Origin of the sequence: Novosphingobium percolationis, from assembly GCF_020179425.1 — a bacterium.
In the GTDB taxonomy this organism is placed as follows: Bacteria; Pseudomonadota; Alphaproteobacteria; order Sphingomonadales; family Sphingomonadaceae; genus Novosphingobium; species Novosphingobium percolationis.
In genome coordinates, this window is the sequence record NZ_JAILYM010000003.1 from 335,639 (window position 1) to 560,513 (window position 224,875).

218 protein-coding genes and 6 tRNA genes (2 of these 224 cut by a window edge) are annotated in these 224,875 nt (G+C 66.1%); 127 read left to right on the forward strand and 97 right to left on the reverse strand.

Annotated elements, in window-relative coordinates; genetic code table 11:
- Positions 1–43 carry the 5' end (the start) of a helix-turn-helix transcriptional regulator gene (locus K3A84_RS10060; RefSeq protein WP_404823137.1) on the reverse strand. Its footprint begins 722 nt before the window's first position, so 43 of the gene's 765 nt are visible here — the first part of the coding sequence; its start codon is at positions 41–43; its stop codon lies beyond the left edge, outside the window.
- Between the two features lie 146 nt (positions 44–189).
- Here K3A84_RS10060 and K3A84_RS10065 point away from each other — a divergent pair, with 146 nt between their 5' ends.
- The gene (locus tag K3A84_RS10065) at positions 190–1,296 is read left to right on the forward strand and encodes an acyl-CoA dehydrogenase family protein (RefSeq protein ID WP_225009210.1); all 1,107 of its coding nucleotides are present in this window, start codon (positions 190–192) and stop codon (positions 1,294–1,296) included.
- A gap of 331 nt (positions 1,297–1,627) precedes the next feature.
- On the opposite strand, the gene K3A84_RS10070 is transcribed toward K3A84_RS10065, so the two are convergent.
- Positions 1,628–2,413 (reverse strand): ThuA domain-containing protein, encoded by a 786-nt coding sequence (locus K3A84_RS10070; RefSeq protein WP_225009211.1) that lies wholly within the window; start codon positions 2,411–2,413, stop codon positions 1,628–1,630.
- Positions 2,410–3,828, reverse strand: coding sequence for an aromatic ring-hydroxylating oxygenase subunit alpha (locus K3A84_RS10075; RefSeq protein ID WP_225009212.1), 1,419 nt, complete (start codon positions 3,826–3,828; stop codon positions 2,410–2,412). Before K3A84_RS10075 ends, K3A84_RS10070 begins: the two co-directional genes overlap by 4 nt.
- A gap of 169 nt (positions 3,829–3,997) precedes the next feature.
- On the opposite strand from K3A84_RS10075, the gene K3A84_RS10080 reads away from it, so the two are divergent.
- From K3A84_RS10080 to K3A84_RS10090, 3 genes are read left to right on the forward strand one after another with little or no spacing between them, the layout of a single operon-like run.
- Positions 3,998–4,780, forward strand: coding sequence for an SDR family NAD(P)-dependent oxidoreductase (locus K3A84_RS10080; protein ID WP_225009213.1), 783 nt, complete (start codon positions 3,998–4,000; stop codon positions 4,778–4,780).
- Between the two features lie 5 nt (positions 4,781–4,785).
- Positions 4,786–5,601, forward strand: a complete 816-nt coding sequence (locus K3A84_RS10085; protein WP_225009214.1) for an SDR family NAD(P)-dependent oxidoreductase — start codon at positions 4,786–4,788, stop codon at positions 5,599–5,601.
- Positions 5,598–6,377: an SDR family NAD(P)-dependent oxidoreductase gene (locus tag K3A84_RS10090; protein WP_225009215.1), complete on the forward strand. Its 780-nt coding sequence runs from the start codon at positions 5,598–5,600 to the stop codon at positions 6,375–6,377. The genes K3A84_RS10085 and K3A84_RS10090 overlap by 4 nt, the downstream gene beginning before the upstream one ends.
- Before the next feature lie 77 nt (positions 6,378–6,454).
- On the opposite strand, the gene K3A84_RS10095 is transcribed toward K3A84_RS10090, so the two are convergent.
- From K3A84_RS10095 to K3A84_RS10125, 7 genes are all read right to left on the reverse strand, one after another.
- Complete coding sequence (locus K3A84_RS10095; protein ID WP_225009216.1) at positions 6,455–7,231, reverse strand: glucose 1-dehydrogenase; 777 nt, start codon at positions 7,229–7,231, stop codon at positions 6,455–6,457.
- Positions 7,228–7,644 (reverse strand): c-type cytochrome, encoded by a 417-nt coding sequence (locus K3A84_RS10100; RefSeq protein ID WP_225009217.1) that lies wholly within the window; start codon positions 7,642–7,644, stop codon positions 7,228–7,230. The genes K3A84_RS10095 and K3A84_RS10100 overlap by 4 nt, the downstream gene beginning before the upstream one ends.
- Positions 7,641–9,383, reverse strand: a complete 1,743-nt coding sequence (locus K3A84_RS10105; RefSeq protein ID WP_225009218.1) for an FAD-dependent oxidoreductase — start codon at positions 9,381–9,383, stop codon at positions 7,641–7,643. Before K3A84_RS10105 ends, K3A84_RS10100 begins: the two co-directional genes overlap by 4 nt.
- A gap of 97 nt (positions 9,384–9,480) precedes the next feature.
- Positions 9,481–10,824, reverse strand: a complete 1,344-nt coding sequence (locus K3A84_RS10110; protein WP_225009219.1) for an aromatic ring-hydroxylating oxygenase subunit alpha — start codon at positions 10,822–10,824, stop codon at positions 9,481–9,483.
- Between the two features lie 241 nt (positions 10,825–11,065).
- Positions 11,066–11,506, reverse strand: coding sequence for a nuclear transport factor 2 family protein (locus K3A84_RS10115; RefSeq protein WP_225009220.1), 441 nt, complete (start codon positions 11,504–11,506; stop codon positions 11,066–11,068).
- Positions 11,507–11,589: 83 nt separating this feature from the next.
- A complete protein-coding gene (locus K3A84_RS10120) occupies positions 11,590–12,150 on the reverse strand; it encodes a VOC family protein (RefSeq protein WP_225009221.1) in 561 nt (186 codons plus the stop codon).
- A 4-nt stretch (positions 12,151–12,154) separates the two neighbouring features.
- A complete protein-coding gene (locus K3A84_RS10125) occupies positions 12,155–13,474 on the reverse strand; it encodes an aromatic ring-hydroxylating oxygenase subunit alpha (protein WP_225009222.1) in 1,320 nt (439 codons plus the stop codon).
- A gap of 236 nt (positions 13,475–13,710) precedes the next feature.
- Between K3A84_RS10125 and K3A84_RS10130 the strand changes: the two genes are divergently transcribed.
- The 4 genes from K3A84_RS10130 (at position 13,711) to K3A84_RS10145 (ending at position 16,995) form a co-directional block, all read left to right on the forward strand.
- Positions 13,711–14,400 carry a TetR/AcrR family transcriptional regulator gene (locus tag K3A84_RS10130; RefSeq protein WP_225009223.1) on the forward strand — a complete coding sequence of 230 codons (690 nt, stop codon included), beginning with the start codon at positions 13,711–13,713 and terminating at the stop codon, positions 14,398–14,400.
- A gap of 119 nt (positions 14,401–14,519) precedes the next feature.
- Positions 14,520–15,860, forward strand: a complete 1,341-nt coding sequence (locus tag K3A84_RS10135; RefSeq protein WP_225009224.1) for an aromatic ring-hydroxylating oxygenase subunit alpha — start codon at positions 14,520–14,522, stop codon at positions 15,858–15,860.
- 3 nt (positions 15,861–15,863) lie between these two features.
- Positions 15,864–16,547 (forward strand): SDR family oxidoreductase, encoded by a 684-nt coding sequence (locus tag K3A84_RS10140; RefSeq protein ID WP_225009225.1) that lies wholly within the window; start codon positions 15,864–15,866, stop codon positions 16,545–16,547.
- A gap of 13 nt (positions 16,548–16,560) precedes the next feature.
- Positions 16,561–16,995, forward strand: coding sequence for a nuclear transport factor 2 family protein (locus tag K3A84_RS10145; RefSeq protein WP_225009226.1), 435 nt, complete (start codon positions 16,561–16,563; stop codon positions 16,993–16,995).
- A gap of 110 nt (positions 16,996–17,105) precedes the next feature.
- Here K3A84_RS10145 and K3A84_RS10150 read toward each other — a convergent pair whose 3' ends face one another.
- The 5 genes from K3A84_RS10150 to K3A84_RS10170 all read right to left on the reverse strand — a co-directional run bounded on the left by K3A84_RS10150 (position 17,106) and on the right by K3A84_RS10170 (position 23,720).
- Positions 17,106–17,525 carry a GlcG/HbpS family heme-binding protein gene (locus K3A84_RS10150; protein WP_225009227.1) on the reverse strand — a complete coding sequence of 140 codons (420 nt, stop codon included), beginning with the start codon at positions 17,523–17,525 and terminating at the stop codon, positions 17,106–17,108.
- Positions 17,526–17,530: 5 nt separating this feature from the next.
- Positions 17,531–18,832, reverse strand: a complete 1,302-nt coding sequence (gene glcF / locus K3A84_RS10155) for a glycolate oxidase subunit GlcF (RefSeq protein WP_225009228.1) — start codon at positions 18,830–18,832, stop codon at positions 17,531–17,533.
- Positions 18,810–19,946: an FAD-binding protein gene (locus tag K3A84_RS10160; RefSeq protein ID WP_225009229.1), complete on the reverse strand. Its 1,137-nt coding sequence runs from the start codon at positions 19,944–19,946 to the stop codon at positions 18,810–18,812. The genes glcF and K3A84_RS10160 overlap by 23 nt, the downstream gene beginning before the upstream one ends.
- Positions 19,946–21,439: an FAD-linked oxidase C-terminal domain-containing protein gene (locus K3A84_RS10165; protein WP_225009230.1), complete on the reverse strand. Its 1,494-nt coding sequence runs from the start codon at positions 21,437–21,439 to the stop codon at positions 19,946–19,948. The genes K3A84_RS10160 and K3A84_RS10165 overlap by 1 nt, the downstream gene beginning before the upstream one ends.
- Positions 21,440–21,617: 178 nt before the next feature.
- Positions 21,618–23,720 (reverse strand): malate synthase G, encoded by a 2,103-nt coding sequence (locus K3A84_RS10170; RefSeq protein WP_225009231.1) that lies wholly within the window; start codon positions 23,718–23,720, stop codon positions 21,618–21,620.
- A gap of 133 nt (positions 23,721–23,853) precedes the next feature.
- Between K3A84_RS10170 and K3A84_RS10175 the strand changes: the two genes are divergently transcribed.
- Complete coding sequence (locus K3A84_RS10175) at positions 23,854–24,747, forward strand: LysR family transcriptional regulator (protein WP_225009232.1); 894 nt, start codon at positions 23,854–23,856, stop codon at positions 24,745–24,747.
- 1 nt (position 24,748) lies between these two features.
- On the opposite strand, the gene K3A84_RS10180 is transcribed toward K3A84_RS10175, so the two are convergent.
- The 3 genes from K3A84_RS10180 to K3A84_RS10190 all read right to left on the reverse strand — a co-directional run bounded on the left by K3A84_RS10180 (position 24,749) and on the right by K3A84_RS10190 (position 27,268).
- Positions 24,749–25,111: an EthD domain-containing protein gene (locus tag K3A84_RS10180; RefSeq protein WP_225009233.1), complete on the reverse strand. Its 363-nt coding sequence runs from the start codon at positions 25,109–25,111 to the stop codon at positions 24,749–24,751.
- Complete coding sequence (locus K3A84_RS10185) at positions 25,108–25,899, reverse strand: sugar phosphate isomerase/epimerase family protein (RefSeq protein ID WP_225009234.1); 792 nt, start codon at positions 25,897–25,899, stop codon at positions 25,108–25,110. Before K3A84_RS10185 ends, K3A84_RS10180 begins: the two co-directional genes overlap by 4 nt.
- A gap of 190 nt (positions 25,900–26,089) precedes the next feature.
- Positions 26,090–27,268, reverse strand: coding sequence for an aromatic ring-hydroxylating oxygenase subunit alpha (locus K3A84_RS10190; protein ID WP_225009235.1), 1,179 nt, complete (start codon positions 27,266–27,268; stop codon positions 26,090–26,092).
- Between the two features lie 155 nt (positions 27,269–27,423).
- On the opposite strand from K3A84_RS10190, the gene K3A84_RS10195 reads away from it, so the two are divergent.
- Positions 27,424–29,052 (forward strand): AMP-binding protein, encoded by a 1,629-nt coding sequence (locus K3A84_RS10195; RefSeq protein WP_225009236.1) that lies wholly within the window; start codon positions 27,424–27,426, stop codon positions 29,050–29,052.
- Between the two features lie 9 nt (positions 29,053–29,061).
- Here the strand turns inward: K3A84_RS10195 and K3A84_RS10200 are convergent, their stop codons facing one another.
- Positions 29,062–29,445 carry a ribonuclease HI gene (locus K3A84_RS10200; RefSeq protein WP_225009237.1) on the reverse strand — a complete coding sequence of 128 codons (384 nt, stop codon included), beginning with the start codon at positions 29,443–29,445 and terminating at the stop codon, positions 29,062–29,064.
- An 11-nt stretch (positions 29,446–29,456) separates the two neighbouring features.
- Here K3A84_RS10200 and K3A84_RS10205 point away from each other — a divergent pair, with 11 nt between their 5' ends.
- Positions 29,457–29,999 carry a pseudouridine synthase gene (locus K3A84_RS10205; protein ID WP_225009238.1) on the forward strand — a complete coding sequence of 181 codons (543 nt, stop codon included), beginning with the start codon at positions 29,457–29,459 and terminating at the stop codon, positions 29,997–29,999.
- Positions 30,000–30,009: 10 nt separating this feature from the next.
- On the opposite strand, the gene K3A84_RS10210 is transcribed toward K3A84_RS10205, so the two are convergent.
- On the reverse strand, positions 30,010–30,888 hold the full coding sequence (locus K3A84_RS10210; protein WP_225009239.1) for an MBL fold metallo-hydrolase: 879 nt from the start codon (positions 30,886–30,888) through the stop codon (positions 30,010–30,012).
- Positions 30,889–30,973: 85 nt separating this feature from the next.
- Between K3A84_RS10210 and K3A84_RS10215 the strand changes: the two genes are divergently transcribed.
- Both K3A84_RS10215 and K3A84_RS10220 read left to right on the forward strand, forming a co-directional pair.
- Positions 30,974–31,528 carry a rhodanese family protein gene (locus K3A84_RS10215; protein ID WP_225009240.1) on the forward strand — a complete coding sequence of 185 codons (555 nt, stop codon included), beginning with the start codon at positions 30,974–30,976 and terminating at the stop codon, positions 31,526–31,528.
- Between the two features lie 3 nt (positions 31,529–31,531).
- Positions 31,532–32,296: a sulfite exporter TauE/SafE family protein gene (locus K3A84_RS10220; RefSeq protein ID WP_225009241.1), complete on the forward strand. Its 765-nt coding sequence runs from the start codon at positions 31,532–31,534 to the stop codon at positions 32,294–32,296.
- Here K3A84_RS10220 and K3A84_RS10225 read toward each other — a convergent pair whose 3' ends face one another.
- Genes K3A84_RS10225 through K3A84_RS10240 form a run of 4 tightly spaced genes read right to left on the reverse strand, consistent with a single transcriptional unit; the run spans position 32,297 to position 35,187 of the window.
- Entirely contained in the window at positions 32,297–33,472 is a 1,176-nt protein-coding gene (locus K3A84_RS10225) for a CCA tRNA nucleotidyltransferase (RefSeq protein ID WP_225009242.1), read from the reverse strand.
- A 1-nt stretch (position 33,473) separates the two neighbouring features.
- On the reverse strand, positions 33,474–34,082 hold the full coding sequence (locus tag K3A84_RS10230) for an NUDIX hydrolase (RefSeq protein ID WP_225009243.1): 609 nt from the start codon (positions 34,080–34,082) through the stop codon (positions 33,474–33,476).
- On the reverse strand, positions 34,079–34,651 hold the full coding sequence (locus K3A84_RS10235) for a DUF1285 domain-containing protein (RefSeq protein ID WP_225009244.1): 573 nt from the start codon (positions 34,649–34,651) through the stop codon (positions 34,079–34,081). The genes K3A84_RS10230 and K3A84_RS10235 overlap by 4 nt, the downstream gene beginning before the upstream one ends.
- Before the next feature lie 26 nt (positions 34,652–34,677).
- A complete protein-coding gene (locus K3A84_RS10240) occupies positions 34,678–35,187 on the reverse strand; it encodes a GNAT family N-acetyltransferase (protein ID WP_225009245.1) in 510 nt (169 codons plus the stop codon).
- A 213-nt stretch (positions 35,188–35,400) separates the two neighbouring features.
- On the opposite strand from K3A84_RS10240, the gene K3A84_RS10245 reads away from it, so the two are divergent.
- The 3 genes from K3A84_RS10245 to K3A84_RS10255 are packed head-to-tail and all read left to right on the forward strand — an operon-like array spanning position 35,401 to position 37,959.
- Positions 35,401–36,816, forward strand: a complete 1,416-nt coding sequence (locus K3A84_RS10245) for a cytochrome ubiquinol oxidase subunit I (protein ID WP_225009246.1) — start codon at positions 35,401–35,403, stop codon at positions 36,814–36,816.
- Complete coding sequence (gene cydB / locus K3A84_RS10250; protein ID WP_225009247.1) at positions 36,816–37,820, forward strand: cytochrome d ubiquinol oxidase subunit II; 1,005 nt, start codon at positions 36,816–36,818, stop codon at positions 37,818–37,820. Before K3A84_RS10245 ends, cydB begins: the two co-directional genes overlap by 1 nt.
- Positions 37,807–37,959, forward strand: a complete 153-nt coding sequence (locus tag K3A84_RS10255; protein WP_225009248.1) for a DUF2474 domain-containing protein — start codon at positions 37,807–37,809, stop codon at positions 37,957–37,959. The genes cydB and K3A84_RS10255 overlap by 14 nt, the downstream gene beginning before the upstream one ends.
- A gap of 4 nt (positions 37,960–37,963) precedes the next feature.
- Here the strand turns inward: K3A84_RS10255 and K3A84_RS10260 are convergent, their stop codons facing one another.
- The 3 genes from K3A84_RS10260 to K3A84_RS10270 form a co-directional block, all read right to left on the reverse strand.
- Complete coding sequence (locus K3A84_RS10260) at positions 37,964–40,813, reverse strand: M16 family metallopeptidase (RefSeq protein WP_225009249.1); 2,850 nt, start codon at positions 40,811–40,813, stop codon at positions 37,964–37,966.
- Between the two features lie 66 nt (positions 40,814–40,879).
- Positions 40,880–42,292 (reverse strand): chemotaxis protein CheW, encoded by a 1,413-nt coding sequence (locus K3A84_RS10265; RefSeq protein ID WP_225009250.1) that lies wholly within the window; start codon positions 42,290–42,292, stop codon positions 40,880–40,882.
- Entirely contained in the window at positions 42,289–45,066 is a 2,778-nt protein-coding gene (locus K3A84_RS10270) for a methyl-accepting chemotaxis protein (RefSeq protein WP_225009251.1), read from the reverse strand. The genes K3A84_RS10265 and K3A84_RS10270 overlap by 4 nt, the downstream gene beginning before the upstream one ends.
- Positions 45,067–45,343: 277 nt before the next feature.
- Between K3A84_RS10270 and K3A84_RS10275 the strand changes: the two genes are divergently transcribed.
- Entirely contained in the window at positions 45,344–48,970 is a 3,627-nt protein-coding gene (locus K3A84_RS10275; protein ID WP_225009252.1) for a calcium-binding protein, read from the forward strand.
- Positions 48,971–49,012: 42 nt separating this feature from the next.
- Here K3A84_RS10275 and purC read toward each other — a convergent pair whose 3' ends face one another.
- Positions 49,013–49,798, reverse strand: a complete 786-nt coding sequence (gene purC / locus K3A84_RS10280; RefSeq protein WP_225009253.1) for a phosphoribosylaminoimidazolesuccinocarboxamide synthase — start codon at positions 49,796–49,798, stop codon at positions 49,013–49,015.
- A 313-nt stretch (positions 49,799–50,111) separates the two neighbouring features.
- Between purC and wrbA the strand changes: the two genes are divergently transcribed.
- From wrbA to K3A84_RS10365, 17 genes are all read left to right on the forward strand, one after another.
- The gene (gene wrbA / locus K3A84_RS10285) at positions 50,112–50,711 is read left to right on the forward strand and encodes an NAD(P)H:quinone oxidoreductase (RefSeq protein WP_225009434.1); all 600 of its coding nucleotides are present in this window, start codon (positions 50,112–50,114) and stop codon (positions 50,709–50,711) included.
- 112 nt (positions 50,712–50,823) lie between these two features.
- Positions 50,824–51,048 carry a 50S ribosomal protein L31 gene (rpmE, locus tag K3A84_RS10290; protein ID WP_169491980.1) on the forward strand — a complete coding sequence of 75 codons (225 nt, stop codon included), beginning with the start codon at positions 50,824–50,826 and terminating at the stop codon, positions 51,046–51,048.
- A 106-nt stretch (positions 51,049–51,154) separates the two neighbouring features.
- Positions 51,155–51,613: a GspH/FimT family pseudopilin gene (locus tag K3A84_RS10295; RefSeq protein WP_225009254.1), complete on the forward strand. Its 459-nt coding sequence runs from the start codon at positions 51,155–51,157 to the stop codon at positions 51,611–51,613.
- The gene (gene gspI, locus K3A84_RS10300; protein WP_225009255.1) at positions 51,600–51,980 is read left to right on the forward strand and encodes a type II secretion system minor pseudopilin GspI; all 381 of its coding nucleotides are present in this window, start codon (positions 51,600–51,602) and stop codon (positions 51,978–51,980) included. Before K3A84_RS10295 ends, gspI begins: the two co-directional genes overlap by 14 nt.
- Positions 51,977–52,567, forward strand: a complete 591-nt coding sequence (gspJ, locus tag K3A84_RS10305) for a type II secretion system minor pseudopilin GspJ (protein WP_225009256.1) — start codon at positions 51,977–51,979, stop codon at positions 52,565–52,567. Before gspI ends, gspJ begins: the two co-directional genes overlap by 4 nt.
- Positions 52,564–53,541, forward strand: coding sequence for a type II secretion system minor pseudopilin GspK (gspK, locus tag K3A84_RS10310; protein WP_225009257.1), 978 nt, complete (start codon positions 52,564–52,566; stop codon positions 53,539–53,541). The genes gspJ and gspK overlap by 4 nt, the downstream gene beginning before the upstream one ends.
- A gap of 258 nt (positions 53,542–53,799) precedes the next feature.
- Positions 53,800–53,876: transfer RNA gene (locus K3A84_RS10315), tRNA-His, on the forward strand.
- Between the two features lie 129 nt (positions 53,877–54,005).
- The gene (ccmC, locus tag K3A84_RS10320; RefSeq protein ID WP_225009258.1) at positions 54,006–54,734 is read left to right on the forward strand and encodes a heme ABC transporter permease CcmC; all 729 of its coding nucleotides are present in this window, start codon (positions 54,006–54,008) and stop codon (positions 54,732–54,734) included.
- 18 nt (positions 54,735–54,752) lie between these two features.
- A complete protein-coding gene (locus K3A84_RS10325) occupies positions 54,753–54,893 on the forward strand; it encodes a hypothetical protein (RefSeq protein ID WP_225009259.1) in 141 nt (46 codons plus the stop codon).
- A 5-nt stretch (positions 54,894–54,898) separates the two neighbouring features.
- Positions 54,899–55,342 (forward strand): cytochrome c maturation protein CcmE, encoded by a 444-nt coding sequence (gene ccmE, locus K3A84_RS10330; RefSeq protein WP_225009435.1) that lies wholly within the window; start codon positions 54,899–54,901, stop codon positions 55,340–55,342.
- Positions 55,339–57,303 carry a heme lyase CcmF/NrfE family subunit gene (locus K3A84_RS10335; protein ID WP_225009260.1) on the forward strand — a complete coding sequence of 655 codons (1,965 nt, stop codon included), beginning with the start codon at positions 55,339–55,341 and terminating at the stop codon, positions 57,301–57,303. The genes ccmE and K3A84_RS10335 overlap by 4 nt, the downstream gene beginning before the upstream one ends.
- The gene (locus K3A84_RS10340) at positions 57,300–57,851 is read left to right on the forward strand and encodes a DsbE family thiol:disulfide interchange protein (protein WP_225009261.1); all 552 of its coding nucleotides are present in this window, start codon (positions 57,300–57,302) and stop codon (positions 57,849–57,851) included. Before K3A84_RS10335 ends, K3A84_RS10340 begins: the two co-directional genes overlap by 4 nt.
- 5 nt (positions 57,852–57,856) lie before the next feature.
- On the forward strand, positions 57,857–58,279 hold the full coding sequence (locus K3A84_RS10345; RefSeq protein WP_225009436.1) for a cytochrome c-type biogenesis protein: 423 nt from the start codon (positions 57,857–57,859) through the stop codon (positions 58,277–58,279).
- Entirely contained in the window at positions 58,276–58,956 is a 681-nt protein-coding gene (locus K3A84_RS10350; protein WP_225009262.1) for a tetratricopeptide repeat protein, read from the forward strand. Before K3A84_RS10345 ends, K3A84_RS10350 begins: the two co-directional genes overlap by 4 nt.
- Positions 58,957–59,128: 172 nt before the next feature.
- The gene (locus tag K3A84_RS10355) at positions 59,129–61,078 is read left to right on the forward strand and encodes a potassium transporter Kup (protein WP_225009263.1); all 1,950 of its coding nucleotides are present in this window, start codon (positions 59,129–59,131) and stop codon (positions 61,076–61,078) included.
- 106 nt (positions 61,079–61,184) lie between these two features.
- Positions 61,185–62,138, forward strand: a complete 954-nt coding sequence (locus tag K3A84_RS10360) for a sensor histidine kinase (RefSeq protein WP_225009264.1) — start codon at positions 61,185–61,187, stop codon at positions 62,136–62,138.
- Positions 62,135–62,488 carry a response regulator gene (locus K3A84_RS10365; RefSeq protein WP_225009265.1) on the forward strand — a complete coding sequence of 118 codons (354 nt, stop codon included), beginning with the start codon at positions 62,135–62,137 and terminating at the stop codon, positions 62,486–62,488. Before K3A84_RS10360 ends, K3A84_RS10365 begins: the two co-directional genes overlap by 4 nt.
- Before the next feature lie 4 nt (positions 62,489–62,492).
- Here the strand turns inward: K3A84_RS10365 and K3A84_RS10370 are convergent, their stop codons facing one another.
- The 7 genes from K3A84_RS10370 to K3A84_RS10400 form a co-directional block, all read right to left on the reverse strand.
- Positions 62,493–62,825 (reverse strand): hypothetical protein, encoded by a 333-nt coding sequence (locus tag K3A84_RS10370; protein WP_225009266.1) that lies wholly within the window; start codon positions 62,823–62,825, stop codon positions 62,493–62,495.
- 211 nt (positions 62,826–63,036) lie between these two features.
- Entirely contained in the window at positions 63,037–63,609 is a 573-nt protein-coding gene (locus tag K3A84_RS10375; protein WP_225009267.1) for a urate hydroxylase PuuD, read from the reverse strand.
- Positions 63,610–63,731: 122 nt separating this feature from the next.
- Positions 63,732–64,391, reverse strand: a complete 660-nt coding sequence (locus K3A84_RS10380) for an inner membrane-spanning protein YciB (RefSeq protein WP_225009268.1) — start codon at positions 64,389–64,391, stop codon at positions 63,732–63,734.
- Complete coding sequence (gene ftsY, locus K3A84_RS10385) at positions 64,388–65,314, reverse strand: signal recognition particle-docking protein FtsY (protein ID WP_225009269.1); 927 nt, start codon at positions 65,312–65,314, stop codon at positions 64,388–64,390. Before ftsY ends, K3A84_RS10380 begins: the two co-directional genes overlap by 4 nt.
- Entirely contained in the window at positions 65,311–66,519 is a 1,209-nt protein-coding gene (locus K3A84_RS10390) for a MiaB/RimO family radical SAM methylthiotransferase (protein ID WP_225009270.1), read from the reverse strand. Before K3A84_RS10390 ends, ftsY begins: the two co-directional genes overlap by 4 nt.
- 10 nt (positions 66,520–66,529) lie before the next feature.
- Positions 66,530–67,339, reverse strand: a complete 810-nt coding sequence (dapF, locus tag K3A84_RS10395) for a diaminopimelate epimerase (protein ID WP_225009271.1) — start codon at positions 67,337–67,339, stop codon at positions 66,530–66,532.
- Positions 67,340–67,393: 54 nt separating this feature from the next.
- The gene (locus K3A84_RS10400) at positions 67,394–69,052 is read right to left on the reverse strand and encodes a putative bifunctional diguanylate cyclase/phosphodiesterase (protein ID WP_225009272.1); all 1,659 of its coding nucleotides are present in this window, start codon (positions 69,050–69,052) and stop codon (positions 67,394–67,396) included.
- 262 nt (positions 69,053–69,314) lie between these two features.
- Here K3A84_RS10400 and ffh point away from each other — a divergent pair, with 262 nt between their 5' ends.
- The 11 genes from ffh to K3A84_RS10455 all read left to right on the forward strand — a co-directional run bounded on the left by ffh (position 69,315) and on the right by K3A84_RS10455 (position 78,751).
- Entirely contained in the window at positions 69,315–70,793 is a 1,479-nt protein-coding gene (ffh, locus tag K3A84_RS10405; RefSeq protein ID WP_225009273.1) for a signal recognition particle protein, read from the forward strand.
- 32 nt (positions 70,794–70,825) lie between these two features.
- Complete coding sequence (gene rpsP / locus K3A84_RS10410) at positions 70,826–71,260, forward strand: 30S ribosomal protein S16 (RefSeq protein WP_225009274.1); 435 nt, start codon at positions 70,826–70,828, stop codon at positions 71,258–71,260.
- A 2-nt stretch (positions 71,261–71,262) separates the two neighbouring features.
- Complete coding sequence (gene rimM, locus K3A84_RS10415; RefSeq protein WP_225009275.1) at positions 71,263–71,769, forward strand: ribosome maturation factor RimM; 507 nt, start codon at positions 71,263–71,265, stop codon at positions 71,767–71,769.
- Positions 71,770–71,773: 4 nt separating this feature from the next.
- A complete protein-coding gene (locus K3A84_RS10420; protein WP_225009276.1) occupies positions 71,774–72,094 on the forward strand; it encodes a hypothetical protein in 321 nt (106 codons plus the stop codon).
- Complete coding sequence (gene trmD / locus K3A84_RS10425) at positions 72,091–72,831, forward strand: tRNA (guanosine(37)-N1)-methyltransferase TrmD (RefSeq protein WP_225009277.1); 741 nt, start codon at positions 72,091–72,093, stop codon at positions 72,829–72,831. Before K3A84_RS10420 ends, trmD begins: the two co-directional genes overlap by 4 nt.
- Before the next feature lie 3 nt (positions 72,832–72,834).
- The gene (gene rplS, locus K3A84_RS10430) at positions 72,835–73,215 is read left to right on the forward strand and encodes a 50S ribosomal protein L19 (RefSeq protein ID WP_225009278.1); all 381 of its coding nucleotides are present in this window, start codon (positions 72,835–72,837) and stop codon (positions 73,213–73,215) included.
- Positions 73,216–73,445: 230 nt separating this feature from the next.
- Positions 73,446–74,471 (forward strand): aspartate-semialdehyde dehydrogenase, encoded by a 1,026-nt coding sequence (locus K3A84_RS10435; RefSeq protein WP_225009279.1) that lies wholly within the window; start codon positions 73,446–73,448, stop codon positions 74,469–74,471.
- 193 nt (positions 74,472–74,664) lie between these two features.
- A complete protein-coding gene (locus K3A84_RS10440) occupies positions 74,665–75,447 on the forward strand; it encodes a sulfite exporter TauE/SafE family protein (protein WP_225009280.1) in 783 nt (260 codons plus the stop codon).
- On the forward strand, positions 75,444–76,202 hold the full coding sequence (locus K3A84_RS10445) for an alpha/beta fold hydrolase (RefSeq protein ID WP_225009281.1): 759 nt from the start codon (positions 75,444–75,446) through the stop codon (positions 76,200–76,202). Before K3A84_RS10440 ends, K3A84_RS10445 begins: the two co-directional genes overlap by 4 nt.
- Positions 76,203–76,286: 84 nt before the next feature.
- Positions 76,287–78,098, forward strand: coding sequence for a M2 family metallopeptidase (locus tag K3A84_RS10450; RefSeq protein ID WP_225009282.1), 1,812 nt, complete (start codon positions 76,287–76,289; stop codon positions 78,096–78,098).
- A gap of 221 nt (positions 78,099–78,319) precedes the next feature.
- Complete coding sequence (locus tag K3A84_RS10455; protein ID WP_225009283.1) at positions 78,320–78,751, forward strand: YbjN domain-containing protein; 432 nt, start codon at positions 78,320–78,322, stop codon at positions 78,749–78,751.
- A gap of 42 nt (positions 78,752–78,793) precedes the next feature.
- Here the strand turns inward: K3A84_RS10455 and K3A84_RS10460 are convergent, their stop codons facing one another.
- Positions 78,794–80,230 (reverse strand): AMP nucleosidase, encoded by a 1,437-nt coding sequence (locus K3A84_RS10460; RefSeq protein WP_225009284.1) that lies wholly within the window; start codon positions 80,228–80,230, stop codon positions 78,794–78,796.
- 122 nt (positions 80,231–80,352) lie between these two features.
- On the opposite strand from K3A84_RS10460, the gene K3A84_RS10465 reads away from it, so the two are divergent.
- A complete protein-coding gene (locus K3A84_RS10465) occupies positions 80,353–81,345 on the forward strand; it encodes an amidohydrolase family protein (RefSeq protein ID WP_225009285.1) in 993 nt (330 codons plus the stop codon).
- Between the two features lie 91 nt (positions 81,346–81,436).
- Here K3A84_RS10465 and rplI read toward each other — a convergent pair whose 3' ends face one another.
- From rplI to K3A84_RS10490, 5 genes are all read right to left on the reverse strand, one after another.
- Positions 81,437–82,030 carry a 50S ribosomal protein L9 gene (gene rplI / locus K3A84_RS10470; protein WP_225009286.1) on the reverse strand — a complete coding sequence of 198 codons (594 nt, stop codon included), beginning with the start codon at positions 82,028–82,030 and terminating at the stop codon, positions 81,437–81,439.
- 12 nt (positions 82,031–82,042) lie between these two features.
- Positions 82,043–82,267, reverse strand: coding sequence for a 30S ribosomal protein S18 (rpsR, locus tag K3A84_RS10475; RefSeq protein ID WP_225009287.1), 225 nt, complete (start codon positions 82,265–82,267; stop codon positions 82,043–82,045).
- A 3-nt stretch (positions 82,268–82,270) separates the two neighbouring features.
- Positions 82,271–82,633, reverse strand: coding sequence for a 30S ribosomal protein S6 (gene rpsF / locus K3A84_RS10480; protein WP_225009288.1), 363 nt, complete (start codon positions 82,631–82,633; stop codon positions 82,271–82,273).
- A gap of 146 nt (positions 82,634–82,779) precedes the next feature.
- On the reverse strand, positions 82,780–83,973 hold the full coding sequence (locus tag K3A84_RS10485) for an acyltransferase family protein (protein ID WP_225009289.1): 1,194 nt from the start codon (positions 83,971–83,973) through the stop codon (positions 82,780–82,782).
- Positions 83,974–84,023: 50 nt separating this feature from the next.
- On the reverse strand, positions 84,024–84,395 hold the full coding sequence (locus tag K3A84_RS10490; protein WP_225009290.1) for a PilZ domain-containing protein: 372 nt from the start codon (positions 84,393–84,395) through the stop codon (positions 84,024–84,026).
- Between the two features lie 162 nt (positions 84,396–84,557).
- Here K3A84_RS10490 and K3A84_RS10495 point away from each other — a divergent pair, with 162 nt between their 5' ends.
- Positions 84,558–85,010, forward strand: a complete 453-nt coding sequence (locus tag K3A84_RS10495) for a hypothetical protein (protein WP_225009291.1) — start codon at positions 84,558–84,560, stop codon at positions 85,008–85,010.
- Complete coding sequence (locus K3A84_RS10500; protein ID WP_225009292.1) at positions 85,007–86,293, forward strand: adenylate/guanylate cyclase domain-containing protein; 1,287 nt, start codon at positions 85,007–85,009, stop codon at positions 86,291–86,293. The genes K3A84_RS10495 and K3A84_RS10500 overlap by 4 nt, the downstream gene beginning before the upstream one ends.
- A gap of 6 nt (positions 86,294–86,299) precedes the next feature.
- Here K3A84_RS10500 and K3A84_RS10505 read toward each other — a convergent pair whose 3' ends face one another.
- Genes K3A84_RS10505 through aroA form a run of 3 tightly spaced genes read right to left on the reverse strand, consistent with a single transcriptional unit; the run spans position 86,300 to position 88,529 of the window.
- The gene (locus K3A84_RS10505) at positions 86,300–86,941 is read right to left on the reverse strand and encodes a (d)CMP kinase (RefSeq protein WP_225009293.1); all 642 of its coding nucleotides are present in this window, start codon (positions 86,939–86,941) and stop codon (positions 86,300–86,302) included.
- Positions 86,938–87,192, reverse strand: coding sequence for a CBU_0592 family membrane protein (locus K3A84_RS10510; RefSeq protein ID WP_225009294.1), 255 nt, complete (start codon positions 87,190–87,192; stop codon positions 86,938–86,940). The genes K3A84_RS10505 and K3A84_RS10510 overlap by 4 nt, the downstream gene beginning before the upstream one ends.
- Entirely contained in the window at positions 87,189–88,529 is a 1,341-nt protein-coding gene (gene aroA, locus K3A84_RS10515; protein WP_225009437.1) for a 3-phosphoshikimate 1-carboxyvinyltransferase, read from the reverse strand. The genes K3A84_RS10510 and aroA overlap by 4 nt, the downstream gene beginning before the upstream one ends.
- A 214-nt stretch (positions 88,530–88,743) precedes the next feature.
- Between aroA and K3A84_RS10520 the strand changes: the two genes are divergently transcribed.
- From K3A84_RS10520 to K3A84_RS10535, 4 genes are all read left to right on the forward strand, one after another.
- Complete coding sequence (locus K3A84_RS10520; protein ID WP_225009295.1) at positions 88,744–89,061, forward strand: TIGR02300 family protein; 318 nt, start codon at positions 88,744–88,746, stop codon at positions 89,059–89,061.
- 166 nt (positions 89,062–89,227) lie between these two features.
- Positions 89,228–89,303: transfer RNA gene (locus K3A84_RS10525), tRNA-Ala, on the forward strand.
- A gap of 80 nt (positions 89,304–89,383) precedes the next feature.
- Positions 89,384–89,459: transfer RNA gene (locus tag K3A84_RS10530), tRNA-Ala, on the forward strand.
- Positions 89,460–89,510: 51 nt separating this feature from the next.
- Positions 89,511–90,257, forward strand: a complete 747-nt coding sequence (locus K3A84_RS10535; protein ID WP_225009296.1) for an enoyl-CoA hydratase/isomerase family protein — start codon at positions 89,511–89,513, stop codon at positions 90,255–90,257.
- A gap of 4 nt (positions 90,258–90,261) precedes the next feature.
- On the opposite strand, the gene K3A84_RS10540 is transcribed toward K3A84_RS10535, so the two are convergent.
- Positions 90,262–91,200 (reverse strand): isopenicillin N synthase family dioxygenase, encoded by a 939-nt coding sequence (locus tag K3A84_RS10540; RefSeq protein WP_225009297.1) that lies wholly within the window; start codon positions 91,198–91,200, stop codon positions 90,262–90,264.
- A 140-nt stretch (positions 91,201–91,340) separates the two neighbouring features.
- On the opposite strand from K3A84_RS10540, the gene K3A84_RS10545 reads away from it, so the two are divergent.
- The 3 genes from K3A84_RS10545 to K3A84_RS10555 all read left to right on the forward strand — a co-directional run bounded on the left by K3A84_RS10545 (position 91,341) and on the right by K3A84_RS10555 (position 92,368).
- Entirely contained in the window at positions 91,341–91,739 is a 399-nt protein-coding gene (locus K3A84_RS10545; RefSeq protein ID WP_225009438.1) for an EVE domain-containing protein, read from the forward strand.
- Between the two features lie 53 nt (positions 91,740–91,792).
- Positions 91,793–91,975, forward strand: a complete 183-nt coding sequence (locus K3A84_RS10550) for a CsbD family protein (RefSeq protein WP_225009298.1) — start codon at positions 91,793–91,795, stop codon at positions 91,973–91,975.
- Between the two features lie 156 nt (positions 91,976–92,131).
- Positions 92,132–92,368, forward strand: coding sequence for a hypothetical protein (locus K3A84_RS10555; protein ID WP_225009299.1), 237 nt, complete (start codon positions 92,132–92,134; stop codon positions 92,366–92,368).
- A 53-nt stretch (positions 92,369–92,421) separates the two neighbouring features.
- Here K3A84_RS10555 and K3A84_RS10560 read toward each other — a convergent pair whose 3' ends face one another.
- The gene (locus tag K3A84_RS10560) at positions 92,422–93,750 is read right to left on the reverse strand and encodes an MFS transporter (protein WP_225009300.1); all 1,329 of its coding nucleotides are present in this window, start codon (positions 93,748–93,750) and stop codon (positions 92,422–92,424) included.
- Between the two features lie 130 nt (positions 93,751–93,880).
- Between K3A84_RS10560 and pgsA the strand changes: the two genes are divergently transcribed.
- Together pgsA and K3A84_RS10570 are read left to right on the forward strand one after the other, a co-directional pair.
- A complete protein-coding gene (pgsA, locus tag K3A84_RS10565; RefSeq protein WP_225009439.1) occupies positions 93,881–94,486 on the forward strand; it encodes a CDP-diacylglycerol--glycerol-3-phosphate 3-phosphatidyltransferase in 606 nt (201 codons plus the stop codon).
- 28 nt (positions 94,487–94,514) lie between these two features.
- Positions 94,515–95,231: a hypothetical protein gene (locus tag K3A84_RS10570; RefSeq protein WP_225009301.1), complete on the forward strand. Its 717-nt coding sequence runs from the start codon at positions 94,515–94,517 to the stop codon at positions 95,229–95,231.
- Positions 95,232–95,306: 75 nt separating this feature from the next.
- Here the strand turns inward: K3A84_RS10570 and K3A84_RS10575 are convergent, their stop codons facing one another.
- Both K3A84_RS10575 and rnd read right to left on the reverse strand, forming a co-directional pair.
- Entirely contained in the window at positions 95,307–96,203 is an 897-nt protein-coding gene (locus K3A84_RS10575) for a hydrogen peroxide-inducible genes activator (RefSeq protein ID WP_225009302.1), read from the reverse strand.
- Positions 96,200–97,495 carry a ribonuclease D gene (rnd, locus tag K3A84_RS10580; RefSeq protein ID WP_225009303.1) on the reverse strand — a complete coding sequence of 432 codons (1,296 nt, stop codon included), beginning with the start codon at positions 97,493–97,495 and terminating at the stop codon, positions 96,200–96,202. Before rnd ends, K3A84_RS10575 begins: the two co-directional genes overlap by 4 nt.
- A gap of 165 nt (positions 97,496–97,660) precedes the next feature.
- Here rnd and aspS point away from each other — a divergent pair, with 165 nt between their 5' ends.
- The 4 genes from aspS (at position 97,661) to mltG (ending at position 102,221) form a co-directional block, all read left to right on the forward strand.
- Positions 97,661–99,472 (forward strand): aspartate--tRNA ligase, encoded by a 1,812-nt coding sequence (aspS, locus tag K3A84_RS10585; protein ID WP_225009304.1) that lies wholly within the window; start codon positions 97,661–97,663, stop codon positions 99,470–99,472.
- A 108-nt stretch (positions 99,473–99,580) separates the two neighbouring features.
- The gene (locus K3A84_RS10590; protein ID WP_169492034.1) at positions 99,581–99,817 is read left to right on the forward strand and encodes an acyl carrier protein; all 237 of its coding nucleotides are present in this window, start codon (positions 99,581–99,583) and stop codon (positions 99,815–99,817) included.
- 137 nt (positions 99,818–99,954) lie between these two features.
- Complete coding sequence (fabF, locus tag K3A84_RS10595; RefSeq protein ID WP_225009305.1) at positions 99,955–101,211, forward strand: beta-ketoacyl-ACP synthase II; 1,257 nt, start codon at positions 99,955–99,957, stop codon at positions 101,209–101,211.
- Positions 101,212–101,240: 29 nt separating this feature from the next.
- Complete coding sequence (mltG, locus tag K3A84_RS10600) at positions 101,241–102,221, forward strand: endolytic transglycosylase MltG (RefSeq protein ID WP_225009306.1); 981 nt, start codon at positions 101,241–101,243, stop codon at positions 102,219–102,221.
- Here mltG and K3A84_RS10605 read toward each other — a convergent pair.
- Together K3A84_RS10605 and K3A84_RS10610 are read right to left on the reverse strand one after the other, a co-directional pair.
- Positions 102,218–102,892 (reverse strand): hypothetical protein, encoded by a 675-nt coding sequence (locus K3A84_RS10605; protein ID WP_225009307.1) that lies wholly within the window; start codon positions 102,890–102,892, stop codon positions 102,218–102,220. The two genes, mltG and K3A84_RS10605, sit on opposite strands and share 4 nt — an antisense overlap.
- 145 nt (positions 102,893–103,037) lie before the next feature.
- Entirely contained in the window at positions 103,038–103,436 is a 399-nt protein-coding gene (locus K3A84_RS10610; RefSeq protein ID WP_225009308.1) for a hypothetical protein, read from the reverse strand.
- Positions 103,437–103,776: 340 nt separating this feature from the next.
- Here K3A84_RS10610 and K3A84_RS10615 point away from each other — a divergent pair, with 340 nt between their 5' ends.
- The 3 genes from K3A84_RS10615 (at position 103,777) to K3A84_RS10625 (ending at position 104,799) form a co-directional block, all read left to right on the forward strand.
- On the forward strand, positions 103,777–104,298 hold the full coding sequence (locus K3A84_RS10615) for a 2'-5' RNA ligase family protein (protein WP_225009309.1): 522 nt from the start codon (positions 103,777–103,779) through the stop codon (positions 104,296–104,298).
- Positions 104,299–104,401: 103 nt separating this feature from the next.
- A tRNA-Met gene (locus K3A84_RS10620) sits at positions 104,402–104,478 on the forward strand.
- Positions 104,479–104,532: 54 nt separating this feature from the next.
- The gene (locus tag K3A84_RS10625) at positions 104,533–104,799 is read left to right on the forward strand and encodes a hypothetical protein (RefSeq protein ID WP_225009310.1); all 267 of its coding nucleotides are present in this window, start codon (positions 104,533–104,535) and stop codon (positions 104,797–104,799) included.
- Between the two features lie 148 nt (positions 104,800–104,947).
- Here K3A84_RS10625 and K3A84_RS10630 read toward each other — a convergent pair whose 3' ends face one another.
- Complete coding sequence (locus tag K3A84_RS10630) at positions 104,948–107,221, reverse strand: TonB-dependent receptor (protein ID WP_225009311.1); 2,274 nt, start codon at positions 107,219–107,221, stop codon at positions 104,948–104,950.
- Positions 107,222–107,458: 237 nt separating this feature from the next.
- On the opposite strand from K3A84_RS10630, the gene K3A84_RS10635 reads away from it, so the two are divergent.
- Together K3A84_RS10635 and K3A84_RS10640 are read left to right on the forward strand one after the other, a co-directional pair.
- Positions 107,459–110,110, forward strand: coding sequence for a glycoside hydrolase family 2 TIM barrel-domain containing protein (locus K3A84_RS10635; protein ID WP_225009312.1), 2,652 nt, complete (start codon positions 107,459–107,461; stop codon positions 110,108–110,110).
- A gap of 31 nt (positions 110,111–110,141) precedes the next feature.
- The gene (locus K3A84_RS10640; RefSeq protein ID WP_225009313.1) at positions 110,142–111,398 is read left to right on the forward strand and encodes an MFS transporter; all 1,257 of its coding nucleotides are present in this window, start codon (positions 110,142–110,144) and stop codon (positions 111,396–111,398) included.
- Here K3A84_RS10640 and K3A84_RS10645 read toward each other — a convergent pair.
- Genes K3A84_RS10645 through manD form a run of 3 tightly spaced genes read right to left on the reverse strand, consistent with a single transcriptional unit; the run spans position 111,361 to position 114,976 of the window.
- Entirely contained in the window at positions 111,361–112,218 is an 858-nt protein-coding gene (locus tag K3A84_RS10645; protein ID WP_225009440.1) for a sugar kinase, read from the reverse strand. The two genes, K3A84_RS10640 and K3A84_RS10645, sit on opposite strands and share 38 nt — an antisense overlap.
- Positions 112,219–112,245: 27 nt before the next feature.
- Positions 112,246–113,766, reverse strand: a complete 1,521-nt coding sequence (locus K3A84_RS10650) for a hypothetical protein (RefSeq protein ID WP_225009314.1) — start codon at positions 113,764–113,766, stop codon at positions 112,246–112,248.
- Between the two features lies 1 nt (position 113,767).
- Positions 113,768–114,976 (reverse strand): D-mannonate dehydratase ManD, encoded by a 1,209-nt coding sequence (gene manD, locus K3A84_RS10655; protein WP_225009315.1) that lies wholly within the window; start codon positions 114,974–114,976, stop codon positions 113,768–113,770.
- A 102-nt stretch (positions 114,977–115,078) separates the two neighbouring features.
- Between manD and K3A84_RS10660 the strand changes: the two genes are divergently transcribed.
- The 3 genes from K3A84_RS10660 to K3A84_RS10670 are packed head-to-tail and all read left to right on the forward strand — an operon-like array spanning position 115,079 to position 118,624.
- Positions 115,079–115,831 (forward strand): FadR/GntR family transcriptional regulator, encoded by a 753-nt coding sequence (locus K3A84_RS10660; RefSeq protein ID WP_225009316.1) that lies wholly within the window; start codon positions 115,079–115,081, stop codon positions 115,829–115,831.
- A gap of 19 nt (positions 115,832–115,850) precedes the next feature.
- A complete protein-coding gene (gene uxaC, locus K3A84_RS10665; protein ID WP_225009317.1) occupies positions 115,851–117,251 on the forward strand; it encodes a glucuronate isomerase in 1,401 nt (466 codons plus the stop codon).
- The gene (locus tag K3A84_RS10670) at positions 117,248–118,624 is read left to right on the forward strand and encodes a mannitol dehydrogenase family protein (RefSeq protein ID WP_225009318.1); all 1,377 of its coding nucleotides are present in this window, start codon (positions 117,248–117,250) and stop codon (positions 118,622–118,624) included. The genes uxaC and K3A84_RS10670 overlap by 4 nt, the downstream gene beginning before the upstream one ends.
- A 41-nt stretch (positions 118,625–118,665) precedes the next feature.
- Here K3A84_RS10670 and K3A84_RS10675 read toward each other — a convergent pair whose 3' ends face one another.
- A complete protein-coding gene (locus tag K3A84_RS10675) occupies positions 118,666–119,745 on the reverse strand; it encodes a DUF2332 domain-containing protein (RefSeq protein WP_225009319.1) in 1,080 nt (359 codons plus the stop codon).
- Positions 119,746–119,951: 206 nt separating this feature from the next.
- On the opposite strand from K3A84_RS10675, the gene K3A84_RS10680 reads away from it, so the two are divergent.
- From K3A84_RS10680 to K3A84_RS10690, 3 genes are all read left to right on the forward strand, one after another.
- Positions 119,952–122,480 (forward strand): TonB-dependent receptor domain-containing protein, encoded by a 2,529-nt coding sequence (locus K3A84_RS10680; protein ID WP_225009320.1) that lies wholly within the window; start codon positions 119,952–119,954, stop codon positions 122,478–122,480.
- 73 nt (positions 122,481–122,553) lie between these two features.
- Positions 122,554–124,407, forward strand: a complete 1,854-nt coding sequence (locus K3A84_RS10685) for a methyl-accepting chemotaxis protein (protein ID WP_225009321.1) — start codon at positions 122,554–122,556, stop codon at positions 124,405–124,407.
- 222 nt (positions 124,408–124,629) lie between these two features.
- Entirely contained in the window at positions 124,630–125,448 is an 819-nt protein-coding gene (locus K3A84_RS10690; RefSeq protein ID WP_225009322.1) for an FkbM family methyltransferase, read from the forward strand.
- On the opposite strand, the gene K3A84_RS10695 is transcribed toward K3A84_RS10690, so the two are convergent.
- A complete protein-coding gene (locus K3A84_RS10695; protein ID WP_225009323.1) occupies positions 125,400–126,278 on the reverse strand; it encodes a helix-turn-helix domain-containing protein in 879 nt (292 codons plus the stop codon). The genes K3A84_RS10690 and K3A84_RS10695 overlap by 49 nt on opposite strands.
- 122 nt (positions 126,279–126,400) lie before the next feature.
- Between K3A84_RS10695 and pobA the strand changes: the two genes are divergently transcribed.
- A complete protein-coding gene (gene pobA, locus K3A84_RS10700; protein ID WP_225009324.1) occupies positions 126,401–127,570 on the forward strand; it encodes a 4-hydroxybenzoate 3-monooxygenase in 1,170 nt (389 codons plus the stop codon).
- A 38-nt stretch (positions 127,571–127,608) separates the two neighbouring features.
- Here pobA and K3A84_RS10705 read toward each other — a convergent pair whose 3' ends face one another.
- From K3A84_RS10705 to ligK, 4 genes are all read right to left on the reverse strand, one after another.
- Entirely contained in the window at positions 127,609–128,922 is a 1,314-nt protein-coding gene (locus K3A84_RS10705) for a family 1 glycosylhydrolase (protein ID WP_225009325.1), read from the reverse strand.
- 78 nt (positions 128,923–129,000) lie between these two features.
- A complete protein-coding gene (locus K3A84_RS10710; protein WP_263626231.1) occupies positions 129,001–129,891 on the reverse strand; it encodes an amidohydrolase family protein in 891 nt (296 codons plus the stop codon).
- Entirely contained in the window at positions 129,888–130,961 is a 1,074-nt protein-coding gene (locus K3A84_RS10715; RefSeq protein WP_225009326.1) for a 4-oxalomesaconate tautomerase, read from the reverse strand. The genes K3A84_RS10710 and K3A84_RS10715 overlap by 4 nt, the downstream gene beginning before the upstream one ends.
- Entirely contained in the window at positions 130,954–131,628 is a 675-nt protein-coding gene (ligK, locus tag K3A84_RS10720) for a 4-carboxy-4-hydroxy-2-oxoadipate aldolase/oxaloacetate decarboxylase (RefSeq protein WP_225009327.1), read from the reverse strand. The genes K3A84_RS10715 and ligK overlap by 8 nt, the downstream gene beginning before the upstream one ends.
- A 118-nt stretch (positions 131,629–131,746) precedes the next feature.
- Between ligK and K3A84_RS10725 the strand changes: the two genes are divergently transcribed.
- From K3A84_RS10725 to K3A84_RS10755, 7 genes are all read left to right on the forward strand, one after another.
- Positions 131,747–132,901 (forward strand): LysR family transcriptional regulator, encoded by a 1,155-nt coding sequence (locus K3A84_RS10725; RefSeq protein ID WP_225009328.1) that lies wholly within the window; start codon positions 131,747–131,749, stop codon positions 132,899–132,901.
- Positions 132,902–132,963: 62 nt separating this feature from the next.
- A complete protein-coding gene (locus tag K3A84_RS10730; protein WP_225009329.1) occupies positions 132,964–133,800 on the forward strand; it encodes an NAD(P)-dependent oxidoreductase in 837 nt (278 codons plus the stop codon).
- The gene (locus tag K3A84_RS10735) at positions 133,797–134,822 is read left to right on the forward strand and encodes an amidohydrolase family protein (protein WP_225009330.1); all 1,026 of its coding nucleotides are present in this window, start codon (positions 133,797–133,799) and stop codon (positions 134,820–134,822) included. The genes K3A84_RS10730 and K3A84_RS10735 overlap by 4 nt, the downstream gene beginning before the upstream one ends.
- The gene (locus K3A84_RS10740; RefSeq protein WP_225009331.1) at positions 134,819–135,859 is read left to right on the forward strand and encodes a Rieske 2Fe-2S domain-containing protein; all 1,041 of its coding nucleotides are present in this window, start codon (positions 134,819–134,821) and stop codon (positions 135,857–135,859) included. The genes K3A84_RS10735 and K3A84_RS10740 overlap by 4 nt, the downstream gene beginning before the upstream one ends.
- Positions 135,856–136,266 carry a protocatechuate 4,5-dioxygenase subunit alpha gene (ligA, locus tag K3A84_RS10745; protein ID WP_225009332.1) on the forward strand — a complete coding sequence of 137 codons (411 nt, stop codon included), beginning with the start codon at positions 135,856–135,858 and terminating at the stop codon, positions 136,264–136,266. Before K3A84_RS10740 ends, ligA begins: the two co-directional genes overlap by 4 nt.
- A 1-nt stretch (position 136,267) precedes the next feature.
- Positions 136,268–137,110, forward strand: coding sequence for a class III extradiol dioxygenase subunit beta (locus tag K3A84_RS10750; RefSeq protein WP_225009333.1), 843 nt, complete (start codon positions 136,268–136,270; stop codon positions 137,108–137,110).
- A gap of 8 nt (positions 137,111–137,118) precedes the next feature.
- On the forward strand, positions 137,119–138,075 hold the full coding sequence (locus K3A84_RS10755) for a Gfo/Idh/MocA family oxidoreductase (RefSeq protein WP_225009442.1): 957 nt from the start codon (positions 137,119–137,121) through the stop codon (positions 138,073–138,075).
- Positions 138,076–138,085: 10 nt separating this feature from the next.
- Here K3A84_RS10755 and K3A84_RS10760 read toward each other — a convergent pair whose 3' ends face one another.
- A complete protein-coding gene (locus K3A84_RS10760) occupies positions 138,086–139,000 on the reverse strand; it encodes a LysR family transcriptional regulator (protein WP_225009334.1) in 915 nt (304 codons plus the stop codon).
- Between the two features lie 79 nt (positions 139,001–139,079).
- Here K3A84_RS10760 and K3A84_RS10765 point away from each other — a divergent pair, with 79 nt between their 5' ends.
- Positions 139,080–140,174: a helix-turn-helix transcriptional regulator gene (locus tag K3A84_RS10765; protein ID WP_225009335.1), complete on the forward strand. Its 1,095-nt coding sequence runs from the start codon at positions 139,080–139,082 to the stop codon at positions 140,172–140,174.
- Here K3A84_RS10765 and K3A84_RS10770 read toward each other — a convergent pair.
- The 6 genes from K3A84_RS10770 to K3A84_RS10795 all read right to left on the reverse strand — a co-directional run bounded on the left by K3A84_RS10770 (position 140,171) and on the right by K3A84_RS10795 (position 145,941).
- Entirely contained in the window at positions 140,171–140,908 is a 738-nt protein-coding gene (locus K3A84_RS10770) for a 3'(2'),5'-bisphosphate nucleotidase CysQ (RefSeq protein WP_225009443.1), read from the reverse strand. The genes K3A84_RS10765 and K3A84_RS10770 overlap by 4 nt on opposite strands.
- A 31-nt stretch (positions 140,909–140,939) precedes the next feature.
- Positions 140,940–142,874: a sulfate adenylyltransferase subunit CysN gene (cysN, locus tag K3A84_RS10775; protein WP_225009336.1), complete on the reverse strand. Its 1,935-nt coding sequence runs from the start codon at positions 142,872–142,874 to the stop codon at positions 140,940–140,942.
- Positions 142,874–143,785 (reverse strand): sulfate adenylyltransferase subunit CysD, encoded by a 912-nt coding sequence (cysD, locus tag K3A84_RS10780; RefSeq protein ID WP_225009337.1) that lies wholly within the window; start codon positions 143,783–143,785, stop codon positions 142,874–142,876. Before cysD ends, cysN begins: the two co-directional genes overlap by 1 nt.
- Positions 143,786–143,896: 111 nt before the next feature.
- Positions 143,897–144,115: a hypothetical protein gene (locus K3A84_RS10785; RefSeq protein WP_225009338.1), complete on the reverse strand. Its 219-nt coding sequence runs from the start codon at positions 144,113–144,115 to the stop codon at positions 143,897–143,899.
- A 45-nt stretch (positions 144,116–144,160) separates the two neighbouring features.
- Entirely contained in the window at positions 144,161–145,378 is a 1,218-nt protein-coding gene (locus K3A84_RS10790) for an argininosuccinate synthase (RefSeq protein ID WP_225009339.1), read from the reverse strand.
- 395 nt (positions 145,379–145,773) lie between these two features.
- Positions 145,774–145,941 (reverse strand): hypothetical protein, encoded by a 168-nt coding sequence (locus tag K3A84_RS10795; RefSeq protein WP_225009340.1) that lies wholly within the window; start codon positions 145,939–145,941, stop codon positions 145,774–145,776.
- 63 nt (positions 145,942–146,004) lie between these two features.
- Between K3A84_RS10795 and K3A84_RS10800 the strand changes: the two genes are divergently transcribed.
- The 3 genes from K3A84_RS10800 to K3A84_RS10810 are packed head-to-tail and all read left to right on the forward strand — an operon-like array spanning position 146,005 to position 147,271.
- Positions 146,005–146,451 (forward strand): response regulator transcription factor, encoded by a 447-nt coding sequence (locus K3A84_RS10800; RefSeq protein WP_225009341.1) that lies wholly within the window; start codon positions 146,005–146,007, stop codon positions 146,449–146,451.
- A 42-nt stretch (positions 146,452–146,493) separates the two neighbouring features.
- The gene (locus tag K3A84_RS10805; protein ID WP_225009342.1) at positions 146,494–146,832 is read left to right on the forward strand and encodes a hypothetical protein; all 339 of its coding nucleotides are present in this window, start codon (positions 146,494–146,496) and stop codon (positions 146,830–146,832) included.
- Positions 146,833–146,848: 16 nt separating this feature from the next.
- Positions 146,849–147,271, forward strand: a complete 423-nt coding sequence (locus tag K3A84_RS10810; protein WP_225009343.1) for a hypothetical protein — start codon at positions 146,849–146,851, stop codon at positions 147,269–147,271.
- Here the strand turns inward: K3A84_RS10810 and K3A84_RS10815 are convergent.
- A complete protein-coding gene (locus tag K3A84_RS10815) occupies positions 147,237–148,523 on the reverse strand; it encodes an SAM-dependent methyltransferase (RefSeq protein WP_225009444.1) in 1,287 nt (428 codons plus the stop codon). The genes K3A84_RS10810 and K3A84_RS10815 overlap by 35 nt on opposite strands.
- 100 nt (positions 148,524–148,623) lie before the next feature.
- Entirely contained in the window at positions 148,624–149,034 is a 411-nt protein-coding gene (locus K3A84_RS10820; protein WP_225009344.1) for a glycine zipper 2TM domain-containing protein, read from the reverse strand.
- Between the two features lie 208 nt (positions 149,035–149,242).
- Between K3A84_RS10820 and K3A84_RS10825 the strand changes: the two genes are divergently transcribed.
- Positions 149,243–150,085 carry a PhzF family phenazine biosynthesis protein gene (locus K3A84_RS10825; RefSeq protein WP_225009345.1) on the forward strand — a complete coding sequence of 281 codons (843 nt, stop codon included), beginning with the start codon at positions 149,243–149,245 and terminating at the stop codon, positions 150,083–150,085.
- 58 nt (positions 150,086–150,143) lie between these two features.
- Positions 150,144–151,196 carry a hypothetical protein gene (locus K3A84_RS10830; RefSeq protein WP_225009346.1) on the forward strand — a complete coding sequence of 351 codons (1,053 nt, stop codon included), beginning with the start codon at positions 150,144–150,146 and terminating at the stop codon, positions 151,194–151,196.
- A gap of 63 nt (positions 151,197–151,259) precedes the next feature.
- Here K3A84_RS10830 and rlmN read toward each other — a convergent pair whose 3' ends face one another.
- The gene (rlmN, locus tag K3A84_RS10835) at positions 151,260–152,552 is read right to left on the reverse strand and encodes a 23S rRNA (adenine(2503)-C(2))-methyltransferase RlmN (protein ID WP_404823140.1); all 1,293 of its coding nucleotides are present in this window, start codon (positions 152,550–152,552) and stop codon (positions 151,260–151,262) included.
- Between the two features lie 238 nt (positions 152,553–152,790).
- On the opposite strand from rlmN, the gene K3A84_RS10840 reads away from it, so the two are divergent.
- Positions 152,791–153,468 (forward strand): outer membrane protein, encoded by a 678-nt coding sequence (locus K3A84_RS10840; protein ID WP_225009348.1) that lies wholly within the window; start codon positions 152,791–152,793, stop codon positions 153,466–153,468.
- Positions 153,469–153,705: 237 nt separating this feature from the next.
- Positions 153,706–154,401 (forward strand): outer membrane protein, encoded by a 696-nt coding sequence (locus tag K3A84_RS10845; protein WP_225009349.1) that lies wholly within the window; start codon positions 153,706–153,708, stop codon positions 154,399–154,401.
- A gap of 57 nt (positions 154,402–154,458) precedes the next feature.
- Here K3A84_RS10845 and K3A84_RS10850 read toward each other — a convergent pair whose 3' ends face one another.
- The 6 genes from K3A84_RS10850 to K3A84_RS10875 form a co-directional block, all read right to left on the reverse strand.
- Positions 154,459–154,947, reverse strand: a complete 489-nt coding sequence (locus K3A84_RS10850; protein ID WP_225009350.1) for a hypothetical protein — start codon at positions 154,945–154,947, stop codon at positions 154,459–154,461.
- Positions 154,944–155,147, reverse strand: a complete 204-nt coding sequence (locus K3A84_RS10855) for a hypothetical protein (protein ID WP_225009351.1) — start codon at positions 155,145–155,147, stop codon at positions 154,944–154,946. The genes K3A84_RS10850 and K3A84_RS10855 overlap by 4 nt, the downstream gene beginning before the upstream one ends.
- Positions 155,147–155,332: a DUF4169 family protein gene (locus K3A84_RS10860; protein ID WP_225009352.1), complete on the reverse strand. Its 186-nt coding sequence runs from the start codon at positions 155,330–155,332 to the stop codon at positions 155,147–155,149. The genes K3A84_RS10855 and K3A84_RS10860 overlap by 1 nt, the downstream gene beginning before the upstream one ends.
- Positions 155,332–155,961, reverse strand: coding sequence for a histidine phosphatase family protein (locus K3A84_RS10865; RefSeq protein ID WP_225009353.1), 630 nt, complete (start codon positions 155,959–155,961; stop codon positions 155,332–155,334). The genes K3A84_RS10860 and K3A84_RS10865 overlap by 1 nt, the downstream gene beginning before the upstream one ends.
- Positions 155,962–156,002: 41 nt before the next feature.
- Positions 156,003–156,347: a hypothetical protein gene (locus K3A84_RS10870; protein WP_225009354.1), complete on the reverse strand. Its 345-nt coding sequence runs from the start codon at positions 156,345–156,347 to the stop codon at positions 156,003–156,005.
- Positions 156,348–156,457: 110 nt separating this feature from the next.
- Positions 156,458–156,943: a GreA/GreB family elongation factor gene (locus K3A84_RS10875; protein ID WP_225009355.1), complete on the reverse strand. Its 486-nt coding sequence runs from the start codon at positions 156,941–156,943 to the stop codon at positions 156,458–156,460.
- A gap of 110 nt (positions 156,944–157,053) precedes the next feature.
- Between K3A84_RS10875 and K3A84_RS10880 the strand changes: the two genes are divergently transcribed.
- Positions 157,054–157,257 (forward strand): hypothetical protein, encoded by a 204-nt coding sequence (locus K3A84_RS10880; RefSeq protein ID WP_225009356.1) that lies wholly within the window; start codon positions 157,054–157,056, stop codon positions 157,255–157,257.
- Positions 157,258–157,304: 47 nt separating this feature from the next.
- Here the strand turns inward: K3A84_RS10880 and K3A84_RS10885 are convergent, their stop codons facing one another.
- Positions 157,305–159,326: a lytic transglycosylase domain-containing protein gene (locus tag K3A84_RS10885; RefSeq protein WP_225009357.1), complete on the reverse strand. Its 2,022-nt coding sequence runs from the start codon at positions 159,324–159,326 to the stop codon at positions 157,305–157,307.
- A 108-nt stretch (positions 159,327–159,434) separates the two neighbouring features.
- On the opposite strand from K3A84_RS10885, the gene dapA reads away from it, so the two are divergent.
- Positions 159,435–160,316 (forward strand): 4-hydroxy-tetrahydrodipicolinate synthase, encoded by an 882-nt coding sequence (dapA, locus tag K3A84_RS10890; protein ID WP_225009358.1) that lies wholly within the window; start codon positions 159,435–159,437, stop codon positions 160,314–160,316.
- Positions 160,317–160,473: 157 nt separating this feature from the next.
- A complete protein-coding gene (locus K3A84_RS10895) occupies positions 160,474–161,184 on the forward strand; it encodes a hypothetical protein (RefSeq protein WP_225009359.1) in 711 nt (236 codons plus the stop codon).
- Positions 161,185–161,193: 9 nt separating this feature from the next.
- Here K3A84_RS10895 and K3A84_RS10900 read toward each other — a convergent pair whose 3' ends face one another.
- Positions 161,194–161,976: a 3-hydroxybutyrate dehydrogenase gene (locus K3A84_RS10900; RefSeq protein WP_225009360.1), complete on the reverse strand. Its 783-nt coding sequence runs from the start codon at positions 161,974–161,976 to the stop codon at positions 161,194–161,196.
- A gap of 143 nt (positions 161,977–162,119) precedes the next feature.
- Here K3A84_RS10900 and smpB point away from each other — a divergent pair, with 143 nt between their 5' ends.
- The 7 genes from smpB to alaS all read left to right on the forward strand — a co-directional run bounded on the left by smpB (position 162,120) and on the right by alaS (position 175,600).
- Positions 162,120–162,602 (forward strand): SsrA-binding protein SmpB, encoded by a 483-nt coding sequence (gene smpB / locus K3A84_RS10905; RefSeq protein ID WP_225009361.1) that lies wholly within the window; start codon positions 162,120–162,122, stop codon positions 162,600–162,602.
- A 111-nt stretch (positions 162,603–162,713) separates the two neighbouring features.
- Positions 162,714–163,274 (forward strand): DUF2062 domain-containing protein, encoded by a 561-nt coding sequence (locus tag K3A84_RS10910; protein ID WP_404823141.1) that lies wholly within the window; start codon positions 162,714–162,716, stop codon positions 163,272–163,274.
- Between the two features lie 146 nt (positions 163,275–163,420).
- Positions 163,421–165,781, forward strand: coding sequence for a hybrid sensor histidine kinase/response regulator (locus K3A84_RS10915; protein WP_449867090.1), 2,361 nt, complete (start codon positions 163,421–163,423; stop codon positions 165,779–165,781).
- 110 nt (positions 165,782–165,891) lie between these two features.
- Positions 165,892–170,358: a beta strand repeat-containing protein gene (locus K3A84_RS20525; RefSeq protein ID WP_318248298.1), complete on the forward strand. Its 4,467-nt coding sequence runs from the start codon at positions 165,892–165,894 to the stop codon at positions 170,356–170,358.
- Positions 170,359–170,609: 251 nt separating this feature from the next.
- Entirely contained in the window at positions 170,610–171,680 is a 1,071-nt protein-coding gene (gene recA, locus K3A84_RS10935; protein ID WP_225009363.1) for a recombinase RecA, read from the forward strand.
- 394 nt (positions 171,681–172,074) lie between these two features.
- A complete protein-coding gene (locus K3A84_RS10940) occupies positions 172,075–172,911 on the forward strand; it encodes a class I SAM-dependent methyltransferase (RefSeq protein ID WP_225009364.1) in 837 nt (278 codons plus the stop codon).
- Between the two features lie 43 nt (positions 172,912–172,954).
- Complete coding sequence (gene alaS, locus K3A84_RS10945; RefSeq protein ID WP_225009365.1) at positions 172,955–175,600, forward strand: alanine--tRNA ligase; 2,646 nt, start codon at positions 172,955–172,957, stop codon at positions 175,598–175,600.
- A gap of 71 nt (positions 175,601–175,671) precedes the next feature.
- Here alaS and K3A84_RS10950 read toward each other — a convergent pair whose 3' ends face one another.
- From K3A84_RS10950 to K3A84_RS10960, 3 genes are all read right to left on the reverse strand, one after another.
- Positions 175,672–176,322: a hypothetical protein gene (locus tag K3A84_RS10950; RefSeq protein ID WP_225009366.1), complete on the reverse strand. Its 651-nt coding sequence runs from the start codon at positions 176,320–176,322 to the stop codon at positions 175,672–175,674.
- A 23-nt stretch (positions 176,323–176,345) separates the two neighbouring features.
- Complete coding sequence (locus tag K3A84_RS10955; RefSeq protein ID WP_225009367.1) at positions 176,346–178,124, reverse strand: cation:proton antiporter domain-containing protein; 1,779 nt, start codon at positions 178,122–178,124, stop codon at positions 176,346–176,348.
- A 162-nt stretch (positions 178,125–178,286) separates the two neighbouring features.
- Positions 178,287–179,510 (reverse strand): NADP-dependent isocitrate dehydrogenase, encoded by a 1,224-nt coding sequence (locus tag K3A84_RS10960; RefSeq protein ID WP_225009368.1) that lies wholly within the window; start codon positions 179,508–179,510, stop codon positions 178,287–178,289.
- A 201-nt stretch (positions 179,511–179,711) separates the two neighbouring features.
- Between K3A84_RS10960 and K3A84_RS10965 the strand changes: the two genes are divergently transcribed.
- Together K3A84_RS10965 and K3A84_RS10970 are read left to right on the forward strand one after the other, a co-directional pair.
- Positions 179,712–180,473: a crotonase/enoyl-CoA hydratase family protein gene (locus K3A84_RS10965; protein WP_225009369.1), complete on the forward strand. Its 762-nt coding sequence runs from the start codon at positions 179,712–179,714 to the stop codon at positions 180,471–180,473.
- Positions 180,474–180,726: 253 nt separating this feature from the next.
- Entirely contained in the window at positions 180,727–181,686 is a 960-nt protein-coding gene (locus K3A84_RS10970; protein WP_225009370.1) for a helix-turn-helix transcriptional regulator, read from the forward strand.
- A gap of 64 nt (positions 181,687–181,750) precedes the next feature.
- Here K3A84_RS10970 and K3A84_RS10975 read toward each other — a convergent pair.
- Positions 181,751–181,825 (reverse strand) — tRNA-Val (locus K3A84_RS10975).
- A 131-nt stretch (positions 181,826–181,956) separates the two neighbouring features.
- Positions 181,957–182,346, reverse strand: a complete 390-nt coding sequence (gene cpdR / locus K3A84_RS10980) for a cell cycle two-component system response regulator CpdR (RefSeq protein ID WP_225009371.1) — start codon at positions 182,344–182,346, stop codon at positions 181,957–181,959.
- Positions 182,347–182,554: 208 nt separating this feature from the next.
- Here cpdR and K3A84_RS10985 point away from each other — a divergent pair, with 208 nt between their 5' ends.
- Entirely contained in the window at positions 182,555–183,466 is a 912-nt protein-coding gene (locus K3A84_RS10985) for an N-formylglutamate amidohydrolase (RefSeq protein WP_225009372.1), read from the forward strand.
- 255 nt (positions 183,467–183,721) lie between these two features.
- Here the strand turns inward: K3A84_RS10985 and K3A84_RS10990 are convergent, their stop codons facing one another.
- Both K3A84_RS10990 and K3A84_RS10995 read right to left on the reverse strand, forming a co-directional pair.
- Positions 183,722–184,504 (reverse strand): SapC family protein, encoded by a 783-nt coding sequence (locus K3A84_RS10990; protein ID WP_225009373.1) that lies wholly within the window; start codon positions 184,502–184,504, stop codon positions 183,722–183,724.
- A gap of 128 nt (positions 184,505–184,632) precedes the next feature.
- Entirely contained in the window at positions 184,633–186,057 is a 1,425-nt protein-coding gene (locus K3A84_RS10995; RefSeq protein WP_225009374.1) for an FAD-binding oxidoreductase, read from the reverse strand.
- 153 nt (positions 186,058–186,210) lie between these two features.
- On the opposite strand from K3A84_RS10995, the gene K3A84_RS11000 reads away from it, so the two are divergent.
- Positions 186,211–186,771, forward strand: a complete 561-nt coding sequence (locus tag K3A84_RS11000; RefSeq protein WP_225009375.1) for a hypothetical protein — start codon at positions 186,211–186,213, stop codon at positions 186,769–186,771.
- Between the two features lie 142 nt (positions 186,772–186,913).
- The gene (locus tag K3A84_RS11005) at positions 186,914–188,404 is read left to right on the forward strand and encodes a DEAD/DEAH box helicase (RefSeq protein WP_225009376.1); all 1,491 of its coding nucleotides are present in this window, start codon (positions 186,914–186,916) and stop codon (positions 188,402–188,404) included.
- A gap of 3 nt (positions 188,405–188,407) precedes the next feature.
- Here K3A84_RS11005 and K3A84_RS11010 read toward each other — a convergent pair whose 3' ends face one another.
- Positions 188,408–189,331, reverse strand: coding sequence for a hypothetical protein (locus K3A84_RS11010; protein WP_225009377.1), 924 nt, complete (start codon positions 189,329–189,331; stop codon positions 188,408–188,410).
- Positions 189,332–189,425: 94 nt separating this feature from the next.
- Here K3A84_RS11010 and K3A84_RS11015 point away from each other — a divergent pair, with 94 nt between their 5' ends.
- Positions 189,426–190,160: a hypothetical protein gene (locus K3A84_RS11015; protein ID WP_225009378.1), complete on the forward strand. Its 735-nt coding sequence runs from the start codon at positions 189,426–189,428 to the stop codon at positions 190,158–190,160.
- Positions 190,161–190,241: 81 nt separating this feature from the next.
- On the opposite strand, the gene K3A84_RS11020 is transcribed toward K3A84_RS11015, so the two are convergent.
- Complete coding sequence (locus tag K3A84_RS11020; protein ID WP_225009379.1) at positions 190,242–192,545, reverse strand: ATP-dependent helicase; 2,304 nt, start codon at positions 192,543–192,545, stop codon at positions 190,242–190,244.
- A gap of 50 nt (positions 192,546–192,595) precedes the next feature.
- Positions 192,596–192,850, reverse strand: coding sequence for a hypothetical protein (locus tag K3A84_RS11025; RefSeq protein WP_225009380.1), 255 nt, complete (start codon positions 192,848–192,850; stop codon positions 192,596–192,598).
- 295 nt (positions 192,851–193,145) lie between these two features.
- On the opposite strand from K3A84_RS11025, the gene K3A84_RS11030 reads away from it, so the two are divergent.
- Positions 193,146–193,817 (forward strand): hypothetical protein, encoded by a 672-nt coding sequence (locus tag K3A84_RS11030; protein WP_225009381.1) that lies wholly within the window; start codon positions 193,146–193,148, stop codon positions 193,815–193,817.
- 117 nt (positions 193,818–193,934) lie between these two features.
- Positions 193,935–195,194, forward strand: coding sequence for an MFS transporter (locus K3A84_RS11035; RefSeq protein WP_225009382.1), 1,260 nt, complete (start codon positions 193,935–193,937; stop codon positions 195,192–195,194).
- Here K3A84_RS11035 and rsmD read toward each other — a convergent pair.
- Both rsmD and K3A84_RS11045 read right to left on the reverse strand, forming a co-directional pair.
- Positions 195,184–195,732, reverse strand: coding sequence for a 16S rRNA (guanine(966)-N(2))-methyltransferase RsmD (gene rsmD, locus K3A84_RS11040; RefSeq protein ID WP_225009383.1), 549 nt, complete (start codon positions 195,730–195,732; stop codon positions 195,184–195,186). The genes K3A84_RS11035 and rsmD overlap by 11 nt on opposite strands.
- Positions 195,732–197,018 (reverse strand): pseudouridine synthase, encoded by a 1,287-nt coding sequence (locus tag K3A84_RS11045; RefSeq protein WP_225009384.1) that lies wholly within the window; start codon positions 197,016–197,018, stop codon positions 195,732–195,734. The genes rsmD and K3A84_RS11045 overlap by 1 nt, the downstream gene beginning before the upstream one ends.
- Positions 197,019–197,112: 94 nt before the next feature.
- Here K3A84_RS11045 and K3A84_RS11050 point away from each other — a divergent pair, with 94 nt between their 5' ends.
- Both K3A84_RS11050 and K3A84_RS11055 read left to right on the forward strand, forming a co-directional pair.
- Positions 197,113–197,805, forward strand: coding sequence for a Crp/Fnr family transcriptional regulator (locus tag K3A84_RS11050; protein ID WP_225009385.1), 693 nt, complete (start codon positions 197,113–197,115; stop codon positions 197,803–197,805).
- Positions 197,806–197,907: 102 nt separating this feature from the next.
- Entirely contained in the window at positions 197,908–199,239 is a 1,332-nt protein-coding gene (locus K3A84_RS11055; protein WP_225009386.1) for an alpha-amylase family glycosyl hydrolase, read from the forward strand.
- On the opposite strand, the gene K3A84_RS11060 is transcribed toward K3A84_RS11055, so the two are convergent.
- Both K3A84_RS11060 and K3A84_RS11065 read right to left on the reverse strand, forming a co-directional pair.
- Entirely contained in the window at positions 199,223–200,809 is a 1,587-nt protein-coding gene (locus tag K3A84_RS11060) for an ABC-F family ATP-binding cassette domain-containing protein (RefSeq protein WP_225009387.1), read from the reverse strand. The two genes, K3A84_RS11055 and K3A84_RS11060, sit on opposite strands and share 17 nt — an antisense overlap.
- Before the next feature lie 179 nt (positions 200,810–200,988).
- Positions 200,989–201,450, reverse strand: a complete 462-nt coding sequence (locus K3A84_RS11065; RefSeq protein WP_225009388.1) for an Hsp20 family protein — start codon at positions 201,448–201,450, stop codon at positions 200,989–200,991.
- A 147-nt stretch (positions 201,451–201,597) separates the two neighbouring features.
- On the opposite strand from K3A84_RS11065, the gene grxC reads away from it, so the two are divergent.
- From grxC to K3A84_RS11085, 4 genes are all read left to right on the forward strand, one after another.
- Positions 201,598–201,876, forward strand: coding sequence for a glutaredoxin 3 (grxC, locus tag K3A84_RS11070; RefSeq protein ID WP_225009389.1), 279 nt, complete (start codon positions 201,598–201,600; stop codon positions 201,874–201,876).
- A gap of 5 nt (positions 201,877–201,881) precedes the next feature.
- Positions 201,882–202,724: a carbon-nitrogen hydrolase family protein gene (locus K3A84_RS11075; RefSeq protein ID WP_225009390.1), complete on the forward strand. Its 843-nt coding sequence runs from the start codon at positions 201,882–201,884 to the stop codon at positions 202,722–202,724.
- On the forward strand, positions 202,721–203,206 hold the full coding sequence (locus K3A84_RS11080) for a DUF1178 family protein (RefSeq protein ID WP_225009391.1): 486 nt from the start codon (positions 202,721–202,723) through the stop codon (positions 203,204–203,206). Before K3A84_RS11075 ends, K3A84_RS11080 begins: the two co-directional genes overlap by 4 nt.
- 65 nt (positions 203,207–203,271) lie before the next feature.
- Positions 203,272–203,348: transfer RNA gene (locus tag K3A84_RS11085), tRNA-Arg, on the forward strand.
- A gap of 83 nt (positions 203,349–203,431) precedes the next feature.
- Here K3A84_RS11085 and K3A84_RS11090 read toward each other — a convergent pair.
- Both K3A84_RS11090 and K3A84_RS11095 read right to left on the reverse strand, forming a co-directional pair.
- Positions 203,432–203,623 (reverse strand): recombinase family protein, encoded by a 192-nt coding sequence (locus K3A84_RS11090; protein ID WP_318248299.1) that lies wholly within the window; start codon positions 203,621–203,623, stop codon positions 203,432–203,434.
- 135 nt (positions 203,624–203,758) lie between these two features.
- Positions 203,759–204,328: a TetR/AcrR family transcriptional regulator gene (locus K3A84_RS11095; protein WP_225009393.1), complete on the reverse strand. Its 570-nt coding sequence runs from the start codon at positions 204,326–204,328 to the stop codon at positions 203,759–203,761.
- A gap of 196 nt (positions 204,329–204,524) precedes the next feature.
- Here K3A84_RS11095 and K3A84_RS11100 point away from each other — a divergent pair, with 196 nt between their 5' ends.
- Complete coding sequence (locus K3A84_RS11100; RefSeq protein WP_225009394.1) at positions 204,525–205,610, forward strand: phosphotransferase family protein; 1,086 nt, start codon at positions 204,525–204,527, stop codon at positions 205,608–205,610.
- Between the two features lie 27 nt (positions 205,611–205,637).
- On the opposite strand, the gene K3A84_RS11105 is transcribed toward K3A84_RS11100, so the two are convergent.
- Entirely contained in the window at positions 205,638–205,832 is a 195-nt protein-coding gene (locus tag K3A84_RS11105; protein ID WP_225009395.1) for a hypothetical protein, read from the reverse strand.
- Between the two features lie 254 nt (positions 205,833–206,086).
- Between K3A84_RS11105 and K3A84_RS11110 the strand changes: the two genes are divergently transcribed.
- From K3A84_RS11110 to K3A84_RS11135, 6 genes are all read left to right on the forward strand, one after another.
- Positions 206,087–206,398: an FtsB family cell division protein gene (locus K3A84_RS11110; protein WP_225009396.1), complete on the forward strand. Its 312-nt coding sequence runs from the start codon at positions 206,087–206,089 to the stop codon at positions 206,396–206,398.
- Positions 206,399–206,541: 143 nt separating this feature from the next.
- Complete coding sequence (locus tag K3A84_RS11115; RefSeq protein ID WP_225009397.1) at positions 206,542–208,047, forward strand: phospholipase D-like domain-containing protein; 1,506 nt, start codon at positions 206,542–206,544, stop codon at positions 208,045–208,047.
- Positions 208,048–208,123: 76 nt separating this feature from the next.
- Positions 208,124–208,741, forward strand: a complete 618-nt coding sequence (folE, locus tag K3A84_RS11120) for a GTP cyclohydrolase I FolE (protein WP_225009447.1) — start codon at positions 208,124–208,126, stop codon at positions 208,739–208,741.
- A 2-nt stretch (positions 208,742–208,743) separates the two neighbouring features.
- On the forward strand, positions 208,744–209,172 hold the full coding sequence (locus tag K3A84_RS11125) for a PaaI family thioesterase (RefSeq protein WP_225009398.1): 429 nt from the start codon (positions 208,744–208,746) through the stop codon (positions 209,170–209,172).
- Between the two features lie 107 nt (positions 209,173–209,279).
- The gene (locus tag K3A84_RS11130; RefSeq protein WP_225009399.1) at positions 209,280–209,750 is read left to right on the forward strand and encodes a hypothetical protein; all 471 of its coding nucleotides are present in this window, start codon (positions 209,280–209,282) and stop codon (positions 209,748–209,750) included.
- 4 nt (positions 209,751–209,754) lie between these two features.
- Entirely contained in the window at positions 209,755–210,498 is a 744-nt protein-coding gene (locus K3A84_RS11135) for a TorF family putative porin (protein ID WP_225009400.1), read from the forward strand.
- Between the two features lie 57 nt (positions 210,499–210,555).
- Here K3A84_RS11135 and K3A84_RS11140 read toward each other — a convergent pair whose 3' ends face one another.
- Positions 210,556–211,035: a peroxiredoxin gene (locus K3A84_RS11140; RefSeq protein WP_225009401.1), complete on the reverse strand. Its 480-nt coding sequence runs from the start codon at positions 211,033–211,035 to the stop codon at positions 210,556–210,558.
- Positions 211,036–211,247: 212 nt separating this feature from the next.
- Between K3A84_RS11140 and ahcY the strand changes: the two genes are divergently transcribed.
- The 8 genes from ahcY (at position 211,248) to trxA (ending at position 224,108) form a co-directional block, all read left to right on the forward strand.
- A complete protein-coding gene (gene ahcY, locus K3A84_RS11145; RefSeq protein ID WP_225009402.1) occupies positions 211,248–212,657 on the forward strand; it encodes an adenosylhomocysteinase in 1,410 nt (469 codons plus the stop codon).
- 138 nt (positions 212,658–212,795) lie between these two features.
- A complete protein-coding gene (locus K3A84_RS11150; RefSeq protein ID WP_225009403.1) occupies positions 212,796–215,138 on the forward strand; it encodes a sensor histidine kinase in 2,343 nt (780 codons plus the stop codon).
- Between the two features lie 2 nt (positions 215,139–215,140).
- Positions 215,141–215,590 (forward strand): tRNA (adenosine(37)-N6)-threonylcarbamoyltransferase complex ATPase subunit type 1 TsaE, encoded by a 450-nt coding sequence (gene tsaE / locus K3A84_RS11155; RefSeq protein ID WP_225009448.1) that lies wholly within the window; start codon positions 215,141–215,143, stop codon positions 215,588–215,590.
- Complete coding sequence (locus tag K3A84_RS11160; RefSeq protein WP_225009404.1) at positions 215,581–216,573, forward strand: aminoglycoside phosphotransferase family protein; 993 nt, start codon at positions 215,581–215,583, stop codon at positions 216,571–216,573. Before tsaE ends, K3A84_RS11160 begins: the two co-directional genes overlap by 10 nt.
- Positions 216,570–217,292 carry a nucleotidyltransferase family protein gene (locus tag K3A84_RS11165; RefSeq protein WP_225009405.1) on the forward strand — a complete coding sequence of 241 codons (723 nt, stop codon included), beginning with the start codon at positions 216,570–216,572 and terminating at the stop codon, positions 217,290–217,292. Before K3A84_RS11160 ends, K3A84_RS11165 begins: the two co-directional genes overlap by 4 nt.
- The gene (gene addB / locus K3A84_RS11170) at positions 217,285–220,263 is read left to right on the forward strand and encodes a double-strand break repair protein AddB (RefSeq protein WP_225009406.1); all 2,979 of its coding nucleotides are present in this window, start codon (positions 217,285–217,287) and stop codon (positions 220,261–220,263) included. Before K3A84_RS11165 ends, addB begins: the two co-directional genes overlap by 8 nt.
- Entirely contained in the window at positions 220,260–223,727 is a 3,468-nt protein-coding gene (addA, locus tag K3A84_RS11175) for a double-strand break repair helicase AddA (protein WP_225009407.1), read from the forward strand. The genes addB and addA overlap by 4 nt, the downstream gene beginning before the upstream one ends.
- Before the next feature lie 60 nt (positions 223,728–223,787).
- Positions 223,788–224,108, forward strand: a complete 321-nt coding sequence (trxA, locus tag K3A84_RS11180) for a thioredoxin (RefSeq protein ID WP_225009408.1) — start codon at positions 223,788–223,790, stop codon at positions 224,106–224,108.
- Between the two features lie 144 nt (positions 224,109–224,252).
- On the opposite strand, the gene K3A84_RS11185 is transcribed toward trxA, so the two are convergent.
- Positions 224,253–224,875, reverse strand: the 3' portion of a protein-coding gene (locus K3A84_RS11185; protein ID WP_225009409.1) for an inositol monophosphatase family protein. It continues 184 nt past the right edge of the window; only the last 623 of its 807 coding nucleotides appear in the window; its start codon lies beyond the right edge, outside the window — the gene reads right to left on this strand; the stop codon is at positions 224,253–224,255.

A 224,875-nucleotide genomic window follows, 5' to 3' on the forward strand; every position in this document is an offset into this window, starting at 1 on the left:
GTCCGCTTATCCGGACCTGGTCGATCGATTCCACCGAAAGCACCGCAACTCTCCCACTCTCTCGCGGTCTTTCATACGGACGAAAGGGCAAGCGAACAATCTCGCCGTCACGCTTTCGGCCTAGTATTTTGCAGAGCGTGGCGCGGGGCCCGCCGGGGGGTAGGGATCGAAGCGCAAGGGAGATTGCCCGTGAATTTCGACCTGACCGAAGACGAGGAAATGCTCAAGGCGCTGGCCGAGCGCTTCGTCGAGGATCATTATGATATCGACCGCCGTCGCGCCTATGTCGCGTCCGACGAAGGTTTTTCAAAGGCCAACTGGTCGCTGCTGGGCGAATTGGGCCTGATCGCCGCGCCCTTCGCCGAGGAACTGGGCGGGCTGGGGCTCGACGCCACAGCCATAGCCACGGTGTTCGAAGCGCTCGGGCGGGGCCTGTTCGTCGAACCGCTGATCGACAACGTGCTGGTGGCCGGTCGCCTGTTCGCCGCGACGGCGCCCGAAGCGTTGCGCGACCAGTGGCTGGGTGACATCCTGATCGGCGGCAAGCGCCTCGCGCTCGCCCACGCCGAAGCGGGCAGCCGTGATGGCAGCCTGTGGGTGGAAACCACCGCCCGGGGCGAAGGGGCCGAAGCCGTGCTGACCGGCGTGAAGACCTGCGTGGTCGCGGGCGCCGGGGCCGATGGCTACGTCGTCACCGCGCGCCGTGCAGGCGCTGCGGGCGATGCCGAAGGGCTGGGCCTGTTCTTCGTCGAAGCGGGGGCCTCGGGCCTGGTCGCCACGCCCTGGCGCATGGCCGATGGATCGGTCGCGGCGCGGATCGTGCTCGACGCCACGCCCGCCGTCGCGCTGGCCGGTGGCCATGCCGAACTGGCAGACGGCGAACAGCTCGCTTCGCTGGCGCGCTCGGCCGAAGCGCTGGGCATCATGCAGCGCCTGTTCGACGACACCGTCGAATACCTGCGCACCCGCAAGCAGTTCGGAACGCCGATCGGCCAGTTCCAGGCGATCCAGCACCGCATGACCGCGCAATATGCCGCGATCGAACAGGGGCGCGCACTGCTCAACCTCGCCATGGTCAGCCAGGGCGGCGAAGGCTTTGCGGCGGCGGTTGCGGGCGTGCGCGCCTTCCTCGCATCCGCCGGGATCGAGCTGGGGCACGAGATGATCCAGTTCCACGGCGGGATGGGCGTCACCGACGAACTGACCATCGGCCACGGCCACAAGCGCCTTCTGGTGCTGTCGCGCTGGCCGGATACCCCCGAGGCCGCGCTCGACAGGTTCGCCGACGCGGCCTGAGCGGATTTATGGCAGGATGCCAAGGGCCTCGCCGGCAACGGCGGGGCCTTTTGCTTTTGGGCCGAAGGGCGATGGATTTGCGCGGCGGTCGCAAGGAGATATTTCGCGCAAAGACGCGAAGACGCAGAGGGGGCGCGCCGCAGGCAATGGTGGGGCTGCCCATCGGTGGCGAAGCGAAAAGGCGACTTCGTCGCATGCGCGACATCTTTGCGTCTTTGCGTCTTCGCGCGAAACCTCTTCTTCTCCACGTTCTCGGCGCGAAACACGCCTCCATAGCGAAAAAGGCCGGAGCAACCGCCCCGGCCTTTCCCTTATCCAGACATCCGCGCGATCACGCCTTGGCTTCGCGATCCTTGATCCAGCCGATACCACGGCGGAGCAGGTCGTAGAACACCGGCAGGTCCCACGCGCAGCGGTCCACCGTCGGCCACCAGTCGAGCATCGGCTGAAGATCGTAGTGCCCGCGGCAGTGGCCGAGCGTGTTGTACAGCACCGCGCCCTTGCCATGGGCCTTGATGTACATGACCGGGTGCGTGCCCGGCGCGTCGGCAGCTTCGACGAAGCCCGTGCCGGGTTCGGTGCATTCGGTTTCCAGCAGCACGTGCAGGTCGCCGTGGCATTCCATGTGGTAGAGTTCGTCCGTGGTGTCGAACGCCTCGATCCCCTGCGTCAGCGGGTGATCGTGATCGGCGACGGTCACGGTGTAGGGCGCGATCGGCGGGTGGCTGATGAACTGGCTGCCGAGCAGGTCCATCATCAGCGGCGCCCAGCGCGGCGCTTCCCACAGCCCGGCGTTGGGGCCTTCGGACAGCAGGCGCAGCACCGAATTGGTGCCGTGCAGCGCATACCAGCGCCCGCCGTTCTCCAGCCACGCCCGCAGCGCTTCCTGCGCCTTGAGCGAGGGCGTCACGTCGCAGGTGTAGGTTATCACGATGTCCGCCGCCTCGATCGCGGCGATGTTCTCGTAATCCTCGAACACGCGGGTGCGCACGCGCGGATCCTCGGCCAGCAGCTTGAGCAGCTCAAGCCGGGCGAAGTCCATGTCGTGCCACACGCCGCCGCAGATCAGCACGCAGTCGATGCGCGGCGGATGGGTTTCGGTCGCTGCCTCGCTCATGCCTTGGCCCCCAGTTCGCCGTTCAGGTACTTGTCGAGCGTCTGGTGGAACTGGCGGATGCGGATTTCCTGGTAGTCGCCCAGGTTCACTTCGCCGGTCTTCGACGCATGGAGGCCTTCCTGCACGAAGGGCAGGTTTTCCATGTCCTGTTCGAACACGTCGCCCAGCACGCCCAGCTCAGGCGCGGCGGTCCACTTGTCGTCGGGGCCGAGCAGCTTCATCGGCACGGCGCGCGGGATCGGCTCACCCTTCTTGACGCGCGCCAGGATGCGCACTTCCATCAGGCAGGTGTCGGGCGTCTTTCCGGGGCGCCAGCGGTAGACGATGTTTGGCATGAACCCGCCCCACGGCGCGAAGTTCGGGAACACGTTGTAGACGAGGCCGTCGAGCAGCTCGGCATCGGTCGCATGGTCGTGGTCATAGCCGCTCTGTTCGGCATAGCCCTTGCGCATCGCCGCGCCCAGCGCCTCGCGCGCGGTCATGCCTTCTGGCACGGTCACCGCAAAGGGGTCGCCGCTGCCTTCGTAGTTGTCGCCCGACCGCCCGTTGTACTTGACGAACTCGTCGACGATCCACTGCTGGCTCTTGCCTTCGCCGTCAATGTGCGGGCTCATGATGCCGAAGGGCACCAGGTTGACGTTCACGTTGTCGCCCCAGGTCCAGTAGGCGCTGTTGCAATCGCCGGTGAAGGGCAGCAGCTGGGGATGGGTGACGATCGTGTGCCAGGCTTCCATGAACGCCTCGGCGGTGACCTTCCAGTTGGCGGGCACTTCCTTGGCGACGTAGATCACCGTGGTGCATTCTTCATGGCGCCAGCGCTTGAAGAACTCGGGGATGGGAGCGAGGAATTCCTCGAGGCTCGGCCCGCCCTTTTCCTCGCGGATGAAGATGTATCCGCCCCAACGGCCGACTTCGGCTTCGGGCAGGCTCATCTTGTCCTTGGTCAGGTGCTTGAAGTCCCACGAACAGGGCATGCCGTCGAAGCTGCCGTCCTTGTTCCAGGCGAAGCCGTGGAACGGGCAGGTGAACTTGTCGGCGGCGCCGTCTTCCTTGCGCAGCTTGCGGCCGCGATGAAGACAGACGTTGTGCATCGCCTTGACCGAGCCGTCATCCTGACGGCTGATCAGCCACGACCGCCCGACGTTCTCGAACACCACGTAGTCGCCGGCTTCGGGGATGTCCTCTTCACGCGCAGCGAACTGCCACACGTAGGGCCACATCTTCTCGCGTTCCAGCTTGGCGAATTCCTCGCTGGTGTAGCGAGCGGCCGCCAGCGGTTCGCTGCCGCGATACTGATAGCTCTCTTCGGTCAGGATGGCGGGCGCGGGACGCGAATCCTGCGCCATCAACTCCTGCCAGCTGATGCCTTCGCTGCGGGCCATGCCGCCGCCAATGTTGGGATCACGATCGGCCATTTTTTTCGATTCCTCACCCGGTCTGGATAATACCGTCAATGCTGCCGGTTTTGCCGCTCGCCCGCGCGCGCGTCACCTTGCATAAAAGCATAGGTTGCGCGTGGAAATCAGTCGCCTACCACTTTCGCGAAGCGGAGTCCTTCGTGTGCCGTAAAGGCGGGAGAGAACAGTGGCAGGAAAGTTGGAAGGCAAGGTCGCGCTCGTCACGGGCGGAACGACCGGAATCGGCGCGGCTGCGGTGCGGCGACTCGCGGCCGAGGGCGCGAAGGTGTATTTCACCGGATCGAAGGAAGAACCGGCCCGCGCGCTGTGCGACGAAACCGGCGCCACGTTCAGCAAGCTGCGCGTGCAGGACGCGGCTGGCTGGCCCGTGCTGATCGACGAGATCATCGCCGCGCATGGCCGTCTCGACGTGGTCTTCGCCAATGCTGGCATCGAAGCGGGTGACGGCAGCATCGAAGACGTCAGCCTCGAAGGCTGGAACGGCATCATCGCCGTCAACCAGACCGGCGTGATGCTGACCGTGCAGAACGCGATCCTGGGCATGAAGCGCAACCCCGAAGGACCGACGGGCTCGATCATCATCAATTCCTCGATGAACGCCACGCGCCCTTTGGGCAACTACGTCGCCTATTCGGTGACCAAGGCGGCGGTGTGCGCGCTGGCCAAGTCGTCGGCGGTCTATTGCGGCCAGAAGAAGTACAAGATCCGCATCAATGCGATCCTGCCGGGCGTGGTGGAAACCCCGCTGATCACGCAGATCATGAACGCGCAGCCTGATCCGGCCGCCGCGCGCGCCATGTACGAGGGCATGGCCCCGATGGGCCGCATGGCCCAGATCGACGAAATTTCGGGCCTCGTGGCCTATCTCGCCTCGGACGAGGCCGGTTTCATTTCGGGCGCGGAAATCGCGATCGACGGCGCAACGACCGCCGGCATGATGGGAGTGTGATTGGAATGGAATTGGGTTCTCAGCGGCTGAAGGGCCGTGTCGCCTTCGTTTCGGGCGGCCTGCGCGGCATCGGCCTCGCCTGCGCCGAACGCTTTCTGGCCGAAGGTGCCGAAGTGGTCCTCTCGGACCTTGACGCCGCCGACAGCGAAACCGCCGTCGAAGTGATGGGCCGTCTCGGCCAGGCCGCCAGCTATGTCTCGGCCAACGTCGCCAAGGAAGAAGACTGGGAGCGCGCGGTCGCTCTCGTCCAGGAACGCCATGGCAAGTGCCACATCCTCGTCAACAACGCCGGGATCGACCTGACCGGGCCGGTGGAAAGCCTCAGCATGGACGGCTGGCGCCGGATCATGTCGGTCAACGTCGACGGCGTGTTCCTGGGCGTGAAGCACTTCACCCCGCTGATGGCGGAAAGCGGCAAGTACTTCCGCGGCGGTTCCTCGATCATCAACGTCAGCTCGATCATGGGCCTCGTCGGCATGAACGAAGTGTCGGCCTACAACGCCAGCAAGGGCGCGGTGCGGCTGTTCACCAAGGGCATCGCCATCGAATTCGCGCAGAAGCAGATGCCGATCCGCGCCAATTCGCTGCACCCCGGCTTCGTCAAGACGCCGCTCCTCGCTGCCGGTTTCCAGCGCTGGGTCGATCAGGGCTTCGCCGAAAAGCCCGATGACCTCGTGGCGGGCGTGGTGGGCATGACGCCGATCGGCCGCCTGGCCGATCCCTCGGAACTTGCCTCGGCGGCGTTCTTCCTCGCCTCGGAAGATTCGAGCTACATGACCGGCACCGAGCTGGTCATCGACGGAGGGTACACGGCACAATGACGATCGCACTCGACAACGTCGTCGCCGTCGTCACCGGGGCTGCCGGTGGCATCGGGCGCGAACTGGTGAAGGCGCTGAAAGCCGCCAACGCCACCGTCATCGCCACCGACATGGCCGAAACCGCCGAAATCGAAGGCGCGGACGCCTACATGCGCCACGACGTGACCAGTGAACAGGACTGGGAAGCGCTCGCGGGCAAGATCTACAAGGACTATGGCCGTCTTGATGCGCTGGTGAACAACGCAGGCATCTCGGTAGTCGAGAAGTTCGAGGACACCACGCTCGACGTCTTCCACAAGATCAATGCGGTGAACGTCGATTCGATCATCATCGGCACGCAAGTCCTGCTGCCGCTGCTTCAGGAAGGCGGCAAGGTCCGCAAGGGCGGAGCGTCGGTGGTCAACTTCTCCAGCGTCGGCGGCCTGCGTGGCGCGCCGTTCAACGCCGCCTATTGCACCAGCAAGGCGGCGGTGAAGATGCTGAGCAAGTGCATGGGCGCGGAATTCGCGGCGCTGGGCTACAACATCCGCGTCAACTCGGTGCATCCGGGCGGCGTGGACACCGAAATGCTCGGCTCGATCCTCGATCGCTACGTGGCGATGGGCGCGGCCCCGTCGCGCGAAGTGGCGCAGGCGGGCATGGAAGCGCGCCACCCGATCGGACGGCAAGGGCGCCCTGAGGAAATGGGCGGTGGCGTCGTCTATCTGTGCAGCGAAGCGGCGAGCTTCGTGACTTGCGCCGAATTCGTGATCGACGGCGGCTTCAGCCAGGTCTGATCCGGTAGATCCGCATGGGCACAAAAAGCCCCGGTTCCTTCGTGGAGCCGGGGCTTTTTGTTGGCTGGGTGGGTCGGTCAGCGTGTCAGGTAGCCACCTTCGACCGCAAGGCTGTGGCCGGTGACATAGCTCGCCGCGTCCGAGCACAGCCACGCGCTCGCCTCGGCGACTTCCTCGGGCTTGCCGAAGCGGTTGAACAGCGACAGCGCGGGCGCGAAGTCGGCTTCGGTGTTCCCGGTCGTCTCCAGCGCGCCGCGCAGCATCGGCGTGTCGATCGCGCCGGGCAGCACCGCGTTCACGCGGATGCCCTTGCCGGCATATTCGAGGCTGCCGACCTTGGTCAGCCCGATCACGCCATGCTTGGCCGCGACATAGGCCGCGTTGTGCGGCTGCGGACGCACCGAGCTGACCGAGCCGATGTTGACGATCGAGCCCTTGGTGCCTTGCTTGAGGATCTGCGCGATCTCGTACTTCATGCACAGCATCACGCCGCGCAGGTCGACGTTCAGCACCTTGTCGAACACGGCCATGTCGGCTTCGTGGATGGGCAGGTTGTCGGGCGTGATCGCCGCATTGTTGACCGCGCAATCGAGCTGGCCGAACACCGCCACGGTTTCCGCCACCAGTGCCGCCACGGCGGCTTCATCCGCCACGTCGGTGCGCACGGCATAGGCCGTGCCGCCATCGGCCACGATTGCCGCAACGGTTGCGGCGGCGGTGTCGGGGTTGATGTCCGAGACGACGACCTTCGCCCCGCGCGCGGCAAGCAGGCGGGCCGTCGCCGCCCCCATGCCCACGCCCGCGCCGGTGACGATGGCGACCTTGCCGGTCAGGTTCACGAGATCGGCATTCATGGGTGTGCTCCGTCCTTGATCCACTGGCGCACCAGCGCGATCTGTTCCGCAGGTAATGGCGCGCCGCCGAACGGCATCTGCGCGCCGCTGCCACCGTGGTCGATGTGCGTGCCTTCCAGCTTCATCACGATGTAGCTGGCATCCGGATCGCCCGGCACGACGCGCTTGATCGTCGGCGCTTCCTGTGAGGGCTGGTCGACGAGGAAGCCGCGCGCGGTATCGCCCACCAGCGACATGCCGCCCGCTTCCTCACCCGTCATGTGGCAGACCGCGCAGTTGCTTTCGAGCAGCGGCGCGATCTGGCTGACATAGAGCGAGGGTTGCGCCACCGGTTCGGCTTCCGCGGCGCAGGCCACGGCGACCAGCGCCGCGCCTGCCAGCAGCAACTTCGTCTTCACCCGATTGGTCTTCACGATGCCGCCGCCGTCTTGCCCGCGATATAGCCGAAGGTGACAGCCGGCCCGATCGTGCCGCCCGCGCCCAGATAGGCCTGGCCCGTCGGCGCGGCGATGCAGTTGCCCGCGGCATAAAGGCCGGGGATCGGCTGTCCGTTGGCGGCCAACACCTGTGCCTTGGCATTGATCTGCGGCCCGCCCGCCGTGTCCAGCGTGCCGGGACCGAGGATCAGCGCATAGAACGGCCCCTTCGCGGCGAAGGGATGCATCGTCTTGTTCGGATAGGGATTTTCCGGCTGCGTCGTGCCGGCGCGGCGGGCCGAGAACAGCAGGTGCCACTGCCGATCATAGAGATAGTTGCCACGTCCGAATTCGGGATCGACGCCCTTCTTGGCATAGCCGTTGAAGTTGGCGATGGCTTGGCGGGCATTGCCTGCGAAGCTCTCCGCCAGGCGCACGCCGCCGGTGCGGTCGGCCCAGCCGGCAAGCTGCGCATCGATCTTGCCGAACACCTCGTCCCAGTTCGCGCCTTCGATCAGGTGCGGCTGCTCGGCCTTGTTGACGGGGAAGGGGAAGGCCCCGCCAAAGGCATCGATGCTGCGCTGGTCGAACAGCATGAACATCAGGTGGTTGGGGTATTCCTCGTGCGCGGGATCGTACCAGAAGTGCGCCTGCGTGCGGTCGTTGTAGTCGCGCTTTTCGTTGACCACGCGCTTGCCGTACTTGTTGACGAGGATCATCGAATCCCCAGGCAACACGAACGCGCCAAGGCCGATGCCGCGCGTCTTGAGCGCTTCGCCCAGCACCACCTGCGTGCGCCAGCCCAGCCCCATGTTGCCTATCATCGCGCCCGCTTCCTGCGCGATCGGGATGAAGTCGCCAGTTGAACCGGGCAGCGAGCACGAGCCATAGACGGCGGGCTGGTGCACGTCGCACAGCTGCACGTTGTGGCTGTAGCCGCCGGTGCCGAACACCACGCCCTTGGCGGCCTTGATGCGCACGGGCTTGTCGCCCTGAAGCGCCTCGGCGCCGATCACGCGACCGCTGGCGTCCTTGACGAGGCGCGTGACGCGGGTGCGGGTCAGGATCGGCACGCCCTTGGCTTTCAGGAAGGCGTGCATCTGTGCGGCAAGGCTTCCGCCGCCCTGCGTCGAGCCGGAGCCGACGGCGGGTTCGAGCGCGCGGCCCGTCGGCACCTTGTTCTCAGGGAGATGGTCGGCATAGTCGGGGGCGGGCTGGTCCACCTGGAACAGGCGGAACTGCTTGAACTGCACCGCGCCCGTTTCGCGCAAGTGGTCGATCGCCGCCGAGCCGTTGTCGTAGAATGCCTCGACCACGCGATAGCGGTTTTCATCGAGGCCCAGCGTCGGGCTGTTGGGGTTGTACTGGCGCGGATAACCGTAGCGCACGGTATAGCGCAGCGCATCGTCCTTGGGATCGGAAATGCCCTGTTCGCGGAAGATGAAGTGATTGAAGATCCACGTCACGCCGCCCGACTTGGCGGTGGTGCCGCCCAGGATCGGCATCTTTTCGACCAGCATGACCTTCGAGCCTGCCGTCAGCGCCGCCACGGCGGCAGAGCCTGCCGCCGCGCCGCTGCCCACGCACAGCACGTCGCATTCGAAGTCCCAGCCGCCCGCAGCCGGGGTGTCCACGGCGGTTGCCGCCTGTGCCACGCCGCCAGTTGCCGCAGCAGCGGCTGCTACCCCAGCGCCAGCCAGCAGCCTGCGCCGGTCGATCCCGATTTTCTGGGTCATCGCAATGTTTCTCCCGTCCTGATGAGCGTTTTTGTCAGTAGGTTATCGGGGGATGCCCACCTCCTCTCCGAAATGGGAGGGGGTGGGCAGAGCGCGATCAGCGCCGTCCCTCGATGTAGTCGTTGATCACCTCGTGGAAGCGGCGGATGCGCGTTTCCTGTTCGGCGAGGTAGGCGTCGTCATGGCCCAGCGAATGCAGGCCCTGCTGCTGCGTCACCGCCACTTCCAGATCCTGGATCAGGAAGTCGCCCTGCTTGATCTCGGCGGTATAGGCATCGAAATCGCCGGTCTGATGTTCGGCATCTTCCCACGGGCGCAGGCCGTAGATCGTCGGGATCTGCTGACCCTCGATCTCGGGCGAGAGATACCAGTAGTCGAAGGTCGACCAGTTGGGATCTTCCACGTCGGGCTCGGTGCGGAACACGTGCAGGCCTTCAGGCGTGCCGGTGATGGTGAAGTTGGGGAAGCAGGTGTGATGGAACTGGTCAGTCAGTTCATCGTCGCTCAGCTTGTCGAAGTGGGTGAACCCGCGCGCCGGTCCCAGCTTGCGCCGCGCCTGCTGCAAGGCGATGCGGCCTTCCTGTGCGCGGCCTTCGAACTCTGCGGGATCGAGATCCCATTCCTTCAGCACTTCGGCCCACAGCGGTTTGATCTGCTGCGCATCGACATAGCGGCTGGAGGGCTGCAGCTTCTCGATCATGCGGTTGTGCCCGCTGGGGTACATCTCGAAGATCGTGGTCGAATAGTGATCGTCGATCATGCCTTCGAACTGCGGGTGGACCGAAGGGATGTGATAGCTCTCGTTGAAGTTGTCCGAGGCGAACTTCCAGTTGGTGTTCACGCGCAGCGTGCGCCACACCACGCGCTTCCAGTTGGCAAGGTCGCGGTTCTTCAGCAGCGTCGGGATCGGGTGGAGGTATTCCTCCAGCGGCACGGCGTTCGGATCGAAGCTGTAGAAGATGAAGCCGCCCCACACCTCGCAGGGCACTTCCTTCATGCGCAGCTTCTTGCAAGGGTCGCCCTGCGGGAAATCTTCCTGATCCTGCACCCAGTCGAGCGCGCCGTCGATGTTCCACTTCCAGCCATGGTACGGGCAGGTGAAGTGTTCGGCGACGCCGCCTTCCTCGGTGTTGACGAGGCGGTTGCCACGGTGGCGGCAGACGTTGTGGAAGGCGCGGACGCTGCCGTCCTTCTGGCGAACCGCGATCACCGACTGGCGCAGGAAGTTGTGGGTGATGAAGTCACCCGCTTCTTCAAGCTGCGAGGTGCGACCGGCGACGTGCCAGACGCGCTTCCACATCTTTTCCCATTCCTTGTCGGCGAAGTCCTTCGACCAGTAGCGGTCGCCGGTGATGGCATCGCCACGGCACTTGGGGAATTCGGCCTCGGGGCTGGTCGGATAGGTCGCGGTCGGATTGGGGATTGCGAGATAGGTAGCCACTGGTTCTCTCCGGTCAGACCCGCCATCTCCCCATCCGGCCGGGCCAAGCTACGATCGATTTCTTTTTGTTTTTCAGTGTTCTGTTTTATTCGTGTGGGCGTGGTGCCGCAGCCCACCCCCGACCCCTCCCGCTTGCGGGAGGGGGGAACGCCTATCTCCCCTCCCGCAAGCGGGAGGGGCGCGAGACTTGGTCGCCGGAACGGCGGCCTAGTCGCAGCGGGGTGGGCAGACCCACCCGGAACTACTTCGCGTTGTCGAGCGTGCCCGACAGCGGCAGCAGGAAATCCATGGTGTAGCGCGTGGCCTTCCAGCCCGCGTCGGTGCGGCGCACGTCGAAGTAGTAGCGCCCGTTGACGGTCACGCCCCGGCCATCCTTGCCCACGCCCATGCCGATTACGTAGGCGCGGATCGAGGCGGTATCGCCGTCGTAGGCGGTGATCGCGAAGTTGGTCAGGTAGTGCGCGTGGTGCGCCATGTTCTCGAACACATTGGTAAAGAAGGCGCGGATGCCTTCGTGGCCCACCTGCGGCGTCAGGCCGATGCCTGAAAGGTCGAACACGGCATCTTCGGTGAACACGTCGACGATCGCGTCGATGTCGCCCATGGAATCGCAGCCGGCAGCATAGGCGACCAGCACATCCTGAATGGCAAGGCGGTCTTCAACGGGGCACTGCACGGTCATTGCTGGTCCTCTCCTTGCCCACGCGCTTGCACGTGGGCCAATTGTCAGTGCCCCCGCGATTGCAGTGGGCGGTCTTCAGCGTGTCAGAACAGCGATCGGATCGGGTCGGTCACGCCATCCCAGCCTTGCGCGGCCTCGGCGACGCGGGCGAAAGCCGCGCTCTGGCCGTCGTCCTGCTCGACGATCTCGATCATGCAGCCGATCGCGCTCGACGTATCGACGTAGCAGAAGCGCATCGCGCCGAACTTGCCGTCGATGGCCACCGCGAACCCCTGATCGACGTAGCGCTGGCGCGTGGCGTCGTAATCGTCGGTATAGACGCAGAAGTGGTGGAAGCCTTGGGCACCCTTGGCGATGGTGTCGCGATAGGCGCTGGGGCGGTCGCAGTGCTGCTGGATCAGCTCGATCTGCACGCCGCCCGACTGCGCCAGCGCCACCGAGAAGTCGATGGGTTCGGCAGGCTGGCCGCGATAGTGCGCCTCGGCCAGCTGGATGTGCGGTACGAGGAAGAACGGGCCGATGCCGGTCGTCGCCGTCCACGCAGCGGCTGCCGCCTCCACGTCATCGACGATGAAGGCGGCCTGCATCATGTGGGGGCCTGTCTGGCCCGGCACGAAGGCGAGGGGGGTGGCCGGGCCAGTCATGGGGTCAGTCCTTGCCCAGCACGAAGTCGTTCAGGCGTTCGTGGAAGCGCTGGATGCGCTTTTCCTGCCCTGGCAGCAGGCAACCCTTGAACCCGCGCGAATTGAGGCCCTGCTGCTGCGTGGTGCCGATCGACAGGTCCTGATCGGCCACGTAGCCCACCGAAACGCCGTCGCCATAGACCGAGTGGCGGTGGATCGCGTCGTGCTTGAACGGCGCGCGACCTACAGGGGTGTCGATCTCGGTCATGCCCTTGACCGGCGGATAGAGGCACCAGTGCTGGAACACGCACTTTTCCGGATCGGTCGGGTGCGGCTCGGTGCGCAGGATCTGGCACTGTTCGGGCGACATCGTGATGGTCAGGTTGGGGAACAGCGTGCAGTGGAAGTAGTCGACCAGCTGCTGGTCGGTCATCTCGCTGTAGTCGTACCCACGCTCGGCGCCCTTTTCGCGCTTGGCCTTGATCACGGCTTCGCGGATGTCGTTGGTGCGGCCGCGATATTCCTTGGGATCGATGCCCCAGGCTTCGGCGGCTTCGTAGAGCCCCGGAGGCACGTCGCCGCTGACGTAGTCCTTGCGGGTGGTGGCCTGGTGGCCGATCATCCACATCGCGTTGTGGCCGCTCTCGTACATCTCGAACAGCGTGGTCGGCAGGCCGTCGTTGATGAAGGTCGCCAGTTCCGGGTGGATCGTCGGCAGGTGGTAGCTCTCGTTGAAGTTATCGCGGATGATCTTCCAGTTGAAGTTCGCGTCCGCCGACACGTTCAGCACGCGCACCCAGTTGTCGAGCTTGTAGCCCTTGAGCCGTTCGGGGAAGGGCGAGAGCCATTCTTCCAGCGGGGCGACGTCGTCGTCCATGCACCAGAACACGAACGGGCCCCAGGTCTCGCAGCGCAGCTCTGAAAGCTTGGTCTTGCCGCAGGGGTCGCCACCGGCAAAGTCGTGCGGATCCTGCACGTGGACGAGCGTGCCGTCGGGATCGAACTGCCAGCCGTGATAGGCGCAGGTGATGCGCGGGGTGGAGCCGGAATCGCCGACGATCAGGCGGTTACCGCGGTGCGGGCAGGCGTTGTAGAACGCCTTTACCGAACCGTCGGCCTGCTTGACCATGATGACCGATTCCTTGCCGAAGTTGTGGCGAACGAAATCGCCTTCCTCTTCCAGCTCGGCGGTCAGGCCACCCAGGTGCCACACCTTGGGCCAGAGATGGTTCTTCTCCAGCTCCATCCATTCCTTGGTGATGTAGCGGTCGGCGGTGATGGTGTCGCCGCGCACGGCCACGTCGAAATCGGGCGAATAACGCGAGATCGGCTGCTCAACGGTCATGACTTCGGTTCCTCTCCAAACGGCCTCCCCCTGGGATCGTGGGGGGCGGTTCCGGCGAATCCTGACGCCCGCAAACCTTATGCCTGCCTTTTTCCTCAAGCACCCGATTCGTTGCCACTCGCCAAACTCGCAGGTTGATTTTCTGCGGGGTAAGGGATGAAAACAGGCACTGTTGCCGGTTTCTTTTGCCACCGTTCACACGGGGGAAGAACCTGAAGTTTGTGATAGGAGCACCCATGGCCACCACAATGCAGCAGCGAATGCTCGACGCGATGCTGCCGTCCGATCTCGCCGTGCCGCCCGAACGCTGGCAGCAGCAGAAGAGCACGCGCACGCGGTTGCGGCTGGTGGAGGCCGCGATCGACTGTCTGGTCGAGCAGGGCTATGCCGGCCTCACCACGCAGCAGGTGGCCGAGCGCACAGGCTCGTCGCGCGGGGCGATGCACCACCACTTCGCCACGCGCATGGACCTTGCCGCTGCCGTGGTCGAACACGTCTTCTACCAGCGGATGCGCTCCTTCCTCGACGATTACCTGCGCTCGGTCACGGGGGCGAAGGACACCAGCCTGCTAGCGGTCGGCGCGGCGGCGCATTGGCGCAGCCTGCAGACCCGCGAATATGCCGCCTACATCGAACTGTCGGTCGCCGCGCGCACCGATCCCGAACTCGACAAGGTCTTCGCGCCCGCCGCACAGCGCTATGACGAAGTGTGGATTTCCGAGATGATCGAGAGCTTCCCCCAGTGGGAAGCGCGCTGGAACACGTTCAAGCTGGTCAACGACTTCGTCAACGCCGCGCACACGGGCCTGCTGCTCAACCGCCCGGTCGTGGGCGAGGCACGCGTCGCTCAAGTGCTGAAACTGGTGACACGGGTGGTCGACATGCTGCATGCCGAAACCCTGCTGGACCCGGCGATGGCGGAGTAGTTCCGAAACCATCCGGTCGGATTGTAATCTCCTCCTTGTGCCAGTATTCTCAAGACGCGCCTCGCGCGATGACGGAGGCAATGCCGCGCTTGCCCAGAGGACGCGGCCGGGAGAGATCGATGAACGAGACATCTGCGAAATTCGGGGCGCTGGACGGCCGCGATGCCGCGAACCTGCGGGGCGACGCCATTACCGGCGACCGCTACTTCTCGAAGGAATTCGCGCAGAAGGAATGGGACCAGCTGTGGTCGCGGATCTGGCACGTCGCGGGGCGCACTGCCGAGATCCCCGAGGCGGGCGATTTCCTGGTCCACACCTTCATGACGGAATCGGTGATCTGCATCCGTCAGGATGACGGCTCGATCCGCGCTTTCTACAACTCGTGCCGCCATCGCGGGATGCGAATGGTCAGCGAAAGCTCCTCGCTCGAAGCGATCACCTGTCCCTACCACGGCTGGCGGTGGGGCAAGGATGGCGTGCTGCAATTCGCGCAGGATGCCCACGATTTCCCGCAGGGCGATCCGTGCGGCAAGCTCAGCCTGAAAGAACTGCGCTGCGACACCTGGGGCGGCTTCGTGTGGTACACGATGGACCCCAAGGCCGAGCCGCTGCTCGATTACCTCGACCCGATGCCCGAGGTGTTCAAGAACTATCCGATGGACACCGCGGTGCGCGTCGCGTGGTATCGCATCGCTTTGAACGCCAACTGGAAGTTCGTCACCGACAACTTCTCGGAAAGCTACCACACCCGGACCGCGCACCCGCAGGTTCCGCCATGGATCGATCAGGACGTCGACACCGCCCGTCATGAAATGTGGCCGCGCGGCCATGGTCGTACGGTGCAGCCGATGCGCCCGTCGCTGTCCGACCGCCTGCCCGAAGGCGTGCCGCATCCGTTCGAGGCGATCCTGCGCCAGTGGGACATCGATCCAACCCGGTATGCCAGCTACGAAGAGATGGCGATGCAGGGCTGGCTCGACCTCAAGGCGGCCAAGCGCCGCCTGTGGAAGGAGCGCGGCTATGTCCATTACGAGCACATGGATGACGAGGAGATCACCGACAGCCCGCACACGGTGATGTTCCCCAACGTGACCATCAGCTTTTTGCCCGACAACCTGATCTTCTTCCGCAGCGAACCGCACCCGGAAGACCCGGAAAAGTGCTACTTCGACCTGTGGTGCATGGCTTTCCCCGTGGAAGGGCAGGAAACCTGCCAGTCGATCATGGCGGGCGAAAAGCCGCTGCGCGAAGTCGAGACCTGCGAGCACCGCGACTTTGACGGCGGACGCGGCATCCCTGAACTCGCAGGACAGATAGTTTACCAGGACATGGAGCTGGCCGAAGGTATGCAGGCCGGCATGCATTCCAAGGGCTATGAAGATGCCTACCTGCCGGCGCAGGAAACACGCGTGCGCTTCTTCCATGAAGTGCTGAACGACTGGCTCGAAGGGAGAAGGTAAGTCATGGCCACTGTTGCAATCACGGGTGCCGCGCGCGGCATCGGGCTCGAACTCGCGCGCCAGCATGTCGAGGCCGGCGACCGAGTCCTCGCGCTGGTCCGCTCGGCGAGCGACAAGCTGAACGACCTCGCCGCCGCTTCGGGCGGCAAGCTGACCGTCCACACCATGGACGTGGGCGATGATGCCTCGGTCAAGGCGGGCGCGGCCAGCACCGCGGGCGAAGCGATCGACGTTCTCTACAACGTGGCGGGCGTGACCGGCCCGTCGTCGGAGAAGGAACTCGAAGTCGCCGACTGGAAGGCCTGGGACGATACCTTCAACATCATGGTCTATGGCCCGCTGCGCGTGCTGCAGGGTTTTCTGCCGCAGCTGCACTCGGGTTCGAAGGTGATCAACATCACCAGCCAGCTGGCCGCTTCGACCTGGCCCTATGGCGGGTTCTACGCCTATGCGGGCGCCAAGGCGGCGCTGAACCGCATGATGCGTTCGGTGGCGATCGACCTCAAGGATCGCGGCATCGTGATCGGCCTGGTCCATCCGGGCTGGGTGCAGACCGACATGGGTGGCGAAGGCGCCGACATCACGCCGCAGGAATCGGCAGCGGGCATCCGCAAGGTCGCGGCCGACTGGACGCTCGAAACTTCGGGCGACTTCCTCAAGTGGAACGGCGAACCCCACGCCTGGTAAGGAGTTTTCGTTCATGCCGTTCACCGGCCCGATCGAGGATCGCATCGCGATCCGCGAACTGATGGACACGCACGCCCACGGCGTGATGACCAAGGATGCCGACCTGTGGGGCTCGATCTGGGCGGATGACGCCTATTGGGAACTGCCCGACTATCCGGACCTCGGCGGCTTCACCGGCAAGGAGACGATCCTTGCCGGGTGGGTCGAATCGATGAAGGTTTATGGCCTCGACAACTGCACGAAGCCGATGATTTACTTCATGCAGCCCGGCTCGATCGAAGTGGATGGCGATACGGCGACCTCGGTCGCCTACACCATCGAGATATTCGACGATCCGGCGACGAACAAGCGCATCCACACCACGGGGCGCTATGACGACGAACTGCGCCGGATCGACGGCACGTGGAAGTTCGCGCGCCGTTCGTACCGGACGGTCTATTCGGACTGAGGCGGGGGCGGCTCGCCGCCCACCCCGCCGCGACTTGGACTTTCTGCGCAAGCCAAGGTCTCGCTTCCCCTCCCGCTAGCGGGAGGGGGTGGTCCGGACCTGACGCAGCCTCAGGCAGACAAGCCCGCTGCCGCGATGCCCGCGAGCGCGCACGCCTCGTCGTTGTCGGAATGATCGCCGGTCACGCCCACCGCGCCGATCACCTTGGCCTGCCCATCACGGACCAGCACGCCGCCCGCTGCCGGAACGATGCCCGCCGGGTTCAGCCCTGCCGCCGCGTTGATGAAGGTCGGGCGGTCGATCGCCATTTCCCCGATGACGCGCGAGGACACGCCGAGCGCGAGCGCGCCCGACGCCTTGGCCGTGGCGATCTGCGGGCGCAGGTTGGACGAACCGTCCTCGCGCGCGAAGGCGACGAGGTGGCCGCCCGGATCAAGCACGGCGATGCTGATCGGCTTGAGGCCGAGCTTGCGGCCTTCGGCAAGGCCTGCAGCCACGATGGTCTGCGCCTGTTCGAGCGAAATGGTCATGTGTCTTACTCCTGGGGAAGGTGCTTGAGTGCCGCGGGCTTCGGCCCGCCGGTTGCCCAGTCGAGCAGTTCGACGGTGTGAACCACGGGAGCCTGCGAAAAGCGGGCGATCTGGGTGGCGCAGCCCACGTTGCCGGTGGCGACGACATCGGCGTCTAGCCGGTCGAGATGGTCGGCCTTGCGCTGGCCGAGCTGGTTGGCGATCTCGGCCTGAAGGATGTTGTAGGTGCCCGCAGATCCGCAGCACAGGTGCGCCTCGGCGGGCGTGCGCACGGTGTAGCCTGCTTGCGCCAGCAGGCGCTTGGGCGCTTCGGTCACCTTCTGCCCGTGCTGCAGCGAGCAGGCCGGGTGATAGGCGACGGTCACGCCCTTGGGACCGGCTTGCGGCAGGTCGATGCGCGCGAGGTATTCGGACACGTCCAGCGCCAGCGCGCTGATCTGCGCGGCCTTGTCGGCATAGGCGGGATCGTCGCGCAGCAGGAAGCCATAGTCCTTGATCGTGGTGCCGCAGCCCGAGGCGGTGACGAGGATGGCATCGAGGGGCGCGCGTTCGATCTCGGTGATCCACGCATCGACGTTGCGGCGGGCGGCTTCGCGCGCGGCTTCCTCGCGGCCCATGTGATGCACGAGCGCGCCGCAGCAGCCTTCGTTCGGGGCGAACACGACTTCGTGGCCGCAGCGTTCGAGCAGGCGGACCGTGGCGGCGCGGAATTCGGGGCGCAGCACGGGTTCGGCGCAGCCTTGCAGCAACGCCACGCGGCCTTTGCGCGCCGGGAGGCGGGTGGACTGCGCGGGCGCGGGGGCGGGGATGCGCGCGGGCGCAAGGTCCAGCATCGCGGCCAGCGGGCGCAGGGGCTTGATCGCGCTGAGCAAGGGCCGAAGCGGCTTGCCCAGCGGCGCAAGGGTCAGCGCCCAGCGGAAGCGTTCGGGATAGGGCAGGATCGCCGCCAGCAGGCGACGGAAGAGGCGTTCGCTGCGGGGGCGCTCGTAATGCTCCTCGATATAGGCGCGCGCGTGATCGACGAGGTGCATGTAGTTCACGCCCGACGGGCAGGTGGTCATGCACGAGAGGCACGACAGGCAGCGGTCGACGTGGCGGACCACCTCGGCGCTCGGCTCGCGCTGGTTTTCGAGCATGTCCTTGATCAGGTAGATGCGGCCGCGCGGGGAATCGAGTTCGTCGCCGAGCAGGACGTAGGTCGGGCAGGTGGCGGTGCAGAAGCCGCAGTGCACGCACTTGCGGATCACGGCTTCCGAGGCGCGCATGGCGGGATCGGTGAGGGCCTCAGGCGGAAAGCTGGTCTGCATGGGCATCCTCGGCAAAGCGCGTGGTGGCGAAGACGCCGGTGGGATCGAAGGCGCGGGCCACGCGGGTTTCGAGCGCTGCGACGCCGGCCGGGCGGGGCGGGAAGGCGGGGATGCGTCCGCGCGTCGGCGCATCGGCGCGAACGAGCGTGGCTTCGCCGCCAGCCTGCGCGGCCAGCATACGCACATCCGGCCCTGCGTTATCGAGCGCGACCCACAGGCGACCGCCACCCCAGTCCATCGCCCAGTCGATGCCGAGCGGTTCCAGCGTTTCGACCAGAGCGGGCGCGTGGCGGGGCGGCAGGTGGATGCGCCAACCGACCGCGCCCGCCAGCTTGTGCCCGGTCATCGCTTCGGCCCAGAGCGGGGCGGCTGCGGCTTCATCGAGCAGGCTGAGCGAACAGTGATCGCTGAGCAGGCCGGCCAGGGCGGCGCAGCGCGCTTCGACCGAGGGCGCGAAGCCTGCGACGCGCAGCAGGGTGATCCCGCGCTTCAGGTGTGCGGCGGCGCTGACATCGGCGTTGCTGCCGAGCGCGCAGGCCATCGCGGCGTGCGCGGCGCGGGGGCTGAGGCCGTGGGCGGCGAGCGTGGTGGTCACGCGCGGGGCGGGCAGGACTTTGAGCGTGAGTTCGGTCATCGCGGCCAGGCGGCCCCACGATCCGGCGAGCAGCTTGGGCAGGTCGTAGCCGGTGACGTTCTTGACCACCTTGGCGCCCGCGACGAAGACTTCGCCCCGGCCTGATACGGCGGTGAGGCCGAGCAGGTGGTCGCGCGCGCTGCCCGCCGTGACGCGGCGCGATCCGGCCACGCCCGCCGCCACGGTGCCGCCGATGGTCGCTGCTGCATCGCCCCAGGGTTCGAAGGCGAGCATCTGGCCTTCGCCAGCGACCAGCGCTTCGATTTCGGCCAGCGGCGTGCCGGGGCGGACGGTGAGGACGAGTTCGGCGGGGTCGTAGTCGACCACGCCCGACAGCGCGGTGAGGCTGACGATTTCGGCTTCGCGCGGGGCGCCGAAATCGGCTTTCGTGCCGCCTCCGCGTAGTTCGAGCTTGCGGCCCGAAGCCGCCGCATCGGCGATGATGGCGCGCAGATCCTGTGCGTCGCGGGGAGCCAGCATCAGAACCTCGGCAATTCGGGGAAGGGCAGCGCGCCGTGGTGGACGTGCATCCGGCCCAGTTCCGCGCAGCGGTGGAGCGTCGGGAAGACCTTGCCGGGATTGAGCAGCAGGTCGGGATCGAAGGCGCATTTGACGCGCTGTTGCTGCTTGAGGTCTTCTTCGCCGAACATCACGGGCATCAGGTCGCGCTTTTCGATGCCGACGCCGTGTTCGCCAGTCAGCACGCCGCCGACTTCGACGCACAGACGCAAGATGTCGTTGCCGAACTCCTCGGCGCGGTCGAGTTCGCCCGGCACGTTGGCATCGTAGAGGATCAGCGGGTGCAGGTTGCCGTCGCCTGCATGGAACACGTTGGCGACGCCGAGGCCGTGGTGTGCCGACAGTTCCTCCATGCGGCGCAGCACGTGCGGCAACTGGCGGCGAGGGATGGTGCCGTCCATGCAGTAGTAATCGGGCGAGATGCGGCCGACGGCGGGGAAGGCGGCCTTGCGCCCCGCCCAGAAGGCCATGCGCTCGGCTTCGTCCTGCGAGACGCGGGTGGTGGTCGCGCCGTTATGGTCCGCGATGCGCGCGATCTCGCCGATCAGGTGGTCGCATTCGGCGGCGGGGCCATCGACCTCGACGATCAGCAGCGCGCCGACATCGAGAGGGTAGCCGACCTGCACGAAGGCTTCGGCGGCATGGATCGCGGGGCGGTCCATCATCTCCATGCCCGCCGGGATGATCCCTTCGGCGATGACCTGCGCCACGCACGCGCCCGCGCTTTCCGCATCGGGGAAACCGACCAGCACCGCGCGCGCGGTTTCGGGTTTGGGCAGGATGCGGACGGTGACTTCGGTGACGACGCCAAGCAGTCCTTCCGAGCCTACCACCACGCCGAGCAGGTCCAGCCCTGCCGGATCGAGGTGCCGCCCGCCAAGGCGCACGACTTCGCCATCCATCAGCACCAGTTCGACGCCCAGCACGTTGTTGGTGGTGAGGCCGTACTTCAGGCAGTGCACGCCGCCCGAGTTTTCCGCGACGTTGCCGCCGATCGAACAGGCGATCTGGCTGGAAGGATCGGGCGCGTAGTAGAAGCCGCGCGCCTCGACCGCTTGCGTGATGGCAAGGTTGGTGACGCCGGGCTGGACCACCGCCACGCGGTCCTCGTAGTCCACGTCGAGTACGCGCTTGAACTTGCCCATGCCGAGCAGCACCGCATCGGCCAGCGGCAGCGCCCCGCCCGAAAGCGAGGTGCCCGACCCGCGCGGCACGACCTTGACGCCTTCGCCATGGCACCAGCGCAGCACGGCGGAGACCTGCTCCACCGTTTCCGGCAGCACCACCAGCATCGGCGGCTGGCGATAGGCGGTGAGCCCGTCCGATTCCCACGGGCGCAGGGCGTCGGCTTGCGTGATCACGCCTTCGCCGGGCACGATCGCTTGCATCGCGGCGATGATGCGATCGCGCTTGGCGAGCGTGCCCTCGTCGGGCGCGGGCATGGCGATGGACATGGCGTTCCTTCCCTATGCCGCGCCCCGGGCCGGCCGACCTTCGGCCCATGCGGGCCTGCAAAACGCGCTTTTCTGTGCTCCGGTGCTCACGTACTGAAGTACGCTGCGCTCCGGTGCTCGAAAATCACACTTTTCGGCTCCACCTGAACCAAATGTCGACCGGCCCGACTGTACGGCCTTACCCTTGTGCTTTCACCTGCTGGCGGAACTTGTGCAACAGGGGTTCTGTATAGCCGTTGGGCTGGTCCACACCTTCGAACACCAGCGCGCGCGCGGCCTGGAAGGCGAGGCTGCCTTCGGGGTTGGACGCCATCGGCTGGTACAGCGGATCGGAGGCGTTCTGCGCATCGACCTTGGCGGCCATGCGCAGCAGCGCTTCATCGACCTGAGCGGCGGTGACGACGCCGTGCAGCAGCCAGTTGGCGATGTGCTGGCTGGAAATGCGCAGCGTGGCGCGATCTTCCATCAGGCCGACGTCGTTGATGTCGGGCACCTTGGAGCAGCCGACGCCCTGATCGACCCAGCGCACCACGTAGCCGAGAATCCCTTGCGCGTTGTTGTCGATTTCCTCGCGCACTTCCTCGGCCGACCAGTTGTGGCCGGTGGCGACGGGGATGGTCAGCAGCGCATCAAGCGAGGCGATGCCCTCGGCGCGGCGTTCCACCTGCCGGGCGAACACGTCGACCTTGTGGTAGTGCGTGGCGTGGAGCGTGGCGGCGGTGGGCGAGGGCACCCACGCGGTGTTGGCGCCGGTCTTCGGGTGGCCGATCTTCTGCACCAGCATGTCGCCCATGCGATCGGGCATGGCCCACATGCCCTTGCCGATCTGCGACTTGCCCGAAAGCCCGCAGGCCAGGCCGATCTGGACGTTGCGGTCCTCGTAAGACTGGATCCAGGCGCTGGCCTTCATGTCGCCCTTGCGCAGCATCGGGCCGGCCTGCATCGAGGTGTGCATTTCATCGCCGGTGCGGTCGAGGAAGCCGGTGTTGATGAACATGATGCGGTCGCGCACGGCGTGAATCGTCGCGGCCAGGTTGGCGCTGGTGCGGCGTTCTTCGTCCATCACGCCGATCTTGAGCGTGTGGCGCGCAAGGCCGAGCATGTCTTCCACCGCATCGAACAGGTCGTTGGCGAAGGCGGCTTCTTCGGGGCCGTGCATCTTGGGCTTGACGATATAGACCGAGCCGGTGCGGCTGTTGCGGATCGGGCCCGCGCCGTTCAGGTCGTGCAGCGCAATCAGGCTGGTGACGATGCCGTCGAGGATGCCCTCGGGCGCTTCGCCGCCATCGGCGAGCAGCACGGCGGGGTTGGTCATCAGGTGGCCGACATTGCGCACCAGCAGCAACGAACGGCCCGGCAGCGTGAACTGGCTGCCATCCGGCGCGGTGTAGGCGCGGTCTGCATTGAGGCGGCGGGTCATCTGCGCGCCGCCCTTCTCGAAGGTGTCTTCGAGATTGCCCTGCATCAGGCCGAGCCAGTTCGAATAGGCCGCGACCTTGTCTTCGGCATCGACGGCGGCGACCGAATCCTCGAAATCGCAGATCGTGGTGATCGCCGCTTCCATCAGGACGTCGGCGATGCCCGCCGGGTCGTCCTTGCCGATCGAATGGCTGCGGTCGATCACGACTTCGATGTGCAAGCCGTTATGGGCGAGCAGCAGGTTGTCGCCCGAACGGCCGATCAGCTGCGCCGGATCGGCGAGCACGAGGTCGCCGCCGGTCCAGTCGGCCCAGCTGCCAGTGGCGAGCGGCGCGGCTTCGTCGAGGAACGCCTTGGCCCACGCGATGACCTGGCTCCCTCGCGCCGCGTCATAGCCCTTGCCCGCCGGGCTGCCGGGGATGGCATCGGTGCCGTAGAGCGCATCGTACAGGCTGCCCCAGCGCGCGTTGGCAGCGTTGAGCAGGAAGCGCGCGTTGAGCACGGGGACGACCAGCTGCGGTCCGGCGACTTGGGCCAGCTCGCGGTCGACGTTCTTGGGCGCCACGGCAAAGGGCGCCGGTTCGGGGACGATGTAGCCGATTTCGGTCAGGAACGCCTTGTAGGCGGTCATGTCGATCGGCTGGCCTGCGCGTGCCTTGTGCCAGCTGTCGATCTGCGCCTGGAGCGCGTCGCGCTTGGCGAGCAATTCGCGGTTGCGCGGGGCGAAGCGCGCGAAGATGTCGGCTGCGCCCGCCCAGAAGGCGTCCGCCGCGATGCCGGTGCCGGGCAGCGCGCGCTCTTCCACGAAAGCGGCGAGTTCGCCCGCAACCTTCAATCCCGCCTTGTCGACATACCCGGTCATTGCAAACACTCCTTGATCCCGTGCCGCGCGCCTGGCGCGCGGCTGGCCTTGATCCGTTGGCGATGACCTAGCGCGGCCCGCACGACTGCGGTAGAAGGAAATAATTCAACACACCTTGTCGCAGGGGTTAACAATGTTCGATCCCGACTATGACCTGTTCGTGGCCATTGTCGAAGCGGGGTCCATTTCCGCCGCCGCGCGCGTGCGCGGACTATCGACCCCCGCGCTGTCGAAGCGACTGGCGCGGCTGGAGGAACGGTTGGGGGTGCGGCTGGCGCAGCGCACCACGCGGCGGCTGGCGCTGACCCCTGCCGGGCAGGACCTGTTCGATACACTGATGCCCCTGCGTGCGGCGCTGAGCGCGGCGGAGGATCGCATTGCCGGGCGCCACGCCGGCGTCAGCGGCCCCTTGCGCCTGACCGCGCCGACTTCGTTCGGGCGGATGCACGTGGTGCCGTGCCTGCCCGCCTTCGTGGCGCGCTGGCCCGAGGTGGACCTTGCCATCGACCTGTCGGACGAGTTCGTGGACCTGCTGGACGGGCGATATGATCTGGCCATCCGCATCGGTGCGCGGATCGGGGCGGGGCTGGTTGGGCACCGGCTCGGCACCAGCAGCCGCGTGCTGTGCGCCGCGCCTGCCTATCTGGCGGCGTTCGGGGAGCCGCAGGCGCTGGGCGAGCTGTCCCGCCACCGCCTGCTTGCCACGACAAGCCAGTTGCCCTGGCAACTCGACGGGCCGGAAGGCACCGTGCTGCAACAGGGGACCAGCGCGATCCGCACCAATTCGAGCGAGGTCGTGCGCGAACTGGCGCTCGGCGGCTGCGGCATCGCGCTGCGCTCGCTGTGGGACGTGGCCGACGCGCTGGCGGCAGGCACCCTGTGCCGCGTGTTGCCCGACTACTGCGGGTCGCAGGACGTGGGCGTGTTCGCGGTCCACGCGCCGGGCGCGCCGACCCGCGTGGCGACGTTGATCGACCACCTGCGCGCGCATATCGAGATCGCCGCGCTGCTGCCGGAAGTGGGGTAGGTCAGGCGTTGTCCGCCGGCAGCGCGGACCGCCGTCGTTCGACGCTGTAGGTGCGCATCCGCGAGCGGTCGAACAGGCGTTCCTCGTCGGCCACGATCTCGTCCATGATCGCCGGGTCGGCCATGGCGGCGAAGCAGGCATCGCAGGTGGCCTGGTCGCGAAAGTCGATTTCCAGCACCACGTCGAAATCGTGGTCCACGGTCTGGCCGTCGAAGGGGTGGAGGTGCAGGCGCTCGTAGCGGCTGGCCCAGCCCGACAGCACCTTTTCGCCGATCACGCGGTGGTTCGATTCGTAGTAGGCGATGAAATCGGCCTTGCTCATGCCGTCGCGGCGCTTGAGCAGGGTGAGGACGGTGACGGTCATGCGAGGGTGTCCATCCATGCGCGGGTTGCGCGGGCCACTTCGCTGGCGCGCAGGGCGGGGTGGGGGAAGGCGTCGCGCAGCGCCTTGCTGCGCAGTTCGATCGACAGCGGAATCCCGGCGGGCAGCGCGTGGTAAAGCGCGGCGAGCGGCAGCGCGCCTTCGCCGCATTGCTGGCGCAGGTCAATCGCGTCCTCGATCACAGCGGCGAAATCGGCGGGATCGGGGCGCTGAGCCAGCGCATCGCAGAACTGTGCGTAAGGAAGCAGCGCCGGGTCGATGGCGGCAATCTGTTCCACCGTGGTGCCCGAGCGGTCGAGGTGGATTGGATCGAGCAGCAGCGCACGGCTGGAGTGTGCCACATCGTCGAGGATCGAAAGCGCGGTTGCCAGCGATTTTACCTCGGTGAAGATGCCGAATTCGAGCGCCACGCGGATCCCGGCAGGCGCGGCGTGTTCGCACAGCATGGCGAGCCGCGCGGCGGTGCGGGCGTGGTCGGGATCGGACGAGACGCACAGCACGTTCTTCGCGCCCAGTTCCGCGCCGACGTCGATGACCTTGCGGTGATCGTCGTCGCTGCTGTCGGGCTTGATCCACACCACTTCGACATCGAGCAGCGGCAGGCCGGTCCGCGCAAGCGCCGCGCGGGCATCGCGGGTAGTCTGGTCGGTCCAGTCGGCGGGTTCCACCCACAGGCCGACCATGTCGAACCCGCCGGCAGCGGCGGCTTCGATGGTGTCTACAGGGCCGAATTCGGGGACGATGCCGGAGGCGAAGCTGATCGGGTTCATGGCATTCTCTCCGTTGGGGGGCTTTTGCCCTCTCTTTCGGGATGTGCCTCAGCCCACCCCGCTGCGACTAGCACTTCCTGCCGAAGCGCAAGTCCCGCTGCCCCTCCCGCCTGCGGGAGGGGGCGTCAGCGCCCGTTAGCTCCCTCCCGCAAGCGGGAGGGGTTGGGGGTGGGCAGCCCCCAGCGCAACCTTACATCTCCGGTTCGGGCAGGTCCGCGTCGTCCTGCAGATACCAGTTGAGCCATTCGTGGAAGTACTGGTTGCCGCGTTCGTTGCGACCGAAGGTCAGCTCGTCGTGCGCGCCGCTTTCGAGGCCCTTCTGGATCTCGAGCCCGATGAGGTAGTCCTCGGTATAGGTCACGTCGCGGAAGAAGTTCATCGCTGCTTCGACGTTGGCGCGATCCTCCTCGTCGCGGATCGGTTCGCGGCGCAGGTAGTTCAGCACGGTGCGGTTCTCGCCCGGCGTCGGCCCGGGGAACAGCTGGGCGACCTGGGTGATCTCGGGCGCGATGAACACCGACACGTTGGGGAACATGATCCGCACGAAGTCGAACCCGTTGTTCTCCTGCGTGCCCCATTCCTCGCGCGGCACGTCCTTCAGCGCCTCGGCGATGCGGTGCTGGGGGAAGCCGATGCGCTGGTGCGGGCCGAACCCTTCGTAGTGGGTGCAGTTCGACGGCGTGCGCGGGAAGATCGTTTCAGGATGCAGCGAGGCGAAGTGGTAGCCTTCCAGATAGCCGTCATAGGCGATCTTCCAGTTAGCGCCCTCGATCACGCGGCTGCCCATGTAGCTCCACTTGTCGAAGTCGATGGCTTCGAAATCTTCGAGGAAGCCGCGATAGAACTTGTCGACGTCGATCGGCGCGTTGGGCGTCAGGACGACGAAGATCATGCCCGCCTTTTCCTGGCAGGGCAGTTCGCGCAGGCCCATGCCGGGCTTGTCGATCTCGCCGAACTTGCTCGCTTCGGACACGCCGATCAGCTTGCCGTCCTGGCCAAAGGTCCAGGCGTGGTACTTGCAGGTGAAGCGCGGGCAGTTGCCATGGCCTTCGGGCGCGACGCGCGCGCCACGGTGCGAGCAGACGTTGAGGAAGGCGCGGACCTGGCCCTGCTTGTCGCGGGTGATCAGCACGGGCAGGCCGACCGCTTCCATCGCCTTGTAATCGCCGGGGTTGGGCATTTCGGCGGTGAAGACGAGCATCAGCGGCACGCGCTTGAACACCAGCTCCATCTCCGCCTTCCACTGGTCGGGGTCGGTGTAGCTTTCGGTGGGAACGCGCATCGTCTTCTCGGTGAGGAAGGTCTGCTTGTTCTCGACGTAGTCGCGCATGATTGCGGCGACGTCGCCGATGCGTTCGATGCGGTCCATGTGCGTAATTCTCCCGGGGAATCCGTGGCCTTTCGGCCTTTCACGGTTCGGACAATGCCCGCCCCTGCGCGTCGGGCCAAGCTGTGACACTTGGCAGGTGGGCCTGTTCCTTTGGCCAATTGAGGCAAACCCCCACCGCGCGGAAGAACCGGACCATGAGCGAAACCATAACGCCGCCCTGGGAGTGGCTTCCGATTCCCGCCCCGCATCAGCAGGCCTTCGTCGATGCGGGCGATTTCTCGCTGGCGACTATCGCCGATCACGCCGTCGCGCGCGCTGGCAGCGATCCCGATTTCGTGTGCATGGTCGATGGCGAGGGGCAGTACACCTTCGCCACGCTGCTGGAGGAGGCGACCGCGCTGGCCGCGGCGCTGACCGCGCGCGGTCTGAAGGCGGGCGAGGTCATCGCCTTCCAGGTGCCCAACTGGCGCGAGGCCGCGGCGATCAACCTTGCCGCCGCGCTGGGCGGCTGGGTGGTCAACCCGATCGTGCCGATCTACCGTGATGCCGAAGTCACGATGATGCTGGGCGACTGCCGGGCGCGCGCGATCTTCGTGCCGCAGGTCTATCGCAAGGTCGATTATGCCGCGATGGCGCGTCGCTGTCAGGCCGCGCTGCCCGATCTGGCCCACGTGTTCACGGTGCGCGGTGAAGGCGCGGACGATTTTGCCACGCTGGTGGCCGAAGGGCGCGCGCTGGGCTTCACGCGGCCCTCGGTCGATCCGATGGGCGTGAAGATGGTGCTCTACACTTCGGGCACCACTGGGCGGCCCAAGGGCGTGCTGCACAGCCATGTCACCCTGCAGCGCATCGTCGCCAGAAGCGGCGAACACTGGGGGCTGAAGGCGGGCGAGGCGACGCTAATGCCGTCCCCGGTCACGCACGTTTCGGGCTATGCCAACGGGCTGGAGGCGCCGCTGATCTGCGGTATCCGCTCGGTGCTGATGGAGGCGTGGAACGCTGCCGAGGCGCTCGCGCTGATCGAGCAGCACCAGCTGGTCGGCACGGTGGCGGCGACCCCGTTCCTGGTCGAGTTGGCAGCGACCGCGCGTGCGGCGGGCACGGGCATCCCCAGCTTCCGCTTCTTTGCCTGCGGCGGTGCGGCGGTGCCGAACGACCTGATCCCGGCGGCCAACGCCGCGTTCGACAACTGCAAGGCATTTCGCGTGTTCGGCGCGTCCGAAGTTCCGCTGGTGACGTTCGGCTGGCCGCACGACGAGCATCTGGCCGCGACCACCGACGGCGAGGTCATCGACTATACGGTGCGCATCGTCGACAATGACGACAACGACGTGCCTGCGGGCAGCGAAGGCGAGATCCTCGCGCGCGGCCCTGGCATGATGATGGGCTATGCCGACGCGCAGCAAACCGCTGAGGCGATCACCAGCGACGGCTATTTCCGCACCGGCGACCTCGGCACGCTGACCGCCGATGGCGCGATCACCATCACGGGGCGCAAGAAGGACCTGATCATCCGTGGCGGCGAGAACATCTCGGCCAAGGAGATCGAGGACGTGCTCCACACCCATCCGGCGGTGAAGGAGGCGAGCATTGTCGCCATGCCGCACGAGCGGCTGGGCGAGGGCGTGTGCGCCTACATCATCCTGTCGGGCGAAGCGGACGCGGCTGCGCTCGCGGCGCATGTCGGCGCAAGCGGCCTTGCCAAGCAGAAGATCCCCGAGCGCTTCGAGTTCGTCGAGGACTTCCCGCGCACGGCCAGCGGCAAGGTGCGCAAGGACCAACTGCGCGCCGATGTTAAGGCCAAGGTGAGCGGCGCGGCCTGAACAGGAGGATCAGCGCGGGTGTCGCCGGTTGAGCGCGACGCCCGCGAGGTTCTGTGCGCGGCGGACATAGCGCACGCTGACCCGCGCATCGGTAGCGAGTTCGCGGAATGTGGCGAGATGATGCGCGGCGCTTGCCACCGGCTTTGCCTTGCCGTTCACCACGGCGATCACCGCCAGCGCATCGCCCAGCAGCACCACATCGGCAAGGCCGTGTGAGCGTGCGACCCGCAGTCCCTCCACCAGTGCCAGCCATTCGGCTTCGTGGCTCGATCCATGGCCTAGATCGGTGCGGACCAGCATCTCGCCCCCCAGCACCACCGCGCATTCCATCGCACCGGGGTTGGGGCGGCAGCCACCATCGAAGAACACTTTTGCGCGCGGGCGTTTTGTCATTAGAGCGGGGCATGGCCCGCGTGATCCTGTTCAACAAGCCCTATGGCGTGCTCAGCCAGTTCACCGATGGCGAAGCACGCGCCACGCTGTCCGATCATATCACGCTGCCCGGCGTCTATCCGGCGGGGCGATTGGACCGCGACAGCGAAGGCCTGCTGCTGCTGACCGACGATGGCCGCTTGCAGGCGCGCATCGCCGACCCGCGCTTCAAGACAGCCAAGACCTATCTTGTGCAGGTGGAAGGCGTGGCCAGCGACGAAGCGCTCGACCAGTTGCGCCGGGGCGTGCGGCTGAAGGACGGCATGACCCTTCCCGCCGAGGCCGAGCGCATCCCCGCGCCCGACCTGTGGCCGCGCGACCCGCCGGTGCGCTTTCGCAAGTCGGTGCCCGATGAATGGATTTCGCTGACCATCCGCGAAGGGCGCAACCGGCAGGTGCGGCGCATGACGGCGGCGGTGGGGCTGCCCACGCTGCGGCTGGTGCGCTGGCGCATCGGCGACTGGACGCTGGACCGCCTCGCGCCGGGAGAGTGGCGCGAGGTCCGGGTGGGGTAAGAGTGCGTCCTCAGATCGTGTTGATCGGCAACTTCAGGTAACGCGTGCCATTGTCCGAGGCGGGCGGCAGCGCGCCTGCGCGGATGTTCACCTGCAGCGAAGGCAGGATCAGCACCGGCGCTTCGAGCTGCGCGTCCCGGGCATGGCGCAGCGCCACATAGTCGGCCTCGCTCACGCCGTCGTGGATGTGGACATTGTCCGCCGCCTGCGCCGCCACGGTGGTTTCCCAAGCATAGATCGTGCGGCCTTCGGGCAGGTAATCGTGGCCCACGAACACGCGCGTTTCGCCCGGCAGCGCCAAAATCCGGCGGATGGAGCGGTAGAGCTGTTCGGCGCTGCCACCGGGGAAGTCGCTGCGCGCGGTGCCATAGTCGGGCATGAACAGGGTATCGCCGACGAACGCCGCATCGCCGATCACATAGGTGACGCAGGCCGGGGTGTGGCCGGGCGTGTGCAGCACCTGGATCTCCAGCGAGCCCAGCGGCAGCACGTCGCCTTCCTGCACGAGCCGGTCGAACTGGCTGCCGTCGGGCGTCACGTCGTCGGCTTCGAACAGCGGCGCGAAGGTGCGCTGCACATCGGTGATGCGCGCGCCGATCACCACGGGCGCGCCGGTCTTTTCGCGCAGGTAGTGCGAGGCGGAGAGATGGTCGGCGTGCGCGTGGGTTTCAAGCAGCCATGCGAGCGTCAGCCCGCGCTGCGCCACGGCATCGAGCAGCGCATCGGCCGATCGCGTGGCGATGCGCGCGTTGCGCGCGCTGAAATCGAGCACGGGGTCGATGATCGCGGCGATGCGCGTTGCGGGGTCATGGACAAGGTACGTCACGGTGAACGTGGCCGCATCGAAGAAGGCTTCGACTTGCGGACGGGCGGCGGACTCGGCGGGCATGTTGGTCTCCTTTGGTTTTATAATAGACCTTGCTAATTTAGATTCAAGTAATATAAACAGCATCAGGCATACCGAAGGAACGATCATGACTGCCACGCTTCGCCCGCTTTCCCCGCAAGACGTCCGCGCCCGCATCGTCGCAGGCCGCGCGGTGCTCGTCGACGTGCGCGAGAGCGATGAATTTGCCCGCGTCCACGTGCCGGGCTCGCTGTCCTATCCCCTGTCCGGGCTCGAAGCCGCGCATCTGTCCGTCGCACCCGATGCCGAGGTGATCTTCACCTGCCGCAGCGGGATGCGCACTGCAGGCGCCTGCGATCGCCTCGCCACGCGCGTGGCGGGTGAGGCTTTCGTGATGCAGGGCGGGCTGGATGCGTGGGCGAAGGCGGGCCTGCCGCTGGCGCAGGACCGCAAGGCGCCGCTCGAACTCAACCGGCAGGTGCAGATCACCGCGGGGCTGCTGATCCTGACCGGCGTGATCCTCAGCCTGCTGGTCGCGCCCGGCTGGCTCGGCCTGTCGGCCTTTGTCGGCGCGGGCCTGACGTTCGCGGGCGTCACCGGCACTTGCGGTATGGCGCGCGTGCTGATGCTTGCGCCGTGGAACCGCCGCAGCCCGGCCAATACCTCCGTCGCAGGAGCCTGAGCCATGGGCTGGGAAAGCCTTGCGCTCGGCGCTGTGGGCGGCACCATCGTCGGCCTGCTGCTGACGCTGTTCGGCGGCGGCGGATCGGTGTTGGCGACGCCCTGGCTGATCTACGTCGTCGGCGTGGCGGATACCCACGTCGCGATAGGCACTTCGGCGGCGGCGGTTGCGGTCAACGCCGCCACCGGCCTTGTTGCGCAGGCGCGGGCGGGCAAGGTCAAGTGGCCCTGTGCCAGCGTCTTTGCGATGTCCGGCGTGACCGGCTCGCTGATCGGTGCGCATCTGGCCAAGCAGGTGGACGGCAAGGCGCTGCTCTCGTGGTTCGCTTTCGCCATGATCGCGATCGCGGTGTCGATGCTGAGCCCCAAGCGCAGCGAAGGCGATCCCGATGTCCATCTCCAGCCTGGCATGGTGCTCAAGCTCGCGCCGGTGGGCATGCTGACGGGCCTCGCCGCCGGGTTCTTCGGCATCGGTGGCGGCTTCCTGATCGCGCCGGGACTGATGGCCTCGACCGGCATGACGCTGGCCAATGCGGGCGCATCGTCGCTGGTCTCGGTCGCGCTGTTCGGTTCGGCGACGAGTGCGTCCTACGCGCTGTCGGGCCAGGTGGCGTGGTCGCTGTTCGCAGCACTGGTGGCGGGCGGTGCGGCGGGGACGCTCATCGCGATCCCCCTGTCGCGCAGGCTCGCATCCCATCCGCAGCTTGGGCGCTCGATCTTCGCGGTGATGATCATCGCGGTTGCCGCCTACATTCTGCTGGCGCGCTGATCAGCCTGCCAGTGCCGCGTCGAGCAGCGCAGGGATCTGCGCGTCGTTGAACTGGCACGCGATCCAGCCGTCTTCCACCGTGCGCAAGGTGCGGGCGATCGCGGGACCTGCGCTGACGCCGCGCGCGACCACTTCGCCACCCTTGAGCGGGAAGCGTGGGGGTTGCCAGCCGGCCAGCGGTGCAAGGCTCTCGCCCGCCAGCAGCAGGCGGTCGCGCGCTTCGTCCATCCCGATCCGATAGGCCAGCGCGCGCGCCTCCGCGCTCGTCTCTGCCCCGGTGCGTGCGGCGGCGGTAGCCAGCCGCTTGCGCTGCGCCGCAGACAGCCGCAGCCGCGCACCGACCTGATCGACCGCCTGCGGATCGGCGGGCAGGATCGCGGCAAGACGGCGCAAGGCATCGGGCGCGGCGCCTGCGCGCGCTTCGGCGGCGACCAGCGCGGCCAGCGGCGCAGGCTCGGCTTCGGGCAGCACTTGTGCCAGCACGCCCAGTTCCGCCATCCGCGCCAGCGTCGGGGCGGGATCGGGCAGGCCGAGCAGATTGAGCAGCTCGGCGGCGATGCGCTCGCGGCTGAGGCCTTTCAGCCCCGCGCCGAGCGCCTGCACGGCGGCTTCGGCTTGCGCATCGGCGGGTAGCGAACCGAACCGCGCCTGAAAACGGAAGTAGCGCAGGATGCGCAGGTAGTCCTCGCGGATGCGCGTCTCGGCATCGCCGATGAAGCGCACGCGCCGCGCGGCAAGATCGTCCAGCCCGCCGAAGTAGTCGTAGACCACCAGTGAGCGAGGATCGGCCGACAACGCGTTGATGGTGAAGTCGCGCCGCGCGGCGTCCTCCTGCCAGTCGGTGCTGAACGCGACGGTGGCGTGACGGCCATCGGTCTCGACATCGCGGCGCAAGGTGGTGATCTCGACCGGCCCGCCTGCCAGCACGGCGGTAACGGTGCCATGGGCAAGGCCGGTGGGCACGGCCTTGATCCCGCCTGCGGCCAGTCGTTCCAAGGTCTGTTCAGGGAGCCGCGTGGTCGCCATGTCGATGTCCTTGGCCACGATTCCCAGCAGGGTGTCGCGCACCACGCCGCCGACATAGCGGCAAGTGCCCTCGCCCGCAGGGTCGAGCGCGACAACAAGCTCGGCGAGATCGGCGCGTTGGGTCCATGGTGCGGGGGGAAGGGTGGTCATCTCAGGAATGCCAGCGCATGCGGTGGGTCAGGTTGGCGATGATCCCGCCGGTCACGCCCCAGACGCGGTGCTCGCGCCACAGGATCTCGACATAGCCGACCTCGCGCCCCTGCCAGTCGACGCGGCGATGCTGCTGGTTGGCGGGATCGAGCAGGAACCCCAGCGGCGGTTCGAACCAGCTGGCGACTTCGGCGGGGTTGGGCTGCAGCGGCAGGTCGGGTGGCACCATGGCGAGAACCGGGGTGATGTCATAGCCGGTGCCGGTGCGGTACTGGTCGGACGCGCCGATCACCTGCACGTCGCGCGGGTCGATCCCCAGTTCCTCGTTGGCTTCGCGCAAGGCGGCCTCGATCGGGGTTTCGCCGGGATCGATCTTGCCGCCGGGAAACGCCGCCTGCCCCGGATGCGCGCGCATGTGCGAAGGGCGGTGGATCAGCAGGACGCCCGGCCCTTCGGGATGATCTGGCCGTTCGGTCACGGCGATCAGCACGGCCGCAGGGCGCAGGCCGGTTTCCGGGATCGGGCGGAAATCCTCGTAGGCGGGGGCGAACGGTCGGGCATGGCCTTCATCGAACAGACGCGTCAGCCGCGCGAGCAAGGGGCTGGTCATGCGGCGGGCACCAGCGCGAAAGTGGCACCCATGCTTGCCACCGCGAGCGCGTCGGCACTGGAGACCGCGAGTGCGTGGTCGATCAGCTGGCCATAAGTGCTTCGGTTCAGCCGAGCCTCGGTGCCATGACGCACGGCGAGGTAGAAGGCGGGCACCTCCGCGGTTCCGGCCACGCGCAAGGGATGGTTCGGCCCGCACAGCACCACGTCGTCGCTGTTGAGCCGGAAGGCCAACACCGCGCGGGCCTGCTCATCGGTGCGCACTTCCATGTCGGTGGCGAGAAAGGCGGCATCCTCGACCGCGATCGACAGGCGCTGGAATGGGGTCTTGAGCCAGTGCTGGCCCGCGCCATCGCGCATCAGCAGCGACGAGAATGCGCGCACCATCGCCGGGCGACGGATTTCGCCGCCCTGATGGAACCAGCGCCCGTCGGCGGCGATGCGCATCTCGCTGTCGCCAACTTCGGCCGGGTCCCACTGGTCGAGCGGCGGGATGCGGCGCGCCGCCACTTCCGCGGCAAGGTCTGCGAGGCTGAGCGAGGCGAGTTCGGGGGGTGGCGTATAGGGCATCGTTCAAAAGCCGATGCCAGAAGCGATCACCCGCGCCAAGGCCCCAACATGCCGTCTTGCGGCAGGACGGCGGGATTGGCGGTGCGGCACAGCAGGCGGTGCTGCTCGAACGGTCCCGGCAGGCTCCACCCGCCGGTATGCGCGTTGGAGAAGCCGAAGAAGCGCTCGTAGTATTCGGGATCGCCGATCAGCACCTGCGGCAGCGGCGCGCGCGGGTCGATCGCGGTCAGCGCGGCGGTCATCAGTGCCTTGCCATAACCCTTGCCCTGAAGGTCGGGCAGCACGGCCACGGGGCCGACCATGATCATCGGGTGACGGCGGCCATTGCCGTCGGTCAGCGCCACCGGCCAGCACTGGATCGTGCCTGCCAGCATCTCGTCCTCGTCCAGCGCGGCGAACGACAGGCCGGGCAGCCATTCGGTGCCTTCGCGCACCTTGTAGGCGGTGCGGGTGTGGCGCGCGGGCTCGAACGCCGAATCGAGCAGCTCTTCGATCAGCGCGGGATCAACGTCGGCGAGGGGAATGATCGTGGACACGGGACGGGCCGATAGCGGTGGGGGGCTGCTGGCGCAAGCGCGGGGGAACGGCGCGATGGATCGACCGGTCCGGGACGCGCGCCGATGCGGCGCAACGCATTGCAATTCCTGCACTTGCTCTGCAAACAATTCACTTTACCGGTTTCTAATGCAAGCCTAGCCCGCGCCGTGCCCGCCAGCAGAGCGGACGATACGAAAATGGGGAGAAGCCGCGTGTTCACGGGCTTTGATGCACTCGTTCTCGCACGGATGCAGTTCGCCTTCACGGTGAGCTTTCATTTCATTTTTCCCGCCTTCTCGATCGGGCTGGCCAGCTACCTCGCCGTTCTGGAAGGCCTGTGGCTGAAGACCGGCAAGGCGCTCTACCTCGACCTGTTCCGCTACTGGCTGAAGATCTTCTCCGTCGTCTTCGCGATGGGCGTCGTCTCGGGCCTCGTCATGTCCTACCAGTTCGGCACCAACTGGTCGGTGTTCTCCGACAAGGCGGGCGGGGTGATCGGGCCGCTGATGGCCTATGAAGTGCTGACCGCGTTCTTCCTCGAAGCCGGTTTCCTCGGCGTGATGCTGTTCGGCATGGGGCGCGTGGGCCGGGGCCTGCATTTCAGTGCGACGCTGATGGTGGCGCTGGGCACGTTCATCTCGGCCTTCTGGATCCTGTCGGTCAATTCGTGGATGCAGACGCCGACCGGCTACGAGATCGGGCCGCAGGGCCAGTTCCTGCCGGGGCCGAGCTGGCTGGCGATCATCTTCAACCCCAGCTTCCCCTATCGCCTCGTCCACACCGTGATCGCCGCCTATCTGACGACCGCCTTCATGGTCGGTGCGGTGGGGGCGTTGCACCTGCTGCGCGACCGCACCAACGCCCATGCGCGCAAGATGTTCTCGATGGCGATGTGGATGGCCGCCCTCGTCGCGCCGGTGCAGATCCTCGCGGGCGATGCGCATGGCCTCAACACGCTGGAGCACCAGCCGGCCAAGGTCATGGCGATGGAGGGTCACTTCCAGAGCCACCCGCACGGCGCGCCGCTCTACCTGTTCGGCCTGCCCGACGACAAGGCGCAGACGCTGCGCTACGCGATCGGGATTCCAAAGGCTTCGAGCCTGATCCTCAAGCACGATCCGAATGCGCCGCTCGCAGGTCTCGACACCATCGCGCCCGACAAGCGCCCGCCGGTGTGGATCGTGTTCTGGTCGTTCCGCGTGATGGTGGGCCTCGGCTTCCTGATGCTCGGCCTCGGGCTATGGAGCCTGGCCGCGCGGGCTGCGAAGAAGCTCTACGACTGGCCCTGGCTGCATCGCGCGGCGCTGGTCATGGGGCCATCGGGCTTCGTCGCGGTGATCGCCGGGTGGGTGACGACCGAAGTCGGCCGCCAGCCCTACACCGTCTATGGCCTGCTCACGACGGCGCAAAGCCGCAGCCCGATCGCCGCGCCCGCGGTCGGCGCCTCGTTGCTGGCCTTCGTCGTGGTCTATTGCGCGGTGTTCGGCGTCGGCATCTGGTACATTCTCAAGCTGATGCACGGCGTGCCTCATCCGCATGAGACGGGGCCGGAAGCCGACGAACGCGCGCCGATCCGCAGCGCCGGGATCACCCCCGGACCTGCCCAGCATCTGGAAGGAGAGGCGTGATGGTCCATCTCGATCTGACGACGGTGTGGGCCTTCATCATCGCCTTTGCCGTGCTGATGTACGTGGTGATGGACGGCTTCGACCTTGGCATCGGCATCCTGTTCCCCTTCTACCGCGTTGGGGAAGAGCGGGATCAGGCAATGAACGCCATTGCCCCGGTGTGGGACGGCAACGAGACCTGGCTGGTGCTGGGTGGTGGCGGCCTGTTCGCGGCCTTTCCGCTGGCCTACGCGGTGATCCTGCCCGCGACTTATCCGCTGATCATCGCGATGCTGCTCGGTCTCGTGTTCCGGGGCGTGGCCTTCGAATTCCGCTGGCGCGATCCGCGTCACCGGGCGTTCTGGGACATGGCGTTCTTCGGTGGCTCGGTCGTCGCCGCGCTGGCGCAGGGCATTACGCTCGGCGCGCTGTTGCAGGGCATCCATGTGGAAGGGCGCGCCTATGCGGGCGGCTGGCTCGACTGGCTTTCACCCTATTCGCTGATGACCGGCGCGGGCGTGGTCGCGGGCTATGCCCTGCTCGGCGCGTGCTGGCTGGCGATCAAGGTGGAAGGCGATGCGCAACATCGCGCTTTCGCGCAGGCGCGGCTGGCGGCTTTTGCCACGCTGATGGCGATGGCGGCGGTCAGCCTCGCCACGCCCTTCCTGGCCGGACAATACTTCGCGCGCTGGTTCCAGATGCCGATGCTGATCGCGCTGGCCCCGGTGCCGGTCGCCACCGTGACCATCGCCGCGCTGCTGCTGCGCGCGCTGAAGCGGCGCAAGGAGTGGCCCCCGTTCCTCTATGCGCTGGCGCTGTTCGGGCTGGGCGCGGTGGGGCTGGGGGTGTCGATGTGGCCTTATGTCGTGCCGCAGTCGATCACCATCTGGCAGGCCGCCGCACCCGAAAGTAGCCAGGTCTTCATGCTGGTGGGGGTGGCTTTGGTGATGCCGCTGATCCTGGCCTACACAGGCTGGGCCTATTGGGTGTTCCGGGGGAAGGTGGGCGAACATGGCTATCATTGACCCACGCCTGACCGGCGCGGAAGCCGCCGAGGCGCAGCCCTTGTGGAAGCGCATCGGCTGGATGGCCGCAATCTGGCTGGCGAGCGTGCTGGCGCTCGGCGTCGTCGCGAGCATCCTGCGCCTCTGGCTGAAGGGTTAGGACTTCAGTCGGTCGGCGCAGGCACGCCTTCGGGCAGGACCAGCACCGTCACCGGCCGGCCCGCCAGCCAACGCCGCGCGGTCGCCTGGACGTCCGCCATGGTCAATGCGGCCAGCCGCTCGCGCGCCTTCTGGAAGCGTTCGATGCGGTCGGGCCGCGATTGCGCGCGCTCGACCAGCCCAATCCACCCGCCATTGCTTTTCAGCGCGTTGTCGAGCCGTTCGAGCATCGGCGCGCGCGCGCGCTGCAACACGTCGGCATCGACCGGCGCGGCGAGCAGGTCTCGCACCGTTTCGGCAAAGGCGGCGCGGGTCGCCGCCACGTCGGCCACGTCGACCGAAGCCTGCAAGGTGAACGTGCCGTAGCCGGTGTAGACGCGCGACATCGCCGAACTCGCGCCCGGTGAATAGGACTTGCCCAGCTTCTCGCGCACGCTGTCGGTTACTTCGATCCCGGCGATTTCTTCCAGCAGGCCCAGCCGCAGCACCTCCAGCGGGTCGGCATCGTCGGTGGTCGGCCAGATGAGGCGCACGACGGCCTGATTGGCCGCGCCCTGGTGGCGGATCACCGCCACGCCGCGTTTGGCGGTGAATCCGCGCTGGCGCGCCTCGATATGGGGCAGGAATGAGGGTTCGCGCGGTGGCAGCGCGCCAAAGGTGCTGGCGACCAGCGCAATCGCCTGTGCCTCGTCGAAATCGCCGACCAGCGCCAGCTCGATCGCGCCATGGGAAAGGCGGTCGCCGATGTGGTCCTTGAGCTGCGCGAGCGTCAGCGCCTGATAAGCGGCGGGCGGTTGCAAGGTGAAGCGCGGATCGTTGTCCGACAGCACCGCGCCCAACTCGTTCGCCAGTGCCAGCCCCGGCGTCGCATCGCGCCGGGCGAAGAAGTTGGTCATGTTCTGGCGGAACAGCACTTCGGCTTCGGGCCGGTAGCCGGGATCGGTGACGGTGGCGGCCAGCAATTGCAATTGCAGCTCCAGATCGCGTCGCGTCGTCGTGCCGCCAGCGACGAAGGCATCGCCGCTGGCGACGATGCCGTTGGCGACCGAACGGCCCGCCAGCAGCGTCTGCAAGGCATCCTGACTGTGCTTGCCAAGCCCGCCGTTGGACAGCACCGAGGTCATCTCCACCGCGGTCGGATCGGCGCGGGTTTCGAGCAGTTCGCCGCCATCGATGGCAAGGCGCAACTGGATGCGGTCGGTCTCCAGCGTCGTGCGCTTGAGGTTCAGGCGCACCCCGTTGGCGAAGCGCACGGTGCGGATGGCGAGCGCCGGATCGGTCGCATCGGCCACCACCGTTCCGGGCGCGCCAAAGTCGGTATAGGCGAAGCTTGTCGCCGCCTCGGTGTCGTTGAGCGCCGTCTCGGTGCCGTTCGCGTGGGCCCACGCCTGGCGGAGCGCCTTCGCCCCACCTTCGGGCGCCTTGCGGCCCTGGAAGCGCAGCAGCGGCTCCTTCAGCGGCAGCGCCTCCCACTTGAGTGCGGCCAGCACGGCCTGCGGGGTGATGGTGGGGGCAAAGGCGTTGAAGCGATCGAGCGCGCTCTGCGGGCTGGTAGGCACCTGATCGTCGCGCACTAGCGCCAGCGCGGCAGCGACCAGCGCGCCGTTCGAACGCGTCTGCGCCGATGCGGCGGCATTCTCGATGCCGGTGCGGATGCCCGCCACCTGCTCGGCGATCTCTGCAGGGGTGAAGCCATGTTTGAGCGCTTGCGCCAGCACTTGCGCGGCGCTGGTCAGGCCCTTGCGCCAGCCGCCGTCCTCGGTGTCGACGACCAGATTGGTGGTGCGCCCGATCCTGAACACGTCGCTGGTGCCGAAGCCCGCGCCCCGGAATGGCGGGGCAACCTGCCGCGAAAGGCTGAGGAAGCGGCGGTTGATCACGCCATAGCCGATCTGGCGCAACAGTTGCGCGCGGCGGCTGGCGGCGCTGTCGGGTTCGTCTTGCCACGGCCCGTGGCGCGAGGCGGTGACGCGTTCGGACAAGGGTGGGGCGATCCAGATGTCCGTCTGGCCCTTCTGGCCGGCCAGAACCTTGCCCTGATCGGGGCGCGGGCTTTTCGGCGTAGCGCCCCAGTCCTCGAAATGCGCGCGGATCGCGGTTTCGACCGCGTCGGGGGCGAATTCACCCGAGATCACCAGCGTGACCTTGGCCGGCACATATTCGCGCCGCCAGAAGGCCTTGAGGCTGTCCGCGCTCGCCGCGTTGAGCGTTTCGACCGTGCCGATCGGCAGGCGGTTGCGATAGGTCGCCTGCGGGTAGAGGAAAGCGATCTGGTCCTTCATGTTCTCAAGCGCATAGCCTTGCCCGTCGCGCAGCTCGGACAGCACGACGCCGCGTTCGCGCGCCACCGCCTCGGGATCGAAACGCAGTTCGCTGGCGGTTTCGCGCATCAGCATCAGCGCGGTGTCCAGCAGCTTGGGATCGTTGCGCGGCAGGTCGAGCATGTAGAGCGTGTGTTCGAACCCGGTCTGCGCGTTGGTGTCCGCGCCAAACGCGAGGCCGGCCCGTTCGAGCAGCCTGACCATCTCGCCCTCGGGAACGCGGGTACTGCCGTTGAAAGCCATATGTTCGACGAAATGCGCAAAGCCGCGTTCGTCATCGCGCTCGTCAAGCGAGCCGGTCGCGACGTTCATGCGGACCACGGCTGTGCCGGGCGGGGTGGCGTTGCGGCGGATCACGAAGCGCATGCCGTTGGCCAGCTTGCCGAAGCGGAAGGCCGGATCCGGCGCCAGGTCGCTGTGCTGGAATGCCCAGTCGACGGGCGGTGGCGGAGGCGTGATGGCTGGTGGCGAAACCGCGCAGCCCGCGAGCAGGGAAAGGGTCAGCAGGGCGGGAAAGGGCGTGAAGCTGCGCATCGCGCGCCTTTTGGCCCGGCATGCGCGTGGGCGCAATCGTGGCTTGTCGGGACAGGGCGCGAGGGCTCAGGCCGCGACGGGCGGGGCGATCCTTTCCTGCGCGATGATCCCTGCCAGGTCGACGACAGCGCAGGTGCGCCCGTCGGGCAGCCGCACCGTGGCCGCAGGTACGCGGACATTGTCCCCGCCGCGCGCGAGGTTCTGGAGGAACACGCGCTCGACCGCGACCAGCGCGTCGATCTGGAAGCCCATGGTGTCGCCCTCGCTTTCGACCATGACCACGAAGCGGTGCGTTCCATCCGATTCGAGCCCGAGGCATTGGGCAAGGTCCATCAGTGGCACCCCGCGTCCACGATGCGCGATGATCGCGGCGGGGCCGGGGCCGACCAGATCGATGCGTTCGGCAGGGGCTGGAATGATTTCGGCGACTTGCGCCAGCGGCGCCGCGCAAGTGGACTGGCCCAGCGCCATGATCAGGAACGGTTCGGCCTTGCGCGTCGCCGCAGGGGCGTCCGCGCCGATTCTGGCGGCGATCGCTGCCTTTTCCTCGATCAGCGACAGCGCTTGCAGCCGTTCGTCAGCCGTGACCGCTTCCTCGTCGAGCAGCAGGTGCGCGCGTTCGGCCTTGTAGATGCCGCGCAGCCGCCCCGGCTCGCCGATGCGGAAGGCTTGCAGGGGCAGCACGTCGTCGTCCTGCAACCGGCGCATGTCGCAAACCTCGTCGATGGCCAGCGCGACCAGTCGCCCTTCGGGCAGCCGCAGCACGACGCTGGCGAAGGCCGCGCGGCGTTCGAGCATGCCGAGCCCCAGCAGCAGCAGCGTGTCGGCCACGGGAATGCGGCGACCGTTGTAGTCGAGCATCCCCAGCCACAGCGGCGTTTCGGCCGCAGGCGGCAGCAGGGGCGAGACCGGCACTGTCGCTTCCACCGCGCTGGTGGCAAGGCCGAGCGGCTTGCCACCGCAATCGATCAGCAGCGTGGGCGCGCCGCGTTCGGCATGGGCGGCGCGATCGACCGGGTGGTCGACGGTCACCGCCAGTCCTGGCAGGGCTGCAAATCCGACCGGATCGAGTAGCGCGCCGCTGCGCCCCTGGTGGACGAAGCCGGCCGCGATCGGGCGGGCCACGTCCGCTGCGTCGGCGGGGACGGCCAGCGGCGACAACGCTTCAGCGGCAAGGTCGATCACGCCGCAGATCTCGTCGACCAGCAGGCCCACCACGCCCCCGCCCGTGCGCAGGACCAGAATGACCGCGCCCGGCACCGGGGGCAGGCCCAGCGTGCGCGCCAGATCCATCACCGGGATGACTGAACCGCGCAGGTCGATCGCGCCGAGCACGTCGTCGCGCGGCGCGGGAAAGCCGATCAGCGTGGCGGGGCGCGGCGTCACTTCGCGGATCGCGTCGATCGGCAGCGCCATCAGGCTTTCGCCGAGGCGAAACAGGCCGTGCAGGCCGGGACCGGCTGCCCCGCGCGCGTTCATGCCGCGACCGAGCCGCTTTCGTTGGTTGCGGTGGCGAGCTTGCGGATCAGTTCAACCGCGTCGTGCGTCACCTGATCCTGCGCGCGCGCGGACTGGCTGATCGCCTCGATCGCGCGGCCGGTGTGCTCTGCCGACAGGGCAATCCCGGTAAACGCTTCGCTGGCGTTGTGCGAGCGGCCAGTACCTTCGCCGATACGCGCGATCGATTCGTCAATCAGGCGGCTGATGTCGCGCGCGGCGGTGGAACTGCGCTCGGCCAGCTTGCGCACTTCGCCTGCCACCACGGAGAAGCCCACGCCATGTTCGCCCGCGCGCGCGGCCTCGATCTCGGCGTTGAAGGCCAACAGGTTGGTCTGCCCCGCGATCTCGCCGATGATCGAGACGATCTCGGCGATGCCCGAGGCCGATTTCTGGATCAGTTCGATCGATTCGATGGCGCCCGAGATGGCGGTGCGCCCGCCCTCGGCGTTGCATTGCGTCTCGCGCGAGAGCTTGCCTGCCGCCTCGGTCGCGTCGTTGATGGCGTGGATGGAGTTTGACAAGCGGTCGATCAGACCTGCCATTTCGTGCGCGCGGGTGCCGATGTCCTTTTCCAGCAGAACCTGGTCGGTCACGTCGGTCGCATACTTCACGATACGGACCGGATTGCCCGCCAGATCGAGAATGGGGTTGTAGGTCGCCTGGATATAGATGTCGCGATCGTACTTGCCGACGCGGTGGTAGCGGCCCGTGTGGAACTCGCCGCGGGTAAGGCGCAGCCAGAAGTCACGGTATTCCAGACTGCGGATATAGTCTGGGGAACAGAACATCGAATGGTGCTGGCCCAGCACCTCGCGCAGCGAATAGCCGGTCACGCGCAGGAAATTGTCATTCGCCGACAGCACGTTGCCGTCCAGATCGAACTCGATCACCGCCTGCGCGCGGCTGATGGCGTCGACTTTGGCCTGGAACTCGACAGCGCGGCGCTTCTGCTCGGTGATGTCGTTGGCGAACTTCACCACCTTCACCGGCTTGCCTTCCAGATCGAAGATCGGATTGTAGGTGGCCTGGATCCAGATATCGCGGCCGTCCTTGGTGCGACGGCGATATTCGCCGGTGTCGTATTCCCCGCGTGCCAGCTTTTCCCAGAACGCGGCGTATTCGGCCGATTGCGTCGTGGCCTGATCGCAGAACAGGCGGTGTTTCCGCCCGCGCACCTCGTCGATCGCATAGCCGGTCAGCGCGAGGAAGTTCTCGTTGGCATCGAGCACGGTGCCGTCGAGCGCGAACTCGACCATCGCTTGTGCGCGGTCGATCGCGTTGACCTTGCCTTCGAATTCCAGATTGCGCCGCTGCGTGTCGCTGATGTCGAGCGCGAACTTGACGATCTTGCTGGGGCGTCCCTCCAGATCGAGGATCGGATTGTAGGTGGCGCGGATCCACACTTCGCGGCCGTTGGCGGCGACGCGCTTGAACACGCCGGTCACGTATTCGCCGGTGCGCAGGCGCGACCACAGCTCGGCGTAGTCGGGCGAGGCGACATAAGCGGGTTCGCAGAAGATCTTGTGATTGCGCCCGACCACCTGGTCGAGATCGTAGCCCATGACCGACAGGAAGTTGGTGTTGGCAGCCAGCACGGTGCCATCCAGCGCGAATTCGATCACGGCCTGCGCGCGGTCGATCGCGGCGACCTTGCCCGCGGCTTCGGCGGCGGCTAGCCGCTGCTGGGTGACGTCCATCGCCACCTTGATGATCTTCACCGGCTCGCCATCCAGCCCGAATACCGGGTTGTAGCTCGCCTGGATCCAGACTTCGCCGCCGTCCTTGCGCAGCCGCTTGTATTCGCCCTGGTCGAAGTCGCCTTGGCCCAGCTTCTGCCAGAACTGGCGATGGGCGGCGCTGCCTGCGTATTCCTTGTCGCAGAAGATGCGGTGGTGCTGGCCGACGATGTCGTCGAGCGCATAGCCCATCAGGGTCAGGAAATTGCGGTTGGCATCCAGTACACGGCCCGAAAGATCGAATTCGATGAGCGCGAAGGCGCGGTCGATGGCGTCGAGCTTGCTCTTGTTCTCGACGCGCAGGGTCTGCTCCGCCGTCACGTCGAAGGCGTAGCTCAGCACCGAAACCAGCGCGCCTGCGCGATCACGCGTGGGCACGAACACTTCGCGCAGCCATGCGTCCTTGCCATCGGCGTTGCGGTGGCGACGGATGCAGCGGTGCGACTGGCCATCGGCGAGCAGCGGCCAGAACGTGGCCGGGTCCTCGCCGGCGGCGACATCGGCGGTCAGCGCATCGAAGCGCTGGCCCACGATCTCGGCCTCGTCGCGCCCGACGAGGTGGAAGAACAGGGCGTTGCCGCCGATGATGGTGCCGTCCGGACCGTACTGGCAGATCGCCAGTGCATGATTGATCGCTTCGAAGCGATGCACCATCAGGTCCGGCGCAATAGGGCTTTCGAAGGCGCGCACGCCCATGAAGATCACACGCTCCGCGCGCCCCGCCGTGCGCGCCGCCAGCCCGTTGATCGCGGCGAAACTGCCATCGGCCAGCGGCAACTGGCCCTGCACCTGCACTGGCGGGGCATCCACCTCGCCGATGTCGGCGGCATGATCGCGGAAGACCTGCGCCAGGCCGATATCGGCGCTCTCCTGCCCGGCGAGCAGCGCGCGGGCAGTATCGTTGGCGTCGACCAGTTCGCCGCTCTCCGGTTCGAAGGCGAGCACGATGAGGCTGTCGGCAAGCAGCGCTGCCCCTTGCGCGGTAAGATCAAGCGGCGGCGTCTGGTTGAAGGTCACAGGTCCCCCTCCATGGTTAACTGGCAATCGTTGCCTAACCTGACGGGGGATACGACTTTGGTAGGGGGCGACTCCGTGATGCTACGGAGCACGCACCGGGCGCAGGGCGCTCGGCCATGCGGATGGCTTCTCCGACAGCGGTTGGCGCCCGCCGCTCTGGCCATGGGCCAGGAAGCCATGGCGCGCGGATAATGCCATTTCTGCCAGAACTTCAAATCCGGTTGGAACCGGCTCGATGACTGTGCTTCATGGGCTGACAATTGAGGGGGCAAGCGCGATGGCGAATTTCACCGGCACCAGCGACGACGACAGTTACACCGGCACTTCAGGGCAGGATCTGATTGCCGGATACGGCGGTGCCGACCAGCTTAACGGTGGCGAGGGGGATGACTTCATTGCCTCGGGCGAGCCCGCCGATCGCTTCGGTGAATATTACGGAAAGGCGATTTCGCTGGATACGAGCACCGCCAAGGATGATTTGAACGGCGGGGGCGGGAACGATCATCTCTATGCCGGTTACGGGGATAACGTTGACGGGGGAAGCAACGATGCTTTCGGTGACTACCTGTCCATCAGCTTTCTTGGCGCGCCCGCGGGGATCACGGTCGATTTCCGTCTTGCGAGCCAGACGATCGGCGGCGGCACGATCAAGAACATCGAGAATCTGACGTGGGTGCAGGGCAGCCGGTTCGACGATACGATCAACGCCAACGACGCCACGACCGGCTACACCGAATTCAGTACCGTTCTGGGCATGGGCGGAAACGACCATATCATCGGCGGATATTACACGACCCTCATCGATGGCGGAAATGGCAACGACACGATCGATGCGGGGGATTCGATCTATTCGCCCGAAGTCCATGGCGGCAGCGGCAACGATACGATCAACGCCACGGCCAACAATGGCGGCAAGATTTACGGCGACGGCGGCAACGACACGATCTTTTCGACTTCGGGTGCCTGGGGTGGCGATGGCAACGACAGGATCACGGTGCTCCCAGGATACTATGGCAATGCCGCGTTTGGCGAAAGCGGTGACGACATCCTGAAGTCCGCAGGGGACAATGCGGTCTATCTGGCGGGTGGCACGGGCGCCGACAGGTTGACCGGATCGAGCCAGGACGACACGCTGTTGACCGACGGCGACCGTTCGGTGACCGCCGTGCCCTTCCCCGATCTGGAAGCCGATCACGACATTGTCGTCGCAGGCGCCGGCAACGATACCATCTGGGCAGGGATGGGTGACGATATCGATGGGGGTGAAGGCACGGACAAGCTGGGACTGTCGCTCGCGGGTTCTGCCAGCGGTGTGGATATCGCGACGGCGAACATCCTGTCGGGAAAAGGTACGTTTCTTGGCGGGACGATCCGCAATGTCGAAGCGCTGACATTCCTTGGCGCGACACGCTTTGCAGACACGATCGCGGTAACCATCAAGGGCGCGCCAGAGGAGATCGATGCCGACGCAGGCAACGACACCTTTCTTGCCAACGGCGTGGCCGTGGTGCTGCGCGGCGGCGAGGGCGCGGACAAACTGGTTGCGAACAAGGGCGGCGGGTTCTTCGATGGCGGAGAGGGTAGCGATACCGCAACGTTCATCGGCGCTCACACGGGCGTCAAGGCGACGGTCGTCGGCAGCTTTGCCGGATTCGTCGGCGGAACAACGATGCTTCAGTCGGTCGAAAAGATTGTCGGATCGAATTTCGGCGACGTGCTGACCGGCGCTGACGCGGACGAGACGTTGATGGGCATGGACGGCGATGACACCCTTTCCGGCGGCGCAGGCAACGATCTGCTCGTCGGTGGGGCGGGGGCCGATATCATTCGCGGCGGCGCGGGGGATGACACCTATGTCGTTACCGACCTTGGCGATACGCTTGTCGAAAAGGCGATGGAGGGCGCCGACACGGTGCGCAGCACGGTAGACTTCACGCTGGGCAGTTCCTTCGAGCGCCTGGTATTGACCGGCAGCGACGACTTGGCGGGCACGGGCAACGAGGTCGCCAACGTGTTGAACGGCAATTCCGGGGCCAACACGCTGTTGGGGCTGGGCGGCGATGATCTGCTGGCGGGCGGCGGCGGTGCCGACAAGCTGGACGGGGGCGAAGGCAGCGATATCTATTTCTTCCGCAATAGCGCGGAACTGGCCGGCGCGGCGATCATGGACAGCGGGACGAGCGGGATAGATACCCTGCGCTATGCAGGGACCAGCGCGGAAAGCCTGATACTTGCCGACGTGACGGGAATCGAGAAGATCGTCATCGGCACGGGGACCGAGGCGCTGGCCGACCGTACCGGCAAGGCCGACATCGCCATCGACGCTTCGGCGGTAAGCCATCAAGTGGTGATAGAAGGGAATGCCGGGGCGAATCTGCTTGTCGGATCAAGTCATGACGACAGGCTCGACGGCGGGGCTGGTAACGACCATCTTTCCGGTGGGGACGGTGCGGACACACTGGCAGGCGCACTGGGCGACGATACGATCAACGGCGGTGCGGGCAATGACCGGCTCGACGGAGGGGCTGGCAACGACAGCCTTGCAGGGGGCCTTGGGGACGATCGCATCGATGCGGGCGCGGGTGAAGATACCTTGTCCGGCGGTGATGGCGCTGACACTCTTTTCGGTCGCGATGGCTTCGACACGATCGATGGCGGTGCGGGCAACGACAGGCTCGACGGGGGCGCGGGCAACGATACGCTGAGCGGCGGAGATGGCGCCGATATGCTGCTCGGACGGGACGGCGATGACACGATCGACGGGGGCGCGGGCAATGACCGTATCGACGGCGGCGGTGGCGTCGACAGCCTGACAGGTGGCTTAGGCGATGACCGGCTCGACGGTGGAGCAGGCAACGATACGCTGACCGGCGGAGATGGCGCCGATACGCTGCTAGGACGGGACGGGGGCGACACGATCGAGGGCGGCGCTGGCAATGACAGCATCGATGGCGGAACCGGGGCAGACATATTGATCGGCGGCATCGGCAACGACAGCTACCAGGTCGACGACGTTGCCGACACGATCACGGAGAAAGGTGGCGAGGGGCAGGACACGGTGACGGCCAGCGTCAACTGGACACTGGGCGACAATGTGGAGAACCTGCGTCTCATCGATGCCGCGATCAGCGGCACCGGCAATGCGCTCGCCAATCGCATCGATGGCAATGACGCCAGCAACCTGCTGGACGGTGGCGCCGGGGACGATACGCTCGTCGGCGGCCTTGGCGACGACATTTATCGAATCCGATCAGGCGAGGGACAGGACACCATCATCGAGAACAGCGGTGGGGGCATGAACGACGTGGTCCAGACTACGCTGTCGCTGACGTTGCCTACCAATGTCGAGGTCGGCATCGCTGCAGGGTCGGGGGCTGTGGCTGTGACGGGCAACGCGCTCGACAACACGCTGGTCGGCAACAGCGCCGGAAATACGCTGGCCGGGGGCGACGGCCGTGACGTGCTGTTTGGTCTGGGCGGCAACGACAGCCTGCGCGGTGATGGCGGCGACGACCTGATCTACGGCGGGGACGGCAACGATACCCTGACCGGAGGCGCCGGCGCCGACTTTTTTGTCGTATCGACGCGTCTGGGCGAAGGAGTCGACCAGATCACGGACTTCGTGTCCGGGACCGACAAGGTTCTCGTCCTCAATGATTACGTGTCGGGAACTTTGACGGCGGAGGGATTCGTCGTTGGGACCAGCGCTCGTGACGACAACGATATCGCTATCTACGACAGGGCGAGCGGCAAGCTCTATGTGGATTACGATGCCAACGGGCCGCAGCAGAAGGTGCTGCTGGCGCAGTTCGCACCCAACACGGCGCTCGCCGCGAGCGACTTCCTGCTGGATTTTGCAGGATCATTTCCGCTGCCCGCCAGCGGAAACGATCTGATCATCTGAAGCTCTTTGCAAAAGGGGGCGGTCGGCGCCGCCCCCTTCGGATCACTTCTTGGTGCGCAGCTTGCGGTGTGCGCCGAGGTCGAGCACTTCGCTCGGACCCCCATCGTTTTCGAGCAGGCCGAGGCGGCGCGCCACTTCCTGATAGGCTTCCTCTTCGCCGCCGAGGTCGCGGCGGAAGCGGTCCTTGTCGAGCTTTTCGCCGGTGGCCATGTCCCACAGGCGGCAGCCGTCGGGGCTGATCTCGTCAGCCAGGATCACGCGGGCGTAATCGCCGTCCCAGATGCGGCCGAATTCCAGCTTGAAATCGACGAGGCGGATGCCGATCGCGGCGAACATGCCGCACATGAAGTCGTTCACGCGGATCGCCATCGACGAGATGTCCTGCATCTCCTCGTTGTTGGCCCAGCCGAAGCAGGCGATGTGCTCTTCGGCGATCATAGGATCACCCAGCGCATCGTCCTTGTAGTAGTATTCGATCAGCGTGTGGGGCAGCGGCTCGCCCTCCTCGATGCCGAGGCGCTTCGAGATCGAGCCGGCCGCCACGTTGCGCACCACCACTTCGATCGGGATGATCTCGACCTGGCGCACCAGCTGCTCGCGCATGTTCAGGCGGCGGATGAAGTGCGTGGGAATGCCGATGTGGGCGAGGCGCGTGAACACGTACTCGCTGATGCGGTTGTTGATCACGCCCTTGCCGTTGATCGTGCCGCGCTTCTGCGCGTTGAAGGCCGTCGCATCGTCCTTGAAGTACTGGATCAGGGTGCCCGGTTCCGGACCTTCGTAGAGGATCTTGGCCTTGCCTTCGTAGATCTGGCGGCGACGCGACATGGGCGACTCTTTCCCTATGGACCGGCGCGCATCGTAAACCGCGCGCGGCAAATCAAAAACCCCGGCGGGGCGAGGCGTCGCGGGCGAGCGAGCGCATCGAGAAGCCGGGGCGTCGAAGCGAGCCCCTTAGGCGAAAACGCGCAAAAGTGCAATTGCGGGCGCAGGACTAGAGTCCGGCATCGCTATCGTTCCATAACTTCGAACATTTCGTGCCAACTTATCGTGCTTACCGGAACGAGTGGAACGCGGCATATCGACATCGGTTGTCGCCGGACGCCTCTCCCTCCCGGCGCTCGCAAGAAGGAATCCCATGATGAGCAAGGTTCTGGTCCTCTATTATTCCAGCTACGGCCATCTCGAAACGATGGCCCACGCCATTGCCGAAGGCGCCCGTGCCACCGGCGCCGAAGTCGACGTCAAGCGCGTGCCCGAAACCGCCCCGCTCGAAGTCGCGCAGGCTGCGCACTTCAAGCTCGACCAGGCGGCGCCCGTCGCCACCGTGGCGGAACTGGAAGGCTACGATGCGATCATCGTTGGCACGGGTACGCGCTTTGGCCGCATCAGCAGCCAGATGGCGGCCTTCCTCGATCAGGCGGGCGGCCTGTGGGCGCGCGGCGCGCTGCACGGCAAGGTCGGTGCGGCGTTCACCAGCACCGCCACCCAGCACGGTGGGCAGGAAGTGACGCTGTTCTCGATCCTCACCAACCTGCTCCACTTCGGCATGACCATCGTCGGGCTCGACTATGGCCACCAGGGCCAGATGCGCAACGACGAGGTCGTCGGCGGCTCGCCCTATGGCGCGACCACGATTGCCAATGGCGACGGCAGCCGCCAGCCCAGCGAAACCGAGCTGGAGGGCGCGCGCTACCTCGGCAAGCGCGTGGCCGACACCGCCAACAAGCTGTTCGGCTGAAGCCCCGACATCGGGCAGGGCCGGGACTCGACAACCCGTCCCTTTCCCGCTAGGGGCGCGCCTTTCCATTATTGGGGCCGGTCGGAACCGGCTCTTGACCGGAGCGCGTTCGATGAAGGCCAACATTCACCCCGACTACCACACCATCAAGGTGCAGATGACCGACGGCACCGTGTTCGAAACCCGCTCCACCTGGGGCAAGGAAGGCGACACGCTGGCCCTCGAAATCGATCCCACCTCGCACCCGGCGTGGACCGGCGGTACGCGCCAGCTGGACCAGGGCGGCCGCGTCGCCCAGTTCAACAAGCGCTTCGGTGGCCTCAGCCTCAAGCGCTGATCGGCAACTCGGGGTTCTCGAGACTTCGAGAGTTTCAAGACAGGGAAAGGGCGGCCTCTCGGGGCCGCCCTTTTCGTTTGCGCGCCCTGCGCGTAAGCCTTGGCTGATGAACAGGTGCACGCTCCATCCCCGCCCAAACGGCTTTTCGCTGGTCGAGATGATGGTGGTGCTGTTCGTGATGGGCGTGCTGGCGGCCTCGGTCGTGCTGCTACTGCCGGGCGATGCCGACCGCCTGCGCCGCGAAAGCGAGCGGTTCGCCGCGCGCGCGTCCGCCGCGCGGGATGAAGCCATCGCCAGCGGGTCGCCGGTTGCGCTGGTGGTCAACGGCGCGGGCTACTACTTCGAGGAGCGCCACGACGGATCGTGGGGACCGGCGCAGGGGCGGGGCCTTGCGCTGACCAACTGGAGCGCAGGCACGGTCACCAGCACTGGCCGCGCGCGTCTGGTATTTGATCCTGTCGGCCTTGCCAGCAGCGAGTTGCGACTGCGCCTGTCGCGCGGCGATGCTGCGAGAACGATCACCATCGCGCGCAACGGCAGGGTGCGGGCCGATGACACGCCATAGCGCCGAGCGCGGTTTCACCCTGCTCGAACTGCTGGTCGCGCTGGCGGTCTTTGCCGTGGCCGCACTGGCGCTGGTGCGCATGGAAGGCGCGAGCATCGTCCGCACCGCCGATCTCGACCAGCGCGCCTTGCGCGAGATCGTGGCGCAGAACATGGCCAACGAGATCCTGACCGATCCGCTGCCGCCCGCCGAAGGGCAGGCGGGGGGCACGATTCGCAACGCCGGTCGGTTGTTCGCCTGGCGGCGCGACGTGGCCCGCGACCAGGGCCTCGGCGTCCTTGCCATCACCCTGTCGGTGCGCGAGGCGACCCCCGGTCGCGCCAGCCAGGCGACCACGCTGCATTTTGCCCGCCCGGCCGCATCATGATCGCGCGTCGAGCCAACGGCTTCACTCTGATCGAGATGCTGGTCGCGCTTGCGGTGTTCGCGCTGATCGCGGGCGGTGCGCTCACGCTGCTGCGCTTCAGCGTCGATGCCGAACTGGGAGCGAAGCGCAAGACCGAGGCCATGGCGCTGCAGCGTCGCTTCCTGTCCGTCTGGACCGCCGACCTCGCGCAGGCCGCGCCGCGCCCCTCGCGCGACGAGGCGGGCATTTCTCACCCCGCGTTCGAAGCGGGCGGGCCGGCGCTGCTGCGCTTCGTGTGCACTGGCTGGAGCAACGTCGACGGCGCGGCCCGGCCCAGCCTGCAAAAGGTCGAATGGCGCTGGGACGGCAAGGCGCTGGTGCGCAGCGGCACGCCGTTCCCCGATGGCGCGGCGCCCGATCCGGCGAGCGCCATGCTGCCGCTCGCCGCGGCGCCCGGCTTGCGTTTTCGCACGAACGATGGCGTCTGGCACGATCGTTGGGAACCCCAGCGCGAGGGCGAACTGCCCGTCGCGGTCGAACTGCTGCTGCCGCAACCGGGTGGCGAGCCGCTGCGGATCGTCTCGCTGGTCGGGGTGAACTACCAATGAGCCGCAGGCCGGACGAACGCGGTGCGGCGCTGCTGTCGGTGCTGCTGCTGGTGGCCGTGATGGCGGTGCTGGCGGCGGTGATGCTCGACCGGCTGAACCTCGCCACGCGGCTGGCGGGCAACGCGCAGGCCATGATGCGCGCGCGCCTTGCCGCGACCAGTGCCGAAAGCGTGGCGCTGGTGCGGCTCAAGGCGCTGGTCGATGCGCAGGGTGACCGCACCGTCGATGCGAACGGGCTGCTGGGGCGCGACGTGCCGTTGGCCTTGCCGCAGCTGGGTGCGGGGGCGGCGATCACCGTGCGGCTCGATGATGCGGGCAACTGCTTCAACGTCAATTCGCTGGTCCAGCAGGACATCGACGGCGCCTTGACCTTGCGCATCGTCGCGCTGGAGCAGTTGCGCGCGCTGATGGGGCAAGCCGGCCTCGGGCAGGATGAAGCCTTCCGCCTGTCCGACGCCATGGCCGACTGGATCGACAGCGATTCGGTTGCCCTGCCCAACGGCGCGGAAGACGCGGCCTATCGCGCGCTGCCGGTCCCCTATCGCACCGCCAACCGGCTGATCGTGGACCTGACCGAACTGCGCGCCGTGCGCGGCATGACCGCGCCGCTCTACCAGCGCCTGCGCCCGTGGTTGTGCGCGCTGCCCGCAGCAGAACTTTCGCCGATCCAGCTCAATACCCTGCGTCCCGAACAGGCCCCGCTGCTGGCGATGCTGGCGCCCGATGTCCTCACGCCGGCGCGCGCGCGCGGCCTGATCGCCGGGCGTCCGGGGCAGGGCTGGGCGAGTGCGGCCGATGCCTTCCGGGGCCTCGGCACGGCCCCGGCGCAAGCCACAGTGCGCAGCCGCTGGTTCGTGCTGACGCAGAGCGTACGCGTCGATTCGGTGGAACTGGAGGAACAGGCGCTGGTCGATACCGGCGTCACGCCCGCACGCATCGCCTTGCGCAGCTGGGGCGATGCCGAAAGCCGATAGTGCAGAGCGGGATTCGTGCCCCTTCGCGCTTGCGAGCCCGGCGAAAGCCGAGAAACGCATCCAGAGCGTTTTCAGCTGCCGCTGCGGATTGCTAGGTCGCCTGCGGCTCCTCGCAATGACGAAAGGGGCGGGGGGCACGGCGCTCGCGCCGTGAAATCGGGCCCGCCTGCAAAGTTTTCGCTTTTCATTTCCCTGTCATTCTGCAAAGGGGCTCGCCCGCGCCGGTCATCCTTTGCATGACCCTTCGCGGCTTGTGTGGCGATCGTAGCTCAGTTGGTTAGAGCGCCGGTTTGTGGTACCGGAGGTCGTGGGTTCGAACCCCATCGGTCGCCCCATATTCTCCCCAGATCCTGATGGTTGGGGCGCGCTGTCCGCAGCTTGCGCGGGGCAAGCCCCTTGCCGTTGCACAGGCTTGGTGGCAAGGCGGCGCAACTTCACGTCATCAGGCTGCAGAACCCCCGTCCATGCACGGTTTCGCCAATCCCGCCCGCTTCCTGCGCCTCGCGCGCTGGCTCATGCCGCTGTTGCTCGTTCCCGGTCTGGTGCTGGCGCTGGGCGCGCTGGCGTGGGGGCTGCTGATGGTTCCGCCCGATCGGCTGATGGGCGATACGGTGCGCATCCTGTTCATCCACGTGCCCGCCGCATGGCTGGGCATGGCCGGGTGGTCGACCATCGCCATTTCCAGCATCGTGGAACTCGTCTGGCGGCATCCGCTGGCCGGGATCGCGGCGCGCGCGGCTGCCGTGCCGGGGGCGGCCTTCACCGCGATCTGCCTTGCTACCGGCTCGATCTGGGCGCGGCCTACGTGGGGCACGTGGTGGGTGTGGGACGGGCGGCTGACCAGCTTCCTCGTGCTGCTGTTCCTCTATTTCGGCTATATCGCGCTGGCCAGCGCGGCGCAGCGCGATGCCGCCTCGGGCGGGGGCGCCAGCCGCGTGACCGCGATCTTCGGGCTTGTCGGGGCGATCAACATTCCCATCATCAACCGTTCGGTGGTGTGGTGGAACAGCCTGCACCAGCCGCCTTCGATCACCATGGGAAAGTCGGCGATCGACGCCACCTTCCTCGTGCCGCTGCTGATCGGCGCGCTGGGCTTTTCGCTGATCTTCGGCGGGGTGGTGCTGATGCGGATGCGCACGCTGCTCGCCAATATCCAGGCCGAGGCGCGCCTGCGCCGCAAGGCCATGGCGTGATCGAGGCCTGACAAGACGATGCACGAAGGCTTGAATCAGTGGGATTACGTGGTCGCCGCTCTGGCGATCGGTGTTGTCGGCACCCTGTTGCTGGTGGGCTGGAGCCTTGCCGCGATGGTGCGCGCCGAACGACGCAGAGATAAGGTGAAGGGCAAGTGAGCGCGATCAAGGCCAAGCATCAACGGCTGGTGCTGCTCGTCATCGCGCTGGTGGCGCTGGTGGGGGCAGGGCTGCTCGCCGCCTGGGCGCTCAAGAACCAGGCCGCCTATTTCTACGTGCCAAGCGACCTTGCCGCCAATCCGCCCGAACAGGGCCGCGCGGTGCGCCTTGGCGGCATGGTCGAGCGTGGCTCGATCCACAAGGCCGCCGATGGCGTGACCGTCAACTTCATCGTCGGTGATGGCAAGGCGCGTGTGCCGGTCCGCTTTACCGGCATCACCCCCGACCTTTTCGTTGAAGGCTCGGGCGTGGTTGCCGAAGGGCGCATGGAAGGGCAGACCTTCGTCGCCGACAACCTGCTTGCCAAGCACGATGAAAAGTACGTGCCGCGCGAGATGAAGGACATGACCGCCGGACAGGCCAAGCAAGTGGTGGCAGAGACCAAATGATCGCTGAACTGGGTCTTGCCGTCCTGTGGATGGCCGCAGCCCTTGCCGTGCTGCAACTCGTCGCCGGCATTCTCGCGCTGCGCCCCGAAGGGCGGCAGGTGGCAGGTCTCGTGCGCCCTGTCGCTGTCATGCAGGGCGTGCTGGTGGCGGGCGCGCTGGTTGCGCTGATCACGCTGTTCCTGACCACCGACCTGTCGGTCAAGCTGGTGGCCGAAAACAGCCATTCGATGAAGCCGTTCATCTTCAAGCTGGCGGGCACCTGGGGCAACCACGAAGGTTCGATGCTGTTGTGGGTGGCGATCATGGCCGTCGCGGGCGGCTTCGTCGCGCTGGTCGAAAAGCGCCTGCCCGAAAACACCCTGATCGCGACGCTGGCCGGACAGGCCTTCGTCAGCCTCGGCTTCTACGCGTTCCTGCTGCTCGCCTCGAACCCGTTCCAGCGCCTGCCCGAACCCGCGCCCGAAGGCGCCGGGCTCAACCCGCTGCTGCAGGACATCGGCCTCGCCTTCCATCCGCCCACGCTCTACGTCGGCTATGTCGGCCTCTCGATCGCTTTCAGCTTCGCGGTCGGCGCGCTGGTGACGCGCGATGTCGGCCCGGCCTTTGCCCGTGCGATGCGGCCGTGGGTGCTGGGCGCGTGGATCTTCCTGACGCTCGGCATCACGGCGGGGTCGTACTGGGCCTACTACACGCTCGGCTGGGGTGGCTGGTGGTTCTGGGACCCGGTCGAGAACGCCTCGCTGATGCCCTGGCTCGCCGCGACGGCGTTGCTCCATTCCTGCTCGGTCCTCGCCAGCCGCAACGCGCTGAAGGCGTGGACGGTGATGCTCGGCGTCATCGCGTTCTCGATGTCGATGGTCGGCACCTTCCTCGTGCGCTCGGGCATCCTCACCTCGGTCCACGCCTTCGCGGTGGACCCGGAGCGCGGCTCGTTCATCCTCGCGCTGCTGGCGATCTACATCGGCGGCGCGCTGACGCTGTTCGCCCTGCGGGCCTCGACCGTGACCGAAGGCGCGCGCTTCAGCTTCGTGTCCCGCGAAGCCGCGCTCGTGTTCAACAACGTGATGCTCTGCGGCATTCTCGGCATCGTGCTGGTCGGCACGCTCTACCCGCTGCTGACCGAGGCGATGGGGGTCAAGGTCTCGGTCGGCCCGCCCTATTTCAACCCGGTCTCCGCCGTCTTCGCAATCCCGATGATGCTGGTCATGGGTGTCGGCCCGCTGCTGCGCTGGCGGCAGGACAGCTTCGAAGGCAAGGGCGCAGGCCGCATCACGCTGCCCGTGGGCGTCTGCGCGCTGCTGTCGGCCGCCGTGCTGCTGGGCGTCGAACTGCTTGCCCCGCAGATCAAGCTGCTGCCTGCGCTGGGCCTGGCCATTGCTGCGGGCCTCGCCCCGGCCAGCTTCCTTCCCTTGCGGGGGCGCAACCTGCGCCGCACGCCGCTGGCGACCTGGGGCATGGTGTTTGGCCACTTCGGCATCGCGGTCGCACTGTTTGGCATGGCGAGCGAGAGCGCGTTCTCGACCGAGCGCCTCGCCGCGATGCGCCCCGGCGATGTGCAGCAGGTGGGGCCGTACGCCGTGAAGCTCGAAGGCATCGGCCCTGTCGCCGGTCCCAACTGGACCGCGCTGGAAGGCACCGTTTCGGCCAGCTATGCAGGCGCTGCTCCGTCGATCCTGCGCCCGCAGGCGCGCACGTTCTCGAACCCGCCGGGCAACCGGACCGAGAGCGCGCTCAAGACGCGCTGGAACGGCCAGCTCTACGCCGTGCTGGGCGAAGAGGGTGATGATGGCCGCTGGCAGATGCGCTTCTGGTGGAAGCCCTTCGTGCCGATGATCTGGTATGGCGGCGCGCTGATCGCGCTGGGCGGCCTGCTCGCGCTCCTCGGCCGCGTCGCGGCGGACGTTCGTCGCCTCGTCGCCACCGGCAAGATCGCCTATCGCCGCGAAAGGCAGGGCCGATGAGCAACGGTCCTAAGACGAAGCCGAGACTTGCGGTCTGGCTGCCGCTGATCCTGTTCGCGGGATTCTTCGCGCTGGTGATCTGGGGCCTTGTCCGTCCGGCTGACCGCGAGGTTGCCAGCGCCTTCATCGACAAGCCGCTGCCCGAGTTCAATCTGCCGCCTGCGACCGACGAACGCCCGGGCCTTGCCACAGCGACCTTCAAGGCCGGCAAGCCGCGCCTGCTCAACGTCTTTGCCAGCTGGTGCGTGCCCTGTGCGGTTGAATCGCCGCAACTGGCGCAGCTCGCCGGGCAGGGTGTCGAGATCGACGGCGTTGCCATCCGCGACCGCAAGCCCGATGTCGCGCGTTTCCTGGCGCAGAACGGCAATCCCTTCGCGCGCATCGGCAAGGACGATCTTTCGCAGGTCCAGCTCGCCATCGGATCGTCGGGCGTGCCCGAAACCTTTGTCGTCGATGGCAAGGGCGTCATCCGCTACCAGCACATCGGCGAGATCCGCCCCGAGGACGTGCCGCTGATCCTCTCCAAGCTCGAGGAGGCGGCCCAATGACGCGGATGCTGCCGATGAAGCGCCTGCTGATCGCGTTCTGCGCGCTGCTCCTCTCGCCCGCGCTGGCCGCGCAGGATTCGATGCCACCCGCGCCCTACGCCTACCGCCAGCTCGACAACCCGGAGCAGGAGGCCAAAGCACAGGCGCTGATGGAAACGCTGCGCTGCCTCAAGTGCCAGAGCCAGTCGATTGCCGATAGCGACGCCCCCATGGCGGGCGACATGCGCCACCAGGTGCGCACCCGCATCGCCGCAGGCGAAGATCCCGAATCGATCCGTCAGTGGCTGATCGAACGCTATGGCGATTACGTCAGCTATACCCCGCAGGTGAAGCCGATCACCTGGCCGCTTTTCGCTGCGCCGTTCGCGTTTCTCGCGCTTGCCGCGCTGCTGTTGCGCGGACGCTTCCGCAAGAAGGACCAATCGTGACCTGGGCGCTCATCCTGCTGATCGCCGCTGCCGTGTTCGGCATCATGGCCTTCGTCTTCAAGATCCCGCGCGCCGGGTGGGAAATCGCCGGCGCGGCGCTGCTGTTCGGCGTCGCTGGCTATGCGCTGCAGGGCCACCCCGGCTACGCCGGTGCGCCCAAGCAGGCGGTGGAGACCGAAAAGAGCGCCGACGCCGCGCTGCTCAAGCAGCGACAGGAAATGGGCGATGCCTTTGGCAAGGGCGCGTCCTGGCTGACGCTGGCCGATGCGCTGTCGCGGCAGGGCCAGTTCCGCGCTGCCGCTGACGTGCTCAAGGCCGCGCTCGACAAGAACCCCGATGATGCCGACTTGTGGGTCGCCTATGGCAATGCGCTGGTCGGCCACAGCGACGGGCTGATCACGCCCGCCGCGCAATTCGCCTTCCAGAAGGCGGCGAAGATCGCGCCCGATCATCCTGGCCCGCCGTTCTTCATGGGCCTCGCGCTCGCCCAGTCGGGCAAGCTGGCCGATGCGCGCGCGATCTGGGCCGAGCTGCTGCGCCGCTCGCCCGCCGACGCGCCCTATCGCGGCGATCTGCAGGATCGGTTGGCGCGACTCGATGCGATGCTGGCGGTCAGCAGGCAGACCGCGCCGCCATCCGGCCCCGCCGCCGGGCCCGTACCCGCACCGGCCCCCTGAAGCGCCCAGGGAACCGCGCTTCATCAAGGGCGTTGCAGGCAGGCGCCGTCGAGCTTTTAGTCCCATTGCGGGGGCATTGGGGCAGTGCTAAGCGCCGCCCCGGTCCCCGCCAGAGGTCGGTGGGGACGCCATGCGCCGGAATGGACTGGGCAATGGCGGGGGATCGCTTGGCATGAACGACGCCGTTGTTGAGTCTGGAAGCGCAAGCGCCGATTATTCGGGCGATCAGGATGGCGGGCACCATGCCGGGCACGGTCACGGCGGCCATGGCCATGGCGGCCTGCTCAAGATGGCGGTGGGCGCGATCGGCGTCGTCTTCGGCGATATCGGCACCAGCCCGCTCTATGCGCTGCGCGATACCTTTGCCGGGCATCACAAGCTGCCGCTCGATGAACTGCACGTCTACGGCATCATCAGCCTGATGTTCTGGTCGATGATGATCATCGTGACGCTGAAATACGTCTCGGTGATCATGCGCGCCGACAACAAGGGCGAAGGCGGCAGCCTCGCGCTGCTGGCGCTGATCAATCAGCACACCTCGGGCAACCGCTGGGGCAAGGGCATCATCCTGCTCGGCGTGTTCGCGACCGCGCTGTTCTATGGCGATTCGATGATCACGCCTGCGGTGTCGGTGATGGGCGCGATCGAAGGCGTCGCCGTCTACCGGCCGGAAATGCACCCGCTGATCGTGCCGATGGTGGTGGTGATCCTGGTCGGGCTGTTCCTGATCCAGAGCCGGGGTACGGAAAAGGTGGCGACCTTCTTCGGCCCTATCATGCTGCTGTACTTCGGGGTGATCTCGGTGCTGGGCGTCGCCAGCATCATGCAGATGCCGCAAGTTGTGACCGCGCTTTCGCCGCACCATGCCGTCGCCATGTTCATCGCCGATCCGTTTCGGGGCTTTCTCGCCATGGGCGCGGCAGTGCTGGCCGTGACCGGGGCCGAGGCGCTCTACGCCGACATGGGGCACTTCGGGCGCAACCCGATCCGCATGTCGTGGCTTACTTTCGTGCTGCCCGCGCTGGTGCTCAACTATCTGGGCCAGGCCTCGCTGCTGATGCGCAACCCGGCTGCACTGGAAAGCCCGTTCTACTTCCTGGCGCCCGAATGGTTCCAGTGGCCGTTGCTGATCCTCGCCAGCCTTGCCGCCGTCATCGCCTCGCAGGCGGTGATCTCGGGCGCGTTTTCGGTGACGCAGCAGGCGATCCAGCTCGGCTTCATCCCGCGCATGACGATCAAGCACACGTCCACCGCGGCGGGCCAGATCTACATTCCGGTGATCAACTTCGCGCTGATGATCGCGGTGATCCTGCTGGTGCTGGTGTTCCAGCGCTCGTCCAATCTCACGGCGGCCTATGGCATCGCGGTGACCGGGGCGATGCTGATCGACAACTTCCTCCTGGCGGTCGTGCTGTTCAAGCTGTGGCACTGGAAGAAGCCGCTGGCGATCGGCCTGCTGCTGGTGTTCTTCACCATCGATGCGGGCTATCTCGGCGCCAACCTCACCAAGATTCCCGATGGCGGATGGGTGCCGCTGCTGATGGGCGTGGCGATCTTCACGCTGCTGACCACCTGGTCGCGCGGGCGTGCGCTGATGCGGCAGGGTATGGCCGAAGGCACGATCCCGCTGGAGGTCTTCACCAAGTCGGCGCACTCCAGCGCCACCCGCGTACCAGGCACGGCCGTGTTCATGGCCTCGACCGCGGCAGGGGTGCCCTCGGCGCTGCTCCACAACATCAAGCACAACAAGGTGCTGCACGAACGGATCGTCATCCTGACGGTCAAGATCGACGACGTGCCTTATGTCGATCCCGGCCAGCGTTCGGCGGTCAAGGACTTCGGCAACGGTTTCTACCGCCTGGCCTTGCGCTTCGGCTTCCTTGAGGAAACTGACGTGCCTGCTGCGCTCAAAGGCGTGACGATGTGCGGCGAACCGTTCGACATGATGAAAACCAGCTTCTTCCTGTCGCGCCAGACGCTGATCCCCTCGGACAAGCCGGGCATGGCCATCTGGCGTGAAAAGCTGTTCGCGTGGATGTTGCGCAACGCCGCCAGTGCAATGGAGTTCTTCCGCCTGCCGACCAACCGCGTGGTGGAACTGGGCAGCCAGTTGAAGATTTGAACTCATGACGCCATCGCTCGGTCGGGATATTTCTTGCGCGGGCCATTGGCATTGCGGGGCAGGGTGATAGATTCAGCCCCTGAACAGGGACTTTGCCGACGACATCATGCCGGATTCCGCAATGCTGCTGGAAATCCTCGACGCGCAGCTGGAGATGGTGTGCCGTTTCCGCGCCGATGGGACGATCCTTTTCGTCAACCGGGCCTATGCCGCCAGCATCGGCGAGCAGCCGGAGGCGCTTGCCGGGCGCAGCCTGTGGGATTTCGTGAGGGGCGAGGATCGCGCGTCGGTTCAGGCGCAGCTCGATCGGCTCACGCCCGACAATGTCGAAGTCACCATCGAGAACCATTTCGAGACCAGCGATGGGCCGCGGTGGACCTTGTGGCGCAACCACGCGCTCGCCTTCGATGCGCAGGGGCAGTTGCTGATCGCGCAGTCGACCGGGATCGACATCACCGAGCGGCGCCTGCTCGAGGAGCGGACCGCTCTGCTGATCGACGAGCTGAACCACCGTGTGAAGAACACGCTGATGGTGGTGCAGGCCATGGCCCAGCAGACCTTCCGCGATGTCCATCTGCCCGCGCAGCCCGTGGCCAAGTTCAACGAGCGCCTGTCCGCGCTGGCCGGGGCCCATACCATGCTCAGCCGCGCCAACTGGGGTGGCAACACGCTTGACGAGATCGTGCGGCAGGGCACCGCGATCTGCCGACGTGGCAGCGTCGTCGCGCAGGGGCCCGAGATCCTGATTCCCGCTGGGCCCACCGTGCCGCTGATCATGGTGCTGCACGAACTGTCGACCAACGCGATGAAGTACGGCGCGCTCTCGAACGAACATGGCTGGGTCGAGATCGACTGGACCTGCGATTGCGGCGGCGAACGGGTCGGGCTGGTCTGGCGCGAACTGGGCGGGCCCGCCGTGGTCGCGCCTACGCGCAAGGGGTTCGGTTCCCGCATGATCGAAGGTGCGGTCGCCCGCCAGCTCAGTGGCGAGGCGGAGGTCGACTACGCACCCGACGGGCTCGTATGCCGGTTCGCTTTTCCGCTGGGTCAGCACGCATGACGCTGGCAGCAAGGCGCATTCTCGTGGTCGAGGACGAATTCATCGTCGCTGCGATGATCGGCGATTTTCTCGAAGATGAAGGTGCGGTGGTGGTCGGTCCGGCAGGAACGCTTGCCGAAGGGCTCGATCTGGCGCGGGACGAAGCGCTCGATGCCGCCGTACTCGACTGGAACCTGGGGGGCGAACCCGGCGCCCCTATTGCCCGCGCCCTGCGTGAACGCGGCGTGCCTTTCGTCATCGCCACCGGCTATGGCACTGTGCAGGAAGAATTTTCAGACGTGACAGTGCTTTCCAAGCCGTACCAGCCGGGCAAGCTCATCCAGGAGCTGGCCCGGCTGATCGACCTGTGACCGCTTAGTCGGCCTTCGACTTCGAAACTGGCTCGTTCTGCAAGGTGGATTCGGCTTCCGCCGCGCCCTGCTTCACATGCGCCCCCATCTTGTCGGCGGCAGCGGCGGCCTTGTCGGCAGCAGCGCCCGCCTTGTCGACGGCGTCACTGGCGGCATTGCCAACGGCGTCAGCGCTGGTGCTGGCGGCAGCCGCGGCATCGGTCGCGGCGACCGAGACGTCCTCGGCAGCCGACGAGGCGGTTTCGGCGGCGTTGTCCTGGGTCTTTTCGGAGCAGGCGGCGAGCGACAGGGCGCCGGCGGCGGCGACGGTCATCGTGGCGATGGAAAACTTGCGCATAGAGGGTCTTGCTCCAATCCCTGAAAGGTCATGCCACGCGCTTCGCAAGCGCCGACATGGCCCGCCAACGCAGAGCCTGCAGAAGCGTTCCCCAACAACGTGTTCGGCGCGCCGTCCGGGGGGACGACGCGCCGTTCAGAGTGCCTTAGGTGTCGCTCTGGGTGGTTTAGGTGTCGTTCAATCGACGCATCTAAATCAGCCCAGGCCGAAATCAGCCGAGGTTGGCGCTTGCCATGCAGTAGAGCATCGGCAGCGACAGCAGCAGGTTGGTGCGGCTGGCGATCAGCGCGCGCGGGGCGGCAGCAGCCTTTTCTTCCGCGGTGGCGTCAACGATGCCGAGGATCTTCTTCTGGGCGGGCCAGATGATGAACCACACGTTGAAGGCCATCACGATGGCGAGCCACATTCCAACGCCGATCAGCTTGACGTTGCCTTCGCCGGTCAGGGTCAGCGCGGCATGGCCATAGCCATCGACGATCGAGATGCCGAGGCCGGTCAGCAGCGTGAACAGCGCGGCATAGCGGAAGAAGAAGAACACCTTGGGCGCGATGTGTCCGGTGATTGCACCCTTCTGTTCGGCAGGGATCGACGGCATCGTCGGCACCTGCACGAAGTTCAGGTAGTAGAGCAGGCCGATCCACAGGATGCCGAAGAACACGTGCATCCAGCGCAGGATCGAGTTGGGATCGACCGGCGCGCTGTCCGCGAAGCCGAGCATGACGGCAATGGCGGCGACAAGGCCGATGCCGAACACGAGGTTGAGATTGCCGAAGAGCTTGGCCATTCTTTTTTCCCCCAATTATCAATATCTTGAAACGGCCCCGCAGCACACGGCGAGCCATTCGCGGCGGAGCCTAGCCGCCGTGGGGAAAATGTCACACTATTTTAGGGTTGCGACAAGCCGTTTCAGTCGTGCGGCGGGTTCTGCTCAACCTCGACCGGGCCTTCTTCGCCCAGCCCGTGACGCATCAGCATGGGGATCTGCGCGAAGGTGAACAGGAAGGAGAGGGCGGTCACGCCCCACAGCTTGGCCTGCAGCCAGCCGTCGAAGCTGAGGGTATGGCGCAGCACTTCGTTGAGCCCCGCGAGGAACAGGAAGAAGAAGGCCCAGTTGCGCGACAGCTTCATCCAGCCTTCGTGGGACAGGCCATCGAACGCGCTTTGCAGCAGCGTGCGCAGCACCGCCTTGCCGCGCCAGAGCCCACCGAACAGCACGGCGGCAAACAGCAGGTAGATCGCGGTCGGCTTGACCTGGATCCAGAATGGATCACCCAGCAGCACCGTCAGCGTGCCGAAGCCCATGATCAGCGCAGTCGAGAGCCAAAGCATCGGCGAGATCTTGCCCAGCCGCCACTTCGACACGACCAGCGCAACCACCGTCGCGCCCATGAAGGCCAGCGTCGACTTGGTGACGGCCACCGCCGCGCCAAGGTCCATTCCGCTGCCGCCGCCCTTGGGGCTGAACATCCGGTAGGCGAGGAAGAACACCAGCAGCGGGCCGTAATCGACCGCGAGGTTGATCCACGAGGATTTGGGCTTGTCGGATCTGGGCTTCTCGACGCTCACTGGAACACCCCTGCGATGACCTTGGCGAGGAGATCGGGATCGAACGGGCGCAGGTCGTCGATCTTTTCGCCGACGCCGATGGCATGGATCGGCAGGCCGTACTGTTCTGCCGCTGCAACGAGGACGCCGCCACGCGCGGTGCCGTCCAGCTTGGTCATGATCAGGCCGGTGACGCCCGCGACTTCCTTGAAGATCTCGATCTGTTGCAAGGCATTCTGGCCGTTGGTGGCATCGAGCACCAGCACTACGTCGTGCGGGGCTTCGGGGTTGAGGCGGCCCAGCACGCGACGGATCTTGGCGAGTTCGTCCATCAGCTCGCGCTTGTTGTGCAGGCGCCCGGCAGTGTCGACGATCAGCGCGTCGATGCCGGTTTCGGTCGCGGACCTGACCGCATCGAACACGATCGAGGCGGGATCGCCGCCTTCGGGGCCGGTGGTGATGGGAACGCCCAGACGGTCGGCCCAGACCTTCAGCTGGCCGATCGCGGCAGCGCGGAAGGTGTCGCCCGCCGCGAGCATCACGCCATAGTCCTGTTCCTGGAACAGGTGCGCCAGCTTAGCGATAGTGGTGGTCTTGCCCGAACCGTTGACGCCGATCACGAGGATCACCTGCGGGCGGGGGAAAGCCACGATATCGAGCGGCTTTGCCACGGGGCGCAGGATCGCGGCGATTTCCTCGGCCACGGCTTCGCGGATTGCGCGATCGTCGATGCCGGCGTCGAAACGCGCGGCGGCGAGCCTGGCGCGGATACGGGCCGCAGCGCGCGGACCGAGGTCGGAGAGGATCAGCGCGTCCTCGATATCGTCCAACTGTTCGTCGGTCAGGCGGGTGCTGCCGGAAAACCCGGCGAGGTTGCCGACGAGGCGTTCCGAGGTCTTGCGGAAGCCGCCGAGCAGACGATCCGACCAGCTTTCGCTACTCATGCCAGCATTCCTTCGACGATCCTTGTAGGGCTGAGTGTGACGAGGCTGCCGGGCGCGGTGCCTTCCGGCAGCAGGTAGGGGGCGAAGTCCGGGGCATGGCCGGTGCCGTCGCGTTCGGCAAGCACCAGCGCCGGTTTTCCGACGCGCGAGGCGAGCCAGCGTTCCCGCATGACGGCGACGGCGGCACGCACTTCGGCGGCCCTTTGGCGGACCAGCGGCGGCGGAACCTGCGGCATCCGCGCGGCAGGCGTGCCGGGGCGTGGCGAATAGGGAAAGACGTGGCCGTGGACGATGCGGCAGGCTTCGACGATCGAGACGTTGTCGGCGTGCATGGCTTCGTCCTCGGTCGGAAAGCCCGCGATCAGGTCCGCGCCGAGCGCGATGTCGGGGCGGGCGGCGTGGAGCCGTTCGGCCAGCGCGATGGCTTGTGCGCGACTGTGGCGGCGCTTCATGCGCTTGAGGATCATGTCGCTGCCCGACTGGAGCGAAAGGTGGATGTGCGGCATCACGCGTGGCTCGCCGGTGATGCAATCAAACAGCAGCCCGTCGATTTCGATCCCGTCGAGCGAGGACAGGCGCAGACGGGGAAGCGTGGGGAAGGCGGCCAGGATCGCGGCGACGAGATCTCCGAGGCGGGGGCCATCGGCCAGGTCCGCACCCCAACTGGTCACGTCGACGCCGGTCAGGACCACTTCGTTGACGCCCAGCGCGAGGTGGCCTTCAACCACGTGCAGCACCTGCGCGATGGGCAGCGAGCGGCTTGCGCCCCGGCCTTGGGGAATGATGCAGAAGGTGCAGGCATGGTCGCAGCCGGTCTGGACGGGGACGAAGGCGCGGGTGTGGTGGGCGCTGGGGCGGGGTGTGGTCGCGTGTTGAGAACGGTCCCAGTCTTCGCTTGGATGACGGGGTGGCCGCCATGACGAAGCTTCTGCCTTGGCGTAATTTGGCACAACGCCGTCGACTTCGGCCATTGCGGCGAAGGCGGCGGGTTCGATGGTGGCGGCGCAGCCGGTGACGAGCAGGCGCGCCTGCGGGTGATCTCGGCGCAGGCGACGCACCGCGCGGCGCGACTGGCGTACGGCTTCGGCGGTGACGGCGCAGGAATTGACCACCACCGTCGGCGGCGCACCTGCCAGCGCTGCGCGGATCGCCTCGCTTTCGGCAAGGTTCAGCCGACAGCCGAGGGTGACGACTTCAACGGTCACGCCGGCCCCTTCATGCCGGATAGTCCGTGTCCTCGAACGTGCCTTCGAAGCTCGTGGCGGCAGGGCCGGTCATCAGGATCGCATCGTCGGCGGTCCATTCGATGACGAGGGGGCCGCCGGGCAGGTCGACCCGGACCCTGCGACCCGTCAGCTTGCGCCGCATCGCGCCGATCGCGGTGGCGCAGGCGCCGGTGCCGCAGGCACGGGTCAGGCCGACGCCGCGCTCCCAGACGTGGAGCCTGAGATGGTCGGGCGCGACGAGACTGGCGACGTTGACGTTGATGCGGGCCGGGAACAGCGGGTCGGTTTCGATCTGCGGGCCAAGCCGCGCGAGATCGACCGCATCGGCATCGGGCACGAAGAAGATCACGTGCGGATTGCCGACGTTGACGGCGGTTGGCGCGGTCAGGTCTTCCCAGCCGACGGGCATGGTCAGCGTGTCCATCGCATAGGCCAGCGGGATCGCGTTCCAGTCGAAGCGGGGCGTACCCATGTCGACGGTGACGCCGGCGGGCCCTGCCTCGGAGCGGATCAGTCCGCCCAGCGTCTCGATCGTCTGCGTGCCGCCCAGCAGCAGGCCGACCGCGCGGCTGGCGTTGCCGCAGGCTTCGACTTCGCTGCCGTCCTGGTTGAAAATGCGCATCTTCACGTCGGCCTGCGTCGAAGGTTCTAGCACGATCAGCTGGTCGCAGCCGATGCCGGTGCGGCGGTCGCCCAACGCGGCGGCGCGGCGGGCGCTCATGGGCACGGCTTGCGCGCGCGCGTCGATCACGATGAAATCGTTGCCGAGGCCATGCATCTTGCGGAAGGGTATGCGCATGGCGCGCGATCTAGGCCCGCGCGGGCTTCGGTGCAATGCGCTTGGCGCGTGCCATCAGCCGTGCGCGGCGCGCGGGGGCTCGGATTGTGCCGCGGGGGCCGTCGCAGCGGCGGCGAGCATGTGGCTGTCGGCGAGCGCGCGGCGCACGTCCTCGGCGCTTTCCGGCTCCCCGTAGAGATAGCCCTGGCCCTTGAAGTTGCCGTACTTCTGAAGTTCGGCGAGGATCACGTCGCTTTCGATGCCCTCGGCGGTGATCGGCAGGTCCATGCCGCGCCCGAGCGAGGAGATCGCCTCGACGATGGTCGAGCTGTCCTTGTTGCGGCCCAGCGTGGAGACGAAGCTGCGGTCGATCTTGATCCGGTCGAAAGGAAGCGTGCGCAACTGCGCGAGGCTGGAATAGCCTGTGCCGAAATCGTCGAGGCTGATGGTGATGCCCTGGTTGCGCAAGCTGGTGATCAGCGAGCGCACCACGCCGATGTTTTCGTGCAGGCAGGTCTCGGTAATCTCGATGTCGAGGCGGCTGGGCGGGAAATTGGCTTCGACCAGCAGCTTCAGGATCTTCTGCGCGAACCACGGATCGCGCAACTGGATCGGCGAGATGTTGACCGAGAGCGACAGCTTCGCGTCCCATTCGCGCGCATCGAGCAGCGCCTGGCGGATCAGGCCTTCGGACATAGGCGCGATCACGCCCATTTCCTCGGCGACGGGGATGAACACTTCGGGGCTGACGAGGCCGAAGCGCGGGGATCGCCAGCGGGCCAGCATCTCGAAGCCGGTCAGCTCCCCGGTGGCAAGGTCGATCTGCTTTTCGTAGTAGGGCACGAATTCGCCGCGCTCGATGCCTTCGCGGATGCCGCGTTCCAGCTCGGCGCGGAATTGCAGTTCGCGCTCCATCGACGGATCGAACCAGCAGTAGCGGTGACGGCCGCCCTTCTTGGCCTGATACATCGCGAGATCGGCGCGGTGCTGCAGCCGGTGCGACAGCGCACGCGCGGACGTGTCGGGCACGATCTCGCTGCGGGCAAGGCCGATCGAGCCGGTGATCTCGATCTTGGTGTCGTTCCAGCAGATCGGCAACGCGATCGCCTCGTTGAGGCGGGCGGCGAGGTTCTCGATCGCGGCGACGTGGCCCGGCGCGAAGGCGGCGGCGCAGGTGAACTCGTCGCCACCAAGGCGCGCCAGCACCGAACGTTCGGGCAGCAGCGCGCGGATGCGGCGTGCGGTCTCGACCAGGACGGCATCGCCGGCCTGATGGCCGTGAAGGTCGTTCGAGCGCTTGAAGCGGTCAAGGTCGATCATGGCGAGGACCACGTCCTCCCCCCTCTGCGCGGCCTCGGCGATCAGGTCCTCCACCGCGCAGTCGAGGCTGCGCCGATTGAGGCAGCCGGTCAGCGGGTCGGTTTCTGCGAGCAGGCGAGCGTGTTCCTCGGCCTTGCGGCGTTCGCGCACTTCGCCGGTCAGTTCGGCATAGCGGCGCCAGCCGAAGATGATCAGCGCGATGTTGAGGATCAGCGCGTTGCCGAGCATGGCGTCTGCGTGGCCCTCGCCGTAGAGGTAGCTGCGCGCGATGCTGCCCAGCACGGTCGAGCCGGTGCCGACGAACAGCAGGATCGCGGCGACCAGGATGCCCAGCGCCACGACATCGCGTTCGGCGCGATCGAGCGGGGCGGACTCGGGTCCGCCGCCCATGCCGGTCGTTTCGTTGCCGTTCATCACGTACTGCCCCGTGCCTTTCGAAAAGCCTGCGCAATCCTACGAAGTCGTCCTCAATATTTGGTTAAGCGCAGGGAACCGGAGGTGGGTTGGGGCGCGACACTTGCGCTGGGGGGCGATCGGGCGTAAGCGCAGCCGCAATCGCGACCATCCACGGATGGCCCGCGACCGATTCGACGATGGCCGATGATGCCACACGCTGGTCTGCGAGGTTTCGCACACCGGCGTTTTTGGCGTTTTGCGGCTGTAAGGAGTGTGGCGCGTGTTCGATAGTCTGTCAGACCGGCTTGGCGGCGTCTTCGATCGCCTGCGCGGTCGTGGCGCGCTTCAGGAAGAAGACGTTCGCGCGGCCATGCGCGAAGTGCGCATCGCGCTGCTCGAAGCCGACGTCGCGCTGCCGGTGGTCCGCCGCTTCGTCGACCAGGTGACCGAACAGGCGATCGGCCAGCACGTGCTGCGCTCGGTCACGCCGGGACAGCAGGTCGTCAAGATCGTCAACGACGCGCTGGTCGAGATGCTGGGCGGCGGCGCTGCCGAGCTGGACCTGAACGCCGCGCCGCCGGTGGTGATCATGATGGTCGGCCTGCAAGGCTCGGGCAAGACCACCAGCACCGCCAAGATCGGCAAGCTGCTCAAGGAAAAGCAGGGCAAGAAGGTCCTGATGGCGTCGCTCGACGTCAACCGCCCGGCGGCACAGGAGCAGCTCAAGGTGCTGGGCGAGCAGGCGGGCGTGGGCACACTGCCGATCGTGGCGGGTCAGCTGCCGGTCGAGATCGCCACGCGCGCGCTGAATGCCGCCAAGCTGCAGGCGGTGGACGTGCTGCTGCTCGATACGGCGGGCCGTCTCCACGTCGATCAGGCACTGATGGACGAGATGAAGGCGGTCGCCGCCGTCTCGTCCCCGCGCGAAACGCTGCTGGTGGTCGATTCGCTGACCGGCCAGGACGCGGTCAACGTGGCGCAGTCGTTCGCGGGCGAAGTCGACCTGACCGGCGTGGTGCTGACCCGCATGGACGGCGATGCGCGCGGCGGTGCGGCGCTGTCGATGCGGGCCGTTACCGGCAAGCCGATCAAGTTTGCCGCGACGGGCGAAAAGCTCGACGCGATTGAGGCCTTCCATCCCGAGCGCGTGGCCGGTCGCATCCTCGGCATGGGCGACATCGTCTCCATCGTCGAAAAGGCGGCGGCGACGATCCAGCAGGAAGACGCCGAAAAGCTCGCGGCGCGGATGGCCAAGGGTCAGTTCGACATGAACGACCTGCGCACCCAGCTGCGCCAGATGCAGAACATGGGCGGCCTCGGCGTGCTGGCGGGCATGATGCCGGGCATGAAGAAGGCCAAGGCAGCGATGGCGCAGTCGGGCATGGACGACAAGGTCCTGCTCCACATGGATGCGATCATCGGTTCGATGACGCCCAAGGAGCGCGAGCGCCCCGAACTGCTCAATGCCAAGCGCAAGATCCGCGTGGCCAAGGGTTCGGGTACGCAGGTGCAGGACATCAACAAGCTGATCAAGATGCACCAGGAAATGGCCAAGGCCATGAAGCAGATCAGGAAGATGGGCGGATTGAAGGGCCTTGGCGCCCTCTTCGGCAAGGGCGGCCTTGGTGCGGCCATGCCGGGTCTCGACCAGCAGATGGGGCCGGGTGGCCTCGGCGGTCTGGGCGGCGGAATTGGCGGTCTTCCGGGATTGGGCGGCGGGATGCCGGGCAATCTGGGTGACCTGCTCAAGAAGAAATAAGTTTTATCCAGTTTATTCGAAAGGTGAAGTAAATGTCTGTTTCCATGCGTCTTTCGCGCGGCGGTTCCAAGAAGCGTCCGTACTACAAGATCGTCGTTTCGAACAGCCGCGCCCCGCGTGACGGCAAGTATCTCGAGCAGGTCGGCACCTACAACCCGCTCCTCGCCAAGGACGACGCCAACCGCGTGCGTCTGGTCGAAGACCGCGTGCGTTACTGGATCGGCGTTGGCGCTCAGCCGACCGACCGCGTCGCCCGTATGCTCGACAAGGCCGGGCTGAAGGAACGCACCCCGACCAACAACCCGCAGAAGGCCGAGCCGGGCAAGAAGGCCAAGGACCGCGCCGAGGAAAAGGCCGAGAAGCTGCGTGAGGCCGAAGAGGCCGCTGCTGCCGCTGCCGCCGAAGCTGCTGCTCCGGCTGAAGCGCCGGCTGAAGAAGCCGCCGCTGACGAAGCGACGGAAGCCTGAGCTTGCGCGACCGTCCCGTCACGCTGGCCGCCATCACCGGCGCGCACGGAGTGACGGGGGACGTCCGCCTGAAGCTGTTCGGGGAAGGCGTGGAGGCGCTCAAGCGCTACCGTGCCTTCAACGCTTCCACGTTGACGGTTGCCAAGCTGCGCGATGACGGCAAGGGCGGCGCGATCGCCCGCTTCGTCGAAGTGGCGGACCGCACCGCGGCGGAAAAGCTGCGGGGCACGGCGCTGACCGTGCCCCGTTCGTCGCTGCCCGCGCTGGCAGAGGGCGAATACTATCATGCCGACCTGATCGGCCTGCCCGCCGTTTCGACCACGGGCGATCCGCTGGGCGAGTGCATCGCGGTCGACAACTACGGCGCGGGCGACGTGCTCGAAATCCGCCGCCCCGCGACGGAAGACGGCAAGCCCGGCAAGCGCTTCATGGTGCCGATGCGGCCAGAGGCTGTGCCCGACTGGAACCACGAACGGCTGCTGATCGAAGCCGCCTTCGCCGAAGATTGAGCGCGTGTCTCTGGTCCTGATCGTGCTGGTGCTGATCGTGCTGCCGGCTGTGCTGGCGACGATCTTTTCGTGGGGGATCGCCGCGAAATTCCCCGTCACGCCACGCTGGCAGCGCGTGGCGCTGGCGGCGCTGCCGGCAGGGCTTGCCCCGGTGACGCCGGGACTGATCGCCGTGTGGCGCGCTTATCGCCTGACCACACTCGTGCCGCTGGGCGCGGTGTTCACGCTCGGCCTGATCGTGGCCTTGGTCGTGGGCGTGCCTGCGGCCTGGTGGGCGACGCGGGGGCGCGTGCAGGGAACGGCGGACAAGGTGACTTTCGAATGACCTTCGCCGCCACCGTTCTCACGCTCTATCCCGAGATGTTTCCCGGCCCCCTGGGCGTCAGCCTTGCCGGACGGGCGCTGCGCGAGGGGACGTGGGCGATGGACGCGGTGCAGATCCGCGACTTCGCCATCGACAAGCACAAGACCGTCGACGACACGCCCGCAGGCGGCGGGGCGGGGATGGTGTTGCGCGTGGACGTGCTGGCCAAGGCCATCGATTCTGCGCGCGAGGCCCATCCCGGTTGCCCGGTGATCGCGATGACGCCGCGCGGGAAACCGCTGACGCAGGAGCGCGTGCGCGAGCTTGCCGAGGGGCCGGGCGTGATCGTTCTGTGCGGACGGTTCGAGGGATTTGACGAGCGGATCTTCGAAGGCCGGAACGTCGAGGAAGTGTCCGTTGGCGACATCGTGCTGTCGGGCGGGGAATGCGCCGCGCTGATGCTGCTCGATGCTTGCATTCGGCTGCTTCCCGGCGTAATGGGCGCGGCTTCAAGCGGGCATGAGGAGTCGTTCGAGAACGGTCTCCTGGAATACCCGCACTATACCCGACCCGCTGAGTGGGAAGGGCGCACGATCCCTGAAGTGCTGCGATCGGGGGATCATGCGAAAATCGCAGGATGGCGGAAACGTCGTTCGGAAGACGATACACGGCTACGCAGGCCAGACCTTTGGGAGCGCCACACCGGCGTTCGGGTCCAGCCTGCCTCTGGTGCGCGGCACGAAGTGCAGGACGATTGAAAAATGAACCTGATTCAGCAGCTTGAAGCTGAAGCCATCGCCGAATTCAAGGCGAAGAAGAGCATTCCCGAATTCCGCGCGGGCGACACCGTGCGCATCGGCGTGCGCGTTGTCGAAGGCGAGCGCACCCGCGTTCAGGCCTACGAAGGCGTGTGCATCGCGCGTTCGAACCGTGGCCTCGGCTCGAACTTCACTGTTCGCAAGATATCGTTTGGCGAAGGTGTGGAGCGCGTGTTCCCGCTCTACTCGCCCAACATCGATTCGATTACCGTCGTTCGCCGGGGCGTCGTGCGCCGTGCGAAGCTTTACTACCTGCGTGGTCGGACCGGCAAATCGGCGCGTATTGCCGAGCGCAAGGTCACCAAGACCGACGCGAAGGCTTGACCAGGAGGGGCCTAGGCCCACGCCTAACGGATCGAACCCCGTAGAAAAGGCGTCCTGGCTCAACCGCCGGGGCGCCTTTTTCGCATCCGGGGGACCGCGCCAGACCGTCGGCAAACGGGACATTGGAAGGCCGAAAGGCCAATTGGCTTGGCTGGGGGCAACCAGCCGCTAAGGAACGGTCGCGAGGTGCCCGCAAGGCGGGCGGGGCCGTCGCCCAAGGAGTGCTTGAAATGGGTTATCGGGTAGTCGTCGTCGGCGCCACGGGCAACGTGGGCCGCGAAATGCTGAACATCCTCGCCGAGCGCGAGTTCCCCTGCGACGAGATCGCCGCTGTCGCCTCGCCCCGTTCGCAGGGCATCGAGATCGAGTATGGCGACACCGGTCGGATGCTGAAGGTCCAGAACGTCGAACACTTCGACTTCACCGGCTGGGACATCGCGCTGTTCGCTGCAGGTTCTGAACCCACCAAGATCTATGCGCCCAAGGCAGCCTCGCAGGGCTGCGTGGTGATCGACAACTCGTCGCTCTATCGCATGGACCCGGACGTGCCGCTGATCGTGCCCGAGGTGAACCCCGACGCCATCGACGGCTACAAGGCCAAGAACATCATCGCCAACCCCAACTGCTCGACCGCGCAGATGGTCGTGGCATTGAAGCCCCTGCACGATGCCGCAACGATCAAGCGCGTCGTCGTATCGACCTACCAGTCGGTGTCGGGCGCGGGCAAGGAAGGCATGGACGAACTGTTCGAGCAGAGCCGCGCGATCTTCGTCGGCGATCCGGTCGAACCGAAGAAGTTCACCAAGCAGATTGCCTTCAACGTGATCCCCCACATCGACGTCTTCCTGGATGATGGTTCGACCAAGGAAGAATGGAAGATGGTCGCAGAGACCAAGAAGATCCTCGATCCCAAGGTCAAGGTGACGGCGACCTGCGTGCGCGTGCCGGTGTTCGTGGGTCACTCCGAGGCACTGAACATCGAGTTCGAGAACGAGATCTCGGCCGAGGAAGCGCAGAACATCCTGCGCGAAGCACCGGGCGTGATGCTCGTCGACAAGCGCGAGAACGGCGGATACGTGACCCCGATCGAATGCGTTGGCGATTTCGCCACGTTCATTTCGCGCGTCCGCGAGGACAGCACGATCGACAACGGCCTGAACATCTGGTGCGTTTCCGACAACCTGCGCAAGGGTGCGGCGCTGAACGCGGTGCAGATCGCCGAGTTGCTGGGCCGCCGTCACCTCAAGAAGGGCTGATTTCCCTCTTCCTCAGGCGTTTCGAGGCCCCGTCCGCACAGATATGCGGGCGGGGCCTTCGCGTATCTGGCTAAAGCTGCTTTCCCAACTCATAAACTAGAGATTGTTGCCCACCCCCATTGCCGCCATTGGGTCGGACCCGGTATGGCGTCGACCGGCTGAGGGACCCGACCACGGGACCGAAGGGGGATGAATGCTGGAGCACTTCGACGTTTTGCACGGAGTCGCGGGGCTGCTGGTCGGCGTACTGGTCGGATTGACCGGCGTCGGCGGCGGATCGCTGATGACGCCGATCCTGGTGCTGCTGTTCGGCGTGAACCCGGCAACGGCGGTCGGCACGGACCTGCTGTTCGCCTCGGTGACCAAGATCGCGGGTGGCTTCGTCCATAACCGGCACGAAAGCGTCGACTGGAAGATCATGCGCCGACTGGCCTTCGGCAGCGTGCCCGCAGCGATCGTGACGCTGATCGCGATTTCCACCTTCGGCAAGCTGGGCAAGGACACCAGCCACGTGATCCTGACCGTGCTGGGCGCGATGCTGGTGCTGACGGCGGTGGCCACATTGTTTCAGAAGAAGCTCGCCGTGTTTGCCAAAAGCCACGAGCGGCTGGACGATACGAGCGCGATCATGCCCACCATCGCGCTAGGCATGGTGCTGGGCGTCGCCGTTTCCATCTCGTCAGTGGGCGCGGGCGCGATCGGCGTGACTGCGCTGCTGATGCTCTACCCGGCGCTACGCGTGTCGCGCATTGTCGGCACCGACATCGCCCACGCCGTGCCGCTGACGCTGGTGGCGGGCTTCGGCCACTGGATGATTGGCGGGGTGGACTCGACGCTGCTGCTCAACCTGCTGATGGGCTCGATTCCGGGGGTGGCCGTGGGAAGTCTGTTGTCCACGCGCTCGCCCGATCATATCCTGCGGCCCGCGCTGGCGGCTGTCCTGCTGGCATCGGGGTTCAAGCTGCTCACTTCATGACCGTTACCACCGAATATTTCGAAGGCTATGGCCAGACCCGGCTCGCGTTGCATCGCATGGGCGAGGGGCGACCGCTGGTGCTGCTGCACGGGCTGTTTTCCTCCGCGCACGTGAACTGGGTGAAGTTCGGCACGGCGGCGAAGCTGGCGGCCGCAGGGTTCGAATGCCTGATGCCGGACCTGCGCGTGCATGGGGAAAGCGCCGCGTCGCACGATCCGGCGGACTATCCCTCAGATGTGCTGGCGCGCGATCTGGAGGCGCTTGTGGGGCATCTGGGGCTGGACGATTTCGATCTGGGCGGATTCTCGCTCGGCTCGCGCACGTCTGCTCGGGCAGTGATCGGTGGCCTGCGGCCGCGCAAGCTGATCCTGGCGGGCATGGGGCTTGAAGGCCTTGCCGGATGGGCCAAGCGGCAGGATTTCTTCATCGACGTAATCGATCGCTTTGGCACGATCCGCCCCGGTGATCCGGCCTATGTCTCGCAGCAGTTCCTCAAGACCATGGACGTCGATCGCGTGGCCGCACGGCTGCTGTTGCAGACCATGGCCGATACTGCGCCGGAACAGCTGTCGGCCATCTCGATGTCCACGCTTGTACTCTGCGGAGACAAGGACAACGATAACGGCTCCGCCGACCGGCTGGCCGAATCGCTGCCGAACGCCCGTCGAGCCACGATTCCCGGTACGCACATGAGCAGCGTCACCATGCCTGAACTGGGGCAGGAGATGGTTACATTCCTGACCACTTCGGCTTGACCTGAAACGACCACGGGCTAACCAAGGGGCAGCAGCGCCGCGACAGATGCGACGTGATGACAAGCTCTTAGGGAGTGCCCCTCGATGAAGTCCCTCGTTTCCGTACTCGCGCTTGCCGCGGCAACGCTTGCGGTTCCCGCTGTCGGGCAGACCGCGCCTGCTCCCGCCCCTTCCGCTGCCGACTGGATGAAGTCTGCCGAAAAGGATCTCTACGACGCCACGCTGAAGTCGGGCCGCAACGAGTGGATCTACGAGACCTACATCACCGACGATACGGAATCGCTGGCGGCTGAATCGAACGCATCTTTCAATGCGTTGCAGGTGCTCCAGGCCAAGCAGGCGGCGGACTATGCCAAGGCGGGCAACCTTTCGCCCGAACTGGCGCGCAAGCTGGTCATGCTGCGCACCTCGATCACCAGCCCCGCGCCGACCACGCCGGGCGCGGCCGAGGAGTTCGCCACGTTGCAGGCGCGCATCCAGGGGATGTACGGCAAGGGCAAGGGCACGCTGAAGGGGCAGCCGATCAACGGCAGCGACATAGAGGCGGCGATGGGCACCAATCGCAACCCCGACGAGTTGAAGGAGATGTGGATCAGCTGGAACGATAATGTCGGCAAGCCGATGAAGGCCGACTACGCCCGGATGATGGAAATCTCCAACGCGGGCGCGCAGGAGCTGGGCTTTGCCGATACCGGTGCGCTGTGGCGGTCGAACTATGACATGACGCCCGAAGCCTTTGCCGCGCTGACCGAGAAGATCTGGAACGAGGTCAAGCCGCTCTACCAGCAGTTGCACTGTTACACGCGCACCAAGCTGAACGAGAAGTACGGCGATGCGGTGCAGGCGAAGACCGGGCCGATCCGCGCGGACCTGCTGGGCAACATGTGGGCCCAGGAATGGGGCAACATCTATGACGTGGTTGCCCCGGCGGGCGCGGGCGACATCGGCTATGACGTGGGCGAGTTGCTGACGGCCAAGGGCTATGACCCGATCAAGATGGTGAAGGCGGGCGAGGGCTTCTATTCCTCGCTCGGCTTCGATCCTCTGCCTGCCTCGTTCTGGCAGCGTTCGCAGTTCACCAAGCCGCAGGACCGCGAAGTGGTGTGCCACGCCTCTGCCTGGGATCTCGACAACAAGGACGACCTGCGCATCAAGATGTGCATCAAGGTGAACGGCGACGACTTCACCACGATCCACCACGAACTGGGACACAACTATTACCAGCGCGCCTACAACAAGCAGGACACGCTGTACCTGAACGGTGCCAACGACGGCTTCCACGAAGCCATTGGCGATTTCATCGCGCTGTCGATCACGCCCGAATATCTCGTCCAGATCGGCCTGCTCGATCGCGCCAAGGTGCCGCCCGCGGCCAAGGACACCGGCCTGCTGCTGCGCCAGGCGATGGACAAGGTGGCGTTCCTGCCCTTCGGCCTGCTGATCGACCGCTGGCGCTGGGGCGTGATGGATGGCTCGATCAAGCCCGACAACTATGAAGCTGCGTGGAACGACATGCGCCTGAAGTATCAGGGCATCGTGCCGCCCGCCGCGCGGCCCGCCGATGCCTTCGATCCGGGCGCGAAGTACCACATCCCCGGCAACGTGCCCTACACGCGCTACTTCCTTGCGCGCGTGCTCCAGTTCCAGTTCTTCGAAGCGGCGTGCAAGCAGGCCGGTTGGAAGGGGCCGCTCCACCGTTGCAGCTTCTATGGCAACAAGCAGGTGGGCGAGAAGCTGAACGCGATGCTGGCGATGGGCGCGTCCAAGCCCTGGCCCGATGCGCTCGAAGTGTTCACCGGCAGCCGCGAGATGAGCGGCAAGGCGATGATTCGCTACTTCGCCCCGTTGCAGAAGTGGCTGGCCGCCCAGAACAAGGGTAAGGATTGCGGCTGGTAAGAAATCCTGATTTCTGAAGCGCTTGAAGGGGGCGCGGCAAGCCGATCAAGGTGCTTGCCGCGCCCCTTTCTTTATGAGACGTTCGGGGCAACAAAAGAAAAATCGAGGATGCCCTGATGAAGTCGAACATCGACTCGTTCTGCAGGCTTATTGCGTCCGGCGCCCTTCTGCTGCCGTTCGCCGCTCAGGCAGCTGAGCCTGTTTCTGCCCCCGTAACGGCCATGCAGCCGCAGAGCGTCGTGGCCGCGCTCAAGAGCCTTGGCCACGACGCCGCGCTCGTCGCGGATTCGTCGGGTGATCCGCTGGTGCAGGTGGACATCGGCGGCTGGCGCACGCAAGTCGTATTCTATGACTGTAACGAGATCACCCACGAAGGCTGCCAGTCGCTGCAATTCAACGCCAGCTTCGTGCCCGATCGCCCGTTCGACGCGCAGAAGGCCGCAGCCTTCGTGCGCGACAACCGCTTCGGCGCGGTGTCGGTGGGCGAGGACAAGTCGGTCAACATGACGTGGGACGTGGTGACGGGCGAGGGGATCAATCCGTCCGTCTTCGCGCTCGTGGTCAAGAGCTTCGGCATGGCGCTCGACACCATCGGCAGCGAGGCGTTCACGCCCGGTCGCGCGCCCCAGTTGGCGAGTGCGGCGACGCGGTAGGGCTTACCGGAACGCCGGTTCGTTGCCAGCGGCCGCAGCCCGTTAGCGGAACGGCGGTTCGTTGAACGCGCGCAGCTTGCGGCTGTGAAGGCGCGGGCCTTCTTCGCGCAGCAGGGCGCAGGCGGTTGTGCCGATGGCGAGGTGCGCGGCGATGGCTTCTTCGTAGAAGCGGTTGGCCTGCCCCGGCAGCTTGATCTCGCCGTGCAGCGGCTTGTCCGACACGCACAACAAAGTGCCGTAGGGCACGCGGAAGCGGTAGCCCTGCGCGGCGATGGTGGCGCTCTCCATATCGATCCCCACCGCGCGGCTGAGCGACAGGCGGCGCGCCGAATGGGCATATCGCAGTTCCCAGTTGCGATCGTCGGTGGTGACGATGGTGCCCGTCCGCATCCGCATCTTGAGATCGGTGCCACCGGTGCCCGAGACCATCTCCGCTGCCTTCTGCAAGGCGACCTGTACTTCGGCGATGGCGGGGATAGGGATTTCCGGCGGCAGCACCGGATCTAGCACGTGATCGTCGCGCAAGTAGGCGTGGGCCAGCACGTAGTCGCCGATCTTCTGCGTGGGGCGCAGGCCGCCACAGTGGCCGATCATCAACCAGGCTTCGGGGCGCAGCACGGCCAGGTGGTCGCAGATCGTCTTGGCGTTTGATGGGCCGACGCCGATGTTGACGAGCGTGATGCCCGAACGGTCGGGCGCGATCAGGTGGTAGGCCGGCATCTGGTGCCGCCGCCACGCCGTGTCCGAGAGCCGCTCGCGCGCATCCGCCGTGGCGGCGTCGAGGTGGAGCCCGCCCGCGCCGGTCAGGGCAACATGACGCTCGCCATCGATCTGCTGGCCCGCCCAGTCGACGAATTCGTCGACATAGCGGTGGTAATTGGTGAACAGCACATAGCGCTGGAAATCCTCGGGCCGAGTGCCGGTATAGTGGGCGAGTCGGGCGAGGCTGAAATCGGTGCGCAAGCCGTCGAACAGCGAGAGGGGCAGCGGGCCATCGCCCGCACGCCATTCGCCGTCAGCAATCTCGTCGCCGATGTGCGCAAGGTCGGTCGCGGGGAAGTGCTGGGCCAGATCCTGCGGGCTGACGCCCGCGATCTGCGCGCCATAGGCGCCGTCGAGCACGTAGGGGAAGGGGATCTCCTGCGCGGAGGGGCCGACGGTGATCTCCACTTCGTAACCGCTGCGGATCAGGTCGATCTGCTCCGCCAGATAGGTGGCGAACAGCGCCGGACGCGTGACGGTGCAGGCATAGTCGCCACGCTGGGTCAGGCGGCCGAAGGCGCGCGGCGCGGTTTCCTTGCGCGCTTCACCGGCAAAGTGGATGCGCAGTTCGGGGTAGCAGTAGCTGCCATCGCGCCGCCGTTCGGGCGGGGGCGGTACGCCCTCGTTGGCGAAGGCGGCGATGTCGGTGCGCAACAGGGCCACGGCTTCGTCGTAGTGGCGAGACAGTGTTGCGATGATCGTTTCGGCAGGTTCCATCGCGCCCAGCCTAGCCCGGCTGCAGGGCAGAGCAAAGACACTGCGCACCAGCGAAAGCGCGTGACAGGATGGACGGCCCTGATCATGATAGCGCTGTCAGAAACAAGGGAGATGGATCGGCAATGGGCAAGGCAGTCCTTTTGGTAGCAGTGGCGGCGTTCGGGTGGAGCGCTGCGGCGCAAGCGCAGAACACCAGCGCCACGCCCGCGCCGGTGATCGACGTGCACATGCACGCGATAGACGATGCGCCTTGGGCGGTGCCGGTCTGCCCCAATCAGGCACGGTTCGAGGCCTCGGACCCCAAGAATGGTCCCGAAGCCTCGTTCGGCTGGAGCCACGAGGAATGCAGTCCCAAGCTCTATCCCGCGCCGAAGGGGCAATACCGTGCGATGGTGCTGGCCGAAATGGAGCGGCTGAACGTGCGCGGCGTGGTCTTTGGCAAAGTCGAGGACGTGAAGGCTTGGGCGGCCGCCTCGCCCGCGCGGGTCATTCCGGGCACGGCCTTCGGCCCGGTCGCCACCAGCGATCCGGCGAAGGAGTTGAAGATGCTGGAAGTCGCCTTCACGAAGGACGGCTTCAAGGTGATGGGCGAGATCGGCCTGCAGTACGAAAACATCTCGCCGTCGGACCTGCGCGTCGATCAGTATTTTGCGCTGGCTGAAAAGCTCGACATTCCGGTGGCGATCCACATGGGCACCGGTGGTTCGGGCCGCGCCAACGTGTACATGCCGGGCTATCGCGGTTCGATGGGCAATCCGCTGCTGCTGGAAGACCTGCTGGCGCGCCATCCGAAGCTGCGCGTGCAGGTGATGCACGCAGGCTATCCGATGATCGACAACATGCTGACGGTGCTCCAGGCCAACAGCCACGTCTATGTCGATATCGCGGGCCTGATCTGGAGTTATCCGCGCAAGGAAGTGAACCGCTATATCGAGCGGCTGGTCGATGCAGGGTTCGGTGACCGTGTCATGTTCGGCACCGATCAGCTCGCCTGGCCGGGGCTGATGGCCTATTCGATCGGGCTGATCCAGAATGCGGACTATCTGGCGCCGGAGCAGAAGCGCGACATTCTGTACAACAACGCGGCGCGGTTCCTGCGGCTGGATGCGAAGTAGGGGCGGCTAGGGCCGCGAACGACGATGATCCCCAGACGAAAAAGGGGCGCCCCGAAGGACACCCCCGTTTCCTTGGCCGAATGGCGGAAGCTCAGGCTTCCGCTTCCCCTTCTTCCAGAAGCTCGGTCGGGATTTCGCCCGGCTCGGCATTCGGGTCGTAGGCTTCGGTGAAGCCGCCGGTGTCCGTGTCGAACATCGCGGCCATCACGTCCACGCCCTGCGACTGGAGTTCGGCTTCGTCGGCCGAACGGGCGACGTTCACCTTGACGTTGACCGAAACTTCCGGGTGCAGCGAGACCTTGACCTCGAAGATGCCGATGGTCTTGATCGGGCGTTCGAGCACGATCATCGACTTGGTCACCTTGGCGCCCTGTTCGACCAGCGCGTCGACGATGTCGCGCACCGAAACCGAACCATAGAGCTGGCCAGCGTTCGACGAGGCACGGATGAGGACGACTTCCTTGCCCTCGACGTTGCCCGATTCCTTCTGGGCGTCGTCGCGGCGAGCGGCGTTGTCGGCCTCGATGCGGGCGCGGTTGGCTTCGAAGACCTTGCGGTTGGCTTCGTTGGCGCGCAGCGCCTTCTTGTTGGGCAGCAGGAAGTTGCGGGCGTAGCCGTCCTTGACGGTGACTTCGTCGCCAATGGTGCCCAGCTTCTCGATGCGTTCGAGCAGGATGATCTGCATGGCGGGCGCTCCTTACTTCACGATGTAGGGCAGGAGGCCGATGTGCCGGGCGCGCTTGATCGCCTGGCCCAGCTCACGCTGCTTCTTCGCCGAAACGGCGGTGATGCGCGACGGGACGATCTTGCCACGCTCGGACATGAAGCCCTGCAGCAGGCGCACGTCCTTGTAGTCGATCTTGGGCGCGGCCTTGCCCGAGAACGGGCAGCTCTTGCGGCGACGGAAAAACGGACGAGCCATGTCTTATTCCCCTTCGCGTTCGCGGCGGCGGCTGCGCTCGCGGTCGTTTTTGCGCATCATCACCGACGGGCCGGCTTCATGTTCATCGACGCGGATGGTCATGTAGCGGATCACGTCTTCGTTGATCTGGGTCTGACGCTCGAGCTCGGCGATCACGTCGCCGCCAGCTTCGATGTTCAGCATCACGAAGTGTGCCTTGCGGTTCTTCTGGATCTTGTAGGCCAGCGAACGGAGGCCCCAGGTTTCGGTCTTGGTGACCTTGCCGTTGTTGCTCTCGACGATCTCGGTGGCGGCGGCGGCAAGCGCATCGACCTGAGCCTGGCTCAGATCCTGGCGCGCCAGAAACACATGCTCGTAAAGCGGCATGCTTTCGCGTCCTTTATCTAACTAACCGATCGCTGGCTTGTCCGCGGGATTGCGGGGCCCCTCCGGCTTTCTTCGATTCCCGAACCCAAGGCGCGGAAGCAGCGGCCCTTAGCGATTCGCCCGAGGAATGCAAGCGCGGATGGCGCTCAGGCCGCTGCCGGCGCAGCGGAACGCCGTGGAGTCAGCACCTTGCCGCAATAGACCAGCGCCAGCACGCCATTGTTGCGCACCAGCAGGAACGCCCCGATCGAAGCTGCCAGCACCAGTGCCGAGCCCGCCAGCCACTGGACTTCGGGGATCAGCGGCAGGTGCGGCAGCCAGGCCACGGTGGCGATGACGAAGGTCATGTGGAACAGGTAGATCGCCATGGCGCCGTCGACAAGGAAGGCGACCGCGCGGCTGGGGCGGTGGGCAACGCGGGCCAGCACGCGCAGCGCCAACAGCGACAGCACCAGCGCGGTCGGCAGTTCGATCAGGTTGCCCACGAAGTTTTCGGGCGCGGACAGGCGGCGCGACAGCCCGAACAGCGGTCGCGAAAGCTGGTTCAGCAGCAGGTAGGCCGGCAGTAGCGCCGCCGCCAGCAGCGGCAGGCGCCGTCCGCCAAGGTCGAACAGGCGCTCGCCGACGCGGACACGCCAGGCGAGCACGCCGATGGCGAAAGCCGGAGCGTGCATCAGGTATTGCCAGAACAGGTCGATCTCGAAGGCGCGATGACGCGGCAGTGCATCCTCGAACGCACCCTGGCCCAGGCTCCAAAGTGCCAGCAGGGCAAGGAACAACGGCCAGTGCGCGCCATCGAGGCACAAGGCGTGCCCGATGCGTCGACCGACCGCGCTGTTCGCACCCGGCAGCCGTTCGATCGGAAGTGCATAGAACGTGACCACGAAGCCGAGCAGCACGCACAGGAACCACAGGTGGTCGAAAGCGAGCGGAAGTCCGTGGATGCCGCCTGGCGTCTCGCCCAACAGTTCCTGATGGAAATAGTGTTGCAGCACCCCCAGCGTGAACAGGCTGCCGACGAGGGGAATGCCGATGCGCGTCAGCCGGTCTCCCAGCCAGGCCCGCGCTCCGCGTTTTTCCCGCACCATCGCTGCAAAATAGCCCGAGAGCATGAAGAACGCGAACATGCGGAAGGCATGGATGAAGCTCAGCGAAAAGACGATCAGCCCGGCCTGCTTGAAGCCCGGAACCGCTGGCGAACGGTTGAATACCGCGATCATGCCGACATGAAACGGAATGCCCAGCAGCAGGAACAGCGCCCGCGCCGCATCGACATGGTGCAGGCGTCGCTTCGCGTCGACGCGTTGCGCGGTGCTGTCAGTGTGATGAGGTCCCGTCATCGGCTTGCCGCCTTGAACGCTTTCTGCGCCTGGGGCAAGCGCCCGCACCGTCAGGCTGCGCGACGCACCGGGCGCTTTGCCGCCTTGCGGTGGTGGCCGATGGCATATTCGCTGACCACGGTTTCGAACACCGCCTGGTGCAGCGGGTGATCGAACTCGAGGCCGGATGACATCGGTTCCGACCAGACCACGAACGCGGTCTTGGCGTGCAGGCCCGGAATGAACAGCGTCAGCGGCTCGCCGATGCGCAGCTTTTCCAATCCGTCGATGCGCGCGCCGTAGGGGGTGAGATCCTTAAGCATGACCGTTGACCGGACGAGCCCGTGCTTGCAGCGAACCGGCAGTTCCAGGCCGACCCGCTCCGCGCGGCGCAGGCTGGCGAGGTCGACAGTCTGGCCTTCGCTCCTGGTATCGAGAAACATTGTCCGTCTCCACCTTCGCATTAACTACACAAGGCAAGAACGGGATCGCGCGGTGCACTTTCAGTCCCACCGCAAGGCTTACGGATTCCTACGCAATTGCCCGCTTGCCCACGGCAACCAACCGGATCAAGGTTCGTGAAACGGGCCAGAGGGGGGGAGATCATGGACGCAAACGAAGATCGCATCGCGCGGAGGCTGATGGTCCTCGGGGCGGTGCTGGTGATGCTGGGGCTGTTGACCGGATTTGCGTCCGGCTCGCTCGCCAATCCGCGCATGGGGCTGGTTGCGCATCTCGAAGGGTTGATGAACGGCACGCTGATGTTGGCGCTTGGCGCGGGGTGGAGCCGGGTTCGGCTTCCGGCCGGGCAGGCGCGCGCGACCTTCGTGCTCCTGGCCTTCGGCACGACCGCCAACTGGGCGGCGACTTTGCTAGCTGCGGTGTGGGGCGTGGGCGGTCAGACGATGCCGATCACCGCTGCCGGTTATACCGGCCCGGTCTGGCAGGAGAGCTTCGTCAGTGCGCTGCTGGTCGTGCTGTCGCTGGCGATGGTTGCGGGCTTTGCGCTGGTTATCAAGGGCCTGCTGGCGCGCGCCTCTGAAGGACGAGCGCCATGATCGAAGCGCCCCGCCTGTTCGGCGCCTTCGCCGATCGCGAGACCGAGGCGCGCTACAACGAGCGCGCGCGCACGCTGCGGCTGCCGTTCGTGCGGCTCTACGGTGTGATCCTGCTGCTGGTGATGATCGCCTATTCGATCGTCAATCCGCTGTTCCTTTCGCCCACCGACAACGCCGACCTTGCGGTGTGGATGGGCCTGACCATCCTCATGGGCGGGGCCTACATCGGCGTCACCTTCTGGCACCGCTACGTGCTGTATCCGATGATCGACTTTGCGGCGTTGCTGCTGATCAGCCTGCTGATCAGCAGGATCAACCTGATCCTGTTCGATCACTTCATCTCCAGCGGGATCGAACTGCGCGCCGTGGGCGTGGTCAACCGGCTGATTGTGACCGCCTTTGCAGCGGTAACGCTCGCGGGTCGGCCCCGTCTGTTCCTGGCCTGGCTGTGCGGTGACGTTCTTGGCTGGCTGGGGCAGATCATCCCTGCGGGCATCGCCTTGTCCGCGTTCACTTATGCCCTGCTCAGCTATCTCAGCGGTGCGCTGATCATGGCCGCGATCAACCTCGCCGTCGGGCTGACCAGCCGCTCGGCCTTCCGCCTCGCCGACTCGCTCGACCTGGAGCGTGCGAAGAACGAGGAACTGGTGCTCAACATGCTGCCGCCCGCCGCCGTCGCGCGCATCCGCTCGGGGCTGCTGGTGGCCGATTCCTATGCCGACGCCAGCGTGATCTTCATCGACATGGTGGGTTTTTCCGCGCTGGCCAAGCGTGTTTCGCCGGGGCACCTGGTCGAGCTGCTCAACGGCTTCTTCAACCATGCCGATGCCTGTGCGCGCGAACTCGGCATCGAAAAGGTCAAGACCGTGGGCGATGCCTATCTCGCGATTGCCGGGGGCAACGTGCCCAGCGGCAACAGCGCCGATGCGGCCATCGCCTTTGCCCGTGCGGTGATCGCTGGCGTCCCCGCGATCGGCGCCGACGCGGGGGTGGACGTGGGCCTGCGTGCAGGGATCCATTCCGGCCCGGTGGTGGGCGGGGTGATCGGCGCCACGCGCATGGCTTACGATTACTGGGGCGATACGGTCAACATCGCCGCCCGCCTTGAAGGCACCGCGCCGCGCAACGGCATTGCCGTGTCCGAAAGCACCTGGCTGCGCGCGCGCGACAGGCACGGTTTCGGCCCGGCGACCACGCTCACGCTCAAGGGCGTGGGCGACATGAGCGTCTACCACGCGCTGCTGGAAGACGAAGCGGAAGCGCAGCCTCCCGCGGCCGCCTGACGCGCCTCAGCGCGCGGCGAGCTGCCGTTCGACCAGCGCAATCGCGGCCTCGATTGCAGCTTCGGGCGAAAGCTCGGACGTATCGAGCAGCGCCGCGCCTTCGGCCTGGCGCAGCGGGGCTTCCTTGCGATTGCGGTCGCGCTCGTCGCGTTCTGCCAGATCGGCCTCGATCGCCTCGCGACTGACGTCCTCGCCCCGGCGCTGCATTTCCTTCCAGCGCCGTTCGGCCCGTGCGGCGACGCTGGCGGTGACGAACAGCTTGGCTTCGGCCTGCGGCGCGATCACCGTCGCGATGTCGCGCCCATCAAGCACCGCGCCGCCGGGCTGGGCCGCAAAGGCCTGCTGGCGTTCGAGCAGTGCCGCGCGCACCGAAGGATGCACGGAGACGCGGCTGGCGAGGCCTCCGGTATCTTCGGACCGCAATCCGGGATCGGACAGCAGTCCTTCGGGAAAGCTCGTCGCTGCCAGCGCATCGCCCGGATCGTCCGGGTTGCCGCCGTCTAGGAACACCTGTCGCCCGACCGCGCGATAGAGCAGCCCGGTATCGAGGTGCGGCACCCCGAAATGCGCGGCCAGCGCCCTGGCAATGGTGCCCTTGCCCGAAGCGGTGGGGCCGTCGACGGCGATGACGAAGGATGCGGGGATCACGATTTGGCGTTCCTCTCGCGGAAGGCCTTCACCAGCCCCCAGATGGCGATCGCCGACCAGAAGAATTCGAGCACGAAGCTCGCCGGGTTCATGTTGACCAGCAGCGAGATCGTCAGCAGCCCTGCGCCAGCAAGGTTGACGCCGTGCTGGACAAACGGGTTCGGTCGCGCGCGCTTGGTGGCATAGGCATAGGCGAAGATGATGCAGCCCATCCCGATGAAGCCGCAGACGTTGGCGAAGGTTTCACTCATGCCGTTCCGGTCGCTGCCGTGGTAGCCGTCTCCAGCAGGTTTTCGAACACGGGGAAGCTGGTCGCGATCGGGCGCGTGTCGTCCACTTCGACGCCCCGGCGGCTGGCAAGCCCCGCCACGGCCATGCTCATCGCGATGCGGTGGTCGAGGTGCGTGGCGACCGCCGCGCCGTCGTCCGTACCCGGCAGCGGCTCCCCGCCGGTGCCGTCGATGATCAGGCCATCCTCGGTCTCGGTCACGCGCGCGCCTGCAAGTTCCAGTGCGGCGCGCATCACCGCGATACGATCGCTTTCCTTGACGCGCAGTTCCTCGATCCCGGTCGTGACCGTGCTTCCCTGGGCCAGCGCGGCGGCGACGAACAGCACGGGGAATTCGTCCACCATGCTGGGCACCACCGCCGGATCGACCACGATGCCGGTGAGGGCGGAGGCGCGCACGCGCAGATCCGCGACCGGTTCGCCGCCAACGTCGCGGCGGTCCAATTCCTCGATGCTGCCGCCCATCTGCCGCAGCACGTCGAACAGTGCGGCGCGCGTAGGGTTCAGGCCCACGTTCTCGACCACCAGATCCGAGCCCGGCACGATCAGCGCGGCGACGACGAAGAATGCGGCGGACGAGGGATCGCCCGGCACGTCGATCACCTGCGGCTTCAGCTCGGCCTCGCCCGTCAGACGAATCACGCGGGTGCCGTCAGCTTCGACCTCTACCTGAAGATCTGCGCCGAAGCCCTTGAGCATGCGTTCTGAATGATCGCGGGTCGGCACAGGCTCGATCACCGTGGTCACGCCCGGCGTGTTGAGGCCGGCCAGCAGGACAGCGCTCTTCACTTGCGCCGAAGCGACCGGCAGGCGGTAGCGGATCGGCACGGCGGGATGGATGCCCTGCAGCGTCAGCGGCAGGCGTCCACCCGGCGCGGCGGTAAAGGTGGCGCCCATCTGCGACAGCGGATCGATCACGCGGCCCATGGGGCGCTTCGACAGGCTGGCGTCTCCAATGAAGGTGGCGGTGATCGGGTGGCTGGCGACAAGGCCCATCAGCAGCCGCGTCGAGGTCCCGGAATTGCCCATGTCGAGCGCTTCGCGTGGGTTGAGCAGCCCGCCCACGCCCACGCCATGGACATGCCAGGTGCCGTCGGCGTCGCGCTCGATCGTTGCACCCATCGCGCGCATGGCGGCGGCGGTGGACAATACGTCCTCGCCCTCCAGCAGCCCGGTCACGCGCGTTTCGCCCACGGCCAGCGCCCCCAGCATGATCGAGCGATGGCTGATCGACTTGTCGCCCGGCACGCGGATGCGGCCCATGAGCGGGCCGGTGGCAGTGAAGCGGCGTGGGCGCATTTGCGCAGGATCGTGGGACGACACGGAACGGGTCTTTCGCGGGACAAAGGGCAGGAAAATCGCGCGGCTTTTGACAGCGCACCGTCGCTATGGCAAGGCGCGCGCCGCTCTTGATTCCCCCGCATCCTTGATTTCCGCAGGGCAGGGGACCATCAAGCATTCGATTTTGCGGCCCGCGCCATGCTGGCGACCGGGCAAGACTTGAGGAATTTTCATGGTCAAGCCTGAATGGGGCGCCAAGCACGGCTGTCCGAAGTGCGGCACCCGCTTCTACGACCTCGGCAAGAGCGACCCGGTCACTTGCGTCGAGTGCAAGTACACATGGCAGCCCGAACCGGTGCTCAAGTCGAAGCAGCCGATTCCCTACGAAGAAATCCAGAAGGAGAAGGTCGTCGCCGATCCTGACGTCGATCTGGCGGACGAGGATCTGGATATCGACGAAGACGGCGATTCGCCGGACAACGACGTCGATCTGGGCGGCGACGACGACCTCGGCGTGGCCAGCCACGACGGCGACGAAGACGAAGTCTGATGCGTTTCGCCGGGGCCTGTTCCGCAGCGCGGATGCAGGCTCCGGCAAAACTCAGGCTGGCGAAAAAATTGCTTGCCAGCCGTCCGGGCCTCCCTTAGAGGCGCGGCTCCCAGCGGCAAAGTCGTTGGGAAACGGATCGTCCCCCAGGGCGAAACGTCGGAAATCTGGGGCCTTAGCTCAGCTGGGAGAGCGCCTGCATGGCATGCAGGAGGTCAGCGGTTCGATCCCGCTAGGCTCCACCATTTCCGCATTTTCTCCCGCTCGCGAAATGCCGCAAGGCGGGTTGGTCCGTTGCCATGCGTTTTGAAAACGCAGGAAACGTGGGGCCTTAGCTCAGCTGGGAGAGCGCCTGCATGGCATGCAGGAGGTCAGCGGTTCGATCCCGCTAGGCTCCACCACTTCCCTCACTTCCTCCCCCTGCGTACAGCCACCGGTGGAGGTTTCTGTTCATGATCGCCTGCAATCTTGATGGCCATCTGGCCGAAGTGGTGCTCGACCGTCTGCCGACGCGCAATGCGCTGGGCATGAGCGATTGGCGCGCGCTGGCCGTCGCCGTGGCCGATGCCGCCGCGCAAGGTGCGCGGGCGGTGCTGCTGCGCTCGGACGTGGCGGGCAGCTTCTGCTCAGGCTCCGATTTGCGCGAGATCGGCGGCCTTGCCGACGCGGCAGATCAACGCCCGCTGTTTCGCGAGGCCATGCGCGCGGCGATGGACCCGTTCCAGACGCTGCCGTTGGCGACGATCGCGGTGGTTGAAGGCGATTGCTTCGGTGGCGGTGTTGCGCTGGCGCTGGCCTGCGACATACGCATCGCCAGCCCCAAGGCGGTGTTCGCGATTACGCCGGCCAAGCTCGGCATTTCCTATCCGCAGGAAGACGTGAACCGCCTCGCCGCGCTGGTCGGGCGCGGGCAGGCGGCGCGGCTGCTGTTCGGTGCGGGGCGAATCGATGCTGCCGAAGCCGCGCGAATCGGCCTCGTCGAGATGGTCGAGGAAGATGCGCTCGGCACAGCGCGGGCGCTGGCCCTCCAGATCGCGGCGAATGCTCCGGTCAGCGTGGGCAAGCTCAAGGCGGCGCTGGGGGATAGCGGGCAGGGCCACGATCCCGCGCACGATGCTGCCTTCGACGATGGTTTCGGCGGCGCGGCCTTTGCCGAAGGCCTTGCCGCTTTCCGCGAACGCCGCGACCCCCGGTTCTGACGGCTTACATCTTCAACCCGATTTCGCGCAGGCGCTCCTGCAGGTAATCGTCCGCTGTGATCGACGCCGGATAGCGATCCGGTTTGTCCGCGCTGACGCAGCCGGGCAGCGTTGCGAAGCGGAAGTCGCTGCGCAGGTGCAGGAAGAACGGCATCGAATAGCGGCTGTGCGCGGCGCGCGGGCCCTGCGGGTTGCGCACGCGGTGCGTGGTCGAAGGCAGGACATGGTTGGTAAGCCGTTGCAGCATGTCGCCGATATTGACCACCAGCGCGCCTTCGGGCGGGGCGACGTCGATCCAGTCCCCCTGCTTTGTCAGCAGTTGCAGCCCCGCTTCTTCGGCCCCCAGCAGCAGGGTGATGAGGTTGATGTCCTCGTGCGCGCCTGCCCGAATCGCACCCGCCTCGGCATCGGGCACGGGTGGGTAGTGGAGCAGGCGCAGCACCGAATTGCCGTCCTTGATCGGGCCGTCGAACCAGTGCGAATCCAGTCCCAGCCACACCGCGATGCGCGACAGGATCACTGCGCCGACGCGGTCGAGGTCGGCATAGAGCTGTTCGAAAGTTTCGCGGAAATGCCTGGGCCGGTCGGGCCAGATGTTGGCGGGCATCGAAGGCCCTGCCAGGGGATGACCTTCGAGCAAAGTCCGTCCAACGTGCCAGAACTCCTTGAGATCATGCAGCTTTGCACCTTTGGCGATCTCGGTCCCGAACGGGGTGTAGCCGCGCGCACCGCCCTGGCCTTCGCGGAAATAGCGCCGTTTCTCGGCCTCGGGCAGCGCGAAGAACGCTTCGGTCAGCGACCAGGCGCGCGCGACGAGATCGGCATCGAGCCCGTGATCCTTCACCATCGCGAAACCGAACGTGCGGAAGCTCTCGCCCAGGTCGCGCGACAGGGTGGCGGGCTCGCTCGCCAGCGAGAGGACGGGCAGGGTTTGCAGAGGCATGGTTTTCCTGTTCGCAGGTCTGGCGTAAGGGGGCTGGCTTACCGGGAAACGACGGGGGATTCATGACCAAAATCAACACCCAGGCCATCGATGGACCGGATAACGCGGGACCGGACATCGCTGGCAGGCAGCTCTGGCTAATGAAGTCCGAACCCGATGCCTATAGCTGGGACGATCTCGTCGCCGAGGGCGAAGGAACGTGGGACGGGGTCCGCAATCATCTTGCCGCGCGCAATCTGCGCACGATGCAGGTGGGGGATCTGGCGTTCTTCTACCATTCGAACATCGGCAAGGAGATTGTCGGCATCGCCACGATCAGCGCGGGCGGGCTGACCGATCCGACCGACCCCGAAGGCAAGTGGGCGGCGGTCAAGGTCAAGCCCTTGGTCAAGCTGGCGAATACGGTGACGCTGAAGACGATCAAGGCAACGCCCGAGCTGGCCGAGATGGAATTGCTACGCCTTTCGCGGCTGTCCGTGTCCGCCGTGCGACCGACCGAGTGGGCCTTGCTGCTCGACATGGCCGGGGGAACAATCTGACTGCTCCGTTCGTAGTCTCTTTGAATCTTCAATAAAGATCAAGGAGATACAAAATGGGTGAACTGACCGATCGGGCCAAGGGGCTGGGCAACGAAGCCATGGGCAACGCCAAGCAGGCCGTGGGCAAGGCAACCGACAACGCCAACCTTCACGCCAAGGGCGTGGCGCAGGAGCGCAAGGGCGAAGCCCAGCAGGCCGTCGGCAAGGTCAAGGGTGCGCTCGGCGACGACATCTGAGCCAGCGCGCTTGCACTATCGAGAGGGCCGTCCCGTCGGGGCGGCCCTTTTCGCATCCGTTCACGCGGGATCCGCTTGGTGTGCCGCGTCGGGACTGTTGGACTTTTTTGCGTGGAGGCGGGTGCCATATCGTAAATAAAGCGTTAACATTGGGCCATGACGACCTTCCGCGCCCTCAATCCAGAGCTTGCCGGACATCCGTTCCGCCGCACGCTGCCCGCCCATGTCTTTTCACGGCTTCCCGTGTTCGAGCCTGAAGTGCTTGAAGCCATGCGAAAAGCCGAACTGCGATCGCAGGACGTGGAGGGGCGCAAGCTGGGGCTGCAGGACGTGAAGGACTTCCTGATGGCCTATTGCGCCTGCTTCATGGCGGTGCTGGTGTTCATTTCCTGAACGACGCCTAAAGGGGGTAGAACGACACCGAGGCGCGCCTGAACCCTACCGAGTCACTCAGTAAGATGCTCGATCTCTCCCTCGTGCGCGCGCTCGGCACGATAGAGCAACCAGCCCAGCCAGGCCGACACGAGGCACATTGCAGCCCCCAGCAGCAGCTGGTTCACGAGCGCGACTTTCGCCGCGCTGAGACCGACCGCCAGCAACGATCCGACGACCATCGCGCCCGAATTGACGATGTTGTTGGCCGCGATCGTCCGCGCCGTTTCCGACTTGTCCACCACTGTCGTCAGGAAGGCGTAGAGCGGTACCACGAACATTCCGCCCGCGATGGCGATACCCAGCAGGCTGGCGAGCAGCGGCACGGCGTGGGGATGGGCAATGAACGTAGGGACATCCATCAGCTTGCCACCCGCCGGTTCGACCCAGCCACGGCAGACGAAGTGGAAGGCGACGACGAACAGGCCCATCGCGATGACGCTGGCGGGGGAATAGCGGGCCGAGACCTTGCCCTTGAGCAGTGCATTGATCGAGACCGAGCCGATCGCGATGCCGACCGAGAACACTACGAGGAACAGGCTGGCGACTTCCTTGCTGGCGCCCAGCACGTTCTTGGCGAGCGGCGGGAACTGGATGAACAGCACCGCGCCCACGGTCCAGAAGAAGCTGATCGCGGCGATGGCGAGGAACACGCGGGGGTGGCGCGTGGTCATGCGCACGAGCGCAACCGAGGAGCGGATCACGTGGAAATCGAGAGGCTGGCCTTCGACCTGCGGCGGGGCCGGGGGCACCTGCCGCCCGGCGAACCAGCCGATGATCGCGGTGGCGACGACGGCGACGGCGGCGACTTCGACCGGAATCCAGCCGGCGAGAATCGTGCCCGCCAGAATCGCGATGTAGGTGCCCGCTTCCACCAGCCCTGTGCCCGCAAGCACTTCGTCGCCGTGGAGGTGCTGGGGGAGAATCGCGTACTTGATCGGGCCGAAGAAAGTGGAGTGGACACCCATGGCAAGCAGCGCGGCCAGCATCAGCGGGATGGCAAAAGTGTGGACCGTAAGGCCCTGCCAGGCGAGGAACAGGCCGGTGCCGCCGACCAGCATGATGCCGATCTCGCAGGCCTTCACCAGCCGGATGATCTTCGCCTTGTCGCGCATGTCGGCAAGCTGGCCCGCCAGCGCCGAAAGCAGGAAGAAGGGCAGGATGAACAGGCCCGACGCGATGGCGGAAAAGCGCGCTTCCTCGGCCTCGGACGAATAGACGCTGTACACCACGTACAAGACCATCGCGTTCTTGTAGAGGTTGTCGTTGAAGGCGCCGAGCAGCTGGGTGATGAACAGCGGCAGGAACCGCCGCTGGCGGACGAGGTGCGTCGATGTCGTCATTCGCGTCTTGTCACCATCCCGTTTAGCGCGCAGACCCATAACCCGATGACAGGCACGGGCAAGAGGCATCTGACGCTTTCAACCGCAACAAGGCGCGGTTAAGGCTTTCGTCATGCCGAGCCCCCGCACCATGCTGTCGCTGCCGAACCTGCTCACGCTGTCGCGGATCGTCGCGGTACCGCTGCTGGCCGCCTTGCTGTGGTGGCCTGACTGGCCGCTGGGGTATGGCCTTGCCTTCGCCATGTACTGCCTGATGGGCATCACCGACTATTTCGACGGATATCTCGCCCGTGCGCAGGGGACGGTCAGCAAGCTGGGCGTGTTCCTCGATCCCATCGCCGACAAGATCATGGTGGCTGCGGTGATCCTCGTGCTGTCGGCGCAAGGCGTGCTGCGCGGCCCTTACGTGGGCGATATGCACGTGATCGCGGGGCTGGTGATCCTTGTGCGCGAGATCGCGGTGTCGGGCCTGCGCGAGTTCCTGGGCGGGCTTCAGGTCTCCGTGCCGGTGTCCAAGCTCGCCAAGTGGAAGACGACGTTCCAGATGGTGTGCCTTGGCGCTTTGATCCTGGGGCAAGCGATGCCGGGCTGGCTGGTGACGTTGCCGTTCGGTGCGACCGGATTTGTCGTGAACGTGCCGCACACGGTGGGCCTGACCACGCTGTGGGGCGCAGCGGTGCTCACGGCGATTACGGGGTGGGATTACCTGCGCGTCGGCCTCAAGCACATGGATTGACTGAGCGGTTATGGCCGGATCGGAGTGCGTGGAGGCTGGTTGCAAGGCTGGCACGCTGGAGCGTTGGCCGAACTTCTATCCCTGGATCGGTGCCGACTACGGCATGAGGGCGGCGCGGTTCTTTTCGACCATCCCGCCCGAGGGCAACGGCACTTTCCTCCATGTGCTGGGGGAATCGCACTACCTTGGCGATTACCCAGAAGATTTTGATCTTACCCGCAGGGTGGTGACCGACTGGGCCTTTGGCGAGGGGCGTGGCAGCCTGTTCTTCCGTCGCATCGCACAGGCGACCGAGGAATGCGAACTGGATGCCATCGATGCCCGCAAGGCATGGTCGGGGATCGCCTATTCGAACTATGTACAAAGTGCGTTGTCCGGCCCGCGCCGCGCTCCCAGCGCTGAACAATGGCGCGAGGCTGAACGCAGCTTTGTCGCGCAATTGACGATTACCCGACCCACGACGCTGCTGGTGCTCGGGCGGCGTCTCTGGGACAATTTGCCGTCGAGCTTCGGCTGGAAATGCCCACCGCTCCAGTTGCGCAAAGACCATCCACCTGTGACCGATGCGTGGATCTATCCGTATTGGCGGGGCCAGCAGATCGACCTTGCCGTGGCCGTGTGGACCTATCATCCATCGAGCGGAAAGTTCGACTGGCGCGATGCGGCCCACAAGATCCTGATGGCCGAAGCGCATTACGACAATCTGCTGGGCTGGTGCTGGGAGAAATTCGGGCGACCGTTCTGACGGCATGCCGCCTGCCAGCCCCTCTCAACGACGATCTCTACGGCGTTGTGTCCGTCGGCGGCAGTGTGTGGCGAATCACCCCGCGCGCAGTTCCTGCGCCAGCAGGCGGAATTCCTCGCTCCTCGGGGAGTTCTTGCGCCAGACGAGCGCGATTTCACGGAAGGCGTGATCGGACTTGAGCGGGCGGGCAACGATCTGGGTATCGTGGAGAATGCCCGCATCGACCGCCATTTCGGGCAGCATGGTCAGTCCCAGCCCGTTGTCGACCATCTGGACGAGCGTGTGCAGGGACGTGCCGATCATCGTGGCGCTCGCGCGCAGTTCCGGTCGGTTGCAGGCCGCAAGCGCGTGTTCCTTGAGGCAGTGGCCGTCTTCGAGCAGCAACAGGCGGTTTTCGTCGATGGCCGAGGGACTGACAATCTCCGGCGGATCGCGGGGGTCGTCGTGCGGGAAGGCGACATAGAGGCGATCGTCGAACAGATGCTCGACCTCGACCTCGCCGGTGGCGAAGGGCAGCGCCAGCAGCACGCAATCGGCCCGGCCATGGTGCAGCGATTCGATCGCGGCGGCGCTGGGCTCTTCGCGAAGGAACAGCTTGAGCTGGGGGCGCTCCTTGCGCAGTCGCGGCAGGATGCGCGGCAGCAGGAACGGCGCGATCGTGGGGATCACGCTCATGCGCAGTTCGCCCGCCAGTGGCGCGCCATGGCTCTGGACGAGTTCGGAGAGTTCCTCGGCCTCGCGCAGCAGGCGGTGCGCCTTGGCCACGACCTGGTTGCCGAGCGGGGTAAAGCGCACCACGCGGCGCGTGCGTTCGACCAGCGTGACGCCGAGCAGCGATTCAAGCTCGCGCAGGCCCGCCGACAGGGTGGACTGCGAGACGAAGCTGGCATCGGCTGCACGACCGAAGTGGCCATGCTCGTGCAGCGCGACGAGGTATTGCAACTGCTTGAGCGTGGGGAGGTAGGTGCTCATTCGCCCGTGGGCGCCCCGTCTGCGTCATTGTCGATGTAGCGGTTGACGCCGTCGTCATCGCTGAGGTCGGTATCGATCAGATCGGCTGCGTCTTCCGGTGCGCCGTCGGTGCGGTCGCCGCCGATCTTGTCTATATGCGCCATCTTCAACCGCCCCTTGACCACCGCAAAGGCGGTCTTGCCTTCGACCAGCTCGAGCGCATCGCGACCGAACTGTTCGAAACGCCACGATTCGAGGATGGGCAGGCCCTTGCGTTGCCCGGCAGCAAGCAGTTCGAGATCGTCGCTGCGTGCAAGCAGGCGGGCGGCGACGTCGATCTCGCGGCTGCGGATCTTGAGCAGCAGCTTGAGCAGGTCGGCGACGAGCGCGCCTTCCTTGCCGAGCGGTGCGCCGCGCGGGGTGCGGGGCGGCATCTCATCTTCGCGCAAGGGGGCTGCATCGGCGAGGCACTGCATCAGGCGGCGGCCGATGTCGTTGTCCTTCCAGCCGGAGGACAGCCCGCGCACCTTGGCCAGCTCGTGCTGTTCGCGCGGCGGATGGCTGGCGATGTCGGCCAGCGTTTCATCACGCATGATGCGACCGCGCGGAATGTTCTTGTCCATCGCCTCGGCCTCGCGCCAGGCGGCCAGCGCCTTGAGGCGGCCAAGCACCGCGGGGTTGCGGCTGGGCGCGCGGATCTTCTGCCAGACGGTGTCGGGATCGCTGCGGTAGTTTTCCGGGTCGGCCAGCTTCTCCATCTCGATATCGAGCCAGGCGCCGCGGCCCGTCTTGATCAGCCGCTTGAGCATCTTGGGGAAGATCTTGGAGAGATGCGTGACGTCGCCGATGGCGTATTCGATCTGGCGTTCGGTCAGCGGACGGCGCGCCCAGTCGGTAAAGCGCGCGCCCTTGTCGATGGTGAGGCCGAGCCAGGCTTCGACGAGGTTCGAATAGCCGATCTGCTCGCTCTGGCTGATGGCCATCATCGCGATCTGGGTGTCGAAGATCGGGTGCGGGGTCTTGCCGGTCAGGTTGTAGATGATCTCCACGTCCTGTCCGCCGGCGTGGAAGACCTTGAGCACGTCCTCGTTATCGACCAGCAGGTCGAGCAGGGGCGACAGATCGATGCCCGGCGCCATCGGGTCGATCGCGGCGGCTTCCTGCTCGTCCGCGATCTGCACCAGACACAGTTCCGGATAGTAGGTGTTCTCGCGCATGAACTCGGTGTCGACCGTGACGAACTGCGACTTGGCCAGACGCTCGCAGAGATCGGCAAGCGCGTCGGTCGTGGTGATGAGCGGGTGTATCTTCATCGTTCTTTTCTGTATTGGGGCGGCCAGATGGTTCCGGCCGGCCCTTCAGTGGTGGCCCCGTCCGGGGCCTTCGGCTTGACAAAACCGCGGCCATCGCCTCTTGGCCGCGCCCATAATATTCGCCCGTGTCCCTGCCCGATTGCAGACCGATTGGAAAGAGTTTCGATGCACCCTTATCGTTCCCACACCTGCGGCGCGCTGACGCGCGGTGACGTCTCCCAGAGCGTCCGCCTTTCGGGCTGGGTGCATCGCAAGCGCGACCACGGCGGCGTGCTGTTCGTCGATCTGCGTGACCACTACGGCATGACCCAGATCGTGGCCGACAGCGATAGCCCGGCGCTGGCGGTGCTCGAAGGCCTGCGCGTGGAAAGCGTCGTGACCATCGAAGGTAGCGTGAAGGCGCGCAGCGAGGGTACGATCAACCCGAACCTCGCGACCGGCGAGATCGAGGTCTATGCACGGGGCGCCACGGTGCTGTCGGCGGCCGAGGAGCTGCCGCTGCCGGTGGCGGGCGAGCAGGAATACCCCGAGGATATCCGCCTGCGCTATCGCTTCCTCGACCTGCGCCGCGAAACGCTGCACGCCAACATCGTCAAGCGCACCAAGGTGATCCGCGACATGCGTCGGCGCATGGAAGATGCAGGCTTCACCGAGTATTCGACGCCGATCCTCACGGCGTCCAGCCCTGAAGGCGCGCGCGACTTCCTCGTGCCCAGCCGCATCCATCCAGGCAAGTTCTATGCGCTGCCGCAGGCGCCGCAGCAGTACAAGCAGCTGCTGATGGTGGCGGGCTTCGACCGCTACTTCCAGATCGCGCCGTGCTTCCGCGACGAGGACCCGCGCGCCGATCGCCTGCCGGGCGAGTTCTACCAGCTCGACCTGGAAATGAGCTTCGTCACCCAGGAAGAAGTGTGGGAGACGATGGAGCCGGTGATGGGCGGCGTGTTCGAGGCGTTTGCCGATGGGCGTGCCGTGACGCCGAGCGGCAGCTTCCCGCGCATTCCTTATGACGAGGCGATGCTCAAGTATGGCTCGGACAAGCCTGACTTGCGCAACCCGCTGGAAATTCGCGACGTGACGGCAGAGTTCACGCAGTCGGGTTTCGGACTGTTCGAGAAGATCGTCGGCAGCGGCGGCAAGGTGCGCCTGATCCCGGCGCCGAACACCGCCGACAAGAGCCGCAAGTTCTTCGACGAAATGAACGACTGGGCGCGCGCCGAAGGTCATGCAGGGCTGGGCTATGTCACCCGCAAGGGCGGCGTGTTCGGCGGACCGATCGCCAAGAACCACGGCGAGGACCGGATGGCCGCGCTTTATGATGCGCTGGGCCTCGGGCCGGACGATGGCTGCTTCTTTGCGGCGGGCAAGGAAGCGCAGGCCGCCAAGCTGGCGGGCGCGGCGCGCACCCGCGTGGGCGAGCAGCTGGGCCTGATCGGCAAGGACCGCTTCGAGCTGTGCTGGATCGTCGATTTCCCGTTCTACGAATGGGACGAGGACGCCAAGAAGGTCGAGTTCGCGCACAACCCGTTCTCGATGCCGCAGGGCGGGATGGACGCGCTGAACGGGCAGGACCCGCTGACGATCAAGGCGTATCAGTACGACCTCGTCTGCAACGGCTATGAAATCGCCAGTGGCTCGATCCGCAACCAGTCGCCTGAGCTGATGGTCAAGGCGTTCGAGCTGGTCGGGCTGAGCAAGGCGGACGTGGAGGAGCGCTTTGGCGGCCTCTATCGTGCGTTCCAGTACGGCGCGCCGCCGCACGGCGGTATGGCGGCGGGCGTGGACCGCGTGGTCATGCTGATCTGCGGGGTGCAGAACCTACGCGAGATTTCGCTGTTCCCGATGAACCAGCGCGCCGAAGACCTGCTGATGGGCGCGCCGAGCCCGGCCGAGCCGAAGCAACTGCGCGAACTGAGCCTGCGTCCAGTGGAGCAGCTCAAAGCCGAGGCGGGCAAAGTCGAGGCGAGCAAGGCATAAGCCAGGCTGTGGGGAGCAGCAGCGTCCCACTTGCCAGCGGTGCGTCGGCCCATTAGGGCGATCACCTGTTCGAGAGATACCAACACAGTTCCTCAAAGGGGCATAATAATGAGCGATACCGCCGACCGCGTTAAGAAGATCGTCGTCGAGCACCTGGGCGTCGAGGCCGAGAAGGTCACCGAAGACGCCAGCTTCATCGACGATCTCGGTGCCGATTCGCTCGACATCGTCGAGCTGGTGATGGCTTTCGAGGAAGAATTCGGCGTCGAGATTCCGGACGATGCGGCCGAGAAGATCGCGACCGTTTCGGACGCGATCAAGTACATCGACGAAAACAAGGGCTGATCGCCCACTTCCCCACTCTGCCCTGAGCTTGTCGAAGGGCTGCCATGGCGCTTGATGCGCCGGGCAGGGGAGGACTTCGGCAGGCTCAGCCCTTCTCCAAGGGGCTGGGCCTGTTTGCGTATTATCCGGAGAATGCAATGCGTCGTGTCGTCGTAACCGGTCTTGGCCTCGTCACTCCGCTGGGTGCGGACGTTGAAACCGTGTGGGCCAACCTCATCGCCGGAAAATCCGGTGCAGGCCCGATCACACGGTTCGACGCGAGCAACCAGAAGTGCCAGATCGCCTGCGAAGTGAAGCCGGCTGATCATCCCTATGGCTTTGATGCGGGCAAGCGCGTGGACCACAAGATCCAGCGCCAAGTCGATCCGTTCATCGTCTATGGCATCGACGCCGCAGGGCAGGCACTGGAAGACGCGGGTCTCGTCGACATGGACGACGACCTGAAGATGCGCACGGGCTGTTCCATCGGTTCGGGCATCGGCGGGCTGCCGGGGATCGAAAGCGAATCGATCGTGCTGCACGAGAAGGGACCGGGGCGCGTTTCGCCGCACTTCGTCCACGGTCGACTGATCAACCTGATCTCGGGCCAGGTCTCGATCAAATACGGCCTGATGGGCCCGAACCACGCGGTCGTCACCGCCTGCTCGACCGGCGCGCATTCGATCGGCGATGCCGCGCGCATGATCAAGGACGGCGATGCCGACGTCATGCTGGCGGGTGGCGCCGAAGGCACGATCAACCCGCTGGGCGTGGCAGGCTTCGCACAGGCGCGCGCGCTCAACTGCAGCTTCAACGACCGCCCCGAGCAGGCCAGCCGTCCCTATGACAAGGACCGCGACGGCTTCGTCATGGGCGAGGGAGCGGGCGTCGTCGTGCTGGAAGAGTACGAGCACGCCAAGGCGCGCGGTGCGAAGATCTATGCCGAAGTCGTGGGCTACGGCCTGTCGGGCGACGCCTATCACGTCACCGCGCCGCACCCCGAAGGCAAGGGCGCTGAACTTGCCATGCGCATGGCGCTGCGCAAGGCCGGTCTGGCGCCGGGCGACATCGACTATGTCAACGCGCATGGCACTTCGACCATGGCCGACACGATCGAACTGGCCGCGGTCAAGCGCGTGCTGGGCGATGACCTGTCGGGCGCATCGATGAGCAGCACCAAGTCGGCGATCGGCCACCTGCTGGGCGGCGCGGGCGCGGTCGAGACGATCTTCTGCATTCTCGCCATCCGCGACCAGATCGTGCCCCCGACGCTGAACCTCGAAAATCCCGACGAAGGCACCGAGGGCGTCGACCTCGTGCCGCTGGTCGCCAAGAAGCGTACCGTGCGCGCGGCGCTGAACAATTCGTTCGGTTTTGGCGGCACCAACGCCAGCGTCATCGTCAAGGCCATCTGATCCGCGTCCGACGGCAGAGGAAAGCACCGATGAAGCGTCCCGGCAGGCTCACCATCGTCGGCCTTGCCATGGCGCTCGTCGTGGCGGGCTGGCTCGTCCATTTCCTGTGGGGCTGGTACGGGCCGGGGCCGCTGGCCAAGGACGTGTCGTTCGTGGTGCCCGCAGGGTCGTCGCTGAGCGGCATCGCGCCGGAACTGGAACAGGAAGGCGTCGTTGCTTCGGCCGGCACCTTCCGCGCGCGCGCGCGGTTGCTGGGCGGCAAGGAGCCGATCAAGGCGGGCGAGTTCACCATTCCGGCCGGCGCCAGCGGCGCGCAGGTGCTGCGCATCCTGCAAGGACAGGAAGGCGTGACGCAGCGGCTGGTTACCGTGCCCGAGGGGATGCCCTCGATCATGGTGCGCGAACGGCTGATGGCACAGCCGCTGCTGACCGGCGATGTCGGCGAACCCGCCGAGGGCTCGATCTTGCCCGACAGCTACGACTTCCAGCGCGGCGAGCCCCGCGCGGCGGTGCTGGCGCGGATGCAGAAGGCGATGGACGCGACGCTGGCCGAACTGTGGGCCAAGCGAGCCAAGGATACCGTCGCCAAGACCCCGCGCGAGGCGCTGATCCTCGCCTCGATCGTCGAGAAGGAAACCGGCAAGCCATCGGAACGCAAGATGGTGGCCGGGCTCTATTCCAATCGTCTGCGCACGGGAATGCTGTTGCAGGCGGACCCGACGATCATCTACCCGATCACCCGGGGCAAGCCGCTTGGCCGTCGCATCCGCCAGTCGGAAATCCAGGCGGTCAACGGCTACAATACTTATACGATGACCGGGCTGCCGACCGGGCCGATCACCAATCCGGGCCGCGATTCGATCGAGGCGGTGCTGAACCCGGCGCAGACCAAGGCGCTGTACATGGTGGCCGATGGCAAGGGCGGGCACGTGTTTGCCGACACTTTGCAGCAGCACAATGCCAACGTAGCGAAGTGGTTCGCCATCCGCCGCGCGCGCGGAGAGATCTAGACGCCCTTGGGCTGACCGATGACGTTGGTGCCATCGGCCACGAAATTGCCGCGCGAGACCTGACGGGCTTTGGGCAACCTGTTGTGCGCCAGCACTTCGGCCAGCGGCATCCCCTTGGGCGACTCGCCGGGAAAGCGATCCGCGCGTTCGAGCATTTCGGCGGCGATTTCGGGCGTCATGATGCCGTAGATGCGGAACTTACGCGGGCCGATGGCGGCGAGATAGCGGCGCGCTTGCGCGGCATCTGTATCCACAGCGAGCGCCGTCTGCGCGAAGAAGGCGAGTTCGGCGCTGGTCGAATCGTCGCCCGAGGGGGCGGTGATGCTGTCGGCGGGCGCGCCGGGCGACTGCGGCAGGGTAGGATTGCCCGACAGCCCAGCGTCGCCGATCGAGACGGTGGCGCGCGGCGGGGCGACGGAGCCGGTCTCGAACGGAGGGACTGCGGCGAGGGTTATCCACGGGCGCCGGTCGATAGCGGTGCGGGTGAGAACGGCATGGCTGTAGCCCGTGCGCGTCGCGCTGCGCGAGGCTGCGGGAACGATCTGGGAGGGCGGCGGCAGGTAGTCCCAACTGCTCGCGACGTTTGATTGCGACTCGGCCAAGGCGAAGCCCGGCACAAGGACCAGACCGGTCGCTGCCAGCGTGCGAAGCAGGGTGTGGGGAACTGCCATGGACCTCGTCCCGGCCGCAGGAGCGCGGCTGGACGAGGACTAGAGCGGACGCGGCTGCGCAAACGCCAAGCGGCACCTCCGGCGCAACACCGGGGGCCGCGACAGGTTTTGGTAAGCATGCCGCGCGCCAAGCAGGCGCGTGAGCTCAGTTGGGTTGGAAGGAGACCGTCACGGCGTTGGAGCCGACGGCGGTGGCGGGCACATTGCTGGCGCGCAGGGTCGCTGCGGCGCTTTCCGTGCCCGTGAGCGAGGCGGTCAGCGTGCTGTAGACATAAGTGACCTGCCGCCCTTCCGACGTCTGGATCACCGCGCGCGACGAGCCAGCGCTGAGCCGTACCGAGGTGTCCGGCATGCCAAAGGCGCTGCCGGGGTTCTGCAGCGTGGGCGGGGCGATGCTGTCGCCGGGACCGGCGGGGTGGAAGTCTGCCGCGCTGATCGATGCGAGGCCGCCGCCGCTCTGTCCGATCGCCTGGGCGTGTGCGGCGCCCGGAATGACCGATGCGGCAGCGAGGGCGAACGACAGGATCATGGGGCGAGGCGGCATGGAGACTCCTGTTCCGGACGAGGCGCGACAAGAATATGCATTCGTGCGTAGCGCGCATCAACGACGGAGCCGACACTGTCAAAAAATCGTCGTGTAACGTCGTCATATCGCGCGCTTCGCCACGGCGATGATTCGACAGGATGGCTGCGAGAGGATCGGTCCGGCGTATGGCGCGCAGCCTTGCGTTCGGGGCCTTGAGCGGCGATCATCCAAGACGATCGGTCAGGGCCCGGCGCGCGCGGTGCCGGGCAGCAAGGGTGAAGGCGCGGGCGACAAACTCCATGGCAAGAGCATTGCGGATGACGTACCGATGCCGCGCCCCGGGCCACAGGGGTGGGCAGTGAGCGCGGCGGTTGCGCCGCTGATCGTCACGGCCACGCTGCCGTCGCCTGTGCAAGGCTGGGCCGAGGGGTTGCGTCGCGCGCATTTCCCGCCCGATCGCAATGTTCTGGCCGCCCATGTCACGCTGTTCCACGCGCTACCCGGCTTCGTTCTGGACGAAGCGCGCGGGCTGCTGGCGGCGCTGGCGAAGGACAGCGCACCGATCGAAGCGCAAATCGAGAGAGTGATGGATCTGGGGCGCGGCACCGCCTTTGCGATCGCCAGCCCGAAGATGCTCGACATGCGTGCGATGATCGCCGAGCATTTCCACGGATTGCTGACGCAGCAGGACCAGCAGCGCCCACGCCTGCATGTCACCGTGCAGAACAAGGTTACAACGGTCGAAGCGCGCGCTTTGCAGGCCACACTGGGCAGTGCGTTCCAGCGGCGCGAGTTCACGTTCGCGGGCCTTGAACTGCATCATTATCGGGGCGGCCCGTGGGAGGCGGCAGGCGTGTGGCGCTTTCGCGGAAGAGGATGATCGCTGCTTGTTCCAAGGAGCGAAAAACCCGGTTGACCGCTGGTTGCATGCCCCGTATGTGCGCCGCCTACCCCGCGTGGCGAGCGATCGACGCGGCTTTCGGGGCGGAGTAGCTCAGTCGGTTAGAGCAGCGGAATCATAATCCGCGTGTCGGGGGTTCGAGTCCCTCCTCCGCTACCACCTTGAACATACTTTCGGGTTGTTCCGGGCTGCGGCGATGTCCCGCATCGTGTTTTGGCGACCTTGCTGTCGAGCAGTCGCGACTTCGGCAATATCGCCAGTTCATCGATGCGATGGCGGTTTGCGCGCGGCGATGTCAGCAGACTGCAAATCGAGCCGCTGGCGTTGCTGGTGATAGGCGCGCATGGCGTGGCTGATGTGCGCTGGGCGCGTGTGGGCCAGTTCCCGGCGGGGGCAGCACCGGCGCGCCGCCTTGCTGCGCAGCCCTTTTTTCGGCCCTACCACGACGCGCTCACCACTACACGCGCCGGATCGGCCTGACAGGTTCAAGACCTGATGCGACTTCGCCTGCGGTCCACAGGATTGCAAGCGGGGGGAAGACGTGAATGGTCGTCTTCCCCCCACCGTGGCCGGGCCTGCTACGTCCGAAGCAAGGGAGTGCCTTCGTCCGGGGCGGCCTGGTCCGGGGTCAGAACGCGTAACGCGCGCGGATGCCGAAATAGCGGCGCGATTTGCGATCCAGCGCCTGCGTGAGCAGGCCCGGCGTTCCGCCCGAAGCGATCGACACGTTCGACGCATAGTGCTTGTCGAACAGGTTATTCACGAACAACGCGACGCGCAGGCAGCCGCGATCGTTCTGGTCGATGCCGACGCTGGCGTTGAACACACCGTAGCCGTCCTGGACCGTGACCGGGTTGCTGAGCAGGTCGAAGTTGGTCTCGCTCTGGTATGCAAAGTCAGCCTGGACGAACGCGTCGAACGGCATGGTCGGCATGGCGATGTCGTAGTTCGCGCCGATGTTGAACTTGAACCGAGGGGCGTTCGGAAGACGCTTACCGGCAAGATCCTGGCCCTTGGTGGTGGAGGGGCCGGTGCCGTCCAGATCGACGCATCCATCGACCTGTCCGGTGTAGCATTGCGCACCAGGGAATTCGACGATCTTGGCGTCGGTGTAGCTGAATGCGCCGTCGATCCGCAGCGCCTGCGTGGGCTGGGCGCTCAATTCCACCTCGACGCCGCGCGTGCGAACGCGCCCAACGTTGTTGAGCGTCAACTGGACCGTGTTGTCGGGCAGCAGAACCCCTGATTGCGCCTGGAAATTGCGGAAGTTGCTGAGGAAGGCGGCGATGTTGAGCTGTACCTTGTTGTCAAGGAAGCGCGACTTCAGGCCGATTTCATAAGCGTCGGAGGTTTCCGGGCGGACGGGATTTGCGGCACGGCGCGGGTTGAAGCCCGAGCTGATGTCAAAGCCCTGGCCCTTGTAGCCCCGCGCGAATGAGCCATACACCATGACGCCCTGCGAGAGATCCTGCCGCAACGATGTCTTCCAGGTCACGACGCTGTCGCTTGCTTCGCCGCTGCACAACGAAAGACAGGTGGCGTTATTGGCCGGCGGGCTGGCGGTAGGTGCGGAGTTGAGGAAGTTCGCGCTGACCTTTTCGTGGTTGAAGCGCAGGCCGGCATCGACATGGGTGGTGTCGGTCAGGTCGTACGTCGCCTGTCCGAACGCGGCATAGCTTTGGGTCTTGCTGAGTGAATCCCAGCTTGCCACGACCGGGCCCGACGGACCGCGACGGAAGGCGCGATCGGTCTTGCCGTTCGAATAGAACAGGCCGAGCACGTAATCGAAGCGACCGCGGCTCGGCGAAACGAGGCGCAGTTCCTGAGAGAACTGGCGCGCGTGATAGGTGCTGTTGGCGACGATGCCGCCGGGGATTCCGAGAACCGACGCAGTGGTGTAGTCGAAGTCCTCGCGGAAGCGGAAGTTCCAGTCCTGGTAGCTCGTCACCGAAACGAGGTCGGCAAAGCCGAGATCGAAGGTTGCGCGGCCGGATACGGTGGTCTGGCGGCTCTTGTAGAAGAGCGGCTTGTCGAGGCGGACCTTGTAGTTGCCCTCGCCCGGCGTGATCCCGACGAGATCCGGGGTGAGCGAGGAGCCGAACACTGCGGCGCCTGCAGGCACTTCGCGGAAGGTGCGGGCAAAGCCGTCGCTTTCGTTGACCGAGTGGCTCGCGATAAGGTCGATCTTCACGCCATCGGCAGGCGACAGTTCGAGCCGACCGCGCAGGCCGTAGCTCTTGTCGTTGTTCAGGCGCGAATTGTCGACGAGGTTGCGGATGTAACCCTTGCGGTCACCATAAAACCCGTTGATGCGGAAGCCCACGCCTTCGGCGATCGGGCCCGCCACGGCGGCGTCGACGCGATATTCGTCGTCGGTCGTGGCCGTGCCGGTGATCGAGCCGGTCAGCGTCTCGGTTGCGCCCTTGGACACGATATTGATGGCGCCCGCGGATGCGTTCTTGCCGAAGAGCGTGCCCTGCGGGCCGCGCAGAACTTCGATGCGTTCCACATCGCTGAGGCCGGAAAAGGCCTGGGCCTGCTGCAACAGCGCAACGTCGTCCACGATCACCGCAACCGAAGGTTCGATGCCGGTGCTGAACGATACCGTGCCGATGCCGCGCAGGTTGAGCGAGTTGTTGGTGGGAACGTTGCCCTGCGTCAGGGTCAGGCTGGGCGCGAGGCGCGGCAGGTCGGCCACGCTGGCGACGTTGCGGCTGGTGAGGGCTTCGCTGGTCAGCGCAGTAACCGCAACCGGAACGTCCTGCATGTTCTGTTCGCGCTTCTGCGCGGTAACGACGATTTCGGCGAGGCCTGAATTGGCCTGACCGGCATCCTGCGCAAGCGCGATGCCGGGGGTAATCGCCACGGCTGCAGCCGACAGCAGAAGTCTGTGAATCGACATTTTTCCCTCCCACATGGAATTTTAGACACCAGTTGGTCTGACCGCATCGCGATTTAGGTTTGTAGTGTCAAGCCAATTTTCGGCGTTCTGGAAGGGCGAAATCATCAGATATAAGCGGTCACTCGGGTGGTGACCTACCGTCAGGCCTTGCCAAATGCGCGATGGGGTGATTAGTTATCGGCCTGACCAATATAAAAATCGTGGCGCAAGGAGAGGCCGAACATGTCTGTGCGGAGGATGACAGACCGATTGTCGCTGCTTGCGCTGGCCTTGGCCTCGCCGCCCGCCGCGGCGCAAGAGATCCGCACCGTTGTCGCCCTTGATTCTGGTTGGCGCTTCCATGAGGGTGATGCGCCCGGTGCGCAGGTGGCGGATTTTCCGGATGAAGCGTGGGCAGCTGTCACGGTGCCGCATACGTGGAATCGGGTCGGGTATTACCGCAGCGCGCTCGGCGGCGCGAATCGCGAGGACAATGTCCAAAAGCGGCAGGGCGTGGGCTGGTATCGACTCCATTTCGCGATCCCGCCAGGCCGGGCGCCGCAGCGACACTGGCTCGAGTTCGATGGCGCAAGCCGTACCGCCCGCGTGTGGCTGAACGGTCGGTATCTTGGCGAGCACCGTGGAGGTTTCGCGCGTTTCCGGCTGGATGTCACGGCCGCAATTCGCAAGACCGGAGGCAACGTTCTGGTCGTTCGGGTGGACAATACGCGACCGGAAGCAGGCGGTCCGACGGCGGACGTCCTGCCGATCACAGGCGACTTCTTCGTGCACGGCGGGCTATATCGTTCGGTGCGGCTGATCGCCACGGCGCCCTTGCATATAGACATGACGGATTCCGGCGGCCCCGGCATCCGCGCTACGTCTACAATGGCTTCGACCGATGGCGCGGCTGTCGATGTCGTCGTCCGCGTGGCCAACGATGGCGCGCGGCGCGAGATGGGCTCGGTCAAGGTCACGCTGGTCGATCGTTCCGGGCGGCAGGTCGCGACGACGGCGCTGCCGACCGATCTGGCGGCTGGCAAGCTGGTTGAACTGACCGGCAAACTTGCGGTTGCGGCGCCGCACCTCTGGAACGGGACGCAAGATCCCTACCTCTACGATCTGGTCGCCGAGCTTCAGGGGGCGGATGGCAAGGTCATCGACCGGGTGCGCCAGCCCTTCGGCATCCGGACGATGGCCGTCGATGCGGATCGTGGATTCCTGCTGAATGGCCAGCCCTATCGGTTGCGCGGCGTCGGCTACCATCAGGATCGTGACAGCAAGGGATGGGCGATCAGCCGCGACGATGTCGAGCAGGACGTCGCCACCATGCGCGAGATGGGCGTGAACTCCATACGCCTGACGCACTATCAGCACGGTCAGGACATTCACGATATTGCCGATCGCGTCGGGTTGGTGGTGTGGGACGAGATCCCGCTGGTCTCCGCCTGGACGCTGGGTGGCAAGACCGATCCGGACCCCGCGCTTGTCGCCAATGCGCGCCAGCAGTTGACCGAGCTGGTTCGCCAGAACCAGAACCATGCCGCCACCGCCATTTGGAGCATCGCCAACGAGGTCGATTTCGGCAATTCCTTTCCCGCGTTTCTCACCGGGTACAAGGACGGCAAGGCGCCCGACCCCTTGCCGCTGCTGAGAGAACTGGACGCCCTTGCGAAGCAGGACGACCCCTCGCGCCCCACGGCACTGGCAACCTGTTGCGAGGGAAGACTGTTCGCGTCTGACGTATCGATTCCGACGACCGCGGTGGCGGCGGACCTTGGTGGTGCCAACAGGTACTTCGGCTGGTACTTTGGCAAGCCGGCGGATCTAGGCCCGCATCTGGACGCGCTGCATGCCATCCGGCCAGACCAGCCGCTGGCACTGACCGAGTATGGCGCGGGCGGGGCTCTGACCATCCATACCGACAACGTGCTGGGCGGGCCTGCGGACTCACGGGGGCGGGCGCAGCCCGAGGAGTACGAAAGCTATATTCACGAAACGGCGCTGGCGCAGATCGAGGCGCGGCCCTGGCTCTATGCCACGTGGCTGTGGAACGCGTTCGATTTCGCCACCACCATACGCAACGAGGGCGACGCGCAGGACATCAACACCAAGGGCCTCGTGGCTTATGATCACGCGACCCGGAAGGATGCCTGGTACTTCTACAAGGCGAACTGGAACCCGCAGCCGATGGTTCACATCACCGGCAAGCGCTATGTCGACCGCGCCTACCCGGTCACTGCCGTGAAGGTCTACAGCAACACGGCTAGCACCGAGCTGCTGCTAAACGGCCGTTCGCTTGGGGTGAAGGCCGATTGCCCGCAGAAGGTTTGCGTGTGGGACTCGGTGGTGCTTGATGAAGGCGCCAACGCACTTGTCGCACGTGGAGCCGATGCCGGAGGGCAGGTCGAAGACACCGCTGCATGGAACCTGTCGCCCGAAACGCGTCGGCACATGGTGATCGATACCGGCACGCTGGTTGCCGGGAAGGGCAATGGCCGCGTGCTGGGATCGGACAACTGGTTCGAAGGGGGCGCTGTCGCCTCGCTTGATGCGCCAGCCGACTACGGCAAGCCCGCCATTCCCGCCGAGATCAACGGAACGGATGAACGCGACGCCTTGGCCACTTACCGTCACGGCACGTTTTCATACCGCGTCCCGGTTGCCGACGGGCGTTATCGCGTAACGCTGTGGTTCGGAACGCCCTCGACGCAAGAGCCCGGTGCATTCGACGTGAAAGGCGGTGGCAGGACCCTGCTACGCGGTTTCGCGCCTGCCATCCCCGTTGCCGGGGCTGTTGCGCAGGCCAGAACCTTCAAGCTTCGCGCGAAGAGCGGCCTTGCACTCGATTTTATTGCGCGCAGCGGCGAAGCGCGAGTCTCGATGATCGAGATCGAGCGCCTGCGCTGACCCCGCCATCCCCGACACGGAAACAAAGCTCATGCTCAGGAAGCTCCCACTGCGCTGGTGGATCATCGCGCTGATCACGCTCGGCACGATCCTCAACTACCTTGCGCGCTCGACGCTATCGGTGGCCGCGCCAACGCTCAAGGCCGAGTTCGCGATGACCACCGAGCAATACAGTTGGATCGTTCTTGCTTTCCAGGCAAGCTACACGGTGATGCAGACGGTCGCAGGGGCGGTGCTGGATGCGCTGGGCACGCGGATCGGCTTCTTCGTCTTCGCGGTGGGGTGGGCGCTCAGCAACATGGCGCACGCCTTTGCCACCGGATGGATGAGCCTCGCTGCCTTCCGGGCGGCGCTCGGCGCGTCCGAGGCTGCGGCCATCCCCGCAGGCACCAAGACGGTGGCGCAGTGGTTTCCGCCGAAGGAACGACCGCTGGCTACCAGCCTGTTCCAGATGGGCACCAGCGTTGGCAACATGATCGCGCCGCCGCTCGTCGCCTTCTGCATCCTTGCATGGAACTGGCAGGCAGCGTTTCTCGTGACCGGCGCGCTCAGCCTTTGCTGGGCTGGCCTTTGGTGGCTGGGCTATCGCGATCCCGCAGACCATCCGCGGCTTTCAAAGGCTGAACGCGATGCGGTGGCGGCGATGAGCCGGCCTGATGACGCCAAACCTGCGACACGGGGCGACGTGCTGCGCAGCCGCTCGTTCTGGGCAATTGCCTTGCCCCGCTTCCTGGCGGAGCCCGCGTGGCAGACCTTCAACTTCTTCATCCCGCTCTATCTCGTTGCGGTGTGGAAGCTGGATCTTAAGTCCATCGCGCTGTGGGCATGGCTCCCGTTTCTGGCCGCGGACTTTGGCAGCCTTGCGGCGGGCCTCCTGCCGCCATGGCTGATGGCGCGGGGCAGCACGATGCTTGCGTCGCGCAAGATCGCCATGACTTTGGGTGCGCTGTGCATGGTTGGCCCCGCCTGCATCGGTCTGGCCACATCTCCAGAGATGGCCATCGCCTTGTTCTGCATCGGCGGCTTTGCCCACCAACTGCTGAACGGCGCGCTGATCACGCTGTGCGCCGACGTGTTCGACAGTCGCACTGTGGGCACGGCAAGCGGCATGGCGGGCACGTCGGCTTGGGTCGGGGGCATGTTGTTCACGCTGCTGATCGGGCAAGGCGCGGACGTCTTCGGCTATAACCCGCTGTTCGTGGCGCTGGCCGGGCTCGATTTGCTGGCGGCAGCGGTGCTGTGGGGCTTGCTCAGGAATCCCGCGCCGGAATCGCGCCCCGCCGCATGATTGTCCACCCGGCGAGCGCATGGCCGTCGATCGCGGCCTGCGCGGGCGCTTCACCGCGCAGCCGGGCTGCGAGATAGCCAGCGTTGAACGCGTCACCTGCGCCGCTTGTGTCGATCGGCGCAAGCACCCGCTCGGGCGCCATCACTCGGCCGTCGGGCAGTCTGCAGCCTTCGGGACCGAGCTTGACCACAGTCTCGGTGCAGCCCAGGTTCTGCCAATGCGCTGCGACTGCTTCGGCGTTGCGCTCTCCGGAAAGCAGGGTTTCGTCCTCGAGCGTGGGCAGGCCGATCGTCGCCAAGGCAATCGCCGCGTCGCGGGCCGCCCGCGCGCTGGCGACATCGCCCCACAGGCGAGGGCGATAATTGCCGTCGAAGGCGACCTGGCCGCCGCGTTCCCGCACCGACCGTGCCAGCGCCAGCAGCGCACGGCGCCCGTCCTCTGGCAGCACCGCCAGCGAGACGAGCGAAAAGGCCAGCAGGTCCGCTCCCTCAGCACGAGCGGTGGCTGCTTCGATGCCCTCGCACGTGAAGATCCGCCGGGCGGCGCTTTCGCCGCGCCAGTAGGTGAAGCTGCGCTCGCCCGCGGTGTCGCAGGTGATGGCGTAGAGCCCCGGGTTGCGCGCCGGATCGACAAGAACGAGGCTCGTGTCGAGCCCTTCCGCCGACCACCGCTGCATGAGGTCGGCACTAAACGGATCAGCCCCGAGCGCAGTGAGATAGGCCGTGGGCACTCCCGCGCGTGCAAGGTGGATCGCGGTGTTCAGCGTGTCTCCGCCATAGGCGAGCTGCCACGCGGGGCCGTCTTGCGACAGCTCCAGCATGGCTTCCCCGACAAGGACGACCCGCACCTAGCGACAGGCCGCGTTGGCAGCACCGGGTACGGCGAAGAACGCGATCGAATGGCCCGGCACGGTAACGCCTGAAGGCACCGCAACGCCTTCGAGCCCGATCAGCGTCAGGTCTGCCGACAGGGCAGGGGCCTTCCCGTTGACCAGCACGCTACGCGTATCGATCGGCTGGCCCGTCATTGTCCAGCCGATCGCCTTGGCGCCTAGATCCAGGCGCTGCGCCATCTCGCCGGTGTTGAGAGCTATCACTGCAACGCCTGCCTTCTTGCCGGCAAGGCAATGCGCATAGAGCCGGAGGGCCGGAGAGGGCGAGTGGGGGGAGGCCAGCACCGTCGTTCCCATTGTCCGCCGCCACAGCACGGCCGCCCAGTAATTGGGGCGGGGCGTCAGCGTGTCGCGATCGATCAGTGCATAGTCGCTGGCGGCCAGCGTGTTGTGCATGAGCACCTGCAGGCCTTGCTGGGCAAGGGCGGCGTTCTGATCGAGGTAGCGGAAGGTGTCGAGGAACGTCGACGCCCACGGGCTGCCGCCGCAAGCTGCTTGCGCCGTCTCGGTGTTCCACATCGGCTTGCCGGGTTCGTGCTTGTCTCTCAGCGCGGCATAGTAGGCATAATCGCGCAGTGTCAGGCCGAGCCATTTCGCGGTCAGGGCGTCGCTCTTGATTGCAGTGCCGATACCGAGCCCGACGCAGCGCTGGGAGACCGAGCCGTAGAAGTGGTAGGATACCGCGTCGACGCTGCCGGGGTTTGCCTTCATCATGTCGTCGGTGCTGACATGCGATCCCATCTCGGCAGGCACCGGCACGTCCTTGAGCAAGCCCGCTTCACCGACGCCGCCGACGCCAAGGATCTTCATATCCGGTGCGGCCTTGCGCGCCCAGTCGCGGAACAGGCGGAATTCGGCGCCGTAATTCGCGGCGGTGTAGCCCTTGGGCATTTCCGGCGCGGCGCTGGGCATGTTGGCTTCGTTGAAGAACTCGGCTGCATAGAGGGTGCCGCCCGCTTCGCGCGTCAGGTCGAGACGGCGCTGCGCCTGGCTCGTGGTCCAGACGCCATCGGGGCCGCGCGTGCCGTTGCTGACGGCAAAGCTGGTGACGATCGGTGCATCGACCGCCTTGGAAAACGCGACGACGTTCTTCCACTGATCGCGCGTCAGTACCTGCACGAAGCCTGCGGGCGGGGCGGCAAGGTGCTCGCCCTCGGCCTCCAGGTAGGTGTTGTTGGCCCAGGTGCCGCTGACCCGCAGCAGGCTTGGCCCGAGTGCTTTTGCCAGCGCGACGAGCTTGGGGTCGGACAGGTCGATGGGCGGGCGCTGGCGATAGCGCTCGTCGGCCGGGCCACCATAGGGCGCCCAGAACCGGCCGCCGGTCACTTCGACCATCTCTACGTTGTAGCCCTGGTAGCGTTCGCTGACAGTGCCGATCTTCTCCAGCTTGCCAAGCTGAAGCGAGGCCGACGGCACCTTCGCCGCGCCGGTAAGCGCCGCCAGCGCGGTGGCCGAAAGCAGGATATTGCGCATCATCTCACCAGTTCCACATGGTGCCGTCCTCCAGTCGGGCGACTGGCAGATAGGCGGGTTTGTAGGGATATTTGGCGGCCAGTTTCTCGTCGATGTCGACGCCGTGGCCGGGGGTTTCGCCGACGAACAACTCGCCCTTCTCGAACCAGTAGTCATGCGGGAAGACCGCATCGGTTTCCTCGGTGTGGCGCATGTATTCCTGGATGCCGAAGTTGGGCACCCAGGTGTCGAAGTGCAGGGCGCAGCCCATGGTGACAGGTGACAGGTCGGTCGCGCCATGGCAGCCCGTGCGAACCTGGTAGAGGCTGGCGAGATCGGCGATGCGGCGCAGATGGGTAAGGCCGCCCGCGCCCACCACGGTCGCGCGGATGTAGTCGATCAGCTGGTTCTGGATCAGGTCCTTGGCGTCCCAGATCGTGTTGAAGATCTCGCCCACGGCCAGCGGCGTGACGGTGTGCTGGCGCACCAGCTTGAACGCTTCCTGGTTCTCCGCCGGCGTGCAGTCCTCCAGCCAGAACAGTTGGTACGGCTCCAGCATCTTGCCAAGGTTGGCAGCTTCCTGCGGGGTGTAGCGGTGGTGGCCATCGTGGAGCAGGTGATGGTCGAAGCCGTAAGTCTTGCGCAGTTCCTCGAACAGCTTGGGCACGTAATTCAAGGCCTTGCGCGTGTCCCACCCCGTAACCGAGGGCAGGGAGGCGTCGGCCGGCTCGTAGTAGAGCTTGCCGCGGCCCACACCGTAGGCATCCTTGATGCCCGGAACGCCCGCTTGCGCGCGGATCGCCTTGTAGCCCATGTCGATGTAGTGGCCGACGGCCTCGACCGTTTCGGCGATGTCGCTGCCGTTGGCATGGCCATAGACCATGATGCCGTCGCGGCTGCGGCCGCCGAGCAACTGGTACAGCGGCATTCCGGCCATCTTGGCCTTGATGTCCCAGAGCGCCATGTCGACCGCCGCGATCGCGCGCATCGTTACCGGGCCGCGGCGCCAGTAGGCCCCGCGATAGAGGTACTGCCAGATATCCTCGATCCGGCGCGGGTCCATGCCGATCAGGCACGGGGCCACATGCTCGTTCAGATAGGCGACGACGGAAAGCTCGCGGCCGTTCAGCGTCGCATCGCCGATGCCGTAGACGCCCTGGTCGGTCTCGATCTTCAACGTCACGAAGTTGCGGCCCGGACAGGTGACGATGACGCGGGCGGCGGTAATTTTCATGACTCGGGAACTCGCTTTCAGAGGGTGCAATGTGGTAATACCGATTGACGGACCAATTTCGGTCTGTCAAGTTCTGAAAATTGGTATTACCAGAAGGGCGCCATGGCAAACGTGAAAGCGAACGACCGTCTCTACCAGGATCTCGCGCGTGCGCTGCTCGATGAACTGGCGCAGGGGCGATATCCGGTCGGCACCCGCCTTCCGGCAGAGCGCGATCTGGCCCTGCGCTTCGAGGTCAGCCGCCCAACGGTGCGCGAAGCGATCATCGCGCTCGAAGTGCAAGGTCTTGTCGAAGTGCGCATCGGCTCCGGTGCCTATGTCCGTCGCCTTCCGGGCGAGGAGGATCGACCCGGCTTCAATGTTACTGCGTTTGAACTGACCGAAGCGCGCCTGCTGTTCGAGGGCGAGGCCGCCGCCCTTGCCGCTACCCAGGTGACGGACGCGGATGTCGCCGAGATCGAGGTGCTGGTCCAGCGCATTGCCGAGGAAAATCTCGACCCCAACGGCACCGAGCGGGCGGACCGCGAATTTCACCTGGCCATCGCCCGTGCCACCCGCAACCATGCCGTCTTCAACGTCATCGAGCAGCTCTGGGATCTGCGCGCAACCTCGCCCGAAGCGGCCTTGCTGCACGAAAAGGCGCGCCATGCCCAAGTGAAGCCGGTGGTCGAAGAACACGCCGCCGTGCTCGAGGCGCTGCGTGCCCGCGATCCCAATGCGGCGCGGGCCGCCATGCGCAGCCACCTTTCCGCCGTGCTGGAAGGTCTGTTGTTCGCCACCGAGGAACGTGCGCTGGCCGAAGCGCGCAAGGCGACACAGGCCAAGCGCGAACGATATGCAAAGGCAACCGCCTGAACCCTCATGAAAGCCTGAAATGCCCCGCAATCTGGAACTACACCCCGACCGTCTGTTGCCGGTCGAACCCTCGGTGCGCGCCTTGGCGCGGGAACTTTATGCGCAGGTCAAGGGCCTGCCCATTATCAGCCCGCACGGGCATACCGATCCGCGCTGGTTTGCGGGCAACGAAACCTTCGGCAATGCGACCGAACTCTTGCTGGTGCCGGACCACTACATCTTCCGCATGCTCTATTCGCAGGGCGTGGCGCTGGAAGATCTGGGCGTGCGCAACCCCGGCGTCGATCCGCGCGCGGCCTGGCGGCTTTTTGCCGAGCGCTACGGACTGTTCCGCGGCACGCCTTCGCGCATGTGGCTGGACTGGGTCTTTGCGGAGGCTTTCGGCATGGGCGCGCAGTTGAGCGGCGAGACGGCTGACCTCTACTTCGACACGATCACCGAAATGCTGGCGAGCGACGCCTTCCGCCCGCGCGCGCTGTTCGAGCGCTTCAACATCGAGGTTCTGGCCACCACCGAAAGCCCGATCGACACGCTCGAACATCACGCTGCGATCGGGGCATCGGGATGGCAGGGCCGGGTCGTCACGGCCTATCGTCCAGATCCGGTGGTCGATCCCGAGTTCGAAGGTTTCCGCGCCAATATCGATACGCTGTCCCAGCTAACGGGCGAGGATTGCACGACGTGGAGCGGCTATCTTGCCGCACATCGCAAACGTCGTGCCTTCTTTGCCACGATGGGGGCGACCAGCACCGATCACGGTCACCCCACCGCGCTCACGGCGAACCTGTCGCGGGGGGAAGCCGAGCGGCTGTTCGACGTTGTTGTATCGGGCAAGTTCAGCGCCTTTGATGCCGAATTGTTTCGCGGGCAGATGCTGACCGAAATGGCGGCGATGAGCCTCGACGATGGGCTGGTCATGCAGATTCATCCCGGCTCGTTCCGCAATCACAACACCCAGTTGTTCGAACGGTTCGGTCGCGATAAGGGTGCCGACATTCCGACGCGCACCGACTTCGTCCATGCGCTGCAACCGCTGCTCGATTGCTTCGGCAACCGCAGCGACCTGTCGATCATTCTCTTCACGCTCGACGAGAGCGCCTACGCGCGCGAACTCGCGCCACTGGCGGGCCACTATCCGTGCCTCAAGCTCGGCCCCGCATGGTGGTTTCACGACAGCCCCGAAGGGATGCGCCGCTTCCGCCGCATGACGACGGAAACGGCAGGCTTCTACAACACCGTCGGCTTCAACGATGACACGCGGGCCTTCCTCTCCGTCCCGGCACGCCACGACGTGGCCCGTCGTATCGATTGCGGCTTCCTCGCCGAATTGGTGGCCGAGCACCGCATCCAGGATTGGGAAGCTGCGGAACTGGCGCAGGACCTAGCCTACAACCTGGCCAAGAAGGCGTACAGGCTGTGAGGCTTTCCGACGCGGCGCTGGCAAATCTCCCTGCCGATGTGAAGCGCCCGCAATATGGCCGCGATGCGCAGAAGGTCGGCATCGTCCATTTCGGCATCGGCGCGTTCCATCGCGCGCACCAGGCGTGGTATACCGATGTCGCGATGAACGGCGGCGACCGCGACTGGATGATCAGCGGCGTTTCGCTGCGCTCCCGCACCGTGGCAGAGCAGATGAACCCGCAAGACGGCCTCTACGCCGTGGCGGAACGATCGGGGAAAGGTGAGGCGATCAGCCTCGCTGGCGCTGTGCGCAACGTACTCGTTGCGCCCGAAAACCCGGCTGCGGTCGTGGCAGCGGTGGCGGACGCCCGGACGCATATCCTCAGCTTCACCGTCACCGAGAAGGGCTATTGCCGCGACGAGGCGGGCAAACTCGATCTCGCAGTGGCAGACATGGGCAGCTTCTATCCGCTGGTGACGCAGGGACTGGCGCAACGCTTGGCGGCGGGCAGGTCGGGGCTGACGCTGATCAGTTGTGACAATCTGGCCGACAACGGCGAGACCTTGCAGGCCCTGCTAGGACAATACATCGACCGCCGCGCGCCACACCTGACCCGATGGTTCGAGGAAGAGTGCGCCTGCCCATCGACAATGGTCGACCGTATCGTGCCTGCGACCACCGATCAGGATCGTGGGCGTGTTGCCCAGCGCCTCGGCAGCGTGATCGACGAAGCTTGTGTCGTGACCGAGCCGTTCAGCCAATGGGTGATCGAGAACCGGTTTGCCGGACCGCGCCCGCGTTGGGAACTGGCGGGGGCCGAACTGGTCGAAAGCGTCCGCCCCTACGAGACGGCCAAGCTGCGGATGCTGAATGGTGCGCATTCACTGCTCGCTTATTGCGGACTCGCGGCTGGACACGCCTTCGTTCACGAGGCGATTGGCGACCCGGCGTTGCGGCGGCTTGCTGAAATGCTGCTTTATCACGAGGCTGCGCCTACGATCTCGACCGCTCCGGGACAGGATCTGACGGCTTATGCTGCCAAGCTCGTCGACCGTTTCGCCAATTCGGCACTCAACCACCGCCTTGTCCAGATCGCGATGGACGGCAGTCAGAAGATCCCCCAGCGCTGGCTGGCGACTCTCGCCGAAAACCGCACCGCTGGCCGCAGCAGTCCGGCCATTCTCAGCGGCCTTCGCGCCTGGTTGCGCCACATCGCCGGTGACAATGTTGCGAAGTGGGGCCCGATCGAGGACCCGCTCGCGCCGATGTTCGCGACGATCCTTGCAAGTCACGGCAGATCGGCGCTTGCCGCGATGCTGCTTGGCCGCAACGGTGCGGTCAGTGGCAGGCTCGGACTTGCAGACGATGAACTGGGTTTGTTGGGCAGTTGAGCCTGGCTACGGCAAGCACGCCCATCGACGAGGCGCAGGCGTTATGGGCCGAGCCAGCGGATCCAGGCACCATAGGGATGTACCACAGCGAGTTTTGCGCGGTGTCCGCCCGGCCATGTCGTCAGGATAAGTTCCACTTCGTGGCGTGCGGAGTCCCATTCCAGCGCGATGCAGGCAAGGGGGCTCCGTGCCGTTGACGCTGCACCGGCTGCTTCGAGGATTTCGGAGAGCGCGGACCGGCGATCCTGCGGCAGATACTGGTGGAACATCGTGTGGACTACGGTGCGGCAGACGCCGTCCATCCCCGGTGAGGCAAGGCTCGCTCGCAGCCAGTCGATCGCATCGTGCCGGACAACGTCCACCGGATGCAGCCGGGCGAGCATGATCGCCTGGCGCTGGCGTTCGAGCCGATCACGCTGATCTGCCCATATAAAGGCCAGAAGGCGCTCGCAGTCGTCAGGATCGTTTGCGTCGGGCGGAGCAAGATCGACGCCCCGCGCCCTGATGATCCGGGCGGGGGTTCCGGCCGGTGCCTTGCCAAACCATTGCGGCCGGATGATCACTGGCGAGGCGGGATCGCCGGCGCTGATCCCGCCAAGATCATGCGAATAGCGGGCGAGATTGAGGTTGAGGCCCGCACTGGCGCCAAGTTCCAGCAGGTCGATCGCATTTCCGTCGCGCATTGCCACCAGACGCAGCGCGGCCATGATGGCGGCGCTGCGGGCGATCTCGTTGGTCTGCGTGGGTCTTGCCAGCCAGCCCGTCAGCATGGTGTCGCACTGGCGCATGGCCTGCGCCACCGCGTGTTCGCAGTTGCCGTCGAGCCTGGCGTAGGCGGCGGAAAGCGCCGGGACGCTGCCGATACGCGCAACATGGTGCAAGCCCGCGTTGAGCCGCAAGGCTGCGGCCGAGGAAAGGCGGTCACTCGGCCAGCTGTCGAGAATGGCCTTTACCTGAGGGGCGAGATGCAGATTGCGGGCCGCCGCGCCGAGGACATCGGCGATGAAGGGAGAACCCAGTTCCCGCGCAAGCTGGCTCTGCCGCAAGAGATCGTCGGCAGCGGTCCGGGCCGCCGCGACGTGATTGACCTGAAAACCCATCTCGACCTTGATCGTTGCCACCCGCGATAGTCCATAGTGGCGATTATCAAGTCGGACGTGAGAAACGGGTTACGTGATAGTACCTGCAGCACCTGCGCAGGTCTCCATCGAGAAAATGTAACTTCACCAGCGTGATGGTTGATCCGGCTAACTACATATCGCGCGATACGGGATGATTCACGACGGCTCGCTAAGCCGCTCTTCATCACATCACGGATGAGAGCAAAATGCGCGCTTGGTCACTTTATGTATCGACGGCTGTTCTGACGACACTTTCGTCCCCGGCCATGGCATCGGAATCCACCGTCGTAGAGCCTCAAACCAAGGCTACTGTGGCTGCCGATCGGGCTCCGCCCGCTGCCAAGTCCTTCAGCACGGGCGTTGCCAAGGGCCGCGACCTGCTCGACAGCGCCATTTCAGCGAGCACGATCGATGCGATCGACATCCCCAAGGTCGGCACGATGTCGGTCGCTGGAATTGTCGGCAACCTGCCCGGCATTCGTGCGGAAACCTCTGGCGTCGATGGCTTTTCGTCGCTCACCGTTCGCGGGCTGCCGCTGGCCGCCGATGGCACCAAGTACCTTCAGATCCAGGAGGACGGATTGCCGATCCTGGAGTTCGGTGACGTCCACCTCGCCGGTACCGACACGTTCCTGCGCACCGATCTCGGGCTGTCACAAGTCCAAGTGATCCGCGGTGGTTCGGCGTCGACCTTTGCCTCGAATTCGCCTGGCGGATTGATCAACCTGATTTCGAAGACCGGCGAACGTGAAGAGGGCGGTGTCCAACTGTCCGCTGGCCTCGACCACGATCTCAAGCGGATCGATTTCGAATATGGAGCACCTCTGGGTGAAGGCTGGCGCTTCCATGTCGGGGGCTTCTATCGCGAAGGCGAAGGTCCGCGCGAGATAGGCTACACCGGGATCCGCGGGGGCCAGTTCAAGGCCAATGTGACGCGCCAGTTCGCGGGCGGCTTTGTCCGCATCTATGGCAAGTATCTCGATGACCGGCAGGCAAACTACTCGCTGTTCCCGGTCACGGTCGGCGGGACCAACGCTGCCCCGACGTTCAGCAACCTGCCCGGCACCGATGCCAGGCGCAACACGTCGCTGTCGCCCTATACTGCGTCATTTCTCAACGTCGACCAGAACAACAATCCTGTCACGAACGACGGCCGCAACGGCATTCGCGGGGTGGTCAAGTCGGTTGGGCTCGAGGCGCAGTTCGAAATCTCGGACTGGACCGTCAGCAACAAGTTTCGGTTCGCAGCGAACAGTGGCGATTACAACGAAAACATCTCATTGTTGACGTTACCGGCCGAAACGATGGCCGCAACGCTTGGTGGCCCCGGTGCCGTTCTGACTTATGCAAGCGGTCCAAAGGCCGGCGAGGCCCTGACCGATCTCTCCGGCCTCAACGGCAATGGCTTGCTGACGGTGCCGCTCTACATCCACGCCCGGCTCAACAACCTGAACAACGTGACCAACGATGTGCGTGCCAGCCGTGTCTGGACGCTCGGGGACGGCAAGCTGACGACGACGGCCGGTCTCTATGCCTCGTCTCAGAACGTTGACATGTATTGGACGTTCGCAACCGGTCTGGAAGGCTTCGCAGCAGGCGGCAGCACGACTCGTTTCAATGTGACCACCGCCAACGGCCTGCCGCTGACGGACGGCGGCATTCTGACATACGGCTTTCCTGCATTCCTGGGGGTTCCGCTTTCAACTTATCACCGTCGTTACGACGTGAACTATCGGGTGATCGCGCCTTACGCATCGAGCAACTACCAGTTGGGCAAGCTGTCGGTGGGCGCCAGCCTTCGCCTGGACTACGGCAAGGTGTCCGGCCTGCTATATGGAGCAGACCTTGGCGGTGGCCGCAACGGCACCGGGACGGTCGATCTCGACGGCAATGGGGTCATTTCGATTCCTGAAGCACAGGTTGCGGTTCTTCCCCTCTCGCAGCCTGGCAACGTCGATTACAAGTACCACTACCTGTCCTATTCCGCCGGTGTGAACTATCGCATCGCCGAGCCGATTTCGGTGTTTGCCCGCTACAGTCGTGGCGGTCGCGCAGCGGCTGAGCGTGTGTTTTTCTCGCCTCAGCACGATCCCGCCGGCGGCGGGCTTACCGATCCGTCGATCGCCTATGGCAGGGTCAAGCAGGCCGAAGCCGGGGTCAAGCTGCGCCACGAGGGTATCAGCGTGTTCCTGACCGGCTTCTGGGCAACGACCAGCGAAAGCGGCTTCCAGATCGGCGCAGATGCCACCGGCGCTGCAAAAGTGATCAACTTTAGCCGATCGTACAGTGCCAAGGGGCTGGAACTCGAAAGCGAAATCCATCGTGGTCCGTTCAGCCTGGCGCTGGGTGCCACGTATGCGAAGTCGAAGATCGATCAGGATACGACCGATCCCACGCTCAATGGCAACCGGCCTCGCCACCAGCCGTCGCTGTTCTTCACTGCACGCCCGCAGTTCGAGCAGGGTATCGTGACGGTTGGTACCACCATCAACGGCACGACCAGCAGCTTTGCGCAGGACAGCAATATCCTGAAGCAGCCCGGTTATGTGATTTTCAATCCGTTCCTGTTCGTGCGGCCCGTGTCGCGGGTCGAACTGGGCCTGACCGCGTACAACGTGTTCGACAAGCTGGCCTTCGTGAACATTTCGTCCGCGGCCATTCCCGCCAGCGGGGTCGTTAACGCGCAAACGCTGAACGGGCGTACCATCACCGGGACGGTCCGCTTTTCGTTCTGAACTCTAACGGGCGCGCCTGGCTCCAGCGCCGGGCGCGTTCGCAACAGGAAAGTGCAAATCCTTGTTCGATCGCATGAACATTCCCCGCAGGCTCGCTGTCTCGTTCGTGGCGGTGATTGTGTCGGCGGTCGCCATGATGATCGTCTTTGGCATCAGCCTGGCGATGATCTCGAACATCACGGTTCGCAACACCACGAGCCAGTCGATCCTGGCCGATGCGCTCAGCCTGGAAACCGCACTGTTGCGCCAGAACAGCCAGTTTCGCGGTTACCTGGTGACCGGGGACGAAAGCTACCTCAAGTCCTATTACGAGGGCCGCGACGATTATGACAAGACGTCGATTTCGCTCGAACAGGGGCTGGTCGATCCTGCGCGCCAGGCCCTTGTGATCGCGTCGCGCGAAGCCACCCAAAAATGGCGCAAGGACTGGGGCGACAAGTACATCGCCGTGGTCAAATCCGGCCAGCGCGAGCAAGCCCAGGAGGCCATCCGTGCGGCCGGCAAGGCGGTGCTGGTCAGTGATGCGGTGCTGCCGTTGCGCGACTTGCGCAGTCAGCATCAGGCGGAGATCGTTGCCGACACAGCCCTGCAGAAAAGCGCGATCTTCTTTGCATGGATCGCGCTTGGCCTGGGCGGAGCGGTGATGATCGGTCTTGCCGTGCTGCTCTCGCGCAAGTTGGCGCAGTCTCTGGCCATCCCGATCACCGACATGACGCAGATCATGTCGGCGCTGGCCGAAGGCAACAACGACGTCAGCATTGCGGGTATCGAGCGGACCGATGAACTCGGTGATATGGCCAAGGCGGTCCTGGTCTTCCGTGATGCGGCCCTCGCGCGCCAGCGCGCCGTTGCCGAACGCGAACAGGCAATGGCCAAGATCGGCCATAACCTCCACGCGGTCGCCATGTCCGACCTTTCGGTCCGCATCGTCGATGTTCCACCTGCTTTCAAGCCGGTAGCCCAGGACTTCAACGACGCCATGGAACGGCTGTGCGACGCGATGGGCCAGGTGCAGGAAAGCATCGTCAACATCAACCTTACGTCGAACGAGATCCGCCAGGCGACGACCGATCTTGCCAGCCGCAGCGAAATGCAGGCCGCCAGCCTGCAGGCCTCGTCGAGCGAGATGGATGCGCTCACCCAGCAGATCGAGGACTACGCCAAGATCGCAGGCGACGTCAGCGATTCCATGGTGGAGGCGCGCGGTCAGGCCGAAAACGGCGGTGCGGTGGTTACGAAGGCGATCGACGCAATGGACAGGGTCGATCGGGCGAGCGCCGAGATCTCGGACATTACCACCATGATCGACGGGATCGCGTTTCAGACGAATCTGCTTGCGCTCAATGCCGGTGTGGAGGCCGCGCGAGCGGGCGAAGCGGGCAAGGGCTTTGCGGTCGTGGCATCGGAAGTGCGCGCGCTTGCGCAACGCGCGACCGAGGCGGCGCGCGCGATCAAGCAACGGGTGGAAGCGGTGACGGAACACGTGCGGCTGGGGGTCGCGCTTGTCAACGAAACCGGAGCGGCGCTGGAAACGATCATCGGCCGGGTCGGCACGGTCACGGTTTCGATCTCTACGATCGCCGACACGGCTGGCAAACAATCCATCGCGCTGCGCAAGATCAGCGGATCGATCAGCGCCATGGACCAGATGACGCAGCAAAACGCCGCCATGGTCGAAGAGACCAACGCAGCGACCAAGAATCTGACGCAGGAGGCGTCACAGCTTTCCAAGGCCTTCGCCAGTTTCAAGATCGGGGATGATCATACCCAGCGCACGTTTGGCACCCTGGCGTCTGGTTACAGGGAAGCGGGCCTTGAGATCGCCGCGCAGCGGCCCGCCCAATTGGTTGCACCTGCATCATTGCCCCGTCCGACCCGTGTGATGCAGGGCAACCTTGCCATAAAGGACGACTGGTCAGAGTTCTGAGCACTCGATCGTATCCTTTCTGCCCACTTTCCGTTCTGTGGGCGGACAGCGGCACGCCACGTGCGGGGCGATTTGTTCCATTGTTGTTCGGGGCTTCGCAAACGTCTTAACAGCATGCCGCGACTCGGCACACGGACCGCAGCTGAAGGGTGGGAAACGTCTCATCCACCGATAGGCGGGTTATAAAAGAGCCATAACCTTAGATAAAGAAAACCATTGCCTTTGGATGGACCGACGCAATCAGTCGTGATATGTCCATTTCGGCTGTACTTTGGGCCGATGGGGAATGACATGGCAACTGCATCAGCATTTACTGCCTCGCCGAAGTTCAACTCATATGCCCAATATGGCGAGGACGTGGCTTTGCGCGACCTCTTCGGGCACGAATATCGTGGAACCTGCATCGAGGTCGGCGCCTTTGATGGGCGTAGCGGAAGCAATTCGCTCGCTTTTGAAGAGGCTGGCTGGAAGACCGTCCTGGTCGAGCCGAATCCCGTGCTGGCCGACAAGATTCGGCGCGAACGTCCTACGGCAAAGCTGTTCCAGTGCGCAGTGGGCGCGGTCCATGGGCAAGTGACACTTGCCATTCCTGCGGGTGCGGAAACGCTGGCATCCGTCAGCGCCAATGCCGAACAGGTCAAGCGCATGGAGAGGTCGGGCACTTCGGTTCGGCACATGATCGTGCCGCAGCTGCGCATCGACGATCTGCTTGAGGATGCCGGGGTGGAGCAGATCGACTTCATCACCATCGACGTCGAAGGCTACGAGATGGATGCACTGCGTGGTTTCGATATTGCCCGCTGGAAGCCGCGTATCATCATTCTGGAAGACAACAGTTCGGGCACCAGCCATGAGATCGTGACGTGGATGGAGCAGCACGGATATGTGCGTTTCCGCTGGTCGGGTTGCAACGATTGGTATTGCCACGCCGACGATCCCCTCAACACGCGGTCGGGCCGGGTGGCGACTGAGTTCATCAAGGGCTTGAAGGCTTACAAGCGGATCACTCTTTCAGGACTGAAGCGCGCCTTCGCGGCTTGAGGAGCGCGCTCCGCTTGCGGGCGATGGCCCGTCATGCGCAGGTAAAAGCGCGAGAACCATGACGGGTCGGCAAAGCCGAGGTCTTCGGCGATGCGCGCGATCGTCGCGCCAGTATAGCGTAGGCGGCGCTGTGCTTCGAGCGCGAGGCGGCGGTTGATCAATACCTGCGGCGGGGCGCCGAGGTGTGACTGGCAAATGCGGGTGAGCGTGCGTACGGTGAGGCCCATCGACTGCGCGTAAAATGCGAGCGGGCGATGTTCGGCCAGATGCGTCTCTACCAAGTGACGGAATACGGCGAGGCGGCGATCATTCCCCGGAGCCGCCGCGCTCGCCGCCAATGACCGGACGAGCCCTTCGGCCAGCGCTTCGAACAGCGGATCGACGTGCGCTGCTGCGAGTCCGAGCAGTTCGTTGGCCAGCCAATCGATGCGTGCGAGCGCGGCCGGTTCGATTGCGCCTGACCCGCCTTGGGTGAGGAAGCCAGGCAGCGGATCGTCCTCCCCACGCGCGCGCGCGGCGAAGTCCTGCGACAGCGTGAGAACGTGGCCACGCGTATCGGGCTCGAACGCGAAGCCGTGTACCACTCCGGTCGGCACGATAATGAAGCTTGGGGCAGGCAGCGCGAAAAGCGCGCCATCGAGCGTGACTTGGGCGTGTCCTTCGCGCACCAGAAGAAGCTGGACCATGCGGTCGTGCCGATGCGGCGCGATGGTCCAGTCGTGCAGCGCGCTGCGCTCGGCAATAGTCTCGATATGTGCAAACCCCGCAGGGCTTTGCCAATCGTCCTCGCCATAAAGCGCGAAAGTGGGGATTTGTCCTGCGCCGTGCATTGCCTGTCCTGAAAGTTCCAGAAGTTTGACCGTGCCGTGCCTTCACCCGTCCGGCACGCGCTGTCAATTGCGGTGGTGTGGCGCGGCATCACCGGATGACCGGCGTGTGGGGAGAGACAAGGATGAAGACGCAGGTTGCGATCGTGGGGGCAGGGCCCGCCGGGCTGCTGCTGGGGCACCTGCTGCGCGCCGAGGGCATCGACTGCGTGGTGGTGGAGCGCCAGACGGGTGATTACGTGCTGTCGCGCATCCGCGCGGGCGTGCTGGAGCGGATCACGGTCGAGCTGATGGAGCAACTGGGGCTGGATGTTCGGCTGAGGGCAGAAGGGCTGGTCGAGGAAGGCTTTAACCTGGCAGATGGCGAACGGTTGATCCGCATCGATGTCGCGAACCTGACGGGCAAGACCGTGGTGGTCTATGGCCAAACCGAGATCACCCGCGACCTGATGGACGCCGCCGCCCCGCGCGGGCTGGAAGTGATCTACGAAGCGGGCGACGTGGCGCTGCACGACATCGACAGCGAGGCGCCGTTCCTTACCTACGCCAAGGACGGTGTGTCCCAGCGGATCGACGCGCGCTTCATCGTCGGATGCGACGGCTTCCACGGTCCCAGCCGTCAGGCGATCCCGGCGAGCGTCGGGCGCAGCTTCGAGCGGGTCTATCCGTTCGGCTGGCTCGGCATCCTGGCCGATGTGCCGCCGTGCAACGAGGAGCTGATCTACGCCAACCACGAACGCGGTTTTGCGCTGGCCTCGATGCGCAGCCACACGCGCAGCCGCTATTACATCGACGTGCCGCTGACCGAAAAGATCGAGGACTGGTCGGATGATCGCATCTGGGATGAACTGGCGGTGCGCCTCGGCCCCGATGCCGCGGCGCGGATAACACGCGGGCCTTCGATCGAGAAGTCGATCGCGCCGCTGCGCAGCTTCGTGTTCGAGCCGATGCGCTATGGCAGCTTGCTGTTGTGCGGCGACGCAGCGCACATCGTTCCGCCGACGGGGGCCAAGGGGCTGAACCTCGCCGCTTCGGACGTGCACTATGCAGCGGCGGCGCTGAGCGGCTTCTTCAAGCGCGGCGATGCCGATGCGGTGGCAGGCTATTCGGAAAAGGCGCTGGCGCGGGTGTGGAAGGCCGAGCGGTTCAGCTGGTCGCTGACCAAGCTGATGCACCGCTTTCCCGATGATGGCCCGTTCGAACGGCGGATGCAGGTGGCGGAACTGGATTACATCGCCACCAGCCGCGCCGCGCAGCAGACGATCGCGGAAAATTACGTCGGGCTTCCGGTCTGACGGGGTGAAGGGGCGGTGGGGACCGCCCCTTTCCTTTTTTACAGCGCGTTGGCCTGCGCGATACGCTTCAGCACGGCGGCGCTGGGCTTGGGCGTGCGCTTGAAGGTCTGGCGGTCGAGTTCGCACAGGCCGAAGCGGATGCGGTAGCCGAACACCCATTCATAGTTGTCGACCAGCGACCAGTGGACATAGCCGTGCACCGGCACGCCATCGTCCATCGCCAGCTTCAGGTCGCGCAGGGCGTTCGGGATCAGCCAGGCGCGGATAGTGTCGTCCTCGCTTCCGACGCCGTGTTCGGTAACGATCACCGGGCGGCCTGTCACCGCATGGGCATGGCGCACCGCGCCCGCGAGCGAGCCGGGCCACACTTCGGCGCCCATGGTGTTGCGGCGCGCATCGGCAGGCGCGGGCAGCGCGCCCTTGTCGTTCCACACCTTGCGTTCGTAGTTCTGCACGCCGACGAAATCGTCGTCGCGCGCGGCGCGCAACCATTCACCGTAGTAGCGTTCGCGCATGGCGTCGCGCAGCGAGGCCTTGCCCACCGCTTGATCGTCCATCATCGCGAGGCTGACGCCGACCGGGAGGTCGCCGCGCACGGCCTTGATCGCGGCGCGGCCCTGCTTGTGGCCCTCGATCTGGTGGGCGCGGAAGGTCGCAGGATCTGCGACATAGAGCGCGCTGCCCGCGCTGAAGCGATCCACATTCATGGCGCGCGCGCAGGCTTCCTGCATCGCCTTGTCGGTGGCTAGGAGATCGCCCGGCAGCAGTTCGCCCAGCAGGCCGGCAAGGTTCGGTTCGTTGAGCGTGGTGGCGTGGCCGATGCCGCTGGCCAGATGGCGCGCGGCGCGGTCGCAATAGCGGGCGAACAGCGCGGGCGCTTCGGGATTGTGCCAGCCGCCGCGCCCGGCGAACCAGCGCGGCGTGGTGAAGTGGTTGAAGGTGACGAAGGGATGGATGCCGCGCGCGTGGCAGCCGTCAATGATCGCCTTGTAGTGATCGAGCATGGCGATCGAGAACTGGCCCGGCTCCGGCTCGATCCGCGCCCATTCTAGGCTGAAGCGGTAGGTGTTGAGGCCGAGGCTTTTCACCAGGTCGAGGTCGGTTTCCCACAGCAGGAAGCTGTTGGCGGCATCGCCCGACTTTTCGGTGAAGGTGGTCGGCGTGACGTTTTCCATCAGCCAGATGTCGGCGTTGACGTTGTTGCCTTCAACCTGATGCGCGGCGGTGGCCGCGCCCCACAGGAAGCCCTGCGGAAAGGCGGGGTTCGGGGCCCGACCCTTGGCTTGTGCGACCAGCGGTGCGGCGCCCAGCGCGGCGGCGCCGGACAGCAGCGCGCGTCTATCGAGATTCATGGCCATCTTCTTCCCATTGATAAATAGAATTATGGTTCTAATTATCCATGGGTGGCGGGGTTTGCAAGGGGGCCGCGATCAGCCTTCTTCGGGCCAGTAGAGCCGCATCGGGTTGTCGATCAGCAACTTGCGTTGCAATTCCGGCGTGGGAGCGATGCGCGGGATCATGTCGACGAGGTGGCCGTCGTCGGGGATCTCGGTGTCCATGTTGGGGTGCGGCCAGTCGGTGCCCCACAGGCAGCGGTCCGGATAATCGGCGACCAGCGGTGCGACCGCATCGGCAAAGGCGTTCCACGGGTCGCCGGTGCCGCCTTCCTTGATCGCGTCGAGCCGATCGGGACAGGTGGCCTTGAACCACACGTCGTCGCGGCTGTTCAGCAAGGCGCGGAAGGCCTTCATGTCCGGGCCGTCCGCCCCTTGACGCACGTCAGGACGGCCCATGTGGTCGACGACCAGCGGAACCGGGATCGCATCCATGAACGGGCGCAGTTCTTCGAGGATGTCGGCCTCGAAATAGATCACCACGTGCCAGCCCGCGGGCAGGCGGCGCGCGACGTCGAGGAACTTGTCCTTGGGCGCATCGTCGACGAGGCGCTTGAGGAAGTTGAAGCGGATGCCGCGAATGCCGCCGTGGTGGAGAGCGTGGAGACCGGCTTCGGAAATCGCTGGATCGACCACGGCGACGCCGCGCGCCTTACCTTTGGACTTGGAAATAGCGTCGAGCGTGGCGGCGTTGTCGGTGCCATGACAGCTAGCTTGCACGATGACATTGCGCGCGAAGCCCAGGTGATCGCGCAGGGCGAAGAGCATTTCCGGGCCTGCGTCGCCTGGCAGGTACTTGGCTGCGGCGCTGAACGGGAACTGCGCTTGCGGGCCGAACACGTGGCAATGCGCATCGACGGCGCCAGCCGGCGGGGTATATCGCGGCTTCGATGGGCTGGAATGCCAGCTGATGATGCGCTCGCTCATCCGAATACAACTCCATCCATCAGTTTGCGCGCGGTTCGCAACAAGGCGGCGGTGCGGACGTTGCCGGTTTCGTCTGTTTCCAGCACGCAGCTCATTTCGCCGGTCGGGTGTTCGACTGACAGCGTCTTGCGGCTGCCTTCGGGGATGTCGGCTACTTCTGCCGCAGGCGATCCGGGGATCAGGCAGGCGGTGGCGACGCTGACCGCGCCGAGCACGCCGATCGTGGCGTGGGCGCGGTGCGGGATGAAGCTGCGCACGGTGACCGCGCCACCATCGCGGGGCGGGGAGACGAGCATCATCTTCGGCACCGACTTTTCGGTCACATCGCCCAGGTTCATCATCGGCCCGACGATCAGGCGGATCGCCTCGATCTTCGCCTTAAGGTCGGTCGCGTTGTCCAGCCAGTCACGGTCCTCGTAGCCTGTCATGCCGAGGTCCTGCGCCTTCATCACGACGCAGGGCATGCCATTGTCGATCAGGGTGACGGGCACGCCGTTGACCACGTCGACCGCATTGCCGGTGGGCAGCAGCGCCCCGCAGGAGGAGCCAGCCGTGTCGCGGAATTCGAGCGGAACGGGCGCGTGTGTGCCGGGCACGCCGTCGATGGCGGCGGTTCCGGCGTAAGTCACCTTTCCGCGCGGCGTCTGCACCGTGGCGACGGCGACTTGGCCTGTGTTCTCCATGTAGATGGCGACGCGGGTTTCATCGTCGGTTGGCGTGACGAGGCCGCGTTCGATGGCGAAAGGACCGATCCCGGCGAGGATGTTGCCGCAGTTCTGCGCGTCGGTGACCACGGCCTTGTCGACGAAGACCTGCAGAAAGAGGTAATCGACGTCGATGCCGTCTCTGGCCGACTTGCTGACGACCGCGACCTTGCTGGTCAGCGGGTCGGCCCCGCCCATGCCGTCGATCTGCACGGGATCGGGGCTGCCCATCATGGCGAGCAGGAAGGCATCGCGGGCAGCAATGTCGGCGGGAAGGTCGGACTTCAGGAAATAGCCGCCCTTCGACGTGCCGCCACGCATCCACATGCACCGGATGCCATCGGAGGCGGAAGTCGTCTCAGACATACTTCAGGCCTTCCTTTTCCAGCCGTTCGCGCATCTTGTACATGTCGAGCCCGAGCACGCCCGCCGCCAGCTTGGCGCGCTTTTCGCCTTCGTTGGCTTCGCGCGCCTGTGCGGCTTTGAGCACGGCTTCGGCATTGGCGCGCGGGACCACGCAGACGCCGTCGTCGTCGGCCACGATCACATCACCCGGATTGACCAGCGCGTTGGCGCACACGACCGGCACGTTGACGCTACCGAGCGTGTTCTTGACCGTACCTTGCGCGTAGATGGCCTTGGACCAGACGGGGAATTCCATCTCGGTCAGGTCGCGCACGTCGCGCACGCCCGCATCAATGATCAGGCCGCGGCAACCCCGCGCCTGCGCGCTTGTGGCGAGAAGGTCGCCGAAGTAGCCGTCCTCGCACGGGGAGGTTGGGGCGAGCAGCAGGATGTCGCCGTCGCGCAACTGTTCGATGGCCACGTGGACCATCCAGTTGTCGCCGGGTGCCGCGCTGATCGTCACAGCCGAGCCGGCGATGCGCGCGCCGCGATAGATCGGTCGCATGTAGGAGGCGAGCAGGCCGGTTCTGCCTTGCGCTTCATGCACCGTCGCGACGCCGCACGCGGCGAGGCCGTCGATCACTGCGGGATCGGCGCGTTCGATGTTCTGGACGACGATACCCGACATGGTGGAGGGTCCTTCTGGGCGATGCGAAATGCTCTTGGCTTCCCTTCGTCCCATGACGTGGCAAGGGCCAATCCGATGTTTGCGCCACACCATAAGGAAATGCTAAACGCACCAGCCAATGTCCGCATCCGTTCCCAATATTCGCCATCTCGCCGCGCTGGTTGCTACCGTGCGTCATGGCAGTCTGACGCGCGCCGCCAAGGCGGTGAACCTCACCCAGCCGGCGCTGACCCAGGCGATCGCGCGGCTGGAGGCGGATCTTGGCTGCGCGCTGTTCGAACGGGGCGCAGGCGGCATGGCCCCCACCGATCCCGCGCTGTTGCTGGCGCCGCGCGCGGAAGCCGCGCTGGGGCACATCGGCAGTCGGCGCGTCACCGCTACGCAAGTTCGCGCGTTCCTCGCGCTGGCGCGGGCGGGGTCCTATGCCGGGGCGTCGGAGGCGACCGGGCTGTCGGCCGCCTCGTTGCACCGCGCTGTCGCGGACCTGGGTGTCGCGCTGGGGCAGCGACTGGTGGACCGGCGCGGTCGGTCCATTCTGCTGACGCCACAGGGCGAAAAACGCGCGCGGGGATTCGGTCTGGCGATGGCGGAACTGCGCAGCGGTCTGGATGAAGTGGCGGCGTGGCAGGGCAAGGCTGCGGGGCGGATCGTAGTGGGAGCCATGCCGCTGTCGCGCGCACGCTGGCTGCCGGAAACCATCCGCCGCTTCCATGGCGAAGAGCCCAGAGTGGCGATCGCGGTTGTCGAAGGTAGCCACGCCGACCTTGCGGGGCCGTTGCGGGAGGGCGAGGTGGACCTGCTGCTTGGCGCATTGCGCGCCGACGGCCTGCATGACGACCTGGCGCAGGAAGCGGTGTTCGAAGACCGGCCCGCCATGATCATGCGGGCGGGGCATCCGCTCTTGACCGCCACAGCGCTCGATGGGGCCAGTCTTGCCGGGTTCGAATGGATCTTGCCGGCGCGCGACACGCCGCTGCGATTGTACTGGGAGGCGATGATGCGTGCGGCTGGCACCGAGCCACCGCCGGTCACGATCGAGTGTGGTTCGGTGCTGACGGTGCGGCAACTGCTGGTAGGCTCCGACGCGCTCACGCTGCTTTCGCCCGCGCAATTGGCGGTCGAACTGGAGGCCGGTGTGCTGGCAGCGCTGCCCCCGCCCGCGCCTGTTTCCCGCATCATCGGCGTGACCGTCCGGACCGGGTGGCGCCCCACCGCGACACAAGCGCGCTTTCTCCAGCTTCTGCGCGAGGTGGGGGGCGAAGTCTTCGCATAAAATTATGGATCGGGCAGTCTTCGCATTTGTATGAGGGAGGCGCTCGCGCAACAGGTCCGGACATGGACAGCACAATCGCCCTGATCGGCTTCGGCGAAGCCGGATCTACGTTCGCTACCGCCGCGGGCTGGGAGGGAGCTGCGCGCGCTTTCGACGTGAAGTCCGAGCGGCGCGCGGCGATGATCGAGGCGGGGGCGTTCGTGGCCGAAAGCGCCGACGATGCCCTCGCAGGCGCCGGACTGGTGCTGTCGTTGGTGACCGCTGACGCAGCGCTCGATGCGGCGCGGGCCTGCGCGCCGCAGTTGGCCCAAGGCGCGCTGTTCTGCGACATGAACTCGGTCGCGCCCGAGACCAAGCGCGCAGCTGCCGAGGTCGTGGCGCGGGGGGCAGGGCGCTATGTCGATGTCGCCGTGCTCGCGCCCGTCAACCCGGCGCGCATGAATGTGCCGCTGCTGGTGTCGGGCACTGCGGCGGACGAGGCTGCGGCCCTGCTGCGGCAGGCCGGGTTCGCCAACGTGCGCGTGGTCGGCGAGGAAGTCGGTCGGGCTAGCGCGATCAAGATGATCCGCTCGGTCATGGTCAAGGGCATTGAGGCGCTGACCGCCGAGATGATGCTCGCCGCAAATGCCGCAGGCGTGGCCGAAGAGGTGCTCGCCTCGCTCGAAGCCAGCGAAAAGCCGCAATCGTGGTTCGCGCGCGCGGCGTACAACATCGAACGCATGGTGACGCACGGCGCGCGTCGGGCTGCGGAGATGGAAGAATCCGCCAAGACGCTGTCCAGCCTGGGTGTCGAGCCGATGATGACCAGTGGCACGGTCCGCCGCCAGCGTGTGCAGGCCGGAAGTCCGATCGAAACGCCTGCAAAGCCTGCCGCAAAGCCTGAGGGAACGGTTGCATGACCATGATCATCGATTGCCACGGCCATTACACCGTGCTGCCAAAGGCGCACGACGCATGGCGCGAGCAGCAGAAGGCGGCGTTCAAGGCCGGCAGCGAATGTCCGCCGTACCCCGAGATTTCCGACGACGAGATCCGCCAAACGATCGAGGGCAACCAGCTGCGCCTGCTCAAGGAGCGCGGTGCCGACATGACGATCTTTTCCCCGCGCGCGTCGGCAATGGCGCCGCATGTGGGCGACCAGTCGGTGGCGGTGAAGTGGGCGCAGGTATGCAACGACCTGATCGCGCGCGTGGTCGGGCTCTATCCGGAAACGTTTGCAGGCGTGTGCATGCTGCCGCAATCGCCCGAGGCGGACATGACCAGCTCGATCGCCGAACTGGAGCGCTGCGTTACCGAACAGGGCTTCATCGGCTGCAACCTGAACCCCGATCCCGGCGGTGGTCGCTTCACGCATCCACCGCTGACGGACGAATTCTGGTTTCCGTTCTACGAGAAGATGGTGGAGCTTGACGTTCCGGCGATGATCCACGTTTCGGGATCGTGCAACCCGGCGATGCACGCGACCGGCGGGTACTACATCGCGGCAGACACGATCGCGTTCATGCAACTGCTCGAAGGCGACCTGTTCAGCCGCTTCCCGACCTTGCGCTTCATCATCCCGCACGGCGGCGGCGCGGTGCCCTATCACTGGGGGCGGTATCGCGGACTGGCGGACATGCTGAAGAAGCCGTCGCTCGACATGCACCTGATGAACAACATCTACTTCGACACCTGCGTCTACCACCAGCCGGGGATCGACCTGCTGGCCGACGTGATCGAGAACAAGAACATCCTGTTCGGCAGCGAGATGGTCGGCGCGGTGCGCGGGATCGATCCCACCACTGGGCACTATTTTGACGATACCAAGCGCTACATCGACGCGCTCGACATCACCGATGCAGAGCGCCATGCGATCTTCGAAGGCAACGCGCGCCGCGTGTTTCCCCGGCTTGACGCGCAGCTGACGGCGCGCGGGCTGTGACCATCTGGATCACCGAGGCGTGGTACGTCGCTGGCTGGGACGCGGAGATCGATTCCGCTCCGCTGGCGCGCACCATCTGCGGTGTTCCGATGGTTTTCTACCGCAAGCTCGACCGCAGTGTCGTCGCGTTGCGCGACGCCTGTCCGCACAGGTTGTTGCCGCTGTCGATGGGCTTGCGCGAAGGGGATTCGCTGCGCTGCAAGTACCACGGCCTCAAGCTGGGGCCGGACGGCGTGGCCGAGGAAATGCCGCTCAAGAGCGAAGCGGTGAACCGGCGCATTTGCGCCGAAGCCTATGTCACGCACGAGCGGCACAGGTTCGTCTGGGTTTGGATCGGAGACAAGGCCAAGGCCGATCCTGCGCTGATCCCCGACCTTTGGCCGTGCTCGGCCGACGGGTGGACTTTCGACGGGGGATACTACCACGTCGCTTGCGATTATCGCCTGATGATCGACAATCTGATGGACCTGACGCACGAGACGCACGTCCACGCAGGCTCGATCGGCCAGCCCGAAATCCTCGAGGCGCCGATCACCACGCGCGTCGAAGGCGACGAGGTGGTGGTCGAACGCTGGATGCCGGGCATTGATGCGCCGCCGTTCTGGCGCGGCGCGCTCAAGCAGCCGGGGCTGGTCGACCGCTGGCAGGTGTGCCGCTTCGTCAAGCCCGCATCGGTGATGATCGATGTGGGCGTGGCACCAGTAGGTGCGGGTGCGACCATCGAGCGCCATCACCAGGGCGTGCGGGGCATGGTGGTCGACTTCATGACGCCTGAGAGCGAGACCACGCACCACTACTTCTGGGGCATGGCGCGCAACTTCGACATCGAGGACTCGGGCTTTACCGCGCGTTTCAAGCGACAGCAGGGCGGGGTGTTCCTGGAGGACAAGGACGTGCTGGAGGCGCAACAGCGCGCCATCCACGCCAATCCGGACCTCAAGCTTTCCGCCTACCGCATTGACGAGGGCGGAGTGCGCGCCCGGCAGATCATCGCGCGCGCCATCGCAGGCGAACGCCAGGGAGCAGAGCAGCCATGAGCGGCCATAGCGACATCCACGCCTACCTCGCCGAGTTCGACGATATTCCCGGCACCCGCGTCTATACGGCGCAGCGGGCGAGGGCGGGCTATCACCTCAACCAGTTCGCGATGAGCCTGATGAAGGCGGAAAACCGCGAGCGCTGGAAGGCGGGGGAGCGTGAATACCTCGACCAATGGCCGCTGACCGAGGACCAGAAGCTGGCGGTGCTGGCGCGCGACTACAACCGGATGCTGGATCTGGGCGGCAACATCTACTTCCTGTCCAAGATCTTCTCGACCGACGGCATTCCGTTTGCCGAGGCCTGCTCGACGATGACCGACATGACCTTCCCCGAATACCGGCAGATGATGATGAACGGTGGTCGTTCGCCAGAGGGCAACCGCAGTATCAAAGGAAACTACTGACATGGCGCGCATTACTGCCGGCGTCGGCTCCAGCCATGTTCCGCTGCTCGGCGTCGCGGTCGACCAGGGCAAGACCGGGGACGACTACTTCGGCCCGATCTTCGCAGGCTACGAATGGACCAAGGCGTGGGAGGTCGAGCAGAAGCCCGACGTGATCGTGCTGGTCTATAACGACCACGCCTCGGCTTTCGACGCCAACATCATCCCGACCTTCGCGATCGGCTGCGGCGAACGCTACAAGCCCGCCGACGAAGGCTGGGGGCCGCGTCCGGTGCCCGATGTCGAAGGCCATGCCGACCTTGCCTGGCACATCGCGCAGAGCCTGATCCTCGACGATTTCGACATGACCATCATCAACGAGATGGACGTCGACCATGGCCTGACCGTGCCGCTGTCGATGATGTTCGGCCAGCCGGAGGCGTGGCCGGTGAAGGTCATCCCGCTGGCGGTCAACGTCGTGACCTATCCGGTGCCGTCGGGCAACCGCTGCTGGGCACTGGGCGAGGCGATCGCCCGCGCAGTGGAGAGCTTCCCCGAAGATCTCAACGTGCAGATCTGGGGCACGGGCGGCATGAGCCACCAGCTTCAGGGCCCGCGCGCCGGGCTGCTCAACCGAGAGTGGGACAACAGGTTCATGGACCTGCTGGTGGGCGAAACGCAGGAAGCGCGGGCGATCCCGCACATCGAATACCTGCGCGAAACCGGCAGCGAAGGCATCGAAATGGTGATGTGGCTGATCATGCGCGGCGCGCTCGGGCGCGCAACGCGGCTGTTGCACCGCCACTATCACATCCCTTGCAGCAACACGGCCATCGGCCACATGGTTCTGGAGCCCGTAGAATGACCCAACCTATTCGTATTGCCTTGGCGGGCGCTGGCGCCTTCGGGGAAAAGCACCTCGATGGCCTTGCGAAGATCGACGGCGTGGAAATCGTCTCGATTATCAGTCGCACCGGCGAGCAGGCCGCCGCCGTTGCCGCCAAGTATGGCGCGAAGCACTGGTCGGAAAACCTCGAGGACGCACTGGCCCGCGATGACGTCGACGCTGTGATCCTGTGCACGCCGACGCAGATGCACGCCGCGCAGGCTATCGCCTGCATGGAAGCGGGCAAGCACGTGCAGGTGGAAATCCCGCTGTCCGACAGCTGGACCGATGCCGAGGCAGTGGTTGCCAAGAGCCGCGAAACCGGCCTTGTCTGCATGGTCGGGCACACCCGCCGCTTCAATCCTTCGCACCAGTACGTACACAACAAGATCGTCGCGGGCGAACTGTCGCTCCAGCAGATGGACGTGCAGACCTACTTCTTCCGTCGCAAGAACATGAACGCCAAGGGTGAGCCGCGGTCGTGGACCGACCACCTGCTGTGGCACCATGCCGCGCACACCATCGACCTGTTCGCCTACCAGTCGGGCAAGATCGTCGCCGCCAACGTGCTGCAGGGGCCGAAGCATCCCGAGCTTGGCATCGCGATGGACATGTCGATCCAGCTGAAGGCGGAAACCGGCGCGATCTGCACGCTGTCGCTGTCGTTCAACAACGACGGGCCACTTGGCACGTTCTTCCGCTATATCGGCGACACCGGCACCTATATCGCGCGCTACGACGATCTGGTGAACGGCAAGGAAGAGCCGATCGACGTGAGCAAGGTCGATGTCAGCATGAACGGCATCGAACTGCAGGACCGCGAATTCATTGCCGCGATCCGCGAAGGCCGCGAGCCGAATTCGTCGGTGGGCAAGGTGCTCGATTGCTACCGCGTGATCGGCGAACTGGCGGCGAGCCTGGAAGCGCAGGACGGCTGGTCCTGAGGCGCGGCGCTCAGGCGAGGGTGGGGTTGTAGTCCCGCTCCTCGCGCAGCGCGGTCAGGAAGCGTTCGGCAAGCGGCGAGGGCTGGCGTTCGGCCAGCCGTCGCACGCCGATCGTGCGATGCACGCCCACGTCGTCGAGCGCGATGGCACGCAGCAGGCCGGTGGACAGTTCCGCCGCCGCCACCTGCCGGGGCAGGATGGTGAGGCAATCGCTGCGCGCGACCAGCGCCTTGGTTGCAATCAGCGAATCGCAGCGAATGACGTTGCCGGGGATGGGCGCGTCGGCAGCCAGGAACACGGCATCGAGCTGGCGACGGAACCCGCCCAGCACATCGGGCAGCACCCACGGCAGGTCCACCAGATCGCGTAACCGCGCGCGCGATGGCAGGTGGACGTTGGCAGGCCCGGCCAGCAGGTCGAACGGATCGCGCAGGATCGGTTCTTCGGTGAGGTCGGCAGGCATGGCCTCGATCCCGGTGGTGACCAGCGCCAGTTCGATGCGCTCGTTGCGCAGCAGGTCGACCAGCTCGCCTTCGGGGCGCTCCAGCACTTGCAGGTCGAAGCGGGGCTCGGCCTTGCGCAGTCGCGATACGGCGGCCGGCAGCAGGCTCGACAGCGCGCCGGGGGTGCCGCCCACGGTCAGCGGGCCTGCGGAATGATCTCGTAGCAAGGCCACTTCGCGCTCTGCCGATTGAAGCAGCGTCTCCATCGCTTCGGCCCGGCGGCGCAAGGCGAGGCCCGCTGCCGACAGCGCGATCCCTGCGCGCGATCGGGTGAACAGCTGCGCGCCCAGCGTACGCTCCAGCCCGGCGATCACCACCGAGACCGAGGGTTGCGAGATGTTGAGATCGCGCGCGGCGGCGCTGATGGACCCTGCGCGGCAGACGGCGAGGTAAAGGCGCAGGCTGCGCGGGTCGATGGCCATGGTGCTTGCCGTTCCTGATGGATGGCGGCCTGAATATCGTCTGTGGCGATGGAAGCCAACAGGCTCTAGGACAGGGGCCATGCGCACGCCCGCCCCCGGTGAAACCGAACTGCTGGTGCCCCTGCACGAGGGCATCTTCGAACAGCCGATGTGGCAGACCTTTCTCGCCCGCCTGCGCGCGGCGACCGGCACGCAACAGGCGGCGATCGTGGTCATGCCCGCGGGCGGCGAGGACGAAATCGAGGTGCGCTCGGGCGCCGGGGTCGAAGGCTATGCGCGTTTCCTCACCGCGGGCCACCGCGACGAGGGGGCGCGGCTGCGGCTGATGCGCGAGGCGCGCGTCTATGCGCTGGACGAGATTGTGGCCATCGGCGGCATCGACCAGGCCGCGTTTGCGGATGACGCGCTGCGCCCGGCGCGCCTGACCGACCTGCGCGCGGTGCGCGTACGCGAACCGGGTGGGCTGGACGGCTGGCTGGTGCTGGCGGGATCGACCGAGCTTGGCGCGGCACAGGGCCGGTTGCTCGCGCTGATCGTTCCGCATTTCCGCGCGGCCTTGCGCGCCTTTTCCGCGCTGGAGCGCGAACGCGCGCGGGCGCAAGTGAGCGCCGAGGCATTCCGGCGGATGAACTTCGGCTGGATCACGCTCGATGCCGCGTGCTGCGTGGTCGACATGGATGCGCAGGCGGAAAGCCTGCTGGCGCGCACCTCGGCCATTCGCAAGGGGCCGCGCGGGCGGTTGCTGCCCGCATCACCCGAGATCGACCGCGAGCTGACTTCGCAAGTGCGCGCGCTGGCGGACGATCCCACCGCGCGGCCCAAGGCGCTGCATCTCAGCCGCGATCCGTGGATCGACTTGCTGGTCGCGCCGATGCGGCTGCATGGGCTGACGGGGGGCGGCCAGCCAGTGGCGGTCGCGTACCTGTCGGGCGACCGCAGTTCGAGCGCGGACCGGCGCGAGCAACTGGTGGGCCTGTTCGGCCTCAGCCCCAGCGAGGCGCGGCTGGCATGGGCCATGGCGCAGGGGCTGGGCATTGCCGAGGCGGCGGCGGAACTCGGCCTCACGGTCGAGACCGCGCGCAACTATTCGAAGAAGATCTACGCCAAGACCGGCGCGCGCGGACAAGCGGATCTGGTCCGCCATATCCTGACGAGCGTGCTGGCGCTGGCTTAGGCGGCGTCCACTTTCGCGACTTCCGCCAGCACGCGCGCGGCGTGTTCCTTCCGGCAGATCAGCAGGTCGGGCATGTAGGTGTCGGCCTGGTTATAGACCAGCGGGCTGCCGTCGATGCGCGAGCAGTGCAGGCCATGCGCCAGCGCCACCGCGACCGGCGCGCAGGAATCCCATTCGAACTGCCCGCCCGAATGGAGGTAGATGTCGGCCGTGCCGAGGATCACCGCCATGGCCTTGGCCCCGGCGCTGCCCATCGGCACCAGCTCCGCGCCGATCGCTTCGGCGACGGCGATCGCTTCCTTGGCAGGGCGGGTGCGGCTGACGACCATGCGCAGCGTTTCGGGCGCGGCGGGCAGGGCGCGCGGCTGGTCCGAGCGCAGGACGAGCCCGGCCCCCGGCAGCGCGACCGCGCCGATGCTGGCGACGCCATCGATGGCAAGGCCGACGTGGACAGCCCAGTCGGTGCGTTCCTCGCCATATTCGCGCGTGCCGTCGACCGGATCGACGATCCACGTGCGCGCAAACGCCAGCCGGTCGAGGTTGTCCTTTTCCTCTTCCGACAGCAGCCCGTCGTCGGGCCGCTTTTCGCGCAGCGCGTGGCAGAGGAACTGGTTGGCCGTGGCATCGCCCGCCTTGCCCAACGCCTTGAGGCTCAGCACCTGGCTGTCGCGCACGGTCAGCAGCAGGCGGCCCGCCACTTCGGCGAGGTGGGCAGCAAGATCGGCGTCGGTCATGGCCACGAAAGTTCCCCCAAGGTCCGTCAGGTCAGATCGTCGGCGCCCAGCCGAGCAGGTGATCGACGATGCGTTCGGCGGCGTCTTCGGGGCTTTCCTTCGTCGTGTCCACCCGGATTTCGGGGTTCTCCGGCGCTTCGTAGGGGCTGTCGATCCCGGTGAAGTTCTTGAGCTGGCCGCTGCGCGCCTTCTTGTAGAGGCCCTTCACGTCGCGCGCTTCGGCCACGTCGAGCGGGGTGTCGATGAACACTTCGACGAATTCGCCTTCGGGCAGAAGCTCGCGCACCATCTCGCGCTCGGCGCGGAACGGGCTGATGAACGCGGTCAGCACGATCAGCCCGGCATCGGTCATCAAGCGGGCGACTTCACCGACGCGGCGGATGTTTTCGATGCGGTCGGTCTCGGTGAAGCCCAGGTCCTTGTTGAGCCCGTGGCGCACGTTGTCGCCATCGAGCAGGAACGTGTGCTTGCCCAGTGCGTGGAGCTTCTTTTCGACGAGGTTGGCCACGGTCGACTTGCCCGAGCCGGACAGGCCGGTGAACCACAGCACGGCGGGCTTCTGGTTCTTGAGCGCGGCGTGCGCTTCGCGGCTGACGTCGAGCGCCTGCCAGTGGACGTTCTGCGCGCGGCGCAGGCTGAAGTGCAGCATCCCCGCCGCGACAGTGGCGTTGGTGATCTTGTCGATCAGGATGAACCCGCCCAGCGTGCGGCTGTCCGCGTAAGGTTCGAAGACCACTGGCCGGTCGGTCGTGATCTCGGCCACGCCAATGGCGTTCAGGTCGAGCGTCTTGCAGGCAAGATGCTCCATCGTGTTGACGTTGACCGTGTACTTGGGCGCCTGCACGGTGGCCGAGACGGTCTGCGTGCCCAGCTTCAGCCAATAGGCGCGGCCCGGGAGCAGCGCCTCGTCGGCCATCCACACCAGCGTCGTTTCGAACTGGTCGGCGGCCTGCGGCGGCGCATCGGCGGCGGCGAGCACATCCCCGCGCGAGCAGTCGATCTCGTCGGCAAGGCACAGCGTGATCGACTGGCCCGCGACGGCTTCGTCAAGGTCGCCATCGAGCGTGACCACGCGCGTGACGGTGCTGGTCTTGCCCGAGGGCAGCACGCGCACTCCATCGCCCGGACGCACGGCGCCACTGGCGATCAGGCCGGAGAAGCCCCGGAAGTCGAGGTTGGGGCGGTTGACCCACTGCACGGCCATGCGGAACGGCTTGGCCTGGTCGATGGTGGAATCGAGTTCCACCGTTTCCAGGTGCTGGATCAGGCTCGGCCCGGTGTACCACGGCGTATTCTCGCTCGGCCCGGTGATGTTGTCGCCCTTGAAGCCCGAGATCGGCATGGCCACGAAGCTCTCGATGCCGATCGATCGCGCGAAGGCGGCATAATCGGCGACGATCGCGTCGTAGGTGGCCTGATCGTAGCCGACGAGGTCCATCTTGTTCACGGCCAGCACGATGTGGCGGATGCCGATCAGGTGCGCGAGGAACGAGTGGCGGCGGGTCTGCGTCAGCACGCCCTTGCGCGCGTCGATCAGGATCACCGCGAGGTCGGCGGTGGAGGCGCCAGTCACCATGTTGCGCGTGTACTGTTCGTGGCCGGGGGTATCGGCGACGATGAACTTGCGCTTTTCGGTGGCGAAGAAGCGATAGGCGACGTCGATCGTGATGCCCTGCTCGCGTTCCGCGGCGAGGCCATCGACCAGCAGCGCGAAGTCGATTTCCTGCCCTTGCGTGCCCACCTTCTTGCTGTCGCTTTCCAGCGCGGCCAGCTGGTCCTCGAAGATCATCTTCGAATCGTAGAGCAGGCGGCCGATCAGCGTCGACTTGCCATCGTCCACCGACCCGCAGGTGATGAAGCGCAGCATCGTCTTGTGCTGGTGCGTTTCGAGATAGGCGTCGATGTCCTCCGCGATCAGCGCGTCGGTGACGTAGACGGGCTCTTCCTTGGTGATCTGCTCGCTCATCAGAAGTACCCCTGCTGCTTCTTCACTTCCATGCCGGCGCCGCCAGCGTCCTTGTCGATGGCGCGGCCCTGGCGTTCGCTGGTGGTGGTCAGAAGGGTTTCCTGAATGACCTCGGGCAGCGTCCTGGCGGTGCTTTCGACTGCGCCGGTCAGCGGGTAACAGCCCAGCGTGCGGAAGCGGATCGAACGGTTCACCGGCGTCTCGCCGGGCTTGAGCGGGAAGCGGTCGTCATCGACCATCAGCAGCATCCCGTCGCGCTCCACCGTCGGGCGTTCCTCGGCGAAATAGAGCGGCACGATCGGCACGTCGTTGAGGTGAATGTACTGCCAGATGTCCAGCTCGGTCCAGTTCGAGATCGGGAACACGCGGATGCTCTCGCCCTTGTTCTTGCGGGCGTTGTAGAGGTTCCACAGCTCGGGGCGCTGGTTCTTGGGGTCCCAGCCGTGCGATGCGGTGCGGAACGAGAAGATGCGCTCCTTGGCGCGGCTCTTTTCCTCGTCGCGGCGCGCGCCACCGAAGGCTGCGTCGAAGCCCCACTTGTCGAGCGCCTGCTTCAGCCCCTCGGTCTTCCACATGTCGGTATGGAGCGCGCCGTGGTCGAACGGGTTGATCCCGCGCGCTGCCGCTTCCGGGTTCTGGTAGACGAGGAGTTCCATGCCGGACTCCTTCGCCATGCGATCGCGCAGCTCGTACATAGCCTTGAATTTCCACGTCGTGTCGACGTGGAGCAGCGGGAACGGCGGCGGCGAGGGGTAGAACGCCTTGCGCGCCAGATGCAGCATGACCGCGCTGTCCTTGCCCACCGAATAGAGCATCACGGGGTTCTCGGCCTCGGCCACGACCTCGCGCATGATGTGGATCGCCTCGGCTTCGAGCCGTTGCAGGTGGGTAAGGACTTTCGGGTCGGTCATGATCAAACCTTGATTACCTATTGGCGCGGCACATGGCATGCGTGCGGCGCGATCCCACCTCCCATCTGGGAGGGGTTTGGGGCAATCAAGATTTTCTATCCGGCCCTATGGTCAGGCCGAGAACCACAGGTGCGCCGCCGCGCTCAGCGCCACGATCGCCACCATCAGCGAGATGGCGGACAGGGGGCGCCAATTGATCAGGCTCACGCGGTCGAGGTCGGCCCGCCGCAGGTTGCGTCGGTCGCGCCAGCCCGCCAGCGCCGAGAGCGCCAAAAGGAAAACCCCGCCGCCAACGAGAAGCTGGAGCGGGGTGAGATCGTCGAACATCATGCGCTGGTGGCGGAGGGGCAGCCACGCCGCCCCTCCGCGCTGAAATCAGCGATTGTCGCGCTGCGCGAGCAGGCGCAGGCGCAGGGCATTGAGCTTGATGAACCCCGCCGCGTCCTTCTGGTCGTAGGCACCGGCATCGTCCTCGAACGTCACGTGGCGTTCCGAATAGAGGCTGTCTGCCGACTTGCGACCAACGACCGAAGCGCTGCCCTTGTAGAGCTTGACCCGCACGGTGCCGTTGACCCGCTCCTGCGAGTGGTCGATCGCGGCCTGCAACATCTCGCGCTCCGGGCTGAACCAGAAGCCATTGTAGATCAGCTCGGCATACTTGGGCATCAGCTCGTCCTTGAGGTGCGCGGCACCCCGGTCGAGCGTGATCGATTCGATGCCGCGATGCGCGCGGGCGTAGATTTCGCCGCCCGGCGTTTCGTACATGCCGCGGCTCTTCATACCCACGAAGCGGTTCTCGACAAGGTCGAGGCGACCGATGCCGTGCTTGCGGCCCAATTCGTTAAGCGCGGTCAGCAGCGTCGCGGGGCTCATCGCCTCGCCGTTCAGCGCAACGCCATCGCCCTTGGCGAAATCGATGGTGATGTATTCCGGGGCATCCGGCGCATCTTCCGGGTTGACCGTGCGCGAATAGACGTAGTCCGGCGTCTCTTCCCACGGATCTTCCAGCACCTTGCCCTCGGACGACGTGTGCAGCAGGTTCGCGTCGGTCGAGAACGGGCTTTCGCCCCGCTTGTCCTTGGGCACCGGGATCTGGTGCGCTTCGGCCCACGCGATCAGGGCGGTGCGGCTGGCGAGATCCCATTCGCGCCAAGGCGCGATCACCTTGATCGAGGGATCCAGCGCATAGGCCGACAGTTCGAAGCGGACCTGGTCGTTGCCCTTGCCGGTGGCGCCGTGCGCGACCGCGTCGGCCCCGGTTTCCTTCGCGATCTCGATAAGGCGCTTGGAGATTAGCGGGCGCGCGATCGATGTGCCGAGCAGGTAGTCGCCTTCGTAGCGGGCATTGGCGCGCATCATCGGGAAGACGAAGTCACGCACGAATTCTTCGCGCAGATCGTCGATGTAGATGTGCTCGGGCTTGACGCCCATCAGTTCGGCCTTGTGGCGCGCCGGCCCGAGTTCCTCGCCTTGGCCCAGATCGGCGGTGAAGGTCACCACTTCGCAGTTGTAAGTGACCTGCAGCCACTTGAGGATGACGGAGGTGTCGAGACCGCCGGAATAGGCAAGGACGACCCGCTTGATATCGGACATGGGCGACTCCCGTATGCGCGCCTGAATGAGATGCGGGCGCGCCTAACAGGCAGGGGGCAGGGGTGCAACCGGCGAAGGGATGCAAGCGCCCGACTGTCGCTACCCTCTTCGGCGCGGTCGTCGGCAAGGTACAGCCCCGGCCGTTTCCGACCGGGGGCTGCGCGTACTGGTGGTCCGGCCACAGCAAGGGCCGGTCGCTTCAGGGTCGGCGGGTCGGGAGGGTGGACTTCCCGACGGATAGCAGCTGCCCGGACTACCCACGCCCATGGCAACCCTCGCGAGCTATGGCCAATCCGCCTTTTGCGTTCACATAAGTGGCAGCAGGGCCGGCCTGGATACCATTGGGGGTGTTTGACTGGAGATCGCTGGAGATCGCCCGGCACGGCTGCCCGGTGCTAGAGATGGGCTGGAGAGATGCTGGAGATCGACCCCAGTTGGCTGGAGATCGGTTGGAGATCGCCGCCATCGCTGCTCACACCTTGGTCGAATTGCCCTGCAAGTGATTGAGCAAAATCCGCTATCTTCAGCGCCACAGAACAACCAAATTGGAGCCGTCGTTCCATAACGGCATCACTTCGTGCTGCGCTGCGGGGCGCAAGATGGCATTCCCTATGCGGGAGTTACGTATGCTCGATGAAGTCCACCGCCCTGTTGAAGACATCCGCCTGACCGCGCGCCAGGCCGATTGCGTCGCGCTCGTCGCGCAAGGGCTCAGTTCGAAGGAGATCGCGCGGGAACTTGGCATCGCGCCCTCCACGGTCGACAACCACATCGCCATTGCCATGCACCAGTATGGCTTCACCAATCGCAATGCGGTGGCGCGCTGGTATCGGGAAACCGTCGAATCGAAGCAGGGCCCGGACCCTCGTGCCAGCGCAACCGCTGCCGAGATTTCGCTTATCCGGCGCGAACTGCTCCTGGGGACGCCTCCTTTGGGAGGGATTCGAAACTCACTTTCGGTGAAGGAAAGGATTGTTTCGGTCGCGCAGGTATCAATCCTCTCGATAATGGCCACATCTGCGGCAGTCACATTTGTTCTTGGTTTGATCTTTCTGCTGAAGCTGCGTATGTGATTGTATAATCATGGACCTCACAGCGAAGACAGGAGGTTTTCCATGATCACCTTGCGTGAAGGTTCTACCCGCGTGGTCGCCGGCGATGCCCAGGAAATGGGCGGCATGATCGATCGCGCGCTGCTGCAGCAGATGCGGCTCGCCACCAGCTTCATCGAAGCCAGCCAGGAATCGAAGCTTGCCATGCCGATGACCCAGCCTGCGCTTCAGGCACTGGCCGAAGGGCTGAACTGTCTTGTCGAGGGGCGCGCGAAGGTTTCGCACTCGGTGCGCGAGATGACCCGCATCCTCAAGCATAGCAACCTCAGGGAGGTCGGTTTCGGTTGCCCTGGCGGGCTGTGGACGGCTTCGGCCAACGAGCCCGAAGCGCTGGCCTGCTGAGGAGTTTGTTCCCGCCGTGCTGACGCTCGCCGTCCTGATCCTGTTCTGGCTGATGTTGCTGGGCAACTTCGCCGTCGCCGCATTGTTCGGCACTAGGATCGAGCGGGCGTTCGCCACCATGCTTGTTGTCATCAGCATCGTGATGCTGGCGATCAGCGTGGTGGTGCCTCCACCCCTTTGGGCGCGGGCGGGAACGGCGTCGGACTGGGCGATCCTTGTGGTCGCCTGGTTCCTGGCGCTGCGATCGGACCGCTATTGGCCGATCTGGTTTGCCGCGATGCAGTCGCTTGCGATCATCACCAGCACCATGGCCGCGATGGTCACCGGCGTGCCGCACGTCGTGTTCTCGAACCTGGCTGCAGTCTGGGCCTTGCCCGCTCTGCTCGTCATGAGTGCCGGGACGCTCAGCGACTGGTCGGCGCGCCGACGTTCAACCTGATGACATTGCCCGCAGCGTCCGGCTGACCGGCGCGGATACGGGCTTCATCATCTCCAATATAGTCGCGCGTCAGCGGCAGAGCATCGCGGTCGCGCACGATCTGGAACTGGAAGTTGACCAGGTCGCCGTGTTCGAAGGCGGTCGCTGCCCCCGCCAGATAGAACAGCCACATCCGGTAGAAGCGCGCGTCGTACAATTCAACGATCCGCGCCTCCTGCGCCACGCAGCGGCGATACCATTCGCGCAGTGTCAGCGCATAGTGACGGCGAAGCACTTCGACGTCCGACACCATCAGCTTGTTCGGCTCGATCGCCTTCAGCGCCTCGCTCATCGACGGGATATAGCCGCCGGGGAAGATGTACTTGCGCGTGAAGCCGTCGGTGCCATTGGGTGGCCCGGCGCGGCCGATCGTGTGCAGCAGCATCACGCCGTCCTGGGCCAGCAGATCGTGGCATTTGGCGAAGAACGCGCGGTAGTTAGGGACGCCGACATGTTCGAACATGCCGACGGAAACGATACGGTCGAAGCGGCCTTCCTCGTCGCGGTAGTCGGTCAGCGCAAACGTCACCTTGTCGGCCAGGCCTTCGCGTTCCGACCAGGCCTTGGCATAGGCCAGCTGTTCGCGGCTGAGCGTGATGCCATGCACGTGCGCGCCCGTCAGCTTGTGCAACTGGATGGCTAGCCCGCCCCAGCCGCACCCGATGTCGAGCACGCGGTGGCCGGGGCGCAGCGCCAGCTTTGCGGCGATGTGCGCGATCTTGGCCTCTTGGGTCGCTTCCAGCGTGTCCGCAGACGCATCCCAATAGGCGCAGGAATACTGGCGTAGCGGATCGAGGAACAGTTCGTAGAGATCGTCGCCCAGATCATAGTGGTGCGCGACATTCCGGCGCGAGGCGACGCGCTGGTTGCGCTGGTCTACCATGAACGCGATCCGTTCCAGAACGCGCTTGACCGGGCCGGGATTGTCGAGATCGCCGCCGCGCTCCCACGGATTGTTGCGCCGGATGAAGCCGACGAAATCCATGATGTCGCCGCCTTCGATGCGCGCCCGGTCGTCCATGTAGGCTTCGGCAAAGCCCAGCGACGGATCGCGGGCGATGCTGCCGGGCACTTTGCCATCCATCAGTCGAAGGCCAAGGTCGGGCCAGCCAGGCTTCGCCTCGCCATAGTGGCGCACGCGGCCTGAACTTTCGGTGACGGTCAGCGTTCCCTGACGGATCAGGCGCTTGAGGGCCTGATCCAGCAACAGCATCGACATTGTATCACGACTCCCGTCATTCGCGCCCGCACAACGCACGAGGCCGACCCTGCGTTCCCGCAGGGCCGTACCATCGTTGCATTCGTCGTGCGGATCAACGGCAGCGCACGTTGCCGCGGTCGATTTCGCGACCCAACAGGCCGCCGCCAGCCGCGCCGAGGATCGTTCCCAGCGCACGATCACCACGGTTGTCGATCGTGCGGCCCAGCAGTGCGCCAACGCCTGCACCGATGATCAGGCCAGTCGTGCCATTGCTGCGGCGGCAGTAATAACGCCCGTCGTTGCCACGCCAGATGCGGTCGTTGCGGCTCAGGCGGCGCGGTTCGTAGTAGCGGCCATAGCGGTCGTAGGTGCCGCGATGGTAGGCCCGGTAATCCCGGCGATCGTCATCGCGATCGTGCGCGCGGCGACCATGGGCGGGGGCCCACGGCGGCGGGTCGGCAAGCGCTGGGGTCGCGGGAATGGCGACGGCCGCCAGGACGGCGGCAATTATCATCTTCTTCATGAGCAGGCTCCCTGCATGGTTCTGTAAATTCGGGTCGTGCCGAGGAACGGGAAGAGTGGGATTGCGATCCACAACGCCCGATGAACGCGCCGCCGGGACGGGTGTTCCGCGACAGGGCGTTTGCCCCAGGCGACAAGGCGTTGGTCGAAACCGCCTTGGCGGGGACAGAACGACACCTAGACTGACCAGAAACGCACCTGGAGGCACCATGGAACTGGATCTGCTCGATGTTTTTGCCCACGGATCGCTTTCGGGCAATCCGCTCGCGGTCGTGCGTGGGGGCGAGGGGCTGTCGGCGGACGCGATGCTGGCACTCACCCGCTGGCTCGGCTTTTCCGAAACCACTTTCCTGCTGCCGCCGACAGACGGCGGGGCGGACTATCGCGTGCGCATCTTCTACCCCGCCGGAGAGTTGCCGTTCGCGGGCCATCCGACGCTGGGGACCGCCCGGGCGTGGCTGGCGGCGGGCGGCGTGCCCAAGGTGCCGGGAACGATCGTGCAGGAATGCGGCATCGGGCTGGTGGAGGTGCGCGAGGACGGCGAACGGTTGGCGTTCCGCGCGCCGCCGCTGCGGGTGTCGGGACCGTTGAGCGAGGCGGAGCGGGCGGAAGCCATCGCGATTGCGGGCATCGATGCGGGCGAGGTGGTCGATGCGGTGCACGCAGACAACGGGCCTGGCTGGAAGTTGCTGATCCTGCGCGATGCCAAAGCGGTGCTGGCGGCGCAGCCCGTGGCGCGGGCGCCGGTGCCGACCGACGTGGGGCTGGTGGGGGCCTATCCGCCGGGGTCTGCACAGCAGTTCGAGGTGCGCGCCTTCTTTGCCGATGCCACAGGGCGGCTGGCCGAGGATCCCGTGACGGGCAGCCTTAACGCCGCAATCGCGCAGGCGATGGTGGCGCGGGGCGAGGTGGGCGCGGGTTATGTCGCGGGACAGGGGCGCCAGGTGGGCGCGGACGGGCGGGTGCACGTGGCCGTGGCCGATGACGGCGTGTGGATTGGCGGCAAGGCGGTGGTCGTGTCGCGCGGCGGGGTAGTCGCGTTGGACAATTGATTTTCCTACAAGTACCAATTTGGTTATCTGGTCGATTTCCCCGCAGGAGTCGACCCAGATGCCCAATCCCCCGATCCAGTTCCCCGCGACCTTCGCCGCGGTCAACGCCGTCGCTTTCTCCAACCCGGATAATTCGGCGCAAGTGGTGAGTACTGACGCGCCCCTGCCCGTTACGGTGACCAGTCTGGCGGGAACGCAGGCGATTTCCGCGGCGCAACTGCCCGCGAGCCTTGGCGCCAAGGCCGGGGCGGCGAGCCTGTCGGTCGTGCCCGCCAGCGACCTTGCCAACCTTGAACCCGCGGCGAGCGCGATCACCGGCACGACGCTGCCAACGGGCGGGAGCGGTCTGACCGGCTGGCTTTCGGCGATCTACAAGGTGTGCAACGAGGGCCCGGCCATCAGCGGCAGCGCGACGTCGGCGGCGACCGTGGTTTCGGCAAGCAACGTTACCTACATGGGCGGGACGTTCCAGGTGACGAGCGCGGGCACGACCTGCACGGTGACTTATGAACAGTCGAACGACGGAACCAACTGGGTTGCCCTGCCGGTGATCCCGGCCACGGCCGCCAACGCCGTGCCGGTGACCACGTCGACGGCCACGGGTCTCTATGCCTTCACCAGTGCGGCTGCGTACGTGCGCGCCCGGGTTTCCACCTACACCAGTGGAACGGTGACGGTGGTGCTGGTGCAGAAGCAGCAATCGAGCCCGAACACCGGCATCACGCTGGCAACCGGGGCGGCGACGATCGGTGCCGTGACGGTAAGCGGCACGGTCAACGCAACGACTGGATATACGGACAGCACGACCAACCTGGCGGCGGCTGCAACCTTTACCGGAACCGGGCGGGCGACCGGAAATACGCAGTACGGTTTTTTCAATGCCTGCGCCTATTCAGACCAGGCGGGCACGCTGTTCGTCGAACAATCGCTGGACACGGGGACAACCTATCAGCCGGTAGCGAGCCAGGCGGTGAGCGCGGGCAGCTCCGCGAACCTTTCCGTCCGTCTTTGCGGCGCACTGGGCACCGGCGTGCTGTATCGCGTGCGCTACCTCAACGGGGCGACGGCGCAGGCGACGTTCCGGCTTTCGAGCAGCTTTACCGCAAGTTGAAGCGGGCGGCGTTTGCGGGCCTGCCCTTTCCACCCCCTCCCGAATGCGGGAGGGGGAAAGGCATCAGCCCAGCGCGGCGAGCTTTTCTTCGGCGAGGCGATCGAGTTCGGCGCGGCTCTTCTTTTCCGCCGCCGTCTTCAGCTGGCCGCAGGCCGCGTCGATGTCGCGGCCGCGCGGCGTGCGGACCGGGGCCGAAATGCCCGCGTCGAACACGATTTCGGCGAAACGCTTGATCCGTTCCGGGCTGGAGCATTCGTAGGCCGCGCCGTCCCAGGGGTTGAACGGGATCAGGTTGACCTTGGCGGGCAGCTTGTACTGCTTGATCAGCCGGATCAGTTCGCGCGCATCATCGTCGCTGTCGTTCTTGTCCTTGAGCATAACGTATTCGAAGGTGATGCGGCGGGCGTTGGAGGCACCGGGGTAGTCGGCGCAGGCCTGCAACAGTTCCTCGATGCCGTACTTGCGGTTGATCGGCACGATCTCGTCGCGCACGTCCTTTGTCACGGCATGGAGCGAGACGGCGAGGTTGACGCCGATTTCCTCACCTGCGCGGGCCATCATCGGCACCACCCCACTGGTCGAAAGCGTGATGCGACGCTTGGACAGGGCGAGGCCTTCGCCATCCATCACCAGCTTGAGCGCATCGCGCACGTTGTCGAAATTGTAGAGCGGTTCGCCCATGCCCATCATCACGATGTTGGTGAGCAGGCGTCCATCGGGGGTATAGGCGCTGGCGGCTTCGGTATCGTCATCGTCGAAATCGAGCCCGGCCATGGTGCCGATCCTGGTGTCGCTGGCGCTCTTGGGCCATTCGCCCAGCGAATCGCGCGCGAGCATGACCTGCCCGACGATCTCGCCCGGTGTCAGGTTGCGCACGAGGCGCATCGTGCCGGTGTGGCAGAAGCGGCAGTTGAGTGTGCAGCCGACCTGGCTCGACACGCACAGGGTGCCGCGATCGGCGTCGGGGATGAACACCATTTCGAAGTCGTGCTTGTCCGCCGTGCGCAGCAACCATTTGCGGGTGCCGTCGGTGGAGACCTGCGCCTCCACGATCTCGGGACGACCGATCACGAAGCGTTCGGCGAGCCAGGGGCGCATTGTCTTGGCGATATCGGTCATCGCTTCGAATTCGGTGACGCCGCGATGGTAGAGCCAGTGGTACACCTGCTTGGCGCGCAGCTTGGCGGCCTTGGCATCGAGCCCGGCTTGCGCGAACAGTTCCACGATGCGCTGCTTGGGCAGGCCGATCAGATCGATGCGGCCATCTTCGCGCGGAGTGACGCCATCAACAAGGCCGGGGCGCGGCACGGCAACGGGATCGGTGTGGCCGGGGATCGGCATCAAAGGGGTGTGCATGGGCGGCATATAAGGATTTCACGCCTTCGGCGCAAATGCGCGCGCATTGGTCGCAGCCTGCATGCTGGGCAGATCGGGCAAGGCGGCCCATTTTGCGTGCGGTTTAATGCTATGTGACGGAAATGTCACAGGTTCTTGTTGTGTCAGGTTCATGAAACCGGGGCTCGCGCCGTCCGTTCGAAAGACCACTGCCAGTTGCAACGTTTCGCGCTGGCAGGGGAATTGAACGGAGTCTCTCATGAACAAGATCAGCGCCCTTCTCGCCGCGAGCGGCCTTGCCGTGATCGCTGCCCCCGCCTTCGCGCAGGATGACGCCGCGCCCGCCCGCAACTTCGAGGGCCCGCGCGTCGAAGGTCTGGTCGGCTACGACCACCACCGTTCGGGCAGCAGCGTGGATGCCGACACCACGCGCAACATCAAGCAGTCGATCGACGGCGTCGTCTATGGCGTGGGGATCGGCTATGACGTGGCCACCGGATCGCACATGACCGTTGGCGCCGAAGCCGAAGTCACCGACAGCAGCGCCGGCTGGGACAACAACAACGGCGTGCCCAACACCTTCAACCTCGGCCGGGTCGATGCGGGTCGCGACATCTATGTCGGCGCGCGCGTGGGCTATGCCGTGGCACCCAGCACGCTGGTCTACCTGAAGGGCGGCTACACCAATGCCCGTTACAATCTTCAGGGCACCGATGGCACCACCAACCTCAAGCAGCGGCTAGATACCGACGGCTGGCGTGCAGGCGCGGGCGTGGAGCAGAAGGTCGGCTCCAACGCCTATGTGAAGGCCGAGTACCGCTACTCGAACTATTCGAAGGGCGAATTCGACTTCAACGGCAACACGCCGGATTCGAGCCGCTTCAAGATCGATACCGATCGTCACCAGGTGATGGTGGGCGCGGGGCTGCGGTTCTGATCGCGGAACCTTCCCGCGCAGGCCGGGTTTGAACGCCTCTCCAAACACGGGCGGGCCGGGGGCGACCCCGGCCCGCCTTGTCGTGTCTGCCATGTTTGTATGTTGCTGAAATATCACATTTATTTGTTGTCTGTCGTTCAGGAAACTCATCGCTCGCGAAGGCATTCGGGAGGGGACTGCCGATCGGGTCGCCACCTTCCGGTCGTCGGCAGACGAAATGAAAACGGAGATTCCATCATGAAGAAGATCATCGTCGCGCTTGCCGCGGCTTCCGCCATCGCCATCGCCGCCCCCGCCTTTGCGCAGGATGCCACGACCACGGACGAGACTGTCTCGCCTGCCAAGAACTTCAGCGGCCTGAGCGTCAACACCGTGATCGGCTGGGATCACCTGCGTTCGGGCAGCACCAAGGACATCGACACCAATGCCGATATCAAGCAGTCGCTCAACGGCATCGTGTTCGGCGGCGGCGTGGGCTTCGACGTGCCGCTGGGCGACCGCCTGACGCTGGGTGCAGAGGCCGAGGCAACCACCAGCTCGGCCCGCTGGGACAACAACAACGGCGTGCCCAACACCTTCAACCTCGGCCGCGTGAAGGCCGAGCGCGACTTGTATGCGGGCGCGCGCCTGGGCTTTGCCATGTCGCCCAAGACGCTGCTCTACGTGAAGGGCGGCTACACCAACGCGCGCTTCGCGCTGGAAGGCAATGGCGGCGGCTTCTCGGCCAACCAGCGGCTCGACACCGATGGCTGGCGCGCGGGTGCGGGCATCGAACAGAAGGTGGGCAACCACGGCTTCGGCCGCATCGAGTACCGCTATTCGAACTACAACAAGGGCGAATTCGACTTCAACGGCGATACGCCCGACAGCAGCCGCTTCAAGCTCGACACCGACCGCCACCAGGTTGTGGCGAGCGTGGGCGTGCGCTTCTGACGCGGACCTTTCGTGAACGAGCGGCGGGCCGGGGGAAACCTCGGCCCGTTTCGCGTTTCAGCGCGCTGCGCAGGCGAGCGCGGCTGCGTCGAGCGCGGAGGGCAGCCCGGCAAGGCGCCAGACTTCGCGCGTTACCCTGCCGCCGGTGTCGCGCAAGCTGACGGTCAGGTCGCTGGCCGAGCGCATGGCAGCGACGATTGCGGCGTCGGCGCGGCGGTCCACGGCCCAAGCGCTGGCGCCGCCTGCGACGAGCGGAAAGGCCTGCCCGCCGAGCGAGAGCGTGACGCGTGCATCGGGCGGGGCGCGGCGGGGCAGGCGGATATGGATCTGCCCGCGCACGTCGCGCGTGGGCCAGGTGGCGACGGTGAAATAGGGTTCGAACTCGCGCACGCGGCCCGGAGCAGGGCGGGCGAGCGCGATGGCGTAGCAGCGCGGCACGCCGGGATCGCGGAAGGCGGCCCAATCGCCCCACACGCCCAGCGCATCGCGCGCGTGAGCGGCAGGCGCGACGAACATCAGCAGGACGGCGGCGAGCGCACGCTTCATCCTTCGATCAGGTCGAGATAGGCGACGACGTCGTTGTCGGTGGCGAGGTAGAGGCCGTCCTGAATGGCCTCGGGCTGGGCGGCGGCGATTTCCATGGCCTTGGCCAGCGGGCCATAGAACAGCGTTTCCGCCGAGCCGCCCTCGGGGCCGTCGCCGAGGTGGTAGAGGCGGACGGTGGCATCGGAATAAGTGGTGCGCATCAGCCTTGCGGCTCGTCGCGGCGGGCGCCGTCGAGCAGGCGGGCGGCGCGGGCGCGCTCTGCTTCTTCGAGCGTCCGTTCGCCGGCGGTGCGGCCGAACTTAGCGCGGTTGGCGGCAGCCTGCGCCTTGTCGCCAGCGCGAGCCTTGGCCTTGCGGGCGAGGCGCAGGTTGACGACTTCGCCCATCAAGCGTGCTCGGTGCCGCGCTCGGAGCCGAACAGCACGGTTTCGGCGCCGTTTTCCACCAGCGCGATCGAGCCTTGCAGCAGCGAGGGCGCGATCGGCACGCCGTGGTGGGCGTGGACGGGGTAGCCCGCCATGATCCCGCGCAGCACGCGGCTGGAGATGCCGTGCATGACGACCACGTGGTCGCGGCCATCATCGCCGGTGCGTTCGATCCAGCTTTGCAGGCGCGCGGCGATGGCCGGGTAGTCCTCACCATCCGGGGCGGGGCGCAGCAGGTGGTCCTCGATGACGATGGGGCCGTGCTCGGCCTCGACATCGTCGTAGGAACGTTCGCACCACGAGCCCATGTCGATCTCCTTCAGATCGTGGGTGCGGCTGGCCTCGAACCAGTCGATGCCCAGTTCCTCGGCCACCAAAGCGGCGGTCTGGAGCGCGCGGCCGGTTTCGGAGACGTGGAGCACGACCGGCGGGCGCTCGCCCAGTTCCGCGCGCAAGGCCTTGCCCATCGCGGTCGCCTGCTCGCAGCCGAGGCGCGTGAGCGGGGTGTGGATGTGGTTCGATTGCAGGCGGCGCGCGGCGTTGTAGACCGTTTCGCCGTGGCGCATGATGAAGAAGCGGGACGTCGTCATGGGCGCGGGTGATAGCGCGCCCCAACGACGAGCGCCATGGCTCAGTCGCAAGCGGACCAGTCACCCGCGCGGCAGGCTGCGACGGCGCGGCGCCAGTCGGCCATATCGCGTTCGTACTGTGCGCGGCGGCGTGCGTAGTCTTCGCGATCGTCGCGTCCTGCGTCCTCGCCGCGCCCTTCGCGATAGGCGCGCCAGCCTTCGGCATAGCGGGCGTCGCGTTCCTTCACTCGCGCGGCTTCGTCGAGGTTGAGCTTGCGGATGATTGCGCGATCCCGCTCGCGCGCGGCCTTGCTGCGCATGGCGGGATCGAGCGGATTGTCGGCATGGGCCACGGCAGGCACCATCATCGCCGCCAGCACGGCGCACCCCAGAAGTCGGACCCTCATGTTCTTATCCATCCCGTCGTGATTTCCTTCCGGATATCAAGCGGATGGATCGTAGCAAGACGGACTGCGGCGAACCGTTACGGCTCGTCGCGGCCGCGGCCCGCTTCGGCTCAGGCCGAGGGATAGGTGACGCCCACGATCTCCCATTCCTTCTCGCCGCCGGGCAGGCGGACCACGCGCAGGTCGCCGACGCGGGCGCCGCGCAGGGCGCGGGCGATGGGCGCGCTCCAGCCGATGCGGCCTGCGGTGGCGTCCTGTTCGTCGTCACCCACCAGGGTGAGCGTGCGGCGGTTGTCGTCCTCGTCGGCAATCTCGACCGTCGCGCCGAACAGCACGCGGGTGCGGTCTTCCTGGCGGGCCGGATCGACCACGCGCGCGGCCTTCATGCGGCGGGCGAGGTGCGCGAGTTCGCGGTCGATCTCGCGCATCCGCTTGCGCCCGTAGAGGTAGTCGCCGTTCTCGCTGCGGTCGCCGTTGCCCGCCGCCCAGCTGACGATCTCGACGATGGCGGGGCGCTCGGTGCCGAGCAGGTGGTCGTAGCGCGCGCGCAGCGCGGCTAGGCCGTGCGGGGTAATCGGGTTGCCATCGGGTTTCATGGGCCAGCCATAAGCCGGGCCGGTCGCCTGCGAAAGCCGGTGGGCGCGGTTGCGCTGTGGATGCCCCGCGATTAGGGGCCGCGCATCATTCCCTCCCGAAAGTGATTCCCATGGCCGATACCTTTACCCTGACCGTGACCGCCGATGAGCTGGAGATGCTGGTCGACGCCCTCGAGGCCGATCTCGAAGGCTATGTCGAAGCGGCCAAGGAAGCGCGTGGGTCGGGCGATGGCGGCGATGTCGAGATGTTCAAGGATGCCGCGCTCAACATCCAGAAGCTGCTGACGCGCCTGCAGGACATGCTGCCGGAATAATCGACGCTTCACCCCTCCCTGCTGCGGGAGGGGGCCGTCGGCAAGTGTCAGCCCGGCTGGTTCTTCCCGAGGAAATGACTGAGCGGATTGGGACCGCGATAGCTGGCGCGGTCCGGGTTCATCGCTTCATAGACTACCGCGTTTTCCAGCACGCGCTGGACGTAGTTGCGCGTTTCCGACAGCGGAATGCGCTCGATCCAGTCGACCCACGCGATCGAGCCGGTGCGCGGATCGCCATTGGCGCGCAGCCACTTGTTCACATTGCCCGCGCCTGCATTGTAGGCGGCGACGGCCAGCGGCCATGAGCCGCCGAAGTAGTTGAGCATCCGCTGGAAATAGGCGCTGCCCAATTGCAGGTTGTAGTTCGGGTCCTGCGTCAGCAGCGTGTTGTCGAAAGCGAGGCCGAGCTTGCCCGCCTGTTCGTTGGCGGTGCCGGGCATCAACTGCATCAGCCCGCGCGCGCCGGCATGGCTCAAGGCATTCTGCGCGAACTGGCTCTCCTGACGCGAGATCGCGTGAATGCCGGTCCAGCCGCTTTCATAGCCCGTCGGCACCGAAATCAGCGGGAAGGCGATATGCTGGAAATCGAGGTAGCCGCGCGCGCCCGCGGCCTGCCCGACGATCACGCCGAGATCGCGGCGACCGAGACTGCGCGCGAGTTCGGCGACGAGCATGTGCTGGCCTTCGGTCTGCTGCTGCTCGGCGATTTCCTTGAAGAAGCGGACGCTGGTGCGCCAGTCGGCTTCGCGGGCGACTTCGCGCACGGCCTGCGTGAGGGGGGCCGAGGTGAAGGCCATGCGCTCGGCCTGCGTGGGCTGCGCGGTGGAGTCCGTCGCGAAGCGCGGCACCGGCCGGCCCAGGCGTTCGAGCGCGAGCAGCCCGTAGAACTGGTCAGCATATTGCGCGGCGAGTTCGAAGTAGCGGTTGGCATCTGCCGTGCGGCCCGATTGGGCCATGGCGCGCCCGGCCCAGTAGAAGCCCTTGGACCGCGTGCCCGGCGTTCGCGCGGCGGCGCCATAGCGGTAGAACAGCGGCGCGGCCTGAACCCCATCGCCCATGTTCCACAGCGCCTGCGTCGCGCCCAGCCACATCAGCGAGGTGTAGTCGTCGCGCAGGCCATAGGCCAGCTGGCTGACATCCTCACCCGCATCGAAGGCATCGTCGATGCCAGCGGCGATGCGCGCAGCGGAACGGGCGTCGCCCGAAGTGGCGGCGCCGCGTGCATCGAGCAGCAGTTCCTCGACCCACTTTTCGCGATCGAGCGGCTTGCGCGACAGCAGCGGGCGGTTGGCGAGGAGGGCCTGCGCGGCGGATCCTTGCCCACTTTTCCGCAACTGGCGCGCGCGCTGGAAAATGAAGCCGGGATCGGCATTGAGCACCTGCGCCGGAACCCCCGCAGCAACAGCATAAGGATCAAGCCCCTGCAGCGCAGCGAGGCGTGCGGCATCGATGCCGCGCCGCGCGGGCGAGACCCACGGCAACTGTCGCTGGGCCTGGGCGGCGGCGCCCGCCCAGAGCAGGGCATCCATCCGCGCGTCGTGATCGTCCTGCGAGAAGCTGGTGCCGTAGCTGGCGAGCAGCGAGGCTTCGGCCATGTCGCTCATCGCGCCGCCGCGCCAGGCCGCACGGGCAACTTGCGCGGCCTGCGGGCGACCCAGCGCCTTGAGCGCCAGCGCATATTGCGCGCGGCCGGGGTTGGTCAGCGGCGGCTGGCGGTCGAAAAAGGCGACGAGCGTGGAGGCATCGGCAAAGTCGCGTTCCAGCGCGCCTTCGGCGTAGCGGCGGAGGCGTTCTTCTTCGGGAAAGCGCGGATTGGCGAGCACAAAGCCCGCGTAGTCATTGAACGAGAAGCGATTGGAACTGGTCAGCAGCTTCCAGCGGTCGATGGCCTGCGCCATCGGACCCTGCGCTTGCGCGACAAGCTGCGCGCGGGCGCGATCCCAGGCGCTGGCATCTACATCGCTGTCGCCATCGTTGGCGTGACAGGCGACGGAAACGGCAAGGCCCGGCAACACGGCGGCTCCGAGCAGCAGTTTTCGCAAGGCAGCTTTCACGTCCACGCTGGACATCCTATGGCACGCGTCCTTATCAGGCGCTGAATACGAGACCCCGTTGGCGGCTTGGCGCGGAAAAAGCGCCGCTGGTCCGATCATGCGGCAACTTGAAGGTGAAAGTCCATGTTTTCCGGCTCCATTCCGGCCCTGGTGACTCCTTTTCGCGACGGAGCGTTCGACGAGAAGGCTTTCCGCCGACTGGTCGACTGGCAGATCGAGAACGGTTCCTCCGCGCTGGTGCCCTGCGGCACGACGGGCGAGGCCTCGACGCTGTCGAATGCCGAACATCACCGCGTGATCGAAGTCTGCGTCGAGCAGGCGGCCGGCCGCGTGCCGGTGATCGCGGGCTGTGGCAGCAACGACACGATGAACGCGCTGCTGCACATGACCTTTTCGAAGAAGTGCGGCGCGCAGGCCGCGCTGTGTGTCGCGCCCTATTACAACCGGCCAAGCCAGGCCGGGATCATCGCGCACTTCAGCTATCTGGCCGAGCACATCGACCTGCCGATCGTGCTGTATAACGTGCCGGGCCGCACGGTGACCGACATCCTGCCCGAAACGGTGTGCGAGCTGGCCAAGCGCCATCCCGACCGGATCATCGGCATCAAGGACGCGAGCGGCGACCTTTCGCGCGTGACCGATCACCGGATGGGCATCGGCAAGCATTTCTGCCAGCTTTCGGGCGACGACGAACTGGCGCTGCCTGCCAATGCGGCGGGCGCGGTGGGCTGCATTTCGGTGACGGCGAACGTTGCGCCCAAGCTGTGCGCCGAGTTCCAGCAGGCCTGCGCCGACAACGACCTGGTCCGCGCGCGCGAACTGAACGACAAGCTCTATCCGCTGCACTACGCGATGTTCGAGGACGCTTCGCCGGGGCCGGTCAAGTACGCCCTTACCCGCGTGCACGACTGGCTGACCGAAGACCTGCGCCTGCCGATGGTGCCGTGCAACGATGCCGCGCGCAAGGCGGTCGATGCGGCGCTGGAGCATGCCGGACTGATCTGACCCGACATAACCGTCGCCGGAGAGGGGACCCTCCGGTGACGGCGATTACAGACGCAACGCGGTGCGCAAGGGGGGCGCGGCGATGAACGGCGGACGGTCCCGACAATTGCTGATCGGAGTCGGGCTTTGCCTGGTCCTGGGCGTTGCCTTCCTGGCGATGACTCCGCTTGGCGTGCCGCTTCCCGACGATGCCAACGCGGCGCAGGTCGTGATGATGCGGCTGCAGACATATGCCTTCGCGCTTTCCGGCGTGACCGGCTTTGCCACGCTGCTGACGGCGGTTGCGGCGGCCCGCTTTGCCAGCGATGCCGCGCACCAATCGCGGCGCAGCGCCGACCTTGCGCGCGAGGCGATGATTTCCAGCGAGCGCGCCTGGCTCCATGTCGATGTACGGCTGGCAGGGCCGCTCGTCCTCGATGCCGATGGCGGCGCTTCGCTGCGCGTCATGGTGTGCATGAAGAACATCGGCGCTTCGCCCGCGATCGCGGTCCATGCCAGCGCCACGCTGGTTGTCGATGCCGCCGCTGCGCCGCTTGCCTTGCGCGCTTTTGCCGCCCAGCTTCGGCGCCCCAATGAATTGCGCGGGCGCATGCTGCTGCCGCAGGACACGCACGACCGGGTGATCGAGCTGAAGCTGTCGGGGGCAGATCTGGCTGCCGCGCCGCGCCATCCCAAGTGGCGGCCCGCCGTGATCGGCGTGGCCACCTATCAGCTGACGCAGGACCGCAGCGTGCGCCAGACGGCGTTCAGCCACGCGATTTCGCGCGCGGGACCCGACGGGCAGGGGCGCTATCAGTTGCAGGTCGATCGCGCGCCCCCGCTGGAACAGACGCACCTCGACTGGGCGAACGGGGGCTTTGCCGACTGAGGTGCCCGGTCAGGTCATCGACCAGCCGTGGCTGGCGGTGAGCGACTGGCCGGTCAACGCATTGGACGGGAAGGCGGCGAAGAACAGCGCGAGTTCGGCGATGTCCTCGACCGTGGTGAATTCGCCGTCGACGGTCTGGCCGAGCATGACCTTGCGCACGACCTCCTCTTCGGAAATGCCCAATTCCTTCGCCTGCTCGGGGATCTGCTTGTCGACCAGCGGGGTGCGCACGAAGCCGGGGCAGATCACGTTCGAGCGCACGCCCTTGGGCCCGCCTTCCTTGGCGATCACGCGCGACAGGCCCATCAAGCCGTGCTTGGCGGTGACATAGGCGCTCTTGAGCGGGCTCGCTTCCTTGGAATGGACCGAGCCCATCAGGATGATCGAGCCCGACCCTTGCGCGTACATGTGCGGCAGCACGGCCTTGCTGGTGAGGAACGCGCCGTCGAGGTGGATCGCCAGCATCCGCTTCCAGTCGGCAAAGGCAAACTGTTCGACCGGGTTGACGATCTGGATGCCCGCGTTCGAGACGAGCACGTCGACCGCGCCCCACTTCGCCACCACGGTGGCGACGCCCGCTTCGACCTGTTCCTCGCTGCTGACGTCCATGGCGACGGCCAGTGCGACGTCGGGATGATCGGCGTTGATGGCATCGGCGGCGGCCTGCGCGGCTTCAAGCTTGAGATCGGCGATCGCGACGCGCGCGCCCGCCTGCGCATAGCGCTTCGCGATGGCGAGGCCGATGCCGCTGGCGGCGCCGGTGACGAGGCAGACCTTGGTGTCGAGTTTCATGCGGGCAGGCTCCGGTTGCAGGGAAGTCGAATCGGATTCGACTCTTGTGCGTTGCAGCAGGGATAGCCGCCGCGAAGGGGATTGAACAACCTTCGTCCCCGCCGCTTTTCTTTTGCACCCCCAGCCCCTACATGGCGGCGACCATGGCCCGTCCCACCCACACCGCCTTCGACAAGAAGAAGATCGTCGCCGAAAACCGTCGCGCACGATTCGATTACTACATCGAGGACGTGTACGAGGCGGGCATCTGCCTGACCGGCACCGAGGTGAAGTCCCTGCGCTTCGGCGAAGGCTCGATCGCGGAATCCTATGCCGAGGTGAAGGGCGGGGAAGTCTGGCTGATCAATTCCAACGTGCCAGAGTTCAGCCACGGCAACCGCTTCAACCACGAGCCCAAGCGCCCGCGCAAGCTGCTGCTCAAGGAGCGCGAGATCGCCAAGTTCCACGGCGCGGTCGAGCGCAAGGGCATGACGCTGGTGCCCTTGTCGATCTATTTCAACGGTCGGGGCCGGGCCAAGGTCGAACTGGCGCTGGCCAAGGGCAAGAACGCCGCCGACAAGCGCTCGACGATGAAGGAACGCGACTGGCAGCGCGACAAGGCCAGAATTATGCGCGAGCACGGGTGATCGCGATGTCGGCTGTGCGGTTCTTCACCTGCGGGAAAGGCGCTTATCTCTAGGGTGGCGCAATCGTCCCGTGGCGGGACGACCGCATCTGGGGTAAGTGTCCGGGACACGATGCAGACGAGAATCGCCAACTGGGCCAGGGCGAACATGCCCACCCGCGAACAGATGGAGCGCAACCGCTTCTCGGCCCCGCTTGCCGCGCGGCACGAGTTGTGGCGCTTCACACGCCGTTCGGTGCCGCGCGGGGTGGCAGTCGGGCTGTTCATCGGTATCTTCGCGATGATTCCGGGCATCCAGATCGTGGGCGCGGCGGTGATGTGCCTGCCGTTTCGCGGCAACATCCCGATGGCTGCGCTGATGACGTTCATCTCGATTCCGCCGACCACGCTGTTCGTGTTCCTGCCCGGCGCGATCTGGGTGGGCAACAAGTTCGGCTTCCACGCCGACCTTTCCACCGTGACGACGCTGGTGTCGAAGGGCGCCGGGGTGGGCGAATGGCTCGGCTGGCTGGGCTCGGACGCGGCGCCGTCGCTGGTGCTGGGGCTGGGCGTGATCTCGCTGGCTTCGGCAGTGCTCGGCTATGTCGTGTCGGCGGTCGGCTGGCGCTGGTGGACCGCGCGCAAGCGGCGCACGCGCTTGCTGCGCATGGCTGCGCGGGATTTTCCCGAGTGAGTTTGGCCCAAGTGAGTCCGGCCCCGGCAAAGCCGAGCCTGGCGCACCGCGATGAAGATGCGGCCTTTGTCGGCCTGCCAGGAGTCGACCTTTCCGCCGCCGATGCCCGCACCCGCATCCCGCTGAAGGAAGTGCTTGCATTGGTGCTGGGCCTGTCGGGGAGCGCGGGGCTGGTCGGTTGGCTCTCGGGTGAACCGATCGTTGCGCTCGTCTATCTGGGCGGGCTTGCGTTGCTGGGCGCACTGGTGGCCCTGCTGCTGCGCCTGCGGCCTGAGCCCGAGGCGCCAGAACTCGCCGTGCCCGACTGGTCGGTGACCTTCGCCGCGATCGAGCGCGAGGATGAGGCCGTGGCGATCACTGATCGCGCCGGGCGGCTGGTCTGCGCCAGCACGCGCTTTGCCGAATGGTTCGGGGCATCGGCGACGCCGCCGCATCTTCCGCTCGATCCCGAGGCGCTGGCCCAGATCGAGATGGCAGCACGCGCCGCCTGGCGTGACGGACGTGCGCGCACCGACAACCTTCGCGCGGCGCCAGGCACGCTGGTGCTGGAGGTGCGGCGCGCGGGCCGGGGCGAAAACTACCTGATCTGGCGCTTCGTTCCGATGGCGGACGATGATCTCGTGGCCGAAATGGCGGCGGAAGTGGGGGGCAAGCTCGGTCGCGCGTTGACGCGTGAGGGCGTGCAGTGCGCGCTGGTCGCGCCCGACGGACAAGTGCTGGCTGCCAACGCAGCCTTCGCCGCGCGGGCGGCGGGCCGCGAGACGGCGGATCTCGTCGGCACCGACTTCGTGTCTTGGTTCTGCTCAGACGAGCACGAACGCATCTTCTACGCCAGCGAAGGGGCCAAAGGGGCGCCAGTGCGGTTTGTCCACGTGCCGGTGGCCGATCCCGACGTGCCGGGCGATGTCGATCCGGCGAGCGTCCCTTCGTTTTTTCTGCTGCTCGACGACCAGGGCGGGATCGGCGATCCGCGCGCGGGCCTGCCGCAGGTCGAGGCGCTGCTGGCCCGTTTGCCGCTGGGCCTTGCCATGACCGACCGCGACGGGCGGTTCCTGTTTGCCAACCGCGCATTCCTGCGCGCGGCAGGCCACGATGATCCCAATGTCCCGCCGCCCTATCCTTCCGACCTGGTGATCCGCGAGGACAAGGGTGCGCTGGCCGATGCGGTGCGCCGCTATGCGCAGGGCACCCCGACATCGGGCGACGTGGCGGTGCGGCTGCGCGCAGCGCCGCAGGAGCCGGTTTCGCTCAACATGGCGGCGGTGCGCGGCATGGGCGATGGCGCGGTGCTGCTCAGCCTCAAGGATTCGACCGAGGAGACGCGCCTCAAGCGCGAGATCGCGCAAGCCACGAAGATGCAGGCGGTGGGCCAACTGGCCGGTGGCGTGGCGCACGATTTCAACAACGTGCTGACCGCGATCATCGGCTATTGCGACCTCATCCTGATGCGCCACACGCCGGGCGACAGCGATTACGACGATATCCAGCAGATCAAGGCAAATTCGAACCGAGCCGCGTCGCTGACTCGGCAGCTGCTGGCCTTCTCGCGCCAGCAGACGCTGCGCCCCGAAGTGCTGCAACTGCCGGACGTGGTGGCTGAGGTTTCCACCCTGCTCAAGCGCCTGCTGGGCGAGAAGATCAGCCTCCAGGTCACCCACGACCGCGACCTGGGATTCGTGCGTGCGGACCCGGTGCAGCTTGAACAAGTACTGCTCAACCTTGCCGTCAACGCGCGCGATGCGATGGCCGACCTCAAGGGAGGAGGCACGCTCCGCCTGATGACCCGGCGCGTAACCGCCGACGATGTGCGCGCGATGAAGAGCGAGATCCTGCCGATCGGCGACTATACCGCGCTGGTGGTCGAAGATACCGGCCATGGCATCAAGCCCGACCTCATCGGCAAGATCTTCGAGCCGTTCTTCACCACCAAGGAGAAGGGCAAGGGCACGGGCCTTGGCCTGTCGACCGTCTACGGCATCGTCAAGCAGTCGGGCGGGTTCGTCTTTGCGACAAGCGACGTGGGCAAGGGCACGCGCTTCACGATCTATCTGCCGGTCCACGTGCCCGACCCTGCCGAAGCGGCCGAAGCGGCCCGGCCCAAGGCCGAAGGGCGGCGCACCGAATGGAGCGGCGGCGGGCGCGTGCTTCTGGTCGAGGACGAAGACACCGTGCGCGCCGTGGCCGAACGCGCGTTGGTGCGACAGGGCTATGAAGTGACGCCCGCCGCCGATGGCGAGGAAGGGCTGGAAGCGCTCGAGCGGATCATCGCGGGCGGCGGCGATGTCGATCTGGTGGTATCGGACGTGGTCATGCCCAGCATGGATGGCCCCGCCATGGCGCGCGAGATCCGCAAGCTGCGCGGCGACCTGCCCGTATTGTTCATGTCGGGTTATGCCGAGGAACAGTTGCGGCGCGAGATCGACATCCCCAACATGCATTTCCTGGCCAAGCCGTTCAGCGTCGCGCAAATCGTGGCGGCAGTTGAGGACGTATTGCGGGGCGGCTGATCATTGCTGTTCGCACCGCAATGGTGAAATATTTCTGATTTCGCCTGCGATGGGTTTGCTGCTGTGCTGAGCTTCGCTTATCGATGCCCTCGACTGCATCAGGGGGGATCATGGCTATCAACGGTACGGCGGGTAACGACAGGCTGGTCGGCACATTCTCGTCAGAAACCTTTGGCGCAGGCGATGGTGACGACGTCATTGTTGGTGGTGGCGGCACCGACGTGGTCGATGCGGGCGCTGGCGATGATCTGATCAACGCGGCGGGTCGCATCGATGGCGGAGACGGCGTCGATACCCTGTATTTCGTCTATTCACCGTTTTCCGCTGGCACTGATCCCGTGGACTTTGATCTGGCGATTACCACGGTCCGCAGGGTGGGCGGTATATCGCTGCAATTGAGCAATGTCGAAAATGCGTTCGTGCAAAACGAGCTTTCCGCCATCCGCGGCACCGAAGCCGATAACTATCTGGCCGTCCTGAGTGGCAGCATGTTCGGTCGCGGTGGCAACGACGTGCTCTCGGTCGCGTCGCTGCGGCAGGGAACGACCTACGACGGCGGCGATGGAATCGATACCCTGATGGTGGGGTCGGACTTGTCGACCGGCATTCCGGTCGTGCTTTCGCTGGCGGCGGCTTCATCCCAGTACACGCTCATCAGCATCGAAAATCTCGGCGGGGGTGGCAAAGCCGATTCGCTGACCGGCAATGACGCCGACAACATCCTGGCGGGTGCTGGCGGCGACGACCTGTTGATCGGCGGCGCGGGCAATGACTCGCTCTATGGCGATGGGCGCTGGATGCTGTCGCTGGTCGACAAGGGAGATTATACCTACCCCCGTTTTGGCCGTACCACGTTGGTCGAGGATTTGCCGACGGTTGCCGGCGATGACCAACTCGAAGGCGGCGCGGGCGATGATATCCTTGCGGGCGGCAGCGGAAACGACACGGCTGTCTACGCCCATGCCGGAGCGGCCGTCGTGGTCGATCTCATCACGGGCAAGGCCACCGGCGGCGATGGCGCCGACACGCTTCGGGGCATCGAGAACGTCATCGGCTCTGCCTATGCCGACCGACTGATCGGCAACGGCGATGCCAACCTGCTCGATGGCGGAAAGGGTGCCGATACCATGACGGGCGGCCTCGGCGATGATGTCTATGTCCTTGACGACACTGGCGATGTGGCGGTCGAAGAGGTGGGCGGAGGCAACGATACCGTTCGCATCAACCGCAGCTATGTCGTTGCCGCCAACATCGAGAACGTGACGCTGACGGGTAGCGCAAATATCGACGCCACTGGCGATGCAGGCGTTAACGTGCTGACAGGCAATTCCGGGATCAACGTGCTGACCGGCGGCGCGGGCGACGATGTCTACAAGGTGCAGAACGAAGGCGACCGGGTGGTCGAGAAGGCTGGCGAGGGGGTCGACACCGTCGTGGTCAGCGGCACTTATACGCTGGGCGACAATATCGAGAACATGGTGCTGGTGGGCTATGGCCAGGGCACCGGCAACGCGCTGGACAACCGCATCGAGGGCTCTGCGCAGAACAACGTGCTCGACGGCGGGGCCGGGGCCGACATCATGGTGGGCGGCGACGGCGGCGATATCTACTACGTCGACAATGTCGACGATCAGGTCATCGAAGCGCGAGGCGGCACGCGCCTGAACTATCTCGACGAGGTCCGCTCCAGCATTTCGTATGTTTTGCCCACGAACCTCGAGCGGTTGGTGCTGCTGGACGGTGCGATCGCAGGGACCGGCAACGACAGCATCAACACGATTATCGGCAACGATGGCGACAACGTGCTCGATGGCAAGTACGGGCGCGACACGCTGGAAGGCGGCAAGGGCAACGACAGCTACTATATCAGCGAGACCCTGGAAAACGCGATCGAGAAGCCCGACGAGGGCATCGACACAGCCTATGTCGTGTTCGGCACGGGTTACGCCCTCGCCGCCAACATCGAGAATGGGACTTCGGGATCAACCAACGGTGTCGCGATCGCGGGCAACGAACTCGACAATATCCTGACCGGCGGCATCGGGGACGATAACCTGGATGGCCGGCTGGGCCGGGATGTCCTTCAGGGTGGCAAGGGCGACGACTACTACAGCCTGCTGCAAGATAGCGTCGACACCGTCATCGAACAGGCGGGCGAGGGCTTCGATACTATCGACGCGGCTTTCGACACCACGCTACCCGACAACGTCGAGCAACTTTTTCTGGAGGGCGATGCGCTCGTCGGCACGGGCAATGCCGGGAACAACACCATCATCGGCAATACGCTCGACAACGTGCTCGACGGCAAGGGCGGCGACGACCTGCTCAAAGGCGGGCAGGGGCGAGATGTCTACTACGTCGACAGTTCGGCGGATCAGATCTTCGACGATGGCGGGAGCGGCGACGAGGCCTTCGCCTCGGCGAGCTTCTCGCTCGAAGGCACCAATGTCGACAGGCTGACGCTCACCGGCAGGGCTGTGCGGGCCGAGGGCAATGGATCGGCCAACCTGCTGATCGGCAACGCCATCGCCAACGACATCGACGGCGCAGGCGGTGACGATACGATGCGTGGTGGCTTGGGTGACGATACCTATTGGGTCGATTCCAAGGGCGATATCGTAGAAGAGCGTGCCGGCGAGGGAAAGGACACGGTGCGCGCGCGCATCGATTATGTCTTGCCCGGAAATGTCGAGAATGGAGCGGTGGACAGCGCGGCAGGGAAGAAGCTGACTGGCAACACCCTGGCCAACGTGCTGACTGGCGGCGCGGGGGCCGACATCCTCGATGGCCGCGCGGGTCTGGACGTGCTGCGCGGTGGCCTGGGTGATGATACCTACGTCTTGTCCGAGGCGTTACAAGACACCGTGACGGAAAAGGCCGGGCAAGGCTTCGACACGGTTCGCGTCGTGGCCGACTACCGACTTGGGGACAACGTCGAGCAACTCATTCTCGAGGGCGTCGCGCTCGTAGGTACCGGCAATGGCCTCGACAACACGATCATAGGCAATTCGCTCGACAACGTGCTCGACGGCAAGGGTGGCAACGACCTGCTGAAAGGCGGCGAAGGGCGAGATGTCTACTACGTCGACAGTTCGTCCGACCGCGTGCTGGATGCGGGCGGCGAGAAGGATGAGGTCTTTGCTTCGGCCAGCTTCTCGCTGGAGGGCACCAATGTCGACAGGCTGACGCTCACCGACAGCGCGGTGCGGGCCGAGGGCAATGGATCGGCCAACCTGCTGATCGGCAACGCCATCGCCAACGACATCGACGGCGCAGGCGGTGACGACCGGATGCGCGGGGGGCTCGGCGACGATACCTATCGGGTCGATTCCAAGGGTGATCTGGTCATCGAGCGGGTGGGCGAAGGCGTCGACACTGTCCGTGCCAGCATAGCCTACGTCCTGCCCGACAATGTCGAGAATGGCGTGGTGGACAGCGTTTCCGGTTTGAAGCTGACCGGCAACGGCCTTGCCAACGTGCTGACCGGCGGCGCGGGCGCCGATATCCTGCTGGGCGGCGGTCGCCGTGATGTGCTGGTCGGCGGCGATGGCGACGACGTGCTCGATGGCGGCACGGGCGCGGACCGGATGGAAGGCGGCGCAGGCTTCAACACCTTCCGCGTCGACAATGGAGACGATGTCGCCACCGGCGACGGGCTGGTCCGGGCGAGCGTGAGCTGGACGCTGGGCGAGCAGCGCGATCTCGTCCTGCTTGGCGCCGCAGCGCTGAACGGCGGGGGCAACGCGCGCGCCAACCACCTGACCGGCAACGACGCAGCCAATGTCCTGTCCGGCAAGGGTGGAGATGACGTTCTAGACGGCGGCGCAGGGGCCGATCGGCTGGATGGCGGGGATGGCAACGACCGTCTCGATGGCGGACTGGGCGACGATAGCCTGATCGGCGGCGCGGGCGACGATGTCTACGTGGTCGATGCCAGAGGCGATGTCGTGACCGAGGGCGCGGACGCGGGGCGCGACACCATCGTCGCAGGGATCGACCTGACGATGGCTGCGAACGTCGAAATCGCGACGGCCAATGGGACCGGAGCGCTGACGCTGACCGGCAACGCGGGCGACAACCTGATCGGTGGCAATGGCGGGGGCAACCTGCTTGACGGGGCCGACGGCAAGGATTCGCTGTTCGGATTCGGCGGTGCGGACACCTTGCGCGGCGGCGCTGGAGACGACTTGCTGATCGGCGGCGGCGATGCCGATACGCTGACCGGCGGGGTCGGCGCGGATATCTTCGTCGTGGGAATGGGCGGCGATGGCGACGCTATCACCGATTTCGTCTCGGGCGAGGACAAGCTGGTGGTGGTCAATCCCTTCGTCACGGGGCAACTGCTGGTCGGTGGATTGCGGCTGGGGACATCGGCGCTGGATGCCGACGACGTGGCGATCTATGATAAGGCGTCGGGCAAGCTCTACGCCGATATCGATGGCAACGGGCCGAACGAAAAGATGCTGGTGGCAACGCTTGCGCCCGGGACCGAACTGAAGGCGGGCGATATCCAGCTGATCCTCGATGGCGATTTCGCGGCGCAGGTTGCGCCCGCGCTGGACCTGCTGCTGATCTGACCAGTGAGCCTCGGCGCAGCGGTGCGCGAAATGCTGCTGAATTGGAGAGAACGCCGGCGGCGGGGCACGAAAGACCAACCTCCGGTTGCATCGGTGCCGCTGAAAAATGGCGCGAATGCAGGGGTTTGGCGGAGACGTCGCCAATTTGGCGGAAAATTTTTGTTCTCCTCTTGTTCGATCGGAACAAAGTAGATACAAATGTCCCTGTTGACGGTTCGTGTGAGCCAACTCTAGGCAGGAGACAGCAGGCCATGGCGGCGCAGCTCAAGCTCATTCAGGAAGGCAAAGACAAGGACATGGACCGTCAGAAGGCGCTCGACGCAGCCCTGGCCCAGATCGACAAGGCATTCGGCAAGGGATCGGCCATGCGGCTCGGCTCGAAAGAGGCGATGCAGGTGGAAGTCATCTCGACCGGCTCGCTCGGGCTCGACATCGCCCTGGGCGTTGGCGGCTTGCCGCGTGGGCGCGTGATCGAAGTCTACGGGCCTGAAAGCTCGGGCAAGACCACCCTTGCGCTGCACGTGATTGCCGAAGCGCAGCGCGGTGGCGGGACGGCGGCGTTCGTCGATGCCGAGCACGCGCTCGATCCGGTCTATGCCAAGAAGCTGGGCGTCAACATCGACGAACTGATCGTGTCTCAGCCCGATACCGGCGAACAGGCGCTGGAAATCGTCGATACGCTGGTGCGGTCCAATGCGATCGACGTGCTGGTGGTCGATTCGGTGGCGGCTCTGGTGCCGCGGGCTGAAATCGAGGGTGAAATGGGCGACAGCCATGTCGGTCTGCAGGCGCGACTGATGTCGCAGTCGTTGCGCAAGCTGACCGGCTCGATCAGCCGTTCGCGCTGCATGGTGATCTTCATCAACCAGCTGCGCATGAAGATCGGCGTGATGTATGGCAACCCGGAGACGACAACGGGCGGCAACGCCCTCAAGTTCTACGCCTCGGTCCGCCTCGACATTCGCCGCACCGGCCAGATCAAGGACCGCGATGAGATCACCGGCAACGCCACGCGCGTGAAGGTCGTGAAGAACAAGGTAGCGCCGCCGTTCAAGCAGGTCGAATTCGACATCATGTACGGCGAGGGCATCTCGAAGATCGGCGAGATCCTCGATCTTGGCGTGAAGGCGGGGCTCGTCGAGAAGTCGGGTGCCTGGTTCAGCTACGACAGCATTCGCATCGGGCAGGGGCGTGAGAACGCCAAGACATTCCTGCGCGAGAACAAGGAGCTTTGCGACCGCCTGGAAGCCGCGATCCGCGGCCGCACCGAGCAAGTCGCAGAAGGCCTGATGACGGGTCCGGACGCGGACGACGACATCTGAGCCTTTGGGTGGTGGGCGAAGTTCGATCGCCCGCGCCGGACAAAAAAGCGGCGCGTTCCATGGGCGGAACGCGCCGCTTTTTTGTCCGGTGATGGCATCGCGGACGACCTAGTCACCATGGCGTAACGCCTCCATTCGGGTGGCCATGACAAGGCGCCATGACAGCGCGAGCGACCCGCCGGGCAAGCATCGGAGCAGCTTTGCCGCGACGCACCGCACTGCCGCCGAGGGCACCCGTCGGCCTGTGGGCGACAAAGCAGGGCACCGTTCGCATGGCTGCCAACGCACGTTCCCTGGAATTGCGGAAGTGATGAGCTGGCAACACGTGTTCGACGTGCGACCGGGGCTCTATCTCCGCTTGTCGGCCTTCTGCACTAGGCGTAGCAAATCCGTCATGACCAATGCAGGCGACTGGCAAGGCGGCGTCGGCCGCAACTGGGCGGCGGAATGGCGCCGCACCGATCGCTCCTTCGCGGCGCTGACCCCGAGGCTCGTGGGGTCTGCGCTGGAACAGCCCGGCACGCGCATCGTCGATATCGGCTGCGGCGCGGGCGAACTCTCGCTCGCGCTGGCCCGGCTGCGGCCCGATGCGAGGGTCACGGGAATCGACTTGTCAGAAGCGCTGCTCGACGTCGCGCGCGAAAGGGGGGAGGCGCAATCCAACCTGACTTTCGAGCAGGCCGACGCCTCGCGGTGGAGCAGCACCGATTCGCCGCCCGATCTCTATGTCTCACGCCACGGCGTCATGTTCTTTGATGATCCGCCCGCGGCCTTTGCCCACTTGGCGCGGGTTGCGGCGCCGGGGGCACGGCTGGTGTTCTCGTGCTTCCGCTCGGCTTCCGAGAACGGCTGGGCGGCGGACATCGCCCGCCTGCTGCCGCCTCCACAGCCCCAGACAGCGCAACCTTTGGGTTTCCCACCCGGCCCGTTCGCCTTCGCTGACCCTGACCGCGTACGCATCTGCCTTGCCGGGTGGACGGATATCACGTTCGAACCGCTCGATTTTTCCTATGTTGCGGGGGCAGGCGACGCACCCGTGGCCGATGCGCTTGCTTATTTCCAGCGAATCGGTCCGGCTGCGGCGGCGATCCGCAATCTGCCGCGCACCGCGCGCGCTTCGTTCGAAGCCAAGCTTGCCGAACTGGTCGAATCGCGACTTGCGGGCGGACAAGTGACCTTTCCCGCGGCCGCCTGGCTGGTGACCGCCACCGTCGATCCATCCGGACGTTGAATCGTGCTTGTTCCGCGCCGAACGCTCGCCTAATTCGCGCAGCATGACGTCGACGAACGAAATCCGCCGCTCCTTCCTGGAATATTTCGGCTCTGCCGGGCATGACGTGGTGCCGTCGGCACCGCTCGTGCCCTACAACGACCCAACCCTGATGTTCACGAACGCGGGCATGGTCCCGTTCAAGAACGTATTCACCGGGCTGGAAACGCGTAGCGTGCCGCGCGCAACGTCTTCGCAGAAGTGCGTGCGCGCGGGCGGCAAGCACAACGATCTCGACAACGTGGGCTACACCGCGCGGCACCACACTTTCTTCGAGATGCTGGGCAACTTCAGCTTCGGCGATTACTTCAAGGAGCAGGCGATCACTCACGCCTGGACGCTGCTGACGCGCGAATGGGCGCTGCCAAAGGACAAGCTGCTCGTCACCGTCTATCACACCGATGATGAGGCGTTCGAGCTGTGGAAGAAGATCGCCGGGCTGTCGGACGATCGCATCATCCGCATCGCCACCAAGGACAACTTCTGGGCGATGGGCGACGAAGGTCCGTGTGGGCCCTGTTCCGAAATCTTCTACGATCACGGCGACCACATCTGGGGAGGCCCCCCGGGATCGAAGGATGAGGACGGGGACCGTTTCATCGAGATCTGGAACCTTGTGTTCATGCAGTTCGAGCAGGCCGCGGGCGAGATCGTCGGCAACCTGCCCAAGCCGAGCATCGATACCGGCATGGGGCTGGAGCGTATCGCCGCCGTGCTGCAGGGCGAGCATGACAACTACGATACCGACACGTTCCGTGCGCTGATCGCTGCGAGCGAGAGCCTGACCGGCGTGAAGGCCGAAGGGCCGACGCAGGCGAGCCACCGCGTGATCGCAGACCACTTGCGCTCGACCAGCTTCCTGCTGGCCGATGGCGTGTTGCCGAGCAACGAAGGGCGCGGCTACGTGCTGCGCCGCATCATGCGCCGCGCCATGCGCCACGCCCACCTGCTGGGCGCCAAGGACCCGCTGATGCACCGGCTGGTTGGCGCGCTGGTGACCGAGATGGGCCAGGCCTATCCCGAGCTGGGCCGCGCGCAGCCGCTGATCGAGGAAACCTTGCTGCGCGAGGAAGTCCAGTTCCGTCGCACGTTGTCGAACGGGTTGAAGCTCCTCGACGAAGCGACGGGAACGCTAGGCGAGGGCGACAAGCTGCCGGGCGAAACCGCGTTCAAGCTCTACGACACCTTCGGCTTCCCCTACGACCTGACCGAAGACGCCTTGCGCGCACGCGGCATCACGGTCGACAAGGACGGCTTTGACGCAGCGATGGCGCAGCAGAAGGCTGCGGCGCGTGCGGCCTGGAAGGGTAGCGGGCAGGCGGCTGACAGCGAGGTCTGGTTCGACATCGCCGAACGCAACGGCGCGACCGAGTTCACCGGCTATACTGCCACCACCGGAGAAGGCGTGGTCGTTGCACTGGTCAAGGACGGCAGTGAAGTGGCCGAGGCCGCCGCCGGCGACGAGGTGGTGATCCTCACCAACCAGACCCCGTTCTATGGCGAAAGCGGTGGCCAGATGGGCGATACCGGGACGATCGCCACCAACGAGGGCCTCAAGATCACCGTGACCGACACGTCCAAGCCGCTGGGGCGCCTCCATGCGCACCAGGGCAAGGTCGACGCGGGCACGATCAAGGTGGGCGATGCCGTGCTGCTGGCTGTCGACGTGGCGCGGCGCGATGCCACGCGCGCCAACCATTCGGCCACGCACCTGCTGCACGCAGCGCTACGCAATCGCCTTGGCGGGCACGTCACGCAGAAGGGGTCGATGGTCTCGGCTGAACGCCTGCGTTTCGACTTTTCGCACCCGACCGCCCTTTCGGCGGAGGACATCGCCTTCGTCGAGGCCGAGGTGAACGCTGAAGTGCGCGCGAATGAGGCCGTGACCACGCGTTTGATGAGCCCCGACGAAGCTATCGAAGCGGGGGCCATGGCGCTGTTTGGCGAGAAGTACGGTGATGAAGTGCGCGTGCTGTCGATGGGCCGCACCGCCGACAAGCAGTATTCGGTGGAATTGTGTGGCGGCACTCACGTGCGTGCGCTGGGCGATATCGGCGTGTTCCGCATCGTGTCGGAAAGCGCAGTGTCGAGCGGCGTGCGCCGGATCGAGGCGCTGACGGGCGAAGGCGCGCGGGCCTGGCTGGTCGATCGCGAGGAGAAGCTCAAGGGCACGGCGAGCCTGCTGCGCACGACACCCGACGATGTCGAGGCGCGCGTGGCGGCGCTGCTGGACGAGCGGCGCAAGCTGGAGCGCGAACTGGCCGAAGCGAAGAAGGCGCTGGCGCTGGGCGGCGGTGGCGCGGCGGCTGCTGTGGCGGACGAAGAGATCGGCGGCGTCAAGTTCTCCGGGCAGGTGCTTGATGGGCTTGACCCCAAGGAACTGCGCGGGCTGCTCGATCAGGCCAAGCAGCGCATGGGTTCGGGCGTGGCGGTGATCGTCGCGGTCAACGATGGCAAGGCGAGCATTGCCGCTGCGGTGACCGAAGATCTGGTCGGCAAGGCCAGTGCGGTCGACCTGGTGCGCGCTGGCGTCGAGGCGCTGGGCGGCAAGGGCGGTGGTGGCCGTCCCGATATGGCGCAGGGCGGTGGCCCGGACGGCAGCAAGGCCGCCGATGCAATCGCGGCGGCGAAGGCCGTGCTGGCGGGCTGATCGCCTTCGGGATTGCAGAAGATCAGGGGAGGGCGAAAGTCCTCCCCTTTTTCGTGGCAGGGCGCGGCGTATCAGCCGGTGTCGAGCAGGGTCAGGTTTTCCAGAAGCGCTTCGAGATGCGCGCGACCCAATCGGCTCCACACGTTGTAGGTGCAGGTCTGTCCACCGACGCGGACGTAGGCGAGCGAATTGAGCCCGTAACCTTCGGGATTTTCGGCGGGATAGGGTGCCGCGCCTTCGAGGCCGTAACCGGCGAAGGCGGGCTGGGGCAGGCGTTGCAGACCGCGCATCATGGGCCACTGCCCGGTCAAACGCGCGCGATGGTCTTTGGCCGGTGCGTTGTCGTCAGGCAGCAGCGCGACACCGGCCAGGCCGAAGGCGCTGCGGCGACCGGGCTGGTCCCATGCAATGGCCCAACCACCGGAGAAGCGCGCCGCGCGCGGTGTGCCTTTGGCGCCAGCAGTATCGCGGAAGTGCAGCGGCGCGCAGTGGGCGCGGTTTTCGGCCTTGCGCCATTGGCTCAGAATCAGGCGCTCGGCGGGAGGCAAGAAGCTGGCTGTCGGGCTGGAAATCGCGACGGGTAAAGGTTCCGGGGCGGGCGCAGTCGGTGTGGGAGGTGCGTCGGCGGTCGATGTCGCCGACGCTTGCGGCGGTGCGCGATCGCAGGCGGTGATGAGCAGCAGGGAAGCGAGAGCTGCGGCAGTGGCGGGCAGGTGGTGCATCACCCCACCAACCCCTGCCTCACTCAGGTGTTCCGTTCGCGCAGGCGTGTGGACTTGAGCCGCGGCATGGCGTCGAGTTCCCCTTCCTCCATGATCTGCTTGCGAAATTCGTCGCGCTTTTCGTGGATCGAGGCGATGACGGGGCCCATCGGGACGCCCAGGTCGACCAGCACGGCCTCGGACAGTTGCAGCGAGCTTTCGAGCGTTTCGGGAACTGCATGGCTGGCCCCCGCGCGGTAGAGTTCGCCTGCGTGGGCGGCATCGCGGGCGCGCACGATGATTGGTAGGTCGGCGCGGCGCGCACGCAACTTGCGCACGATGCGCGAGACCAGCACGGGTTCGTCCATCGTCAGGATCAGCGCCCGGGCATGGTCGAGGTCGAGCCGTTCGATCAGTGACGTGCTGTCGATGTTGCCGAACAGTACCGGCATTCCGGCCTTGCGCGCCTCACGCACCATCACAGGATCGCTGTCGATGCCGACGTAGGGTGTGCCGTGGACCTTGAGCATTTCGCCGATCAGCCGGCCGACGCGACCGAAGCCGATGATCACCGCGCGGTCGCCCACCGGCTCCTCCACCGCGTTATCGGCGGCGCGGCCTTCGGCGCGTTCCACGCGGCGTCCGGACATCTCGCCCAGCTTGGCCAGCAGCGGGGTGATGGTGAGGCCGATGGCGGTAACGATCTGCCAGTATTGCGCTGTCTGCGCGTCGATCAGGCGCGCCTGCGCGGCGGTGCCGAGCACGATCAGCGTCGTTTCGCTGGGGCTGGCCATCAGGATGCCGGTCTGGAGCGCCGTGGCGCGCTCCTTGCCCATCAGTCGCAGCGCGACGCCGGTAACCAGGGCCTTGAGCACGACGACGCCCGCCACGCCCAGCAGCAACGGCCCGAAATTGTGCCAGACGACGTGCAGGTCGATGCCCATGCCGATGGTGATCAGGAACACGCCGAGCGCGAGGCCTTTGAACGGCTTGGTGATCGCTTCGACTTCGCCGTGGTACTGCGTTTCGGCGATCAGCAGGCCCGCGAGCAGCGCGCCCATGATCGGCGAGAGGCCGACCGCGCCGGTGGCAAGCGCGGCGACGATCACCACCAGCAGGCTGGCGGCGAGGAACAGTTCCGGGTTCTTGGTATGCGCGGCCTGCGCGAACAGGCGTGGCAGCAGCAGCTTGCCTGCCGCCAACAGCGCGACGATGACCGCGGCGCCCTTCCACAGCGTGTCGAACATGCTGGGAGCGTTGCTGGCGGCAGCGGGCCCGATCGCGCCCAGCAGGAAGATGATCGGCACGAGCGCGATATCCTCGAACAGCAGCATCGACAGCGCGGCGCGGCCGACCGGGCCTTGCGTGCCGGAAATGGGCAGAACCAGCGCGGTCGATGACAAGGCGAGCGCCAGCCCGAGGCCGAGCGCAGCGGCGGTCGTCTCGCCTGTCAGCGCCAGCGCGAGGCCGAGCAGGAGCGCGGACACCAGCAGTTCGAGCGCGCCGAGGCCGAACACCAGCCGCCGCATCTGCCACAGCCGGTTGAACGACAGTTCCAGCCCGATCTCGAACAGCAGCAGGATGATGCCGAATTCGGCGAACGGCTCGATCGCGTGCGGATCGGAAATGGTGACGTGATAAAGCCATGGATACTGCGGCACCAGCGCGCCGAGGCCATAGGGCCCCACGAGCACTCCGACGAGGATGAAGCCGATGATCGGCGTGATGCGCAGCCGGGCAAAGGCCGGAATGACGATGCCCGCCGCACCAAGAATGACGAGCGCATCGCTGAGCGCGGCGGTGGGAACAAGGGAACCGGCCATGCGGAGTAGCCTAGCGGCTGGCAGGCGCGGTTGTCACGGCAAAGGTGGGACGGGCAATGCGTTGAAATAAAAGGGGTGTCTGGCGCTGCTCCCGCCGCCGCACAAATGAAAAGGCCCCGGATCGCTCCGGGGCCCTTCATCTTTTGGCTTGTGGCCGGGCGATCAGGCCCAGCTGGCCATTTCGGTTTCGAGGTTCTGCACGATCGCCTCGAAGAACTGCTCGGTGGTCATCCACGGCTGGTCCGGGCCGATCAGGATGGCGAGGTCCTTGGTCATCTTGCCGCTTTCGACGGTCTCGATGCAGACGCGCTCGAGAGTCTCGGCGAACTTCACCACTTCGGGGGTCTCGTCGAACTTGCCGCGGTAGATCAGGCCACGGGTCCAGGCGAAGATCGACGCGATCGGGTTGGTCGACGTTTGCTTGCCCTGCTGGTGCTGGCGGTAGTGGCGGGTGACGGTGCCGTGCGCCGCTTCGGCTTCCACGGTCTTGCCGTCCGGCGTCATCAGCACCGAGGTCATCAGTCCGAGCGAGCCGAAGCCCTGCGCCACCGTGTCCGACTGCACGTCGCCGTCGTAGTTCTTGCAAGCCCAAACGAACTTGCCCGACCACTTGAGCGCCGAGGCGACCATGTCGTCGATCAGGCGGTGTTCGTAGACGATGCCGGCGGCGGCGAACTTTTCCTTGAAGCCTTCGGTTTCGAACACTTCGGCGAACAGATCCTTGAAGCGGCCGTCATAGGCCTTGAGGATGGTGTTCTTGGTCGAGAGGTACACCGGCCAGCCGAGGTTGAGGCCGTAGTTGAACGAAGCGCGCGCGAAATCGCGGATCGAATCGTCGAGGTTGTACATCGCCATGGCGACACCCGCGCTGGGGAAGTCGAACACGTCGAGATCGATCTTCTCGCCATTGTCCCCGTCCCAGACGAGGCGCAGCTTGCCCGGGCCCGGGATCAGCGTGTCGGTTGCCTTGTACTGGTCGCCGAAGGCGTGACGGCCGACCACGATCGGGTCGGTCCAGCCGGGAACGAGGCGCGGCACGTTCTGGATCACGATCGGTTCGCGGAAGACAACGCCGCCCAGGATGTTGCGGATGGTGCCGTTGGGCGACTTCCACATCTTCTTGAGGCCGAATTCCTCGACACGCTGTTCGTCAGGCGTGATCGTGGCGCACTTCACGCCGACGCCGTACTGCTTGATCGCATTGGCGGAATCGATGGTGATCTGGTCGGCGGTCTCGTCGCGCTTCTCGACCGAGAGGTCGTAGTACTTCAGATCGATGTCGAGGTAGGGCAGGATCAGACGCTCGCGAATCCACTGCCAGATGATCCGGGTCATTTCGTCGCCGTCGAGCTCGACGACCGGGTTCTTCACCTTGATCTTCGCCATGTCCGTCCTGTCTGTTTCCGGGGAGGTTTGCGCATTCCCTTAGCAGAGGTTTTGCCCCGCGCAAGACGCGCGGGAACACGGGGTTTGGCGGGCTTCCCGCCGACGATTTGCGCGTCGGGTCTGGACAGCGGCCGCGATCCGGTTCAAGGTTTTTAAGTGAGCGGTTAAATACCGCGTGCCACGAAGAAGGAACCTACTGGGATGAGCGAAGAAGTCCTGACCGAAGTCGACGGCAACGTCCTTGTCGTCACCATCAACCGCCCCGAAGCGAAGAACGCCATGACCAAGGCTGCGGCCGAGGGCATCGCCGCTGCCATGGACCGCCTCGACGCCGAAACCGACCTGCGCTGCGCGATCCTGACGGGCGCTGGCGGCACGTTCTGTTCGGGCATGGATCTCAAGGGCTTCCTTCGCGGCGAATCGCCGTCGATCAAGGGACGCGGCTTTGGCGGGCTGTCGGAATGGACGCCGAAGAAGCCGATCATCGCTGCGATCGATGGCTACGCTCTGGCGGGCGGCATGGAACTCGCGCTGGCGTGCGACTTGATCGTCGCCAACGACAAGGCCAAGTTCGGCATCCCCGAAGCCAAGCGCGGTCTTGCCGCTGCCGCTGGCGGCCTGATCAAGCTGCCGCGCCAGATCAGCCCCCGCGTCGCGATGGAACTGGCGTTGACGGGCGATTTCATCGACGCCAAGCGCGCCTATGACCTGGGCTTCATCAACCAGATCACCGACGGCCCGGCGATCGTGGCCGCCAAGGCGCTGGCCGCGCGCGTCGCCGAAAACGGCCCGCTGGCGCTGATCGCGTCCAAGGGCATCATCCGCGATTCGCACGAATGGACCGAAGCGGAAATGTGGAAGAAGCAGCAGGAATACATCGCGCCCGTGTTCTCTTCCAGTGATGCGCGCGAAGGGGCGGCGGCGTTCGCTGAAAAGCGCAAGCCGAACTGGCAGGGCAAGTAAGCCGGACCGGATCGCACGATCGAACAAGCGAGAGGCTCCGCTGCGGCGGGGCCTTTTTCGTTTGTGGACTTTAGGTCGCTTCATGCTGTTCGGACCCGATCCTGCCGCAAACGAGTGCTTTGAATTTCCTGCCCGCTTACTTGACAGCCAGCACCAGTTCGGAAGATTTCGGGGATACTTCTTCGCGTGTTTTGCAGGCAATGCATCGTATGCGAATCAAGGCGGGGAATCTCAAGGGCTTATGACTGGACGCATGGCCAAGCTGGATCGCGCGATCCAGATGTTGCACCTGCTGTGTGAAAGCGTGGAGGGCATGACGCTCGACGAGCTGGCCGCGGCGCTGGAGGTCAACCGCCGCACGGTCGAGCGCCTGCGCGATGTGATCCTGCTGCACTTCGATCTCGACGAGGTGGTGGACGGGCGGATCAAGCGGTTTCGCATCCGCGATGGGCTGCGCCGCGTCTATGCCCGACCGTCGGTACCGGAGATCGCCGCGCTGCGGGCGGAAGCCGAAGGCCGCGCACGCGAAGGCGCGCCCCAGGCGGCGCTGCTGTCCAGCCTGCTTGCCAAGGTGCGATCGAGCCTCGACCATCGCGAGAAGTCCCGGCTGGAGCCCGATCTCGACGCACTGGCGCGGTTGCAGCGCACGCGTGTGGCGGCAGGGCCTGCGGTCGGTGCCAGCGATGGCGTGGTCAGCACGGTGCAGCAGGCGATCATGATCGGCGTAGGGTTGGAGTTCGACTACCTCGCCGATGGAGCCGCCGCTCCGAAATGGCGGCGTGTGGCGCCTTATGGCCTGATCCATGGGCCGGTCACCTACCTGATCGGTAAGATGCCGGGGAAGGACCCGGTGCACTACCGGCTCGACCGGATGGGCAACGTCAAGCTCGGCAACGAACCACATCCGGTTCCGGACGACTGGGATCTCGACGCGTGGCTCGCGCAGAGTTTCGGAATCTGGCGCGAGGATGACCACGACGTGGTCCTGCGCGTGCTGCCCACCGCCGTTGCGCGCGCCAATGCCTGGCGCTTCCATCCGGCACAGGTGCTGGAGGAGGACGGCGAGGAATTGCTGGTGAAGTTTCGTGCCGGTGGTCTGCGCGAAATCGCGGAACACCTGTTCACGTGGGGTGGGGACGTCAGGATCGAGGCGCCCGAAGAACTGCGCAAGGTGATGCGCGAACGCGTGATGCTGGCGTGGGCATCGACATGACAGCCGACGGCCCGGTCCACCGCTAACGGGTAATAAAAAACCCCGCCGGAGCGGGGCTTTTCGATGGTGGGCGTAGCAAGGATTGAACTTGCGACCCCTACGATGTCAACATAGTGCTCTACCACTGAGCTATACGCCCGCACCATCGAACGGGCCGGATCGGAATTGGGCAGTGCCGTTCCGCGCCGGGAGCCGCCCATTAGCCGCGCCCGCCGTGCTCTGCAAGGGGGCAATTGCGCTTTTTCTGGCCAGCCTTCCAAATCCGGTCCTTCACATCGGCGGGCGACCATTTCCGGCGAGCGGACTATCGGCAAAGACGCGCTCCACTTCGAGCACGAGGTCGCGCAAGTGGAAGGGCTTGGACAGCACGCGCGCTTGCGGGGCTTCACGGTTGGCCTTGAGCGTGACGGCGGCAAAGCCTGTGATGAACATGACTTTGGTGCGCGGGCTGATTTCGGCGCAGCGTTGGGCGAGTTCGATGCCGTCCATCTCGGGCATGACGATGTCCGACAGCAACAGGTCGAAGTGCTGCGCTTCGAGAAGTGGGACCGCAGCCGTGCCGCGATCCACCGACACCACTTCGTACCCGGCGTTTTCGAGCGCGCGGGCGAGGTAGGTGCGCATCGCTTCTTCGTCTTCGGCCAGCAGAATCCGGATCATGATCAACCTTCATGCATCGTGTTGGCGAGCTTAGCCGCCCGGACGCGCGGCATACACCCGTCGAAGTTAAGAATCTGCGGCCAATTCGGCTCCGTTCGCCGCAGGCGGAACGCGACGGACTTTTGACACGCCGTGCAAAGCCATGCAGCTTGTGGCCATGCACGAAAGTGGGGCGCTCAGGGCTGATTCGATTAGCATTGCCGGTGGGATGGTTCCGGGTTCCGCCGGAATCCCGGCCTTTACCCTGACCCGGTGCGATCCTTCGCCGATTCCGGTGGTTCTCGCCGTGCCCCATGCCGGGCGCGCCTATCCCGGCGCCCTGATCGAGCGGATGCGCCATGCTGCTTTTGCCGCCCCGCGACTGGAAGATCGGCTGGTCGATCTCGTCGCGACGGAAGCCGCGCGGCGTACCGGCGCGGCGCTTCTGGTGGCGCATGCGCCGCGCGCGATGATCGATCTCAACCGCGCCAGTGACGATGTCGATTGGGAAATGATCGGCGGCGCTCCGCCGCCCGATGCCTCCTCGACGCCAACCGGCGGTAGCTTGCGCCGCGCGCGCAGCGGACTTGGGCTGGTGCCACGCCGCCTGCCGGGGCTCGGCGAGCTGTGGAAGCGGCGGATCGAGCGGCATGAGCTGGACGAGCGGATCGCCCTCGTCCACCAGCCCTATCACGAGGCTTTGGGCCGAACGCTCGCTGATCTGCGTGAGCGCTGGGGCGCGGTGCTACTGATCGACCTGCATTCGATGCCGCCGCTGGTGGCGCGCAGCCACGGCGAACCGGCGCCGCAGTACGTGGTGGGCGATCGTTTCGGCGCGGCTTGCGAAGGGACGCTCGTGTCGACGGTCTTCTCACTGTTCGCACAAGGCGGGCAGCGCGCCGCGCACAATAGGCCCTACGCGGGCGGCTATGTGCTCGAACGCCACGCGCGCAGGCGCGAGGGCGTGCATTGCCTTCAGCTCGAGATCGACCGCGCATGCTACCTCGATTCGCGGCTGGCCGAACGAGGGCCCGGTTTCGACGGTGTTGTCGATCTTGTGACCGAACTGGTTCGGCGGGTAGCCGACGAGGTGGCCGACATGGGGCGCGATCGCCAGCGCTGGCGCGCTGCGGCGGAATAACTGGCCGCGATCCCAAGAAAAAACCACCTGGAGCAAGCTCCAGGTGGCCAAGGTTCAGGGAGGAGGTGCACGAAGTGCACCAGTCACGCCGGGCCATGAGGGGAGCGCCGACGCAACACACGAAAGATAGGGGAGGGGGTGGGCAGGCGCAAGAGCTTTCAGATGAAATTTCCTCAACCTGCCCTTTCGGCCAGCATGGCCGGCCCCTCGAGGGGGCACTGTCCCGACGCGGAGATGCGCGCCGGGACAGCCGGATCAGGCGGCCGGAACCGGGGCCAGCGCGACCTGCGGGCCCTTGCCCTGTTCGGCCTGGAGCCCGAAGATCGTGCTCATCAGCTCGAGCGAGAAGATGTGCGCATAGAGCAGGGGCAGCAGGCCGCTCTGCGCCCAGCCGCGCAGGACGTCGCCACGCACGTCGCGCAGCTTTTCCTGGTCGATCATCTGGAAGCCGCGGTAGATGTAGGGCTGTTCCACGCCCGGCTGCTGGATGGCGGCTTCGCCTTCCATCAGCAGGTTGTGCTTCTTGATCTCGTCGATGAACGCCTGCGTGCGCTGGCCGGCCTGTTCGAACTGCTCGCAGAACTGCAGGATGCCCTTGGTGGTGTCGGTCGGCTCGGCGCCGTCGAACAGCGGGCCGCCTTCCTCGAACTCACCGACGAGACCGCTGGTGGGGTCGAAGCACAGCGACAGTTCCTCGCTCTGCGGGTTCAGCTTGGCCAGCATGAACGGATAACGGCGCGCATAGGCGGGCAGATACACGGTCGGCGAGACATTGCCTTCGCCGTCGACGAAGACGTTGACGCCTTCGTTGAGGCCCATCAGCGCCAGCGGCACGGGGTTGTCGCCCGAAGCGAACACGATCGGGTAGTGGCGGGCCGCCTGCGGAAATTCCTCGGCGGTCAGCGGGATGGCGTGCTGGGTCGAGAGCCAGGGGGCCTTGCCCGTGCCGCGCGCGTGCCAGCCCGCGTGGTCGCGGGTGTTGAGCGGCATCAGGTCGTTGTAGAACAGGGGCAGGTTGGCTTGCGGCGCGCTGGCCATCGTCACTCTCCGAAAAAACTGGTCGCGTCAGCGCGCGCGTGTCGCGCCTGCCACGGGAACGGTGGCTTTACGGAGTCGCGAAAAGGGTGGCAAGGTCGCCTGCAACACGCCTGTCATACTTGCGACAGTTAAATGAGCTTGCCCGGATTGAGCAGCCCATCGGGGTCGAGTGCGCGTTTGACGGCGCGTAGCATGCCCAGCGCCACCCGATCGCCCAGCCGCGCCAGTTCGTCGCGCTTGAGCTGGCCGATGCCGTGTTCGGCCGAAATCGACCCGCCTGCCTGCGTGACGAGGTCGTGGACGCGGCGGCTGATCGCCTTGCCATCGCCCTGTTGCCAGGTTGCAGCGTCCACGCCATCGGGCGCGATCACGTGGAAGTGGATGTTGCCATCGCCGAGGTGGCCGAAGCCGACCGCGTGCGTCCCGGGCCATTCCGCCTCGATCAGCGGCACCGCCCGTTCGACGAAATCGGGCATGGCCTCGACTGCGACCGAGATGTCGTGCTGCACGGCGGGGCCGCGCGCGCGTTCGGCGGAAGGGATGGTCTCGCGAATCTGCCAGAACTTTTCGGCCTGCGCTTCGCTGGCGGCGATTGCAGCGTCGGCAACAAGGCCTTGTTCGAAGGCGCTTTCCAGCAGCGATTGTGCCCGGTCCGGCAGGCGCTCGGCGGCATCGGCGTCGGCGACCAGTTCGATCAGCACGTGCCAGGGATGCTCGCCCTCGATCGGCACGCGGATGCTGGGCAGGTAGTCCCGCGTCGCCTCGATCGCGCGGAGCGGCATCACCTCGAAACCTTCCAGCGCATCGGGCGCGCGGCGCTGGCAGTGGAGCAGCAGCGCGCGGGCGGCATGGAGCGAGGCGACGCCGGCCCACAGCACCGATCGCGCGGCGACGGCGGGTTCGAGCTTGAGCGTGGCGGCGGTAACGATGCCGAGCGTGCCTTCCGAACCGATCAGCAACTGCTTGAGGTCGAAGCCCCGGTTGTCCTTCTTGAGCGGAGTTAGTTGATGAAACACTTGCGCATCGGCCAGCACGCCCTCCAGACCCTGAACAAGCGCGCGCATCGAGCCGTGGCGCAGCACTTGCGTGCCGCCAGCGTTGGTGGAGATCAGTCCGCCGATGGTGGCCGAGCCCTTGCCGCCCAGAGAAAGCGGGAAGCGCAGGCCTTGGGCCGCTGCGGCCTCGTGCAGCACTTGCAGGATCACGCCGGCCTCGCAGGTGGCGGTGCGGCCTTCGGTATCGATGCGCACGATCGCGTTCATCCGGCGCAGGCTGAGCAGCAGCGCTTCGCCCGATTCGTCTGGCGTAGCGCCTCCCGACATCCCGCTGTTGCCGCCCTGCGGCACGATCGGCACGTGGTGTTCGGCGCACAGGCGCACCAGCGCGGCGACCTCGGCTGTGCTGGCGGGCGAGGCCATCGCCAGCGCCCGCCCGGTGAAGCGGCCGCGCCAGTCGGTCAGCCATGGCGCCATGGCTTGTGCATCGGTGGTCAGGCCCTTCGGCCCGAGCAGTTCGGCGGCGGCGGCGAGGAAGGCGGTGCGGTTCTGCAACATGGCGCATCGGCTATGCCCGTCGCGCAAAGCGGGCAATTCATTTTTGCTTCGGGCTGGGTTAAGCGGGCGTTCAACCAGCCCGGCTATCGGGGAAGGACATGAATGCGGCTCGCCGGGTCGCACGAGGGATCGATCGAGCCGACATAGCGCGTGATGCTGAGCCTGGCCCACTTCCTGACCGCGGTCGCCGCGACCCTCCCCGCTTTCGCGCCGGTCGGCGCGGGCGTTTCGCACGATTCGTGGGCCGCTGCGGTCGAGGCCGGCGGCCCGCCGCTGTTGCCGCAGGCGGTCGAAGGCGGGCTGATGCCCGATCTGCTCGATGCGATGTCGGGCGACGACTGGAACCAGGTGCGCATCGAACAGCGGCTGGTCATCCGCATCACCCCGCCGCGCAGCGTAGGGCGTGAGATCGTCCAGCCCCCGCCGATGAACGCTATCCGCTTTCGCGAGCGCAAGATGGCCAATTGCCTGCCGGTGCTGGGCATCGCGGGCGTGCAGCCGACCGCCGATAGCCGCCTGATGCTGTTCATGCGCGATCGCCGGATCGTCGGCGCGAATCTGGACAAGCAGTGCAGCCCACAGGATTTCTACATGGGCTTCTACATTCGCCAGACGCAGGACGGCATGCTCTGCGCCGGGCGCGATTCGATCCATTCCCGTTCGGGTTCCACCTGCGGCTTGAGCCGCCTGCGCGAACTCGTGCCCGGAGAATAGCGCCGGAACGGGGCGACCGGAGCGCGCTTTCCTTGACTTGGACGCCCATTCGGCATAGCGGCGAGCCGGACGCCGGGCTGATAAAATGTCCGGTGCGCGCGCAATCCGTTTGCGACGCCTGATTATCGGAAACCCACGCTGCATGAAATTCGCCGACCTCGGCCTCTCCGATGAATTGCTGAAGTCGGTTCTCGACGCCGGCTACGACACTCCGACTCCGATCCAGGCGCAGGCTATCCCTGCGGTCCTGATGATGAAGGACCTGATCGGGATCGCCCAGACCGGCACCGGCAAGACCGCCGGGTTCGTGCTGCCGATGATCGACATCCTCGCGCATGGCCGCCGCCGCGCGCTGATGCCGCGCTCGCTGATTCTCGAACCGACCCGCGAACTCGCGGCGCAGGTGGCCGAGAACTTCGAGAAGTACGGCAAGAACCACGACCTGAAGATGGCGCTGCTGATCGGCGGCGTGCAGATGGGCGACCAGGTCAAGGCGCTGCACGACGGCGTCGACGTGCTGATCGCCACGCCGGGCCGACTGATGGACCTGTTCGAACGCGGCAAGATCCTGCTCACGGGTTGCGACCTGCTGGTGATCGACGAAGCCGACCGCATGCTCGACATGGGCTTCATCCCCGACATCGAAACGATCTGTTCTAAGCTGCCCGCGCAGCGCCAGACGCTGCTGTTTTCGGCGACGATGCCGCCGCCGATCAAGAAGCTGGCGGATAAGTTCCTGAGCAATCCCAAGTACATAGAGGTTGCCCGGCCCGCTTCCAACAACACCAGCATCGCGCAGTTCAAGGTGCCGGTGTCCAGCCGTGGCAAGCGCGAGATGCTGCGCCACCTGCTGCGCACCGACAACGTGACCACCGCGATCGTCTTCGCCAACCGCAAGACGACGGTGCGCGAACTGGCCAAGAGCCTGCAGAGCCACGGCTTCTCGGCCGGTGAAATCCATGGCGACATGGACCAGTCCGCCCGCAACGCCGAGCTGCAGAAGTTCAAGGACGGGGTGATCAGCATCCTGTGCGCTTCCGATGTCGCCGCGCGCGGGCTGGACGTGAAGGGCGTGAGCCACGTCTTCAACTTCGACACGCCCTGGCACCCGGACGACTACGTCCACCGCATCGGCCGCACCGGCCGTGGCGGCGCGACGGGCCGCGCCTTCACGCTGGTGGGCAGCGAAGATGCCGAAGCGATTGCCAACGTCGAGAAGCTGACCGGCGGCAAGATCCCCGAGATGAAGGTGGACCTGACCGCCGAGGAGCGCCCGGCGCGTGGCCAGAAGCGGCGCGCCGAGGCGGTGGCCGACGTGGTTGCGGACGAGCCGCGCGAGGAGCGCAAGCCGCGTGGCCGCCGCAAGGAAGAGCCGCGTCGCGAGGAAGCACCGCGCGAAGAGCCGCGCCGTGAAGAGCCCCGCGAAGAGCGTCCCGTACGTGAAGAGCGTCCTGTCCGTGAAGCACGTCCGGCGCGCGAAGAGCGTCCGGCCCGTGAAGAACGCGCGCCGCGTGCGGAACGTCGCGATGATTGGCGCGAGGATCGCCGCCAGGGCAATGAGCCGCCGAGCCGTCCCGGCGAATGGAACGGCCCGATTCCCGGCTTCCTACACGTTTCCGCGCTGAACGATTGATCCCTAGCTGCCGTAGAGCGTAGCGTGCTCTGCGGCGTAGGGCGCGTAGCTTTCCTTCATGATCGCCGAGTTGAGCAGCATCTCGGCCACGGGCGTCGCTTCGCCCGGGCGATAGACGCGGCTCTTCACCCACATCGATTCGGTGCGCTTGCTGCCCGACAGGCCGACGATCTCTCGCTCGACTTCGTAATCGGCGCCGACCAGCAGCGGGCCGTCGATCAGGCGGATCTCCTGATCGGCGAACAGGCCCACGTGGGGGCCGCGCACCGGAAAGCGGTCCTCGCCCGCCTTGTGCTGGATCAGCACGCTGATCATCTCGAACGGGATCGCAGTGGCGAAGCGGTCTGAAGGCTCGGTCATGCGCTGGCGCTTCTGTGCGAGCGTGAAGGGGTAGTAGTGGCCCATGTGGTCGTCCGGGCCCATCCGCACCGGGATGCGGGCGCTGGTCAGCCCGACGTGGACATCGCGCAAGACCACCGGGTCGGCGAGCGGTGCGAGGCTGGCGAGACGCGCTTCGAGCGCCGTGGGCCCGTGGCCTGTGCCGACCTCTATCGAGCCTGCGAGAATTTCGGTTCCGTCGAGCCGCTCCATGCGCGCACTGGCGCGACCGGCCTCGTCGGAATCGGCGGTGACGATCGCGCGCACTTCCTCTCCTTCGAACACCGGGGCGCGGTAGTGGACCGAAAGGCAGCCTTCGCGGAACCAGCGTTCACCCCACAACGCGAAGCCCAGCGGTTCGAACTGGGTGAAGTGGGTCGGCCCTTCGATCGTGCCGCCCTTGAACCCCAGCTTCTGCGCGGTGGCATCATCGTGGATCGAGGCGTGGCCATCATAGTGCTGCTCGGCCAGCATCTGGCGCGGGTTGCGCCAAGGGCCAGTCAGCGTTGCGCCCTCACGCGATATCGGGGTGTCGAACGGGGCAGTCATCGGCCTCTCCAGTCTGTCTTTGCGGAAAGGCTAGGCGCGCAGGAGGCGGAAGGGAAGCGTTCCCAACGCGCGCGGGTTCTGCTTAGCTGAAGCGATGAGGACACGCATTTTCGCATCGCTCGCCGGGGCCGCGTTGGCCGTCACGTCGCCTGCAGCGCGCGCGCAGGACGAGGCCGGACTGGAAACCTTCGTGGCCGAGGGATCGGTCGGCGCCTATCGCGCGGGGCTCAACCTGACGATCAAGGATCACACGCAAGTCCTTGCCGCGCATTACTATTACGCAAGCACAGGCAAGGACATTCCGCTGGTCGTGGCGCAGGCGGGGGACAAGCTGACGCTCGAAGAGCCGGGCGGGGCGCGCATGGTGCTGGCGCTGACCAACGCGGATGCGCACGAGCCCCGGCCCTTGACCTTCGCCACGTCGACCGGCCTTGCGGGCGACTGGACCGGCGCGGGCAAGGCGCTGCCGGTGCGGTTCGGCTTCGTTACTGGAAGGTCCGGTCCGAGCCCTGCTCGCTGGTATGGTGACGTTACTGAAGAGAACGATGCCGCGTTCGAAGCGCGTGCACGTGCATTCCTGAAGGGTGTGACCACGGGCAATGTCGCATTGGCGGCTAAGGCGACATCTTGGCCCTTGCTGATAAACCGCCCGCATCGTCAGATGCTGCACAACCGCAAGGAACTAGCGGCGCACTGGAAATCGATCTTCACCCCGGCAGCTATTGCGGAACTCCGTCAGTCGATCCCCCACGAGATGTTCGTACGCAACGGCATGGCCATGGTGGCGAATGGCACGGTCTGGTTTGATGCACAGGGGCCAAAACGCTGAACCTGCCTTGAGCGGAACCTGAACGACACCTAAAGCGTCCCGAACGACACCTAGACCACCCCAAGGGGACGTTAAAGCGCCTCAGGCGGGCTTGACGAAGCTGTCGATCACGCGCTTGCGGCCCGCCGTCTCGAAGTCGATTTCCAGCTTGTTGCCTTCCTGCGCAGCGACGGTGCCATAGCCGAACTTGTCGTGGAACACGCGCGTGCCAAGGCCGATGTCGGCGCGGGGTTTCGCCGCGAAGCTGGCGGCGCTGCGGCTGGATTCGACGATGCGCTTCGGCGTCGCGTCATAGCTCTGCGCGGCGGCGCGTTGCCAGCCGGGGCCGCGCGTGACGATGCGCGAAGGCTGGTTGCGGGCGACGTCGGCGAAGGGGTCGGAATGTTCCGACCACTGCGCGCGCCACAGCGAAGCGCCGCCCGACAGGGTGGTCTCCTCCTCGATGTGGACGGCGGGCAGTTCGCTGGTGAAGCGGCTGGGAATCGAGCTGGTCCACTGGCCGTAGATGCGGCGGTTGGCGGCGTGGAGGATGGTGCAGCGCTTCCTGGCGCGAGTGATCGCGACATAGGCGAGGCGGCGTTCCTCTTCGAGCGACGCCAGCCCGCCTTCGTCCAGTGCGCGCTGGCTGGGGAACACGCCTTCTTCCCAGCCGGGCAGGAACACCTGGTCGAATTCCAGCCCCTTAGCGGCGTGGATGGTCATGACCGTGACCTTCTCCTCGCTCTCGTTGCGCTCGTTGTCCATGACGAGGCTGACGTGTTCGAGGAAGTCACCCAGCGTTTCGTATTCCTCCATCGCGCGGGCGAGTTCGGAGAGGTTTTCGAGGCGGCCATTGGCCTCGGCACTCTTTTCGGCCTGAAGCGCAGCAGTGTAGCCGCTTTCGTCGAGGATCGTTCGGGCGAGTTCGGCTGGAACCAAGGTGCCTGCGGCATCGCGCCAGCGGGCGAAATCGCGGACCAGCGCCAGCAGCGTGTTGCGCGCGCGTGTGGGCAGTTCGTCGGTATCGCAGATATCGAGCGCGGCGCGCAGCAGCGGCACCCCTTGCGCGCGGGCGAAGCGGTGGATCTTTTCCAGCGTCTTGTCGCCAAGGCCGCGCTTGGGAGTGTTGTAGATGCGTTCGAACGCGAGGTCGTCTGAAGGGCTGACGACAACGCGCAGGTAAGCCAGCGCATCGCGGATTTCGGCGCGTTCATAGAAGCGGAAGCCGCCGACGATGCGGTAGGCCATGCCGATCTGGATGAAGCGGTCCTCGATCTCGCGCGTCTGGAACTGCGCGCGCACGAGGATGGCGACGGCGTTGAGCGAACAGCCCTCGCGCTCCAGCCGCTCGATCTCGTCGCCGATGCGGCGCGCTTCCTCGGGCCCGTCCCACACGCCGATGACGCGCACCTTGTCGCCGCCGTTGCGGGTCGTCCACAGCGTCTTGCCCAGCCGCTCGGCGTTTTCGGCAATCAGGCCCGAAGCGGCGCCCAGGATGTGCGGGGTGGAGCGGTAGTTCTGTTCGAGCTTGATGACCTTCGCGCCGGGAAAATCCTTTTCGAAGCGCAGGATGTTGGCGACCTCCGCACCGCGCCAGGAATAGATCGACTGGTCGTCGTCGCCCACCACGCAGATGTTCTTGCGGGTCTGCGCCAGCAGCCGCAGCCACAGGTACTGGACCGCGTTGGTGTCCTGGTATTCGTCCACCATCACGTACTTGAAGCGCTGCTGGTACATCGCGAGGATGTCGCGCTCGCGCTTGAAGATGTTGAGCATGTGCAGCAGCAGGTCGCCGAAATCGCAGGCGTTCACGTCCTTCAGGCGGTTCTGGTAGAGCGCGTAGAAGCGCTGGCCACGCCCGTTGGCGTAGGCCTCGTTGTCGCCCGCATCGAGGTCGCCGGGGTTGAGGCCGCGGTTTTTCCACTTGTCGATCAGCCCGGCCAGCTGCTTGGCAGGCCAGCGCTTTTCATCCAGCCCTTCGGCCACGATCAGCTGCTTGAGCAGCCGCAACTGGTCGTCGGTGTCGATGATGGTGAAGTTCGATTGCAGCCCGACCAATTCGGCATGGCGACGCAGCATCTTGGCGGCGACCGAGTGGAACGTGCCGAGCCAGGGCATCCCTTCGACCGAGGGGCCGATCAACTGGCCGACGCGTTCGCGCATTTCGCGCGCGGCCTTGTTGGTGAAGGTGACGCAGAGGATTTCGCTCGGCCATGCCAGCCGCTGACGCAGCAGGTTGGCGAGGCGCGCGGTGAGCGCGGCGGTCTTGCCCGTGCCCGCGCCCGCCAGCATCAGGACGGGGCCTTCTGTGGTCAGCACGGCTTCGCGCTGGGGCGGGTTCAGGCCATCGAGCCAGGCGGCTTGACCAGGAAGGTTGGGGGCGGAGGAAGATTCGGGCGCGTTCACCCGGAACGATTAGGGAACGCTTTCCGCCAGTTCAAGTGCGGGTTTTCCGGTCAGTTCCGGTAGTTGTCATAGTAGTCGGCTTCATAGTCGTCGCGGCGGTGGTACGAGGCTTCGCGGTTGGCGCGCTCGTTGTGCTCCTTGAGCTCCAGTTCCTTGCTCTTCTTCACGATCCGCTTGGCCGTGTCGGACTTGGCGAACTGGTCGACCGCGATCGAGGCGCCCAAGCCCAGCATGCTGCACGAGGCCATGCCCAGTACCCACACGAAGAAACAGCCTCCGAAGAGATACTTGGCGATATTCGGCATTGGTCCCGCTCCCTCGGTCGCGTCCGTGATCATACGGATGCAGGGTTGAAAAGCGGTAAAGCAGCGGCTGCTGGAACCGAGGCGTTCATGAAAATGTTACTATCGCTGACGAATTTTGAAGTTGTTAGACGCAATTTGGAAAATGAATGTGGGATTAATGGGTCTGTATTTACCGACGATGAGTCTATTCATCTCCGTGGTCTCTCGCTTCATCGCGGGGCGTGGAACGCATCTGATGGCGGGCGCGTAGGGTCTCCAAATCTTCGGGTCGCAAGGACAAACAGGAGACCATCCGATGCGTAAGTTTCTGCTTTTGAGCGCGGCTGCGCTGGCCGTTGTGGGTGTTCCGGGGGCGATCAGCGCCCAGACAACCGCCGCCCCCACTGCCGCTCCCGCCGCCACGGCGACGGCGACCGCCAGCGGCACCTTCGCGCTGAGCGCCGATCAGAAGGGCCAGTACGATGCCTGGCCCGCGGACCAGCGCACCAAGTACGATGCGTGGCCTTCGACGTATCAGGAGTATTATTGGAGCCTCGATCCGGCCCAGCAGAAGGGCTGGTGGGCATTGACCGATGAGCAGCGCGGGCAGATCTATGCCATGACGCCCGAGCAGCGCACGTCGGTCTGGCCGTCGATCATCGCACAGGTAAACGGCCGTGCCACGGCGGCAACGCCTGCGCAGCCCAATCCCGGTACGGGCACGCCCGCCACGCCTGCCGAACCGGCCACGCCGCCTAGCGGCGCGTCGACCGGCAAACCGATGGCAGACGCCACGGCGGATGCCAACGCGCCGGTTCCGAACGCGCCGGGCGTGGTCGATGCGGCCTCGGCCGCTCCGGGCGCGGCCTATGCCGCGACCACGACCAGCAATGCCGTGCCGGCCCCTCCGGCCGATACGCTGAACAAGAAATATCCGGTCTGCACCAAGAAGATGCAGGACAACTGCCGCAATCGCGGCGGGGTCTGATCGGTCAGGCCATAACCAGCCCGAGTTCCCCCCTCTCGGGTCGCAAGCGGGAAGGGCGTCGGGAAACCGGCGCCCTTTTCCTGTTGCAATTGCGGCGCAGGCGCTATGCCGCCTTGCATGAATCCCATACGCCAGCACGCCCGCATCTTGACCGCCAGCCTTGTCGGCACGGCGGTGGAGTTCTACGACTTCTACATCTATGCGACGGCGGCGGCGCTGGTGATCGGGCCGCTGTTCTTTCCGGCGGAAAGCGCTTCGGCACAGACGCTGCTGGCGTTCATGACCTTTGGCCTCGCCTTCTTCGCGCGGCCTGTCGGCGCGGTTGCGTTCGGGCATTTCGGGGACCGCATCGGGCGCAAGTCCACGCTGGTCGCCTCGCTGATGCTGATGGGAGGATCGACGCTGCTGATCGCGTTCCTGCCGACGTATGCCATGGCCGGGCCGATCGCGCCGATGCTGTTGTGCCTGCTGCGCTTCGGACAGGGATTCGGGCTTGGCGGCGAATGGGGTGGCGCTTCGTTGCTGGCGGTGGAGAACGCGCCCAAGGGCTGGGAGGCCCGCTTCGGGTCGGCGCCGCAACTGGGCGCGCCGCTGGGCTTCCTGTTCGCCAACGGACTGTTCCTGATCCTGAGCTACACGCTGAGCGAGGCGGATTTCGTGGCCTGGGGCTGGCGCATCCCCTTCCTTGCCAGCGCGCTGCTGGTCGGGCTGGGGCTGTGGGTGCGGCTGAAGATCGGGGAGACGGCAGCGTTCAAGGAAGCGCTGGCGCACGAAGCGCCGCCCGCCGTGCCGATCGGTCGGCTGATGCGCGAACATCCCGGCGCGGTGGTGGCCGGGATCGCCGGCGTGGTGGCGTGCTTTGCGATCTTCTATCTTGCGACGACGTTCTCGCTGTCGTTCGCCACGACCAAGCTGGGCTATGCCAAGCAGCAGTTCCTGGGCGTGCAGCTGGCGGCCAACACGTTCCTGGCGATCGGCATCTTCGTGGCCGGGTACTGGGCGGACAAGACGAGCGCGAAGAACGTGTTGGGCAAGGGGGCGCTGCTGACCGCGCTTGTCGGGCTGGTGTTCGGGAGCGGTCTTGGCTCCGGTTCGCTGCCGCTGGTGTTCGTGACGCTGGCGGGCGCGCTGTTTGTGATGGGGCTGGTCTATGGCCCGCTCGGCGGCTGGCTGCCGACGCTCTATGCCGTGCCGGTGCGCTATACCGGCATCAGCCTTGCCTTCAACATGGGCGGTATCATCGGCGGCGCACTGGCACCGTTTGCCGCCGCGCTGCTGGCGCAGAAGGGCGGCACACCTTACGTCGGGCTGTTCCTGACGGCGGCGGGGGCGTTGACGCTGATGGGCGTGGTGTTCGCGCCCAGGCTCAGGAACTGAGGCGCAGCAGCGTCAGCCGCGCCTTGCCGACGACGCGTTCGCTTTCGATTTCCAGCGAACGGAGTTGTGGCACTTCCTTCGCTTCGGTTTCGAGGCTGACCCACGTGCCTTCGCCGATCCAGCCGAGGCGCACCAGCTTGTCGAGCGCCACCGCGCCCGCGCCGGTCTTGTAGGGCGGATCGAGCATGACGAGGTCGAGCGGCTCCTTGACCGGGCCGAGCGACAGCACCGACGAGGCGCGCACGTCGCATTGCGGCGCGCAGCGCAGCGCGGCGATGTTGGCGCGGATGGCGCGGATCGCGGCGGGATCCTGCTCGACCAGCAGCGCATGTTCGGCCCCGCGCGACAGCGCTTCGAGACCGAGCGCGCCCGAGCCTGCGAACAGGTCGGCGACTTTCAGCCCTTCGAAGCTGCCTAGGCGGCTGGTGAGCATCGAGAACAGCGTTTCGCGCGTGCGGTCGGCGGTGGGGCGCGTGGCGTCGCCCGCAGGCGCGACAAGCTTGCGGCCGCGCCACTCGCCAGCGATGATCCGCAGCATCAGCCGGGCCTCCTGGGACCGCGCGGTGGATTGCCGCCGGGGCGGGGGCCAGCGCCAGCGCCGGGGCGGGGGCGGTCGCCGGTCGGTCGGGCGGGACGGGCAGGGCGGGCATCCGTCCGTGCGTCGGACCGGTGGTCGGGCCGGGTGGGGCGATCCGTCGCGGCGTCGGCGTGTCGCGCCTGGCCGCGTCTCCCGGCGCCGGGTCTGGTTTCGCCCGGCCCTGCGGCGTCGCGCCGCGGGTCGGCATTGCGGGCATCGCGCTGGTTGGCCTTGCGTTCGGCAGTTCGGGCGCCCCAGCCAGTGCGCTGGTTGGGCTTGGCTGATTTGGTCTGGCCGGGCTTCGCCTCGGCAGGCGCGGCGCGGGGCGCGCGCGGCTTGCGCGTGTCGAGATTCTCGCGCTCCTCGCGGATGCGTACGGCCTGCTTCTTGGGATAGGCGGGCGTGCGGGCCGGGCGTTCGACGGGTGCGGGTGCGACTGGGGCGCGCACCTTGGGCGCGATGGCGCGGCCGATGACCGGCTTGTCCAGCTTCATCGCCTTCATGAAGCGTTCGACGATCACCTGCGGCACTTCCTCCACCGATCCGCGATCGAGCGCGCCGAGGTGGAACGGGCCATAGGACGTGCGCAACAGGCGCGAGACCTGGAGGCCGAGGTATTCGAGAACGCGGCGGACTTCGCGGTTCTTGCCTTCGGTCAGGGTCATTTCGACCCACTGGTTGCGCCCGGTGCGGCGCTCCATGTTGGCATTGATCGAGCCATAGCGGATGCCGTCGATCTCCAGCCCTTCGCTGAGGGCTTCGAGCTGTTCCTGCGAAATGTCACCGAAGGTGCGCGCGCGGTAGGTGCGCGGGATGCCGCTGGCGGGCAGTTCCAGCGCGCGCTTCAGCTCGCCATCGTTGGTCAGCAGCAGCAGGCCTTCGGTGTTGAGGTCGAGACGGCCCACCGGCATCACGCGGCCCGCGCCCTCGGGCAGGGCGTTGCGCAGCGCGGTGTAGATCGTCGGGCGCCCGGCGGGATCGCGCTCGGCGGTGATCAGGCCCGAAGGCTTGTGGAACATGAAGATGCGCGTCGCGGCGGCGTGGCCCACCGGATTGCCGTCGACGGTGACACCGCGCAGGTTCTTGAGCACGGTGGCGGGCGTGGTGATGGCGACGCCATCCAGTTCGACGCGACCCGCCTCGATCAGGCGTTCGACCTCGCGGCGCGAGGCCACGCCTGCGCGGGCCAGCAGCTTGGCGATGCGCTCGCCTTCGCGCGGCGCTGTTTCTTTTTCGGTGGGGGACATTGCAAGCCCCTTACGCGAGAGAGGCCTTGCCGTCACCCCTCTAGCCAATGGCTCCGAAACCGCGCTAATTCGCAGGGCAGCCAAGGGGAAGGCCATGAACGCGACCAAACTTGCCGAGATGTTGACCGCGCAGAGCCTGTTCGCCGATTGCGAGCCGGAGGAACTGGCCGATATCGTGGCGCGGGCGCAGGTCCGCTCGTTCAAGCCGGGCCAGACGCTGATGGCGCAGGGCGATCCCGGCGATACGCTCTATATCGTGCTGGGCGGCCTTGCGCGCGTGAGCATGGTGGCTGCCAATGGGCGCGAGATCGTGCTCGATTATGCGGAGCCTGGCGCGGTGCTGGGCGAGATCGCCTTCCTCGACGGGGGAGAGCGCACCGCAAGCGTCGACGCGATCGAGCCGGTCGATGCGCTGTGCCTGTCGCGCACGGCCTTTGCCGACATCATTGCGCATCACAAGGGACTGTCGCTGCGTCTGCTGAAGGCCATGGCGCGCAGGCTGCGCCAGAACAACACCGTGATCGAAGCCGACCGCGCCTATACCTCCGGCCCGCGCCTGGCCCGGTTCCTGCTGCGGCTGATGATGGGGGGCGAGGCGAGCGGCGGTGAGGCGCGGCTCAAGATCGCTTTGAGCCAGGGCGAACTGGGCAACTTCGCGGGCATGTCGCGCGAACAGATCAACCGCCAGCTTTCGGCCTGGGCCGATGGCGGGATTGTCGCGGTGCGCAGCGGCAAGGTGACGATCCTCGATCGCGAGGCGCTGGTGGGGATCGCCGAAGCGTGGTGAACCGGCGCATGGCGCAGCGTATACGAATACCGACTTCTGGCGCGCGCGGCAGCGTCTAGGGTGTCCTCAAGGCTCCGCACGAGCGGGCATGGGGAGATCGGGATGCGCATTTCAGTACTTCTGGGCGCGGCGGCGCTGGGTTTGGCCACGCCCGCGATGGCAGAACAGCCGCTACTGCCGGTGACCGAAGGCGTGTCGCAGGTGCGGCATCCCGATTGGGCGGCGCGCGCCACGATCTATGAAGTGAACATCCGCCAATACACGCCAGAGGGCACTTTCCGCGCATTCGAAAAGCACCTGCCGCGCCTGCGCAAGATGGGCGTCGACGTGCTGTGGATCATGCCCGTCAACCCGATCGCGAAGAAGGAGCGCAAGGGCTCGCTCGGCAGCTACTACGCGGTCAGCGACTACAAGGCGGTCAATCCCGAATACGGCGACATGGCCGACTTCAGGCACCTCGTCGCCGCCGCGCACGCGCAAGGGTTCAAGGTGATCCTCGACTGGGTGGCGAACCACACCGGCTGGGACCACGTGTGGGTGGAGCAGCATCCCGATTGGTACAAGCGCAATGCGCAAGGAGAGCTGGAAGGCTACCACTATACCGACCTGTCGGACCATCACGAGGAGGTCTGGGCCGACGTTATCGGGCTCGATTACAGCAAGCCTGCCGTGCGCGAAGGCATGATCGACGCGATGCGGTACTGGCTCAAGGAGGCCGACATCGACGGCTTCCGCTGCGACGTGGCGTGGACGTTGCCGGTCGCGTTCTGGGATCAGGCGCGCGTCGAGCTGGAGCAGGTGAAGCCGGTGTTCATGCTGGCCGAGGCCGATACGCCCGAGATGCAGGCGCGGGCCTTCGACATGACCTATGACTGGAAGCTCTACCACCTGCTGATCGACGTGGCGCGTGGCAAGGCCGATGCGACGGACCTGGCGAAACTCTATGCCGATCCGCCGCGCCGCTATCCGCAGGGCGCCTATCGCATGACCTTCACCAGCAACCATGACGAGAATTCGTGGAACGGCACCGATCGCGAACTCTACGGCGATGGCGCCGACGCGATGGCGGTGCTGGCGGCGACGCTGCCGGGGATGCCGCTGGTCTATAGCGGTCAGGAGGACGGGCTGAACAAGCGGCTGAAGTTCTTCGACAAGGACCCGATCGTCTGGGGCAAGTTCGATCGGGTGCCGTTTTATGCGCGGCTACTGGCGCTGAAGCACGGGCATCCGGCGCTGGAAAGCGGGATGGAGCGGGGCAACCTGCGCCTGATCGAGACGGGCAATCCCAAGGTATTCGCCTTTCGCCGCGTGAAGGGCAAGGATCGCGTGACCGTGGCGGTGAACCTTTCGGGAGCCCCGGCGCGGGTGACGTTGCGGGGCATCGGCGCGCAAAGCCTGAAGGGCTGGGGCTGGTCGATCACGCCGGGGCGGTGAGCGCGATCCGGCGCGTCACGCCGATTGCTTGCAGAAACGCCTCGTCGTGGCTGACCACGATCAGCGCGCCGTCATAGGCCGCAAGTCCGGCCTCTATCGCCGCGATCGCGTCGAGGTCGAGATGGTTGGTCGGCTCGTCCAGCAGCAGGAGCGGCGGGGGCGTATCTGCCAGCACGCAGGCGAGCGCCGCACGCATGGCCTGTCCGCCGCTGAGCGTTCCCGCGGGCTGGTCGGCCCCGGAGGTGCGAAAGCGCAAGCGGGCGAGCGCTGCCCGCGCGGCGTTTTCGTCGAGCCCGGGCTTCAGCCGCCGCAGGTTGGCGACCACGCTTTCGGCGGGATTGAGCAGGCTGGCGTGCTGATCGAGCACGGCCAGCGGCACCGATACCCGCACGCTCCCCGAGCGCGGCGGCAGCGTTCCACGAATCAGCGCGAGAAGCGTAGATTTGCCAACGCCGTTCGGGCCGGTCACGGCCACGCGTTCGGGGCCGGTGATGGTCAGATCGATCCCGACGAGAACGGGGGCTGCATCGCCGTGACCGGCGGTGACGGTGGACAGTTGCAGCACCATGCGCGCCGGGGCGAGCCCGGTGGGAGAAACGTCCACCACCAGTGGCTCGATCACTTCGAGGCGGGCGCGGGCCTGCGCCAGCTGGCCGCTCGCTTCGGTCTCCAGGCGCTCGGCCTGTCGGGCATTCTGGCCGGTGGTATTCTCAGCCCGCTGGCGTCGCGCGCCGATCAGGATGCGGGGCATGTCGCCCCGTCGCGCCTTGCGCACGCCCGCGCCATCGCGGCGGTCCTTGCGCTCGCGCACGGTCTGAGCGCCGTTGCGGACCTCGCGCAGCGCCTGCTCGGCATGATCGCGTGCGGCCTCGGCGGCAGCGAGTTCGAGCGCCTTGCGTTCGCGGTAGTGGCTGTAGGGTCCGCCATAGCGTGTTGCCCCCAGCGACGTCAGCTCGACAATCGCATCCATGCCTTCGAGGAGCGCGCGATCATGGCTGACGACGATCGCGCCCTTGCGCCACGAGGCGAGAAACGTGGCGAGTGCTGCGCGCCCTTCTGCATCGAGGTTGTTGGTCGGTTCGTCGAGCAACAGAAAATCGGGGTCTGCAAGGATGGCGGCGGCAAGCCCGGCGCGCGTCTGCTGACCGCCCGAAAGCGTTGCCACCTGCGTTTCAGCCGTGGCGTACAGGCCTGCCGCGGACAGGGCGGCCTCGAATCTGCTTTCGAGCGTCCAGTCTGCCGCGGCGAGATCGTCCTCGGTCGCAACGCCCTGTTGGGCGCGGCGGAGCAGGGCGAGTGGTTCAGCCAGGCCAAGTGCCTGCGCGAGCGTTTCGGCAGGACTGCGCGCCACCACCTGGCGCAAGGTCGAAATGGTGGCATTGCGCGTGACGGTGCCCGCGTTGGGGGCAAGGTCACCCGCGAGCAGGCGCAGCAGGGTGGTCTTGCCCGAGCCGTTGCGACCGACGATGCCGGTCCGCACGGGCGGGAAGGACAAGTCGAGGCCGGAAAGGACGGCCCTGCCGTCAGGCGTGGACCAGGTAAGGCTGGAGACGGAGATCGATGCAGGCATGGGACACGGCTTTCCTGAAGGCAAGGCGGATGGGCAATGCGATCAGGGACAGGTCCATGGCGTTGAAACTCCAGCGGTTGTCGGGTGATGATAGGCGCGGTCGAAGCGCCGGACAAGCGGCCGTCCAAAAAGGGGCGGACCATGCGGCCCGCCCCCGACGTTTCGCGATACCCGCAGCCTCAGGCCGCGTTGGCGTCGCTTTCGATCACCGAAAGCTGCCTGGGCGCGCCGATCAGCACCTTCTTGGGCTTCATCGCCTCGGGCACCTCGCGCACGAGGTCGATGGTAAGCAGCCCATCGGCAAGGTCGGCGGCTTCCACGCGGACGAAATCGGCCAGCTCGAAGCGGCGTTCGAAGCCGCGGTTGGCGATGCCGACGTGGAGGAACTGCTGCTTGCCGTCGCCCTCGACCTTGCTGCCCTTGACCACGAGCAGGTTCTGCTGCGCGGTGATGTCCAGCTCATCGGGCTTGAACCCGGCGACGGCGAGGGTGATGCGGTAGCTGTCATCGCCCCGGCGTTCGATGTTGAACGGGGGGTAGTTGTCCCCCGCCTGCGCGCGGGCCTGGCGTTCGAGCAGGTCGAACAGGCGGTCGAAGCCCACGGTGGTACGGCGATAGGGGGTGAAATCGAAACGGTTCATGGCAATATCCTCTTGATGAGCAATCTGCACTTTCCCGCCCCGGACCCATCTGGCATCCGTGCGGGTTCGTTGTGACCGGCCCCGTCTTGCGGCGACCGGCACAGGCCTCCATGTGTGAGCGGCAAAACGGAATTCAAGAGGGTTGAAATGAGCGAACCAAACACGACGCCCAAGGTCGAAATCTACACCAAGTGGGGGTGCCCCTACTGCGTTCGCGCCCGGGCGCTGCTCGACCAGAAGGGCATTGCCTACGAGGAATACGACGTGACGATGGGCGGGCCGAAGAAGGCCGAGATGCTCGATCGCGCGCCGGGGCACACCACGGTCCCGTCGATCTTCATCGACGGGATGCACGTGGGCGGGTCCGACGATCTTGCCGCGCTCGCCGCGCAGGGCAAGCTCGACATGCTGCTGGGCAAGGCCTGACAGCCATGGGCGCGCGCGACGCCGTGCGGGTCGGCCTGCTGCAGATGACCAGCGGCATCGATCCTGCCGCTAACGCCGCGACGATCGTCGCGGCGGTGACGCGCGCACGCGGCGAGGGCGCGGCGATGTTGTTCACGCCCGAAATGTCCGGGCTGATCGACCGCGAGCGCAAGCGCGGCGCAGAGCATGTCGTGCCGGAGGGCGAAAGTCCCGTACTGGCGGCGGTGCGCGAGGCCGCGGCGAAAGCTGGGCTGTGGGTCCACATCGGCTCGCTGGCGGTCAGGGTCGATGGCGATCTTTGGGCCAACCGCGCCTTCGTGATCGATCCTGCAGGCGAGGTCGCCGCGCGCTATGACAAGATCCACATGTTCGACGTGGACCTGGCGACCGGCGAGAGCTGGCGGGAATCGGCCGCCTATCGCCCGGGCGAACAGGTGGTGACGGTGGAGTGCCCGGTCGGCAGGCTGGGGCTCGCGATCTGCTACGACATCCGCTTCCCCGCCTTGTTCGAGGAGCTTGAGCGCCGCGCTTGCGATGCCATCGCCATTCCGGCGGCGTTCACCGTGCCGACGGGTAGGGCGCACTGGCACCTGATGCAGCGCGCCCGCGCGGTGGAAGCAAGCGCCTTCGTCATCTCTGCAGCCCAGGTCGGCCATCACGAGGACGGGCGCGAGACCTATGGCCACAGCCTCGTCATCGATCCCTGGGGCGAGGTGTTGCTCGACATGGGCGGCGATGCGGCGGGGCTGGGCTTCGCCACCATCGACCTTGCGCGGATCGGCGAGGTGCGTCGGCAACTGCCCAGTCTTGCCAACAAGCGCGAAATTCCTAGAGCGCTGCCGGCATGATCGTTTTCGACCTCGAATGCCGGGACGGCGGGCACCGTTTCGAAGGGTGGTTCTCCTCGTCGGATGATTTTGCGCGGCAGCAGGCGGGGGGGCTGCTCACGTGTCCGGCCTGCGGCTCTGCCGAGGTGGGCAAGGCCGTGATGGCGCCGCGCGTGGGGCGCAAGGGCAACCAGTTGCCGACGCCCACCGCCGCTTTGCCGACGCCTGTCGAGGCAAAGCCCCAGCCGATGGCGCACGCCCTGCCGCCAGAGGCAGCGGCGATGATGAAGGCCATCGCGGTGATGCAGGCCGAGGCGCTCAAGACGTCGACCTGGGTGGGCGACAGCTTCGCCGAAAACGCGCGGGCGATGCACTATGGCGAAAAGGACGCCGTGCCGATCCACGGCCAGGCGACGCTCGACGAAGCACGCGAACTGATCGAGGAGGGCGTGGAAGTCGCGCCGATCCTGTTCCCGGTGGTGCCGCCGGGTGAAGCCAACTGAACTTGCCCTGATGAAACGCCCAAAGCCGTTGCCCGCACGGGCCATGCCGCTTAAAGGGGGCGCGGGCATCCGTAGCTCAGCCGGATAGAGCACCAGATTCCTAATCTGGGGGCCGTGGGTTCGAATCCCGCCGGGTGCACCACTTTCGAACAGAAGAAAGAACCGTCGGCGAGCGCTCTTCTGCGGGGTTCGAGGTACTTCGCGCAAGCGCGGCCTTGGCAGTGCCTATGGTGATCTGCTTATCGCGATCCTTGCGGAGGGAGGCCGGTTGTTGCCGTTCCTGCTGTCGGTCCGGTTGCCGTAGTTGGTGCCGTGATAGCCGGTCGCGGTCAGGATGATGTGGACGCTGCCAGTCGAGAACCTGTAACCTCGCCGCATGATGCCCCGTGCGTTGCGGTGGCTGGCGATGGTCTTCACGCCCATCGGCTTGCCGTCGCCGCCGTCCTATGCGATCTTGAGCCCCCGCTTTTCGCATCATGCCTTGCACCGGGCGATCTGATCGGGGAGCGAGAGGTCGTGCTCGGCCTGCGCGGTGGTTGATCGACGGCGCGTTCAGCCCAGCAACAGCCGGGTCTGCGTGCGCAACATGCGCCGCTGGCGTTCAGCGGGCCATTCGCCGGGATCGAACAGTGCCTGCACCGCAATGCCGTGCAGGCCGCTCAGCACCAGCGCGGCCTTTTCATCGAGCGCGCCGATCTCGGGATAGGCTTCCTGCAGGGCGCGGGCGGCGAGCGTCACGGCGTGGCGGTTCCACCAGCGTTGCGCCTCGGCCATTTCGGCGTCGTGGTCGGCCATCGGCCAGAACTGGAAGTACAGCCGCCAGGCCTGTCGGCTTTCCTCGTCCACCGGCAGCAGCGATTCGAGGCGGGCCAGCGGATCGCCGGGCAGGCTGCGGGCGGTGGCGTTGAAGCGCTCCTGCGCCTGCTCCGCCGTGTGGCGGTAGGCCGCGAACAGCATCTCGCGCTTGGTCGAAAAGTAATGGGTGACGACGGTCGTGCTGAAGCCGACGCGGGCCGCCACTTCGCGGATGGTCGCGGCCTGAAGCCCGCGCTCGGCGATCAGCGTCGCGGCAATCCGCGCCAGGTCGCGGCGTTTTTCGTCATGGTCGACCGGGGCGGGCATGCGTTCATCCCTAGCGCAGGGCAAGGACGCTGGCCAGCGGGGCGGACCTGACCAAATGGCAAGGCGCAGGCGCTCTTGCGCGTGCATTGCCGCTTGGCGCGGCGGGGTGTCTCGGGCATCGTCGGCGGGCAAGGCGCGCTCCACAAGGGGTGGCCGTTGGAGAGGAATGGCGGTGGCAGGATCGGATTTGGCGTTCATGACGGTGTCGGCCGTGCCCGCACCGCAGGCGATCGGGGCGGACTGGCTCAAGGCCGTGCTGGCCGAACGCGGCAATGATTGGGACATCACCGGGTTGCGCATGGAGCCGGTCGGGACCGGACAGCTCGGCGATACCATGCGAATTCACCTCGACTATGGTGCGGGCCGCGCAGGCCCGGCCACGATCATCGGCAAGTTCGCCGCATCGAGCCAGGACAGCCGCGACGCGGCGGCGTCGAACAACCTCTACGCGCGCGAGATCGGGTTCTACCGCGAACTTGCCGATGCCGCACGGATCGCGACGGCGGCCTGCCTTGGCGCGGCGCTGGCGCAGGACAATTCCTTCGCGCTGCTGCTGGAAGATTGCGCCCCGGCGAGCCCCGGCGACCAGATCGTCGGCATCGCCGGCGATCAGGCCCGGACGGCGGTGATCGAGGCGGCGCGCCTCCATGCCGCGTTCTGGGATGTGGATGCCGATGCCGCGCGCGATCTGTCGTGGCTGGAAAGCGGCGAGCCCGAGATGCGACCGCTGGCGCAGCCGTTCTATCCCGCCGACGCGATCCGCAATGCCTGGCCGGGCTATCGCGATCGCCACGCGGAGGACCTCAGCTACGATGTGATTGCTGTCTGTGATCGCTTCTGCGAGCGCTACGAGGAGTACAATGCGATCCCCGCCGACCGTGCCCGCTGCGTGACGCACAACGATTACCGCCCCGACAACATGCTGTTCCACCCCGATGGCACGTTGAAAGTTGTGGACTGGCAATCGGCGGCGCTGGGTCATGCGGCGGTCGATGTCGCCTACCTGATCGGCGGCGCCTTTGCCCCGGACCTGCGGCGCAAGGCGGAACCGGCGCTCGTCGACGCCTATTTCGCCGAATTGTTGCGGCAGGGCGTGACCGGCTACGATCGCGCCGATTTCCAGGAGGACTATCGCCGTTTCACGTTCGCCGGGATCAACGTGGCGGTCTGCGCGGCGATGTCGGTGATGCGCACCGAGCGGGGCGACCGCCTGTTCCTGACAATGCTGCGCCGCCACGCCCAGCATGTGATCGATAGCGGCGCGCTGGATCTTCTGGGGTGAGGGTCGGCCTTGCGCGCCGGCCCGGCATCAGCGGAGTTCCGCCGCGAGGAAACTGCCGGGACAGGGCTCGCCCTCGGCCGCCTTGTGGGTGCGTGGTTCGCGCCGGAACGATCCATCGGAAAGGCGCCCCCACTTGCCTGCCGTATGCTTGCCGCAGACGACGCAGCAGGCCCATTGCTCGCTCTGGGCCTTCATTTCCGGCGTGAGGTAGCGAGGCGACATCGGGTTCCATCGATCGCGGCAGGGAAAATGCGCCGCGGGATTGTTGCAATGCGGCGGGTCTAACTTTCGCCTCGCACGCGCACAACGGGCGGCCGGATTAAATCCCTATGTCAGCAGGAGGGCGGTGCCGCCGCCGATTGGGACTGTTGCTTGCGCCGATGGGAGTCGCTGGCGCGACGAATCGCGTGGAAATGCAGCGTTTTCGGCGCAATGCTTCTTGTGTCGAGTGAGCAAGTATGATTCTGTCATAAGCGATGAAACGCCGCCGCTCCCAACTTCGGCTTCCCCGCGAAAGCCTGACCCAGACACTGGCGCTGGTCGCCTTACTGGTGCTGGGTGCGATCGGCATCGCGGGGCCGAGCGGGCTGCTGGCGTGGGGCGAAAACGCCCGGATGCTGGAACAGCGCGAGAAGGAAGTGGCGAGGCTTTCGGCCGAGCGCGACCGGCTCAAGAACCGCGTTGCCCTGCTCGATCCGCGCCATGCCGATCCCGACCTGGTCGGCGAACTGCTGCGCAGCGATCTGAACGTTGCCCATCCCGATGAACTGGTGATCCCGCGACAGTAAGGTCGATCCGGGAACGCCCGCCCGCTCGCGCCGTTGGGCGCAAGGCAAAAAGGGGCATGATCGTGACAGGCAATCGAAGGCAGTACCCCCGGCGAAGGCAGTTCCTCGGGGCTGGCACATCGCTCGCGTGCACCGCATAAGCGATGGCGATGGAGGATGGCGAGGCCAGGGACGCCGGTAGCGACGATGCGGCGGTTTCGTCGTCGGTCTGGCGTTATGCGCGCGCCGCGCGCGCGCATGTCGTGGTCGATGCCGCCGACTATTTCCACCTCATGCGCGGGGCCATGCTTGCGGCGCGCCAGCGCATCCTGCTGATTGGCTGGGATTTCGACACCCGCATCCTGATCGGTGACGGGCGGCGGTGGTGGAACCTGCCGCGCAAGCGCATCGCGCCAGCGCGTCTGGGTGCTTTCGTCGTGTGGCTGGCGAACCGGCGCCGGAGCCTTGAGATCAAGGTGCTGAAGTGGAACTTCGGCGCGCTGAAGGCGGTGTTCCGCGGTTCGATGATGATCGACCTGCTGCGCTGGTGGAAGCACCCCCGGATCGGCTTCAAGCTCGATTCCGCGCATCCGCTGGGGTGCAGCCACCACCAGAAGATCGTGGTGATCGACGATCGCTTCGCGGTGTGCGGCGGGATCGACATGGCGGGCGACCGCTGGGACACCAGCGAGCATCTGGAAAACGACCCGCGCCGGAGAAGGCCGACGGGCCGACTGCATGGCCCCTGGCACGATTGCACGATGCTGCTCGAAGGCGAGGTGGCGCGCGAACTGGGGGACTATGGTCGGACGCGCTGGCAGCAGGCAGGCGGCAAGCCCATGGCACCGTGCGCGCCGCAGGAGGAAAGCGCCTGGCCCGAAGCCATCTCGGCCGAGTTCCGCGATGTCGAGGTGGGGATCGCACGCACACGCTCGCAATATGGCAATGCCGCCGAAGTGCGCGAGATCGAGGCGTTGTTCGTCGAGCAGATTGGACGGGCGCGGCGCTTCATATATGCCGAGAACCAGTATTTCGCCTCGCGCACGGTGGCCGAGGCGATGGCGGCGCGGCTGATGCAGCCCGACCCGCCCGAGATCGTGCTGATCATGCCCGAAAGTTCGCATGGCTGGTTGGAGCAGGCGGCGATGGACGGCGCGCGCACGCGGCTTTTCCGCGCCGTCAAGGACAAGGACCCGGCCGGGCGGTTCAGCATCTGGCATCCTTACAACGCCGCGGGTACTCCGATCTACGTCCATTCCAAGCTGATGATCGTCGATGACGAGATCCTGCGCATCGGCTCTGCCAACATGAACAACCGTTCGATGGGGCTCGACAGCGAATGCGACGTGTTCATCGACGCGGCCCGGCCCGGCAATGATCATGCCGTTGCCCCGATCACGCGCTTGCGCATGCGCCTGCTGGCCGAGCATTGCGGTTTGGCCAGCGAGACGGTAGCGCAACTTGTCGCGCACCATGGCGGCATGGCAGCGATGATCGATGCCGCGCCGACGACGCGCAAATGCCTGAGGCGGTTTGTGCCGCGCGAACTGGGCGAGGCCGAAAAGGTGCTTGCCGATGCCGAGGTGCTCGATCCAGAGCGTCCGGAAGAAATGCTGGCGTTCTACCGGCGCGGGGGGCTGTTCAAAGGCCTTCTGCGGAGGCCGCGCTAGATAATTGGGTTGGCGTGATTTTTGGTCGGGAAGAGCTCCGGCCTGGCAAGAATCGCGCTGAACGAAGGGGAGAATGATGGGTCACCACCACCTGCACGACGATGACGACGAGGATCTGGCGCGCGGCAAGATTCCGGTCCCGCAGGAAGTGCAGGATGCGATCCGCACGCTGATCCGCTGGTCGGGAGACGATCCCGAACGCGAGGGCCTGATCGACACGCCCAAGCGCGTGGCGCGGGCCTGGAAGGAATATTGTGCAGGGTACGGCGAGTCGCCGGAAAAGCACCTTGCGCGCCAGTTCGAGGAAGTGGGCGGCTACAACGAACTGGTGCTGCTGAAGGACATCCCGTTCCAGTCGCACTGCGAACACCACATGGCGCCGATCATCGGCAAGGCGGCCATCGCCTATCTGCCGCGGCACAAGGTGGTGGGCATCTCCAAGCTGGCGCGCGTGCTGCATGGCTTTGCCCGGCGCCTGCAGATCCAGGAGCGGCTGACCAGCGAAGTCGCCCAGTGCATCTGGGACAACCTCAAACCCCATGGCGTGGCCGTGGTGATCGAGGCGCAGCACGGTTGCATGACCGGGCGCGGCGTGCGCACGCCGGGCGTGGGCATGGTCACCAGCCGCATGATGGGCACCTTCCTTGAAGACAACCGCAGCCGCAAGGAAGTGCTCAGCCTGATGGGCTATTGACCATGGGGGCGATGGTTCCGGTGATGGCGGTGGAGGCGCTGCAGGACTTCCTGCTGGGCGCGTTCCCGCCCGCCGTGCACAACCGTATCGGCCGCGTCGAGTCGATCGCGCCGGGACGCGTGCGCATGCGGCTCGATCCCGACGCCGATTGCCTGCGGCCGGGCGATCTCGTCTCCGGCCCCACGCAGATGGGGCTGGTCGATGTCGCCGCCTATGCGGTGGTGCTCGCGCATATCGGCCCGCAGCCGATGGCGGTGACCAGCAGTCTGACCATGAACTTCCTGCGCGGCGCGCGCATGGCCCCGGTCATGGCCGATGCCGTTGTGCTCAAGCTGGGGCGGCGGCTGGCGACGATCGACGTGCGGCTGTGGCAGGACGATGCCGATGCGCTGGTGGCGCAGGCCACCGCGATCTATGCCCTGCCTGCGTGATCGTCGGCCAAGAAATGTAACATTCCGGATATTTGGGCGACATTCCTGCGATCCAACTTGCGCCGAAGTCCGGGGCGATGGCGGCCCGGAAAAGCAGGAGCAGGACGATGACGGCAGGCTGGGGCATGGCCCTTGCAGCACTGGCGGCGGGCAGCATGGTGGTTGCACCCGCGACCGCGAAGCCGGTGCTGACGCATGAGGCAACGATCACCCATGCAGCGGGCGGGCTTCGGACGACGTGGAGCGGCGTGCCCCGCGTGACCGCGCGCCAGGTGGGTTCGCCCGGTGCCGCCGGTCGGCCGGACAGCCTGCGCTGCCTGTGGCGCGTGGATCTCGACATCGCGCGCCATACTGAGGCCGCGAACGGCACGTCGCTTCACGCCAAGGCCCGCGCCGAGCGCGCGTTCGAACTTTCGCGACCCGGCTGGTGCGGGCGCGAAGGCGCGGCCTTCGCCGGGCAGTTGGCCGCGCGCGACAAGGCGTTGCTGGCGCGCTTGCGCGAATACGCGGCAACCGACACGAGTGCTGTGATGGCGCAGGCCGATGCACTGGTGCAGGCTAAGCGCCCAACGGGATGATATCATGAAACAACCTTTTGCCCTCGGTTTCGTCACGCTGGCCTGCTGCCTTGCCACGCCGGTCTTCGCGCAGGTCGCGCTCAGCGGCGGCATCGAGGCGGGGAGCGAGGAAGTGCGCCGCGGGATCGGCTGGAGCGATGGCGAGGTCACTGCCTCGGCCGACGTCAAGGCAGAGCTGTCGGGCTTCGACGCCTCCGCCCGCGTCGCCGCGCTGCGCGGATCGGACCGGCACGGCGGCGCCGATGCGGTGGCCGACCTTGAACTCGGCAAGAGCTTCGATGCAGCGGGGCTCACGTGGCGCGGCGCGGTCATCGGCCATGTCTTTACCGGCGCGGACCGGCGCATGGACTACGCCGAACTGGGGCTTGGCGCGCGCTATGGCATCGGGCCGATCGATCTGGGGGCGGGCGCGATCTACGCGCCGAGCCAGTCGGCGATCGGTGGCGACAACCTGTACCTCCACGCCGACGCGCGGGCCGGGCTGCCTGCCTTTCCGGTGAGCCTGTCGGCGGGGCTGGGGTACACCACGGGTGGCAACACGGGCGCGCGGGCGGCGCGGTTGCGGCCCGATGGCGACTACACCGATTGGCGGGTGGGGCTGGAATACAGCCAGTTCCCCTTCACGCTGGGCGTCGACTATGTCGGCAACAGCATCGACAAGGCGCGGGCGCGGGCCAATCCTTCGTCCTATGCCGATCCGGCGCATCTGGGCGACAAGGTGGTCGCACGTGTGAGGTTCGGCTTCTGAGGTGTTGAATTTTTGGGAAATTGCCGGGGCGACGGATGCCGCCCCGGCTGATCCTGCTCAGAGCTGTTCGAGCATGTATTCGGCCGAGGAGACCTTGAAGTCGCCCGGCGCTTCGACGTGGAGCTGTTCGACCACGCCATCGTTCACGACCATGGCGAAGCGCTGGCCACGGGTGCCAAGGCCAAAGCCCGAACCGTCCATGGTCAGGCCAACCGCCTTGGCGAAATCGGCGTTGCCGTCGGCCAGCATGGTCACGTCGTCCGAACCCGAAGCCGCACCCCAGGCCTTCATCACGAAGGGATCGTTGACCGCGGTGCAGGCGATTTCGTCGATACCCTTGGCTTTGAGGTCTGCGGCCTTGTCGACGAAGCCCGGCAGGTGCTTGGCCGAGCAGGTGGGGGTGAAGGCGCCCGGGACCGAGAACAGCGCAACGCGCTTGCCGGCGAAATAGTCGGCGCTCTGCACCGCTTCGGGGCCGTCCTGCGTGGCCTTGACCAGCTTCACGTCGGGCAGCTTGTCTCCAACCGAAATCGTCATCCCCAAATTCCTTTCTCGTGTTTGGTCGCGCCAGGGCGATCCTGAGCAGGATATAGGCGGGGACCGTGACAGCGCAACTGCGGGGCCGCCGGCAAGGAAGATATAAAGGTTTCTTTATATCGCCATTGCACGGCGCGCGCCGAACGACTAAGGCGCGATCCATGACGCCCGTACCCTGCGGGCGGGACCAGACGAGCTTCAGGAGACACAGCGTGGCCACACTTGCCGACAAGGACTACGTGATCGCCGATATCGGCCTGGCCGACTTCGGCCGCGCCGAAATCGCCATCGCCGAAACCGAAATGCCGGGCCTGATGGCGCTGCGGCAGGAATTCGGCGCGGCGCAGCCGCTCAAGGGCGCGCGCATCACCGGCTCGCTGCACATGACGATCCAGACCGCCGTGCTGATCGAAACGCTGGTCGCGCTGGGCGCCGAAGTGCGCTGGGCCACCTGCAACATCTATTCGACGCAGGACCACGCCGCCGCCGCCATCGCCGCTGCGGGCATTCCGGTGTTTGCGATCAAGGGCGAGAGCCTGGCCGAATACTGGGATTATGTCGGCTCGATCTTCGACTGGGACGACGGCACCGGCCGCACCGCCAACATGATCCTCGACGATGGCGGCGATGCCACCATGTTCGCGCTGTGGGGCGCGCGCGTGGAAGCGGGTGAGGAACTGTTCGAACCCAGCAACGCCGAGGAAATCGAGTTCGTCCGCGCGCTCAAGGCGTTTCTCAAGCGCAAGCCCGGCTACCTGACGATGTCGGTCGCGCACATCAAGGGCGTGTCGGAAGAGACCACCACGGGCGTTCACCGCCTTTACCAGATCGCCAAGGACGGCAAGCTGCCGTTCCCCGCGATCAACGTGAACGATTCGGTCACCAAGTCGAAGTTCGACAACCTGTATGGCTGCAAGGAATCGCTGGTCGACGCGATCCGTCGCGCCACCGACGTGATGCTGGCCGGCAAGGTCGCTTGCGTGGCGGGCTTCGGCGACGTGGGCAAGGGCAGCGCGGCGTCGCTGCGCAACGGCGGTGCGCGCGTGATGGTCACCGAAATCGACCCGATCTGCGCGCTGCAGGCGGCGATGGAAGGCTATGAAGTCGTGACGATGGAAGAGGCCGTGACCCGCGCCGACATCTTCGTCACCGCCACCGGCAACGAGGACGTGATCACCGCCGAGCACATGAAGGCGATGAAGCCGATGAGCATCGTGTGCAACATCGGCCACTTCGACAGCGAGATCCAGATTTCGGCGCTCGACAACTACAAGTGGACCGAAGTGAAGCCGGGCACCGACCTCGTCGAGTTCCCCGATGGCAAGCAGATCATCGTGCTGGCCAAGGGCCGCCTGGTGAACCTGGGCTGCGCCACCGGCCACCCGAGCTTCGTGATGTCGGCCAGCTTCACCAACCAGACGCTCGCGCAGATCGAGCTGTTCACCAAGAACAGCCAGTACAAGAACGAGGTCTATGTCCTGCCCAAGCACCTCGATGAAAAGGTCGCCGCGCTGCACCTCGAAAAGCTGGGCGTGAAGCTGACCACGCTGTCGAAGAAGCAGGCGGACTACATCGGCGTGCCCTCGAACGGTCCGTTCAAGCCGGATCATTACCGCTACTGACAAGCGGCAGGCACGCGCAAATCGAAAGGGGCCTCGCAGCGATGCGGGGCCTTTTTCGCAAGGTTGACAGCAATATGGCGGCAATTGCGCCAATGTCCCCGATTGCATTGCGACCGGGTGCGCCCTAGCGATGGTGCGATGCTGCTGAATCATACCGTGCTGGTGGCGATCGGCCTGCTGCTGTCCGCCTGGACCCTGGCGGCGGCCTGGGCCATCATCGCCGCGCGCGCGCGGCTGCGCCGGGCCGAAGCGGCGCAGCGGCTGGCGCGGCGCCTGTCGCGCATGGTCGAGGAATCGCCCGCGCTGCCTTTGCTGGTGCGGGCCGATGGCCGGATCGAGGGCCCTTCGCGGCTGGCGGGCTGGCTCGGGCTTGACGCCATGCCCCAATATCTCAGTGAATTGGACGCCGAAGATCGCGGACTGGACGAAGTACAGCTGTCCAAGCTGGGCGACGCCGTGCGCCGCGCGCAGAAGACCGGCGCGCCGTTCCGCATCGCTTTGGCCCCGCGCGGCGGCGGGCGCAGTCTGGGGGCGGCGGGGCATCTGGCCGATCCGCAGATCTCGCCCGGGGGCGCGGCGCTGGTGTGGTTCTTCGACTTTTCCGACAGCGAAGTGGAACTGGCGAAGATGCGCGCCGAGGCGCTGCAGGCGCGCGCGGATTTCGCCGGGCTCTCCGGCCTGATCGAAGCGGCGCCGCTGCCGATGTGGTTCCGCGATGCCGCCATGCGGCTGCGGCTGGTCAACAGTGCCTATGTCAAGGCGGTGGGCGCGCGCAGTGCCGACGAGGCTGTGGCGCAGGGGGTCGAACTGGTCGAGCCGGTCGAAGGACTGACCGCGGCGCAGGTCGCCCGACAGGTCCATGCCCGGCAACAGGCGGCGACGCGCATCGTTTCGGCCACGATCGGTGGCCAGCGCCGTTCGCTTCGCGTGTCCGACCTACCGCTCGGTGACGAGGGCGTGGCGGGCTATGCCGTCGATATCGAGGAAATGGAGGAGCTGACCCGCCAGTTCCGCCGTTTCCGCGATGCCCAGCGCCAGATGCTCGATACGCTGTCGGCCGGGATCGCGCAGTTCGACGACAAGCGGAACCTGGTCTTTGCCAACCAGCCGTTCCTGCGCATCTTCGCCATGCCGCAGGCCTGGGTGGTCGATACCCCGCCGTTCGACCGCGTGCTCGACCGGATGCGCGATGGTGGCCGCCTGCCCGAAGTGCGCGACTTTCCCGAATGGCGGCGCGAGAGGCAGGGCTGGTTCCTGTCGAGCGCCCCGCGCGAGGAGCCCTGGCACCTGTCGGACGGCACGCACTTGCGCGTGGTGGGCCAGCCGATGCCCGATGGCGGGCTGCTGATGATCTTCGAGGATCGCACCGAACAGCTCCAGCTGTCGGCCACGCGCGATACGCTGCTGCGCACGCGCACGGCAACGTTCGACAACCTGTTCGAATCGCTCGCGGTGTTCGGGCCGGATGGCAAGTTGCAGTTGTGGAACCGGCGCTTTGCCGCCGACTGGGGGCTGGATGAGGATTTCCTCGCCACCCATCCGCGCGTCGACGTGATGCTCCAGCGGCTGGCCGGTCAGCTCAAGCGCCCGGCGCAAGTCGGCGTGGTGGCCGAAGTGATCCAGTCGGCCACGCTGGAGCGCAAGCAGAAGGGCGGGCGCATCGCGCTGGCGGACGGACGGCATCTGGAATTCGCAGGCGTGCCGTTGCCCGATGGCAATGGCCTGCTGACCGTGCTCGACATCACCGATTCGCAGAAGGCCGAGGCCGCGCTGCGCGAACGCAACGCCGCGCTGATCGAGGCCGACGCGGTCAAGACGCGGTTCATTGCCAACATGAGCTATGAATTCCGCACGCCGCTGACCTCGATCGGCGGCTTTGCCGAACTGCTCGCGGCAGGCGTTGCCGGAGAGCTGACCCCGCAGGCGCGCGACTATGTCGCGGCGATCCTGACCTCGGTCGAACGGCTGGGCCAGCAGATCGAGAACGTACTGGACCTGTCGCAGAGCGAGGCGGGCACATTGCCGCTGGCGCAGGAGGAGGTGGCGCTGTTCCCGCTGTTGACCGAGGTGGTGCAGGAGCGTGCCGAACGGATCGAGGCGGCGGGGCTGTCGCTCGATCTGCGCGGCAGCGATGCGGTGGGCGCGGTGACGGGCGATTCCCGACGCTTGCGACGCGCGTTTGGCGAACTGGTCGACAATGCGATCGTGGCGACGGCGCCGGGGGGACGGATCCTGGTCGAATGCGGACGACGCAAGGGCAGGATTCAGGTGGTGGTTTCTGACAACGGCGTGGGCATGGAGCCGTCCACGCTGGCGCGCGCGCTCGAAGGGCTGAAGCTCAGTCCGGACGGTCGCATGGTCGAGCGCCGCACCGGCCTCGGCCTGCCGCTGGTGCGACAACTGATCGAGGCCCATGCGGGCGCGCTCGAACTGCTGTCCGAGCCGGGCCAGGGCACCAGCGCGATCGTGACCCTGCCGTGACCATCGCCATCGCCTTGCCCGACCTTGCCGCCAGCGAGGCGCTGGCGCGCACCATCGCCGAGCGGCTGCGCCCCGGTGACGTGGTGGCGCTGGAGGGCACGCTGGGGGCGGGCAAGACCACGCTCGCCCGCGCCATTGTTGCGGCGCTGGGCTATGAAGGCGAGGTGCCGAGCCCCAGCTTCGCCATCGTCGAGGTCTATGATCCGCCACTGGTGCGGCTGCCGCTGGTCCACGCCGATTTCTATCGGCTCGACGATCCGGCCGAGGCCGAGGAGATCGGGCTCGACGACTACCGGCAGGGCGCAGCCATGCTGGCGGAGTGGCCGGAACACGCCGGTGGCTTCGGTCATGAGCCGAACTGCCTGACGATCCGGCTGGAAATGCTGGAAAAGGGGCGCGTGGCCATTGTCGAGCCGGGTAAGGGTTGGCTAGAGCGGGGGCCATGGACCTGAGTATTCCCGCTGGTGTCGAACCTTTCCTGGCCGCTGCCGACTGGAGTGGGGCGAGCATCGAACCGCTGCCCGGCGACGCGTCGTTCCGGCGCTATTTCCGCATCCGCCGTTCGAACGGCAGCGCCATGCTGATGCACGCGCCGCCGCCGACCGAGGACCCCGAACCGTTCATCCGCGCGGCGAAGTGGCTCGATGCCAATGGCCTCAACGCGCCGCAGATCCTGGCCGAAGACGCAGCGCAAGGGCTCGTGCTGCTGCAGGACTTCGGCGAAGTGCGGATGCGCGAATATCTCGATGCCTGGCCGCAGGACGAGGACGAGGTCTACGCTCACGCGGTCGACGCGCTGCTCCAGCTGCACAAGCTGCCGCCGGGGCCGTTCACCGGCTACAACCTGTCGGAATACCTGCGCGAAGTGCGGTTGTTCATCGACTGGTTCTGCCCGGCCCGCGCGCTCTATGTCGATGCGCGCGCCTATGCGCAGGCGTGGGAACAGGTGCTGATGCCGCTGCTGCCGCGCCAGCGCCCCGGCGTGACGGTGCTGCGCGACTACCACGCCGAGAACATCATGCTCGACGGCGGGCTGCACCGCCAAGGCCTGCTCGATTTCCAGGATGCGCTGAACGGCCACCCCGCCTACGATCTCGTCTCGCTGCTGCAGGACGCGCGCCGCGACGTTTCGCCCGAGCTGGAGGCGCGGATGTTCGACTACTACGTCGAACGCGCGCAGCCCGATTACGATTTCCTGGCCGACTACGCGCGGCTGGGCGCGCAGCGGAACATCAAGATCGTGGGCATCTTCGTCCGCCTGTGGAAGCGCGATGGCAAGCCGCGCTACCTTGACTACATCCCGCGCGTGTGGGCGCTGCTGGAGCGCGATCTGGCGCATCCGGCGCTGGCCCCGGTGGCGGCCTGGTTCGATCAGTACATCCCTGCCGATCTGCGCGATCCCGCAGGCGTGCTGGGCGGGAGGTTCGAGGCATGACGAAGCCGCTCGCCAGCGACGTGGCGATGGTGCTGGCTGCAGGCCTTGGCAAGCGGATGCGGCCGCTCACCGCCAGCCGGCCCAAGCCGCTGGTGCGCGTGGCGGGCAAGCCGCTGATCGACCACGCGCTCGACAAGCTGGATGAAGCCGGTGTCGGTCGGGCGGTGGTGAACGTGCATTACCTGCCCGACCAGATGCGCGCGCATCTGGCGCACCGCCGGTCGCCCGCTATCGCGGTGTCGGACGAGACCGGGCAACTGCTCGAAACCGGCGGTGGCACGGTGCGGGCGCTGCCGCTGATCGGGGCGGACACCTTCTTCAGCCTCAACAGCGACAACGTCTGGCTCGACGGACCGCGCAATGTCTTTGCCGCGCTGAGCGATGCGTGGGATGAGGAGCGCATGGATGCGCTGCTGCTGGTGGTCAGCCATGCGCAGGCGTTCAACTACACCGGCGTCGGCGATTTTCACCTTGGGCCCTTGGGCGAGGTGAGTCGCCGCAAGCAGGGCCGCGTCGCGCCCTACATCTTCGGCGGGATCCAGCTGATGTCGAAGCGCCTGCTGCGCGAAGCTCCGGATGGCCCGTTCTCCTTCAACCTGCTGTGGAACCGCGCGATTGAGGAAGGGCGCCTGTTCGGCCTGCCGCACACCGGGCTATGGTACGAAGTGGGCGCGCCCGAGATGATCGCGCCGACCGAGGCCGCGCTCACAAGTGGCTGACGGAAAACCAAGCGTCTATTCCATCGCGGCGCATCGCGGTTTTGCCGACGCACTGGTAGCGGGGCTGATCCCGCGGTATCGCGAGGAAGGGCTGGGCCTTGCGCGGCTGACGCTGCTGCTGCCCAGCCGACGCGCGATCCGCACCGTGACAGAAGCTTTCGTGCGCGCCAGCGGAACGGGTCTTTTGTTGCCGCGCATGGCGGTGGTGGGCGATCTCGATCTGGACGAGACGCTGGGGCCGCTGCTCGATCCCATCGGTGCAGGCGCCGACGTTGCGCCCGCGGTCGATCCGGTGGTGCGGCTGTTGCGCGTGGCGCAGATGCTGCGCGAGGAACTGGGCGACAAGGCGCCGGGCGAAGCGGGCCTGATGCGCCAGGCGCGGGTGCTGGTGCAGAGCATGGACCGGCTCGCGGTGGAAGATGTTTCCCCGGGGAAACTTCTGGACCCGGACGTTATCGGCCTCGTCGGCGACCTGTCGCAGCACTGGCAGGACAACACCCGCCTGTTCGCGCGTGTGCTCTATCGCTGGCAGGCGGAGCTTGAGGCGCGTGGGGCCGTCGATGCACCCGAGCGGCGCAACCGCCTGCTCGAACACGCGGCCAGGCGCTGGCAGGCCACGCCGCCTGCGCATCCGGTGGTGGCAGCGGGCGTCACGTCGGCTTCGCCCGCCATCGCGCGGCTGCTGCGCGTGGTGGCGGATCTGCCGCATGGCGCGGTGATCCTGCCCGATCTCGACCTGTCGCTGGCAAGGGACGTGTGGGATGCGCTGGGCGTGGCGGGCGCGCCCGAGGCGCCGGGCGGGCCGCCGTTCGGGCGCGGCGACGTGACCACGCATCCGCAGTACCACCTCAAGCTGCTGCTCAACCGCATGGGCGTGGCGCGCGACGAAGTGCGGCCCTGGCACCGCGCCGGGATCGCGGCTGCCCCGCCAGAGCGCAGCCGTGCCATCTCCAACCTGTTCCTGCCGCCCGAAGCAAGCGCGGCGTGGGTCTCGCTGCCGCCCGAACAGCGCCGCCTGTCGGGCGTGCGGATGATGGAAAGCGCCAACCCCGAGGAAGAAGCGCAGGCCATCGCCGTGCTGGTGCGCGAAGCGCTGGCCGTGCCGGAGCGGCGCGTGGCGGTGGTGACGCCGGATCGGGGCCTTGCCAACCGCATCGTCGGGCACCTGCAACGCTGGAACATCGCGGCCGACGATACCGCAGGGCGCCCCTTGCCGCAGACCCCGGCGGGGCGGCTGTTCCTGCAACTGGCCGAATGCTGGGCCGAACGCGCCGCGCCGGTGCCGCTGCTGGCGCTGCTGGGCCATCCGCTGGTGAGGCAGGATGCGCGTGCGGCGTGGCTCGAGCGCGTGCGCGAACTCGATCTGGTGTTGCGCGGGCCCCGGCCCGGTCCCGGCGTGGAGGCCGTACGCGAAGCGGTGCGCGCCAAGGCCAGGGCCTATCCCCGGCTTCCGGCGTGGTGGGACGAGGTCGAGGCGCTGCTGGTGCCGATGCTGCTGGTCCACGAACCGCTGCCGCTGGGCGCGATGCTGGCGATGCTGTCGGAAGCGGCCGAGGCGCTGTGCGGCGATGCGGCGTGGGCGCAGGCCGACGGGCGCTGCCTTGCCGCTTTTGTCGAACAGTGGAGTGAAGCGGCAGGCGAGGCCGACCTGACGGTCGATCCGCTCGAACTGCCCGCGCTGCTGCGCGATGCCATGGACGAAGTGGCGGTGCGCCCGGCCTATGGCGGGCACCCGCGGCTTGCCCTCTACGGCCTGCTAGAAGCGCGCATGAGCCGCGCCGACCTGGTGATCTGCGCCGGGCTGACCGAGGGCACCTGGCCCGCATCGCCCGCGCCCGATCCGCTGCTGGCGCCGCCGGTGCTGCGCGCCCTGGGCATTTCCGGCGCCGATTTTCGCATCGGTCTGTCCGCGCACGACCTTGCCGCCGCATTGGGTGCGCCCGAAGTGGTGTTGAGCCACGCCCTGCGCGATGCCGCAGGCCCTGTGATCCCCTCGCGCTTCCTGCTGCGGATCCGGGCTATGCTGGGGCGGCAACTGGTTCGCGAGGAGGACGCGGTGCGTTTCGGGCAGGCGCTCGACCGGCCCGCGAAGGTCGAGCCTGCCACGCGGCCCGAGCCGATGCCATCGCCTGAACAGCGCCGGGTGGAGATCGCGGTGACCGCGCTCGATCGGCTGCGCGGCGATCCCTACCAGTTCTATGCGCAGGCGATCCTGCGGCTGCGTGCGCTCGATCCGCTCGATGCCGATCCGACGCCCGCGTGGCGCGGTACGGCGGTGCACGCGATCCTTGAAGCATGGCACGACGCCGGGGCAAAGCCGGGCGAATTGGTGCGGTTGGCCGAACAGGCGCTCGCGGAGATGAGCGCGCACCCCTTCATGCGGGCGCTCTGGCAGCCGCGCCTGCTGGCGGCGCTGGCGTGGATCGAGGCCGAGCAGGACACGCTGCTGGGCGAGGGGCGCGAGGTCATCGCCGTCGAGGCCAAGGGCGCGATCCATGTCGATGGCGTGCGCATCCACGGTCGTGCCGACCGGATCGACCGGCTGCCCGACGGCACGCTGGCGGTGATCGACTACAAGACCGGAATGCCGCCATCGGGCCGGATGGTGGAGCAGGGCTTTGCGCTGCAACTCGGCGTGCTTGGCCTGATTGCGCGCGATGGAGGGTTCGATGGCGTGGCGGGCATGCCGAACGCCTTTGAATACTGGTCGCTTGCCCGCAACAAGCAGCGCGGCTTCGGTTATCGCGAGGAGCCGATCAAGGAAGGTCGCAAGCAGTCGGGCTTGCTGCGCGAGGATGTCCTGCCCGAAACCGAACGCTACCTGAAGGAGGCGATCGCGCGCTGGATACTGGGGGACGAGCCGTTCACCGCGCGGCTCAATCCCGATCTTCCGGCCTATTCCGACTACGACCAGCTGATGCGGCTGGACGAATGGCAGGGGCGCGACCTGAAGGGTGGTGACGCGGCATGAGCAAGGTCTATCCGCTGCAGGGCAACCAGCGGCTCGCCGTGGCGCCCGAACGCACGGTGTGGCTGTCGGCGTCGGCGGGCACCGGCAAGACGCAGGTGCTCTCGGCGCGCGTGCTGCGGCTGCTGCTCCAGCCCGATGTCGAGCCGGAAAACCTGCTGTGCCTGACCTTTACTAAGGCGGGTGCGGCGGAAATGGCCACGCGCGTCAACGATGTGTTGGCAAGTTGGGTGCGCTTGCCGGAAACGGAACTGGCCTTGCAGCTCAAGGCGATTGGTGCGTCGATGGCGCCGGATACGCTGGCGCGCGCGCGCAGCCGCTTTGCCGCCGTGCTCGATTGCCCCGGCGGTGGCCTGCGCATCGAGACGATCCACGCCTTTTCGCAATGGCTGCTCTCTGCCTTCCCGGTCGAGGCGGGGCTGCTGCCCGGCACCCGCGCGATGGAGGATCGCGACCGCGACCTGCTGGTGCGGCAGGTGCTGGCGGACCTGCTGGTTACCGCGCAGGAACAGGGCGACGAAAGCCTGCTCGACGCGTTGTCCGACCTCAGCTTGCGCATGGCGCAGGATCAGGTCGAGGCGTTCCTGCTGCGCTGCGCAGGCGCGCGTGACCTGTGGTTCGGCCCGACCGGCTGGCAACCGCCGTTGCGCCCGCTGATCAACCGCGTGCTGGGGCTGGATGCCGACGAGGACGGATCGCGCCTGCCTGCGATGTGCGCCGACGATGCGTTTGATGTCGCATCGGTGCGGCGCTGCATGGAGGCCAACGCGGCGTGGGCGACCAAGAGCGGTGTTGAAGCGGCGAACGGCATGGGCGACTGGCTTGCCGCATCGCCGCAAGTGCGGCTCGATACGCTCGATGCGCTGGCCGAGCGGTTCCTGACCGGCAAGGGCGAGCCGCGCTCGGCGCGTAATGTCGACAAGCACGAGCCGGACTATGCAGGCTATCAGGCGCGCGTCATCGCCTGCATCGAGGCGGTACGCGAACACCGCGCGCTGGTGGAGCTTGCTGCCACGCTCGAACCCGCGCTGCTGCTGGGTCGCCGCTTCGCGCTGGCATGGGACGAGGCCAAGGCGCGCGAAGGCTTCATCGATTTCGACGACCAGATTCGCACCGCGGCCGCGCTGCTGACCGAAAAGGCCAGCGCCGAATGGATCCGCTACAAGCTCGACCGGCGCTTCGACCACATCCTTGTCGACGAGGCGCAGGATACCAACGCGGCGCAGTGGAAGATCGTGCTGGACGGGCTGGTGCAGGATTTCTTCACCGGTGAAGGCCAGCATGCAGAGCGCATGCGTACGCTGTTCGTCGTGGGCGACTACAAGCAGGCGATCTTCCGCTTTCAGGGCACCAGCCCCGAAAACTTCGCAGCGGCCAAGGATCGCGTGGCTGGGCAGTTGCGGGGCCTCGCCGAAGTGCTGGGCGATGAAACCCGCCAGTTGCTGGGGCTGGGGCTGGGGCAATCCTATCGCACCGCCAATTCCATCCTCGCCTTCGTCGACCGCGCCATCCACCAGATCGGCCCGACACGCTTCGGCCTGCCCGAAGCGCCCGAGCCGCATATCGGCGAGGACCGACCGGGGCAGGTGGTGCTGTGGCAACCCGTCGGTCTTGAACCCGGCGAGGAGGCCGAGGACGAGGAGGGGGAAGGCAGCGAGGAGGCAGGCTGGCTGTCGCGCCCCGACCGGCAGCTGGCTGATCGCCTCGCTCGCCAGATCCGCGCGTGGCTGGAGGCGGGCTTCCCCTTGGCAAAGGGCGAACACCGGCTGGCAACGCCCGGCGATGTCATGGTGCTGGTGCGCAAGCGCAAGGAGCTGGCCGGGCTGATCGTGGCGCGGCTCCACGCACAGGGCGTGCCGGTGGCGGGCGTGGACCGGCTGCGGCTGGGCGCGCCGCTGGCGGTCAAGGATCTGGTGGCGGCGCTGCGCTTTGCCGCGCAGCCGCTCGATGACCTGAACCTTGCATCGTTGCTGGTCTCGCCACTGGTCGGCTGGAGCCAGGAAGACCTCCTTCGCCATGGCTATCGCGCTGACAAGGTGCGGCTGTGGGACCACCTGCGCGCCAGCGAGGGACCGGACACTTTCTCGACGATGGAGCGCCTGCGCAGCCTGCTGCAACGCGCCGACTACGAACCGCCGCACGATCTGCTGCACTGGCTGCTGGTGGGGCCATGGGCGGGGCGCAAGGCGCTGCTGTCGCGGCTGGGTCACGAAGCCAACGACCCGATCGATGAACTGCTGAACGCCGCCATGGCCTATGCCACGTCGAACGTGCCGAGCCTCGTCGGCTTCCTGCAATGGTTCGACGCGGGCGAGGGCGAGCTGAAGCGCGAGGCGGGCAAGCCGGAAAACCTCGTGCGGGTGATGACGGTCCACGGATCGAAGGGCTTGCAGGCGGCCATCGTGATCCTTGCCGATGCCGCCGACGATCCTGATGCCTCGCCGCCGCGCGGGTCTTCGGTGGAAGAAGTGGTGCTCGACCGGCGGCGCGACGTGCCGCTGCCCGCGCTGCGCAAGGAGGAACGCGTCGGCCCGGTGCGCGAGGCGGAGGCCAAGACCGCAAAGGAAGAGCGCGAGGAGCACTGGCGGCTGCTCTACGTCGCCATGACCCGTGCCGAAGAAGCGCTGTTCATCGGCGGGGCGATGGCGAAGAAGCGCAAGGAACTGCCCGCCGACAGCTGGTACGCGCAGCTTGAACCGCTGTTCGGCGCCGACGACTGGATCGCCGACCCGCTGTGGGGCGGACGCCGGCAACTGGGCAGCCTGCCCGCATGGCCTCCCGCCCGGACCGCCGGAGCGTTGGTTCCGCCGGTTTCGCTGCCAGAGGTCCTGACCATGCCCGTCGGCCCCGAGCCCAAGCCGCCGCGCCCGCTCGCGCCGTCGTCGCTGGGCGAGGACGAGGCCCCCGATCCGCCGGTCAAGCCGGGGCCGGGAATGCTACGCGCCGCGCGACGGGGTACGCTGGTCCACAAGCTGATCGAGCGCCTGCCCGAACTTTCGCCTGCGGCGTGGCGCACGGCGGCGCTGGCCTGGCTGGGCAAGGCGGCGACCGATTTCGAGGTCGACGAGCAGGCCGCGATGGCCGCGGCGGCGATCGCGGTGCTGTCGCACCCGGACTGGCAGGACGTGTTCGGCGCCGGATCGCTCGCCGAAGTGCCGGTCGCCGCGCTGGTGGGGGATCGCATTGTCACCGGCACCATCGACCGGCTGCTGATCACCGCGGACCGCGTGCGGATCATCGACTTCAAGACCGGCCGCCGCCCGCCGTCGCGGATCGAGGACGTGCCTGCAGCCTATGTGCGGCAGATGGCGGCCTATGTCGCGGCGCTGCGCGCGATCCATCCGGGCAAGGCGGTGGAAGCGGCGCTGCTCTATACCCACGCGCCGGTGCTGTTCGCGCTGCCCGACGATCTGATCGCGGCGCAAAAGCTGGAGCTTGTGGCCACGCAGGAAAGCTTTGCCGGATGATCGGTTGCGCTGCGGCGTTGTCCACCTAGATTGCACACCAACGAAACAGGAGTCCTTTCGATGTCCACCAAAGCCGTCACCGACGCCACCTTTGCCGCCGAAGTGCTGGGGTCCGACAAGCCCGTCCTCGTCGATTTCTGGGCGGACTGGTGCGGCCCGTGCAAGATGATCGCCCCCGCGCTTGAAGAGATCGCCGAGGAACTGGGCGACCAGTTGACCATCGCCAAGATGGACATCATGGAAAACACCTCCATCCCCGGCGAAATCGGCGTGCAGTCGATCCCGCTGCTGGTGCTGTTCAAGGATGGCAAGGCCGTCGCGCAGAAGCTCGGCGCCGCGCCCAAGAGCCAGCTCAAGGGCTGGATCGAAAGCGTTCTGTGATGTGACGGCGGGGTGCAACCCACCCCGCTGCGACTAAATTCGCCTGCGGCTCATCAAGTCTTGCTGCCCCTCCCGCTTGCGGGAGGGGATGTCAGCGCCGCATTCCCCCCTCCCGCAAGCGGGAGGGGCTGGGGGTGGGCCTTTTTACGAAAGCTTCGCCAGTCGCTCGGCCAGTTGGTCGAACAAGGCCGGGCTGGCCGCGCCGATCAGGCCCGGTTCCAGATGGCGGTGCAGCAGGTAGGGCGAACCATCGGGCCGCGCCGCCTTGCCGCCCGCTTCGTTCACGAACAGCACGCCCGGCGCGTGGTCCCACGCCAGCGTGCGCTCGAAGATCGACACGTCGTTCACGCCAAGGGCAATGCGCGGATACTGCTCTGCCGCGCAGCGCGGGATGTCGACCAGCGTGTAATGCGGCGCGATCTGCGCCTTCATCGCCTCGCGCTTGTCCTGATCCACGAACACCAGCGAAATCGCGGCAACCGGCGGTTCCTGCCCGGTGGTGCGTGCGGCGATGCGGTCTCCGTTGACGAACGCGCCGTGACCCTTGTGCGCGGTGCACAGGCGATCGTTCAGCGGATCGTAGATCCAGCCCGCCAGCGTGTCGCCCTTGTCGGCCAGCGCGAGAAGGATGCCGAAAGGCGGCTTGCCTGCGGCGAAGTTGTTGGTGCCATCCAGCGGATCGATCACCCAGCACAGGCGGTCGGCCAGCCGGTCCATTACTGCCGGATCGGCATGGCTCGCCTCTTCGCCCACCATGGCGGCTTCAG

Coding starts and splice junctions, on each gene's coding strand:
- K3A84_RS10635 (WP_225009312.1), top strand. CDS start 107,459: ATGACAGACCGATTGTCGCTGCTTGCGCTGGCCTTGGCCTCGCCGCCC.
- K3A84_RS10105 (WP_225009218.1), bottom strand. CDS start 9,383: ATGACCCAGAAAATCGGGATCGACCGGCGCAGGCTGCTGGCTGGCGCT.
- K3A84_RS11125 (WP_225009398.1), top strand. CDS start 208,744: ATGGGGGCGATGGTTCCGGTGATGGCGGTGGAGGCGCTGCAGGACTTC.
- K3A84_RS11030 (WP_225009381.1), top strand. CDS start 193,146: ATGCGTAAGTTTCTGCTTTTGAGCGCGGCTGCGCTGGCCGTTGTGGGT.
- dapF (WP_225009271.1), bottom strand. CDS start 67,339: ATGCGCATACCCTTCCGCAAGATGCATGGCCTCGGCAACGATTTCATC.
- K3A84_RS11095 (WP_225009393.1), bottom strand. CDS start 204,328: ATGCCCGCCCCGGTCGACCATGACGAAAAACGCCGCGACCTGGCGCGG.
- K3A84_RS10465 (WP_225009285.1), top strand. CDS start 80,353: ATGGGCAAGGCAGTCCTTTTGGTAGCAGTGGCGGCGTTCGGGTGGAGC.
- K3A84_RS10220 (WP_225009241.1), top strand. CDS start 31,532: ATGGGCTGGGAAAGCCTTGCGCTCGGCGCTGTGGGCGGCACCATCGTC.
- K3A84_RS11150 (WP_225009403.1), top strand. CDS start 212,796: ATGCTGCTGAATCATACCGTGCTGGTGGCGATCGGCCTGCTGCTGTCC.
- K3A84_RS10355 (WP_225009263.1), top strand. CDS start 59,129: ATGAACGACGCCGTTGTTGAGTCTGGAAGCGCAAGCGCCGATTATTCG.
- rplI (WP_225009286.1), bottom strand. CDS start 82,030: ATGCAGATCATCCTGCTCGAACGCATCGAGAAGCTGGGCACCATTGGC.
- K3A84_RS10630 (WP_225009311.1), bottom strand. CDS start 107,221: ATGTCGATTCACAGACTTCTGCTGTCGGCTGCAGCCGTGGCGATTACC.
- K3A84_RS10880 (WP_225009356.1), top strand. CDS start 157,054: ATGGCCGATACCTTTACCCTGACCGTGACCGCCGATGAGCTGGAGATG.
- K3A84_RS10255 (WP_225009248.1), top strand. CDS start 37,807: ATGGCTATCATTGACCCACGCCTGACCGGCGCGGAAGCCGCCGAGGCG.
- K3A84_RS10840 (WP_225009348.1), top strand. CDS start 152,791: ATGAACAAGATCAGCGCCCTTCTCGCCGCGAGCGGCCTTGCCGTGATC.
- rnd (WP_225009303.1), bottom strand. CDS start 97,495: ATGAAGATACACCCGCTCATCACCACGACCGACGCGCTTGCCGATCTC.
- K3A84_RS11060 (WP_225009387.1), bottom strand. CDS start 200,809: ATGCCTGCATCGATCTCCGTCTCCAGCCTTACCTGGTCCACGCCTGAC.
- aroA (WP_225009437.1), bottom strand. CDS start 88,529: ATGCGCCCACGCCGCTTCACTGCCACCGGCCCGCTCATGGGCCGCATC.
- K3A84_RS10555 (WP_225009299.1), top strand. CDS start 92,132: ATGACGACCTTCCGCGCCCTCAATCCAGAGCTTGCCGGACATCCGTTC.
- K3A84_RS10360 (WP_225009264.1), top strand. CDS start 61,185: ATGCCGGATTCCGCAATGCTGCTGGAAATCCTCGACGCGCAGCTGGAG.
- K3A84_RS11165 (WP_225009405.1), top strand. CDS start 216,570: ATGACGAAGCCGCTCGCCAGCGACGTGGCGATGGTGCTGGCTGCAGGC.
- cpdR (WP_225009371.1), bottom strand. CDS start 182,346: ATGATCCGGATTCTGCTGGCCGAAGACGAAGAAGCGATGCGCACCTAC.
- K3A84_RS10375 (WP_225009267.1), bottom strand. CDS start 63,609: ATGGCCAAGCTCTTCGGCAATCTCAACCTCGTGTTCGGCATCGGCCTT.
- wrbA (WP_225009434.1), top strand. CDS start 50,112: ATGAGCAAGGTTCTGGTCCTCTATTATTCCAGCTACGGCCATCTCGAA.
- K3A84_RS10950 (WP_225009366.1), bottom strand. CDS start 176,322: ATGCACCACCTGCCCGCCACTGCCGCAGCTCTCGCTTCCCTGCTGCTC.
- addA (WP_225009407.1), top strand. CDS start 220,260: ATGAGCAAGGTCTATCCGCTGCAGGGCAACCAGCGGCTCGCCGTGGCG.
- K3A84_RS11130 (WP_225009399.1), top strand. CDS start 209,280: ATGACGGCAGGCTGGGGCATGGCCCTTGCAGCACTGGCGGCGGGCAGC.
- K3A84_RS10680 (WP_225009320.1), top strand. CDS start 119,952: ATGCGCGCTTGGTCACTTTATGTATCGACGGCTGTTCTGACGACACTT.
- K3A84_RS10815 (WP_225009444.1), bottom strand. CDS start 148,523: ATGCTGTTGCTGGATCAGGCCCTCAAGCGCCTGATCCGTCAGGGAACG.
- K3A84_RS11050 (WP_225009385.1), top strand. CDS start 197,113: ATGAACGCGACCAAACTTGCCGAGATGTTGACCGCGCAGAGCCTGTTC.
- K3A84_RS10205 (WP_225009238.1), top strand. CDS start 29,457: ATGGCCCGCGTGATCCTGTTCAACAAGCCCTATGGCGTGCTCAGCCAG.
- K3A84_RS10770 (WP_225009443.1), bottom strand. CDS start 140,908: ATGACCGACGCCGATCTTGCTGCCCACCTCGCCGAAGTGGCGGGCCGC.
- K3A84_RS10830 (WP_225009346.1), top strand. CDS start 150,144: ATGCCCAATCCCCCGATCCAGTTCCCCGCGACCTTCGCCGCGGTCAAC.
- K3A84_RS10805 (WP_225009342.1), top strand. CDS start 146,494: ATGATCACCTTGCGTGAAGGTTCTACCCGCGTGGTCGCCGGCGATGCC.
- K3A84_RS10710 (WP_263626231.1), bottom strand. CDS start 129,891: ATGAGCGAGCGCATCATCAGCTGGCATTCCAGCCCATCGAAGCCGCGA.
- K3A84_RS10645 (WP_225009440.1), bottom strand. CDS start 112,218: ATGCTGGAGCTGTCGCAAGACGGCCCCGCGTGGCAGCTCGCCTATGGC.
- rpmE (WP_169491980.1), top strand. CDS start 50,824: ATGAAGGCCAACATTCACCCCGACTACCACACCATCAAGGTGCAGATG.
- K3A84_RS10435 (WP_225009279.1), top strand. CDS start 73,446: ATGGGTTATCGGGTAGTCGTCGTCGGCGCCACGGGCAACGTGGGCCGC.
- K3A84_RS10400 (WP_225009272.1), bottom strand. CDS start 69,052: ATGAACGGCAACGAAACGACCGGCATGGGCGGCGGACCCGAGTCCGCC.
- purC (WP_225009253.1), bottom strand. CDS start 49,798: ATGTCGCGTCGCCGCCAGATCTACGAAGGCAAGGCCAAGATCCTCTAC.
- cysD (WP_225009337.1), bottom strand. CDS start 143,785: ATGACCGACCCGAAAGTCCTTACCCACCTGCAACGGCTCGAAGCCGAG.
- K3A84_RS10870 (WP_225009354.1), bottom strand. CDS start 156,347: ATGAGGGTCCGACTTCTGGGGTGCGCCGTGCTGGCGGCGATGATGGTG.
- K3A84_RS10650 (WP_225009314.1), bottom strand. CDS start 113,766: ATGATGCGCAATATCCTGCTTTCGGCCACCGCGCTGGCGGCGCTTACC.
- K3A84_RS10940 (WP_225009364.1), top strand. CDS start 172,075: ATGACCAATGCAGGCGACTGGCAAGGCGGCGTCGGCCGCAACTGGGCG.
- K3A84_RS10450 (WP_225009282.1), top strand. CDS start 76,287: ATGAAGTCCCTCGTTTCCGTACTCGCGCTTGCCGCGGCAACGCTTGCG.
- K3A84_RS10545 (WP_225009438.1), top strand. CDS start 91,341: ATGAAGTCCGAACCCGATGCCTATAGCTGGGACGATCTCGTCGCCGAG.
- K3A84_RS11100 (WP_225009394.1), top strand. CDS start 204,525: ATGACGGTGTCGGCCGTGCCCGCACCGCAGGCGATCGGGGCGGACTGG.
- K3A84_RS10295 (WP_225009254.1), top strand. CDS start 51,155: ATGAACAGGTGCACGCTCCATCCCCGCCCAAACGGCTTTTCGCTGGTC.
- K3A84_RS10130 (WP_225009223.1), top strand. CDS start 13,711: ATGGCCACCACAATGCAGCAGCGAATGCTCGACGCGATGCTGCCGTCC.
- K3A84_RS10520 (WP_225009295.1), top strand. CDS start 88,744: ATGGTCAAGCCTGAATGGGGCGCCAAGCACGGCTGTCCGAAGTGCGGC.
- K3A84_RS10500 (WP_225009292.1), top strand. CDS start 85,007: ATGATCGAAGCGCCCCGCCTGTTCGGCGCCTTCGCCGATCGCGAGACC.
- K3A84_RS10895 (WP_225009359.1), top strand. CDS start 160,474: ATGACTCCGCTTGGCGTGCCGCTTCCCGACGATGCCAACGCGGCGCAG.
- K3A84_RS11110 (WP_225009396.1), top strand. CDS start 206,087: ATGAAACGCCGCCGCTCCCAACTTCGGCTTCCCCGCGAAAGCCTGACC.
- K3A84_RS10485 (WP_225009289.1), bottom strand. CDS start 83,973: ATGACGGGACCTCATCACACTGACAGCACCGCGCAACGCGTCGACGCG.
- K3A84_RS10185 (WP_225009234.1), bottom strand. CDS start 25,899: ATGAACCCGATCAGCTTCGCCTCCGGCATCGTCCCCGAATTCGGCCCT.
- K3A84_RS10535 (WP_225009296.1), top strand. CDS start 89,511: ATGATCGCCTGCAATCTTGATGGCCATCTGGCCGAAGTGGTGCTCGAC.
- pgsA (WP_225009439.1), top strand. CDS start 93,881: ATGCTGTCGCTGCCGAACCTGCTCACGCTGTCGCGGATCGTCGCGGTA.
- K3A84_RS10850 (WP_225009350.1), bottom strand. CDS start 154,947: ATGAAGCGTGCGCTCGCCGCCGTCCTGCTGATGTTCGTCGCGCCTGCC.
- rlmN (WP_404823140.1), bottom strand. CDS start 152,552: ATGCACACCCCTTTGATGCCGATCCCCGGCCACACCGATCCCGTTGCC.
- ccmC (WP_225009258.1), top strand. CDS start 54,006: ATGCACGGTTTCGCCAATCCCGCCCGCTTCCTGCGCCTCGCGCGCTGG.
- K3A84_RS10235 (WP_225009244.1), bottom strand. CDS start 34,651: ATGCCCTATACGCCACCCCCCGAACTCGCCTCGCTCAGCCTCGCAGAC.
- K3A84_RS10210 (WP_225009239.1), bottom strand. CDS start 30,888: ATGCCCGCCGAGTCCGCCGCCCGTCCGCAAGTCGAAGCCTTCTTCGAT.
- K3A84_RS10735 (WP_225009330.1), top strand. CDS start 133,797: ATGACCATGATCATCGATTGCCACGGCCATTACACCGTGCTGCCAAAG.
- K3A84_RS11045 (WP_225009384.1), bottom strand. CDS start 197,018: ATGTCCCCCACCGAAAAAGAAACAGCGCCGCGCGAAGGCGAGCGCATC.
- K3A84_RS11140 (WP_225009401.1), bottom strand. CDS start 211,035: ATGACGATTTCGGTTGGAGACAAGCTGCCCGACGTGAAGCTGGTCAAG.
- K3A84_RS10365 (WP_225009265.1), top strand. CDS start 62,135: ATGACGCTGGCAGCAAGGCGCATTCTCGTGGTCGAGGACGAATTCATC.
- K3A84_RS20525 (WP_318248298.1), top strand. CDS start 165,892: ATGGCTATCAACGGTACGGCGGGTAACGACAGGCTGGTCGGCACATTC.
- K3A84_RS10195 (WP_225009236.1), top strand. CDS start 27,424: ATGAGCGAAACCATAACGCCGCCCTGGGAGTGGCTTCCGATTCCCGCC.
- K3A84_RS10575 (WP_225009302.1), bottom strand. CDS start 96,203: ATGAGCACCTACCTCCCCACGCTCAAGCAGTTGCAATACCTCGTCGCG.
- K3A84_RS10140 (WP_225009225.1), top strand. CDS start 15,864: ATGGCCACTGTTGCAATCACGGGTGCCGCGCGCGGCATCGGGCTCGAA.
- K3A84_RS11005 (WP_225009376.1), top strand. CDS start 186,914: ATGAAATTCGCCGACCTCGGCCTCTCCGATGAATTGCTGAAGTCGGTT.
- K3A84_RS11025 (WP_225009380.1), bottom strand. CDS start 192,850: ATGCCGAATATCGCCAAGTATCTCTTCGGAGGCTGTTTCTTCGTGTGG.
- K3A84_RS11000 (WP_225009375.1), top strand. CDS start 186,211: ATGCTGAGCCTGGCCCACTTCCTGACCGCGGTCGCCGCGACCCTCCCC.
- K3A84_RS10785 (WP_225009338.1), bottom strand. CDS start 144,115: ATGATGTTCGACGATCTCACCCCGCTCCAGCTTCTCGTTGGCGGCGGG.
- K3A84_RS10275 (WP_225009252.1), top strand. CDS start 45,344: ATGGCGAATTTCACCGGCACCAGCGACGACGACAGTTACACCGGCACT.
- rpsF (WP_225009288.1), bottom strand. CDS start 82,633: ATGCCGCTTTACGAGCATGTGTTTCTGGCGCGCCAGGATCTGAGCCAG.
- folE (WP_225009447.1), top strand. CDS start 208,124: ATGGGTCACCACCACCTGCACGACGATGACGACGAGGATCTGGCGCGC.
- manD (WP_225009315.1), bottom strand. CDS start 114,976: ATGAAAATTACCGCCGCCCGCGTCATCGTCACCTGTCCGGGCCGCAAC.
- K3A84_RS10075 (WP_225009212.1), bottom strand. CDS start 3,828: ATGGCCGATCGTGATCCCAACATTGGCGGCGGCATGGCCCGCAGCGAA.
- K3A84_RS10730 (WP_225009329.1), top strand. CDS start 132,964: ATGGACAGCACAATCGCCCTGATCGGCTTCGGCGAAGCCGGATCTACG.
- K3A84_RS11080 (WP_225009391.1), top strand. CDS start 202,721: ATGATCGTTTTCGACCTCGAATGCCGGGACGGCGGGCACCGTTTCGAA.
- K3A84_RS10200 (WP_225009237.1), bottom strand. CDS start 29,445: ATGACAAAACGCCCGCGCGCAAAAGTGTTCTTCGATGGTGGCTGCCGC.
- K3A84_RS10865 (WP_225009353.1), bottom strand. CDS start 155,961: ATGACGACGTCCCGCTTCTTCATCATGCGCCACGGCGAAACGGTCTAC.
- K3A84_RS10900 (WP_225009360.1), bottom strand. CDS start 161,976: ATGAAACTCGACACCAAGGTCTGCCTCGTCACCGGCGCCGCCAGCGGC.
- rpsR (WP_225009287.1), bottom strand. CDS start 82,267: ATGGCTCGTCCGTTTTTCCGTCGCCGCAAGAGCTGCCCGTTCTCGGGC.
- K3A84_RS10560 (WP_225009300.1), bottom strand. CDS start 93,750: ATGACGACATCGACGCACCTCGTCCGCCAGCGGCGGTTCCTGCCGCTG.
- alaS (WP_225009365.1), top strand. CDS start 172,955: ATGACGTCGACGAACGAAATCCGCCGCTCCTTCCTGGAATATTTCGGC.
- K3A84_RS10225 (WP_225009242.1), bottom strand. CDS start 33,472: ATGACCACCCTTCCCCCCGCACCATGGACCCAACGCGCCGATCTCGCC.
- K3A84_RS10540 (WP_225009297.1), bottom strand. CDS start 91,200: ATGCCTCTGCAAACCCTGCCCGTCCTCTCGCTGGCGAGCGAGCCCGCC.
- grxC (WP_225009389.1), top strand. CDS start 201,598: ATGAGCGAACCAAACACGACGCCCAAGGTCGAAATCTACACCAAGTGG.
- K3A84_RS10190 (WP_225009235.1), bottom strand. CDS start 27,268: ATGGACCGCATCGAACGCATCGGCGACGTCGCCGCAATCATGCGCGAC.
- K3A84_RS10590 (WP_169492034.1), top strand. CDS start 99,581: ATGAGCGATACCGCCGACCGCGTTAAGAAGATCGTCGTCGAGCACCTG.
- K3A84_RS11015 (WP_225009378.1), top strand. CDS start 189,426: ATGAGGACACGCATTTTCGCATCGCTCGCCGGGGCCGCGTTGGCCGTC.
- K3A84_RS10265 (WP_225009250.1), bottom strand. CDS start 42,292: ATGAACGCGCGCGGGGCAGCCGGTCCCGGCCTGCACGGCCTGTTTCGC.
- K3A84_RS11065 (WP_225009388.1), bottom strand. CDS start 201,450: ATGAACCGTTTCGATTTCACCCCCTATCGCCGTACCACCGTGGGCTTC.
- K3A84_RS10335 (WP_225009260.1), top strand. CDS start 55,339: ATGATCGCTGAACTGGGTCTTGCCGTCCTGTGGATGGCCGCAGCCCTT.
- K3A84_RS10160 (WP_225009229.1), bottom strand. CDS start 19,946: ATGCTGGCTCCCCGCGACGCACAGGATCTGCGCGCCATCATCGCCGAT.
- K3A84_RS10550 (WP_225009298.1), top strand. CDS start 91,793: ATGGGTGAACTGACCGATCGGGCCAAGGGGCTGGGCAACGAAGCCATG.
- K3A84_RS10875 (WP_225009355.1), bottom strand. CDS start 156,943: ATGAAACCCGATGGCAACCCGATTACCCCGCACGGCCTAGCCGCGCTG.
- K3A84_RS10795 (WP_225009340.1), bottom strand. CDS start 145,941: ATGGAACGACGGCTCCAATTTGGTTGTTCTGTGGCGCTGAAGATAGCG.
- K3A84_RS10460 (WP_225009284.1), bottom strand. CDS start 80,230: ATGGAACCTGCCGAAACGATCATCGCAACACTGTCTCGCCACTACGAC.
- K3A84_RS10725 (WP_225009328.1), top strand. CDS start 131,747: ATGTCCGCATCCGTTCCCAATATTCGCCATCTCGCCGCGCTGGTTGCT.
- rpsP (WP_225009274.1), top strand. CDS start 70,826: ATGTCTGTTTCCATGCGTCTTTCGCGCGGCGGTTCCAAGAAGCGTCCG.
- K3A84_RS10095 (WP_225009216.1), bottom strand. CDS start 7,231: ATGAATGCCGATCTCGTGAACCTGACCGGCAAGGTCGCCATCGTCACC.
- smpB (WP_225009361.1), top strand. CDS start 162,120: ATGGCCCGTCCCACCCACACCGCCTTCGACAAGAAGAAGATCGTCGCC.
- K3A84_RS10145 (WP_225009226.1), top strand. CDS start 16,561: ATGCCGTTCACCGGCCCGATCGAGGATCGCATCGCGATCCGCGAACTG.
- K3A84_RS11035 (WP_225009382.1), top strand. CDS start 193,935: ATGAATCCCATACGCCAGCACGCCCGCATCTTGACCGCCAGCCTTGTC.
- K3A84_RS10325 (WP_225009259.1), top strand. CDS start 54,753: ATGCACGAAGGCTTGAATCAGTGGGATTACGTGGTCGCCGCTCTGGCG.
- pobA (WP_225009324.1), top strand. CDS start 126,401: ATGAAGACGCAGGTTGCGATCGTGGGGGCAGGGCCCGCCGGGCTGCTG.
- K3A84_RS11010 (WP_225009377.1), bottom strand. CDS start 189,331: ATGACTGCCCCGTTCGACACCCCGATATCGCGTGAGGGCGCAACGCTG.
- K3A84_RS10985 (WP_225009372.1), top strand. CDS start 182,555: ATGGTTCCGGGTTCCGCCGGAATCCCGGCCTTTACCCTGACCCGGTGC.
- K3A84_RS10340 (WP_225009261.1), top strand. CDS start 57,300: ATGAGCAACGGTCCTAAGACGAAGCCGAGACTTGCGGTCTGGCTGCCG.
- K3A84_RS10910 (WP_404823141.1), top strand. CDS start 162,714: ATGCAGACGAGAATCGCCAACTGGGCCAGGGCGAACATGCCCACCCGC.
- K3A84_RS11115 (WP_225009397.1), top strand. CDS start 206,542: ATGGCGATGGAGGATGGCGAGGCCAGGGACGCCGGTAGCGACGATGCG.
- K3A84_RS11160 (WP_225009404.1), top strand. CDS start 215,581: ATGGACCTGAGTATTCCCGCTGGTGTCGAACCTTTCCTGGCCGCTGCC.
- K3A84_RS10215 (WP_225009240.1), top strand. CDS start 30,974: ATGACTGCCACGCTTCGCCCGCTTTCCCCGCAAGACGTCCGCGCCCGC.
- K3A84_RS10765 (WP_225009335.1), top strand. CDS start 139,080: ATGCGCACGCCCGCCCCCGGTGAAACCGAACTGCTGGTGCCCCTGCAC.
- K3A84_RS10715 (WP_225009326.1), bottom strand. CDS start 130,961: ATGTCTGAGACGACTTCCGCCTCCGATGGCATCCGGTGCATGTGGATG.
- K3A84_RS10965 (WP_225009369.1), top strand. CDS start 179,712: ATGAGCGAAGAAGTCCTGACCGAAGTCGACGGCAACGTCCTTGTCGTC.
- mltG (WP_225009306.1), top strand. CDS start 101,241: ATGAAGCGTCCCGGCAGGCTCACCATCGTCGGCCTTGCCATGGCGCTC.
- ligK (WP_225009327.1), bottom strand. CDS start 131,628: ATGTCGGGTATCGTCGTCCAGAACATCGAACGCGCCGATCCCGCAGTG.
- trmD (WP_225009277.1), top strand. CDS start 72,091: ATGACCTTCGCCGCCACCGTTCTCACGCTCTATCCCGAGATGTTTCCC.
- rplS (WP_225009278.1), top strand. CDS start 72,835: ATGAACCTGATTCAGCAGCTTGAAGCTGAAGCCATCGCCGAATTCAAG.
- K3A84_RS10685 (WP_225009321.1), top strand. CDS start 122,554: ATGAACATTCCCCGCAGGCTCGCTGTCTCGTTCGTGGCGGTGATTGTG.
- K3A84_RS11075 (WP_225009390.1), top strand. CDS start 201,882: ATGGGCGCGCGCGACGCCGTGCGGGTCGGCCTGCTGCAGATGACCAGC.
- K3A84_RS10085 (WP_225009214.1), top strand. CDS start 4,786: ATGGAATTGGGTTCTCAGCGGCTGAAGGGCCGTGTCGCCTTCGTTTCG.
- K3A84_RS10800 (WP_225009341.1), top strand. CDS start 146,005: ATGCTCGATGAAGTCCACCGCCCTGTTGAAGACATCCGCCTGACCGCG.
- K3A84_RS10970 (WP_225009370.1), top strand. CDS start 180,727: ATGGCCAAGCTGGATCGCGCGATCCAGATGTTGCACCTGCTGTGTGAA.
- cydB (WP_225009247.1), top strand. CDS start 36,816: ATGGTCCATCTCGATCTGACGACGGTGTGGGCCTTCATCATCGCCTTT.
- K3A84_RS10070 (WP_225009211.1), bottom strand. CDS start 2,413: ATGAGCGAGGCAGCGACCGAAACCCATCCGCCGCGCATCGACTGCGTG.
- uxaC (WP_225009317.1), top strand. CDS start 115,851: ATGCCCCGCAATCTGGAACTACACCCCGACCGTCTGTTGCCGGTCGAA.
- K3A84_RS10605 (WP_225009307.1), bottom strand. CDS start 102,892: ATGGCAGTTCCCCACACCCTGCTTCGCACGCTGGCAGCGACCGGTCTG.
- K3A84_RS10640 (WP_225009313.1), top strand. CDS start 110,142: ATGCTCAGGAAGCTCCCACTGCGCTGGTGGATCATCGCGCTGATCACG.
- K3A84_RS10180 (WP_225009233.1), bottom strand. CDS start 25,111: ATGACCGTCACCGTCCTCACCCTGCTCAAGCGCCGCGACGGCATGAGC.
- aspS (WP_225009304.1), top strand. CDS start 97,661: ATGCACCCTTATCGTTCCCACACCTGCGGCGCGCTGACGCGCGGTGAC.
- K3A84_RS10990 (WP_225009373.1), bottom strand. CDS start 184,504: ATGGCCAGCGCGCCGCAAGCCAACCTGCCCCTGTTCTACAACGACCTG.
- K3A84_RS11105 (WP_225009395.1), bottom strand. CDS start 205,832: ATGTCGCCTCGCTACCTCACGCCGGAAATGAAGGCCCAGAGCGAGCAA.
- K3A84_RS10825 (WP_225009345.1), top strand. CDS start 149,243: ATGGAACTGGATCTGCTCGATGTTTTTGCCCACGGATCGCTTTCGGGC.
- K3A84_RS10175 (WP_225009232.1), top strand. CDS start 23,854: ATGTTCGATCCCGACTATGACCTGTTCGTGGCCATTGTCGAAGCGGGG.
- K3A84_RS10510 (WP_225009294.1), bottom strand. CDS start 87,192: ATGAGTGAAACCTTCGCCAACGTCTGCGGCTTCATCGGGATGGGCTGC.
- glcF (WP_225009228.1), bottom strand. CDS start 18,832: ATGCAGACCAGCTTTCCGCCTGAGGCCCTCACCGATCCCGCCATGCGC.
- K3A84_RS10790 (WP_225009339.1), bottom strand. CDS start 145,378: ATGTCCGATATCAAGCGGGTCGTCCTTGCCTATTCCGGCGGTCTCGAC.
- K3A84_RS10660 (WP_225009316.1), top strand. CDS start 115,079: ATGGCAAACGTGAAAGCGAACGACCGTCTCTACCAGGATCTCGCGCGT.
- K3A84_RS11055 (WP_225009386.1), top strand. CDS start 197,908: ATGCGCATTTCAGTACTTCTGGGCGCGGCGGCGCTGGGTTTGGCCACG.
- K3A84_RS10760 (WP_225009334.1), bottom strand. CDS start 139,000: ATGGCCATCGACCCGCGCAGCCTGCGCCTTTACCTCGCCGTCTGCCGC.
- cysN (WP_225009336.1), bottom strand. CDS start 142,874: ATGAGCGAGCAGATCACCAAGGAAGAGCCCGTCTACGTCACCGACGCG.
- K3A84_RS10260 (WP_225009249.1), bottom strand. CDS start 40,813: ATGCGCAGCTTCACGCCCTTTCCCGCCCTGCTGACCCTTTCCCTGCTC.
- K3A84_RS10230 (WP_225009243.1), bottom strand. CDS start 34,082: ATGACCAGCCCCTTGCTCGCGCGGCTGACGCGTCTGTTCGATGAAGGC.
- K3A84_RS10150 (WP_225009227.1), bottom strand. CDS start 17,525: ATGACCATTTCGCTCGAACAGGCGCAGACCATCGTGGCTGCAGGCCTT.
- K3A84_RS10455 (WP_225009283.1), top strand. CDS start 78,320: ATGCAGCCGCAGAGCGTCGTGGCCGCGCTCAAGAGCCTTGGCCACGAC.
- K3A84_RS10705 (WP_225009325.1), bottom strand. CDS start 128,922: ATGAATCTCGATAGACGCGCGCTGCTGTCCGGCGCCGCCGCGCTGGGC.
- K3A84_RS10955 (WP_225009367.1), bottom strand. CDS start 178,124: ATGGCCGGTTCCCTTGTTCCCACCGCCGCGCTCAGCGATGCGCTCGTC.
- K3A84_RS10135 (WP_225009224.1), top strand. CDS start 14,520: ATGAACGAGACATCTGCGAAATTCGGGGCGCTGGACGGCCGCGATGCC.
- K3A84_RS10820 (WP_225009344.1), bottom strand. CDS start 149,034: ATGAAGAAGATGATAATTGCCGCCGTCCTGGCGGCCGTCGCCATTCCC.
- rsmD (WP_225009383.1), bottom strand. CDS start 195,732: ATGCTGCGGATCATCGCTGGCGAGTGGCGCGGCCGCAAGCTTGTCGCG.
- K3A84_RS10845 (WP_225009349.1), top strand. CDS start 153,706: ATGAAGAAGATCATCGTCGCGCTTGCCGCGGCTTCCGCCATCGCCATC.
- gspJ (WP_225009256.1), top strand. CDS start 51,977: ATGATCGCGCGTCGAGCCAACGGCTTCACTCTGATCGAGATGCTGGTC.
- ligA (WP_225009332.1), top strand. CDS start 135,856: ATGAGCGGCCATAGCGACATCCACGCCTACCTCGCCGAGTTCGACGAT.
- K3A84_RS10170 (WP_225009231.1), bottom strand. CDS start 23,720: ATGACCGGGTATGTCGACAAGGCGGGATTGAAGGTTGCGGGCGAACTC.
- K3A84_RS10440 (WP_225009280.1), top strand. CDS start 74,665: ATGCTGGAGCACTTCGACGTTTTGCACGGAGTCGCGGGGCTGCTGGTC.
- gspK (WP_225009257.1), top strand. CDS start 52,564: ATGAGCCGCAGGCCGGACGAACGCGGTGCGGCGCTGCTGTCGGTGCTG.
- recA (WP_225009363.1), top strand. CDS start 170,610: ATGGCGGCGCAGCTCAAGCTCATTCAGGAAGGCAAAGACAAGGACATG.
- K3A84_RS10120 (WP_225009221.1), bottom strand. CDS start 12,150: ATGACTGGCCCGGCCACCCCCCTCGCCTTCGTGCCGGGCCAGACAGGC.
- K3A84_RS10490 (WP_225009290.1), bottom strand. CDS start 84,395: ATGTTTCTCGATACCAGGAGCGAAGGCCAGACTGTCGACCTCGCCAGC.
- gspI (WP_225009255.1), top strand. CDS start 51,600: ATGACACGCCATAGCGCCGAGCGCGGTTTCACCCTGCTCGAACTGCTG.
- K3A84_RS10445 (WP_225009281.1), top strand. CDS start 75,444: ATGACCGTTACCACCGAATATTTCGAAGGCTATGGCCAGACCCGGCTC.
- K3A84_RS10695 (WP_225009323.1), bottom strand. CDS start 126,278: ATGCACGGCGCAGGACAAATCCCCACTTTCGCGCTTTATGGCGAGGAC.
- K3A84_RS10860 (WP_225009352.1), bottom strand. CDS start 155,332: ATGGGCGAAGTCGTCAACCTGCGCCTCGCCCGCAAGGCCAAGGCTCGC.
- dapA (WP_225009358.1), top strand. CDS start 159,435: ATGTTTTCCGGCTCCATTCCGGCCCTGGTGACTCCTTTTCGCGACGGA.
- K3A84_RS10885 (WP_225009357.1), bottom strand. CDS start 159,326: ATGTCCAGCGTGGACGTGAAAGCTGCCTTGCGAAAACTGCTGCTCGGA.
- K3A84_RS10125 (WP_225009222.1), bottom strand. CDS start 13,474: ATGACCGTTGAGCAGCCGATCTCGCGTTATTCGCCCGATTTCGACGTG.
- ftsY (WP_225009269.1), bottom strand. CDS start 65,314: ATGAGTAGCGAAAGCTGGTCGGATCGTCTGCTCGGCGGCTTCCGCAAG.
- K3A84_RS10750 (WP_225009333.1), top strand. CDS start 136,268: ATGGCGCGCATTACTGCCGGCGTCGGCTCCAGCCATGTTCCGCTGCTC.
- K3A84_RS10165 (WP_225009230.1), bottom strand. CDS start 21,439: ATGTCCATCGCCATGCCCGCGCCCGACGAGGGCACGCTCGCCAAGCGC.
- fabF (WP_225009305.1), top strand. CDS start 99,955: ATGCGTCGTGTCGTCGTAACCGGTCTTGGCCTCGTCACTCCGCTGGGT.
- K3A84_RS10960 (WP_225009368.1), bottom strand. CDS start 179,510: ATGGCGAAGATCAAGGTGAAGAACCCGGTCGTCGAGCTCGACGGCGAC.
- K3A84_RS10995 (WP_225009374.1), bottom strand. CDS start 186,057: ATGTTGCAGAACCGCACCGCCTTCCTCGCCGCCGCCGCCGAACTGCTC.
- K3A84_RS10115 (WP_225009220.1), bottom strand. CDS start 11,506: ATGACCGTGCAGTGCCCCGTTGAAGACCGCCTTGCCATTCAGGATGTG.
- trxA (WP_225009408.1), top strand. CDS start 223,788: ATGTCCACCAAAGCCGTCACCGACGCCACCTTTGCCGCCGAAGTGCTG.
- K3A84_RS11135 (WP_225009400.1), top strand. CDS start 209,755: ATGAAACAACCTTTTGCCCTCGGTTTCGTCACGCTGGCCTGCTGCCTT.
- K3A84_RS10855 (WP_225009351.1), bottom strand. CDS start 155,147: ATGCGCACCACTTATTCCGATGCCACCGTCCGCCTCTACCACCTCGGC.
- K3A84_RS10345 (WP_225009436.1), top strand. CDS start 57,857: ATGCTGCCGATGAAGCGCCTGCTGATCGCGTTCTGCGCGCTGCTCCTC.
- K3A84_RS10370 (WP_225009266.1), bottom strand. CDS start 62,825: ATGCGCAAGTTTTCCATCGCCACGATGACCGTCGCCGCCGCCGGCGCC.
- K3A84_RS10495 (WP_225009291.1), top strand. CDS start 84,558: ATGGACGCAAACGAAGATCGCATCGCGCGGAGGCTGATGGTCCTCGGG.
- K3A84_RS10090 (WP_225009215.1), top strand. CDS start 5,598: ATGACGATCGCACTCGACAACGTCGTCGCCGTCGTCACCGGGGCTGCC.
- K3A84_RS10610 (WP_225009308.1), bottom strand. CDS start 103,436: ATGCCGCCTCGCCCCATGATCCTGTCGTTCGCCCTCGCTGCCGCATCG.